Genomic DNA, 225,066 nt, shown 5'->3' with positions numbered 1-225,066 from the left:
CGATCAGCACATAATCGCTGGGGCCGAGCGGTTTGAACCCTGTGGGCGCGTCTGCGGCCTCGGTCTTCTTCGTGCCCTCGGGCGTCAGTTCGAACGCCCAGGCGATAAACAGGACAATCGGGAAAGCCCCGATCAGGAGGACAAGCACCAGGCTGTCGGCCCAGTCGGGCAGTCCGGCGGCGGCTCCGATGGTCGCCACGACCTGCATCACCAGCCAGCCCGCGACCAGATAGGCGGCGGCCACGCGGAAGACGTTGCGGCGGCGCAGTTCTGCGAGAAATGAATTCATGCCCGGTCGTCTCCCCGGCCATGCGTCTAGCACACGTCGCAGGAGAAAACGAACACTGATTTAAAAGGCTTAGCGCTAGCGGCTGGTGCGGCCCAGCGAGCTGGTCCGGACGCGGGCAGAGGCGCTCAATTCGAAACCTGTATCGTTCACCGCCTCCGGATCATTGGTCAAAAGCGCGTCCAGTGTTCACCGCGCCGTTCGGTAATCTGGAAACCGATCACCACGCCGAGAATGACAATGACGAACTCGATCACGACGGCCACCCATTTCTGTTCGCGAATGGCGCGGGTGAGGATCATTCGTCCGCGTGTGCCTCTTCATAGTGGGATTGCAGCCAGTCCGAGCCGTATTCGTTGGACGGATCCCGCACGACGATGTGGAAATGATTGGGACGGTCCTCGCCACCGGTTCGCGTGAAGTCGATGTGCAGGGACGGTCCCGAGATGCGCAGCATGAAGCGCCGGGACAGATCCGTGTAATCCCCCCACCAGGCGAGGCGGATCATGTCCATCCCGCCGGCTTCGATGCGGGCCATCTGGGCATCGCCGGCGGCCAGCGTCGCCACACCGATGAATTCCCGGATCGCATAGGACAGCAAAACCCGTTGATCCGCGTTCAGGTCCGCCGCGGACAATCCTTCTGGCGCCGCGTCCATGTCCGGGACCCAGCCCGGCCCGGCGAAATCGGCGGAGTCCTGCGTATCCTCGGACTGGACCAGCTGACCCATCTGGCCGGCATCGAGCGAGGCCATCAGATCGGCCACGCGGTCGAGCTCGTGTTGCAGGGAACGGCGCCCGGCATAAAGGCCGGTCTGGATGATTTGCGGGTTATTGCCGAGGAAAACCGGCGTGAAGGCGATCCGGCCATCGACCACGGTTGCGGTCACGGCGAGATGATGCCCGTCCAGCACGAGTGACCAGGTGCCCGAGGCGGGATCCCCGAATATCCGGACCCAGTAGTTTTCCGGATCATAGGACTCCATGATGGCGTTTGCCCGCGCCAGCATGTCCTCGGGCATCTCGTCGCCCCGTTCGGCGATGGCGGCCTCGACGCCGGCCCGAAGATAGGGTTCCAGCGTCATGATGTGCATGGCTTCGCCATAGCCCTCGCTCGACATGCCGCGCGCCAGCAGCCCGTGCAGGGCGATGCGCTGGGCATCGCTGAGCGTGGCGATCTGCAATCCAGATCGCGGTGCCATCGATGTTGGCAGATTGCTCCAGCCCTCGCGCGCCTCGGTGTCGTCGAGGTCGAACAGAAGGCGGGCCCGCTGGTCTTCGTCCAGCGTAGCAAGGAAGTCCGCCGCGGCCTCGGCCATGCCGGCGGCTTCGCGTTGCATGCCGATCTCGGCGTGATCGGGATGCGCATGGGCAGCGCCGGTCAGAAGCGTGCTCAGCACGACAAGAATTAGAGTTTTCATGATCTTCCCCCTGGGGACAGTCTTACGTGAACCGGGCCGTCTCTACCATCCACGGATTGGCAAGGCCGCGTCCGACCGGTTTGCCGGGCCGCCGTGAGGGCGCGGGTGAGAATCATTGCAGCCCTCGCGCGTCGATTTCCGCCCGTATCTGGTCGCGGATCGCTTCAAACTGATCGCCCCGGCGCATCAGGTGGGTGATCTGGAACCGGTTCTGGAGCGCGGCGTAATTGATCCGGCTGAGGAGTTGCTCGTCCTGCGCGACTGTTTCGAAGTCGAATTGCAGGGTCTCGGTCGTGTAATTCGGGTTGGCGGCGTCGGCCAGGTTTTCAAGCCGCGCCTGGAAATGGCGGGAAATCTCGCCCGCGACCGGCGCCAGCCGACCCGCCATCTGATCGCTCCGGGACCGGGAATCGTTTTCCAGGGCGGGAATGGAGGCCAGGGATGTGCGCAGTTCGCGATTGCGGATCAGGCCGAGCTCGCCGCCACTGATCAGCTCGGTCAAAGCGGCGGGTTCCATATTGACCCACACCACCTCGGTGATGGCGTTGAGACCCCAGGAGCCCTCCTGCGCCATCTCCGGATCGCCGGTCCGCACGCCTTCCAGGAAGAGCATGACCCATCTGAAATAGGCGGCCGCCTCCTGCTCGCCCTCTTCGAGTTCCTCGACAATGGTGGTCAGTTCGACCTCCAGCTGCCTGAGATAGGCCGCTTCCCGCTGGACTTCGGCACGCTCCGCATTCCACGCCGTGACCTGGAAACCGATCACGACACCGGCAATGACGATGACGAATTCGATCGCGACCGCGAACCAGTTCTGCTCGCGGACGGCGCGGGAGAGGCGGGCTAGGATCATGGCGTTGTCTCCACGGGCGGCAGGATCCGTTCGAACAGTCTCAGCCAGTAAACTTGCGAACGGCTCTCGACGGAGGTTTCGATCAGGCGCTGACGCAGCAGGGGCAGGATCGTATCACTGGCACGCAGTCGCTGCGCCATCTCCGCGAACGCCGCATCATGACCGTCGATCTCGCACGGAAATTCGAGAATGTTGGGCAGGGCTTCATAGTCGCCAATCGTCATCGTCCGCGGTTCCGCGCAAGTGTCGGCGAGGGCGTCGTAAAGACCCCGGTCCGCGATCGAGAAAAAGGCCCATCGGTAGTGCCGGCTGCGGTTCTGAAGACTGAGGTCTTCCAGACCGGTCTCATAGTATTCCACCGCAGCGGCAATCAGGGCCTCGTCTTCGATCAGGTCGATCGTTCCGGTCGAGACCAGCTCTTCATAGGTCGTGCGAATGACAGGGAAGCTGAAGATCTGCGTGGCCCGGAAGGCCTCGACGATCAGGGTCCGGTCATTGGTTTCGCGCCGGCCCTCAAGCGTGGCGAGCGCGCGCTCGGCATTATCGGCCACCTGTTCGTAATAAGTAGTGACGCCGATGACACGCCATTGCTCGGCCTGCAAATCCTCGATCAGGCGGGCGGTCAGGATATCAGCTCGGGCACGCGCTTCCCGTTCGCCATTCCAGGCCGTGACCTGAAAGCCGATCACCACGCCGGCGATGATAATGACGAACTCGATGGTGACGGCGAGCCAGTTCTGGTCGCGCAGGGCCTGGGTGATGCGGGCGAGGATCATGGAGCGTCTCCGGCCCGGACCTGGAGCGAATCGACCAGCGAAAGGGCTTCGGCCTCGAGCGATTGAAGGTCATCGACCTGGACGAAGGCGAAGTTGCGTGTCGTCCGCAATCCGGCGGCCAGTTCGGGACGCGTCCGGATCAACTCGGAGAGCTGATCCAGCGGCATGGTTTGGCCAAGCCCCAATCCGGCCGCGCGACGCTCGGCGTCTATGCCCGGCATGAAGGTGCGAATGAACTGTTCAAGATCGACAACGCTCGTCAGACGCGCGCGATAGGATTGGATCTGCCTGACCAGATCTGCGTCGGTCATAACCGAGACGTCGCCGGTCGACATCATCATGTCCCAGGCGCCGTGCACCGGATCAATCGTTCTCATATAGGCCGCCGACAGGATTAGCGCGTCGTCACCGATCCCTTCGGGCAGGACAACCGGTTCCATCGCGGGCATGCCGGGCGCGTCGTACACTGTCCATCGGGGCTCTTCCCCGAGCGCCGCTTCCAGAATCGCATTGACGCTCGCAATCCTCATTCGAGCGGATTCGAGAGATTGCCGGATTTCCGCGAGTTCGGTCCGCACATCCTCGCGGATTTCGAGCACATAGGCGGCTTCACGCCGGCGGTCGTCGCGCTCGCCATTCCAGGCCGTGATCTGGAAACCGATGACCACGCCGGCGATCACGATGACGAATTCGATGGCCACGGCGAACCAGTTCTGCGCGCGGAGGGCCTCGGTGATGCGGGCGAGGATCATGGTGCAAGCTCCGCATCGACGAGGGCGAGGAGGGCGCGCGCTTCCGCTTCGCGCTCGAGCACGCCGCCGATCTGGCCCAGGCCAAGCTCCCGGCCGGTTCGCAGATAGGCGATAAAGGCGGGGTCATTTTCTGCTGCCTCGATCACCGAGGCGAGGTCCTGTTCTGAAAACAAGGAGAAGCCATGGCGATAGAGAATGGGAATGGCGGCGGCGCGAATATCGCGGAAGATGGAAAGATTGCTCTCGAAATCCTCATAGCCCGCGTAATAACGCTGGATGGTGGTGCGTAGCGCATCGGTTTCGATCAGGCGGATATTGCCCGAATTGACGAGGGAGTCGTACCCGGTGCTTCGCCCGGTGACGCCGCGGATAAGATTGACGCGGGCGAGAAGGCTTGAGTGATCGGCCTCACTGACGACGGGCAGGATGGAGCGGTCGAGACCATCGCCCCAAGGCACGGCAGGAATCCTGCGCAACTCGCCCTCATTTTCGATACTCAGCAGCAGGTATTCCGCCGCGCGCATGCGCCAGAGGCTTGCCTGACGGGTTTCCTCCAGCGCGATCAGGTCCGCCCGAATGTCCTCGCGGACCTCGCGCAGCTGGCCGGCGATGATAACGCGCTCGGACCGTCCGTCATTCCACGCCGTGACCTGAAAGCCGATCACGACACCGGCGATGACAATGATGAATTCCAGCGCGACCGCGAACCAGTTCTGGTCTTTCAGCGCACGGGTGATACGAGCAAGGATCATGGTGTGGCCTCGTCCGGCCCGGCGTCGGGACGGTCCATGCGTCTGCGGCGGACGACCAGGAAAAAGCCCAGTGAGCCGAAATAGGTCATGACCAGGAGCGTGGAGATCATCACCGGCATGAGGCCCATGCCGGCTCCGCCGGGTCCGGCCGGGCCCAGCCAGGCCAGGTCGGCAGACTGGCTGGCGGTCTGGTGGATGTGTACGCCGAGGGCGGCAAAGTCGGTGAAGGCAAAGAGCACGCCGGCCCCGGTCATCACCGCGCCGATCGAGTAGAGCACGAGAAAGAGAACCGCGACCCAGCGCTCCATCCTGTGGGCCAGGAAGAAGGACGCGGTCAGCATGGCAAAGACCAGCGCCATGAAGTTGGAAAAGATGAAATTGGCCGTGTTGAGATATTCCGAGAACAGCAAAGCCAGTTCGAAATCAGACATTTTCGCCGTCTCCCCAGCCGGCCATGCGTCACTCTTCAGTAAAACCGCGAAGGGTGAAAGGGGGATGGCAGGGGGGGCGGTCCTTGTCGAACCTGTCCGGGTCCGACAGGGGGCTCGATCAGGCGCGGTGCGGCAGGATTTCAGGGTTTCGCAGCAGGGCTGCGGAGACAAGGCTGACCCGCACGCCGACCGGCAAGATCCCCGCGAAGGTCATCGGCGGGCGGAACCACCAATTGCCCTGTCCCCATGCGCTTGCGCCGTATCCTGCCGCGAAGACGCGAACTGGAAAGGCGGTCAGGAACAGGACTCGGCCTTCCCGGACAAAAGAAAACGTCCCGACAAGGGTCGGGACGTGAGGGTTGGGGGGAGGATAGAGGATAGAGGATAGAGGATAGAGGAGAGGTCCGGGCCCTAATCCTGTTCGTGCAACCAGGCGGCGTGCTTGGGGGCCCGCTTGGTCTGGCTCCATTCCTCGATCATCGCCGGGGCGACGCGTCTGAGTTCGTCCATCTGTTCTTCGGTGCCGGTATTGGCGGCGAGTTCCAGTCGGTGGCCGTTCGGGTCGAAGAAGTAGATTGACTTGAATATGCCGTGATTGACCGGGCCGAGCACGTCCAGGCCTTCCGCTTCGATGTGCGCCTTCGCGGCATTCAGGGCGTCCATGTCCTCGACTTCAAAGGCGATGTGCTGGACCCATTCCGGCGTATTGCCGTCGCGGCCCATTTCCGGCGAGTTGGGCAGTTCGAAAAAGGCCAGAACATTGCCCATGCCGGCGTCCAGGAAGACGTGCATGTACGGGTCCGGTGCCTTGGTCGAGGGGACTTCATTCTCGGCAATGGCGAGTTTGAAATCCATGCCCATGACGCGCTGGTAGAACTCGACCGTCTCCTTGGCGTCCTTGCAGCGATAGGCGACGTGGTGGATGCGCTTGAGATTGACGGACATCGGGTCCTCCTATTCGGCAGCCTGGATGACGCCGCGCTTGATCTGGTCGCGCTCGATCGATTCGAACAGGGCCTTGAAATTGCCCTCGCCGAAGCCCTCGTCTTCCTTGCGCTGGATGAATTCGAAGAAGATCGGTCCGATGGCTTTCTCAGAGAAGATCTGCAGCAGGAGACGCGGCTGGCCGCCTTCGGTCGTCCCGTCGAGCAGGATTCCGCGTTTCTTGAATTCCTCGGTCGGCTCGCCATGGCCCGGCAGACGGTCCTCAAGCATGTCGTAATAGGTTTCCGGCGGCGCGGTCATGAATTGGGTGCCGGCCTTCTTCAGGCGGTCCCAGCACTCGATGAGATTGTCGCAGGAGAACGCGATGTGCTGGATGCCTTCACCCTTGTATTCGCGCAGATATTCCTCGATCTGGCCGACCGCATCGGACTTCTCTTCATTCAGCGGGATGCGGATCAGGCCGTCCGGCGCCGTCATGGCGCGCGACACCAGGCCGGTATACTCGCCCTTGATGTCGAAATAGCGGATTTCGCGGAAGTTGAAGAGGTCCTCGTAATACTTGGCCCAATAGTCCATCCGGCCCTTGTAAACATTGTGGGTCAGGTGATCGATCACGTTGAAGCCGCAACCCTCTGGATGGATGTCGACGCCGTCAAGATAGTTGAAATCGATGTCGTAGATCGACTTGCCGTCCTCGAAACGGTCGATGAGATAGACCGAGGCGCCGCCAATCCCCTTCACTGCCGGGATGACGAGTTCGGAAATGCCCGGCTCGGTCAGGACCGGCTCGGCACCGCGCTCCAGGGCCTCTTCATAGGCCAGGGCCGCATCCTTGACGCGGAAACCCATTCCGCAGGCTGACGGGCCATGCTCTTTGGCGAAGAAGGAGGCTTGGGTCTCCGGCTCGTAATTGATCAGGAAATTGATCCCGCCCTGGCGCCACAGCTCGACATCCTTGGAGCGGTGATTGGCGATATGGGTGAAGCCCATCGCGGTGAAGATCGGCTCGATGATGCCGCGCTCAGGCGCCGTGAATTCCACGAACTCGAAACCGCAAAGTCCCATCGGATTTTCGAACAGGTCAGCCATGTCTTGTCTCCAGGATTGTCGGGGCGACGCCTTCGGGCCGCTCCGGAGATCCGGGCGGCGGCGTGCTGTGTTCAACTTGGTCCTTGATTACCTTACTGGTTGCTATTGCGTCAAGTTGTGATTGCAACTACTATTATTTGCATGACCCAGATGAATACCCATGCCTTCGGCGCCTCCGCCCAGTCTGAATCCGTCACGGAGCGACTCGATCCTGAGGCGGTCGCATCCGATGCTGTGGTCGGGGCTGCGGTCGGGGCCGGGACCGGTTTCGAGCCGATTCGCCTCAATGACTACTGGCCATACCAGGTCACGGTGCTCGCCGACCGGATCGCCCGCCTGACCGCGGCCATTGTGAAGCGCGAGGCCGGCCTCAACCTGTCGCAATGGCGAGTGCTGGCGGCCATCGCCGAGGCACCGGGACGCACGGCCGCCGAGGTTGTCACGGTGACGCCGATGGACAAGGGTATTGTCTCGCGGGCCACCAAGGCCCTGCTCGAGGCCGGACTCCTTGTGCGGCGCGCCTCCCAGGCGGATGGCAGGGTCAGCCACTTGTATCTGACCAGCAAGGGCAAAACGGTCTACGCGGGGCTCCGCCAGGCCGTAGAGGCCGTGCCGCTCGCCGCCAACCGGATGATGGATGATGGCGAGCAGGGCGCGTTCTGTTCCCTTGTGAGACGCCTCGCCAATTCCGTGCCGGAAGAAGACCGCTAGACAAGAGATTCGGATCATCAATTATCACCGGAAATTAGTGTTTTTCGGTGTAACAGAACGAATCACATAAGGCGGTACTCGGTGCGTCAGGCGATCATCATTTTCATCCATGTCCTGCTCTCGGCGTTTTTCGCCGGGATTTCCGGGCTGGCTGCGCACAATATCCTGATGTCGTCCCTGTCGACGGCACGGGCAGAAATGCTGCAATCCTATATCCGCGTCCGGGCGGATCGCGAGCAGACCCTGTTCGACGATGCGCGCACCCTCACCGAAGCTGCCGAGGCCGCCTTTCTGCGGCGCCATTCCCTGATCGACGGTACGGACATCGCCGACGAGTTCGATGCGCTTTTTCCGCCCTTTGGCGATGGAACGCGGCGCAGCCATCCTGACCTGTTCGACGGTCGTTCGCTGCCCGGGGCCGACTATGTGTTCGGGATCGGCGCCTATCTGGGTGACGGCGAAAACATGACAGTCGAGGAACAACGCCGCTATATGGCCGGTTTCCATGTCGTGCGCGCCTTCGGCGAAGCGCATCTTGGGGATTTCTCCAGCCTCTATTATTTCACGCCAGACCGGCGCGTGGTGATCTTTGCGCCCGAGCGCGAGGACCGACTGGCCTTCTATCGCTATGAGGCGCCGGCGGATTTCGATCTCCGGGCCGATGAAGATCCGCGCCTGTTCAGCCTCGAGACCAATCCCGACAGCCTGATGCAATGCACCCGCCTGTCGCGCTTTGTCTACAATGACGGCGGTGAGCGATCGGCGACGGCCTGCCGCAAGCCGATCCGTATCGACGGCGAGCTGATGGGCGCCTTCGGCACGTCGATTGACATGACCGAGCATCTCGCCTCGTCGCTGGAAGCGCCGCCGGCCGGCGGGGTGAATCTGGTTTTTGACCGTGATGGCAATGTCATCGCCCGCGGCCAGACGATCCAGCAGGCCCGCGCGATCGGTATCAATCCGGTCGAGATCATGGCCCTGTTGCGCGACGACCCGCGGCCGCGCGGTGTGGTTGGCACGCCGAGCAGCGAATTCCTGGTCGCCTTCAGCCGGATTGCCGGACCGGAATGGTATTTCGTCTCGGTCAGTCATCTCGCCGAGATCAAGGGCATCGCGACCCGCTGGGGCTGGCGCCTGTTCATTTTCATCTTCGTCCTGTCTCTGGTGATCAGCAGCATTCGCGGCCTGCTTCGGCGCTCGCACCTTGTGCGAGCCTTCCTCGAGCCGCTGGCGCCATCGCCGGTAATGCGTCGCTATGTCCCCAGCCCGGCCCGGCCGCAAACGGTCAGCGCGCCGGGCCGCGACCCCGAACAGCCACCCGCCGCGCCCTGACCGGCGAGGCGCGTCCACGCCAACCCTCGCGGCCACTGCACGGAATAAGCACTGGCCAGCTCCGCCCTCACAGCGTATGAGGGCGCGCCTTTTCACGACAGGAATGACATCATGAGCGCGTCCCTCGACAAGCTGCGCAATATCGCCATCGTGGCCCATGTTGACCACGGCAAGACCACGCTGGTCGACCAGCTGCTGCAACAGTCCGGAACGCTCGGCGAGCGGGCCAATGTGTCCGAGCGCATGATGGATTCCAACGATCTGGAAAAAGAACGCGGCATCACCATCCTGGCCAAGAATACCGCGGTCACCTGGGGCGACTGGAACATCAATATCGTTGATACGCCCGGCCACGCCGATTTCGGCGGCGAGGTGGAGCGCGTCCTGTCCATGGTCGATGGCGTGCTGCTGCTGGTCGATGCGGTCGACGGCCCGATGCCGCAGACCTCCTTTGTGACCAAGAAAGCGCTGGCCCGCGGCCTCAAGCCGATCGTCGTGATCAACAAGGCGGACCGTCCTTCGGCCCGCCCGGACTGGGTTGTCGACCAGACCTTTGACCTGTTCGACCGTCTCGGCGCCAATGAGGACCAGCTCGACTTCCCGGTCGTCTACGCCTCCGCCCTGCAGGGCTGGGCCGCGAATGAGGCCGGCGTGATCGGTACCGACATGACACCGCTGTTCGAGATGATCACCGCCCACACCCCGCCGCCGGGCGTCGATTTCGACGGCCCGCTGCAGCTGCAGGTCTCGGCGCTGGACTACTCTTCCTTCACCGGCGTGATCGGTATCGGCCGGGTGACCCGCGGCCGCCTGGCCCGCAATCAGCAGGTCATCGTCGCCAAGGCGGATGGCCGCGAAGTGAAGGGCAAGGTCCAGCAGATCTTCGGCTTCCACGGTCTCGAGCGTGTCGAACGCGACAGCGCCCAGGCCGGCGACATCATCACCTTCACCGGCATCGACAATCTGAAAATCTCCGACACGCTGTGCGATCCCGAGCATGTCGAGGCCCTGCCGCTCCTGTCGGTCGACGAGCCGACCCTGTCGATGACCTTCCAGGTCAATGACAGCCCGTTCGCCGGCCGCGAAGGCAAGTTCGTGACCTCGCGCAATCTCAAGGAACGCCTCGACCGCGAGCTGATCCACAATGTGGCGCTCAAGGTCGAGCAACAGGACAACCCGGACAAGTTCACCGTGTCCGGACGTGGCGAGCTGCACCTGTCCATCCTGATCGAGACCATGCGCCGCGAAGGCTTTGAACTCGCCGTGGGCCGTCCGCGCGTCGTCATCAAGGAAATCGATGGCGAGCTCTGCGAACCCTATGAAAGCCTTACCGTCGATCTCGAAGAGGCCGATCAGGGCGGCGTCATGGAAAAGCTCGGCCAGCGCAAGGCCGACATGAAGAACATGGTGCCGGACGGGCATGGCCGGGTGCGGATCGACTATGTCATCCCGACCCGTGGCCTGATCGGTTTCCGCTCGGAATTCCTCACCCTGACCTCGGGCACCGGCCTGATGTTCCACACCTTTGATCACTACGCGCCGAAGACCGGTGGCGAGATCGGCCAGCGTCACAATGGCGCCATGGTCTCAATGATCGATGGCAAGGTTCTCGGCTTCGCCCTGTTCAACCTGCAGGAACGCGGCAAGCTCTTCGTCGGTCACGCGGTCGAGGTCTATGAGGGCATGATCATCGGCGTGAACTCGCGCGATGACGACATGACCGTGAACCCGACCAAGGGCAAGAAGCTGACGAACATGCGCGCCTCGGGCACCGATGAAAACATCGTCCTGACCACGCCGATCAAGCTGACCCTGGAATATGCGCTGGAATTCATCAATGACGACGAACTCGTCGAAGTGACCCCGCAATCCATCCGCATCCGCAAGACCTTCCTGAAGGAACACGAGCGCAAGAAAGCCTCGCGCGCGGCGGGTTAGCCATCTGGGGACAGGTACAATTAACGCGCCGCGTTAATTGTACCTGTCCCGCCTTATGCCCTGCCGCCTGCGGCGTCACCCCTCCGTCTCGCCCTTTGGGCGATCCACCTCGCCTTGTCCGGGCGAGGACCTCTGCTTTTTCTGCCCCCCGCTTGCGGGGGAAAGACGCGTCGGCGGCCCTTCACCGGTGAATGCCGCGCATCCCATACCCGACCCTCGACAGTCGCGCTTCCACCAGCTACCTCTCTCGCAACAAAACACAAACCCAAGCGGGAGGTCCGTACCATGTTTGATAATCTGTTTTCCCTTGAGGGCCGGGTGGCGCTGATCACCGGCGGGTCGCGCGGCATTGGCGAGATGATTGCCGAGGGCTATGTGCGGGCCGGGGCCAAGGTTTACATCACCGCGCGCAAGGCGCCGGAATGTCTGGCCACGGCCGAGCGACTGTCCGAATTCGGCACCTGTATTGCCCTGCCTGGTGATGCTTCGGGCGCCGATGGCGCGCGGGCGCTGGCGGCGAAATTCCTGGAGCATGAGAGCAAGCTCGACATTCTGGTCAACAATGCCGGGGCCGCCTGGGGCGCGCCTCTGGACGAGTTTCCCGAGAGCGGCTGGGACAAGGTCATGGACCTCAATGTCAAGACACCCTTCTTCCTGATCCAGGCCCTGCACGGTGCGCTGAAGGCCGCCGCCTCGCCTCAACAGCCGGCGAAGGTGATCAATATCGCCTCGATCGACGGACTGTCGGTCAACATGATGGAGACCTATTCCTATGCCGCGTCGAAGTCCGGCATCATCCATCTGACCAAGCGCCTGGGCCTGGAAATGGCCAAGGAAAACATCAATGTCACGGCAATCGCGCCGGGGGCGTTTGCTTCTTCGATGAACAAGGTGGCGCGCGACCATGCCGACATGGTGTCCAAGGGCGTTCCCTCGGGCCGGGTCGGTGAGCCGTCCGACATGGCCGGCGCCGCGATCTTCCTGGCCTCGCGGGCCGGCGATTATGTGGTCGGCTCCACGCTGGTTGTGGATGGCGGTGTGGCCCAGGCGCGCGGGGCGTTTTAGGGCTCCAAGCCATAGCGCATTGAAAAGGGGCGGGCTCGGTGACGGGGCCGCCCCCTTTTCGTTGCTGAGCGCCCCGCAGGGCGGAAACATCCATTGATGTCTTGTCAGCCAGCGCGCCTCACCAGCTTCTTCAGGTCAAGGTCCGCAACGCGGCCGCTTCGCGGTTTCACCCTTGAGCTGAAGACGCTGGTGAGGCTTTCTCCCGGCAGGACATGAAAGGTTGAGAGGGCGCGGGCGTGTCTCTTCTGACATGGTCTGTCCTCCCCCGTTCAAGGGATACACGCGGCGCCGGCGTTTGCCCGATACTCGCCCTGTTCCAACAGGGGAGGACGCGATGCGCTGGTTGCGGGCATTCTTGGTAGTGGCGTGTGTGGGACTGGTCTCGGCCTGCAAGACTATCACGGGCGGGCCGCTGGTCAGGCCGGGTGAGCCGACCGGTGTGCTGGAGATTTCCAATGGATCGCGGCACACGCTGACGGCGGCAGTGCAGACGGATTGTTCGGCGATGAGCCACCGCCTCAACCGTCTGCCCTCTGGCGTGACAATTCCGCCGGGGCGGTCCCATCGTCTGACCGTGTCGGCCGGGTGCCGGGATGTCGATACCGGTCTGGCCTCTGGTACGATGCTGCACGAGGCCTGTTTCCGGACCCGGGTCCCGCCAGGGCGTCTGACGCGGCATCATGTCCGCGGCCGACCCTGTGACCGCGCAAGCAAAACGGGCGCCGGAGATGTCTCCGGCGCCCGTCTTGTCTTGCGGATCGGATCGGATGTGATCCGTCGCTTGCGGCTTACTGCCCCATGCGGCGGACTTCCACCTCACCCATGTCCAGCGCCCGGATCCCGTCCTCAATCACCGCAGCATCGCCGATGATCAGCCAGACCAGCTGGTTGGGCTGAACCACTTCCTGCGCTGCAGCCCGGACCTCGTCGAGGTCAAGCGAGCGGTAGCGCTCGGTCAGCGTGGCCGGAAAATTCCAGTCACGACCGAGATTGGCACTCGAGACCAGAGAGTTGCGGACCGAAGCCGAGGTCTCGAACTGGCCGGGCAGGGAGCGGGTATTGTTGTTCACCGAGCGCTCCAACTCATCCGGCGTGGCCGGATTGGTGGAGGTGAACTCGTCGAACTCGCGCAGAAGCTCGGCCAGGGAGTCCGAGGTGCGGTCGGTCTGGACCGGCGCATAGACCATCCAGGGCCGTTGGCCACGGGCACCCCAGAGCAGGGTCTGGGCACCGTAGGACCAGCCCTTGTCCTCGCGCAGGTTCATGTTGACCCGGGCCGAGAAGGAGCCGCCGATGGCGTCATTCATGGCCGAGTAGACTTCCGGATTGTCGACCGAGCCGGACGGGCCGACAAGGCCGGCCAGGATCAGCGATTGCGGCGAGTTCGGACGATCGACGATGATCACCCGGGCGGTGTCCGCATTGCTGGCCTCGGTGAGGTTCTTTTGCGGCAGCGGCGTCGACGGGGCCCGCCAGCCGCGGAAGGCCCGCTCGAGGATCGGTGTTGCCTCGTCCAGCGTCGTGTCACCGACGATGAACAGGGTGGCATTGTCCGGACGCAGCCAGGCGGTCTGGTGCGCCAGCAGGTCGGCCCGCGTGAAGCCGGTCACGGCTTCCGGTGTGCCCGAACCGGTGAAGGGCACCGAATAGGCATGGCCTTCGCTGTACATCTCCGGCGGCAGCATGCGCAGGGCGATGGCGATCGGATTGGCCATTTCCTGTTGGATGCCGTTCAGCGTCTGGGCGCGGACCCGTTCGATGTCCTGATCCGAGAAGCTCGGATCCGTGATGACCGTGGCCATCAGCTCGACCGACGGACGCAGATTGGTGCGCAGGGCCGAGAGGGTGACCGCGGCGGTATCGAGACCGGCACCGGTCGACAGGTTGGCGCCAAGGCTTTCGGCCCGGGCAGCAATCGCGGTGGCGTCCATGCGGCCGGCACCTTCGTCGAGCATGTCCATGGTGAAGCTGGTGAGGCCAAGCTGGCCGCCTTCGACACTGTCGGCTGCATAGCCGCTGTCGAACACCATCTGCATCTCCACCACCGGGACCGAGTCGCGGCGCACGAAGACGATGTCCATGCCGTTGGAAAGCTGCGCGGTTTCCACGGTCGGCCAAACCAGTTCAGGCGTCGATGCGACGACGGGCAGGGCCGAGCGGTCGGCATCGGTTTCGACGCTGGCATGATCCCCGAACGGCAGCACGGTGATTTCGTGCGAACCGGTGGTCAGCCATGCATTGGCGGTCGCGGTGATGGCCTCCGGTGTGGCGTCGTTCAGGCGTTGCAGGTGGGTGCGCCAGAAGCCGGGGTCGCCGGCATAGAGGGCGCCTTCGGCAAGTGTGACAGCCTTGCCGCCAAAGCCGCCAATCTGCTCGAGGCCGCGCACGACACCGGCATTGATCCGGGTCTGTGCGGCCTCCAGCTCGTCATCGGTCGGGCCTTCGGCGAGCAGTTCGGCGACGATCTCGTCGATACGGGCCGAGGCGGCAGCCACGTCTTCGCCCGGATTGAGTGTGACCTCGATATGGAACTGGCTGGCGAGCTGGTGTTCTTCGACATAGGCCACGGCACGGGTCGAGACCTGGCGGCCGAAGACGAAGTCCTGGTGCAGTCGCGAGGTGCGTCCGCCGCCGAGCACGGTGGCGAAGAGTTCGAGTTCGGCGCGTTCCTCGGTGATGCGGCCGGGCACGACCCAGGTGCGATAGATGCGTGCCTGCGGTACGTCATCATAAAGCACTTCGGAGGTGTCGAAGCGACGCTCCGGGATCCACTCATTGATGCGGTTCAGCGGCGGGCCGACCGGGGCGTCGCCGAAATAGCGCTCGACCAGCGGGCGGGCTTCCTCGGCATTGATGTCGCCGGCCAGGACGAGGACCGCATTGGTGGCGCCGTAGTACTGGCGGAACCATTCCTGCACGTCTTCCAGCGAGGCGGCGTCGAGGTCGTCCATCGAGCCGATCGTGGAGTGGGCATAGGGGTGGCCTTCCGGGAAGAGGGCGCGAAGCTGGGAATACTCGACCATGCCGTAAGGCTGGTTGTCGCCCTGGCGCTTCTCGTTCTGAACCACACCGCGTTGTTCATCGAGACGTTCCTGGTCGACAGCGCCAAGCAGGTAGGTCATGCGGTCGGATTCCATCCACAGCGCCATGTCGAGCGCCGGGGTCGGGACGGTCTGGAAATAATTGGTGCGGTCGAACCAGGTCGTGCCGTTCATGCCGGTCGCGCCGACATCCTCGAACGGACCGAAATAGTCGTCATTGTAGTTTTCCGACCCGTTGAACATCAGGTGTTCGAACAGGTGCGCGAAACCGGTCCGGCCGGCCGGCTCTGAGCCGGAACCGACACCGTACCAGATGCTGACGGCGACGATCGGCGCCTTGCGGTCCTCGTGCACGACGACGGTCAGGCCGTTGTCGAGCTCGAATTGTTCAAAGGGTATGTCGACATCGGGAAGCTGGGCGCTGGCCAGACCTGTCCAGGTCAGGGCCGCCGCGAAGCTGGCCGCGAGAATACGATGCATGAGTCTCTCCCACCTCTGCGTGAATGGGGCGCAACGTGACGCTGCGGCCCTGCGAGGTTAACTAAATTCCTCGTAATGATCAGCAAGGGCGGGGTTCGGGATAGCTCAGACCTTCTTCACAAATTCGGTCTTCAGCCCCATCTGGCCGACGCCGTCGATGCGGCAGTCGATATCGTGGTCGCCGTCGACGAGGCGGATATTCTTGACCTTGGTGCCGACCTTCACGACCTGGCTGGTACCCTTGATCTTGAGGTCCTTGATCACGGTGACGGTATCGCCATCGGCCAGCGTGGCGCCATTGGCGTCCCGCCAGACCCGGCCCGTCTCGCCATCAGCGGTGGCCAAGGCCGCGTCGGCGGACCATTCATGGGCGCATTCCGGACAGACCAGCAGGGCGCCGTCCTCGTAGGTCCACTGGCAGGTGCATTTCGGGCAGGCAGGCAGATCGCTCATGATCGGCAGGTCCGGGCTGGGATCGATTGCCTCACTTAGATGCCCATCGCCCGTCGGGGTCCACTGTGGCATGCGGTCGCTGTACGGGGCCAACGCGTCAGTCTGCGGCCGGGCCCGGCTCGACGGGCGATCACCGATGCTATGGCGCTTCCGGTGCCGCCGTACAGTTGTCGAGCGACAGGTCGCGGCACACGGCGGCATAGAGGGCATCGCCGCTCAGCCCGTCCGGGTCGGTCAGCCCGCGCCAGCTCAGCACCAGGCGGGCCGCGGCCTCGGTCTGCGAGCCGGGGGCGCCGTCGATCACGAAAGTGTAGCCCTGCGTCTGTCCGAAATCCTCTGCGGTGGCGAACTGGTGGCAAATGCCGGCCTGGACGGCGGCGATGCCCTGGAAGGGTTCGCTGAGGCCGGCCTTGACCTCGCAGACAGCATGCGGCGTTCCGTTCTCGACCAGGGGTGTGTTGGGTTGCGCAGCGGGTGTTTCCGTGCCCGCATTTGCGCCCGTCACCGGCTCCGGTGTCACGGCTTCGGGCTCGGCCGGTGGCGCGGTACCGACGACGCGCAGCGTGACCAGCAAGGGGCGCAGGTCCTCGTCGCGCAGGAGAAGCTGGTAGCGACCGACCACGGCCTTTTGCGGATCTGCAACGACCTCGAATTCGCCGGATCCGGAATCCTCGATGTTCAGGGTCAGGCCGTCAGGCGCCGATCCGATCCATTGCGCGGTATAGGGCGCATTGCCGCCATCGACATCGAGACCCACGGTATGGGTCGCGGTGTCTCCGAGGTCGATATTGACCGGCGGGCGGCGCAGTACGATGACGTCGCTGGTCAGGCCGGCCGCCATATCGACACAGTGTGAAACATCGCCGGAGAAACTGCTGGCCTCGAGGGAATCCAGTAGCGCCGTCACTGTCGCGGCGAGCTCTGTCACCGGGACCAGTGCAGCCCTTGTCTCCCGATTCCAGGCCGACAGGGCGGGGTCCAGCGGGTTGGAGCTCAGGACACCTCTGCCGGTGTCGTTCTGGTCCGGCATAGAGAAGAGATCGGGCCGTTGGGTCATCTGCCCGGCCAGCGTCAGGACGGACTGGTTGGCGGCCTGGATCGAGCTTTCCAGCGAGACATCGACACGGTGCAGGCGCAATTGTACGGCGAGGTCGACATCAATCAGGCTGGACATGAGCTGGTCACCGGCGAGCCGGGTCGAACTGCGGGCGAGCTGGAGTGAATCGCGCAATGCCACAAGATCGTTGATGGAAGACCGGATATCCTCGAACCGCGTCACCAGTGGCGTACTGGCGCCGACATGTTCCGGCGCCCGGGACAGGCGCCCCTGCAGGTCGGCGACCTGCGTCTCGAAACTCGTGAAGGGTTCCCCCGCAAGCCTCGTTGTCCGATCCATGGCTTGCGAGGAGGCCCGGAACAGGCAATTGGCGGCACGCTGGCCGTCCAGATAGATCGGCACGCGGGCCGGTGGCGCGACAATCGGGGAGAGTGTTGCGGACGTGCCGGCCAGCAGTCCCAGGGCTGTCGTTCCGCCTTCCGAACCATCCGTGAGCGCATTGGCGACCGCGCCGAGCGAGCCGACCAGTGTCGCGGCCCGCAAGCCCCGCCGTTGCTCGCCGTTGGCAGTCGCCGCTTCGCTGTAGCGAATCCGGTAAGCCTCTATGCAGGTTCGGGCCTCGTCCATTGTGGCCAGTGCATCGGTCGGGCGGTTTGTGCAGGCGGTGTCCGGTGTGCCGCTTCTGCCCTCGCCGCCGAAGCTCGTTGCGCATCCGGAAACCAGCACGCAGCCGGCGGCGATGATGGGCCAATATCCACGAAGCATTGTCGCTCCCCCCAATCATGACAATTGGCTGAAACGATAGCCTGTTTGTGCGTCCTGTGCTACCTTTCGTTGGCTTTTTCGGAGCAAACCTGCCTTTCTCGGGGCGAGCACTTTGGAGGCCGACGATTTTCATTCATCCCAGTCATCTGAACAAATGGCAGGTCCTGGAAGGTCTCGGGGCGGCACTTCACGCCTTGCGCAATGATGTCCCCGCGATCGATCTGGTCTGTAAATTCACCGAACTGGACGCGATCAGCGTGAAAGCGGCGCTGAAGGACGGCAATAATCCGATGCTGAGACTTCAGGACCTGCCGGGCCAGACCCGCGGTTGTTTTGATCCCAATAATGCCGGGACGATCACGCTGGACTCCGGGCTTCTGCAGAAATGGAATGCCGCCCCGCAAGACCCTGCCCTGCGCGACCTGGTCCTCGCGACCTGCCTGCACGAGCTGGTGCACTGGGGGCGACACAAATCCGGCGCGCCGGCCCATTTGTGTGCGAACGCGTCCGGCGCCGGACCCTGCATGACCGCCGGCTGCGGCCGGGCCTGCAGCCAGGAAGCGGGACACGCTTTCGAGGCCGAATGGGCAGGCCTGAAGCAGAGCCTCCCGCCGGCGCCGGGCGCCGCCGACTGCCATCTCATGAAGCTTGAATCGACGGCCTGACCCGACCGGCTTTCCGGGCGGGCTGCCGGGCGGGTTTGCAGGCGGGTTTCCAAGCGGGTTTTCGGGGCGTGCTACTGCCCGCCGCCGGCTGCCATCTGGTTGAACCAGCCTTCATATACCGGTGCAACATGGCTGCCGTAATAGAGCAATTCCGGCGTGTCGTGGCGCAGCGCCATGCGCGCTTGGGTAAAAGCCGTGACCGGCGGCAGATCGTGGCTGGGGGTTCCGTGGACGGTTTCCAGGGCGGCGCGCAGACCGTCGGCCTCACGGGCATCAGTGAGCACCCAGACGAAGGCGAGCGCGTCATCGGCAAACACGAATTCGGCCAGGCGCGGCGCGCCGGCATGGTCCAGCCCCTGGCAATCGACCTGGGTGTGGCTGGTCGTCGCAATCGGCATTTGCTCCAGCGGCAGTTCGCGCACGGTGAGGCTGGTGCAGGCGGCGTCAAGCAGGGGGCGGACCGCGTCGAGGCTGGCCCCGAAGTTTGCGGGCGACGGGGCGTGTTCCGGACCGGGCGATGCCGGGGTGTCGGCCAGGGCGCAGGCGCCCAGGCCCGCGGCCAGGGCGGCGATGGCGGTCAGGGTATGCCGGGCAGGGTGGCGTGTCATGGGAATGGTCCTTCATGCGGATTGATGATGGACCCAGCCTGCCAGCGCGAAAGATTATGGTCGTCCCGGATCAGGATACGGGACGTCAGCGCCCTGATTCTTGTCCTTATCCTCTCCTCGATCCTCGCGCTGTTTCCGGGCCGTCGCAGCATCCGCGAAAGCGCGGCTTGGCGTCTCGCCGCGCAGTTCGCGGTACAGCCTGTTGAAGGCGGACTTGGAGTTGAACCCAGCCTCGAAGGCGAGCGAGAGAAGGGTGGCGTCCGCATAGGCCGGATCTGCCATCATCGCATCGACCGCATCAATGCGCATGCCGTTCACATAAGCGGAAAAACTGTGGCCGCTGCCGGCATTCACCGCCCGCGAGACATCACGGGTCGTGCCGCCGGCGAGGCGCGCGATATCGGCCAGAGAAAGGCGCGGCTCGCGCCACACTTCCTGCGCCCGCACGATGGCATCAATGCGGGCAAAATCGGCGAGCGCATCGACATCATCGCCTTTCGAGGCGGCCCCGGCCCGTCCGGCCTCCAGGCTTCGCGGTGACAGGGCACCGCGATCACGGACATGGGTTCGCGTGCGCCAAGCCAGCGTGCTCAGCAGAATGGTGACCGCAATGAGGACAAGCGCCAGGCCGGGATCATCAAGGCCGGGCAGCCGGGCTGCAAAACTCGAACGGGCGATGTCGAGCGCTGCGATCATGACGAAGGCGTAGAAGGCATGACGGACCCAGCGCAGGCTGACCCGGTCGTCATCGGCCCGGACCTGGCCAGCCAGCCGGGCATGGTCGCGCAGGGCCAGGCCGGTGGCGACCAGATAGCCGACCAGCAGCGGCAGTCCGGCCAGTTGTGGCCAAGGGTCGGCCGGGCGCAGCAGGATAACGGTCAGTGCCGGGAGGGCATGCAGCAGGTCGCGCCAGCGCGGCCGCGCGTCGCGATAGCACAGGCCGCGGACAAACAGCCACAGGCCGGGACCATAGAGCAGGCCGAAAGCGCTGGTGATATTGGCGTGCGGCGGCAATCGCGCCTCGGTCGTGACCAGATTGGCCAGCATGTGGGCGGAGAACACCAGGCAGAGCAGGCCGAGGCTGGGCGAGATGCGGCGGACCAGGAGATAGGCCGCGAGCAGGCCGCCCTGATAGGCTGCGAGGAGCTGTACGGCGGCAAGCAGGCTCAACGGATCAGCCTCCCCCCCGGATTGCCTGCACGACGCTGATCACGATCGCCGTGTTGAAGCCGATCCCGAGCGTCGTCACGGTGGCCGCCAGGGCGGCAACCAGGGCCAGCATGAGCGCACGCACGGGCATCATCATGACGGCCCGGACGCGCTCGGGTCCGGCCCAGCGGGGGCGGGTCAGCTTCTCGACCAGATCGACAAACCCGCCGCGCCACAGCGAAACGGTGATGAAGATCCAGATCACCCCCCAGACCCAAGGCGCAAACGACAGGGCAAGCGCCATGCCGGGCAGGCCGAGCAGGGCTTTGATCTCTTCAAACATCTGTCGTCACTCCGGCACGCTTATTCCTCATTAGCCTTTACACCCGTCGCGCGCTACATGCGCAGGTAGACGCCGGAGCACGGTGAACTAGATGCACAGCTGTGGCGACGGAAGCGACGGATCGGGGCGACCGGATCGTGTCACAGGAACGGACGGCTCGGGGGCAGGTTGACGGACATGATGTCGATGAAGCGTATTTGGATGGCGGTGGCCGGACTTGTGGTGCTGGCCGCGGCCGGCTGGTGGTGGATGTCGCAAGGCGATCAGGCTTCCGGCGAAGTGGTGATCGAGACAGAGACGGTCAGCGAGGGCGAAGTGCGCCGCATCGTGTCCGCTTCAGGTGCCGTGCGGGCCCTGGTGACGGTTGAGGTCGGCTCGCAACTGTCCGGTCAGATTGAAGCGCTCTATGTCGATTTCAATGACACGGTCGAAGCCGGCCAGGTCATCGCGCAGCTCAATCCCGAAACCTACCAGACCCGGATTCGCGAGGCTGAAGCCAATCGCGCCACGGCCGCTGCGACCCTGGCCCTGCAGCGCGCCAACCGGTTGACCGCCGAAGCCAATGCCCGCTCGGCGCGGCAGGAATATGAACGCATCCAGGCCCTGTTCGATCGCGGCATCTCGGCCCAGTCATCGCTCGACACGGCCCTGACCGGGCATGAGGCAGCGCAGGCCAATCTCGCTGTGTCCGACGCGCAGATCCGCAATGCCCAGGCCGTCCTGGAACAGCGCGAAGCGACGCTGGAAGGCGTGCAGATCGACCTTGAACGGACCACGATCCGCGCCCCGATTAATGGCATCGTCGTCGACCGGGCGGTTGATGAAGGCCAGACCGTCGCCGCCAGCCTGTCGGCGCCGACCCTGTTCACCATCGCCCAGGATCTTGGCCAGGTGCAGATTGATGCCCAGGTCGACGAAGCAGATATCGGCCAGATCGCGGAAGGTCAGCCGGTCACCTTCACGGTCGACGCCTATCAGGGGCTCGAACTGACCGGCGTGGTCGACCAGATCCGCCTCGCACCGCAGATTCTCAACAATGTCGTGACCTACACGGTGGTGGTCTCCGCCGCCAATCCGGGTCAGCGTCTTCTGCCCGGCATGACGGCAAACATGGACATCATCACCGGCGAGCGGACCGGTGTGCTGACCGTGCCCAATTCGTCGCTGCGCTTCCGGCCCTCGCCAGCGCTTGAAGGCCGGACCCGTCCGGTCGAGACCGGCGCAGGCGGCGGCAGCGGTGGACGTGGCGGCCCCGGTGGCGGGCGTGGTGGCAATCCGATGGCCCAGATGGCCGAGCGCCTCGATCTCACCCCTGACCAGACCGAGCGGGCCGGCACCATTTTCCGGTCCGTGTTCGGGCGCATGGCGGCGCAGGCCCAGTCCGGCGGAAGCTTCGACCGCGAAGCGGCCCAGGCCGAGATCACCCGCGAGCTGCAGGGTGTTTTCACGCCGGAACAGATGGCCCGCTATCGCGATATCCAGCGCGAGATGCGCGAAACCCGGTCGGTGACGATCTGGGTCCTCGAGGACGATGGCACGCTGGCGGAGCGCCGGATCAGGGTGGGCATCAATGATACCCAGAAGACCGAAGTGGTCGGCGGTCAACTCGAGGCCGGCGAGGCGATCATCACCCGCGCCCGCGAGGTCCGTGAATAATGCCGGCGCTGATTGAGTGCCGGGACCTGGTCAAGACCTACACGATGGGCGACCAGACGGTGCATGCCCTCAACGGGGTCACGCTGGATATCGAGGCGGGCGAGTATGTCGCGATCATGGGGGCGTCGGGCTCGGGCAAGTCGACCCTGATGAATTTGCTCGGGGCGCTCGACCAGCCCAGCTCGGGTGAGCTGCGCATTGCCGGCGAGAATGTGCGGGCGCTGGGGCCCGATGCTGTATCGCGCTTTCGCAATCGCACGATCGGTTTCGTCTTCCAGCAATTCAACCTGCTGCCGCGCACGACGGCCGTTGAAAACGCCGCTCTGCCACTGGTCTATTCCGGCCTGCCGCACGGTGAGCGGGTGACGCGGGCGATGAAACGGCTCGAACAGGTCGGTCTGGGCGAGCGCACCGACCACCACCCGTCACAATTGTCCGGCGGCCAGCAGCAACGCGTCGCCATCGCCCGGGCCCTGGTCAATGATCCGAAAATCCTGCTCGCTGACGAGCCGACCGGCGCGCTCGACACCAGGACGTCCGAGGACATCATGGCGATCTTCGACCAGCTCAATCGCGAGGGCATCACCGTCATTCTCGTGACTCATGAGCAGGAAGTGGCCGATCATGCCCGCCGCCAGATCATCTTCCGGGACGGTGTCATCGTGGAGGACCGATCATGAACGCCCTTGCCTCGCTCCGGGTTGCACTGACGGCGTTGCGCATCAATGCATTGCGCAGCGCCCTGGCCATGCTCGGTGTGATTATCGGGGTCGCGTCGGTGATTGTTCTGGTTTCGATCAGCGAAGGGACCAAACAAGCCGTCGAGGCACAGATTGCCAGCTTCGGTGCCAATCTGCTGATCATCCGGCCGGGCTCGTCCATGTTTGGCGGCCGCCGCGGTGGCGCCGGCTCGGCAGAGCCGATGACCGATCGCGATGTCACCGCGATCCGTGACGAGATCGCCGGCCTGTCCGGCGTATCCGGCGAAGTCTCCGCCAGCACCACTCTGGTTTTTGGCGGCATCAACTGGACCTCGCGTATCCAGGGCGTGAATCCCGACTATTTCACGGCCCGCGGCTGGGTCATTGACGAGGGGCGGGCCTTCTCGGGCGCCGAGGATACCGGCGGGCGACGTTATGTCGTCATCGGGCAGACCATCATCCGTGAACTGTTCGACGGTGCAAGCCCGCTGGGCCAGTCGATCCGCATCGGCGGCCAGCCCTTTGAGGTCATCGGCACGCTGGAACCCAAGGGCGAAAGCTCGTGGGGGCAGGACCAGGACGATGTCGTCTTTGCGCCACTCGCGACGGTGCGGCAACGCTTCGGTGCCGGCATGAGTGTAACCGTGCGCGATGCCGTCTCCACCATTTATGCCGATATCGCGCCGGGTGAATCGACCTCGCGCGTGATTGCCGATATCGAGGATCTGCTGCGCATCCGGCGTGATATCCAGCCCGGTGCCGAGGATGATTTCGCGGTCGGATCACTGGCAGAGTTCATCCGGGCCCGCAACGAGACGGAAAGCCAGCTCGGCCTGCTGCTTGCCGTCGGCGCCGGCATTGTTCTGCTGGTCGGCGGGATCGGGATCATGAATATTATGCTGGTCTCGGTGACCGAGCGAACCCGCGAGATCGGATTGCGACTGGCGGTCGGGGCGCGTCGCGCCGATGTCCGCAACCAGTTCCTGATCGAGAGTATCGTGCTGTGCGTGATCGGCGGCCTAGCCGGACTGGTGGTCGGGGTCAGCGGTACGCTGATCTATGCTGAAGTCGGACAACTCGAAATCGTCATCGATCCGGTGATTGTCGCAATCGCGATCGGGGCGTCGGCCTTCGTCGGAGTGTTTTTCGGTCTCTACCCGGCCCATCGCGCCTCACGCCTGAACCCGATCGACGCCTTGCGCTTCGAATAGTGCACGCTAGTCCTGGCGCGGCTTCGGCGGTGTTTTGGGAAGGTTGAATATGAAGCGCGAGCCCCGGTCCGGTTCTGATTCGACCCGGATCGTCCCGCCCAGGCGTTCGACCGCCTGACGCACGACAGCAAGGCCGATCCCGGTGCCCGCATACTCTTCGCGTGTGTGCAGGCGCTGGAAAGGCGCGAAAATCTTTTCGGCGAAGCGCATGTCCAGGCCGATCCCGTTATCGGCGACGGTAAAGGTCCAGCCGCTCTCGGTCTCGACGGCGTCGAGCGTCACTTCGGGGTCTGCTTCACCGCGGTATTTGACCGCATTCGCAATCAGGTTTTGCAGGATCTGGGTCAGCAGGATCCGGTCTGACAGGATTACCGGGAGATTGCGGGTCAGGATCTTCGCATTGTTCTCGCCGATTGTCGTCTCGAGCTGGTCGATGACCTCGGCGGCGAGCGCCGCGGTATCGACATCGCCGAGATTGATCGGCTGGCTGGCCAGTTTGGAATAGGACAGCAAGTCATGGATCAGACGCTGCATGCGCTGGGCCGCGTCGGCGAGGAAGTCGAGACTGCGCGCTCCATCCTCGTCCAGCTTGTCTGAATAGCGCCGCTTCACCAGCGAGGAAAAGGCCGCCACCTTGCGCAGTGGTTCCTGCAGGTCGTGCGAGGCGACGGTGGCGAAACGGTCGAGTTCGCGATTGGTCCGCTCGAGTTGTTCATTGGCGGCGCGCAGCTCGGAGACATCCGTGAGGACGGCGTAGCTGCGCAGCGGCTTGCCGTCGGGGTCCAGCTCCAGGAATGACGACAACAGGACGTCGATCGGCTCGCCGGACTTGCGCAGGAAACGATAGGGCGTGTTGATATTCGCGCCAACCCGGAAGAGTTTTGGCAGCTCGATGGCGGCGGCGCGCTGGCGCGATTCCTGATCGAGGAACTCCACCGATTTCCGACCGATCACTTCGGCACGCGTATAGCCGAGATAGGACAGCCAGAAGTCGCTGACCTCAACGATATATCCCTCGCTGTCGATGGTGTGCATCATGGCGGGCGTGGCGCGATAAATGCGCTCGAAACGGGCCCGTTCCTCGCCCATCATGGCTTCAAGACGACGGGTGGCGTCGATATTCCACAGCACGCCTGATGCCGCGGTCGGCCTGCCGGCCGCATCGCGCTCGACGATGCGCCCTGTCGAGCGGTGCCAGACATATTCGCCATTCCAGTCGCGCAGCTGGTACTGATCGTCGGCCTGGACGTTCGGGCTGGTCAGAATGTGAGCAACGGCGGCGTCAACGGCGGCCAGGTCAGCCGGGTGGATGCGCTCGCGCCATTCGCTGAGCGGTATGGTGCGGCTTTCCTCGTCGCCATACAATTCGGCCACGATCGTGCCGCGAAGATTGATGGTCCGGGCGACCAGGTCGATCCGCCAGGTACCCAGCGCAGCCGCGGTCACAGCCTGGAAGAGTTGTTGCTCGCGATCCGCCAGCGCTTCCTGGGTCGCGAGACGTTCGGTGATATCGGCGATGAAGCCGGTCGCCACGGACGGCGCTCCCGCATTGTCGCGTTCGGAGACCCGGCCGCGATTGTGGATGCGGACCCATCCCGTTGTTTCAGACTGGTAGCGCAGGACGAGATCGATCGAATCGCGGGCGCCGGATCGCAGCGCGTGGAAAGCGTCGCGCGCCATTTCGATATCGTCGGGATGCACGCGCTCTTCCCAGTCATCATAAGTTACGCGGGCATCGCCGGCGGGCAGGCCCATCATGGCCGCGATGATAGCGCTGACCTCGGCCACCCGGGTCTTCAGATTCATGCGCCAGGCGCCTTCCCTGGCGGCGAGCAGCGCTTCGCGCAGGCGGCGGTCGCTTTCGGCCAGGGCGCGCTCGAGGCGGCGTTCCTCGGTAATGTTGCTGACAATACCGGCCGCCCGCGCCGTCTTTCCTTCCGGGGTCCATTCCACGATCCGGCCGCGCGAGCGCAGCCAGACTTCCGAACTGTCCGGTCCGATGACGCGGAACCGGCCCAGGCTGTGGCTGGCGCCGGCATTGAGCTGGTTGCGCGTCTGGCTCGTGAATGCGCCAAATCGTTCTCGAGCGACCGGTGCGACGTCCTTGGGGAAAAGGGCATACCAGTCGTCAAGCAGGACCGTCCCGCCATCTTCAACCTCGAGCAGGCGCGAAAGGAGGCCGGACACGCGAAGCTGGCTGCTTCCGATCTCAAGGCTCCAGGCCCCGTTATTGGCACCTTCCAGACCCTCGCGCATCAGGCGCTCGGTCTCTGTCAGCTTGATTTCGAGCAGTTTCCGTTCCGTGACGTCAACCAGGACACCGGCCGCCACCCGGCTTTGGCTATCTGGCTTGACGCTGCCGCGCGAACGCAGCCAGGTCCAGCCGCCGGTGCGGACGTCGCGGATGCGATATTCCGCTTCCAGCGTGTCACGGCTGCCGTCGGCGAGGGCTGTGACCTGGCGCTGGAGTTCCGCCCGGTCCTGCTCGTGAATGCTGTCGAGCCAGATCTTGGTATCGATCTGCTGCGGCTCGTCTTCGAGGCCGAGCATGGCCCGGATCATCCCGATCGGCGTGACACGCCGATTGACCGGGTCCAGTTCCCAGGCCCCGCTCGATCCGGATTCGATGGCATCGGCCAATTGCCGCTCGCGGGTGGCGAGCTTGTCTTCCAGCGCCTGCCGTTCCGTGGTGTCGGCGACGACGCCGGACACCCTCAGCGCATGCCCTTCGCGGGTGAATTCGGTGACCTTGCCGCGCATGTGCAGCCAGCGCCAGGCCTCGTCCGCGCGCTGTGCCTTGAAGACGATGTCGAGCGGTCGGGTCGGATGGGCGCGCAGACTTTCTATGGCGCCCGACAACCGCTCGCGATCCTCCGGTGCCGTGATCTCGAGCCAGCGCTCCAGTGAAATGGTCGCGTCGGCGCTGGAGATGCCGAGGAATTCGTTGATGAAGCCGCGCGTTGACCCGAGCCGGGTGACCAGATTGAGCGAGAAGGCCCCTTCATTGGCTGAGGCGAGGGCGGCGCGCAGCTGGATGTCGCTGGCTTCCAGCTTGGCTTTCAGCGACAGCTCTGCCGTCACATCGCGGATGAAGAGCAGGGTGCCCGTCCCGAAGGCGCCGGGACCGGTCGAGCGGGCGGCGACAGTCTCGCCATCAAAAATACGGCCATTGCGAGTCCGGTAGCGCGCGGTGAAGCGACCTTCCGACAGGCTCTCGGGGATTTCGAAACGGTCAGCTTCCAGCCGGTCGTAGAAGCGGGCATCAGCGAAGACGATCTGGGCCCGCTTGCCGGACAGGTCGGCCCGGTCATAGCCCAGCAGGTCCGAGCCCGCAGCATTGACGGCAGAGATGAGGCCGCGGGCATCCAGCTCAATAATGGCAAGCGGCGAACTGGCAAACAGTGCGCGTTGCATGTCGGCCGACCGGGCGGTCATGGCGCCAATGCTCCCGCGCTGTCTCTCATTCGTCACCTCGTGCAAGACCCTGAACCGGCACTTTGCGCGCGCCCGGTATCGATTGAAAAGGTCTGATTTGGCGGAAACTTAGCATTTGAACAGCGCGCGCGCCATGCAAAGACATTGCGAGTCCCGGGCAGTTGTTGATGAGAACGAGGCTGGCCTTGCGCCATTGTGTCGATATGCTCCCCCGTCATCGAGTATTCGGGGAGTATTGTTGTGCCCAAGACGCAGGAACACACGTCCGGTTCGGTCCCGATTCTCCGGGTGTCCGATCTCAATGTCGACTTCCAGACCCCGGACGGGGTGGTCGAGGCTGTCCAGGGCGTTTCGCTGGAGATCAATGCCGGCGAATGCCTGGCCGTGGTAGGCGAGTCCGGTTCGGGCAAGAGCCAGACCTTCCTCGCGGCGATGGGCTTGCTGGCGTCCAACGGCAAGGCGACCGGCTCGATCAAATACCGCGACACCGAAATTCTCGGCCTGCCGGCGAGCAAGCTCAATCGCGTGCGCGGCCGCTCGATGACGATGATTTTCCAGGACCCGCTCACTTCGCTGACGCCGCACATGACGGTCGGCGACCAGATGCAGGAAGTCTTGGGCATTCACATGAAGATGCGCGGCAAGGCTGCCGAGGCCCGGGTGCTGGAATGGCTGAACCGGGTTCGCATCCCCGAGGCCAAGCGCCGCCTCGTTCAGTATCCGCACGAGCTGTCCGGCGGCATGCGCCAGCGGGTCATGATCGCCATGTCGATGCTATGCGAGCCCGATCTGCTGATCTGCGACGAGCCGACAACTGCCCTCGACGTGACCGTGCAGGCCGAAGTGCTGGACATCATGGACGAGCTGAAGCGCGAAACCGGTGCCGCACTGGCCCTGATCACCCATGATATGGGCGTTGTCGCCCGCATGGCCGACCGGGCCCAGGTGATGAAGCATGGCGTCTATGTGGAAGGCGGCAAGATCGAGGATATCTTTGCCAATCCGCAGCACGAATATACCCGCATGCTGCTCGACGCGATGCCGCGGCTCGACCGGCCCGACCGGCCGGGTCACACGACATTGAAGCCGGTCGCCGGGGAGGCCGATGCAGATCCGCTGCTCTCGGTCGAGAATGTAAAGGTCCAGTTCCCGATCCAGGTTTCCGGCGGTCTGCGTCCGACCTACAAGACCCTGCGCGCGGTCGATGGGATCAGCTTCGACCTGCAGCCCGGCGAGACGCTGGGCGTGGTGGGCGAGTCCGGCTGCGGCAAGTCGACCCTGGCCCGGGCGGTCCTGCGACTGGTTCCGGCCCAGGACGGTGCGGTGTCCTGGATCGGTCGCGATCTGCTCGGTCTCAAGCGCGACGAGCTGCGCAAGGCGCGTGAAGAATTCCAGATCGTTTTCCAGGACCCGCTGGCCTCGCTCGACCCGCGCATGACGATCGGGGCCTCGATCGAAGAGCCGATGCTGACCTTCCGCAAGGCGATGGGCCGCAAGGAACGCGAGGCGATGGTCAAGGAGATGATGGAGAAGGTCGGTCTCGATCCGAACATGATCAACCGCTATCCGCATGAGCTGTCCGGCGGCCAGAACCAGCGTGTCGGCATTGCCCGCGCCATGATCCTGCGGCCCAAGCTGGTGATCTGCGACGAGGCGGTTTCCGCACTCGATGTGTCGATCCAGGCCCAGATTGTCGAGCTTCTGATCAAGCTGCAGCAGGAAATGGACCTGTCGATGATCTTCATCTCGCACGACCTCTCGGTCGTCCGCGAGATCTCCCACCGTGTCATGGTGCTGTATCTGGGCCGGGTGGTCGAACTGGCTGACCGCGACCAGATCTACGAGGATGCCCGCCACCCCTATACCCAGGCCCTGATCTCGGCCGTGCCGGTGCCGGATCCGGTCGTGGAGAAGGCGCGCGTCCGCGTCAAGCTGGACGGCGAATTGCCATCGCCGATGGATACCCGTGCCCAGCTTCGCTTCATGAAGTCGAAGCTGATCGATGATGCCGATGCCGAGCAATACCGCCCGCAGCTGATGGAAGTCGAGACGGGTCACTGGGTCGCCGAGCATGATCCGTTCGATCGGGTAACCGGCTGATCACACAACCCGCAACTTGCCGCTAATTCACTCGACAATGGTCCGGTGGACACTAGGTTTTGCCCCGAATACGCGCCCATGGGAGATTGGCATGACGGTTGGACACGGCTGGAGAATGAGCGTTGCGGCGCTGGCGCTGGTGTTTGGGCTGGCGGCCTGCCAGCCGGCCCAGGACGCGGCTTCGGATGCACCAGCGCTGCCGACCGGCTATGCCTTCGTGCACGAGGTCACCGACCTGCCGGCTGACCCGGACATCATCTACGGCCGGCTCGACAATGGTCTGCGCTACGCCGTGCGGGCCAATCAGACGCCGCCGAATGTCGCCTCGGTCCGCATGGTCTTCAACATGGGGTCGCTGGGGGAGGCGGATGATCAACGGGGCCTGGCCCACTTCATTGAACACATGGCCTTCAACGGGTCGACGGAGGTTCCCGAGGGCGAGATGGTGCCGCTGCTCGAGCGCTATGGCTTGCAGTTCGGGCCGGATACCAATGCCTTCACCGGCTATGAGACGGTGGGCTATCAGCTCGACCTGCCGGATGCCGGCGACGAGGCGGTTGAAACGGCGCTCTTCCTGATGCGGCAGACCGCCAGCGAATTGCTGATGGATCCCGAAGCGATTGATCGCGAACGCGGCGTTGTCCTGTCCGAGGAGCGGGTCCGCAACACGCCGATCCGGCGCTGGAACAATGCGCTGTGGCGTTTCCGCCTGCCCGACACGCTGATCCCTGATCGCGACGCAATCGGCACGACCGAAGTGCTTGAGACGGCGCAGCGCGACCGTTTTGTCGATTACTATGAAAACTATTACACGCCCGAGCGCGGCATGGTTGTCGTGGTCGGCGATATTGATCCGGCCGCAGCCATCGCCCAGATCGAAGCCAGTTTTGCCGACTGGACCGGTATCGACAATCCGAGGCCCGACCCGGAAATCGGCACGGTCGCCGACGACCGTCCGATCTCGGCAGGATATTTCTTCGATGCTGAACTCTACACAATCTTCACCGTTGACGCCGTACGCCCGCACCAGACCGTGCTGGACAGTGCGGCGGCGCGCTTCGACAACAATCTGGCCAATATCGGCGATGCCATTCTCGGTCGCCGTTTCGCCACGCTCACCAGTGCCGGCAATTCGCCGCTGATCCAGGCCGCCGCCAATCATGGCACGGATTTCGGCGTCGCCGACCGCGCCAGTGTCCTCACCATTGCGCGCCCGGACCGCTGGGAAGAGGCGGTTGCAAGCGTCGAGCAGGAATTGCGGCGCGCGATCGAGCATGGTTTCACCCAGGCCGAACTCGACGAACAGATCGCCAATCTCCACACCGCCCTACGGGATGGCGCGGAGCAGGCCGGTACCCGCCAGACCGCCAACCTGTCTGACCAGATCTGGTCGAACTGGCGTTCCGACCAGGTCTTGACCACACCGCAATCCATGCTGGAGCGTTTCGAGGAAACCCTGCCGCAGGTAACGCCGGAGGCGGTCAGTCAAGCCTTCCGTGCCCAGTGGGCGGATGTCGAGCCGCTGCTCTTCCTCGCTACCTCGGTGGAAATGGATGATGCCCAGACCCGTCTGGTCGACGCCTGGCAGACCAGCGCCAGCCAGCCGGTCGAAGCCCCCGAAGACCATGGCGATCTGAGCTTTGCCTATACCGACTTCGGGACGGCGGGGACGATTGTCTCGCGCGAGGAAATCGCTGATCTCGGCCTGGTTCGCCTGCAATTCGAGAATGGTGTGGCCGTCACCTTCAAGCCGACCGGGTTCGAGGATCGCACTGTGCGTGTCCGTCTCGATTTCGGGCGCGGCGAGCTCGAGCCGCGCGCCATGCCGGCGGTCGATATTATTGCCGGCTCGGTTTTCACCGCCGCCGGTCTCGGCGAGCACTCGTCCGACGATCTTGGCCGGGTGCTGGCCGGTCGCAATATCGGCTACAGCTTCAGCGTCGGTGATGACAGTTTCAGCTTCAACACGGCAACCACGCCCGGTGACCTGCGCGTCCAGATGGACCTGCTGACCGCCTTCCTGACCGATCCGGGCTGGCGCCAGGAGGGGCTGGACCAGTTCCAGGCCCTGATCCCGGAAATCCGTCGCAACTCCTATTCCACACCGGGCGGCGTGATGTCCGCGGAAGTCTCGCGCCTGATCCGCTCCGGCGATGAGCGCTATGGCCTGCCCGATCCGGAACAGGTCGCCGGTGTCGATATGGCGGCGATCGAAGCCTTCCTCGCGCCGGCGCTGGAGCGGGCGCCGATCGAGGTCACCATTGTCGGCGATGTCTCCGAGGCAGACCTGATCGGGGCGCTGGCCCCGACGCTGGGCGCCCTGCCGGCCCGCGCCGACAGCTGGCCCGATTATGATGAGGCACGCACGATCGTCTTCCCTGATGCGGTCGCCGATCCGGTCGTGCTGCGCCATAACGGTCCGGCCAACCAGGCCCGTGCCAATGTCTACTGGCCGACCTTTGACGACAGCGATCCGGCCCGTACCCGCGCAATGGCCCTGCTGAACGCGGTGTTTGATCTCAAGCTGACCGAACGCCTGCGCGAGCGTGAGGGGCTGACCTATTCGGCGTCCAATGCGGCCTCCGAGTCGGACGTCTATCCCGATTATGGCTATCTCTATGTCGGCGCCGATGTCCGGATCGAGACCGTCGACCAGACCTATGCTGCGATCAATGAGCTGGCGGCCGATCTCGCCTCCGGTGCGATCAGCGAGGACGAAGTCCTGCGGGCCCGCCGTCCCATGCTCGAGCAGATCGAGAATGCGATGGAGAATAATGGTGCCTGGATGTCCTGGCTGGCCCAGTCCTGGGCCCATCCTGAGCGCCTCGACCGCATTCGCACGATCCGCAGCGATTACGAGGCGGTCACCCGTGAGGATCTGGTCGGGCTGGCTGCGACCTACCTCTCGCCCGAGCGCACCTGGCGTGTCACCATCCTGCCGCGTGACGCCGAATAACACCCAGCTGACAGGACAGAGATCATGATCCGTTTTGCCCTAGCCGCGACCTGCTGCGCCCTGGCGCTGTCGGCCTGTTCCGACCCGGACGCCACCGCTTCAAACCCGAGAACACCAGAGACCATGGCAACCCAATCAACCAATACCGAAACCATCGCGACCGGCGATGAAGCCGCCCTGCGCGCCCGCCTCGCGCTCGCCGAGCGCGTCGTCCCCAATCTTGATCAGCTGATTGCCCGCCAGGTGATCGTTGACGAGGCACGGGCCTGCACGGTCGATGAAGGCGCCACGATCCCGATGGTTGATCTGCCGGCCGATTCGACCGATGCGGCCGCCAATGGTGTTCTCGCCGACGACTATCTCAACGACATTGTGCGCGAGCCCTGCGTCTTCCGCCTGCCGTCCGGGCTGACTTTCCGGATCCGCACGGCGTCCGATGACGGCGCCAGCCCGATGCGTGGCGACATGGTGACGGTCCACTATCGCGGGCAGCTGCTCAATGGCGAGGAGTTCGACAGCTCCTATTCGCGCGGCGAGCCGGCCACCTTCCCGTCTGATCGCCTGATCGCCGGCTGGGTCGAAGCCCTGCCGCTGATGCGGGTCGGCGAGCGTTGGGAGCTCTTCATCCATCCCGATCTGGGTTATGGCATGCGCGGCACGCCGGGCGGCCCGATCGGCCCCAACATGGCACTGGTCTTCGAGCTGGAACTGCTCGACCTGCCGGGCTGATCACGCTCCGGCCTTTCCTGACATCCGAGACGCCCTGGCGCCTGTCGTTCAACGCGACAGGCGCAGGTTTGTCAGGTCGCCGGCAATCATCTCGAACGCGTCTTCCAGCGCTTCCGATGACGGCGAGTCGAAATACAGGCTCGGATTGCTGGCGCAGCCGCGCATCAGGTCGCGGGTCGAGCTTGAATTGACCTGGAAGGTGATGGTGTAGACACGGATGCCCAGCGATTTGGCATAGGCGCAGGCGGCCTCGGTCCGGTCGTCCAGCTCGTTGGACAGGACATTGCTGCTCGACGAGCGACGGCCAAGGCGCCCGTCAGCCACATAGCCATAGGCTTCATAATCCGACATCTGGCCGGTATTGCGCCCGCTCATGACATTGTTCCCATCGGTGAGGATCACCATCGCCTTGATGTATTCATCATCGTCCCAGGCGGAGCCTTCGGTGAAGGGCGCGCCGGGCGAAATGAGCCGGATGCCCCATCCGACCCCGTTGGGGATATTGGTGGTACCACTGGCGTCCATGTCGTCGATCGCGTCGAGGACCGTGCGCTCGGTCGAGGTCAGCGGCGTGACCGGCGTCGTGGTGCAGGACCGGTTCGGCCCCTCGCGGCTCGGACGGCCATTGTCGTACTTGTCGAGCGCCTGCAGGCGGGTCCCGACCCCGCCATTGACTCCGTCATTGAGGTAGCTGTTGGAATAGCTGCCGTTATCCGGCTCGTCCGGTGCGAAATAGGGCACGAAGAGCGTGCTCGGATTGCCGACGCTCGGCGGGGTGTCGTCGATATCCATCGGGATCGGTCGGGCTTCAACGCAGCCCTCCCACGTGGTGTTTCGCAGCTGGTCGAACAGGTCCCAGTGATTGACCCAGATCTCCTCGGTCTCGCAACGACGGCGCCGGCCCCGGCCCGTACAGGTTTCAACCTCGACCGGGTTGCCGCCGGCCCATTCGGCATGGATCGGAGAGAGTGCATCGGGGTCCAGCCACCAGGCGCGCTCGTAATTGGTGCCGACATTCACCGTGGATGCGAAGGGCACCAGGCCGATCTTGACATCCCGCGGATCGTCCGCCGCATCAAACAGGATCTCGGTCAGAAGCTCGGCGCTGTCGCGCAGATTGCGGATCTTGGAGCCACCCATCGAGCCGGTATTGTCGAGCACCATCACCAGTTCGAGGCGTTGACGGGCCCGCTGGACCTCGCTCTCCCAGTGCACGGTGATGTAATCAATGCCGGCCATGCCGAGCATGGTCGTCTGGACCCGGGCTTCGCCGGTGACCGTGACGGTGTCCGTCGCCTCATCAATGCGGACATTAACGTTCTGAACCACACCCAGTTCGCGGCCGGGATAGTTCGCGGCAATGAAATCATTGGCGATCTGCGTTGCCTGGGCGTTCGACAGCGTTGTATTGACCCCGACCGCCAGTGCCGCCGCGTCGAGCGCCTGGGCGAGGCGTGAGCGCGCATTCATCGACTGGCTGAGATCAACCGCCCCGCCGGACAAAAGCGCCACCGGCACCAGCGACAGGGCGAAGATCGTCGCCACATTGCCGCGGGTCTCCTCGCAGAAGCGGGCACACAGATTGAACAGGCCCTGGAAAGGCATGGCAGTGATCCAATGCGAAAACTCGCTAAAATGCTACCGGATCGGGATTAAGGGGGGGTTATAAATCACGGTTATTGGGGGTTTAACCGTAGCCCTATCGCGACAGCCGCAGATTGGTGAGATCCCCGGCAATCATCTCGAACGCCGAACGCAGGGCGGCATCCGACGGGCTGTCATAATACAGGGTCGGATGGGTGGCGCAGTCGCGCATCAGTTCGCGGGTCGAGCTCGACGAGACCTGGAAGGTGATCGTATAGACCCGGATGCCCAGCGATTTGGCATAATCGCAGGCCGCTTCGGTGCGGTCGTTCAGGGCATTGCGGATCGTGGCGTCCGAGCTCGACTGGATGCCCAGGCGCCCGTCCCGCATATAGCCGTAACCGGAATACTCCGAATAGTTCGGGTTGTTTCGGCCATCGAGATAATTCTCGCCATCGGTCAGAACGACCATCGCCTTGATCGTGTCGTCCTCGTCGAACCCCACGCCTTCGGTAAAGGGCAGGCCCGGCGACAAGACCCGGACACCCCAGCTGATGCCGATCGGGATATTGGTCGTGCCGTTGGCGATCATGTCCTCGATGGCATCGTCGATCGTGCCGCGATGATCGGTCAGCGGCGTGATCGGCCTTGCGGTACAGCCCCGGTCCGGGCCGCGGCTGGAGGAACTGATCCAGGCATTGGTGTATTTCGGCGTGTTGCGCATCCGCGCCCGCTCGTTCGACCCGCCCATCCCGTCATTGAGATAGGAGTTCGAATAGCTCGCACTGGCGGCGTAGTTCGATTCATCCGGCGCGAAATAGGGCAGGAACAGGGTGTCGGGATCGGCTGTGGTGGGCGTCGTGTCCTCGACATCATGCGGTATGGCGCGGGCCTCGACACAGCCTTCCCATTCGCGGTTCTGAATGGTGTCGTAGAGGTCCCAGCGATTGGCGGCCGGGCTGAAATTCTCGGAATGCAGCGGTGATTGCGCGTTTGCGTCCAGCCACCAGGCGCGCTCGTAGCTGGTGCCGACATTCACCGTGGCGGAAAAGGGCACGAGGCCGATTTTCAGCCGGTCGGCATCGGCACCGTCAAACAGGATGTCGGTCAGCAGAAGGCCGGCTTCGCGCAGGCTGGCGATCTTCGAACCACCCATCGATCCGGTATTGTCCAGCACCATTACAAGCTCCAGCGAGGAGCGGGCGCGTTGCACCTCGCTCTCCCAGTGAACCGTGATGTGTTCGATACCGATCAGGCCGAGAATGATGGTCTCGACCCGGCTTTCCGCGCGTACGGTGACACGGTCATTGTCCGAATCCAACGTGACGGAGAGGTTCTCGATCGCGCCGATCTCGCGGTCGGGATAATTGGCGCTCACGAAGTCGAGCGCGAGGTCCGCCGCCTCGCTTTCGCTGATCGAGGTCCGCACCCCGACCGCCAGGGCTGCCGCATCGAGCGCCCGCGACAGGCGGGCCCGGGCATTGAGCGCTTGGTTGATGTCAACTGCGCCGCCCGACAGGACGGTGATCGGCACCAGCAGAAGCGAAAACAGCATGGCGATATTGCCGCGACGATCGCGGGCAAGTCGGCTGATCCGGTCAATGAGGAATCGCAACATCTGGCGCTCGGGTCCCATCGTGAACTCGCGACAGGATGACCGGATCAGCCGGCCAAGCGGAGCGGTGTTTGATAACGCCGTAAAAAACCTCATAACATCGCCAGCCAAATACGGATCAGATTGTTCCCATGCCTGCTTCAACCCATCTCGGTACCGCCATCGCCGAATTGCGCGACCTCATCGCCTTCGACACCACATCGCGCAATTCCAACCTGCCGCTGATCGATCATGTCGAGGCCAAGCTGCTTGCGCTCGGCGCGGTCTGCGAACGCATTCCCAATGAGGACGGCAGCAAGGCCAATCTCCACGCCCGCTTCGGCCCGGCCGTGGATGGCGGCGTGGTCCTGTCCGGCCATACCGATGTCGTGCCGGTCGATGGCCAGCCCTGGACGTCCGATCCCTGGGTGCTGACCGACAAGGGCGATGGCCTGCTCTATGGACGCGGCACGTGCGACATGAAGGGTTTCTCGGCCTGCATCCTCGCCCTGGCGCCGCAGATGGCGGCCGCGACGCTGAAAAAGCCGGTCCATATTGCCTTGTCCTTCGACGAGGAGGTGGGCTGTCTCGGCGCCCCGGCCCTGATCGACCGGATCATGGAGGGGCCCGTCAAACCCGCCATGGTGATCGTCGGCGAGCCGACGGACATGAAGGTCGTGACCGCGCACAAGGGCCTGTTCTCTGTGGTGGTGAAAATCCGCGGCCGCGAGGCGCATTCCTCCCTGGTCCGCGACGGCGCCTGCGCCATCACCCATGCCGTGCCGCTAATGCAGTATCTCGTCGAGGAGGCCGCGAAGATGGAAGCGTCGGCTCCCGCCGACAGCCCCTTCAACCCGCCCCACGGGACCCTCACCATTGGCGAGGTCAAGGGCGGCACCGCGCTCAACATCCTGGCGCTTGATTGCGAGTTCGGCTCGCTGATTCGGCCCTGCCCGTGGGATGATCCGCACGCCATCGCCGCGGGCCTTCGGGCACGCGCCGCCATGATCGAAGCGGAGATGCGCAAGGCCGCGCCGGAGGCCTCTATCGAGATCAAGGTGCGCTCGGACGTGCCGGCCTTCGCACCGGAAGTCGACGGCGCCGCCGAACGCCTCGCCCGCCAGCTCACCGGCGACAACTCCACCCGCGTGGTTTCCTATGGCACCGAAGCCGGCCAGTTCCAGGCCGCCGGCCTGAGCGTGGTGGTCTGCGGCCCGGGCTCGATCAGCCAGGCGCATCAACCGGATGAATTCGTGGCGATTGATCAACTCGACCAGTGCTGCGCGTTCCTGGACAAGATGACGGGGATGATGGGGTGATCATTACAGCTTATGATTCTGATTGGCCGACAATGTTTCGTCGCGAGCGCGAGGCGCTGGCCTCGCAGGTGGGCGATAATCTCGTTGAGGCTGAGCATATCGGCAGCACCTCTGTGCCGGGTCTGGTCGCCAAGCCGATCATCGACATGCTGGTAGCGGTGCGGTCGCTGGAAGATCTCGACGCGAAAGCGGAGTGGTTGCGGCAGGTGGGCTATGACTATCTGGGTGAATACGGCATAGCCGGACGACGCTATCTGCGGCGGCATCACCCGGACGGCACGCGAGCGCTCCACATCCACGCCTTCCTTGCCGGCGACGAAAATTTTCACCGTCATTTCGCATTCCGGGATTATCTCCGCGCCCACCTCGGCGAGCGAGATGCTTACGCCGCCAAGAAACAAACACTGGTCGATAGCGGTGTTGATGCGGACGGGTATCTGGATGGCAAACAGGCATTCGTCGTCGCCATGGAACAACGCGCGCTCGCCTGGGCTGCAGCCCAAAAAAAAGGCGCCACAGCGGGCGCCCTTTCAAAACGCATGTAACGGACGCTACTCCGCCGCCGTCGTCTCTGCCGGAGCTTCTGCAGCGGCCGCATCTTCCCGACCCTTCCCCCAATAGGAAATGCACGGGATTTTCGAGCGGTCGCAGCGGTCCGCATATTTGCGGGCGATGTTGGTGACTTCCTCCATCAGCCCGTCAGCCAGCGTGGTCGGCTTGAGGCCGAGCTGGAGGAAGGTGTTGTTCTCGACATGCAGGTCATTCTCGTCCGCCTCATTGCGCGGATTGGGGACGAGCTGCATTTCGGCGCCGGCGAGGTCGGCAATCATCTTCGCCAGGTCACGGACCCGGTGGGTCTCGGTCATCTGGTTGAGGATGTGCACCTTGTCGCCCGGCTTGGGCGGGTTTTCGACCGCCAGCTGGATGCAGCGCACCGTGTCCTGGATGTGGATGAAGGCGCGCGTCTGGCCGCCCGTGCCGTGCACAGTCATCGGATAGTTCACCGCAGCTTGCATCAGGAAGCGGTTGAGCACGGTGCCGTAATCGCCGTCATAGTCGAAACGGTTGATCAGGCGTTCATCGCGCTTGGTTTCTTCGGTCTGGGTGCCCCAGACGATGCCCTGGTGGAGATCCGTGATCTTCACCTTGTCGTTCTTGTTGTAGAAATGGAAGAAGAGCTGATCCTGGGTCTTGGTCATGTGGTAGATCGAGCCCGGATTGGCCGGGTAGAGGATTTCCTGGTCCTTGAGACCCTCATCGGTCTCGATCTTTACCTTGAGATAGCCCTCGGGAATCTTCATCCCGGCCGTGCCATAGCCATAGACGCCCATCGTGCCCAGGTGAACGAGATGGATGTCGCGGCCGGTCTCGACGATGGCGGCAAGCACGTCATTGGTGGCGTTGAGATTATTGTCGACCGTGTAGCGCTTGTGGCGGGCCGACTTCATCGAATAGGGGGCAGCGCGCTGTTCCGCGAAATGGATGATCGTATCGGGCTCTTCGGCGTCGATCAGGTCGACCAGTTCCTGGTAATCCTTGCCGATATTCATCGACACGAATTTGATGTCGCGCCCGGAGACCTCTTTCCACGCAGCCAGGCGTTCCGACATCGGGCGGATCGGGGTCAGGCTTTCGACCTCAAGCTCGATATCGATCTTGCGGCGCGAGAGGTTGTCGACGATGACGATGTCATGGCCGAGATTGGATAGATGCAACGCGGTCGGCCATCCACAGAAGCCGTCTCCGCCCAGAACGATCACTTTCATGCTACGTCTGCCCCTGACGTTAATTCCCTAGGTCTCTGGTTCTCGCAGCGGCGCGCGGGCATGGCAAGGGGTGGCCTGCTGCGAGCGCTGCTGCACCTGAATGCAGCATCACGGCTCCGACCAGGCCGGTGTCGCGGGGCGGCATGGTGCAGGCGATAACGGTACCATTGGAAAATGATGCGGGCCCAGCCATCTCCCGGCCTGATTATTGCTGGAAACGGGGTTGTGGGGCGTTAATTTGGCGCCGCACGCGGATTTGCAAAAAATTCCATCTCCGGCCGCTTTCTCGCACAGGCTTGGTGGACGGCGGGCCGAAAGCTCGCTAAATCCGCGCCAACTTCCGCCGGACGCGCATGGTCCGGTCGAGCTGATCAGGAGAGAAGAGCATGGCCCTTCGGGTTGCGATTACCGGTTTTGGTCGTATCGGCCGTCTGGCGCTGCGCGCCGTTCTCGAGAACAAGCGCTGGGACGAAGTCGAGATCGTGGCGATCAATGACAGCTCCACCCCGGAAACCAATGCTCACCTTCTGACCTATGACAGCGTGCATGGTCGCTATCCCGGCGAGATCAAGGTCGGTGATGACTGGATCGATGCCGGTTTCGGCAGGATCCAGAAGGTCTCCAACCGCAATCCGGCCGAGCTGCCCTGGGGTGATATGGGCGTCGATATCGTCATGGAGTGCACTGGCGCCTTCAATTCGAAAGAAGCCTCGATGGCCCATATCGAGGCGGGTGCCAAACGCGTGCTGTGCTCGGCCCCGGCCAAGAATGCCGACAAGACGATCGTCTATGGCGTCAATCATGACCAGCTGACGGCCGAGGACATCATCGTCTCCAATGCCTCGTGCACGACCAATGGTCTCGCCCCGGTTGCCAAGGTGCTCAATGACGCCGTCGGCATCGAGCGCGGCCACATGACCACGATCCACGCCTATACCGGCGACCAGCCGACCCTGGACCGCAATCACAAGGACCTGCACCGCGCTCGCGCCGCCGCCATGTCGATGGTCCCGACCTCGACCGGTGCTGCCAAGGCTGTGGGCCTCGTCCTGCCGGAACTCATTGGCAAGCTCGACGGGGCCGCCGTTCGCGTTCCGACCCCGAATGTGTCGCTGATCGATCTCGTCTTCACGCCGGGCCGCGCCACCACGGCGGAAGAGCTGGCCGAGGCCGTCAAGGCCGCTGCCGACGGCCCGATGAAGGGTGTGCTGGGTTATGACACCCTGCCGCTGGTCTCGATCGATTATAATCACGACAGCCGCTCCTCGATCGTCGCCCTCGACAAGATCAAGGTCATCGACGAGCGCCTGGCCCGGGTGATGACCTGGTATGACAATGAGTGGGGTTTCGCCTGCCGCATGGTCGACACCACTGTCGCCATGGGCCGGTTCCTGTAAGTCCAGCAGCCAGAGGGCTCAGCCATGACCACGATCCGTCGCATCCAGGATGCCGATATTGCCGGCAAGCGCGTGCTTGTCCGCGTTGATTTCAATGTGCCGATGAAGGACGGGCAGGTCAGTGACGCGACGCGTCTGGAGTCGGCCCTGCCGACCATTGAATACCTCACGGAAAAGGGCGCGAAAGTTGTCCTGCTGGCCCATTTCGGCCGTCCCAAGGGTGAGCGCGTGGCCGGGATGTCGCTCGAGCCGGTCTGCCAGCCGCTCGCCGACCTGCTGGGCGAGCCGGTCTATTTCTCGACCGTGACCACCGGTGAGGATGCCGTTGCCGCGACGATGGACCTGGCCGCCGGCGAGGTCCTGCTGATGGAAAACACCCGCTTTGATGCCGGCGAGGAAAAGAATGATCCCGATTTTGCGAAGGCACTGGCCGAGCTCGGCGATCTTTACGTCAATGATGCCTTCTCCGCCGCGCACCGGGCGCATGGCTCGACCGAGGGCGTGACGCACCACCTGCCCTCCTATGCCGGTCTCGCCCTGCAGCGCGAGATCGACCATCTGGTCGCGGCGCTGGAAACCCCGAAACGCCCGGTCATCGCCCTGGTGGGCGGGGCCAAGGTCTCGACCAAGATCGACCTTCTCCAGAACCTCGTGAAAAAGGTCGATACCCTTTTCGTCGGCGGCGGCATGGCCAATACGCTGCTGCACGCGCAAGGCATCAAGGTCGGCGCCAGCCTGTGCGAGAAGGATCTGGTCGACACAGCCCGCGCCATCCTGGCGGCAGCCGAGGAAAGCGGCTGCAAGCTGATGTTGCCGAGCGATGTCGTACTGGCCAGGGAATTCAAACCCGATCCGGAGACCCGTCTGGCCGCTGTCACCGATGTCGCCGATGACGAGATGATCCTCGATTGCGGACCGGCCACCGTAGTCGCGCTCGGTCACGCGATCGACAAGTCGGGAACGCTGATCTGGAACGGTCCGCTGGGTGCCTTCGAGACACCACCCTTTGATACTGCCACGGTCGAGGCGGCCCGCCATGCGGCGCGCGCTGCCGTCGAGGGCGAGCTGATCGCGGTTGCCGGTGGTGGCGATACGGTCGCGGCCCTCAACCAGGCTGGCGTGTCGGGCGATTTCACCTTCATCTCCACCGCCGGCGGCGCCTTTCTGGAGTGGATGGAGGGCAAGACCCTGCCGGGCGTGGCGGCGGTCACGGGGACGCCTGAACTGGTCGCGTGACGCAGCGGGATGACATGCCACCCAACGGATGGTATCGGTAACATAAATCGACGGGCCTGGCGCGAAAAACCGCGATGTCCCGGTGGGAATTCACGCCGCTCCGGGGTAAAAGGGCGGCAGTCGGAACGGGCGGGCCTGGGTCTGCCACATCATGCTTGAACAGCTGGGGGTATCCTGATGGATCTCGATCAACTCAACGAAATCGCCTGCGCCATGGTGGCCCCGGGCAAGGGTCTTCTGGCGGCGGACGAGTCGACCGGCACAATCGGCAAGCGTTTTGCCTCGATCGGCCTCGACAATACGCCGGACAATCGCCGCGACTGGCGCGAGATGCTTTTCCGTACTGAGCCGGCCATGAGCCAGCACATCTCCGGCGTCATCCTCTATGATGAAACCATCCGCCAGAGCGCCAAGGACGGCACCGCGCTGACCAAGCTGATCACCGATGCCGGCTCGATCCCAGGTATCAAGGTCGATATGGGCGCCAAGCCGCTCGCAGGCGCCGAGGGCGAGACCATCACCGAAGGTCTCGACGGCCTGCGCGACCGCCTCGCCGATTACCATGAGCTCGGTGCCCGCTTCGCCAAATGGCGCGCCGTGATCAATATCGGCGGCAATGGCGATGAGAGCGTGCCGAGCCAGTATTGCATCAACACCAATATGCATGCCCTGGCGCGCTACGCAGCGCTGTGCCAGGAAGCCAATATCGTCCCGATCGTCGAGCCGGAAGTCATCATGGATGGCGATCATACGATCGAGCGCTGCTATGAAGTCACCGAATTCGCGCTCAAGACACTCTATCGTGAATTGTTCGATCAGGGCGTTGTGCTGGAAGGCACGATCCTGAAGCCGAACATGGTCATCTCCGGCACCAGGAATGATGATCGCGCCAGCCGTGAGGAAGTCGCCGACATGACGGTGCAGTGCCTGGCCAATTGCGTGCCGGCCGCTGTGCCGGGCATCGCCTTCCTGTCGGGTGGCCAGTCGGATGAGGAAGCCACCGAGCACCTCACCATCATGAACGAAGCCTATGACCTGCCCTGGCCGATGACCTTCTCCTATGGTCGTGCCCTGCAGGCCGCGCCGCTCAAGGCCTGGGCCGGCAAGGCCGAGAACTACGCCGCCGCGCAGGCCGCCTTCAACCACCGCGCCCGCATGAACGGTCTCGCCTCGCTGGGCGAGTACAAGCCGGAAATGGAAAAAGAAACGGCGTAAGTCGGATCTGGCAAGGCAGAAGAAAAAAGGCCCCGGATCGCCGAACGCGATCCGGGGCCTGTTCTTTGCGGGCGGGGCGCGGGCTGTCTGGCGAGACCGGCCCCATCGCTCCCGTCGCGGAAGGCTAGAATTCCGACAAGGTCAGCCTGACCGGAACCAGTGCTGCTCGGGCGCGATCAGTCTGGGGCCCGACCCAGATGTCGTATTGGCCAGCCGGCGCGGAGTCCAAGCTGACAAAGTCCGTGTTTTCCAGCTCGTCATTGCAGACGAAGTCACCGGCCGGCGTCCGGACCAGGAGCGTCAGATCCTCGTGTGCCTCGGCGTGGATCGCCAGGCCGGAGCCTTGTCCCTGATACTCCAGATGCAGGGTCGGCAACTCGCTGGCCGAACCACCGCACCGGTTGTCCCAGGCGGGCGGGCGCACGGCGCCGTTGGCATAACCGCTCACATGGAACTCGGATGGCTGGAAGCCGGGCGCAAGGGTGAGACGGGCGCTGGTCGGCAGGTATTGCGATGCCGGCGCGCTTTCCTCGATGCTGAGAATGGACAGCTCAACCGGCTCGGCATCGCCATTGCCCCAAAAGGACGAGACGCGCCCCACCCAGATGATGTAGTCACCTTCCGGCGCCGGCGTGAGGCTGAGAATTGGATTCAGACCGCCCATCGCATCATCATTGCACCACCATTCGCCTGCGGGTGTCCGGATGACAAGCGAGGTGTCGGCGTTCGAGATTGCGATGATGCGCAGGGTATCGCCGCCAGCCCCATACTGCAGACGCAGGCCTGGCGCGTCGGCGATCTCGCCCGCGCAATCGCGGCCCAGACTGTCGGCATCAATGTCTCCGCCCGCCGCAATCGATGTGTCAAAACGCTGCGAACCCAGTGACGGATCGAGCGTGATGGTTCCGGAGACCGGATCGAGCGAAGCCGTTTGTCCATGAGCGTGGCCAGCCATTGCGAGCAACGCCACCAGGCTCAGCGTGGAGGCGAGTATTGTCTTTGATGACATGAGATTTCCCCTAGGCAGGTCGATGGTCGCAAGATCAGGCTTGGCTGCCACACGCCCGGCAGCTTGTCCGGGAAGGCTAGCACTGCGGACGCTTCGGGTCTAACGGTTCTGTTTTATAATTCTCTGATTTTAAAAAGAGAAAATGCACGCCACCCGGTGGCGGCCTGCGCGGCAACAAAAGTCCCGCCTCCGGCGGGGCGGAATCGCGCTCACCGATGAGCCGGGCTTCGGGTCACAAAAAACCCCCGGCCGTCTGGCCGGGGGTTTTCTCATTCCGGTTATCCGGCTGGCTTAGCCGCCGAGCTCGGAAATGTGGAGCGTCGAGTTGGCAAGGTCGGAATTGGTGCCATAGGTGCCGATCCAGATGTCGTATTGGCCGGACATCGGGCTGCCCCAGGCCAGGGACGGGTTCAGGCCGTGCGTGTCGTCATTGCAATACCAGGAGCCATCCGGTGCGTTGACCACCAGCGTGGTGTCGGAGTTGGAGTAGGCGCTGATATAGAGCGGCAGCGAACCGGCATTGAAGTTCAGGCGGAAGTCCGGTGCGTTGGCGATCATGCCGGCGCAGGACGAGGACAGGTTCGACGCCTGGATGGTGCCGCCAGCGGTGATCGAGGTGGTGTACGGGTCCGGCTGGAAGCCGGAGTTCAGGCTCACCGAGCCGAAGGTCGGCGGCAGCGACCAGTCCTGGGCAGCGGCGACGCCGGCGAAGGATGCAGCGGCGATACCGGCGGCGAGAATGGCTTTGAATGACATGGAAATCCCCTGTTTGAAGACACGCAGACGACAGGCCTGCCCGTGCTGAGCGCCACATTTGTATAAACTGGATGAAAGGAAGATGAATGACCCGATTGGGTGATGTTCCTGATGATTTTCCGCCGCCCCATTGTCCTCGCCGGGCGGGCCTGCCAAAAGACGCCGCATGAGCCAGCTTTACCTGATCACCCCGCCGCGCATTGACGCACAATTTGTCTCGACACTGGAAACGGCGCTGGATGCCGGACCTGTTTCGGCCCTGCAAATCCGGCTCAAGGCACATGACGAGGCGGATATCCGCCGTCTTGCCCCGGCGCTCATCAGGGCAGCCCAGTCGCGCGGCGTGGCGGCCATCCTCAATGACAGTCCCCAACTCGCCGATGCCCTGGCCTGTGACGGGGTCCATATCGGCCAGTCTGATGGCCGGGTGAAGGATGCGCGCGCCATCATGGGCAAGGACCGGACGGTCGGCGTGACCTGCCATGCCAGTCGCCATCTCGCCATGGTCGCCGGGGAGGCCGGGGCCGACTATGTCGCCTTTGGCGCATTCTACCCGTCCCAGACCAAGGCCACCGAGCATGTTGCGATGCCGGACCTGCTGACCTGGTGGGTCGAGCTGTTTGAGCTGCCTTGCGTCGCGATCGGCGGGATCACCGCCGACAATGCGCCGCCGCTGGTTGCGGCGGGCGCCGATTTCATCGCGGCCTCGTCCGGTGTCTGGGCGCATCCCGACGGACCGGCTGCCGCCGTCCGGGCGTTTGCCGCGGTGACCGGCGAGGCCTGAAGCCTGGCCGGGCTGATTACATTTCACCCAGCTTGCGCAGCGCAGCCTTGACCACGCCGCAATCGGCGCGTTCTAGAAGGGGCATGAACATACCGTCCCGTCTTTCCCGCTTCTCCCTGCTCGCCGCCTGCGGCAGCCTCTGCCTCGCCGGATCGGCTCTCGCCGTCCAGGACTTGCCGGCTGCCGGCCCCATGCCGGAGAGTGCCGGAGACAGTCCGGCCTTTCCGCGTGAACTCATCCTGCTGCCGGAAGATGTCCAGAGCGCCGCGGTCGAGGGGCTGGAAGCCGGGACGGCGGAGGTTCCGACCGGACTGAGCGGCGCTGATGCGGCCTGGTATCGCGCCCAGATTGCCTATCTGGGCGAGGACTGGTCCTCGGCCCGCAACTATGCGGCAACGGCAGCAGCGGGCGGCAATATCGATGCGGCACTCCTGTCCGGGATCATGGCGCGCAATGGCGAGGGCGGGCCGGTCGATCTGGCGACCGCCGCGCGTTGGTTCAACCGGGCGGCCGACCGGGACGACCCGGTCGCCCTCTACAATCTCGGCCTGCTCGCCGCCTTGGGCGATACGGCACTGGAGCTGGGTCAGCCGGAGCCCTGGTTTGAACGCGCCGCGCGGGCCGGGCATATCCCGGCCATGGTGGCGCATGCGATCACCTTGCGAAACTCGCCCGTCCCCCAGGACGCCATCGCCGCCCGTGAATGGGCCGGTCGCGCGGCCCAGCAGGGCTCGGCCGAAGGCATGTACCAGCTTGCCCAATTGCTTGATGCCGGGCTGGGCGGTCCGCGTGACGCTGAAGGAGCCCGGGTCTGGTATGAACGGGCGGCCGAAGAAAATCTGGCCGAGGCCGCCTTCCAGGTTGGCATGATGTGGGCTGACGGTGAGGGCGGCGAGCAGGATGACGCAACGGCGCTCGGCTGGATGCGGATTTCTGCCGAGAGCAATTACGCGCCGGCCCAGGGCCAGTATGGGTTGATGCTGTATCAGGGCCGCGGCGCCGAGGCCGATCCCGAGATGGCGGCATACTGGTTTTCCCGCGGTGCCCGCGGCGGCGATGCCGAAAGCCGGTTCCTCTATGCCTTTGCGCTGGCCCGCGGCGAAGGCGTGCCGCAGGACCTTGAACTGGCCTATCGCTGGGTGCTTCTGGCGGCCAATGATCATCTGGGCGCGCCGGTCCATGATCGCGACCGCGACCGCCTTGAAGCCGGTCTCGCGGGCGCCCTGTCACCGGAAGTCCGTCAGCGTATTCGCGCCGAATACGACGAGCTGCGCTGACGGCCCGGTGCCGCGCGGCTTGCCGTTCCGCATGCCCGCTGATAGGAGAGCGCCACTTTGCGGCGCGCGCGCGCCCGCGCGACAGATGGGCCGCACAGCAGCGGCGACAGGTGAGTCATGAAAATCAACGGTAACGAAATCCGCCCCGGCAATGTCCTCATGCACCAGGAAACCCTGTGGGTTGCCGTGAAGACGGACCACGTCAAGCCGGGAAAGGGCGGCGCCTTCGCCCAGGTCGAGCTGAAAAACCTGCTCGATGGTCGCAAGCTGAACGAGCGTTTCCGCGCCGCCGACAAGGTCGAGCGCGTCCGTCTCGAGCAGAAGGATCACACTTTCCTGTTCGCGAGCGATGACATGCTCACCTTCATGGACGCCGAGACCTATGAGCAGATCGAGCTGCAGACCGATTTCGTCGGTGAGGAGCGCGCCGCCTATCTGACCGATGGCATGAATGTCGTTGTTGAATTCCATGAAGAGCGTCCGATCGGCATTTCCTTGCCGCAGCATGTCACCCTGGAAGTCGCGGATACCGAGCCGGTGGTGAAGGGCCAGACGGCCGCCAATTCCTACAAGCCGGCCATCCTGTCCAACGGTGTCCGCTCCTCAGTGCCGCCCTTTGTCGGCGTCGGCGAGCGCATCATCGTTGCGACCGAGGACGGCTCCTACGTGAAGCGGGCGGACTGATCCCATGGGTACGCTGTCTCCGCTCCTCACCGTCATGACCGATGTCGCCGCGCGCGCCGGCCGCTCGCTCAATCGCGACTTTCGCGACATCGAGCACCTGCAGGTTTCGCGCAAGGGTCCGGCGGATTTCGTCTCCGTCGCGGACCACAAGGCCGAGGACATCATCTATGACCGGCTGAGCCAGGCCCGTCCGGGCTATGGCTTCCTGATGGAAGAGCGCGGCATTGTCGAAGGCAGCGACCGCTCGCACCGCTGGATCGTCGATCCGCTCGACGGCACGCTGAACTTCCTGCACGGCATGCCGCATTTCGCTGTTTCCATCGCGCTCGAGCGCGAGGGCGAGCTGGTGGCCGGCGTGGTCTACAATCCCGCCACCGACGAAATGTTCCATGCCGAGAAAGGCCGCGGCGCCTGGCTTGCCGATCGCCGCCTGCGCGTCGCCGAACGCAAGCATTTCGACGAGGCCGTGATCTCCACCGGCACGCCCTATATCGGCAAGCCGGGTCAGGCCCGCTTCTTGAAGGAATTGCACCAGATCATGCCGCATTGCGCCGGCATCCGCCGCATGGGCTCCGCCGCGCTCGACCTCGCCTGGGTCGCCGCCGGCCGCTATGACGGCTTCTGGGAACGCGGCCTGAAGTCCTGGGACATCGCCGCCGGCATTATCCTGGTCAGGGAAGCGGGCGGTTTCATCGCCGAAATCGACCACGCCGAAAATGTCCTGGAAACCGGCAATATCGCTGCCGGCAACGAGCCGATCCTGGCCGAGGTTGTCGAGCGCCTGAAAAAGGCCGCAGCCTAGCTAATTCGGGTCCAATTCGGGGACAGTTACAATTAACGCCTGGCGTTAACTGTACCTGTCCCCTGTTTGTTACGCCGCGAGACGTTCGATTGCATCGCCGGCCGCGGCAAGCTTTTCGTCGGCGCCCTGGCCGAGCTGGTCAGCGGCGATGATCTGGACATCATGGATGCCGATAAAGCCGAGCACGTGCTTCAAGTAGGTGGTCGCGAAATCGATCTCGCTGCCGGCCTTGGTGCCACCGGAGGCGGCGACAATGATGGCGCGCTTGCCCGTCAGCAAGCCGACCGGACCGTTTTCAGTGTATTTGAAGGTTACCCGGGCCCGGGCGATGAGGTCGATCCAGGCCTTGAGCGCGGCGGGTACGCCGAAATTGTAGACCGGCGTGGCGATGACCAGCGTGTCGGCGGCCTGCAGTTCGGCGATCAGTTCATCGGAGCGGGCCAGCACGGCCTTCTGGGCGTCGCTTCGGGCGTCCGCATCTGTGAAATTGGCGCCAATCCAGGCCTCGTCGATGAAGGCCGGCGGATTGTCGGCCAGATCGCGGCGGGTCACGCCCGTCGCGCTGTCTGCCGTCGTGAGGCGCTCGATCAGTGTATCGGCGAGCTGGCGCGTCACCGAGCCGTTGCGACGCATGCTGGCATCAATGCGAAGGATGTGGCGGGGGGGCGTATTGGGCATGGGAAACTCCGTTGGCGAGCGGGGGGCTCAGCGCCCTGAAAGCAATGGCGGGAAAATGGCTATGCCGCGGCTCGGGAAAAACCATGGATCTGGCGGTTCATTGTTTCCGATCCGGATATAAACTGCGCGGGCCGGTCCGCCGCGCCCGGCTTTCCGGCGATTAGTTCGCACCTGCCCTTTGACCTCGCCACCAAATTGTCCCAATGCGGGGGGTAGGAAAGACGGCGGCTATTACGAGGGGTCAGCATGCCCGTTCTCAATTCCGATCAGGATATGTCCGGGGCGCCCAGCGTCCGGTTCACCGGGCCGTGGCGCTACATCATCTGGATGGCGCTGTTTACGGCGGTGGTGGCGGCACTTGGCATCTTCCTGATCGAACCACTGGAAGAAGCCTTCCGGGCCAATCCGGCGATCAATGGTCTCATTCTGGGCGTGCTGGTGATCGGCCTGCTCTACACCTTTGCCCAGGCGCTGGGGATCGGCCCGGCCGCGCGCTGGCTGATCCGCTTCCGCTCGGCCGAAGATCCGGCCAGCCTGCCGAGCCCGCCGGCCCTGATCGCGCCGATGGCGTCGATGATCTCGCAGGCCGATGGCCGTGTCTCGCTGTCGGCCGGTTCGGTGCGCACGGTGCTCGACTCGGTCGGGGCACGGATGTCGGAAGCGGGCGCCTTCACGCGCTATTTCGGCCGCCTTTTGATCTTCCTCGGCCTGCTTGGCACTTTCTGGGGTCTGCTGTCGGTGGTCTCGGATGTCGGTGAAGCCGTGCGTGCCGTCACGGAAAGCTCGACCGGCGGTGAGGCGGATGTGTTGCGGCTTATGTCGGCCATCGAGGATCCGATCCAGGGCATGGGCACGGCCTTCGCCTCCTCGCTCTTCGGTCTCGCCGGCTCGCTGGTCATCGGTTTCCTCGACCTGCAGGCCAGCCGCGCCCAGAACCGTTTCTACAACGAGATCGAGGAATGGCTGTCGTCAATCTCGCGGCTCGCCGCCGCGGGGCCGTCGGTCGGCGATGATGGCGAGGTCTCGACCGCCTATGTCGGTGCCCTGCTGCAGCAGACCGCCGAGACGCTCGATCGCCTGTCGCATACGCTCGAGCGCAATGCCCGCCAGATGGACACCACGCTGCAGCGTTTTGCCGAGGACAGCCGGGCCAGCCAGGAAGAATCGATGCGCGCCCTGCGTGACGAGATCCGGGTGCTGATCCGGGCCCTGCAATCGCGGGAGCGGGGAGGGGAATAGGCCATGGCCTTGCCGCGTTTCGCGCGTTTCCAGGAAGCCGACAATGGCGATCACTGGCCGGGCTTTGTCGATGCCCTGGCCACGCTGCTGCTGGTCATTGTCTTTCTTCTGTCGATCTTTGTGGCCGGCCAGTTCGCCCTGTCGCGCGCCCTGACCGGGCGGGACGAGCAGCTCGCGGCGCTCAATGCCCAGCTCGCCCAGCTGGCCGACGAGCTCGCGCTGACCCAGGCGGAAAACACCGAGCTTGAACTGCGGGTCTCCGGTCTGGAGACCGAACGCGATGCCCTGACCGACGCGCTCGCCATGGCCAGCACCCAGACCGCCGCCCTGCAGGACGAGCTGGATGCCGAGCGCGAGCTCTCCGAGGAGAGCCGCCGCGCCCTGATGATGCTCAACCTGCAGATCCAGGCCCTGCGCGACCAGATCGCGACGCTCAATGCCGCCCTAGATGCGGCCGAGCAGCGCGCCGAGGAGGCCGAGGCCCAGGTCATCAATCTCGGCGAACGCCTCAATGCCGCGCTTGCAGAGCGCGCCGCCGAGCTGGCGGTCTACCGCTCCGATTTCTTCGGACGCCTGCGCGCCATCCTCGGAAACCGTACCGGCGTGCGCATTGTCGGCGATCGTTTCGTTTTCGAAACGGACGTGCTTTTCCCGTCCGGGTCGGCCGCCCTGTCAAACGAGGGCCGTGAAAGCCTGCGTCCGATCGCGGACGCGATCATCCAGCTGACCGATGAAATTCCGGATGATCTGGAATGGGTGATCCGCATTGACGGCCATACCGATCCGGTCCCGATCCGCACCACCTATCCGTCCAACTGGCACCTCTCCGCCGCCCGCGCCATCTCGGTGGTGAACTGGATGGAACAATTGGGTGTTCCCTCCGACCGCCTGGTCGCAGCCGGGTTCGGTGAGCATTATCCGATCGTGGAAGGCCTCAGCGCGGAGGCGAACCAGCGCAATCGGCGGATCGAGCTGAAGCTGACGTCGCGGTAGGGGGAGAGGCGAGCAGGTCCTTCCCGTAACGCCTATCACCCACTCCGTCTCGCCCTGTCTGGCGATCCACCTCGCCCATCAAGGGCGGGGACCTGTGGCAGCCAGCATCGTGACCTGAATGCTGCGTCCAACCGCGCCTTGCGCGGAGCGATCCTTAAAACCCAAGCCTGCCAGCGGGCTGTATCTGGTTCTTGAGGTCAAGGGCGGCGCAGCCGCCGCTTCGCGGTTTCACCCTTGAGCCCAAGAACCGGATAAGGCTTTCTCTCGGCAAGGGATGTATGGCCAAGAGTGCGTCGGCGCGCAGATATTCAAGAGCTCGACCAGCGGCGCCCTCTCAATACCCCTGAAACAGAAAATCCATCGCCGCCGTGATCGTGTCGCGGTGTTCGGCTTCGATATTGGTGACGGGCGTTCCGAGCAGGTGTGTCGGGACCATGGCGATGTCGGTGGTCACCAGCACGAAGTCCTGCCCCTCAATGCCGAGAACGGGCATCAGCCGGTCGATGGTCTCTTGCCGTCCGCCTTCTAGCGGGACCAAGGGGATGCCGACCCGGCTCTCCAGGTCGCTGAGCAGGCTGGACTGGACATCGACCAGCCAGGACGCTGGACGGCCGGTGGGACGATAGACGTCGAAGCGGGCCATCTATTTTTCGTCCGGCTGGGCCCACCACGGCATGCCAAGGAGCGGCCCCTCCCGCGCAATCCGCGCATTGTGCGCCTTGATGCCTTCGCGGTTCTCTTCCAGCCAGCGGCGGCCCTTTTCTTCCCGGATGGCGGCTTCGATACCAGCCTCTGCAGCGCGGGAGGTGTTGAGACCGAGCGCCTTGGCTTCGGCCATCACATCTTCGCGGACAGTGAGATTGGTGCGCTTGCGGCGCTCGGATGCGGGATAGCGTTGTTCGGACATGGCTGACTCCAGTGTGTGTATGATTATACATACGTCCGGCCAGACCCCAAATCACAAGCGGTGACCCGCTCCGCCAGACTCCACGCCCCGCTTGCCTTGGCGGGCATCTTCCGCTATCAGCCCCGCTCCTGAGTTTACATGAGCTGCGTGCGGGGCAACGTAATCCCGTTGCGCGGCAGACAAGAGAAAGCCGGACCGATGAAAAAGGAAACTCATCCCGACTATCACCTCATCAATGTGGTGATGACTGACGGGACCACCTTCCAGACCAAATCCACCTGGGGCAAGGAAGGCGATACGATCAATCTCGACATCGATCCGACGTCGCACCCGGCCTGGACCGGCGGCAACCAGCATATGCTGGACCGTGGCGGCCGCGTGTCGCGCTTCAAGGACAAGTTCAAGGGCTTCGCGTAAGCCTTTCGACGTCCCTTGCGACAGAAAAAGGCCCGCTCCTTCCGGGAGCGGGCCTTTTTCTGTCTGGCGATTTGTGTTGTGCCGATCAGCGCTGGCCGAAAGCGCCGCGCAACATCGCCATCTGGTCGGCGACCGGATTGGCTTCGGCCTCGATCACACCGTCAACATAAAGATTGTCGTCGATCCGCTTGAGGCGGGCATAGAGCGAGCGCGAGCGGCGCACGAGCTCACCGAGCACGACTGGCGGCGTCTCGCCTTCCGGCCAAAGTTTCTCGCTCGGACGATCGGCGGACAGGCGGTATTTTCCGTCGGTCGCGGCCTCGGCGGACATCTCGCCTTCGGCAACCGCGCGCTGTGCCAGCAGCCAGGAGGCCGCCTGCATCAAACGGGTGGTCAGCTTCATGCTTTCTGTGGCGTAGGACAGGGCCCCGGCGCGGTCGAGTGATTTGGAATCGTCACGACCCGGCCCGTCGAGATAGCTCGCGGTCTCCTCGACCAGGTCCATGCCCTCGCGGAAAAGTTTCTGGAACATCTCCGAGGCGGCAAAGTCCTGAGCCCGGGCGGCGGGGGCGCCACCGGCAGGAAAAAGGGTTGGTGTGTGACTATCGGTCATTACGCGTCCATTCGTGCGTCGATCACGGATTACGAGCGAATCGTAGCAAGGCTCGGGCCAGTGTGCCCAAAGAGTTTGATCAAAGCTTAAACACGGCGTCGGCTGCGCTCAGCCCGGCCTTCTTTTTTTCAGTGATCGCGTCGATGCGGCGGATTTCGTCCTCAAGCAGCGCGCGCCGCTCGGCCAGGTCGTCCAGGGACAGGGCGCTCAGATCCTCGCCGGGGATAATGCCCTGGCGCGCGCGCTGACTTGCGATGCTGTCCTCGTCATGAAACATGGATCGGCCTCCACATGCTGGGTTTGGGAGGCAAAGCATAGCGCGAAGGAACGCAAAGTCCCATGACCGAGGCCGCGAAAACTGAAAACCGTATCGTCATGGCGCGCGAGCCTGGCGGGCCCGATGTGCTTGAAATCGTGACCCGGCCCGTGCCGGTTCCGGGCCCGGGCGAGGTGCTGATCCGCAATGTCGCCTGCGGTGTGAACCGACCCGACCAGATCGAGCGTCTTGGCTTTTATCCCGCTCCGCCCGGGGCACCGGAAGGGCTGGGCCTGGAGGTGGCCGGTCATGTCGCGGTGCTGGGCGAGGGGGTCAGCGGTCTGGCGGTGGGTGACGCGGTCTGTGCACTGGTGGCGGGTGGGGGTTATGCCGACTATTCAATCGCGCCGGCCGGCTCGGTCCTGCCGGTCCCCCCGGGGGTCAGCGTGGCGGACGCGGCCGGCCTGCCGGAAACCGTCTTCACGGTCTGGACCAATGTGTTCGAGATCGGCGCCTTGTCGCGGGATGAAACATTCCTGGTCCATGGCGGGACAAGCGGGATCGGCTCGACGGCGATCCAGATGGCCAGGGCCGCGGGCGCGCGGGTGATTGCCACCGCCGGGACACCGGACAAGGTCGCCCAATGCAAGGCGCTGGGTGCCGATATCGCGATCAATTATCGCGAGGAAGATTTCGAGGCCGTGGTCACAGCGGCCGGCGGGGCCGATGTCATCCTCGACATGGTCGGCGGCAGCTATGTCCAGAAGAATATCAATTGCGCCAATATGGGCGCGCGGATTGTCTCGATCGCCTTCCTCGCCGGCAGCCGGGTCGAGCTCGACCTGATGCGGGTCATGCTCAAGCGGATCACGCTGACCGGCTCGACCCTGCGGGCGCGACCGCTGGCGGAGAAGGCGCGACTGGCCGCCGCGGTAAAGGAAAATGTCTGGCCGTGGATCGCGGCCGGAAAGCTGGCCCCGCTTGTCGACAGCCGGTTCGCGCTGGACGATGTACGGTCCGCACACGAACGGCTCGATTCCGGCGCCCATGCGGGAAAGATACTGCTGGATTGCTGATTTGTGCAGGCTGCCCGGCTTTGCAGCCCGCGCGGTCTGCGCTATAAATGCACCAAATCGCTGGATGGTGCAGACCTGCCGCCAGCGTCGGAAGCCCAAGCCCGGCCGCCGCGTCGGGCTTTTTTTGTTTTTGTGCTATCAATCCCATGCCTTGGAGCTGAGATCATGACCGAGATCCTGATGCCGAAAGCGACGGCCGTCTGGCTCGTCGACAATACCTCGCTGACCTTCGACCAGATCGCCGATTTCTGCGGCCTGCATCCGCTCGAAGTAAAAGGCATTGCCGATGGCGATGTCGCCGTCGGCGTGCGCGGCGCTGACCCGATTACCAACGGACAGCTGACGCGCGAGGAAATCGAGAAGGCGGAGAAGAGCGACAAGTACCGCATGACGGTGGTGAAGCCGAAATACTCCGAGCTGCACCAGCCGGCCAAGCGCCGCGGTCCGCGCTACACGCCGTTGTCGCGTCGCCAGAATCGTCCGGATGCCATCGCCTGGCTGGTCCGAAACCACCCGGAACTGGCCGATGCCCAGATCTCCAAGCTGATCGGCACGACCAAGACCACGATCCAGGCGGTGCGCGAGCGCAGCCACTGGAACTCGTCCAACATCAAGCCGACCGATCCGGTCTCGCTGGGGCTTTGCACCCAGATCGACCTCGACGAGCAGGTGAAGAAGGCCTCGGCCCGCCGCCGCAAGCTCGAGGAAGAGAACCCGGAACTGCTGACCGATACCCTCAAGGCCCAGGAAGACCTGCACCAGGCCGAGGAAAAGCCGGTCCAGGAAGCCGAGATCGATCTCGAAACCTTGTTTGGCGGCCCCAAGGCCGAATAGACCCGGGTCCGAACAGGACGGCCGGCCTTTCAGCCACAAAAAAAGGCCCGGATCCATTTGGATCCGGGCCTGCTTTTTTTTAAGCCATAGAGGCGGCAGGCGTCAGCCTTTGGGCACGGTGTAATTCATCGCCAGGCGGCCGCCATCGGCATAGATGGTGGTGCCGGTGATGTAGCTGGCATCGCGCGAGGCCAGGAAGGATGCAACCGAGGCAATCTCGTCAGGATCGCCGATCCGCTGCAGCGGGGTGCGCGACATGATCTTGTCCATCGCTTCGGGATTGTCATTCACCGCCCTGAGCACATCGGTATTGATGCTGCCCGGCCCGATGGCATTGACGCGGATGCCATATCTGGCCAGCGCCAGCGCCATCGACTTTGTCATCTGGTTGATCGCGCCCTTGGTCGTGCAATAGGCAAGCTGGTCGGGGATCGCCATCACACCGTTGACCGAGGACATGTTGATGATGGCATAGCGGCGGCGGACATCTTCCGCCCGTTCGCCATCCTCCTCGATCTGGTCGACCATCTGGCGAGCCGCTTCGCGCGCGACCAGGAAGGCGCCGCGCAGATTGACGCCCATCACCTTGTCGAAATCGGCTTCCGAAAGGCTCAGTATATCGCCACCGGCGACGATGCCGGCATTGTTTACCAGCACGTCGAGGCGCTCGAAGGTCGAACGGGTCTCGGACAGGAGATTGTTGACCGCCAGCCGGTCGGCGACATTGCACGATACGAACAGGGCCTTGCCCTTGTCGGCGCCCAGCTCCTCGGCAAGAGCGTGGCCGGCATGGCTGTCGATGTCGGCGATGACGACCTGGCAGCCGTCTTCGGCAAGGCGCCGGGCACAGGCCTTGCCGATACCGTTGGCGCCCCCGGTGATGATTGCGACGCGGTCACCCATTTTCAGTCCTCATTGCCGGCGCGCAGCTGCGCGAACGCGAAGCGCTGACCTTGCACACGCAGGCGGCGCTGGCAATCCATGCCGGCCGCGGCAGGGCCGGGTCCGTCGGTGTCAGGGATTGTTCGTGCGTTCGTAGTCATGCAGGATTTCCGGATCGTCAGGGTTCAGCCGCCAGGCGCGGCGGAACAGCGATCGGGCTTCATCCAGGCGACCAACGGCTTCCAGCGCCGTGGCGTAAGAGTGGACGATCGCCCCGGTGTCCGGCTCCGCGGCAACAGCCTGTTCGCACAGGGGCAGGGCGGTCTCGGCCCGGTCGTCCTTGATCAGGGTCCAGCACAACATGTTCAGCGTCGAGCCGTCCTCGGGCGCCAGCTCGACAGCCCGGCGGGCATCCTCGACAGCGGCCCGCGTCAGGCCGACATCGAGCAGGGCACCGGCGCGGTTGATCCAGGCGCCGATCCAGTCCGGCTCGAGGCGCACCACGTTGTCAAAGGCAACCACGGCGTCGGCATCACGGTCGAGTGCCTGGTAGACCACGCCGAGCGTGATCTGCGTCAGCGTGTCATTGGGCGCAGCCGCCGCGGCCGTCTGGAGGTCTTCCAGCGCCCGTTCGGGCTGGCCGAGTTCGGACCGGGCAATGCCGCGATTGCGATAGAGCGTCGGCTCGATCACGCGTGCGCCGCGGGTCTCGACAATCGCAAAGGCGAAATTATAGGCCTCAAGGGCCTCCTGGAATTCCCGTTCGGCCAGCAGCGCCGCCCCCAGAGCGGCATAGGCGGCGATTTCCTGGCTCATGTCGAGGTCGGCATGGTCCAGACAGTCCCGGAAAAGGCGGATGGCCTCGTCATTCTCGCCGCGGTCCATCGCGGCCTGGCCGGCTGCACACTCCGAAGCGTCTGGATCCGGCTGGGCGAACGCCGTCGCCGTCCAGTTTGACAGAACGAGCAGGCCGGAAGCCACAAGCAGGGCGGAAAGGCGCATCGGAAACTCCAAATCGGTGGTCGGGCAGTGTAGCGCGCAAAAAGGGCGGCCCGAAAGCCGCCCCGTTGATAATTGCGCTGCTGTAATCAGCTAGCCTGTGAGTGTCTCGTGCGCCGATAGTCGCAAGCTTTCTATCTGTTCCTTGATTCGAAGCTTCTGCTTTTTGAGGCGCGCCAGTTCCAGGGAATCCGCCGACGGGTGCTTCTTGACCTCGTCGATTTGTGTATCCAGACGCGTGTGTTTGGCGTCGAGCTCACGGATGCGGGCTTCGATGGGCATGGAGACGTCTCCCTCTTGTGAAGTGGAACACTCGATTGAAGCAGGTTCCCGCACTATGTCTATTCACGAAACGTTTCGGGGTTAGAAAATGGTGAAGCCGGATCGGATGATTGTGGGCGTCTCTGGCGCCTCCGGGATCATCTATGGCATACGGGCGATGGAGGCGCTGAAGGCGCTGGGTATCGAGACCCATCTGGTCGCCTCGAAAGCGGCAGAGATGACGCTTGGCTATGAAACGGATATTTCGATCAAGGAGTTCCGGGCCAAGGCCGATCATGTCTACAAGATGCCCGATGTCGGCGCGCCGATCGCGTCGGGCTCGTTTGCGACCCGCGGCATGCTGATCGCGCCCTGCTCGGTCAAGACCATGTCGGAGATTGCCACAGGCGTGACATCCAGCCTCCTGACACGGGCCGCCGATGTCGTTCTCAAGGAGCGTCGCCGGCTTGTCCTGATGGTACGCGAGACGCCTTTCCACCTCGGCCACCTGCGCACGATGGAGGCATTGACCGAAATGGGCGCCGTGATCTGCCCGCCCCTGCCGGCCTTCTATGCCAAGCCGAAATCCATTGACGACCTGGTTGACCAGTCGGTTGGCCGGGCACTCGACCTGTTCGGGCTGGACTGGGACGGCACCCGGCGCTGGGGCGAGGACCTGGAAGGCGGCCGTCGCTAGTCGGGGCGGCTATTCGCATCTGCAGCGTGATCGGCGATTTATTTGGCCGACGAATGCCAGTATCCTATTCGCTTCGCCACGTTGGCTTGGGCGAAAGCGCCGATCGCGGCGCCGGACCGAAGCTTGGGACCGAAGCTTGGGACCGAAGCTCCGGAACTGTATTCCGGACCAGGCAGATCTGTACAAGATCAGAAAGAGACGGCTGAGGAATGGATGGAGAATCCCTGGACCAGCAGGCCCTGACCGAACGGATCGAGAGCCTGCGGGAGCAGCATGAATCCCTCAATCACGAGGTCGATGCGCTGACCGTCAACGGCGTGGTCGACCAGCTCAAATACGCCCGCCTGAAAAAGGAAAAGCTGCGGATCAAGGACATGATCTCGCAGCTCGAAGACCAGCTCACGCCGGATATTATCGCCTGAAGGCGCGTACAGGCCCGTCAGGCCTGTTTGCGCTCATCCCCTGATTTTTGCGCCTGCTTGCAGGCATACATGGCGGCGTCGGCGCTCGCCATGACGTCCTCGGCACGCTTGCCGGCCTGCAGCGGTTGGCAGCCCCAGGCGGTGCTCACCATCAGCTTGCGGCCCGCATAGTCGAACGGTGTCGTGGAGACCCGGTCGGCCAGTTCGCGCGCCTTGTTTTCCGCTCCGTCAGCCCCGGTCAGGGTCAGGACCACGGCAAACTCATCACCGCCGAGACGGCCAACCGCGTCGGTTTCGCGGACATGGGCCGTGAGAAGATTGGCGATATGGTGCAAGGCGGCATCGCCGGCGGCATGACCATACTGGTCGTTGATCGCCTTGAAGCCGTTGAGATCAAAATAGACAAGGGCGGACGGTGCATTGTGGCGCTCGGCCAGGGCGAGCGCCCGGCTGACTTCGCGCAGGAAGGCGCGGCGGTTCAGCACTGGCAGCATGACGTCGTGATCTGCCAGCGATTCCAGTTCCCGGACGCGACCGCGCAGACGCTCGGTCTCCTTGCGCAGCTGGTCGACCTCGCCCATCAGCGACAGAAGCGCGCGCTGGACATTCGGAGTCAGTTCAGCTTCCGGCACGCCCATGATCGAAGCGGCATCCGACGGTACGGCACTCGCTTGTTCGCTGCCACCGCCGCGGCGGGCAGTCTCGGTCTTGCTGGGGCGGGAAACATTCCCGGTTGGGCCGGTCGGTCCGATGCGCATGGCACGATCCAGTTCGATTCTCTTCATCCTCAGGCTCGCCAAGTGTGGTTAAGAAACGGTCAAGCGGACGCGCTTTGACTTTGTCTTGCCGGATGTTCTTGACGTTCACGCGCGTGAAGCTATGGTCGCGCGCTTCCTTTTCACGCGCAGGAAGCGTCATGAGCGAAGTTTCGCCGTCCTCATCCGACCTCTCCAGATATCCCGTCGACGTTGCCATCATCATGGGCTCGCGCTCGGATTGGCCAACAATGAAGAAAGCCGCCAACATTCTGGCGGAGCTGGGGATCAGCCATGAGACGCAGGTCGTGTCAGCGCATCGCACGCCGGACCGGTTGGTGGCGTTTTCCAAGTCGGCACGCGGCCGCGGCATCAAGGTCGTGATCGCCGGCGCCGGCGGTGCGGCGCACCTGCCGGGCATGGTCGCCTCGATGACCAGCCTTCCCGTGCTGGGCGTGCCCGTGAAGTCCAAGACGCTCAATGGTCAGGACAGCTTGCTCTCCATCGTCCAGATGCCTGGCGGTGTACCGGTCGGCACCCTGGCGATCGGTGATGCCGGTGCTAAGAATGCCGGCCTGCTGGCCGCCTCCATCCTGTCGCTGATGGATGCCGGCATTGCCGAACGGCTCGACGCTTGGCGCCAGGCCCAGACCGACAGCGTCCCGGTGACGGTCGAGGACTGATTGCCATGAGCGATGGGCCACTGGTTCCGGGCAGTGTGATCGGCATTCTGGGCGGCGGCCAGCTGGGCCGCATGCTGGCCAGCGCCGGCGCCGCGCTGGGCTTTGACGTCCACATCTATGACCCCGAACCCGATTGCCCGGCCAGCCGCGTCGCTGCGCGCAGCTATTGCGCGCCGTGGGATGATGCCGGTGCTGTGGCCAATTTCGCCAGCCGCTGCGACGCCATCACCTATGAGTTCGAGAATGTGCCGGTGGAAACCGTGGCGATTGCGGCCGCCGCTTCGGCGCTGCGTCCCGGCGCCAGATCGCTCGAACTGACCCAGGACCGTTTCATCGAGAAGCATTTCATCAATCAGCAGGGCGTGAGAACCGTCCCCTTCGCCCAGGTCGACGATATCGACAGCCTGGAGGCCGCGATCGAGGATATCGGCCTGCCGGCCGTCCTGAAGACACGGCGCTTCGGTTATGACGGCAAGGGGCAGGCCTGGATCCGTGACGCCGAGGACGCGCGCGCGGCCTGGGAAACGATCGGCTGTCAGCCGGCCATTCTTGAGGGCGCTGCGGCCTTCATTCGCGAACTCTCTGTCGTCGCGGCCCGTTCGGTCAGCGGCGAGGTTATGGCCTTCCCCCTGTCCGAGAATGTCCATGGCGATGGCATCCTCAAGACCGCGACCGCGCCGGCTCCGGGTATCGACAGCGCGACCCAGGGCCGGGCCCTGGCGATTGCCCGTGCCCTCGGTGACGGGCTGGGTCATGTCGGGGTTTTTGCGGTCGAGCTGTTTGATCTCGGCGCGGGCGAGCTGATCGTCAACGAGATCGCGCCGCGGGTTCACAATACCGGACACTGGACGATGGATGGCTGCGGCTGTGACCAGTTCGAACAGCACATGCGTGCCGTTGCCGGCTGGCCGCTCGCTGACCCCGCTGCCCATTCGGCCTGTGTGATGACCAATCTGATCGGCCATGATGCCGACGCCTGGGCCGAACTGGCGGCCGATCCGCGGGCGCGTCTGCACCTCTATGGCAAGCGCGAGACCCGTGCAGGCCGCAAGATGGGGCATGTCAACCGGCTCTCGCCGCTCTGAGCCTGCTTCCAATGGCCGCCCGACCGCTTATGTTAGGGGCATGATCCGAACGCCTCCCGATCCGCGCGCCTACATTGATGACCGCGGCCCGTTCGACCTGATTGGCGATATTCACGGTTGTTTCAACGAGCTGGCGGCTCTGCTCGAACGCTTGGGCTATGACCGGCGTGATGTGCATGACTGGCACCATCCGGAAGGCCGCCGCCCGGTCTTCCTGGGTGATCTTGTCGATCGCGGCCCCGACAGTCCCGGCGTGCTGCGAACGGTGAAGGCGACCGTCACCGCCGGGCGCGGCTATTGCGTGGTCGGCAATCATGACGACAAGTTCCGGCGCTGGCTGGCCGGTCGCGATGTGAAAATTTCGCACGGCATCCGCGAGACCATCGATCAGATGCAGGCCGAGCCCGACCCCTTCCATCGCGAACTCGGCCATTTCATCGACACCCTGCCGCACCATCTCATCCTGGATGAGGGCCGGCTGATCGTTGCCCATGCCGGGGTCCAGGCCGACATGCATGGCGAGGACTCGTCACGGGTGCGGGCCTTTGCCATGTATGGCGAGGTCACTGGCGAGCGCGACATGCACGGCCTGCCGATCCGGCGCGACTGGGCCCGCAATTACGCGGGCGATCCGACCGTCGTGCACGGCCATGTCGCCGAGCCTGAGATTCGCGAACGCAACAATGTCATCTGTATCGACACAGGCTGCGTGTTTGGCGGCCATCTGACCGCGATGCGCTGGCCCGAGCGCGATTATGTCCAGGTGCCCGCCCGTGAGGCCTGGTTCCACTCGCCCCGCTGGGCGGTGGACGACGAGCGCGACTAGGCGGTCTGCGTGCGCGGCTTGCGGCCGAGTTGGTCGGCATAATCGTGATTGACGTCGCGATGACCAGCCTCGTCGGCCCGCACGGCATCCACAACATCGCGCAGGCGGGCATCGGCCGGCAGTTTCCAGTAATCGATGGCGATCTGCGGCGCCGGCACATTCTCGTGCTTGCCCGCATCAATGCCGTCGAGATACTGGCTGTAGCTGATCACCGCCTCTTCCTCGAAATAGCCGACGACACGGTGCGCCGTGCGCGGCGCGAAGAGGTAAAGGAAGAAATAGCAATTATAGAAAATCGCCTGGACGATCATGATCACGATCCGCTCGAACAGGGTCGGCTTGGCGATCTCGATGAAGGTCATCAGGTGCATGCGCTCGTTTTCCGCCTCATCCAGCAGGGTGCGGATCCAGCCCTCGTCATCGCGGATGCGTCGCAGCGCCTTGAGATGCTGCAGGAGGCCTCCGACCATGCCGGGCACGGCGGCAACGGTTTCCAGCACCACGGCGCGGTGGCCATAGCGTTTGGCGAAAAACGTGTCGGCGAAGAAGCGCAGGAATTTAACGAAACCCAGGGCGATATGGTCGCCCAGCCCGTCAGGCTTCCTGTGCTGGTCGAGAATGATGTGGTCCGTCGTCGTCATGTCGGTCTCCCGTTTGGGACGGTGCATGGCGACACGGTGCGCGCGGACGGGACAGGGCGGAAGGTGGCACGGCGCCGCGCGTCGATAAATCTCGCAATCAGGTTGTGGGTATTCGCCAGGCGGATTGAAGCCCGCAGCCGACCGGACGCCTAGACCCGGGGGCCCGGTCCGTGGCGCAGCTTGCCCAGCAGGCCGGCCAGATCCGGCAGCTCGGCCGTGAGCCTGGCGATATTGGCCTTGGTCTTCTCGAAATCCATCACATTCTGGATGCGACGGTCGAGGAAAGCTTGGGCTTCGGCCTTCTCCGTGTCGGCCTCGTTGAGCCAGGTCGATAGGGTCGAGCCATAGACGCCGGCCAGTATGGTCCGCTTGGAATAGAAGTTCACATCGGTCGAAGCGTCGCCAATGGCGCGCCAGATCGTGTCTGCGGTGGCCCACAGGAGCTGCGGTGCCTCGCTGGCGGCGTCGGGCAGCATGAGGCGGGAACGCGCCCTGCGGGCCGCCTCCTCGTGCGGGCCGATCGCCTCGAGCCTGGCCATGACTCCGAATCGGACCCGCTCGCGGACCTTCATCGCCTTGATGTCAGCGCCTCTCACGGCGGTCACTACGGCCTGGTCGAGCCGCCTGGACCAGCGCACGATCAGGTCGAGCACGCCACGCGGGCAGGCCAGCAGGGCCTGGCCCTTGTCGATGCCGGCATCGGTGCAGGCCCGGGCGAAACTGTCATCGGTCCAGCCATCGAAGGCGGCCAACGGTAGAATCGACTCTAAAAGCGCGTCGCGTGTGTTATCCTTCACGGAGCGGGGCAGGGTATCGGCTTCCATCATGTCGATCTGTCTAGACCAGTGCGGTGGCTTCGTCACCTCGCCCGTGTGTGCTGACAGTGTGGACACGTGGTCGCAGCTCTGCTAGTAGCCCCGCCTCTGGCGAACTAGCGACGTGAGGAATGGCCCTCGCGTCCAACCTATGGAGAGAGAGCCATCGTACAGATCGTTGTGCGCGACAATAACGTGGAGCAAGCGCTCCGCGCGCTGAAAAAGAAGATGCAGCGGGAAGGTACTTTCCGCGAAATGAAGCGTCGTAATCATTACGAGAAGCCCTCGGAGAAAAAGGCTCGCCAAAAGGCTGAAGCCATTCGCCGTGCGCGCAAGCTGGCTCGCAAGCGGGCTCAGCGCGAAGGTCTCGTCGCCAAGCGTGGCGGCACGACGCGTCGCTAGGGTCGCCAGGCCTCATTGCGAGTAAAGTGAAACCGCCGTGTCCCATCGGACACGGCGGTTTCCTTTTGCCTGAATTTCAAAGTTCGATTTTCAGCGGTTGGTGAGGATGCGCTCGATCTCGTCCAGCGTGTTCTTGCCGAAATACAGCTCCCCTTCGACAAAGAAGGACGGGATGCCGAATGCGCCTCGTGCCGCTGCGTCCTTGGTATTGGCCATCAGTTTTGCCTTGATCTCCGGTGTCCCGGCCGCCGCGAGCAGGGCTTCAACGTCGAGGTCGGTATCGGCAAAGGCTGCGGCGATAATCTCCGGCTCATCCATTTTCTTCGGTGCTTCCCACATGTGATGGAAGCCGGCGTCCAGAAACGCCGGCAGCACGCCCGCCGCGTCGGCCGCTACCGCCATACGCATCAACAGCAGGGTGTTGACGGGAAAGTGCGGGTTGAAGGTGAAATACGACAGGCCATGCCTGGCGATGAAGCGCTCGAACTCGCGCCCCTCATAGGCCAGCTTGTTGGGGATGTCGGAATACGCCAGCATGGGTGCCTGGTTGCCGGTCAGCTTGAACAGGCCGCCGAGCAGGACAGGCGTATGGCGCAGCGTCGCGCCGGTACGCAGGGCGAGGCCGGGCAGGACCTTGTGGGCGAGATAGGCGTTCGGGCTCGCCAGATCGATCAGGACGTCAATTTGGGTCATTACCAGGTCTCTCCATGGGGTCTGAGGTCCATCTCGAACGTCCAGGCGTCCCGGCTCTGTTGGTGCAGGGTCCAGTAGGCGTTGGCGATCGAATCTGGATTGGTGAGGGCGTCAGCGGGCAGGTCCGCGGCGACCTCGTCGCCATGCAGGGCGCGGATCCGGTCGCGGACAAAATCGGTGTCGACGCCGGCGTCAATGACGAGGTGGGCAACATGGATGTTCTTCGGTCCGAGCTCGCGCGCCATGGACTGGGCCATCATGCGCAGGCCGCCCTTGGCGCTGGCAAAGGCGGCATAGCCCGACCCGCCGCGCAGGCTGGCGGTGGCGCCCGTGAAGAAGATCGAGCCGCGACCGTGATCCAGCATGATCCGCGCCGCCTCGCGCCCGGTCAGGAAGCCCGCCTTACAGGCCAGCTCCCAGACCTTGGTGAACACACGCTCTGTTGTTTCGAGCAGCGGAAACTGCACATTGGCTCCGGGATTGGAGATGACGACTTCCAGCGGTGCGTCGGCGTTGGCGGCCTCGAGGAAAGTTTTCACGCTCTCCTCCTGGCGCGCATCAAGATGATGCGCGACGCAGCGCCCGCCTGCTGAGGTGATTGTCTTGCAAAGCGGTTCCAGTTTGTCGGAATTGCGCCGCCCGGCATGGACGACATAGCCCTCTGCCGCAAATTTCCGCGCGATCGCCGCGCCGATGAAATCCCCGGCGCCGACAATCGCGCAGCTGGCATTTCGCTTGTCCATGACCCGCTCCATCTTGAAATAAGACCAACTAAGTCTTGAAATGGGACTGAGTCAATGGCATAGCGAACTCATGCGATGGAATGAGTTGTCAGACGAGAGGTGTTCCCTGGCCCGCACGCTGGCGGTGGTCGGGGATCGCTGGACCCTGCTGGTCCTGCGCGAGGCCTTCCTGCGGGTGCGGCGTTTTGATGATTTCCGCGCCCGGCTCGGAATCGCACGCCGTGTCCTCGCCGAACGTCTCGCCCATCTGGTCGAGGAAGGTGTGCTGGAAAAACAGGTCTACCAGACCCGCCCGCTGCGCCATGAATACCGGCTGACGCAAAAGGGGCTGGACCTCTATCCGGCGCTGCTATCGCTCGTCCATTGGGGTGATCATCACTATGCCGGTCGGGCCGGTCCGCCGGTGGTCCATACCCACAAGACCTGCGGCCATGACTTCCACAGCGTGCTGAGTTGTTCGGAATGCGGTGAGCCGGTCGGTGCCCGGGACGTGCTGGCACGCCCCGGACCCGGCTCGGCCTAACCTCAGGCCGGTTTTTTCTGGCCGCCGATCTTGAACCAGCCCTTCACCGTATCCTGGTTGGCCTGGTTGAGCGCGCCCATGCGGAACAGGACGCCGGAGCCCCAGATCACAAAGACGGCAAAGGCGATCATTCCGGCCGTGGTGCCGATGATTTCCACCATTCCGACTTCATGTGGCAGGCGTGCGAGCATGAGGTAGGGCGTCCACAGCGGAACCCAGCTGGCGAAGGCGACGATAGGTGAGTCCGGCGAGTCGATCGCCATCATGACCAGGAAGATCGGCACCATCATGATCAGCATCATCGGGCTCATCAGGGTCTGGGCATCCTGCAGCGTCTCGCACAGCGAGCCGATGGCCAGGAAGACGGCGCCATACATCAGATAGCCGATGATGAAATAGCCAAGCGCCGGCAGCAGAAGGCCGGGATCGAGCACGGCGGCGAGGATCTCGGCGATCGGTACATCCGCGGCTGCCGCGACCTGTTGCACGCCGAAAGTCCCGAGCAGGGCCATGCCGCCCCACACGATCAGCAGGGTTGCCGAGACGGCGGCGACGCCGATCAGCTTGCCGGTGAGAATTTCATGGTGCCGGGTCGAGGCCAGCATCATTTCCAGCACCTTGTTGCCCTTCTCCTCGATCATCGCGGTCAGCAGCATGTTGACGACCGAGAAGATGATGATCCACAGGCCGAACGCGGTCATCGCGCTGACGATCAGCGGAATGCGCTCGGCTGCGGTGACTTCCGCCGTATCGCCGGTGCGCTCCGGGTTGAGCTCGCGGACATCGGGTGAGAGGCCTCCGGCGGTCTCGATCAGGTCCGGGCTGACCCCGGCATCAATGAGATACTGCGTCTGCATGTAGTCCCGCAGGGAATTGCGGATCTGCGAGCGCAGGCCGCCATCGGAAACATTGGTGCTCCAATAATCGACCTCGATCGCGCCTTCGGCGTCCTGGCGCAGGAAGACGGCGGCAAACAGGCTGTGCCCGCCATCGGCGGCTGTGAAGCTGGCGCCGCCGGTGAGATAGGGACGCAGCGCGTCGAGCTCGGTCTCGCCGACATCGACGCGCAGGTAACGCTCGTCTGAGAGCTGCGGCTGGGCAGCGAGCGCGGCTTCAACCTGCGGCAGGTCGCCGAACATCTCGCGCATGGCTTCGCGCGTGCGTTCTAGGTCCTCGGCCCGGCTGGCTTCCGCCTGGGCCTCGAGCGCCGCCTCCAGCCTGCCGCCTGTCTCGTCGACGAGGACGTAGTAGCGTGTCGGCTGGGAGTTCTCGATCAGGATCGGCATGCCGATGCCCAGCGCCATGAACATCGGCACCGAGGCCAGCGACAGCCAGAAGCCCCAGGTGGCGACATAGGAGAGGAATTCGCGGCGGGCGATGAGATAGATGGCGCGCATCACACGGCCTCCGTTTCGGCAGCGGCGCTGGCGCCGACGAGATGGACAAAGGCGTCGTGGAGATGGGCGCGAACTGGCTCGAAGCGGGCCAGTTTCACGCCGCTGTCGACGCAGGCCTTGAGGACATCCTGGGCGTCGGTTCCGGTGGCGAGATCGATCGTCCAGACTGCATTACCGTCGACCGGTGCTTCGCGGGCGATCTGGCCTTTTCCGGCGAGGATCTGTCTCAGATCGTGATCGGAGGCCGCTTCCACCGTAACCCGCCGGGGCACTTCACCGAGCGCCTGGCTAACGCTGCCGTCAAACACCTTGCGGCCCTTGGCGACCAGCACGATCTGGTTACACAGGCGCTCGGCATGCTCCATGACATGGGTCGAGAACAGCACGGTCCGCCCGGCTTCGGCCTGGCGGCGGACGATTTGCTCGAGCGCATTCTGGTTGACCGGGTCGAGACCGGAGAAGGGCTCGTCGAGAATGATGAATTCCGGCTCGTGGACCAGGGTGGAGATGATCTGGACCTTCTGGGCCATGCCCTTGGACAGGGTCTTGACCTTGCTGTCGGCGACGTCCGGCAGATCGAATTCTTCCAGCATGGCAAGGCCGCGCCTGCGGGCCTCCGCTGCGCCGACACCCTTGAGACGGGCGAAGAAGGTGATGACGTCGATCACCTTCATCTTGCGGTAGATGCCGCGCTCCTCGGGCAGAAAGCCGACCCGGTCGAGCGCCGCCGGCCGCGGCTTGCCGCCGAACAGGCTGACCGTGCCGCTGTCGGGCGTGAGAATGCCCAGCGACATGCGCAGGCTGGTTGTCTTGCCGGCGCCATTGGGGCCGAGAAAGCCGGTGATCTGGCCGCGCTGGACCTTGAAGCTGACATCCCGGACGGCCGGCTTGCCATTGAAGGTCTTCGAAACGTTGGATAGTTCGAGAATGGTCTCGGACATGGTGCCCCCTATCATGATCGCGCCGGAGCCTAGTCAGGATAGTGGCAGGCGGCCACCGGTATTGGGCAGTTTGCCGTCCCCCTTCCCGCCCAGTCAGGCGAGGTCGAGGACGAAATACGGCAGGTCCAGCGGCGGCGGTTCGGCGAGGCCGAGCCGGGTGAGCTGGTGATGCGCCTGCCCGCGGTGATGGGTGGCGTGGTTGAACATGTGGGTGAGGATGATGCGGCGTGGCAGGGTGCGCGAAATGCCGCCCATATCCTTGTACGCGAAGTCAGCCAGGATGGCGTCGTCATCCAGCCCGGCGATGAAGGCCCGCGTCGCGGCATCCTGTTCGCGCCGCGCCGCCCACAGGGCCTCGAAATCGGTTGTCGGCGTCGCGTCAAGCCGGGCATGGGGCGCGGATTGTCCAAGCAGGCGGGCCATCCAGAGATGGTCGGCGACCAGGATATGGGTCAGCGTGCCCTGCAGGGATCCGAAATAGGCACCGATATCGCGGCGGCGCGGCTCGCTCCCGATTTCACGGGCGGCACTGTAAATCCGCTGGTTCGCCCAGGCGTTGTAGTCGGCGAGTTGCAGGAAGTGGTCGCGCATCAGGCCCTCCGGGCTGTGTGCCGCGCTGGTCGGCGGTCTCGATCCCGCAGATAGTGCCCGCGCCGTTTTGGCACGCAAGGGCGAGGATACATGTCCCCTGAAGATGCCCGCGCACGGCTCAATGCCCTGCGCCAGGAAATACTCGACCTGTCCGATGCCTCCAGCGAGGACCGCAAGCCGGTCGAGCTCGACCAGCAATCGGTCGGACGTCTCTCACGACAGGATTCGATGCAGGTCCAGGCCATGGCCAAGGCCGCCGACGCGCGGCGGGTCCAGGAAATGCGCCGGATCGATGCCGCCCTGGTGCGCATTGACGAGGATGAGTTCGGCTGGTGCGCCGAATGCGGCGAGCCGATCGAGGATGCCCGGCTCGAGATTGACGCGGCAGCCCCGCGCTGTTCGGCCTGCGCCTGATGCGCTAGCGGGCCTTGTAGCCGGCCTGACGGATCAGGCTGCGCAGCGCGTCATCGCCCGGCGAGGCGAGTTTCAGCAATTCCACATAGGGGTCGCCGCCGAGCTGCAGGCATCGTGCAAAGGCCGGCTCGGTCTTCAACCCGTCGGCCTTGGCGGCACGAACGTCCGTGCGCAGCCGGTCCTCGGCGCATTGCAGCAGGCGGTGCTCGGCCAGCCAGTGGACATAGCTTTCATGGGTCTCGACCGGGCGCTCGCGGCCGAAGATCTCGACCGGGACGTGTTCAATGACCATCCGGGCTATGATCGAGGCTTCGCCTGCATGGAGGTTGTCGACGACCTCCGCGTCCGGCCACAGGGTGGAAAGCGCTGACTTGAAGGCTGCAAGCCCCGTTGTGGCACAGCAGGCAATGTCGATATCGGCGCCAGGCCCGTGGACGGAAAGCGGGATGGAGCCGACCCAGCGCGGTGTCCAGCGTGCCAGCTTGCGCATCAGCCCGTGACGGGACATCAGGCGGCGGATTTCCGGGCAGGGCATCAGGCGATCGGTCATGGCCCGCGATCTCGCGCGCGGCGGCAAAACTGTCAATCCGCGTCCTTCAGGGTGATGGACAGCTGCGCCCCGTTGCGACAGCCTGCGGAATCACAAAAGGGGACCGGCCATGGGCTTTTACAGCGAACGCATCCTGCCAAATCTCATCGCCTGCGCCTGCGGAACCCGGCCAATCCTGAAACAGCGGCGTCTGATGGTTCCGGAGGCGCGCGGTCGCGTGCTCGAGGTTGGCATGGGGTCGGGTACCAACCTGCCCTTTTACGACCCGCAGTCGGTTACCGGAATTGTCGGTGTTGAACCGTCCGCAGGCATGCGCACCAAGGCCCGGCGGGCAATTGCCGGTCAGGCCATACCGGTCGAGCTCATCGACGCGCCGGGCGAAGCGCTTCCGGTGGAGGACAGGTCCATTGATACCGTTCTTTTGACTTTCACGCTGTGCACGATCCCGGACTTCCAGTTGGCGCTTTCGGAAATGCGCCGAGTGCTCAAGCCGGAGGGCCGCCTCGTCTTTGTCGAGCACGGGCTGGCGCGGGATGCCGGTATCGCGCGCTGGCAACACCGTATCGAGCCGGTCTGGAAGGCCATTGGCGGCGGCTGTCATCTGACCCGTCCGATGGACAAGCTGATCGCTGAGGCGGGTTTCAGAATTGACCGGCTGGAGGCGGATTATTTGCCCGGGACGCCGAAATTCTCCGGCTATGTCTACAAGGGCCTGGCCGGTGTGCGCTAGGGCATCCCCGGGAAACTCGTCACGTATTCAATCCTGATGTCCGGGAAGCTGGTCACGAACTGGATGGTGAAGTCCGGGAAGCTGTCGACGAATTCCCATGTCCCGCACTCATCCGGCAAAGCAGCGACCGTCTTGACCTTGAGGTCGGGGAAGCTGGTCACGACCTGCACCCGGATGTCGGGAAAACTCTCCACGATCGCGACAGGCCCTTGCAGCGCAATGCCGTTGAAGGAGCAGTCTTCGGCAATGCCGGGGGCAGCGGTGATGAGGGCGAGTGTGGCCAGCATGCGGTTCAGCCTGCGCTTGCGAAGCTGAACCGCAGCTGAAGCCTGGGCTTAATCCAGCGCCTTCACGATGCTTTCGGTCATCTTCTTGGCGTCGCCAAGCAGCATCATCGTGTTGTCGCGGAAGAAGAGCGGGTTCTCGACGCCGGCATAGCCGGAGCCCAGCGAGCGCTTGATGAAGAAGACGGTGCGCGCCTTCCAGACCTGTAGGACCGGCATGCCGTAGATCGGCGAACCGGGATCATCCTCGGCAGCCGGATTGGTGACGTCATTGGCGCCGATCACGAAGGCCACATCGGCATTGGAGAAATCGGAATTGATATCCTCCAGCTCGAAGACCTCGTCATAGGGGACATTGGCCTCGGCGAGCAGCACATTCATGTGACCCGGCATCCGGCCGGCGACCGGGTGGATGGCATAGGCGACGTCGACGCCCTCGGCCTTCAGCACGTCGGCCATTTCCTTGAGCGCGTGCTGGGCCTGGGCGACGGCCATGCCATAGCCCGGCACGATGATGACCTTGCCGGCATTCTTCATCACGAAGGCGGCGTCCTCGGCCGAACCCTGCTTGGCATTGCCCTGTGGCCCGGCGGCAGCTGCCGCGTCGCCACTTTCGCCGAACCCGCCCAGGATGACCGAGATGAAGGAGCGATTCATGCCCTTGCACATGATGTAGGACAGGATCGCCCCGGACGAGCCGACCAGCGCGCCGGTGACCAGGAGCGCGGTATTTTCCAGCGTGAAGCCGAGCGCCGCGGCAGCCCAGCCGGAATAGGAGTTCAGCATCGACACCACGACCGGCATGTCGGCGCCGCCGATCGGGATGATCAGGGTCACGCCAAGCACGAGGGCGGCCAGGGTAATCAGCCAGAAGGCCGTCTTGGCGTCGCCGCCGGATGCCATCAGGAAGGCGATCATGATGACGATGAAAGCGCCGATGGCGATGTTCAGCAGGTGGCGGGCCGGCAGCATGATGGGCGCGCCGGACATGTTGCCGTTCAGCTTGGCAAAGGCGATGACCGATCCGGAGAAGGTGATGGCGCCGATCGCCGTGCCCAGCGACAGCTCGAACAGGGAGAGATGTTTCAGATCCCCCATCGCGTCGGCAATGTGGAAGGCGCCTGGCGCATAGAGGGCGGCCGCAGCGACCAGCACGGCGGCGAGACCGACCAGCGAGTGGAAGGCCGCGACCAGTTGCGGCATGGCCGTCATCGGCACGCGCCGGGCAATGATCGCCCCGATGCCGCCACCAATCATGATGCCGCCAATGATCAGGGCGATCGAGGCCCCGTCCAGATTGACCGCGAGCAGGGTGGTGACAATCGCGATCGCCATGCCGGCCATGCCGAACAGATTGCCGCGGCGCGCGGTTTCCGGATTCGACAGGCCGCGCAGGGCGAAGATGAAGAGGATGCCGGAGCCCAGATAGAGCAGGGCAGCGAGATTGGCTGACATCTCTAGCGCTCCTTCTTCTTGTACATGGCGAGCATGCGGCGGGTGACGAGGAAGCCGCCGAATATGTTCACACTGGCCAGGATGATGGCGATGAAGCCGAGCCCGCGCGAGAAGCCGGCCCCTTCGGTCTGTGCTGCCGTGGCAGCAACGTCACCGGATCCGGTCGCGGTCGCCGTGGCGGCCAGAAGGGCGCCGACGATGATGACGGAGGAAATGGCATTGGTAACGGCCATCAGCGGCGTGTGCAGGGCCGGGGTCACCGACCAGACGACGTAATAGCCCACGAAGACCGCCAGCACGAAAATCGCCAGGCGGAAGATGACGGGATCAACGGCTTCCATGATCAGGACTCCTTTTTCGTCAGGCTCGGATGCACAACGGCACCATTCCTGGTCAGCGCCATGCCCTGGATGACCTCATCATCCCAGTGCGGGGCGAGCCCGCCCTCCTCATTGACGAGAAGCGGCAGGAGGTTGGCGAGGTTCTTGGCGTAGAGCGCCGAGGCGTCGGCGGCGAGGCGACCGGGCAGATTGCCATAGCCGGCAATCTTGATGCCCTTGTGCTCGACCACTTCATCGACCTTGGTCAATTCGCAATTGCCGCCATTGGGCGCGGCCAGATCGATAATGACCGAGCCCGGTTTCATGCTCTCGACCATGGCCTTGGTGACCAGGGTCGGGGCCGGGCGGCCCGGGATCAGGGCAGTGGTGATGACAATGTCCTGCTTGGCGATATGGCTGGCCACCAGCTCGGCCTGCTTGGCCTGGTATTCCCTGGACATTTCCTTGGCATAGCCACCGGCAGTCTCGGCCTGCTTGAACTCGTCATCCTCGACGGCGATGAATTTCGCACCCAGGGACGCGACCTGTTCCTTCACCGCCGGGCGGACATCGGTCGCGGTGACGATGGCACCGAGGCGGCGCGCCGTGGCGATCGCCTGCAGGCCGGCCACGCCGACCCCCATCACGAAGGTCTTCGCGGGGGCGACCGTACCGGCGGCTGTCATCATCATCGGGAAGGCGCGGCCATAGAGTTCGGCGCCCTCGATGACCGAGCGATAGCCGGCGAGATTGGCTTGCGAGGACAGCGCGTCCATGGCCTGGGCACGGGTGATGCGCGGCACGAATTCCATCGCCAGCGCATTGATGCCGGCCTTGGCCAGGTCCTCGGCCATCCGGGTGTTGCCGTGCGGGCTGAGATGGGCGACCAGCAGGACGCCTTTCAGCTTGGCCAGCGTTGCCTCGTCCGGGCTGCGCACCGCGAACAGCGCGTCGGCGCCCTTGAGTGTTGCAGCTGCGGTGCCGATCTTCGCACCTGCGTCGGCAAAGGCCTCATCGGTCACGGCGGCGGTCAGGCCCGCGCCCTTCTCGATGGCGACTTCATGGCCGGCGGCCACGAATTTCTTGACGGTTTCAGGGGTGGCTGCCACGCGGGTTTCGCCCGCATGTCGTTCTTTCAGAATGGCAATTCGCATTTCGTCCCGCCGCTTTTGGCTTGATGCGGCGAGGATGCGCGAATTCTCCCGTGAGGGGAAGGCCCCTCCGGGAAATTTCTAGACCGAAATCGGGAAAAATTGTGCAGTGCGAAGAGGCGGTGAGGAAATCAGCCGCCCAGCGCCATACCGAACAGTTGAACAAGGCCGCCACAGACCAGGCCGAAGACGAAAAGTCCGCCAAGCGTGACATACCAAGACGTCTTCATGCCGAGCGCCAGGCCAAGCACGCCGCCGACGATCGCTGTGGCGATCAACGAGACCAGCCAGTCAAACTCGACTGCGAAGGCCAGCGTCAGGTAAAGCACGGTGACGACGGTGAGCAGGCTGCCCCACACCGATACTGCAATGAAACCGCCAAAGGTGGCTTTCTGGTCGGCGATGTCCATTTCGCCACGAACATAATCAGACGCCATCGGTTGCGTGCCTCCGTCAAACTGGTTTCGAGCGGATAGCACGCGTTGAATGTTCCGCCAAGATGTCGGCGCCATATGCCGCAGATGACACCTGTCATGTCCGATCGGTGACGCCTGTGTCTGCCGCGATGCCGGGCATGGCGCCAGATTGGCTCCAGGCAAATGGAGCCCTCTCATGACCGATCTTTCGACAGACATCCTCAATGAACGCCGGCGATACTCGGCAGCCGCCGGTGGCGGCGTCTCGCTTCCTGTGGCCGGTGCCATCTACTGGGCCTGCCTGGCGATCGCCGGGACCTGGATGGAGCCGACACAATGGGCCTATACGGCCGCCATGTTCTCCGGCGCGATCTTTCCCGTCGGCCTGGTGCTGCAGGGCGTTTTCAAATCGCCCTTCATGAAGGCCAAATCGCCGCTTTCCGGGGTCACAACGGCGGCCATTGTTGCGATCAACCTGCTCTGGCCGATCCACATGATCGTGGTCTGGACGGCGCCCCAGGCCGCGCCGCTGACGCTCGCCATCGGGATGAGCTTGCACTGGCCGATCATCGGCTGGGGCTATGCGTCAAAGGTCTGCATGGCTCACGCGATCGTCCGGGTCGCGGCGGTGACGGCGATCTTTTTCCTCGCGCCGCAATACAGCCTGGTCGGCATCCCGCTCGTGGTCAGCGGCCTTTACCTGCTGGCCGCGGCCGGGCTTTCATGGGAATCGAACCGCTATCGCCGCATGATTGCGGCCCCGGCCTGAGAAAGGCGGACCGACCCGTGATCGCCCTGCGCACGCTGATATCGCCGAATCGGCCCTGGATCCATCTCCTCTATCTGGGCATGTTCTTCTTCGGGTGGCTGTACCAGCCTCCGACACGGCTCGAGGCGATCACGGGGCTGGCGAGCATGGCCGGCTTTATCGCCCTCTACGTTTTCGCCATGCGGCGGATGGACTGGACGCTCTTTCCCGCCGCCCTCATCACCACGCTTCTGGGCCTGATCCTGATCCCGCAAACCCTGGGCGGCGGCGTCTATTTCGTCTTCGCGGCGGCCATGCTCGGCCGGCTCGACTGGACGCCCCGCCTCTGGGCCGCGATGGCCTTGCTCGCCGTGACCAGTATCACCGCGGTCTGGATCTACGCACCTACCCCGTTCTTCGCTCTGGCCATGGCCGGACTGGCCGCGATGGCGGCTGGCGGATCCATGATCGCGGCCCGCCATGAGCGTCAGGCGGATGAAGCCGAGGAAACCCGGTCCCGCGCCGCCCGCGAGGCCGCGGAGGCCGAACGCCAGCGCATCGCCCGCGACCTGCATGATTTGCTCGGTCAGACCCTGTCGACCGTGACCCTCAAAGCCGAAATTGCCGAACGCCTGATGAGCCAGGATGGCGAGCGGGCCATCACCGAGCTGCAGGCCATCCAGTCGATCTCGCGCCAGGCCTTGGCCGATATGCGGGAAGCGGTGATCGGACTGCGCGGGCGGAAGCTGGGCGATGCCATGCGCGAAAGTGTCCAGCGTCTGGCCGATGCCGGTGTCGCGGCCGAGCTTGAGGGTAAGGAGGACACAGGCAGGCTGTCCGATTTGGCTTCCACCGCCCTGGCCATGGTTACGCGGGAAGCTGTTACCAATATTATTCGCCATGCCAATGCGAGCAGCGCGAAACTGGGCTTCTTCCGCCAGGGTGATGCAGTCCGACTGATCATCCGGGATAATGGGCGGGGCGGGGCCGATCCGGACGGCGGCGGGCTCAGCGGCCTGCGCGCCCGGCTTGAAGGGCTCGGTGGCGCATTGGAGGTCGGCCCGGTGAATCGAGACGAGGGAACGCTCCTGACGGCGCGCTTGACGGATCAGGCGGAGAGCGAGGGGCAGTCGCAATGATCAAGGTCGTGATCGCCGAGGACCAGACCCTGCTGCGCGATGCGCTGGCCACGCTTCTCGGCCTGGAGAGCGATATCGAGATTGCCGGACTGGCGGCCAATGGCCGCGAGGCCCACACGCTCATCCGCCGGGAGACGCCCGATCTGGTTCTCACCGATATCGAAATGCCCGACATGACCGGTCTGGAACTGGCCGATCTGCTGCGCCGTGAACAGGCAAGAACACGCGTGTTGATTGTCACCACGTTCGACCGGCCGGGCTATCTGCGGCGGGCCATGGAGGCCGGCGTTGCCGGTTTCATCCTGAAAGACGGACCGTCGGCGGACCTGGCTGGCGCGATCCGGCGGATCATGGCCGGCGAACGCGTCGTTGCACCCGAACTTGCCGCCCGTGCCTGGGATGAGGCAGACCCGCTCAGCGATGCCGAGCGTCGTCTCCTGCGGCTGGCCGAGGCCGGGCTCGACAGCCATGCCATCTCCGAAACCTCGGGCCTCGCGCGCGGCACGGTCCGCAATTACCTGCACAGCGCCATCGGCAAGCTGGGCGCCGGAAATCGCATCGAAGCGGCACGCCTGGCCCGACAAAAGGGGTGGTTGTAGTAAAATCGCTGCCCTAGACTGGCTGCGCTGCAGCAAGTTCGGAGCGTCGCATGCGCATTCCCTTCGCCCTCTGGTCCGGTGTCCTCGCGGTTCTGGCCTTTGCCGCCATGGCGGGACGGGAATATCTCAATTTCGGCGCGATCGAATTCGGCTATCTCTGGCCGATCGGGCTGAAGATTGGCGGCGTCTGGCTGGTGCTGGTCATCCTGGTCGGCATCGTGTCCGGCCTGCGCAAGGCCGCGGCGGCGCGCCCGGGCAGCCTGCCCGATGATGTGGCGCAGGAAATCCGGCGCCACCCCGAACACTGAGTTCCGCTCAGCCCCAGCCGGGTCCGGTCAGGACTTCCAGCGCCGCAGCCACCGCAATCGGCTGATCGAGAATGAGATGATGTTCGGCCTGCGGGATCGACACCATGGTGGTGGCCGGTCCGAAGGTCTCGCGCATGAAGTCCCAGATTTCGTCTGTTACCAGGCGCGAGTTGGCACCCCGGAACAGGGCGATGCGGGTTTTCAGCGTGCCGGCGATATCGGCAGGCGGCGGACGGTCATAGTCCAGCTTGTCCCAGAGCTTGGGATCAAACTTCCAGGTCCAGCCGGTCGAGCCGTCGGGGCGTTCGATCTGTTTCAGCGATTGCCGCGCAATATGGTCGAGCAGGAAGGCATTGTCACAGCCCTGCTCCGGAAGCAGGCGGAACCGCGCGAGGGCGGTGTCGAAGGCGTTGTAGATCATGCCGCCGCGCGAGGGCGGTGAGGAGCGTCGTTGCTCCTGGCTCGGCCGGATCGGGCTGTCCAGGACCGCGATTCCCTTCAGACGTTCGCCGTATTCCATGGCGGTGGCGAGCGAGACAAAGCCACCAAAGGAGTGACCGACCAGGAAGGGCTTGCCGGCCTCAAACGCGCCGCCGGCCTCGCCGGCGGCGAGGACTTCCAGCGCATAGGTCTCCATCGTGTACCGATCACGGTGGTCGCTATCGCCCATGCCTGACAGGTCGAGCGCAACGACGCGGCGGGTGTCGGCCAGGAAGGGCGCGATGCTGTCCCACCAGTCCTTGTGGGCGACGCCACCGTGCACAAGGATGAGCCCGCTATCGCCGCGCCTGCCCCAGGCTTTCCAGGCGATGGTGGCGCCCTCGACCTCGACCGTGCCGTGCTCGGTCGGGACAGCAAGGGCGGTCGCAAACCAGTCCGGCGCCGGCGGACGGTCGCCATTGAACTGGACAAGCGGGGCTGGCGGGCGGGGGGAGGTCGCGGCTTTTTGGCTCATTGTCTAGCGCTAGCCCCGGGGGGCGGTGTCGTCAATTGCCGGTCGCGGACGGAGCAAGCGAGATCAGGTAGGGTATGGCGAATACCGCCCATGCATTGTTGGCGACATGGCCAAGGATCGGGGCCGCCAGCCGACCCGTCCAGACCCGTGCCGCGCCCAGCGCGAGGGCAAGGAAGAAGGTCGAGGTCATCACCAGCAGGCCCTGGGTGATGTGAACAAGGCCGAAGGCCAGCGCAGAAATGATGATCGCGAACAGGGTCGGGACGCCGCGGGCGATCATCATCGGCAGCATCCAGCCGCGGAACAGGATTTCCTCGACAATCGGGGCCGCGATCAGGGTCAGGCCGATAACCAGCCAGAGGCTGGCGCCGGCGCCGACAAAATCATCCACATTGGACAGATCGTCCCGCGTGGCGCCGCCGGACAGGGTCAGCTCCGGCTTGCTCATCGCGAATTCGTGGAAGCTGAGTGTCAGCGGGCTGGCGATCAGCACCATGAAGATGATGACCAGGGCGGCGGCCAGGATGTCGGTGAAGCGCAGGGGGAAGACCGCGAAGACAGGCCGATGCGCCTGATAGCGTTTCATCCACGCCCACATGACCAGGGCGAGACCGGAATAGCCGATGATATTGCCCAGGAAGACGGCGCTGCCTTCGCTCAGACCGGTCACCGGTCCACCCAGTGCCGCCCAGCCCGCCAGGGTCGCCAACTGTGCCGCAATGATCAGGGCGAACATCAGCACGGGCCAGACAATCATGCCCGGCAGGGAATGGATAACCCGCATGCGATAGGGTTCCGCCAGTGAGGCGAAGACGTCGTGGCGGCCGAATGGCCACCGGGTGGGTGTGTCCTGGGGAAAAGCCATGTCTCGGGCGGATGCCACTTCCGTGCCAGTCGTTAAGCGGGTCTTGATGCTTATGCTTAACCGCTCGTTGCCGCCTCTTAAACGTCAAATTTAGACAAGTGTCCCATAACGGTTCGCATAGACGCCCCGTCCGCAAGGGTGGTGAGGCCAAAAGGTCCGGCGGAATAACAATGCGACCGAAAAGGCGTGGGTGATGGTGAAATCAGTTCTGATCGTCGATGACGATCCGACACAGCGCCGCCTCCTTCAGGCGGTGATCGAGAAGCAGGGCTACCGGGCCGAGACCGTGGAGAGCGGTGAGGCGGCCCTCGATCGCGTGGCATCTCCGGGGATTGATGTCATGCTGCTCGACCTGATCATGCCGGGCATGGACGGGATGGAGACGCTGGAGGCGCTCAAGCGCAAACAGCCGGATCTGCCCGTCATCGTACTGACTGCAAGTGGGGGTATCGAGACCGTTGTGGCGGCCATGCGGGCCGGAGCGGTGGACTTCTTCGTGAAGCCGGCCAGCCCGGAGCGTATCACGGTGTCGATCCGCAACGCGCTGCGCGTCCAGAACCTGTCCGGCGAGGTCAAGCGCCTTAGCCGCAAGGCCGAGGGCACGCTGGGCTTTTCCGACATGATTGCCGGGGCGCCGACCATGCGCCAGGTCGTGCGCTTGGGTGAGCGTGCGGCGCAGTCCGACATTCCGATCCTGATCACGGGCGAAAGCGGCGTCGGCAAGGAGCTGGTCGCCGGGTCGATCATGGCCGCATCCAAACGCGCCGGCGGCCCCTTTGTCGCGGTCAACTGCGGCGCGATCCCGGAAAACCTCGTTGAATCGACCCTGTTCGGCCACGAGAAAGGCGCCTTCACCGGCGCCGTCGGCAAGCATATGGGCAAGTTCCAGGAAGCCGATGGCGGCACGCTCTTCCTCGACGAGATCGGCGAATTGCCGCTCGACATGCAGGTCAAGCTGCTGCGCGCCCTGCAGGAAGGCGAGGTCGATCCGGTCGGCGGCAAGCGCCCCGTGAAGGTCAATGTCCGCATCATTTCGGCGACCAATCGCGATCTCGCCGAACAGGTGGCCTGCGGTGCCTTCCGCGAAGACCTGTTCTACCGCCTCAATGTCTTTCCGATCGAAGTGCCGTCACTGCGCTCGCGCAAGGATGACATTCCGGCCCTGGTCCGCCATTTCATCGGGCGTTTCAACGCCCAGGAAAACAAGTCGGTCCAGGATGCTGCGCCCGAAACCCATGCCCTGCTTGCCGCCTTCGATTGGCCGGGCAATGTCCGCCAACTGGAAAATGCGGTCTTCCGCGCGGTCGTGCTGTCGGATGATGATCAGCTCAAGCCGGAAGACTTCCCGCAGATCTCGGGTCTGACGCCGAAGATCGGCGAGATGCCGGATACCTGTGCCCTGACGGCCATGGCCGGATCACTCGCGGCGGGCGAAACCACAGTTGCGGGCGATCTGGGTCCGGTTGAGATCATGGATGAGGGCGGGCATCTGCGCTCCCTCGAGGATATCGAGCGTGACCTGATCGAATTCGCGATCGAGACCTATTCCGGTCGGATGAGCGAAGTCGCTCGCCGCCTCGGTGTCGGACGTTCGACGCTCTACCGCAAGGTGCGCGAGTACGAGCTGGATGTCGACGGCGTGCGCGCCGCCGGCTGATCACAGGAAAACGCCTCCCCGCCACGGGAGGAGGCCTGCCCCTCGGGGCGGGGGACGGAACGGGCCGGCGCTGCCATGCGCGCCGGCCCGTTTTCATTGTGCGGTGAGGTGAGGCGTCCGCCGGTGATCAGCCGGCGACAGGCAGCGGCCAGACCCGGTCAAAGCGGTGGAAGACAGCGTCCTGGCTGACGTCGAAGACGTAGCCCTCGCTTGCGGCTTCGCGGGTGAAATAGTCAATATGGGCGTCCATCCACCAGGCCAGGCTGCGGTCACCCTCGCCCTCGACCCAGGCAAATTCCTCGGTCGTGTCACGGACCGGGTGGATGTCGACCCGGCTTGCCTGGATGATACAGGCCGGCTCGCCGCGACCGTCGAGCACAAGCGCCAGATCGCCGGGTTTGGGCAGGGGATCCTTGCCGGGGCCATACCAGCGGCTATGCGAGGCGGTCGCCTTCTTTCGGTCAATCAGGACAAGGGCCAGCAATTCATCGGCGAGTTCAGGACTGTCGCCGAAGGCGAACACGTCTTCCGGTGCCCGGTCGTGGCCGGTCGCGTCGCAGAAGTCCTGCCAGTATGCGGTTTGGGAAGGGGTCATGTCGGGCCTCCGCTATCGAGGCCCGATCAGGTGCGTGACGATGGGGGCCGGGTCAAGTCCCGGCCCTGAAACATCAAACTGCGACAGCCGCCGCCTGATTGGCCGTCCGGTCAAGCCAGCCGGCATAGACCGGTATCAACGCGGCTTCGCGACGGAAACGGGCGCGCAGCTGGCGCACCAGCCGCAAGAGCGAGGCGTCGAGTGGCGAGCGGTCGTTGCTTTCGGCCATCAGGCCCAGCTCGATATGCATGCGCAGGATATCAATCCGGCTCGACAGGCCATGAATCTGGCCATCAAGGCGGGAAATATAGTCGCGGGTGAGCGGGTCGGCCGCGAGCGGTGAATATAGGTGGGTTTCGCGCTCATCGACCAGCTTGTCCAACGCGGTCATGGCCTCACTGAACGCGGCGCGACCGCTCTCACTCGAGAGACCGTCAGCAACCGCCAGGTCGAGCGCAATGAACAATGACTGCTCGTGATGATCGAAAGCATCTACATCCTGAAACATCGCATCCATCCTGTTTACGACCAGTCGTCAGGATAGCCGGGCCCCCGACCCCGTGCGCGTGGAAGTCGGGTTAACCCTGAATGAAGTGCTAATCAGCGCCGCCGCGGCCGCCACCGCCGGGAATAACGCGAAAGCCGGCACGCCTGATTTCTGGCGCGGTATCGGTGGGTTCTGGCGGTTCGGGGGCGGCGCTCGCCGGCGGCTCCTGGGGCGTGTCGATATCATCGTGAATATCACGCCCGCGCGGCAGCGTGCCGCTACCGGACTTTCGCCTGAATCCTGTGCCGCGAGACATCGGCTTGCGGGCCTTGCCCTTGGCCTTTTTCTCGATCTCGCGGAGTTTCAGGGCCTGACGGGCCGACAGGGCCTCTTCGGTATTGCCCTTGTCGGGATCATTGAAGGCGGAGCCGAATTTTTCCAGCCGCTCTTCGAGCGAGCCGAGGAATTCGCCTTCCCATTCCGAGAGTTCCGGCTTGTCTTCGCTGGAATCCGCCGCCGCCTTGCGGGCCCGTTCGAGCCGTCGCAAGGCGCGCCGTGTCTTTTTTTCGTCGATCTTGCGAACCAAGCGGGCCTCCCCGAGAAGGCCGCCAGTCTAGCCCTCGACAGCGCCGAGATACAATTCCAGCAGCGCTTCGGTCTCCTGGCGCTCATGGCGGTCGATCTTGCGCAGCGCAATGACCTTGCGGAGGATCTTGGTGTCATAACCGGAGGACTTCGCCTCGGCATAGACTTCCTTCATGTCGGCCATGACATTGGCCTTGTCTTCCTCGAGGCGTTCGATCCGCGCCACAAAGGCTTTCAGCTGCTCGCGCGCGGCGGCGCCGATGGCGTCGGATTCGTCTTTGTGGGTTTCGTTCGCGGGATCGGTGAATGCCATGGGGGAAGCCTTTCAGGTGGACGGAGCGGGAGACTAGTTGCAGCCCTCGTCAGCCTCAAGCGGCTGGGCCAGTCATCGCGGCTTTTCGCGTCGCTTCGCCGGCGCGCCGGCGCACCCGGGCCACGGCTTTGGCGACAAGGTCGGGATGGTGGTGATGCAGGTTGTGACCGGCTCCGGACACCCAGCTCAGCCGGGCCCGCTGCATGCGCTCGGCGACCATGCCGCCATGCCGCTGCGACCACAGGACGGTGTCGGCGCGCGCGACCAGTATTTCGGTCGGCTGCTCGATATCCTCATAGCGATCCTCCTGGGCTTCCAGGTGGAAATTGACTTTCATCATGTCTGTCGAGTTGGCCCGCCAGGTGCCCGGGCGGAGCAGGAGTGGCAGGGCCGAGCGATCGAGATATTGCTCCGGAACGGGTTCCGGGTGGAAGGCGTTGACCACGCCTTTTCGGGCCTGGGCTTCACCGGTCAGCGGCACGATGAGATGCGTGATCAGCGGGCCCAGGACCGGCCAGAAGCTGGCTGCATTGAACCAGGCGGCATCGCCGATCCAGGCTGACAGGGCCGGCGCGACCAGCACCACCGAGTCAACACATCCCGGATGATCCATGGCGAGGCGCATGGCGATCGCGCCACCCCAGGAATGCCCAACCACCGTCACGCGATCACAATCGAGCTCGTCCAGCAGTGCGGCGATCAGCGCCGCCTCGCGTTGCGGGTCCCAGTCGCCATCCGGCCGTTCGCTCCAGCCGAGACCGGGCCGGTCGAGCCAGATCACGTGCTGGCCGGAGAGACTGTCAGCGAGGGCGAGATAGGGTTCTTCCAGGTTCGACGCGGCGCCATGCAGCACAAGAATGGCCGGCTGATCACGTGGTCCGGTCTGGCGCAGGTGCAATCTTGTGCCGGCGACGGTCACGAAGTTGGCGGCTGGCGGAAACCGGGTTTCGATGCGGGTGACGGCGCGGCGGGCCGCCCACAGGGCAAGGCCTGCCAGGACGAGCAACAGCGCGCCGGAGATCAGGACCGGGCCGACCAGAGCCACCGGCTAGAGGGCCCGTCCGGCCTGCAGGGCGAGCAGGCGGTCACGCGCTTCGGTCGCGGCTTCATGGGCCGGATAGATCGCCAGCGCGTCATTATAGGCTTCCAGCGCGGCCTCGACCTCGTTGGCGCGTTCCAACAGGCGTGCAATTGTCAGATAGGCATCGTAACGACGCGGTTCGAGCGTCAGCGCCGTATTCAGGGACTCCAGCGCATAGGCCCAGTCCTCGGCCTGGGCCGCCATGCGTCCGGCCGCAAGCCAGCCTTCGGCGAAACCGGGATCGAGCTGGGTGACGTGGTCATACATGCGCGCGGCAATATCGGCATTGTCGGCCTGTTCGGCCGCGCGCCCGCGGTCCATCAGCAGGGCGATGGTCGCACTGCCGGAGTGGGCCCAAAGGGCGTGGATTTCATCAATCAGCGGCGGCGCTTCGCGCGGGCCGGCCCCCGCAAGCGCGTCGAGCCGTTCGGCAAGCCGGACTTCCGGTGTCTGGAATTCCGTCTGCGGCGCAATCTGCACGTCCGCGACAGCCGCGTCCTGGGCGGTCGTCGCGAGCAGAAGGCTGGTGAGAAACGGGGTCATCATGACGAAAACATAGACCGACTGGGGCCTGCGTCCAGATGTCCTGTCCACATGATGGACGAGATTTAAGGCCGGATCAGTGCGAACCGGGGCTGTGGGATGGCAGTACGGCGGTTGCGAACCAGAAGCTCTCGACCGCATCGACAATCTCTTCATAGCCAAGCGCGTCGAAGGGCTTGGTCAGATAGGCATTGGCGTGCAGGGCGTAGCAGTTCTTGATGTCGAGCTGGGACGAGGACGTTGTCAGGATCAGCACCGGGATATTGGCCAAGCTGTTGTCACCCTTGACGGTTTTCAGCACGTCACGGCCGTCGATCTTGGGCAGGTTCAGGTCCAGCAGGATGAGGTCTGGCAGCGGTTTCTCGGCATGCTCCCCGATGCAGCGCAATCGTTCCAGCGCCGCTTCGCCGTCGCGCGCCACCTCAAGGTCATGACGGACGCGGCCGCGCTCGAACGCGTCCCGTACGAGGAACTCGTCTCCGGAATTGTCTTCCACAAGCAGGATCTTGGCTGAGCGCGGCGTTTTCATTGAATGGGGTTGTCCGGGCCGGAGTCCGTGCCTGACAGGCTGTCAGGGCCGGACTTGGGGAGGGTGAAACGGAAGATGCTTCCGCCAGGCTGGTGGTCTGAAACAGTTAGCACGCCGCCATGGGATTCAACAATTTTTCGACAGATGGCGAGACCCATGCCGCTGCCGGGATAGGAATCCGGAGAGTGCAGGCGCTTGAAAGGCATGAAGATTTGTTCACGGTATTCGCGCCTTATGCCAATCCCGTTATCGATGACCGCGATCTCCCAGCTGTTGCCGAGGTCGCGGGCTTCAAGTGCGACTTCGGGTTCCTGACCGGCTGGCTGGAACTTGACCGCATTGCCGATCAGGTTCTGCAACAGCTGGCCGAGCCGCGCCGAATTGCCTCGCACCACGGGCAGGGCGCCAATCCGGATGTGATCCCGCGCCGCCTGAACCGACGGCCCGAGTGTGTCGAGCGTGCTGCTCGCCAGTTGTGCCAGGTCGACATCGCTCTTCATGATGTCAGCGTCCGAGTTGAGGCGGCCATAGGCCAGAAGGTCGGTGATTAGGGTCTGCATGCGCGAGGTGGCATTGAGCGTATGGTGGATATAGGTCCGGCCCGTCTCGTCCAGCTTGTCATTGTAGCGACTGGCCAGAAGCCCGGTGAAGTTCGAGATCAGGCGCAGCGGTTCCTGCAGGTCGTGGCTGGCGACAAAGGCAAAACGCTCCAGCTCCTCATTCGCGCGTGTCAGCCGTTCGATGAAACGCTCCTTGTCTGCCTCGACTTCCAGTCGTTCGGTGATGTCGCGCATGATCGTCACATCGCCCAGCGACCGGCCGTCGGAGTCGCGGATCACCTCGGTGGAGAATTCGGCGAAAAAGTCACTGCCATCGCGGCGGCGGAAGCGGTCGATGCCGGAGTACTGGTCCGACGCCTGGCTTCGCAGGACGAGCGGGCAGGTGTCGCGGCCGTGGGGACGGCCTTCCATGTCGACCGGATGGATCAGGTCATGCACGTCCCGGCGCGTCATTTCCTCGGGCTCATAGCCCAGCAGCTTCGCTGCCGCAGGGTTGACCAGAACGCCGTGCCCCTCGGCATCCAGGCCTATGATTGCGTCCGCGGCGTGTTCCAGGATCAGCGACAGGTTGCGTGACAGGGTCAGTGTTTCTGCGGTCTTCTCGTCGACCAGTCTTTGCACAAGATCGGTTCGCGCAGTGGACAGCAAGGCGAGCGCATTGAGCACGGACACAAAGCACAAGCCGACCACAATCACGGCCCAGGAGACCCAGTCCTGCTGGGCGGCGAGGAAGCGATCGGTCGCCACATAGTCAATGCGCCAGAGCTGCCCCCCGACCGGGAGTTCGCGACTGGTCATCAGCCCGGGCTCGTCGGGGACCGTCCCGAATGTCCAGATTGTCGATCCGCCGGATCCCAGTCCGCTGACGCGGTAGTTGTAGACCGAGCGCTCGTGCTGGAAGGCACGCGTCAGTATGACATCGATGCGGAAAATGCCGATGGCGACGCCCTGCAGGTCTTCGCGACGCTCCGCGAGGCTTTCCGGCACGCGGCGGCCCGAGAAGGCGGGTATGGCCAATGCGAGCCAGGCCTGGTCGCCCTCGCCGTGAAGCGCGGACGCGGCGAGCAGGCCTGATGCGAGAAGATCGTCAACAAGCCGGGGAAGCCCCGCGAAATAATAGTCCGAGACGAGGTTTCGCTCGGCCGCCACCATGATCGCCCGGCCCGGCTCGAGCTGGAGTGCGTCGGCAGGTGCGAGGACGACATGGTTTGATCGCGATCCGGACTCCTCTGGGACCAGCCAGTGAACGGAACTGACACTGTCGAACTGGCCGAATGCAATATCGACGAAAGTCAGGAATTCATCATTCGTCACATCCTGCGAGGCGGCGAAGAAGCCTTCCAGCGATTCCAGTCGCCGCCGGGCGCCATTCAGCCGTTCCTGCACGGCGATATGGTCTTCTGTGACCTGCGCATTGAATAATTCGTCGCGACGCTCGATCGCGTTGACCCGGGCCAGGCAGAACAGTCCGATTCCGATCGAGCACAACAGGGCGAAGGCAAGCGCCACAATGCGCTTTCGGGTCCGGCTGACGCGCTTGCTGGCAAACAGCAGCAGGATGATCGGGGTCAATGCGGCGCCGGCGACGGCATTGCCGGCCCAGTTGCGCAGCATGGCGGTAGTGAAGTCGAGCTGGGGCGGGGCGAAACCGCCGAAAACCAGCCAGGCCGAGGCCAGGGCCGCGCCGCACAGGCTGGCCAGGATGGCACCATAGCCAATGAGGCGGAAAAGTTGCAGGCCGGTTTCCATTGCCAGGTCTGACCGGTTGTCGGGATGGACAAGGCGTTTGGCGATCACCGCCTGCAGGACGGCGGCGGCGGCGAGGCCCAGGCTGCCGGCCAGCGAGCGGATCAGTCCGGCATCCAGTGCGTAAAGACCATAGGGCAGGGTCAGGATGAACATGCCGAGCGCGATCGCCGGCAGAGCGCGATACCCGATGATAAGCACGGCCGCGAGGCCGATCGCGCCCGGAAGCCAGACCGGGGCCAGGAAGCCTGGCGGGATAGCCAACAGGAAAGAGGCCGCACCGGAAATCAGATAGGCGATCAGGATGATTGAATTCGCCTTGAGATCACGCATGCGCGCAATCGCCTCCCGCGTTGTCGGGTCCGATGAACCTCGATGCGGGATTGAAGCGCAATTCTGGCGTTACGACAAACATTTGCATGCGCAATCAAGACGGGCCGACCGAAGGCCGGCCCGTCTGAAGGCGGGTCAGGCTGCTCCGGCGAGATCCGACAGCGCCATGGCAGTACGCAGCTGGTCTTCAGTATCGCCAAGCTGGTGATCGATCATGATCAGGCGTTTGGCGTAGTGTGATCCGGAATATTCCCAGGTCATGCCGATCCCGCCATGCATCTGCACGGCTTCCTCGGCGACCAGCTTGCCGGCCCGACCGATCAGGTTCTTGGCCTGGGCCACGGCCAGGGCGCGGGCCTTGGGGTCTGCATCCAGTTTTGACGCGGCATAGATGGTGATCGAGCGCGCCTGCTCGATTTCAATCGAGAAATCGACCAGCCGGTGCTGCAGGGCCTGGAACAACGCAATCGGACGACCGAATTGCTGGCGCTGCATCAGATAGTCCTTTGTCATCACCTTGAGGACATCCATCGCGCCGACGGCTTCGGCGCACAGGGCGACACGTCCGGCATCAAGGGCCAGCTCGATGGCGTCGCGGGCGTCCTCGGACAGGCAACGCGACTTGGTCTTGTCGAGAATGACCTCGGCGGCGCCCGCGCCATCAATCATGGCGTAGGGCAGTATTTCGGCGTCCGCGGCCGCCACCTCGTACAAGCCCAGCTTGCCGGCTGTGGACTTGGCCGCGACCAGAATGTGGTCGGCACAATGACCGCCATAGACGACTGTCTTGCGGCCGGTCAGCGTGTCGCCGCTGGCGCTGGTGGTGATGCTGTCGAGATCGCCATAGGTGTCGCTCTCGTCGAAGCCGAAGGTGGCCTTTTCCGCACCGGCGATAATTGTCTCGATCCGCCCGGCCTCGCCATGGGCGGCGTAGAGACGCAGCGCCATGAGATTCCCCAGCATGGGCTCGGCGCAGATGGCGCGGCCCATTTCCTCGAAGACGGTGGTGATGTCGAAGCCGGCACCGCCGAACCCGCCATCGTCCTCGGAGACCAGGGCTCCGAGGATGCCCAGCTCGGCCAGCTCGGCCCATTTCGCCGGGTCGTGGAACGGGTCGTCATAGGCGACCTTGTTGCGATGCTCGATCGGATACTGTTCGGCCAGATAGCGACGCAGGCTATCACCGATCATGCGGCGATCTTCAGTCGGCGTGAAATCCATGGATCAGGCTCCGAAGGTTTCTTTGGCGATGATGTTGCGCTGGATCTCGTTCGATCCGCCAAAGATCGAGAGTTTGCGATTGTTGAAGTAGTTGGCGGCATTCGACGCGGCTTCCGCCGGTGCGATGGCGTAATTGCCGATCACGTCCTCAGACGGGAAGGGCGCCGCTGTGGCGCCCAGGGCTCGACGGGCCAGGTCGTTGATGGCCTGGCGGATGACCGTGCCCTTGATCTTCAGCATGGAGGAGACCGAGCCCTGCGCGTCTGCGACGCCGGACAGCATGCGCAGATTGGTCATGCGCATGGCCTCGAGGTCGATCTCCACCTCGGCAATCTTGGCGGCAAAGATCGGGTCCTGGGCCAGCGGCTTGCCCTTGCGCTTGACCTTGCGGGCCAGCGATTTGAGCTGGCTGAGGGCTTCGCTGGAGGCGCCGACACCGGCGATATTGGTTCGCTCGTGACCGAGCAGGTATTTGGCGATGGTCCAGCCCATATTCTCTTCACCGACCATATTGGCGACGGGAACGCGGACATCGGTGAAGAAGACCTCATTCACCTCGAAACCACCCTCGATCAGCTTGATCGGGCGCATCTCGATACCCGGCGTGTCGAGATCGACGAGGATGAAGGAAATGCCCTCCTGGCGCTTGCCCTCGGTCGAGGTGCGCACAAGGCAGAAGATCTTGTTGGCGAACTGGCCCAGCGTGGTCCAGGTCTTCTGGCCATTGATGATGTAATCGTCACCGTCGCGGATGGCGCGGGTCTTCAGGCTGGCCAGATCGGAGCCGGCGCCCGGCTCGGAATAGCCCTGGCACCACCAATCCTCACCGGACAGGATGCGTGGCAGGATCGTCGCCTTTTGCTCTTCGGTACCGAACTTGATCAGGACCGGACCCAGCATGCTGAGGCCGAAGGGCACCGTGCGCGGCGCATTGGCGCGGGCGCATTCCTCTTCGAAAATGTGCATGCGGACCGAATCCCAATCCGTACCGCCATGCTCGACCGGCCAGCCGGGCGCCAGCCAGCCGCGGCTGTTCAGCGTGGCGTGCCAGGTCTCCAGGTCAGTCTTGTTGAGGTCGCGGCCATTGCGGACCTTGGTAGCCAGTTCCTCGGACAGATTGTGCCTGAGGAAGTCCCGGACTTCGTGGCGGAAGGCCTCTTCCTCGGGGGTGAAATTCAGATCCATCTTGTCTCTCCTCGCGCCGTTTATCGACCGCATCCCTATCGAGAGCGGGGCCCGGTCTTGTGCCAGGTCCGTGCCGCTTTCGATGACTGGGTATGTATGTAAATCAAAACCCGCCGGTGTGAATAGTGCGCACCTGCAGCATTTGGTGCGGCGGTGCGGCGCAGGCGAGGGTGATTCAGGAGGATGTCTTGCGGTCGGGCGGTGCGGCGCGCGGCTCAGGCCGAGACGAGAAGGCCACGTGATTCAAGCGCGTCGCCCAGGGCGGCCTTGCCGGTGAACAGTTCGGCATCGAAGCCATGCGCCCGTGCCGCATCGACATTGGCCTTGCGGTCATCGAAGAAAACGACTTCGTGCGGCGCATGCGGCAGGCGGGCCTCGGTGAGCGCATAGATCGCCGGATCCGGCTTGATCACACCCTCATGCGCCGAGACGATGACGTCCTTCATATGGCGCATCTGCGGATAGAGGCGATTGACCGGCTCGACCCATTCGGCCGGCAGGTTGGTCAGGGCGTATTGCGGCACGCCATGGGCGGCGAGGGCATCCATCACCTGGGGTGTGCCGTCGACGGCGCCATCGAGCATCTGTTCGAAACCGCTTTCCCAGGCGCGAATGGCGTCCTCGAGATGCGGGTATTCCTTGATCAGCGCGATCCGGTTCTCGGCCATGGGCACACCGCGATCATGGGCGGCATGCCACTCCATCGTGCAGACATTGTCGAGGAAGTGGCGGCACTCGGCGTCGGAGGCGAAAAGCTTGGAGTAGAGATAGGCGGGCGACCAGTCCAGAAGGACGTTGCCGAGATCCCACAGAACGGCTTTCGTCGTCATGGCCATCTCCTCAACGCAAAACCCGCGCACCTTTTCGATGCACGGGGCAAGCGGTGTAAAAGCTGATTGGCGGGCGCGCCTTTCAAGAGGCGCCGCCGACGCGTCGACTAACCGGCGCGCGCCTTGAAGCGCGGATCGGTCTTGTTGATCACGTAGACGCGGCCACGGCGCTTCACGACCTGGCAATCGCGGTGGCGGTTTTTCAGCGATTTGATCGAGCTGCGGACTTTCATCGTGTGGCCTTCGCGTTACAAGCGTAATTCAACGGAGCGCGGGAGATACTGGAGCATTTGCGGCCTGTCAACGTGCCAGATGCGCGAAATCTGCCTGTCTTGCAGCCCCGCCCGGGCTCAGATTGCCGCGCGTCCACGATGCCCTACTCTTTGACGCGAGACAGGGAGAGCCTCGCATGACCCGCAAGACCGCAGCCGATTTCGATCCGCGCATCCTCGATCTCTTCGATGGCTACGTGCATGGCAAGATGAGCAAGCGCGACTTTTTGCGCCGTGCCGGCCAGTTCACCCTCGCGGGTGTGACCGCGTCAGCCGTCCTTGCGGCGCTGCAGCCTGATTATGCGCTGGCCGAGCAGGTCGCACCGGACGACCCCGACATCCTCACGGAGCGGGTTCGCTATGCGTCTGCCGACGGGCATGGCGAGGTCAGTGGACTGATGGCGCGGCCGGCGGCCGCCGGACCGTTTGGTGCGGTACTTGTCGTGCACGAGAATCGCGGCCTCAACCCCTATATCGAAGACGTCGTGCGACGTTGCGCCAAGGCGGGCTATCTGGCGCTGGGTCCGGACGGGCTCAGCTCGCTCGGTGGTTATCCGGGCACGGATGATGAAGGGCGCATCATGCAGGCCAGTCTCGATCCGCAGCGCCTGCTCGCCGATTTCTTCGCCGGTTTCGAGCATCTCGTCGGACATCCACTCTCGACCGGCCGGGTTGGCGCGGTCGGGTTTTGTTACGGCGGTGGCGTCTGCAATGCGCTGGCGGTGGCCTATCCGGAAATGGCGTGTTCGGTGCCGTATTACGGTCGCCAGGCGGCCGTAGAGGACGTCCCGGCGATACAGGCACCGCTGCAGCTTCACTATGCCGGCAATGACGCACGTATCAATGCCGGCTGGCCTGACTATGAGGCAGCGCTGAGGGCCGGCGGCAAGGCATTCGAGGCGCATCTCTATCCGGACGTGAACCACGGCTTTCACAATGACACGACGCCTCGCTACGATGCCGCTGCGGCGGCGCTGGCCTGGTCGCGCACGCTGGACTGGTTCGGCCGGCATATCGGCTGATCAGACGTATCGGAGCTTCCATGACCCACAGCCTTGTCCTGCCCCGCCTGATCCGGACCGGATCCGGTTCCCTGGCCCAGATCGGCGAAGTGCTGGCCCTGTGCGGCGTGACGCGTCCACTGATCGTTACCGATCCGACCATGGTCGCGCTGGGCTATGCGGGTCGTCTGCACGACGCCCTTCGGAGCGCGGGCCGGCGCTGGGGCCAGTTCGGAGACACCGAACCGGAGCCAACCGAGACGTCGGTCATCGCGGCGGAAGAGGTGCTTCACGGCGGCTGTGACGGTCTGCCGTTCGACGGGCTGGTCGCGCTTGGTGGCGGCAGCGCCATCGACACCGCCAAAGCGCTGGCCGTGCTCGGTCCGCATGGCGGTCGCATGCGCGACTACAAGGTGCCACGCATGGTCGATGAGCCGGGCCTGCCGGTCATCGCCATTCCGACCACGGCAGGCACAGGCTCGGAAGCGACGCGGGTCACGGTGATCACCGATCCGGAAAATGACGAGAAAATGCTGTGCATGGGCCTCGGCTTCATGCCGGTGGCGGCGATACTCGATCCCGATCTGACCCTGTCCCTGCCCAAACGCGTCACGGCCGATACCGGGATTGACGCGCTGACCCATGCCATTGAGGCCTATGTCAGCCGCAAGGCGTCGCCTTTCTCCGACCAGCAGGCGCTTGCCGCCATGCGCCTGATCGCCCCCAATCTGCGTCGCGCCTTTCAAGACGGGGAGGATCAGGAGGCCCGCGAGGCCTTGCTGATCGGAGCCTGTTTCGGCGGTATCGCCTTTTCCAATGCCTCGGTGGCGCTGGTGCACGGGATGAGCCGGCCGATCGGCGCCTTCTTTCATGTGCCGCACGGGCTTTCCAACGCCATGCTCTTGCCCGCGGTGACGAGCTGGTCGATCCCGGCCGCGCCGCGTCGCTATGCCGAGTGCGCCCGGGCGATGGGTCTGGTCGGCGAGACGGTGGCCGACGACATGGCCAATGCGGCACTGCTCGACGAATTGCGGGCGCTCAATGACGAGCTCGGCGTGCCGACGCCGGCCGGCTTTGGTATCCAGCTCGAGCGCTGGCAGCAATTGCGACCTCTCATGGCCGAGCAGGCGATCGCGTCAGGTTCGCCCGGCAACAATCCCCGCATTCCAACCGCTGACGAGATCGTCGCGATCTATGATGAGGTTTGGGAGTAACAGTGCGACTGCCTCGGCCGTGTCTTACAGCTTCGAAAGTTGCCCGGACCGGACACGCTCCATAGTGTGCGCGGCATGACAGGCTTGGGTAATACGGGTGCCGCCGTTCTGGCGGCCTTTTTCGTGGCTGCGTCCGCTGCATCGGCGTACGAGCCCGGTTCGATCGATGTCGATGTCGAGCTCGTGCTCGCCGTCGACATTTCCTACTCCGTGGATGAGGAAGAGGCTCAGCGCCAGCGCGAGGGCTATGTCGCCGCGCTTGCGTCCGAGGATGTGATCCGCTCGATCCAGGGCGGTCCGCTCGGCCGGATCGCCGTCACCTATGTCGAGTGGGCCGACAGCGGGCACCAGCGCGCTGCGGCGGACTGGACGGTGATCGGATCGGAAGCGGATGCGCTTGCCTTTGCCTCGCGGGTTGCGGCAGCGCCTCTCGAACGCGGCCACTATACCGCGATCGGCGCAGCACTGGCCGATGCGGTCAACCGAATCGAGACGAATGCTTACAATGCGCCCCGCCTGATCATCGACATTTCCGGTGACGGTCCGCAGAATCAGGGGCTGCCGCTGGACCAGGCGCGGGCGATGGCGGATGCGGCCCAGGTCGTGGTCAACGGTCTGCCGGTCATATCGTCTGGCAGTGGCCGCTGGGTGCGTCCGGTCGAAGTTAATCTGGATGATTATTTCCGCGACAATGTGATCACGGGTCCCGGCGCCTTTGTGCTGCCGGCGCGGACCGAGGCCGAATTCCGCGAGGCCATTCTGCGCAAGCTTGTCATCGAGATCGCCGGTGCCCTGCCGTCGCCGGGCGAGGTCGATGCCGAATATGGCGCCAGCGTAGGCCGCGCCCCGTGATACCCGGCCTGTCGACCTTTCGACCTGCCCTTCTGACGGTTGCGGCCTGTCTCCTGCTGGGTGCCAGCGCGCGCGAACCGGCGCCGTGGGTCGAGGAAGCCCGGTCGCATGAATTCACCGAAGACGGCCGCGAGCGGGTCGATCTCGAACTGGTGCTCGCCGTCGATGTATCCTCCTCGATCGACGAGACCGAGGCGCGTCGCCAACGCGAGGGTCATGTCGCGGCGCTCGCCGATCCGGACATCATCTCTGCCATCCAGAGCGGCGGCTATGGGCGCATCGCTGTCGTCTATCTGGAGTGGGCTGACGCCGACTTCCAGCGCGTCGTCGCGCCGTGGACGGTGATCGAGACAGAGGAAGACGCCCAGATATTTGCCGCCACGCTCGCCACGGCCCCTTTCATTTCCGGTCGCCGCACCGCCATCGGCGCTGCCATCGACAGTTCGGTGACCCTGATGGAGGAAAACGCCTTTGAGGGCGTGCGTCAGGTCATCGATATCTCTGGCGATGGACCGCAGAATTCCGGGCCGAGCCTCAGCCTGGCGCGGAGCCGTGCCGACACCGCGAACATCACGGTCAACGGCTTGCCGATCGCCAATGTTCGACAGCATCCGTTTCGGCCCTCGGTCTCTATCGATGTCAGCGCCTATTTCGAAAATCAGGTGATTACCGGTCCCGGTGCCTTCATTTCGCCCAGTAATGAGCATGATGATTTCGTGGACGCGCTGCGGCGCAAGCTTATTATCGAAATTGCCGGGCTCGATCCCACCCGTTTCCTCGAGCCGGCCGTGCGCGTGAGGAATGGATGATCCATCGACTGCTTGTACTCGCTGCCAGTATTTGTCTGATCACGGCCGGTGCGACCGCCCAGCCCGAGGGTGAAAGCTTCGCCGACTGGCTCGGCGGATTCCGGGTCCGGCTGGTGGCGTCCGGAGTCGAAGAGGCGACCGCTGCGGCGATGCTCGACGGGCTGCAGCCGGAAATGCGGATCATCGAGCGTGATCGCAGCCAGCCGGAATTCGTCCGCCCGCTCTGGTCCTATCTCGATATTGCCGCGTCCGACCTGCGCATTTCCAATGGGCGTGCCGCTATCTCGGAAAACCGGGATGCAGTTGACGATATCGCGGCGCATTTCGGTGTACGGGCGGAGATCCTGATCGCGATCTGGGGGCTGGAAAGCTCCTATGGTGCCATTCCCGGCAATAATGACATCGTGCAGGCGCTCGCGACCCTGGCCTGGGAAGGCCGCCGCCGCGCCTGGGCCGAGGCCCAGCTCTTTGCCGTCGCCGAAATGCTGGAGTCCGGCTATGCGACCCGTGCCCAGCTGACCGGCTCCTGGGCCGGCGCGATGGGCCAGATGCAATTCATCCCGACGACCTATCTCGAGCGCGCCCATGACTGGGATGGTGACGGGACCCGCAATATCTGGACCGATCCGCACGACGCGCTGGCGTCCGCCGCCAATCTCCTCGTCCGTGAGGGCTGGCGTGCCGGTGCCCCGACGATCCAGGAAGTCCGTGTCCCTGAGACCTTCGACTTCGCAGCCTGGGATCCCGACCAGTCGCGCCTGGTCAGCGAATGGGCGATGCTCGGCCTGACACCGGCTGCCGGCGAATGGCAGGCCGACCATCTGATGCGGGCAGCGCGGCTGGAGCTGCCGGCTGGCGGGCAGGGGCCGGGCTTCCTGACCTTCCCCAATTTCCGCGTCATCAAGCGCTATAACAACTCTACTTCCTATGCGATCGGAGTGGCCCATCTGGCCGACCGTATCGGCGGGGGAGCGGCGCTGGTGGGCCCATGGCCGGAGGGCAATCCGCCGATAAATCGCAGCCAGACCCGTGACGTCCAGGCCGCGCTGAACGCGCTCGGCTTTGCCAGTGGAACGCCGGACGGTCTGGCGGGACCGAATACCCGTGCCGCCTTGCGCGGTTTTCAGCGAGCCAATGGCTTGATCGCGGACGGGTATCTGGGTCGGACCATGTATGACGCGGTGATTGCCGCTCAGGCCGCTCAGGCGGAGTGACGGCGCGGGCCCAGGTTTTCAGCGGCCTTTGCCTCTGAGCCCGCGATGTCGGCGCGCAGGCGGGCCAGCAGGCTGGCGAGTTTGCGCGGATCGATAGGTTTGGCCAGATGGCGGTTCATGCCGGCGGCCCGGTATTCGGCTATCTGGTCCGTCAGGACATTCGCGGTGACGGCGACCACCGGCACGCAGGAGCGGTTTTCCCGGAGTTGCAGCTGCCGGATCCGGCGCGTTGTCTCGATGCCGTCCATGTCTGGCATCTGGACATCCATGAGGACCACATCAATATCGCCTCGCATCTCGACCGCGGCGATGGCCTCAAGCCCGCTCTCTGCCTGGATGACCTCGACATTATGCTTGGCCAGCATGATCTGCAGGACCAGCCGGTTGGTCGCGACATCATCAACGATCAGGGCGATCAGGCCGCGGGATTCGTCCGCGTCGACCTGTTCACTTGCGGCGGGGATGGCGGGTGGTTTGGTGCGAGGCAGGTCCAGAACGACTGTGAAGATCGAGCCGCAACCCTCGCGGGAGCGCACCGAGATGTCGCCGCCCATCATGTGGGCCAGATGATGGCAGATCGGCAGGCCCAGGCCCGTGCCGCCATAGGAGCGGGTGGTAGAGCTGTCGGCCTGGGTGAAGGGCGCGAAAATGCTCTTCAACTTGTGCGCGGGAACGCCGATACCGGTATCGGCCACACAGATCTCGACCCGATCATGACCGGGCGTGTCGGCGGCCGAGCAGCGTACCGAAACCGTGATCGCACCGACCTGGGTGAATTTGATGGCATTGCCGACCAGATTACTGAGAATCTGGCGCAAGCGGGTCGGGTCGGCCAGATACCAGCCCTCGGCGCTTCGGTCGATCGAGGCGTCGAGGTGGAGCCCCTTTTCCTCACAGGCGGGGCGGAAGGCCGACACCGTCCAGTCCAGCGCCTGACCGAGCGAAACCTCGAGCGCCTCAAGTTCAAGCTCGCCAGCTTCAATCTTTGACAGGTCCAGCACATCATTGACAACTGACAGGAGCAGGTCGCCGGAGGCCGCGATCGTGCCCACCATCTGGCTCTGGCCATCATCCAGCTGGGTGTCCCGCAGCGCGGTGGCCATGCCCAGGACACCATTCAACGGCGTTCGGATCTCGTGACTCATCTGAGCCAGGAACACCGACTTTGCCGCATTGGCACGATCCGCCGCCTCGCGCGCATCCTGCAGGCGTGTCATCGTGCGGTTGATCGCGCGGGCTGCCGGCCGAAAGATCAGAAAGGCTTCCAGACAAAGGGTCAGAATGGTCAGGATGAAGGCGACCCATTCCAGACGCCGGAAATTCGTCACGCGATTGGCTGCATGGGCTTCAAAGGCACCCGTGGCCGCGTTGAGCCGGGGCAACACGTCCTGCGAGGCGAGGAAGAGGGCGGCGACGGCGTCAACCGCGAAGCCATCCGCCCGCGTCTGTTCGGCCCACTCGATCAGATTGCGGCTCTCACGATCCACCTGCCAGGGCTCGCCGTAATAAACGGCGGCGAGAGCCGACTGGGTGTTGGCGGCTGCAAGCAGATCGTCATGCGAGTGCCGAAACAGGTCGAGCGCGGCGTTGAACTCGGCCATCTCCGTAGCCCCCGGCGCAATCGGATGGTTGGCCAGAAGGGCAAGGCGCTGGCTTAACATGCGTTGGCGCCCGGCGTCATTGATCAGGCGACCATCATCCTCGGCCTGGTTCGCCGCGAATTGACTAAGCGCGAGCAGGCAGACCGCCAGAGCTGCGATCAGACTCAGCGCGAAGGCATAGCGAAGGGTCAGTTTCTGGCCGGTCATGAGACTCGCGCGCAATACCGCTTGGAACGGTTATCGGTAGCGCAAGATGACTAACGGGGTGTTGAGACCGGCTTCTTGCACGGGTCAGACGTCCGGCTCGACCTTGACCACCTCGACCGCGCTGCGAATGCCCGGGTGATACCAGGCGATGAGCGCAGCGACGACGCTCAGTACGACGGCCACATAATACGGCACGACATGGCCAAGCTGGTTGTACATGAACAGGCCGCCGACCGGACCGATGATGAAGCCCAGACCGGCAGTTGCGGTTGTCAGTCCGGCGGCACGGCCCTGTTCCTCTGGCAGGACGGCAATCGAGGCGCCGCCGACGAAGCCCGAGCGTGACAGGCCGAAGGCAAAGCTGATCAGGATGTAGGCGGTGACGATGCCGGCATAATTCGGTGCCACGATCATCAGGGCAAAGCCGGCAATCGTGATCAGGGCACCGATCGACATCAGCACGCGCGCACTGGCCTTCATCGCCGGGATAACGACCAGCTGGGCGACGATCAGGGCGCCGGCTCCCGCCGCCAGGGCAATCGCCGACATTTGCAGGCCCTGGGCTTCGTCCAGTCCCAGCGAGTCCATGATGAAAAAGGCTAGGGTCGACAGGCTCAGTGACTGCACGATCCAGGTGACGCAGCCATAGCCGACAAAGGGCGCGATGCGCGGGTCGGCAGCAAAGGCGAATTGTTTGAACGGGTTGATGGGCCGGTTCTGCTGTTTCGGCGGTGATTGCTCCGGCAGGTAATGCCAGACGGCCCAGGCGCCCAGCGCGACCGTGCCCGAGATGATCACCATGAAGATCGGTACGCCGACCAGTTCCACCAGGGTGGCGGCAAGGGTCGGGCCGATCACCGCGCCCATGCCGAAAGCGGCAGTCAGGCCGGCCAGTGCCTCGGTGCGTTCGGCGGGCGAAGTCCTGTCGGCGACATAGGCCTGGGCCGCCGGGTTGGTTGCAGAACCCAGCGAGCCGAACAGGGTGCGCGCCAGCGCCATGGCAAAGATCGCGGCGAGGGGCGGCACCCAGCCGCTCTCACCCGCCCAGGCGGCTGCCGCGAAGATCAGGGTCGAGCAGGCAAAGGCCGACAGGCCGAAGACGATGAAACCCTTGCGCCCGCGCCGGTCGGACAAGGCGCCCCAGATCGGCGTCATGGTCATGAAAAGGACAGCGGACACGGTGTAGATCGCCCCGACCCAGTATTCCGGCACGGTCAGCCCGCGCGCCAGCGGTGGCAGGATGGCGAACAGCATGTTGTTGCCGATCCCGGTCGCCATCAGGCAGAGAAACAGCAGGCGAAACGCCTTGCGGCGTTCGGCATGGCTGGACGGATTTGCGGGATCATAGGGCGGCGTCATGGCGGCAGATGTAGACCGCGTGTCCGGGACCGTCCAACGCCAAAACCGATGGTTGGCCATGTGAATCTGCTGGGGCGGCGGGTAAACAGCCGTCTAACGCCGGTTCAACCCAACATTAAGCTTAACCCGTCATAGTGCGGTCAAATCGGGTGGAAAAACCGCCCGGAAAGCGTGGTGGACGGGTAAATGTTTCAGATTATCGGCATTGTCGTCGTTTTCGTGATGGTGTTTGGCGGCTTTGCGCTCGCTGGCGGCCATTTCGATGTCATTCTGAAGGCCCTGCCCTTCGAAATGATGATGATTGGCGGCGCCGCCGTCGGGGCTTTCCTGATCGGCAACAAGCCGAAAACGGTGATGAAAACCCTGGGCGATCTCTCCAAGGTCTTCACCGGTCCCAAATGGAAAGGGCAGGACTATACCGATCTCCTGTCCTTGTTGTTCCTCCTGACTAAGACAATGAAGACAAAAGGGGTTATCGCCCTCGAAAGCCATATCGAGAACCCCAAGGAAAGTTCGATCTTCACCCGCTTCCCGCGCATCATGAAGGACCATTTCGCGGTCGATTTCATCTGCGACACGTTGCGCATGATGACCATGAACCTCGAAGACCCGCACCAGGTCGAGGACGCGATGGACAAGCAGCTGGAAAAGCACCATCACGAAGCCGCCGACCCGGCCCACGCCATGCAGACCATGGCCGATGGCCTGCCCGCACTTGGTATTGTTGCGGCTGTGCTGGGCGTCATCAAGACGATGGGCGCGATCGAAAGCCCGCCGGCAGTTCTGGGCGGCTATATCGGCGGCGCGCTGGTCGGAACCTTTCTTGGCGTGTTCATCGCCTACGGTTTTGTCGGTCCTTTCGCGGCCTATATGCAGGCCGTCTATGATGAAGAGCACGCCTTCTACAAGATCATCCAGGATGTGCTGGTCGCCCATCTGCACGGCAATGCTGCCCAGATCTCGGTCGAGATCGGTCGCGGTGGCGTGCCCTCCAAGATGCAGCCCAGCTTTGTCGAGCTTGAGGCCGCGCTGGACGCTATTCCCGCCGAAGTCGCCTGATTCAACAAGGCACACACGGGTTCCTGGCGCGGAGTTGAAAGGCTCCGCGCCATTGTTTTTTGTGCAACCGCTTACCAAGTCGGGGCTGGCAGACGCTGGATTTGGGTTTAGAAGGTCGGCATGAAAATCAAGGATAGTGAACTTCTCATCGTGCCGGGTCTCGGCAACGCCTCGCCATTCCACTGGCAAAGCCGCTGGCAGGACAAGATGTCGACGGCACGCCGCGTCGAGCAGGATGACTGGAATCGCCCCCGGCGCGAGGCTTGGGCCCAACGTCTGATCGATGAGGTCGCGAAAGCCGAAAAGCCCGTCATTCTCATTGCGCACTCGGTCGGTGTACTCACCGTCGCCCACGCGGCTCCGGCCCTGGGCGACAAGGTTGCCGGTGCGTTCCTCGTGGGGGCTTCGGACTGGGAGCGTCCCGAACTCAAGGACAGGTACGGCGATCACGGCTTCGATCCGGTGCCGCGTGAACCGCTCGGCTTTCCCGGCCTGATGCTGGCCAGTTCGAATGATCCGACCTGCAATCTCATGAAGGCGGAAGCCTGGGCACGCGATTGGGGCGTACGTTTCGGCAATGCCGGCGAGGCCGGACATTTCGAGGCCGAGAGTGGTCATGGTCCCTGGCCGGAAGGTCTGATGGCCTTCGCCAAATTCACCCAGTCTCTCGGTGCGACGCCGGAATGACGACCGACGGGCTCTACTGTCAGCCCGCCGTGCTCGACTGGTCTGCCGACGGCGGCCCGCGTGCCAGCGATTATGGGGATGTGTATTTCTCGGCTGAGGATGGGCTGGAGGAAACGCGTGCCGTGTTCCTGCGCGCCTGCGGCCTGCCGGAGGCCTGGGCGGGGCGACGGAATTATACCGTTGGCGAGCTGGGTTTCGGGACCGGTCTCAACGCGCTGGGCCTGTGGCAGCTCTGGCGCGACAACCGCCCGGCGGACGGTTGGCTGGACCTCGTCTCGATCGAGAAACACCCGCTCGACCGCACCGCAGCGGCGCGGGCCTTTGCCGCCTGGCCGCAACTCGCCGGACTCGCCGGTTGCCTGTTGGCACAATGGCCGAGCCGTCTTAGAGGGCCGCAGCGTCTGGTTTTCCCCGAGGACCGTTTCGCCATCACGGTTTTCCAGGACGAGGTTGAGGCGGCGCTGGCGCAGATCGAAGGGCCGGTCGACGCCTGGTTCCTGGACGGGTTCGCGCCGGACCGGAATGCCGCCATGTGGTCGCAGCCCGTCTTCGACCGGATTGGTGCCCTGTCAGCCCCGGGCGCACGGATCGGAACCTTCACCGTTGCCGGCTTTGTCCGGCGGGGTCTTGCCGAGGCCGGGTTCGCCGTTGCCAAACAGCCGGGCTTCGGCCGAAAACGCGAACGACTGGAGGCGATCTGGCCCGGAGAGGCGGTTGCACGGGCACGGCCGCTCGAGGGTGGTCCGGTTGCCGTGATCGGCGCCGGCATCGCGGGTGCCAGCCTGACTCATGCCCTGACCGCGCGGGGTATCGACACAGTCCTGATCGACCAGCCCGGCGCGCCCGGCATGGCGTCGAATGCACCTGCCGGCCTGTTGACGCCGCGCCTGGAAAAGGCCGACCGTCCGCATGTCCGCGCCACAATGGCGGCCTTCGATTTCGCGCGCCGGCTCTATGATGGCCGCGACGGGTTTCACGCCGACCCGGTGATCCGCCTGCCCCGGGATGAACGCGAGGCGGCGCGCTTTGCTGTGCTCGCCGCGTGGTTGCCTGACCATCTCGACTGGCAGGGTCATCAACTCCTGATCCGCTGCGGCGGACGGTTTGAACCGTCGCGTCTGGTCGCTGGCCTGATTGGCGGATGCGCCCGCCAGGACTGGCAGTTCCGGCGTCATGAGGCCTCGGCTGACGGGGTGCGCCTGTTCGACAAGGATGATGTGTGCCGACTTGAAGCGGCGCACCTGGTCATCGCCACAGGCGCCGGAAGCGCGGCGGTCTGCAGCGACGTTTCCGCGAGTGCCGGACAGGTCGCGGTGTTCGAGGGGCGGGCGCCCGAGGCGCCGGTCAGCTGGGGCCATTACGCGTGCAGGGCCGGGGCGGGCGTGCTGGTCGGCGCGACCCATGTTCGCGGCGAACGGGCGGCGCCCGATGAGGCGGCTGAAGCCGGCTTCCGGCAGGCCGTGGCGGCGCGAATGCCACGGCTGGCGCTGGGTGATGTTTGCGAGCGCTGGAGCGGCGTGCGGGCCTCAACACCGGATCGCCTGCCGATTGTCGGCGCGCTCGACCAGCGAGTTTCAATACTGTCGGGCCTCGGCTCACGAGGCTTTGCACATGCGCCGCTTCTGGCCGAAGACCTGGTCAGCCGCTTGAGTGGTGGCGCATCGGTGCTGGCAATGGACGGGCGGGTGGCGCTGGCGCCGCAACGCTTTGCCCAGCGGCGCGCCCGGAAAGCCGGTCAGACGACGGGCTGATAGTCCGGCGCGTCGGTTGATCGGAACTGCACCATGGCGATCGGGCAGGAAGTGACCAGGCAGGACACATCCAGATCGAAATCAACGCCATGCGACCGCGATATCTCGACTGCGACGGGTCCGATCGAGACCGAAACCGACGCGCCAACGGCATAGGGCAAGGCAACCGGCAGGCCGAGCGCGCTGCCGAACAGACCGGCGATCAACGCTGATTTCGTCACCATCTCGTCACCCTTCAAGCCACCGTCTCGATCTGAGATGCCGCCGATCATGCGATTGGATGCAGGGTCATCGCAAAAATCCGGCGCGGGTTTTGCACGGCACGCGGGCAAGCGCGCGATCTGACGCGTATCGAGACAAGAGTGGTGCCGCATGGTCATGACTACGGGTGAGAGTTTCGTCGATCGGCGTTCCGGTTCGCGACATGTCTGGTTCTTGAACTCGGCGTTCGACAAGATCAGCATGGATGTTGCGATGCGCAGGATTACCGAGCGCGACGCCGCCAGCCCGTTTGCCTTTGTCGTCACGCCCAATGTCGATCATCTGGTCCGGCTTGAGACCGACACCGTGCTGGCCACGCTCTACGCGCAGGCCTGGCTGACGGTGTGTGACAGCCGGATCCTCGAACTGATCGGCAAGATTTCCGGCGAGACGATTGACGTCACACCAGGCTCCGACCTGACCGCCCGCCTGTTCGACACCGTCATCGACCCTGAGCTGCCCATCACCATTATCGGCGGCGACAAGGCCGTGATCAACGCCGTCACCGAGCGATATGGCCTGAAGGATGTACGCTGGCACGAGCCGCCCATGGGGCTGCGTCAGAATCGCGAGGCTGTAGAAGCCTGCGCGAAATTCGTCGCCGACAATCCGTCGCGCTTCACGTTTGTCTGTGTCGGTTCACCGCAACAGGAGATGATCGCAGAAGCCTGTCTCGACCGCGGCGACTGCACGGGGGTCGGCCTGTGCGTCGGGGCCTCGCTGGACTTTCTCGCCGGTGCCGTGGAGCGCGCGCCGGTCTGGATGCAAAAGGCCCGTCTGGAATGGCTGCATCGCCTCGCCCAGGAGCCCGCCCGGATGTGGCGCCGGTATCTGGTGGAAGGCCCGAAGATTGTGCTGCTGTGGCGCCGCTGGCGCAAAACCCGCCATTCCATGCGCAAGCTGGAACTGGCGCTCGGCTCGCCCGAACGCACCAAGGAACGCAATCTCCATCTGCGAATCCGCAATCTGGAGCGCCAGCTCGCGACGCGCGACTGATCCCCGCCGATTGCCTTTCACGGCCGTGCGGCATAGCGTCCGCGCCGTGATGGTTCCCTCACGGGAATAATAGGGAAGCTGGTCAGGCCGCGAGGCCAAGTCCAGCGCTGTTCCCGCAGCCGTAGGCGGTGAGCGGTGAAGCAAGAGGCCACTGGGGGCGATCCTGGGAAGGCGCTTCATCTGCATTGACCCGCAAGCCGGAAGACCTGCCGTCACTGTCGTCTGTCCGCTCGTGCGGGAGCTCACGAGACCGGCGCGGTGATACCCGTTTTTGACGACTCCTTTGCACCCAGCCGGTGACCCGTGCGGGAACCGGCGCCCATGCTATGGAGACGCGGCATATGCGTATCAAGAACTGGCACCGGCTTTGCCTGGCGGCCACCTGTCTTTGCCTTCCCGGCCACGTCCTGGCCCAGGATACTGGCGACGAGGATGTCGTCTTTGTCACGGCGGCGCGAATTGCGCTGCCGGCGGACCAGGCAACATCCAGCATCACCCTGCTTGATGCCGACATGCTGCAGGCGCGTGGGGCCACTTTCGCGGCCGACGCCTTGCGGGCTGTACCCGGGCTCGCGATTTCACGGTCCGGTGCGCCGGGCTCGCTGACCCAGATCCGGGCGCGCGGCGCCGAGGCCAATCATGTGCTCGTCCTGATCGACGGGGTCGAGGCCTCCAACCCGTTCACCGGCGAGGCGGATTTTTCACACTATGTCTTCGACGACCTGGCTTCGATCGAGGTTGCGCGCGGCGAGCAGTCAGCCCTCTGGGGTGCCGATGCGATCGGCGGCGTGATCCGGCTCAACTCCGTCCGGCCGGATGGAGGAATCGATGCCGGCCTGCGGCTTGAGGCGGGCAGTTTCGATACGCGGCGGGTCAGCTTCCAGGGCGGGGCCGAGCTGGGCGAGCACTGGCTCACAGCCAGTTTCAGCAATTATGCCAGTGACGGGATCGATGTCGCCGGACTGGGCGGTGAGACCGATGGCTACGACAATACAGTCATGGCGGCTTCCGGCGGCTATCGTTTCAGCGAAACGGTGCGCGTCGAAGCTTCCGTGCGCCGTATCGAAAGCGGCTCCGATTATGACAGCGACACGGATTTCGACGGGCGGCTCGACAATGTCGACCTTCATACCGTCAGCGAGACCGTGCTCGGGCGCATGGCCTTGCTGGGTGAACAGACCCTCGGCCAGGTTCGCTTCAGCCACGAGGCTGCCGCGCAACTCACCGATGACACGGCGCAATCGCTGACAGCGGGCACCCGGACTTCGCGGGCGCTGGGGCAGCGGCTTCAGGCCCACTACCAGGTGACCGGCCATTGGGAGACAGGACCGTTTCGACACCGCCTCACCGGTCTGGTCGAGCGTGACCAGGACCGGCTCAAGTCCGATTCCGGCCCCGCCGCCGGGTCGAACCAGAGCCGGCAACTGCAGTCCGATGCCCTTGCACTCGACTATGGATTCTCGCGCGGCAACCTGGATCTGACAGCATCGGTCCGCCGCGAGGCCCACAACCTGTTCGAGGATTCAACAACCTGGCGCGTCGGGGCGGGCTGGGCGCTTGACGGCGTCGATGGCCGCCTGCGGGCCAGTTTCGGCGAGGCGGTCAAGAACCCGGGCGTCTATGAGCTGTTCGGCTTTTTCCCGGACTTCTTCGTCGGCAATCCCGGTCTTGAACCGGAACAGTCGAAAGGCTGGGAATTCGCCTGGGACCAGACCCTGGCCGATGGCGCCGCCAACCTGTCGGTCAGCTATTTCAGTTCGGAACTGGAAAACGAGATCTACACCGACTTCTCCGCTTTCCCGTCGACGGCGCTGAATGCCGGCACGCAGTCCGAACGTCGTGGCGTTGAGATTTCCGGCTTCTGGTCGATCACTGTCGACTGGTCGCTATCCGGTTCGCTCAGCCTGCTTGAAAGCGAGGAAAACGGTGTTGCCGAAATCCGGCGCCCCGAGCGCCTGGCCTCGCTGACCCTGGCCTGGGCACCGGTCGACGGACCGGTGTCGGCGTCCGCGACACTGGATCATACCGGCGATCAGACCGATACCGATTTCGGGACCTATCAGCCTGTGAGGCTGGGTGCCTACACCCTGCTGGGTGGCCGGGTCGGTCTGGATATCCGGCCCGGGATCGAAATCTATGCGCGCGGGGAAAACCTGCTCGACGAGGAGTATCAGGATGTCTTCGGTTATCACACGCCGGGTCGTGGCCTGTATCTCGGCCTGCGCCTCAGTCATGGCTAGTCCGGCCCTGGCCCAGGAGGTGACGGCGCATGCCGGCATAGCCTCGGCCTCGCTGTGTGCCGACGCCTACGTGCTGGCGGTGGTTCCGATGGAGTCGATTGCCGCCCTGTCCTGGCAGGTCGACCAGCCGGTCTCGTCCGCCCCGCCCTGGTCGCGCGGCCTGCCCAAGGCGTGGCCGGATGCGGCGCGCCTGCTGGAACTGGCGCCGGACCTGACCGTTTTCGGAGCCGGAGAGGCCGGGCGAACAGGTCGCCTGCTGGAACAATCCGGGCGCGACGTGTTCGAACTGGCCTGGGCGGATGATTTCGACGCTGTACGCGGCAATCTCCGCGCGCTGGGATCGGTCCTGGGTCAGCCGGATCGGGCACAGTCCGCGATCGCGGAGCTGGATGCCCGGCTTGCGGCGCTTGCGCGCCGGGCGAGCGGGCGCGAGCAGGCGCCGCGCATGGCCTATCTCAGCGCCTCGGGCGGATCGGCCGGCGCGGGTACCTATGTGGATGCCGCGATCGCGGCGGCCGGCGGCATCAATGTCGTTGCGGAGCGCGGCGCTGCCGGCTGGACCCGGTCCGACCCGGAATTCGCCCTCACACTCGAAGCCGACATCGTCCTGACAAGCTTCTTCATCGACGGCTATGCCGGCACTTTCAACAGGGCCCGGCGGCATGCCGCCTACCGCCGCTTGCTGGATCATCCGGACCGGGCCGAGATCCCGGCCGGGCTGTGGCCGTGCGCGGGTCCGCGCCTGATTGACGCCGCCGAGCTCATCGCCGACGCGATTGACGCCTGGGAGGCGGATCGATGACCGGCTGGCAGCTCAATGCCCTCTTGGGCACTGTCCTGCTCCTCGCCTCGCTTGCTGCGGTCTTCGCAGCCAGCGGGGGGGCCGGACCGGCCGCCCTGTTCGATACAAGTGGCTCGCTGGATGCGCTTGTCCTGCGAGAATTGCGCCTGCCGCGGGTTATTCTCGGGATTTTGATCGGCGCCGGGCTTGGCGCAGCCGGGGCGGTGCTTCAGGGCTTCTTCCGCAATCCGCTCGCCGATCCCGGTGTGGTCGGCGTGTCCGCCAGCGCCGGGCTCGGCGCCGTGGTCTGCCTGTATTTCGGACTTTCGGCGAGTTTCGCGCTGGCCTTGCCAATGGCCGGTGTTGCCGGTGCAGCGCTCGGCGTCGTGTCGCTGTTCGTCATTGCCGGGCAGGGCGCGACAGCCACAACGCTTATCCTGGCGGGGGTCGCGGTGAACGCTGCAGCCGGGGCCTTCACCGCCTTGTTGATGAATCTTGCTCCCAATCCCTGGGCGCTCGCCGAGATCGCGTACTGGCTGATGGGGTCCTTGAACGACGCCAGCTGGACCGAGGTCGGTTTCGCCGCTCCGGTGATCCTGACCGGTCTGATCATGCTGGCGCCGCTCGGTCGCGGTCTGGACGCGCTGGGGCTGGGCGAGGAGACCGCCCGCTCGCTGGGGATCGGGCTGGGCCGGCTGCGACTGGCGGTGATCATGGGTACAGCGCTGGCCGTCGGCGGCGGCGTCGCTGTGGCCGGGGCTATCGGCTTCGTCGGGCTTGTGGTGCCGCACGTCCTGCGACCCTTCGTTCAGCACCGGCCCGGCGCGCTGGTCCTGCCGTCAGCACTGGGCGGCGGCCTCCTGATCGTGCTCGCCGACCTTGCCACCCGGCTGTTCTCCGGCCCGGGCATTCCGCTCTATCTCGGCGTCCTGACAGCCCTCATCGGCGCGCCCTTCTTCCTGTGGCTTGTCCGGCAATCCCAGAGGCGCGCGCCATGACACGCCTTTCCCTCGACGCCATCAGCTATCGGCCCGGCGATGCCGGCCTGTTCGATACGTTGACACTCGAAATCCAAGGACCGGCGCTGGTCGCGCTGGTCGGGCCGAACGGTGCCGGGAAATCCAGCCTGCTGCGCCTTGCTGCCGGGCTGGCGCGTCCCGCGACCGGCGAGGTCCGTCTCGACGGGCACGGGCTGGCGTCGGTCGGCGAGACGGAGCGGGCGCGGTCCATCGCCTACCTGCCACCGGATGGACGGACGGCCTGGCCGATTTCCGCCCGTCGCCTCGTCGCGCTTGGACGTATCCCGCATCTCAAACCGCTACGGAGGCTGACGGCGGACGATGAAGCGGCTGTCGACCTTGCGCTTGAGCGGACCGAAACCAGCCATCTCGCGGGGCGCGGTTTCGACACCCTGTCGTCGGGTGAGCAGGCACGGGTATTGCTGGCGCGGACACTGGCCGTGGCGGCGCCGGTCATACTGCTCGACGAGCCGACTGCTGCGCTTGATGCACGCCACCAGCTGGGCGTGCTGGAAATACTCGCCGCCGAGGCGCGGCGCGGCGCTATGGTAATTGTCGCCCTGCATGCACTCGATCTGGCCGTTCGCCATGCCGACCGCATTATCGCGCTCGACAAGGGCCGCGTGGTCGCGGACGGAGCGCCCGAGCGGGCGCTGACCGCCAGGGTTCTGGCCGATGTGTTTGGTGTGGAGGCGCCGGATGGGCTGATGGCCGGGGGGCTTCGTCTCAAACGCTGAAACTGACTAGCTGAAGACGATTTCCGGCGCCGGCTTGTTCGCCTGTTCTGCGGCGTCGAGCGCGGCCAGGGCCGTCTTGCGGAAAGCCTTGCCGACAGGGCCGTCGTCGAGCGCGGCCGGCTGGCCGGCATCGGAGCGGGCCCGCAAGTCGGGGTGCAGCGGAATGTCGCCGAGATAGGCCAGCCCCATCCGCTCGGCCTCGGCCCGGACACCGCCTTCACCGAATATATGGCTGCTTTCGCCGCAATGCGGGCACAGGAAAACGCTCATGTTCTCGATCATGCCGAGCAACGGGACATGCGTCTGCTCGAACAGGCTCATTGCCTTGCGGGCGTCATCGAGGGCCAGGTCCTGCGGGGTCGAGACGATGACCGCGCCATCGACCGGCAGGTCCTGGGCGATGGCCAGCTGGGCATCACCCGTGCCAGGCGGCATGTCGATGATCAGCACGTCCGGCTGACCCCAGTCGGTATCCATCATGAATTGACGGATGGCGCCCTGAACCATGGGGCCGCGCCACACAACGGCGGCGCCAGGTTTCACGACAAAGCCCATCGAGACAATCTTCACGCCATGCGCCTCGATCGGCTGGACGCCGGAATCGGTCTTGCGCAGGCCTGCGACATCGGTGAGGCCGAACAGGCGCGGCGCCGAAGGGCCGTAAATGTCGGCATCGAGGAGGCCGACCTTCAGTCCGGTGCGGGCGAGTGCCACAGCCAGGTTGGCGGCAATGGTGGATTTGCCGACCCCACCCTTGCCGGACGCGACCGCGATGATGCGCTTGGCCGGTTTGGCGCCAGCCGATAGGCCGCTGCGCCGGGGAGCGGGGCGGGCCGGGGCGGCCTTTTCGTCACGGTGGGCTGTCATGATCACCTGGACCCGCTTGATCCCGTCAAGCCTGGTCAGCTTGGTCTCAATGTCGGGTTTGAGCCTGTCCAGGTCCGGCTTGCCGGCGACCGGCGCGCGCAGAACGACGGTCGCTGTATCACCCCGGACTGCTGCCGATTCAATACGCCCGGCATCGACCAGGGGGCGCCCGGACTGGGTCTCGATAATGGTGTTGAGTGCGGCTGTCAGGCGGGTATCCATGTCGGGCCTCCGGTTGCCCGGCTGAGATAGGCCTTCCCGCGCGCCGGTTAAAGCGGCAGCCGCAGGCCGCTGACGCATTCGGCGCAAAGCCGGACGGTCGATGCGGCTGGTTCCGACCTGAGGGAGATTGCCGGGTGTGCGCAGGGCCCGACCGGCTTGAGACTTGATGGTGGGCGATACTGGGATTGAACCAGTGACCCCTTCGATGTCAACGAAGTGCTCTCCCGCTGAGCTAATCGCCCATCCGTCTCAAGAGAGCCGGGGTTCTAACCTCAGCTTTCGCGGAGTGCAAGTCGTCTCTGACACCCGGTTGCAGAGGGCGTGCAGGGCCGGAGCCCGAAATGTCACTCAACCACCGCCGGACAGCCTTTCCGGTATGTGTCCCAAGGCTGAACAACGTATGACTTTTTTGCAACAATTGAGACGGAAATGCGGCAATACCGTCTCTGTCACTTTCTTCGGGTGAGCGCCTTCTACATAGTTGCACGAGGTAGGGGTCAACCCGACCATCCCGAGTTCTGCGCCAAAGTGGATCCGGGTGACACGTAACAAAGGGGTACAATCGTGAGCAATATCTGGGATCGGGAGCGCCTGCTGCGCTCCACCATGCTTGCTGGCTTCGCTGTTGCAGGCCTGGCGATTTCGCCAGTCTACGCACAGGAAGTCGCGCAAGTTCCTGACGCAGTTGAAGAAGATGAAGACGAAAGCACGGATGAGCGTATTGTCGTTACGGGTTCCCGTATCGCCCGCAATACCTTCTCCAGCCCGTCTCCGCTGCAGGTCATCAATGCTGACACCGCACGTGAAGCGGGTCTGATCGATGCCGCGTCCATCGTCCAGCGCACCTCGGTCGCTGCCGGTACGCAGTTCGACAATACCTTTACCGGCCAGGTGACCGATTCCGGTCCGGGTGCTTCGACCGTCAGCCTTCGTGGTCTGGACGCCGAGCGTACCCTGATCCTGTTCAACGGCCGCCGCGTTGGTCCGGCCGGTGTGCGTGGCGCACCGACCCGTCCCGACCTGAACCTGATTCCGTCGGGTATCGTTGAGCGCTACGACCTCCTGACCGACGGTGCGTCCTCGGTTTATGGTTCGGACGCCGTTGCCGGCGTGATCAACGTGATCACCCGCACCGAGTTCGATGGCATCGAAATCGACACCTTCTTCTCCCATCCGGAAGATGGCGGCGGTGAAGAGCGCCAGATTTCTATCGTGACCGGCGTCAGCAATTCCAGCGGCTATATCGGTTTCGGTTTCGAATACTTCAATCGTGACGAAGTGCGTCGCGGCGAGCGCAAGTTCTCCGCACTCTGCACCCGTGACGTCGAAGTCAATCCGGCTGACGGCACCATTCGCGAAATTTGCGAAAACAACTCCTTCGGCAACATGTTCCTGGACCCGTATCAGGTGTTCTTCGGCGTGGTCGATGATCCGGGCCTCGGCCAGGACTTCGGTATCCTGACCTTCGATTTCGACAACGGTTCGGGCTTCAACGTCTACCCGACGAATTCGCAGCCGGGTGGCCCCGGTGACGACCTCGGTTCGCGTTGGCTCTATGATCCGCGTTACAACAACAATGCGGGCCAGGGCGCCTTCGATCTGGCCCAGGGTGTCCAGCGCTACTCCTTCTTCACGAATGGTGAGTACTCGCTCGACATGCTCGGTGATGCAGACTTCTACTTCGAAGCCCTGCACTCCGGTCGTACCCAGGAAATCTACGCTGGCCGCAACCAGATCTTCCCGGCCATCCAGTGTGACAACCCGTTCCTGGCTGCCGATCCGGTCCTTTCCAATGCAGGTTCCTGCCGTCAGCCGTTCCGCGGCATTCTTGAAGGTGCCGGCCTGGGTGGTCTCGTCTGGACGCCGATCATCGACAACACGCTCGGCCCGATCAATGTCGACGTGACCGCGACCCGTGGTCTCGGTGGCATCCGCGGCAATCTGGACTTCATCCAGGGTGAATTCGGTGGCGAGAGCTTCGGCATCGGTCTGAACAACTGGACCTATGATTTCTACGCATCGTATGACCGCAATGTCGGTATCGATACGCAGGAAACCCTGAACGAAGAGCGCGTCTCTGCCGCTCTCAACAACGTCACCGACAATGGTGACGGCACGTTCAGCTGTGAATCGGTCCCGGGTGACCTGTTCGGCTTCATCACCGCAGAAGAATGTGTCCCGCTCAACATCACCGATCCGGACATCTACATTAACGGTCAGCTGCCGCAGGACTTCCTCGATTATGCGGGTGGCCTTGCTTCCACGCGTACGTTGATCCAGCAGTCCATGTTCCAGGCTGCCTTCTCTGGTGACGTGGCCTACCTCCCGGCTGGTACCGTCCCGGTGGTGTTCGGTTTCGAATACCGCAAAGACGAAATCTACACCGAGAACAGCTATCTGATCACCTCTGCCTCCGGCACGGGTCGTTCGGAAAGCAACACGGTCGGCAACACCACGACGCGTGAATTCTTCGTTGAGACGGAAATCCCGGTCCTGGCCGGCATGCCGTTCGCTGAAGAGCTCTCCTTCACCGCCGCTGCCCGCTACACCGACGAAGAGAACTACGGTTCGCTTTGGACGTATCGCGGCCAGGTGCTGTATCGCCCGCTCGAGTGGGTGACGCTGCGCTCCACGGTTGGCACGACCTTCCGTGCACCGAACCTGCGTGAGCAGTTCCTCGGTGGTCAGACGTCGTTCGCAAGCGCGTTCTCTGACCCGTGTGTGGCTTCGACCTTCAACGGTTATGACCCTGATGACCAGGCCCGTATCCGCAACAACTGCCTGCTGCAGGGTGCGGATGTTGACTCGCTGGGCATCGGTGGCGCGACTTCGATCGCCGTTGTCTCGGGTGGTTTTGAAGAGCTGAACGCTGAAACCTCTGACTCCCTGTCGGCTGGCTTCATCGTCGAGCAGCCCTGGTTCGACGCCTTCGATCTTCGGATCGCGGTGAACTACTTCAAGATCGAGATCGAGGACTCCATCGAGGAGCCCACGACCGGCCTGATCCTGAACTCGTGCATCGTGCAGTCGACCAACCTCAATTCACCGTTCTGTGAATTGATCGACCGCTCGACGTCGACCGATCCGTCGCGTAACTTCATCTCCCGCATCAATTCCGGCTTCGTGAACGTTGGCCGGATTGAGACGGATGGTGTTGACCTGAACGTCGGCTTCAGCACCGACTTCACGCTCTTCGGTTCGCAGGCTGATTTCTCGGTCAACAGTGTCGCCACCTACATCGCGTCCAACCGTCGCGACGTGTTTGCTGACCAGGATACGGCTCCGATCGAATCCTTCCGCGGCAATTACGGCTACCCGCTGTGGCAGGGCAACATGACCGCCAATCTTGACTGGCGTGATTTCGGCCTGAACTGGTCGGCCCGCTACATCGGCGAATGGCAGGAAGATGACATCGATGCGATCCGTACGCGTCAGTTCATCGACGAAGCCAATGGTGCCGTCTACTTCGAGGAAGGCTTCCGTGACGTCGAGGAAGCCGATGCCAAGATCTTCCATGATGTTTCGCTCTCCTGGGAGCAGGACACGTGGCGGGTCACGGGTGGTATCCGTAACGTCTTCTCCGAATCCCCGCCGATCGTTGACAGCAACGAAGGTGTTCCGAACTCCGCGAACGCGGTGATCGGTATGGGTTACGACGTTTACGGCCGTACCTTCTTCGCTGGCCTTTCCAAGCGCTTCTAAGCACTTGAAAGATCACCTGCGGTTCGCCGCAGGTGATCCCGGCATTTGTGGGCGGCGCCGTGGGCAACCACGGCGCCGTTTGCGCACAAGGAGGTGGTGTCACGCGACCGTGGGCCACCTATCACAATCACCGCATAGCCAAACGGGGAGTAACTATGCGTCACCTAGCCACGGCTTTCCTGGTCGGCCTGTCTGCGCTGCTGACCATTTCCGGCGTGCCCGCACACGCCCAGGACCCGCTTCCGATCGAAGCCTTCGCGACCAGACCGGTGATGAGCAATGTGTCGCTCTCACCCGACGGTCGCTATCTCGCCTATCGCGTGGCCCAGAACCGGACCGGCGACTACTATATTGAGGTACGCGAAACCGACGATCTCGGCGGAGAGCCGGTGCGTCTCGGCTCCGATCGCATGGATATCACCGGCTTTTCCTGGGTCAGCGACGAGCATTTGCGCGTGAGCTTCATGCAGCAGGTCCGCAGCCGTATCGAAGGGCAAAACGCAGGCGTGTTCCAGTCCAAGCAGGCCATTGTGCGTGCTGATGGGCGCGGACGATTCCGCGAGCTGTTCGACGATGTCCAGCTCTACAGTTCGCTGCCGGACCGGCCGAACGAGATCCTCATTTACACTGCCGAGGTGAATTATGAGGACATGAACGCCGACGACATTCGCAATAGTGGTCGTTCAATGACCGCGCTTGTGCCGGACTTCCGGGTTCTCAATGTCGATACAATGCGCATGCAGACCTATATGCGCGGTGTCTCGACGCTGGGCGGATACCGCCTCGACAACGACGCCAATATCCGGATTGCCCAATCCTTCGAGCCCTCAACCCGTGAATCGATTTACTGGCACCGCGCCCCGGGCGAAACCAGCGAATGGGTCGAGCTGTTCCGGACCAATGCGGAAGAGCGCAACGAATCCTTCTCCATCATCGATTTCGATCCTGCCAATCCGAACATGCTGTTCGTTTCGGCCAATCGGGGCCAGGACGCGGCCAGCGTTTACGAGTTCAACCTCGTGACGGGCAGCTTCGGCGAACGCGTGTTCGGGGCTGATATGCTCGAGGGCGTGCCTCACCAGGACATCGACAGTGGCTGGTACAGCACCGACCCGGCCACAGCGGGTGAGCTTCTCGGCTTCGTCTTCTATGACAGCGATGGCGAGCGTCAGATCGCCTTCATCAACCCGGAAGAGCAGGCGCTGTATCAGCAGCTCCAGGCGACCTTCCCGGGGCGGGAAGTCACGATTTCCAGCCGTTCACGCGGCAGCGAAATGATGGTGATCCACACTGTCAGCGGGGATGACCCGGGAACCTATTACCTGTTGGCCAACGGCGAGTTGCAGGTGATCGGCAACCAGCGTCCGACCCTGCCGGCCGAAGCCTTGGCCGATGTCGAATACATCGAGTATACGGCACGCGACGGGCGTCGTATCCCGGCCTATCTGACGGTGCCGAATGGCGAAGGGCCGTTCCCGCTCATCGTCCTGCCGCATGGTGGACCCTGGGTGAATTTCCGGACGACCGGATTCGACGAATGGGGACAGCTGCTGGCCAATAATGGCTACATGGTTCTCGAGCCGCTGTTCCGCGGCACCACCGGCCACGGCAATGACCATTGGCAGTCCTCCTTCGGTGAATGGGGGGGGGCCATGTCCGACGACATGGACGATGGCGCCCAGTTCCTCGTTGAGCAAGGCTTGGTCGATCCGGATCGCATGGCCATGTTTGGCTGGAGTTTTGGCGGCTATTCGTCCTTCGCGGCCTCCATCCGCACCCCGCAGATCTACCAGTGTGCAATAGCTGGTGCCGGTGTGGGCGACCCGATCGAGTTCCGGGCATTCTTCACCCGTAACCGGGTCGGTCGTGCCATGCTTGAAGAAGGCTATGCCGGCATGAATACGATCAATCGGGCCGAGGACGTGAATATTCCGATCCTCGTCGTTCACGGTGATCTCGACCAGCGTGTCCGGATTTATCACTCCGAGCAATTCGTCGCGCAGCTGGAACGGTTCAACAAGCCGCATCGGTTTGTGGTTCTGGAAGGCGCCGATCACTTCGACAACACGCTCACCTTCGATCACCGCATGACGCTCTATACCGAGCTTCTCGGTTTCCTCGAAAATGAGTGCGGTCCCGGCGGCATCTAGGTCGGTACCGAACTGACACACCAAGGAAAAGGCCCGCCGGAACATCCGGCGGGCCTTTTTTCTGTTGGCGATGGCCTGACCTTGTCAGGCCGCCATGACGCGCGCCACTTCATCGACCAGCTCGCGCAGGTGGAAGGGCTTTGACAGGACCTTGGCATTGGTCGGGGCACCCGATCCGGGGTTCAGCGCCACGGCGGCGAAGCCGGTGATGAACATGATCTTGAGGGCCGGATCGATTTCGGCCGCGCGACGCGCGAGCTCGATCCCGTCGACGCCCGGCATGACGATATCGGTCAGAAGAAGATCGAACTGGGCCGGCTGTTCGCCGATCGCATCGAGGCCTTCCTCGCCGTCCGCGCACACCAATACCTCGTGCCCGGCACGCTTGAGTGCCTTGGCGAGGAAGTCGCGCATCGAATCGTCGTCTTCCGCGAGAAGAATCTTAGCCATTTGTGTTCCCACCCTTGCGAAATCTCAAAGTGAACGCACCCTACAACCATCTGGTAAAAACGGGCTGAACGCGCTGCGGCGCTTGACCCGCGAGATGCAGCTGACCAATCTTGATCAATGGCAACCACGATTCCAACACCGTTCGCCACGGACGAAACAATCCGGCCGGAGCGTGACGGGAAGGTTGTGCGGGTCGAGCGTCCACCTTTCGATCTGGCCCGTCCGGTCATACTCGCTTCGCCGCATTCCGGTCGCGAGTATGACGCCGATCTGAGCGCTTCGACAAGGCTTTCCATAGAGCTCCTGCGACGATCCGAGGATGCATATGTCGATCAACTTATTGATTTTGCGCCCGACTATGGAGCCAGCCTGGTCTGCGCAGAATTCCCGCGCGTCTTTGTCGATGTCAATCGGGCCGTGGGTGAGATCGACGCGGGCATGTTTGCGGATCGGGTTCCGTCGGCCGAAATCGAGCCATCGCGGCGGGCTGCCTCGGGATTGGGCGTGATCCCGCGCATCGGGGCCGAGGGGCGGACACTGTACCGGCGACGCCTGCGATTCGCCGAGGCCCGGTCACGCCTCGCGCGTTTTTATCATCCCTATCACCGGGCGCTCCAGGACGAGATAGCGGCGCATGTCGGACGTTTTGGCTGTGTGGTTCTCGCCGACATGCATTCGATGCCGGCGGCCAGCGCGCGTGGCGCCGACATTGTGCTGGGTGACCGGTTCGGGACGTCGTGCAGTGAAATCGTGATCGACCGGGTGGAAACGGTCTTCCGTGAGCTCGGACTCGTTACAGTTCGGAACAATCCCTATGCCGGGGGGTATACGACGGAACATTACGGGCGCCCGCTCGACGCCGTGAATGTCATCCAGATCGAGATCAATCGCGGCCTCTACATGGATGAAAACCGGGTGACCCTGACTGAGGATCACGTTGAGTTGATCAAGAAAATGCGCTGTTTTGTCAGGGAATTGACCGCCACGGACTGGTCGCTCCTTCGCTAGCCATAATCATGCCCATTTCAGGGGAAGACTGGTGCATGCCTTCGCCCGGCACGCGCTTTGCTCCCCTGTGAGGTGTGCGTCCCATTGCGGCGCATTTTGAGACGCGAAGATTAGGCGGCGAGTAGTTATGACGAATGATATCGACCTTCATGTGGGTAAACGGTTGCGCCGTCGGCGTCGCCTGCTGGGTCTGACCCAGCAACAACTGGCCGAATCGGTCGGTATCCGTTTCCAGCAGATCCAGAAATATGAGTGCGGCGCCAACCGCGTCAGTGCCAGCCGGCTGTTTGAACTGGCTGAGTCGCTGGATGTGCCGGTGCAGTATTTCTATGAGGGGCTGTCCAAGCGCGACGCGAACACCGGCGATGACACGCTGGCTGCAGACGTGCTGTCCCAGAAAGAAACCGTTGACCTTATCCGCGCCTATTACCGGCTCGGCGAGCGGCCGCGCAAACGCCTTCTGGAACTGGCCAAGTCGCTGGAACCGGAAGAGGCGGCGAACGACGCAGCCTGATCACGATCAGCATAGACGCGATGGCGTCTGGCACCGGCTCGCCGCCCGTGCTAGGCGCCTTTGCATGTCTGATCGAGATTTCCGGCCTGATATCGGCATTGCCCATGAAATGGCGGATGCGGCGCGTGCTGCGATCGCACCGTTTTTCCGTACTGCGCTCATCGTCGACAACAAAATGTCGTCCGGCTTTGACCCGGTCACGGCGGCGGATCGGGCTTCCGAGACCGCCATGCGCGATGTGCTCGCCCGCCGCTCGCCCGAAGACGGCATTCTCGGCGAGGAATTCGGCGCAACCGGTGCGGCGGGCGACCGGCGCTGGGTGCTCGATCCGATCGACGGAACGCGCGCCTTCATTGCTGGCCTGCCAACCTGGACCGTCCTGATCGCGCTTGAGGAAGCTGGCCGCCCGACAGTCGGCGTCATTGATCAACCGCATATCGGCGAGCGCTTTACCGGCTGGCCCGGCGGCGCGTCGCTCGACCGTGCCGGCCGGTCAAGCCCGCTGAAGGTCTCCGCCTGCCAACAGCTGGAAACCGCCATCATGGCCAGCACCGACCCTTATCTGTTTGAAGGCGCAGAGCTGCGAGCCTTTGAGGCTGTTCGCGCGCAGGCCCGGCTTTGCCGGTTCGGCTTCGACGCCTATGCCTACGCTATGCTGGCTGCTGGCGGGGTCGACCTGGTGATCGAAAGCGGGCTGCAGGTCTATGATGTCCAGGCGCTGGTCCCGGTCGTGACAGGGGCGGGCGGCGTGGTCACAAACTGGTCCGGCGGCGATCCGTCGGGCGGCGGCCAGGTGGTGGCTGCAGCGAGCCGGGAATTGCTCGATGCGACACTCAGGCACCTCGCGCCGGCTGCCCTCTAGCTGTCCAGCAGGATGCGGACCGGGTTGGCGCCGAACTCGACGCGAACAAGGTGCCGCATGTCGCGATCCCGAGGCCGCAGGATCACCCTGTTTTCCTGCACCGTCACCGGGCTTGACGAGCCGTCCTCGAATATCGCGCGCGCGTCCGGCGCCGGCCCGTCGAAGACAAAGGTCAGGGTTTTGAAGTTGGGCGCGAACAGGGCCGCCACGCCGGCCGTCCGGCGAACGGCGTGATTCGCCTGGCCAAGCGCCAGATTGAGATCGCGGGCTTCATAGGCCGGACCACCGGGCAGCCGTGCTTCGAATTGCATGTTGAGTGACATGCCGCCGGATGGCTGGTTGATCCAGACAGCGGGTCCGGCTTGCAGCGCGCCCAGGCTGGGCAAGCCGCGGATGCGTCCCAATTCGTCGATGTCGAAGGAGATGCGTTCACCGTCGAACTCATACCACATCTCGATGTCCTCCGGTGGTACCCCCTCCTGCGAGGACACCATGTAGGCCAGTGCGAAATGGCTGCGCCGTTCGACATCCAGCTCGAGATAGCTCTGCCGATGCGGGAAGAAGCGGGGCAGGGGGCCGGCCTCCCGCTCCAGGGCTTGCGAAAACGCATTAGCCGGAAGCAGGAGGCCGGTCACCAGGCCAATCAGAAGAAGACTGACGCGCATTATTCGCTGCCGACAGGCTTGCGGAACAGCAGGGTCATGCGATCGCTCTCGCCGATGGCGTCATAGGCGGCACGATCGAAATCGGCGGCCTGCTCGCTGCCGTCAGCCGGGCTGCGGCGCACCGGAGGCAGGGTCCACACGCCCATCGGATGGTCGGCCGTATCCGCGGGATTGGCGTTGATCTCCGAGGTCGCGACGAGTTCGAACCCAGCCTCTTCGGCGAGGGCGATGACATAGGCCTGCTGGACATAGCCACTGGCCGCGCCCGGATCCTGTTCGCGGGTCGACGGCATGCGGTGCTCGACGATGCCCAAGAGGCCACCCGGCGCGAGCATGGTATGGAAATCAGCAAAGGCGCGCTCGGCATAGGCGCCCGACATCCAGTTGTGGATGTTGCGGAAGGTGAGGATGGCATCAACCGAACCCGGCCCGAGCGCCAGTGGTGTGTCGCGATTGAAGTCGACGATCTGCACGTCGCCAAAAACGTCGGTATCGGCGATATGGGCCTCAAAGGCCGCGCGCGACTGGCGACGGTATTCGCTGCCGGATTCAGGATCGAAATGGGCCGCGATATACTGGCCGCCATTGGCGTGAATCCACGGTGCCAGGATGTCGGTATACCAGCCGCCGCCGGGCCAGATTTCCAGGATCGTGCTGCCAGGATCGAGCTGGAAGAATTCCAGCGTCTCCTGCGGGTGACGCCAGGCGTCACGGTCCCTACTGGACGCGCGCAGGTCTGCGGCGAGGACATTGCTCAATTGCGTCAGGTCAGGGGCGGCCGGGTTTTCGGCAGCGTCCGGCATGGTCTCGACCGTTTCCTCGATCGAACTATCCGGTGAGGCTGTATCGGAGGGATCGGCCGTTTCACCGCTGCAGGCGGCGAGAATGGCCGTGCCGGCGAGAAGCGCGAGAAGTGACGGGTGACGCATGGTGAGGGAACTCCTTGTTGCCGCGCAATTGGTAGACAAGCTGCAGCCTCGGCGCAAATTCTGTTTGCGGGGGTTGAAGCGCAAAAACAGGCTTCCCAAATAAATGGCACGGGTCGCCGGAAGGGGCCCGGAACAGCGGCCAGGATCCTCTGGATCTGGCCTGTCTCAACCGCCCGGTTTCCCGGGCCTGTTTATCGCTCTGAAGGAGGATGGACCGCAATGCGTACTGTTGATTTCACCCCGCTCTACCGCTCGATTGTCGGCTTTGACCGGCTCGCGGACATGATGGACTCGGCAACCAAGATCGAGTCACAGGGGTACCCGCCCTACAATATTCAGCACGTTGCCGATGACGAGTACCTGATCGAGCTGGCCGTTGCCGGTTTCGGCGAGGACGATCTCGTCGTGGAAGTGCAGGAGAATGTCCTGACCGTCTCCGGCAAGATCGCCGAAAAGGTCGATGCGGATGATCGTCGGTTCCTGCATCGGGGAATTGCCGAACGGTCGTTCGAGCGTCGCTTTCACCTGGCGGATCATGTCGAAGTAGCGGATGCCGGCTTGCAGAACGGCCTGCTTCAGGTCCGACTGGTCCGGGAAGTCCCGGAAGCGGCGAAGCCGAAACGGATTGAAATCAAGTCCGGTGCGGGAAAGACCCGTGCCAAGCTGATCGAGGGCCGCAAGACCAAGGCCGCCTGATCCGTCGCTGACGGACACTGATTTCCCTCCGATTGTCCCTGAGGCGGTGAGCGCAAGCTTGCCGCCTCTTTCTTTGGTTGTTCAGCTCGGGAGGCGAAGCTCAGGCAGCGTCGAGATCGACAGCGCCGTCGACCGATTCGACATTCTCGGTGAAATCTTCATCGACGCGCGCGCCGGTGAAGCAGGAGCCGCTGAAGCTCGCTTTCTTCACGTTTGCGCCGTTTAGCGTGGCGTATGAGAAGTCGCCGCCGGTGGCTTTGGCCTGGCGCAGGTCAGCGCCGCGCAGATCGGTGTAGCGGGCCCGGACGCCGGCCAGCGACGCCGGCAGCAGGCGGTTGCCTTCCAGCAGAAGCGGGCCGAGCTGGCAATCCCGCAAATCCGAATTGGACAGGTTTGCGCCGGTCAAATCCGCGCCGCGCAGGTCGGCGCCGCGCAGGCTGACCATCCGCAGATCGGCTTTCTCCAGACGAGCGCCCTGCAATTGGGCGCCTTCCAGGTCCAGCCCGTACAGCGTCGCACCACGGGCGTGGAAGGCCGTCAGTGTCTTGCCCGCCAGCGAGGTGAGGCCGCGCAGGTCGGTGCCGTCGAACAGGGAGGGCTTGCCCTCCTTGCCGTTGGTGTCACACCAGCGCACATGCTCCGCGATCTGGTCGGCGACGGGCTGCTCAAGTGAGCTGGCATCAATGCCCACCGGCTTGTTGGTGAGCGCACCTTCGGTGTTCATGCCTTGCGTTTTGGCCATGACGGTTTTCGTGCCGACCAGCACCGCATGGCTGAAATCGGTATCAGACAGATCGGCGCCCGACAGGTCGGCGCCTTCAAGGTTGGCCCCCTGGAATGAGGAGCCGCGCAAATTGGCCCGGATCATTCGCGTGCCAAGCAGCATGGCGTCCGTGAAGTCGGCTTTCTGGGCGGCAATGCCGGCCATTTTCGACCGGGAGAGATTGGCGCCGGTGAAATTGGCGGTGCCGGAGTCGTTTTCCTGGGAGCGGTGGCTCAGAATGGCCAGCCCCTTTTCCTTGTCCATTTGCGCGATTGCGCCTTCGCGCATATCGGCCTCGGTCAGGTCGGCCCCGGTCAGATTCGCGCCGCGCATGATCGCTCCGCGCAGATCGGCCCGGCGCAGGGAGGCGCCCTCCAGATTGGCGCGGCGCATGTCGGCGGCAAAGAAAATCGCACTGTTCAAGGTGGCTCCGGACAGCACCGTTCCCCGCAAAACGGCGCCACTGAAGTCGGCATCCGACAGGTCGCGACAGGCAAGGACCAGGTCTTCCAGGATCGTGTAGGCAAAACTGGCGCGTGCGCCACCCGAGCGGCCCGACCACAGGCGCTCGTGCCGCGCACAGATTGCGTCGACCTCGTCCTGCGTCAGTTTCTTGTACTCGATCTTGCGACCGGCCATCGCCGTGGTCCCGTGGTGGAATGTCCAGACACCCACCATAGAGAAGGACCGTTAACAGGCTGTTTGTCGCCTAGCTGTCGTCCGGAGTCCCAAAGTCGTGTGCGGCAAGCGGATTGTCTGCGGCGATCCGGACCCTGTTCCGACCGGCCTCGCCGTGCGCGCGGATTTCCGCCTCGGCTTCGTGTGGTGTCGTTGCAGCCAGCGTCGCGTCATAGCCACGCGGTCGCGCATCGACACGGACTTCCGGGCGGCCGGTTTCGATCCGAGAGAAGAAGCCGGCGTAAAGAATGTGTGCGTCCTCGCTGCGGAGGCCGACCTGCACCTGGATGCCTGCGTCCTCAAGACGGGAAATGCCGCGACCGGCGACCTGGTCGAAACGGTCCCGGCAGGCGATCACCACCCGCTTGACGCCGGCGGCGACCAGGGCATCCGCGCAGGGCGGTGTCTGGCCATGATGGGCGCAGGGCTCAAGCGTGACATAGACGGTAGCGCCACGCGCGGCGGTCCCCGCTGTCTCCAGTGCGACGCGTTCTGCATGCGGACGACCACCATCCTGTGTCGCGCCGGTCGCGACGATGTTTCCGTCTTTCACGAGGACACAACCGACGGCGGGATTGGGCGCGGTTTTTCCCTGCTGGCTGCGCGCAAGCGCGAGCGCCAGATCAATATGCCGTGCGTCGTCCAGCGAGCTCACGCGCCCGGAAGCGGCGGCAGTGGCTTGGCGCGCTTCGGATCGAGATAGCGGGCCGCGGTGATGGTCTCGCCGTCATCGGCGAGGTCGATCAGCAGCGGATTTCCGGTCGGGACCTCGATATCCATGATATCCCGATCCGACACCTGGAAGAGGAGTTTGACCAGAGCCCTCAAGCTGTTGCCATGGGCCGCGACGACCAGTGTCTCGCCGGCCCTGAGCCGCGGCAGGATCGATGCCGTCCAATAGGGCTCAACCCGATCAAGTGTGGATTTCAGGGATTCGGAACCCGGGAGAAGTCCGCGAGGAACCTCGGCATAGCGGCAGTCATTGACCGGGTGGTAGGCGTGATCCTCGGGCAGCGGCGGCGGCGGCGTGTCGAAAGAGCGACGCCAGATCCGGACCTGTTCATCGCCATGTCTGGCGCGGGTCTCGTCCTTGTTGAGGCCCGCGAGGCCCCCGTAATGTCGCTCGTTCAATCGCCAGGATTTCTCGACCGGTATCCAGAGCTTGTCGAGGCCTTCAAGGGTGAGATTGAGCGTCTTGATGGCGCGCTTGAGCACCGAGACGAAAGCGTGTTGCGGCTTGAAGCCGGTCTCGGCGAGTAATTCGCCCGCATGCTTGGCTTGCGCCACGCCTTCATCGGTGAGGTCGACATCCACCCAGCCGGTGAATCGATTCTCCAGATTCCAGACGCTCTGGCCGTGCCGGATGAGGGCGAGTTGCGGCATGAGATCGACTCCAAAAAATGTCCTGTCGGGCGCAGCGATAGCCCGTGAAGGCCAGCAGGGCAAGGCAGAGCCGCTGACAGGCGCAGAGCCCAGAAATCACTTACCCGTCCGGGTCGGATTGTGGTATGAAGAAACTACAGGTACCGGGGCGGGCCTGGTTCGATTATTTGAACCCACACCCAAGGCATAACTTATCCGCCCCGATGAGCGGCGACTGGATGTGAGGCTCTTCTCCGTCCCCCGAGGGCCAGTTCGCATCACGCTGCACCAACCGCGCGCGTCTCTTCCCCGGACGTGCGCGGTTCTGGTATGGGGTCTCCCTGAAAAGGGCATTCCTGTCCTGACTGGCTGCGAGGAACCGGCATGTCCGACAATGATCCCGTGCAATCTGCCCGCCGGGTAATTGCCACCGAACGCGACGGCATGGTTGCGCTGGAAGCGTCGATCTCGACGGATTTCGCCGCGACCATCGCGCGTCTGCGCGGGCTGGAAGGGCGATTGATCTGTGCCGGGGTTGGCAAGTCGGGCCATGTCGCCCGCAAGATTGCGGCGACGCTGGCCTCCACCGGAACACCCGCCTACTACGTCCATCCCACCGAGGCGAGCCATGGTGATCTCGGCATGATCGGTGCCAGCGACGCCGTGCTTGCCCTGTCAAAGTCGGGCGAGACCAAGGAGCTGGGCGACCTGATCGCCTATTGCCGCCGCTTCGGCGTTCCGTTGATCGCGATGACGGCGCAGCCGGAGAGCACGCTGGGACGCGCCGGTGATTATCTTCTGGCGATCCCTGCCGCGCCGGAAGCCTGTGGCGAGACCCGGGCGCCGACGACGTCGACCACGCTGATGATGGCGCTGGGCGATGCGTTGGCGGTCGCCCTGCTGGAAGCCCGCGGGTTCACAGCGTCCGATTTCAAGACATTCCACCCCGGTGGTGCCCTTGGCGCGGCGCTGGCCAGCGTCGGCGACATCATGCACAGCGACGACGCCGTGCCACTCATCGGCGCGGACGCGCCGATGAGCGACGTCCTGATCGAAATGACGACCAAGAGTTTTGGATGTGCCGGTATCGTGGATGGCGAGGGCAAGCTGGCCGGTATCATTACCGACGGCGATCTGCGACGTCACATGGGCGCCGCCCTGGTCGACAAACGCGCTGCCGACGTCATGACCCGCAACCCCCGCACCGGAAACGCCGGAATGCTGGCAGCGGATGCGCTGCGTCTCATGACGGCCGGGCAGCCCAAGATCATCCAGCTCTTTATCGTCGACACTTCCGGTCTCCCCGTTGGCATACTGCATCTGCACGACCTGCTGCGCGTCGGTCTCAAATAGGGTTCGGTTTCTGCACACAACCCCATGTCGGCACTGGCGAAATGGCAGTGCTGGCGCTATCGTTGCATAAGATGGCAGGAGTCGTGTGTCGCGCAGCCCATGGATGCGTCACCGTTTCGTGTGCCCGGAGTTGGAGTGAGAATGCAGGAACCTCTCGCCTTGCAGGTCAGGCAATGCTTGCGACCGCATTTGGCGGCGTTGGCAGGGTTTTCGCTCGCCTCGAACCTGCTCCTCCTGGTGTCGCCGCTCTACATGCTTCAGGTGTATGACCGGGTGTTGTCATCCGGATCGATCGATACGCTGATCTGGTTGTCCGTGCTCGCGGTCTTCCTGCTGGGGGTTTACGGTGCTGCCGAGGCCGGTCGTCGCCGGGTCAGTGCGCTGGCAGGCCTTGAGCTTGATGCGCTTTTGACACCCCTGGCTTTTTCCCGGTTCGAGTCCGAATCCGGCCAGCCGCATCTGGCTCGCGATCTTGGTGCGATCCAGCGTGTCCAGACCGCGCTGCAATCGGGCAGTTTGATGCCCTTCGCCGACCTCCCGTTCGCGCCGTTTTTCCTCATCGTGTTGTTCCTGATCCATCCGGTTCTCGGATTGGTCGGGCTGGTTGGCGCAGCGATTGTCTTTGCGGTCGCCGTCACCGCCGAGCTGACAACCCGCCAGGCAAGCCAGTTTTCGCAGGGCGCCCTGCGCAGTGCCGGCGAATTCGCCTCCGGTCTGGAGCGTCAGCGCTCGGCGATGGCCGCCATGGGTCTGGTGCCGGCTGCTTTCCGCCGCTGGCATGCGACCCAGGGCGCCGGCCAGGGTTTTTCGCTGGATGCCGCTAAGGATGACGGCAAGTTCTCCGCGATTTCCCGTTCGACACGACAGGTCCTGCAGATCTGCGTGCTCGGGGGCGGTGCGGCGCTGGCACTCAGCCAGCAGATCTCGCCCGGTGCGATCGTTGCCTCCTCAATCATTCTCGCCCGCACGCTTGGTCCGATCGACCAGATCGTCGGTGGCTGGCGCAACACGATCCAGACGTGGTCGGCCTGGAAAGGGTTGATGGAACGCCTGGACGGTGCCGACGCCGACCCCAGTTTCACGCCCCTGCCGCGACCGGTCGCCGAACTCAAGCTGGACCGGCTCTCCGTGCTCGTTCCGGGCTCTGAAGTGCCCCAAGTCCGCCCGTTCAGCTGGGCCGCATCAGGTGGCCAGCTGGTCGCCGTGACCGGCGGCAATGGGGCGGGCAAGACAACCCTGCTGCAGACCCTGGCCGGGGCGTGGCAGCCGGGCTCGGGCGCCATGAGTCTGGGAGGGCGCAACCTGCATGACTGGCCCGGCCCCGACCGTGGCCGCTTCGTGGGCTACGTGCCTCAAGACGTTGAACTCCTGCCGGCGACCGTGGGCGAAAACATTGCCCGACTAGGCGATGCCGAGCCCGATACGGTGATTGCGGCCGCGCGGGCCGCAGGCGCTCACGAGGCCATTCTCGCCCTGCCGGACGGTTATGATACGCGCGTCGGGCCGGGCGGCACCCATTTGTCCGCCGGGCAGCGCCAGATGATCGGTCTCGCCCGGGCGCTGTTCGGCGATCCGGTCTTGCTGCTGCTGGACGAACCGACCGCCAATCTTGATGCCGCCGCGGCACCGACCCTTATCAATGCCCTGCGCCAGGCCGCCGAGCGCGGCGCCATCATCCTTGCGGCAACCCATGACCGCCGCGTGATCGAACGGGCCAAGACGGTCCTTCTGGTCCGCAATGGCGATGTCATGGCCGCGCCCGCCGAGCAATTTCTCAAACTGGCAACCGGGCCTGGTGCCGGGGCCAGTGTGTCCGGTCGCGGTGGAGCTGCCTGATGACCGGACCTGCCACGCCGACCCGGCTTCTCAGCGACAGTTTTGTCCGCCGTTCGGCCCTGATCTGTCTCATAGGGCTGGGCGGGTTTCTCGCCTGGGCCGGGCTGGCCCCCCTGGCTGAAGGTGTGCCGGCGGCCGGCCAGATCGTGGTCGAGAACGATCGCCAGGTCGTGCAGCATCTTGAAGGCGGCATCATCCAGGAACTCCTGGTTCGTGACGGTGACAGGGTCGAAGCCGGAGCGCCCTTGCTGACGCTGCAGGAAACGGCCTCGCTGGCGGTCCGTGACGAGCTGTTGCAGGAGATCGCAACGCTGACCGGTTCCACCCAGCGTCTGGCCGCCCTGCGGGACGGTCTCGACGAGCCTGATTTCACGCCGCTCGACGCGCTCGGTCTGACCGAGGAGCAACGCCAGGCCGTGGTTACGCGACAGCGCGACCTCTTCCGCCAGCAGACCCAGTCCTTCCGGGCTGACATCGCAGTGCTGACCGCGCGGCGGGATGGGGCCAGATCATCGCGTGACCTGCAGGCCCAGCAAATCCGCATAACGCAGCGTGTGCTGTCGGCTGCGCAGGATCAGTTATCCCTGCTCAATGAGCGGTATGAGCGGCAAATGGCGCGGCTGGACGAATTGCGTGGCATGGAGCGTGATGTGGCGGCGCTTGAGGCCGATATTTCGCGCCTGCGTACGGACGCCCAGCAAGCCGCCACGCTGGAACAGGATCTCGACGGGCAGATCGCCCAGACCGAGGCGGCCTTCGCACGGCAGGTGTCGGCAGACCAGCTGGAAGTCCGCAGTCAGCTGGAACAGGCCAGCGAGCGCCTGGCGGCGGCCCAGGACGTGCTCAATCGCTCCGTGGTTGTCGCGCCGCAGTCGGGCGAGGTCCTCAATCTGCGCTTTGCCACACGCGGCGGTGTAGTCCGTCCCGGTGAAGCCATTCTGGAAATTGTCCCCGCTGCCGGCGAAATGACGGCATCGGTCCGAATTCAGCCGTCCGATCGTGCCACCGTTTATGAAGGCCAGGCGGTGCGGACCCGCCTGACGGCGTACAAGAGCTGGATGACACCGCGTCTCGACGGAGAGGTGATCAGCGTCAGCGCCGATCTCAAGACCGACCAGAATACCGGCGTTTCCTACTACGAGGTCCGTATCCGTATCCCGGCCGATCAGGCGGCACGGCTTGGCGAGCTGGACGTGATCCCCGGCATGCCGGTCGAAGTCTTCATCTTCTCCGGGGCCAGCCGGACGACGCTGGATTACCTGTTCGAGCCGATCAGCGAGTCGCTGTTCCGCGGCGCGCGGACGGGGTGAGCGAATGATGGTACTGCGCAAACCGGCTCCGTTCGGGGCCTTCGTCCCGGGCCTTTTCCTCGCGATCACCGTCTCGGCCGGTGCTGCGGCCCAGGCGGAAAACTGTCTGTCCTTCGAGCATGCCCTGCGGATTGCTGCCGAGCGGGCGCCGGAAGTTGCCGGGGCGATTGCCCGACAGGATGAGGCGGCGGCTGATTTTCGCGAAGCAGAGTCACTGCGCATGCCGCAGCTCTCGACTTTCGGGCGCACGGCCTCCGGCGATAGCGGTCTGACCGGCAGCCAGATCGAGAACCAGGTCGGTGTGCGCCTGTCCCAGCGACTCTGGGATTTCGGTGATTCGCATTACGCAATGTCTGCGGCCAGTAGCTCGATTGCGCAACGCGCCCACGAGTTGCGGGCCCAGCAGATTGATGCATCCGGGCGCCTCGCAGACGCGTATCTTACGCATCTGGAAGCGGATGCCATGATCAATGTGGTTGCAGACCGGCGCGACTATTTCGAGCGTCAGCAAGCCGCGGTGCAGTCCTTGCTGACGACCGGTGGGGCGACGCGTGCCGACCGGGCCCAGATCGAGGCACGCCTGGCCGAGGCCGAGGCCGATGCCCTGGAATTGCGTTTCATGCGGGATCGTGCCGCCACACGGATTCGCGAGTACACTGGATTCGCACCGAGCGCCCTGTGTGGCGCGGGGTCCGCTGAGCGCGACATGGGGCTGGCCTTGCGTGGAATCGAGACAGTCAATGACGCCGTCGACCACACATTGACCGGAAATCCGGGCATCGCGGCACAGGCCGAATCAGTCCGCGGGCTCGATGCGCAGCGGGAACGCGCCCGCCGCAGCCGACTGCCGGTGATCGAGGCCGTGGGAATCGCATCCTACGTCTATGATGATTTCAGCGAGACTTGGGATGCGCGCGACCGGCTTGGTATCGACGTGTCGGTGCCGCTGTTGACCGGCGACGCCTTGCAGGCCCGCGGCGATCGTGCCGTTGCGCGCCTGGAGCAGCAGGAAAGCGGCCTGCGCAGCCTGCAGCGCGAATTGCGAGAACAGGCGGAAATTGCCTTTCGCCGTTCGATTTCGCTTGAGGCCCAGCTCGTCCGCCGCGAAGCTGTCGCGCGGTCGCAATACGAATATTTCGACGCAATTTCAGGCGAGTTCGAGTTCGGTCTGGGGACATTGCCTGATCTGATTGATGCGCGCCTGACGTATGAACGCGCGGAGCTGGATGTAATCAGTGCCCGCTTTTCCCTGCTGCGACAGCAGCTTGAATTGATGGGGCTGACCGCGCGCATGCCAGCGCCACGGATGGAGACCGGTGTCTGGCCGGACGAGTACTGACGCAAGGACAGACGCCAAAGGTCTGGAGGTCCGTTCGCCAGCGGCGTCGAAGAATTTGCGTGCCGACCGTACCGCAAGTCGGGGCATGCCGGGTTCCGGGAGGGCTCGTGCGGATTTGAGCCGGCCTGGTTGAAGGCGGGTTCCGGGAGGAAGTGAGTGCCCTGAAACGGGGTGCCGGCAGCGGCGGGTCCTGGATGACCCGCGATCGCTGTCGATCGCACCGGGTCAGGGCATAAGAAAGATTATCGGGAGAGATCAGTCATGCCTGTTGCCAACAAAGCCAATCGACAGTCCACAGTCCGCAACGCCCTTTTGGGGACGGCGCTGGCAACAGGCGGTGTCCTGTTGCTGGCCGGCGGTGCGCAGGCACAGGAGGCCGGCGCGACGCCACCGGACGGCTTCACACCGGTTTCCGGAGTAAGCGGCGTCTCCCGCGTCGAGATGGGCGCTGACGGCTCGGTCCAGCTGGTCATGACAGATGGCCGCACAGTGCTGATTGCGGCGCAGGACGTCTCCGTTATCGACGGGGTTGTCTATCTCTCTGATGCGGCTCTTGACGCCAACGCCCTGCTCGGGACGGGCGTCGCTGCAGCTGGCGGCGGCGGGGGCGGTGCCATACTCGGCGCGCTTGGAGGTCTGGGCCTGCTTGGCGCTGCGGCAGGTGGCGGCGGCGGCGGAGGCGGAGGCACAACGACGCCACCCACACCGCCCACCAATACCAATCCGCCGGTCTTCACCTCGGCCAGCACGGCCAGTGCCGACGAGAATGTGACCGGCACAGTCTATACGGCGACCGCGACCGACGCCGATGGCAACACCGTGACCTTCTCGATCAGCGGCGGCGCGGATGCCAGCCTGTTCTCGATCAACAGCTCGACCGGCGCGGTCACCTTCAACGCTCCGCCTGACTTCGAGAATGCGGGCGATTCCGGTGCCGACAACACTTACGAAATCACCATTCGCGCGTCGGATGGCACCAACACCACGGATCAGACCGTGACCATTACGGTTGGGGATGTCGACGAGGTACCGGTCATCTCGTCAGCAGCGACTGCCAGCGTCGCCGAGAATACCGTCGGAACCGTCTACACCGCGCAGGCGGCCGATCCCGAAGGGCAGGCCCTGACCTATTCGCTTTCCGGTGCGGATGCGGCGTTGTTCGCGATTGATGCGGCGACTGGCGAGGTCAGCTTCCTGGCGGCGCCGGACTTTGAAAACCCCGGCGATGCCGATGGCGACAATGATTACGAGATCACTCTCTCGGCCTCGGATGGCAGCCTGACCACGGACCGGACCGTGACCATCACGGTGACGGACGTGGATGAGGGGCCGGCGGCCTTTTCCTCGGGCACGACCGCAAGCTTCAACGAGAATGCGTCCGGTGTCGTCTATACCGCCGTCGCGACGGACCCTGATGGCAATGCGATCACCTATTCGCTGGGGTCCGGCGGCGACAGCGCCCTGTTCGCAATCGATTCCGCGACCGGCGAGCTGACCTTCAACGCTCCGCCGGATTTCGAGGCGCCGGCCGACGGCAATGGCGATAATGTCTATTCGGTCGTCGTGCGCGCGAGCGACGGCAACACAACGACAAATCAAACCGTGAGTGTCACGGTGAACGATGTCGATGAGGCGCCGGTGATTACGTCCGGCGCTGCCGCCTCGGTGGCGGAAAACAGCGCCGGAGTTGTCTATACGGCGACGGCCAGCGACCCGGAGGGCGCGGCGATCACGTATTCGTTGTCCGGCGATGATGCAGCCCTGTTCGCGATCGACGCGAATACGGGTGAAGTGAGCTTTCTGGTCGCGCCAGATTTCGAGCTGCCGCTGGATGCGGACGGTGACAATGTCTACGACGTGATCGTCACGGCGTCAGACGGTTCCAATTCTGATGTGCAGCCGGTCTCCATCACGGTGTCTAACCTCAATGAATTCGCGCCGGTCTTCACGTCGGCGACCACGGATTCGGTGGACGAAGACAGCACGGGCAGTTTTTACACGGCCACTGCGACGGACGGTGACGGAGACACGCTCACCTATTCGATCGCGGGCACTGACGCGGCGTTGTTCACGATCGATGCGACAACTGGCGCATTGTCCTTCATCGCGTCTCCGGATTTCGAGAACCCGTCTGATGATGACGGGGACAATGTCTACGAGCTGCAACTGCGGGCCAGTGACGGAACAACGACAACGACACAAAATCTCGCGGTGACGGTGAATAATGTGGCTGCTCAGCCCGTGCTGACGTCCGGCGCGTCGGCCGATTTCACCGAGAATGGCAGCGGCGTTGCCTATACCATCAGTGCCACCGATGGAGACGGGGACGTCCTCACCTATTCGATTTCGGGCGCCGATGCGGCACTGTTCAGCGTCAATGCCGCAACCGGGGAAGTGAGTTTCCTCGCCGCACCTGACTTTGAATCGCCGGCCGATGCCGACGGCAACAATGTATACGACATCAACGTCACCGCTTCCGATGGCGGCCTGTCGGATACGCAAGCCGTCAGCATTAGCGTTGTCGACGAGAATGATGTCGCGCCGGTGGTGACCTCGGGTACGACTGCCAGTATCGGAGAAAACTCCAACGCTGTGTTTTACACGGCCACTGCCACAAATGTGGATGGCCCCTTCACACGCTTCGAGCTCGGCGGCCCCGACAGTCAGCACCTGTCTCTGAACAGCGTGACGGGCGAACTTTCCTTCGATTCACCTTTCCCGGATTTTGAAAACCCGGCGGATTCGAATGGCGACAATGTCTACGAGGTCACCATCACGGCCTATGACGGTGATTTCCAGGACACGATCACGCTGGCCATTACTGTGACAGATGTTGATGAAGGCAGTGGGGGAAGCCCGGTCTTCTCGTCAGGTACCAGTCAGACCATCTCAGAAAACCAGACTTCAGCCTATGTCGCCCGGGCGGTCGACCCTAACGGGGACACAGTCAGCTATTCGATCTCCGGGACCGATGCGGCGCTCTTCACCATCGACTCGGCTAGCGGCGAAGTGCGTTTTCTCGCGACCCCGGATTTCGAGTCTCCGACGGATGCCGGTGGTGACAATGTCTATGATTTCACTGTTACCGCTTCGGATGGGTCGAACACGGCCAACCGGGCGGTGTCGGTGACGGTCGGGGATGTCACCAACGAAAGCTCGGATGTGCCGGAAGGCGACACAACGCAGATCTCCATGGTCTCGGGCGGGAATTATACGGGCACGCTCGAGGTTGCCGGTGACCGCGACTGGATCGAAGTCACACTCGAGGCCGGCCAGCGCTATCAGTTTGATGCATTTGGCTCCGGTGGAACCGGCGTCGAACTGGAGGACACCTATCTTCGGCTTTACGACGCATCGGGTGATTTGATTGCGGAAAATGATGACATCACGCTAGGGGTCAACACGGACTCACGGCTCGGATTCACGGCGACAACGAGCGGGACCTATTACATCTCGGTCGGTGCCTGGGAGCCGGATTCCGGAGCGACCCTTTCCGGGCAGTACGAACTTCAGATTCGTCATACTGACCCGCTGACGGCCTGGAACTATCAGGAGATCGGCGACTACCTGAATGCCAATGGCTTCGGCGGCCTGCAATGGGACCGCTCGGCGGGGGATACGATTACGGTTGATGTAACCGGGCTGACCACGGCCGGGCGCACGCTGGCCCGCGCGGCCCTGCAGCTGTGGGAAGACATCACCGGCATCACCTTCACGGAAGTGAGCTCTGGCGGGGACATCACGTTTGACGATGAGGAGGAAGGCGCCTTTGCCGGGCCGGATTCGACCTCCGGTGGGTTTATCACGTCCGCCAGCGTCAATGTCGGAACCGAATGGCTTTCGACCTATGGCACCAATCTGGATGGCTATTCCTTCCAGACCTATATCCACGAAATCGGTCATGCCCTCGGTCTCGGACACGGGGGGCCCTATGACGGATCGGCCGACTATGCCATCGACGCGATCTATCTGAACGATTCCTGGCAAGCCACCGTGATGTCCTACTTCTCGCAAAACGAGAACACCTATGTCGATGCCGATTTCGGCTATGTGGTTGGGCCTCAGGTTGCTGATATCATTGCTGTTCTGGATATGTATGGCGGTTCGACCAGCACCCGCGGCGGCAACACCGTCTATGGCTATAATTCCACCGCCGGCAATGTGATCTTTGACGCCACGGCCTTCTCTAATCCCGTTAGCTTCACGATCTTTGACACCGGCGGTATCGATACGCTCGACTACTCGGGCTCCAGCTCGAACCAGATCTTCGATCTGCGTGAGCAGGCCTATTCGAGCCTCAACGGACGAGACGGCAATATCGGCATTGCCCGCGGTACAGTGATCGAAAACGCTATTGGCGGCAGCGGCAATGACATCTTTGTTGGCAATAGCGCCGACAACACCATTACCGGCAATGGCGGGGCCGACCGCTACTACGCTTCGGGCGGCAGTGATGTCTTCAATGGTGGCAGTGGAAACGACACCATCGTCTTCTCCGGCGCATCGACCGACTACACGATCTCGACGAACGGGTCGGGCAATACGGTCGTGACCGACAATCGCGCAGGATCGCCGGATGGCGTGGTCGAGCTGATCAGCGTCGAGAGCATTGTCTATGACGGCGAAACCAGCAATCCGGAATATTTTGGTGACCCGGATCACGCCGGCCGTGAAGGCTTAGACCCGGATAATCTGCCCGAGCTCGCGCCGCATCATCCGGAAATCACCGGCGATGACTGGAGCCATCCGATCATGTCGGATCATGGAGATGCCAAGGATGACGGACATGAGCCGCATACCTATCCGGACCTGTCCGACGCCGATCTCGCCCTGCTGGAAAACCTCTCCCTGGAGAGCGGCGACAGCCGCGGCTGGGTTGGTGCCCTGCGCGATCTGCTGGACGTCGATGCAAGCGGTGGACTGGTTCGGGCATATGTCGCGGATGGCGAGCTCGAAACAGCGGCCGCGCTCGGGGCTGACAAGGGGTATCCGGTCTTCGAGCCTCTGACCCTGCCGTCGGGCGATCAAAGTGCTGCCCCGCAATCAGCCGGTGCCGGCAATGCAGCGCTGGAGCACTTCCCGGATGGCCGCTTCATCGATGCGTTCGATGTGCGGGAGGCTCTCATGCCGACCCTGACAGACGACAGCCAGGACGGCTGGGCCTGACGCAATTGGGGGAGGCGCGTCGCGTCTCCCCGCCCGGCTACTCGAAAAATTTGGGGAAAGGGGTGCGCAGCGGGGCTGTTGCGCATTTCGGCATTGAGGCAAAACAGGCAGGGCGCTGCTTGAAAACCCTGCATCTCGACAAGGGGTTGTGGCAAGCGACAAGACTGGCCGGCAGCTTGAAATGCCCGGCCCGGGAGGCGAGGGTTTGACGAGTCTGGTTACAGGAGCGGCGGGCTTCATCGGCTATCACGCCGCCAAGGCACGCCTGGAAGCCGGTGAGGATGTCGTCGGTATCGACAACCTGAACCCCTATTATGATCCTGCCTTGAAGCAGGCCCGGCTGGACCAGCTCGCCCGGTATTCCGGCTTTCGTTTCGAGAAAATCGATCTTGCGGATCATGAGGCTGTAATCGGCCTGGTCGGTGATGTCAGGCCCCAGCGCATCCTGCATCTCGGCGCCCAGGCCGGTGTCCGATATTCGCTGGAAGCCCCCTTCGCTTATGCCCGGTCCAACCTGCTTGGGCATCTCTCGGTGCTTGAGGCTGCACGGTCCTTGGGCGACCGGCTCGACCACCTTGTCTACGCGTCGTCGAGCTCGGTCTATGGCGAGCGGTCCGAAGTGCCGTTCCGCGAGAGCGATCCGGCGGAGACGCCCGCCTCGCTCTATGCCGCAACGAAGCGGTCTGACGAGCTCATGTCGGCATCCTACAGCAGTCTTTACGACATCCCGGCGACCGGTCTGCGCTTTTTCACCGTCTATGGACCGTGGGGCCGGCCGGACATGGCCTACTGGCTGTTTGCGGAGGCCATGCTGGAAGGTCGGCCGATCAAGGTCTTCAACAATGGCGATATGGAGCGGGACTTCACCTATATCGATGACATCGTCGAAGCCGTGTCGCGCATTCTTGCCGACGCACCGACGCGCGGGCGCCACCGGGTCTACAATATCGGTGGCTCGACGCCGGTCCGGCTGATGGACATGATCGCGACCCTGGAGCGTGAGCTGGGTGTCGAGGCAGAAAAAATCATGCTGCCCATGCAGCCCGGCGACGTGTCGCGAACCTATGCCGATACCAGTCGGCTGGAAGCGGATTACGGCTACAAGCCGTCGGTGGGCCTCGCTGTCGGTCTGGCCCGCTTTGCCGATTGGTTCGCGGATTGGCGCGCGCGCTAGGGGCGGAGCGGATTGAATCCGGGAACCGGACCGCGATCACCATCGCGGAACCAAGCGTCATAGGCGACGGCCGTGTTGCGTATCGCGCGTTCAGCACGCTGCCGATCCTCGCCAGGCTCGATCAATGCCGCGACATAGTCGAGCAGGACTGAGGCGGCGTCTGCATACTCTGCGGCATTGAATTTCCAGCGCCGATGCGTGCTTTCGTCATAGTAACGCTTGTGCAGGACGGCATCCGGTTCGAGGCGGAAATGACCGAGCAGACCGAGCGCCGAGAGCCAGATGCGCTCGGAATGCGCGAGGGACGGGGTAGGCCGTATCATGAGCGGACTGTCGAGCCCCTTGGGAATGCGGCGGACAACGCCCTTGAAAGCGCCGGCGCATCGTCCGCTCCAGAACAGCGCCAAGGCGGTGTCACGGCGCCAATGCCGGTGGCCATCGGCCATGTCAGCATTGCTCTGATCGCGGTCCGGCATCCGGACGCCGTCAAGCGACCAGGCCCTCACCGGCCCGAAGGCCAGGACGGCGTCCGGGTCTGCCTCCAGGGCGCGGCACATGCGTAACGTGCTTTCGGGGCTGGCGCTGTCATCATGCGGAAGGATGCGGAAATAGGGCGTTTGCGTTGCCGCGATGAGGCTGTTCATGTTCGCGACCCAATGGTCGTCATCATCGCAAACGAAAGACGAGAACCCCGACGCGCCAGCGAATTGGTCGCGCAATGTGCCGATCAGCGCCGCGTCGCCATTGCGATCACTCACGGTCACCGGGATTCCGGTCTCCAGATGCGTCCTGATCGTCTCGCTGAGAATCGGCAGAAAACGACCCGAGCGATAAAGCGGGATCAGAACCGTGACGGGCTCGCTCATCCCGACAGGGCGTCCCGGGCGCTGGCGGCCGCAGCAAGACCGAACGCCGGTGCCGTGGTGAACTTGCCGGAGTTGACGCTGATCCAGCGCCCTGTCTGTTCCACGCCGATATTCTCGCGCGCATGCAGTTTACTGGAGCGATCGGTGATGTCGGTTTGTCCCCAGGCGACGATCACGCCGCCGCCGATCCGGGCCGTCGGCGCGAGCTGATGCAATTCACGCGCAACCGGCACATAGCGGGCGATGCCGTCGATACTGCCGTTCACGAGGCTCTCCGGGTCGACCAGGCTGGCCTGTTCACGCAGCGCGCGTGCATCAATGTCGGTGGTCTGCCCCAGCTTGCAGACCGGGTACCAGGACAGATAGACGCTGCCATCGCCGCGATTGACCAGATCACCGAAAGCGCCAGACACCAGTGTCGTGCTCGGCAGGCGGTTGAGCAGGTCCGGCGGCACGGCGTCAAACAGGATCGACGCCTTGTAGCGCATGATGGCCGGGCCCGGCGCGTCCAGCCCGATGCAGGCATCGAGCCTCAGCCGGTCGTCCCACAAGGCATTGATGACCAGGTCAAACGTTTCGCTGCGCTGCCCGTCCGCCTGCGCGAGCCGCAGCTGGTACACCTCGTCGGCGAGACGATCGGCGCCGAGGATGCGCGTACCCGTGCGCAGGGTGATGGCTGGTGTCTTGCTGATCGCACGAGTTATGCCATCCGCCAGACGCCCGACATGGACGGCCCGCTCCGGCGTCATGAAAGCGGTGGCCACATGATCGGTATCGAACGTGCCGGAGAGATCGCGGTCGGGCAGTGCCTGGCAAGCCCGATATCCGGCGTCGATCGAGCGCAGGTAGGTGTCGACCTGATCCAGATGTGCTTCGATGGCTGTCGGCGGCAGGGCGCTGTCCCGGCAAACCGTGTAGGCAAACGGGGTCGAGAGACAGATGTCCTGGGGGCGCAGTGAAAACAGGTCGCGGACGCAGGTTTCGAAGGCCACAGCGGCCTCTGCCATCACGTGCCAGGACCGGCCGGTCGGGTCTGCGGCGTAGACAAAACCGAGGTGCAGCTTGCCCTCATTGTTCCGGCTGGCGCCGGACATGGGTCTCGCCGCCTGCTCGAAAAGCGTGCTGGACAGGCCAAGTTGGGCGAGACGGACCGCTGCCGAACATCCGGCCAGTCCGGCTCCCAGAATCGCGATGCGCGGCATGTTGTGGTGCCTGCCTGACATGGCTGTTCAGCATCAGTTGCCGCTGAACTCGTTGATCAGGGCCTGCGCGCCGTCGCCAAGTTCCCGATGGGCCCTGGCATAGGCCATCGTCGCGCGCAGATAGCCCAGCTTGCTGCCGCAATCATAGGACTGGCCGACATATTCGACGGCGTGAAAGTCCTGGTTTTGCATCTGCCGCGCCATGGCATCGGTCAGCTGGATTTCTCCACCCGCGCCCGCCGCCTGGTCGGCGAGATAGTCGAAAACCGAGCCTTGCAGGATGTAACGGCCGGTGATCGAAAGATTGGATGGCGCCGCGTCCACCGCCGGTTTTTCCACCATGCCGCGCATGCGGATGCGATTTCCCTCACGCGATTCCGGATCAATGATGCCGTACTTGTTGACCTCGTCAGCCGGGACTTGCTCGACCGCGATCACATTGCCGCCGGTTTCATCAAAGACGGAGATCATCTGCGCCAGGCAGCTCGGCTCGGCCTGGACCAGCACGTCCGGCAGAAGAATGGCAAACGGGTCCGAGCCAATGATGTCACGCGCACACCAGATCGCGTGACCCAGGCCCAGCGGGGCCTGCTGGCGCACGAAACTCATCGATCCCGGGATCGGCTTAGTCCGCGTGACCTCGGCCAGGATATCGGACTTGCCCTTGGCTTCCAGGCTGGCTTCCAGCTCGTAGGCGGTATCGAAATAGTCCTCGATCGCGCCCTTGTTGCGCCCGGTGACAAAGACGAAATGCTCGATCCCGGCGGCCACGGCCTCGTCAACGACATACTGGATTGCGGGACGGTCAAAGACCGGCAGCATTTCCTTCGGTATGGTTTTCGTGGCGGGGAGAACCCGGGTTCCAAAGCCGGCAACCGGCAACACAGCCTTGCGAACGCGCGTCATTCCATCTCCCCCTCCACGGATCGGCTTCAACGGGTACCCGATCACTTCCCCAGCGTCCAGCTCACCCATTCACTTCGGTTTAGCAGATCCGTCCTATATACCGGACGAGACACGTTAATCGGGTGACGCCATGGGCAAGAAATACTTCGGAACGGACGGGGTGAGGGGGCTGACCAACAGCTTCCCGATGACGGCGGAAACAGCCCTGCGACTTGGCATGGCGGCGGGAAAGTATTTTGTCCGGCACAGCGGCCGCCACTCGGTGGTCATCGGCAAGGACACGCGGCTCTCCGGCTACATGATCGAGAGCGCTCTGGTTGCCGGCTTCACATCGGTCGGCATGGATGTCTTCCAGTTCGGTCCGCTGCCGACGCCGGCCGTTGCCTTGATGACCCGCTCCTTGCGCGCCGATCTCGGCGTCATGATCACGGCCTCGCACAATCCCTATCATGACAATGGCATCAAGCTGTTTGGTCCGAACGGCCGCAAGCTCGACGACAAGACCGAGCTGGAGATCGAGGCGCTGATGGATGGTTCCCTGTCCGAGGAGCTCGCCGCGCCATCCGACCTCGGCCGGGCGAAGCGCATTGATGATGCCCAGGCGCGCTATGTCGAGATCGTCAAATCCTCTTTCCCGCGTGCCCAGCGCCTCTCCAATCTCCGCCTCGTTGTCGATTGCGCCAATGGTGCCGGTTACAAGGTTGCGCCGACCGTTCTGTGGGAGCTGGGCGCTGACGTCATCCCGATCGGTGTCGAGCCGAACGGCTTCAACGTCAATGAGGAGTGCGGCTCGACCGCGCCCGCGCGTCTGGCCAAGGAAGTGGTGAAATTCCGCGCCGATCTCGGCATTGCCCTTGATGGCGATGGTGACCGGGTCGTGTTGTGTGATGAAAAGGGCCGGGTCATTGATGGCGACCAGATTCTGGGTCTGCTGGCCAGTCATTGGCAGGAAGCCGGAGAATTGCGTCACCCCGCCATCGTCGCCACAGTGATGTCCAATCTCGGCCTCGAGCAATACCTGGCCAAGCGCGGCATCACACTGGAGCGGACGCAGGTTGGCGACCGTTATGTATCCGAGCGCATGCGAGAAACCGGGATCAATCTCGGTGGCGAAGCCTCCGGACATATCGTCATGCCGGATTACTCACCGACCGGGGACGGGCTGATTGCTGCACTGCAGGTCCTGCGCGTGCTCGGTGAGAGCGGCAAGCGCGCCAGCGAGCTGCTGAACGTCTTCAAGCCGGCGCCGCAATTGCTGGAAAATGTGCGCGTGACCAAGGGCAGGAAGCCGCTCGAGGCCGATGCGGTCAAGGCTGCGATCGCTGAAGCCGAGACGCGCATGGGAAATTCCGGCCGTCTGGTCGTTCGCGCTTCAGGTACCGAACCCGTCGTCCGGGTTATGGCGGAGGGCGAGCAAAAGCTTATCCGCTCGGTAGTCGATGATGTCCGCGGCGCGATCGAAGCCGCCGCGCTGGCCTGATGACGACCCCGTCAGTGGCCGGTTCCCCTGCCGAGCGCATTGTCGCCGTCCAGCACTTGCGTGCCCTGGCGGTCTTGATGGTCGTGATTGGTCATTTGCATCAGACATCTGGCCGGATTCTCGGATTCAGCTGGCTTGGCGACGGGGCGTTTTTCGGTTTTCTCGGCGTCGACGTGTTCTTCGTCATTTCCGGATTCATCATCCACCATCTCTATCGTCATCATGACGGGCTCGACCTGCGCTTCTTCCTCAACCGGCTCAATCGCATCTATCCGATGTACTGGGTCATCACTGGCGTCGCGGCGGTTGGATATGTCATCTTTTTCCGGGGCGACCTGCTGACCGCTTTGGCGGACGGGCGTTGGCTGACTACGTTATTTCTCTGGCCGACCGGCCATCTTCCCCTTCTGTCGGTCGGATGGACGCTAGTCCATGAGCTCTGGTTCTACCTGGCCTATGGGGTCTTTCTGGCCATTCCCGCGCGTTTCCGCATTTTCGCCGTCGCGAGTTGGCTGGTCGTGTCACTGGTGGGCCTTGCAGGGCTGACCGACGGCCTGCCGGCCTGGCTGCGTCTCATCGCCAGCCCGTTCAATCTGCTCTTTCTCGCCGGCGCGCTGATCGCGCAATTTCGCGACCAGCTTGATCGCCTGCTGCCGGTCAGCACCGCGCTGGCGATTGGCGGCGCTGCTTTTGGCGTCTTCTGGACGCTGACGCGCGGGCTGGACGGGCTGACGGATCCGGCTGTGCGGGTTGTGGTGGCGCTGCCATTCGCGGTTGGCATTGTCGGCAGTCTCCTGGCCTGGCGTCCGGTCTTGCCGGCACTCGCCGCGCGCCTCGGTGACTGGTCCTATGTCGCCTATCTCTCCCACGCGCTTGCGCTGGATATTCTTGCCAGGCTGGCATTGCGCCTGCCGCTCGCGGATGGCGGCCAGGCGCTGGCGCTGGGCGGAGTGGGCCTGATCGCCATCCCGGTCCTGGCCTGGATGCTCCACCGGCTCCTCGAGCGCCCGCTTTTGAGCCTTGGCAGGCAGGCGATTGCGGAAATATCACGCAAACCGGTCTGAGCACTGCCATCGCGGCAATCTCTCCTTGCGCCTTGCTGCCCTGTCAGCGATACCGTCCCGGACCAGAACGGGAGTGATTTATCATGCGCGTCGCAATGATCGGAACCGGCTATGTCGGACTGGTGTCGGGAGCTTGTTTCGCCGACTTCGGGCATGAGGTCGTCTGTGTCGACAAGGATGCCAGCAAGGTCGAAACGCTGAACTCCGGCGGCATACCGATCTATGAGCCAGGCCTTGATCTCCTTGTTCAGCGCAATGTGCGCGAGGGGCGCCTGTCCTTCACCCAGGATCTGGCCGAGGCCGTGAAGGCTGCTGATGCTGTCTTTATCGCGGTTGGAACGCCGTCGCGCCGCGGCGATGGTTTCGCCGATCTGAGCTATGTTTATGCAGCTGCGAAGGAGATCGCGGGTGTCATGGACGGCTATACGGTGGTGGTGACCAAATCGACCGTGCCGGTGGGCACTGGTGATGAAGTCGAGCGCATCATTCGCGAGACCCGTCCGGACGCCGATTTCGCCGTGGTCTCGAACCCGGAATTCCTGCGCGAAGGCGCGGCGATCGATGATTTCAAGCGCCCCGATCGCGTGGTGGTCGGTACCGATGATGATCGCGCCCGCGCTTCGATGAATGAGCTCTACCGTCCGCTCTTCCTCAACGAGACGCCGATCGTTTTCACCTCGCGTCGCACGTCCGAGCTGATCAAGTACGCCGCCAACGCTTTCCTCGCGATGAAGATCACTTTCATCAACGAGATCGCGGACCTGTGTGAAAAGGTCGGTGCCAACGTCCAGGAGGTCGCCAAGGGTGTCGGCCTGGACAACCGGATCGGTGGCAAATTCCTGCATGCCGGGCCGGGCTATGGCGGCTCGTGCTTCCCCAAGGACACGCTCGCCCTGACGCGTACCGCCCAGGATCACCAGGCGCCGCTGCGCCTGATCGAGACGGTCGTCGAGGTCAATGATGCCCGCAAGCGTGCCATGGCCGACAAGGTCATCGCTGCCTGTGGCGGCGATGTGAATGGCAAGACGGTGGCTGTGCTTGGCGTGACCTTCAAGCCGAATACAGATGACATGCGCGACGCGCCGAGCCTGGAGATCATCCCGGCCCTGCAGCGTGCGGGTGCGAAGATCCGGGCCTTCGATCCGGCCGGAACGGTTGAAGCCGAGAAACTGTTCGAGAATGTCGACTTCGTTTCCGGCCCCTATTTTTGTGCCGAAGGTGCCGACGTTCTGGTTATCATCACTGAGTGGAACGAGTTCCGTGCCCTCGACCTGAAGCGCCTGAAATTGACGATGAAGTCGCCGATCCTCGTTGATCTGCGCAACATCTATAACCTGGAAGAAGCCAGCAATGCCGGCTTTGCCTACACCAGTGTCGGTCGGCCGCACGGCTGATGCATAGCCCGTCGGGTGCAGCCCGTCGGGCTGCGCGCGTCGCGAGATCCACCCTGCCTGTTAGACAAGAAGCGGTGTTCCCATGACGACCAAGCCCCATGCCAGCCTGCAGCCCAACTCCTGGGCTTTCGAGACCGAGGCCCTGATCAAGCCAACCGGCTTTCGTGAGTATGACGCACGCTGGTGGTTCGGGCATCCCGGCTCGGACAAGGCGCCGGATCTCAACCTGTATGGCGTCCAGACGCTGGGTATGGGCCTGGGCACGCTCATTCATGAACTGGGCGTCGCGCCGAAGATTGTCGTTGGTCACGATTACCGCAGTTATTCATTGAGCGTAAAACAGGCGCTTGAAGTCGGACTGATGGCCGCCGGCATCGAGGTTCATGATATCGGCCTCGCATTGTCGCCCGTTGCTTACTTCGCCCAGTTCGATCTCGACATTCCCTGCGTCGCCATGGTCACGGCCAGCCATAACTCCAACGGCTGGACGGGTGTGAAAATGGGCGCCAATCGTCCGCTCACCTTCGGCCCTGACGAGATGAGCCGGCTCAAGGAAATCGTCCTGGGCGGCGACGCCAAGACCCGCAGTGGCGGTGGCTATGTCCGCCAGGGCGGTGTGGCCGAGCGCTATCTGGCCGACGTTGCTGACGGGGTTGCCATCAAGCGTCCGCTCAAGGTCGTCGCGGCCTGTGGCAATGGGACCGCCGGAGCCTTCGCGCCGCAGGCTCTGCGCGCGATGGGTGTCGAGGTCGTCGAGATGGATTGTGATCTCGACCACACCTTCCCACGCTACAACCCGAATCCGGAAGACATGAAAATGCTGCACGCCATGCGCGATGCAGTGCTCGAGCACGGCGCCGATGTCGGGCTGGGTTTTGACGGGGATGGCGATCGCTGCGGCGTGATCGACAATGAGGGCGAGGAAATCTTCGCTGACAAGATCGGCCTCATGCTGGCTCGCGATCTTGCGCCGCTGCATCCGGGGTCGACCTTCGTGGTGGATGTGAAATCAACGGGCCTGTTCACGATCGACCCGATCCTGGCCGAACATGGCTGCAAGACTGATTATTACAAGACCGGGCACTCCTACATCAAGAGCCGCTCCAAGCAACTGGGTGCGTTGGCGGGCTTTGAAAAGTCCGGTCATTTCTTCCTGCAGCCGCCGATCGGCCGGGGATATGACGACGGTCTCGTCGCCGCCCGCGCCGTCTTGCAGATGCTCGATCGCAATCCCGACAGATCGATGGCCGATCTGCGGCGGGCCCTGCCGGTCAGCTATGGCTCGCCAACCATGTCGCCGGCCTGTTCCGACGAAGAGAAGTATGACGTGGTCGAGCGCATCGTCGATCGTTTCAAGGCGCGCAAGGACGCGGGCGATACGGTTGCAGGCCGTCCCATTGTCGACGTCAACACGGTGAATGGCGTCCGTTTCTCGCTTGAGGGGGGGGCCTGGGGACTGGTCCGCGCCAGCTCGAACACGCCCAATCTGGTCGTGGTGATCGAGAGCCCGGACTCCTCGGATGATGTGAAGGCAATCTTCGCGGATATCCGGGCGGAACTGGCCCGGCATCCCGAGGTTGGTGAATTCGACCAGACGCTCTAGCCTGCCCGAAAGCCGCCTCAACACCGGATAGCCCTGCGTGACCGACGACGACCGTCCATTTCCCTATATTCGCGCCACGGATCTGACCGTCATCTATCCGACGACGGCGTCAATTCTTGGCTTTGGTGGCGACAAGTCGGGTTATCCGGCACTCAAAGGGCTGAATTTCGAGCTTCGCCCCGGTACGAGGCTGGGTCTGCTCGGACGCAACGGGTCGGGCAAAAGCACCATGTTGCGGACGCTGGCCGGGGTTTATCCGCCGGCATCAGGCTCGCTGGAAGTTGACGGAACGGTCGCGTCCATTTTCAGTGCCCAGTCCGGTTTCATGCCGAACGCCACCGGTTACGAAAACATTTTCCTGCGCGGTACCATGCTGGGTTTCTCGTACGAGGAAATCCGCGGGATGGCGCCGGAGATCATCGAGTTTGCGGATATTGGCGACTGGATCAATCAGCCAATCTTCCGGTATTCCAGCGGTATGTTGTTGCGGCTCGCTTTCGCCCTGACGACGGCCATCAAATCCGACATCCTGCTGATGGACGAATGGCTCGGTGCGGGCGATGCGTCATTCCTTTCGAAGGCGCGGATCCGCATGGCCGAGATGGTCGAGAATGCCAAAATACTGGTTTTGGCATCGCATAATCTGAGCCTGATCGAGCGCATCTGCGAACAGGTCATGGTCATTGATGGCGGTGAAATTGCTCATTTCGGTTCGACCGATGAAGTGCTCGCCGCCTATCGTCTTGAACGGGATACGATTTTTGATCCCGAGAAGGCTGAGAAGGCGCGGCTCCAACGTGAGAAACAGGCCGAGCGCGTCGCGCAGAGCGACCCGGCCTCGTCTTGAGTCCGCGCCCTTATCTGGACGTGATTTGACGGCCCGGGTTCAGCCGCCGAGTGCCTTGCGCACCGCGGCAATGACGCTGTCCTGACGCTCACCGCCCAGATCTGCATCCATTGGCAGCGAAACAACCCGTCTGGCGGCCGCATCGGTCACGGGCAGTCCGTTCGGGTTCACGCGAGGATCGATATAGGCCGGCTGGGAATGTAGCGGGCGGGGATAGTAGATCGCGGTCGGTACGCCCTGCTCGGCCATGGCCGCCCGGAAGCCGTCACGGTCATCGACCTCGATTGTGTACTGCGCCCAGGTTGAAACCCCGCCCGCGATGACAGCATGCGGCTTCACCACATCACCGAAGCCGGCGGCATAGCGGTCAGCGGCTTCATTGCGCAGGCGGATTTCCTCCGCAAAAACGTCCAGCTTGACCAGGAGGATGGCTGCCTGGATTGTGTCGAGGCGCGAGTTGAGGCCGATCCGGTCATAGGCATAGCGATCTTCACCGGCCCCGTGCACGTGTAGTGAGCGCATGATGGCTAGCAGGTCCGCATCCTTGACGATGATTGCTCCGCCATCGCCATAACAGCCCAGCGGCTTGGCCGGATAGAAGCTGATCGTCGCGACATCGGCCCAATGGATCGGGTGGTGACCTTCGAGCGTGCAACCGAAGCCCTGGGCGCTGTCGGCGACCAGTTTGAGATCATGCTCGGTGCACAGCGCGGCGATGGCGGGATAATCGGCGGGCTGGCCAAACAGGTCTACCGCGATCACCGCGCGGGCGGTCAGGCTGGCGTCCTGGCTGACCCGCTTGATGCAGGCCGACAGATGATCGACGTCCATCGTGTAGGTCACCGGATCAATGTCGACAAAGACCGGCGTGGCGCCGCGCAGCCGAACGACCTCTGCCGTGGAAGCGAAGGTGAAAGAGGGCACAAAGACGGCATCGCCCGTGCCAATTTCCCACGCCATCAATGGCAGAAGAAGCGCGTCGGTGCCGTTGGCGCAGGCCAGGGCATGCGGCGCTTCACTGAAGGCGGCGAGGCGTTTCTCCAGCTCGGTGACCTGTGGGCCGAGAATGAAGGCACCACTCTCGAGGACCTCGGCCACGGCGGCGTCAATCTTGTCCTTGAGGCGCAGGCGCTGGGTCGCGAGATCGATGAAGGGAAGCATCTGGATCATGGCCTTAACTATTTGGCTGGGAAGCGTTTAGTCGCGTTTAAGCTGCCGTCGGCGCGAAGCCAATTCACGAATGGTTTCGCTATTCGACGGTCACCGACTTGGCGAGGTTTCGCGGTTGGTCGACATCCGTGCCCTTCTGGACCGAGACATGATAGGCGATCAGCTGGACAGCGATCGCGGCAATAATCGGTGATGCCAGCATGCCGGCCGCCGGCAGGCATATGGCGTCGACGCCGGGGATGTCGATCGCCTCGCGGCCGGCCGCGTCGGTAATCAGGATCACCCGGCTGCCGCGTGCCAACACTTGCTCGATGGTTGAGCGGTTCTTCGGCAAAAGCCCGTCCGACGGCGCGATGGCGACGATCACGACACCGTCCTCTACGAGCGCGAGCGGGCCGTGTTTCAGCTCGCCGGACGCATAGCCCTCAGCATGTATGTAGCTGATTTCCTTGAGTTTTAGCGCGCCCTCCAGGGCAATCGGGAAGAATTGGTCGCGACCGAGATAAAGCACGGTCTGCACGCGCGAGAGCTCAGGCGCGAGCTTTTGTATCTCCGCTTCCGATTTCAGCGCTTCGGCGACCAGGCCGGGAATGGAAAGGAGACTGGCCGCGAGCGACTGCTCGCCAGCGGCATCGACCGTGCCGCGCTGGGCCGCCGCCAGCAGCGCGATGGATGCGAGGGCAGCGAGCTGACAGGTGAAGGCCTTGGTGGAGGCGACGCCAATTTCCGGGCCGGCGAGGATCGGCAGGACGATGTCGGCTTCGCGCGCCATGGTGGAGTGGGTCGCGTTCACCAGGGCAACGGTCGGGCAGCCTGCCGCCTTGCACAGGCGCAGGGCTTCCAGCGTGTCGGCCGTCTCGCCGGATTGCGAGATGAAGATGGCCAGATCGGTGGGGTTGATGACCGGATCGCGATAGCGGAATTCGGACGCTATATCGGTCTGCGCCGGAATTCTTGCGAGGCGCTCGAACCAGTATTCGGCGACATGCCCGGCATAGGCGGCGGTACCGCAACCGATCATGACGATGCGCGCGATCGCGCTGAAGTCGATATCATCGCGTTTGCGGGCGGCCTGCTCGACCGCTTCGATGTAATGGCCAAGCGTCCGCGCCAACACCTCCGGCTGTTCATGGATTTCCTTGGCCATGAAGTGGCGATAGGGGCCCTTGTCGGCATGCATGGCGATTTCCAGCATACGGGTACCACTGCGGTTGACGCGCTGGCCGGCAATATTGAAGATTTCCGTTCGCCCGGCCCGGACCTCGGCAAGATCGCCATCTTCCAGGAAGGTTAGCGTTTCCGCATATTCGGCGAGCGCGAGTGCATCGGAGGCCAGATATCCGCTGCCATGGCCTTCACCTACCAGCAGCGGTGCGCCCTTGCGCGCACCAAGGATCAGGTCCGGTTCGCCGTCTATCATGACGCCGAGCGCAAACGCGCCCTCGAGGCGGGCCATGACCGCGCAAAGCGCGTCACGAGGGCTGAGACCCCTGCCAAGCTCCCGATCAATCAGATGCGCGATGACCTCGGTGTCGGTTTCGCTTTGCATCTGCCGGCCATCGGCTTCGAGCTCGCGACGCAGCGGCATGAAGTTTTCAATGATACCGTTGTGGACGAGGCTCACACGTCCGGCCTGATGCGGGTGGGCATTGTTCTGCGTCGCAGCGCCGTGTGTGGCCCAGCGCGTGTGGGCGATACCGGTGACGCCGGATGTGTTGCTGTCGATCTTGGCCCGCAAGGCCGAAACCTTGCCGACCGCCCGGACGCGCTGGGTCCGGCCGTCCGGGGCGAGCACGGCCAGTCCGGCCGAGTCGTAGCCGCGATATTCCAGCCTGCGCAGACCTTCCAGAAGAAAGCTCTCTGCCTTGTCCAGACCGACGACGCCCACAATTCCGCACATGTTCGACCTCTTGGCAGGGGATGGATGCAGCCGGTATAGCCGTGCCCGGTCGGCAAGGGCAATCAGTCTGCGCGATCAGGCCTGCGTGCCACTGCACAACGCGGCAATCACACCAGCAAGCGAAGCCCGCCATGCTGGCGCGCGATAGCCGAATGTTTCGGCGAAGCGGTCACAGTTGAGCACCGAATTGGCCGGTCGCGGGGCCGGAGTCGGATAATCCACGCTGGCGATGTGTGTCACTGTCGGGCGGCGTCCGGTGTGAGGTTCGGCGAGGTCGAACACCGCTTCGGCAAACTCGGCCCAGCTGGTCTCGCCACTCCCGGCAAAATGATAAACGCCGGACTTGTCGGGATCATCCAGCAGGCCCGCCGCCGCGCGTAGCGCGCCTTCGGCCAGGTCTCCGGCATGCGTCGGACAGCCGCGTTGGTCCGCAACGACCGACAGACTGTCGCGATCCTGGGCGAGTCGAAGCATGGTGCGCACGAAATTCTTGCCGTGCGGCGCATAGACCCAGGCGGTCCTCAAGATGGCATGAGGCGTCCCGCTTGCCGCGACAGCGGTCTCGCCGGCCAGTTTGGTCCGTCCATAAACACTGCGGGGACCGGTCTTGTCGGTCTCGACATAGGCACCGGACTTGTCGCCGGAGAACACGTAGTCCGTTGAGATCTGGATAAAGGGAGTGCCGCTTTGCGCGCACAATTCAGCCAAGGCCCCAGGCGTGATTGCATTGACGCGGTGGGCCGTGTCGGCTTCCGTCTCGGCAAGGTCCACGGCCGTATAGGCCGACGCATTGATAACGGCATCCACCGGGCCGATCTCGCGCATCGCTGCGAGGGTCGCGTCGGTATTGCAGAAATCTGCGCGGTCGCTGCCGAGGGTCGTCACCCGCCAGCCGGCCACCGGCGCGCGTTCACGAAGCTCACGGGCCAGCTGCCCGTTCATGCCGAAGATGAGAAGGTGCGGGTCAGACATCACGCGCTATTTCGCGGCGAGCCCAAGGCGTTCCTGTTTATACACGCCACGCTCGGAAATCTTGCGCCACCAGCTCTCATTCTCAAGATACCAGAGGACTGTTTTTTCCAGACCTTGCTCGAGGGTCACGGACGGTTTCCAGTCCAGCTCGCGCTGAACCTTGGCCGCATCGATTGCATAGCGAAGGTCGTGACCCGGACGGTCAGAGACAAAGGTGATCTGGTCGGCATAGGCGGCACCGTCTTCGCGCGGGCGAAGACGGTCGAGGATGGCGCAGAGCATCTGAACGAGATCGATATTCTTGGCCTCGTTGTCGCCGCCAATATTGTAGATCTCGTCGAGCTCGCCCTTCTCGAGAACCGTCAGCAGGGCTTCGGCGTGATCATCGACATAGAGCCAGTCGCGGACATTGGTGCCAGCGCCATACACCGGGATGCTCTCGCCACCCAGCGCTTTGAGGATGACAACCGGGATCAGCTTCTCGGGGAACTGGTAGGGGCCGTAATTGTTCGAGCAATTGGTGATGACGATCGGCATTTTGTAGGTCTGGCCCCAGGCCCGCACGAGCATGTCCGAGCCGGCTTTGCTCGCGGCGTAGGGCGAATTGGGCTGGTAGCGGGTCTCTTCGGTGAAGAAGCCCTCCTCGCCCAGTGTGCCATAGACCTCATCGGTAGAGATGTGGTGGAAGCGGAAGGTCGATTTGTGCGGTTCGGGCAGGGTCTGCCAGTAGGTGCGCGCGACGTGAAGAATGGTCGCCGTACCCATCACATTGGTATCGACAAAGGCGAGCGGTCCGTCGATGGAACGGTCGACATGGGACTCGGCGGCCAGGTGCATCACCGCGTCGGGTTGATGCTCGTTGAAAACACGGGTGAGGGCGGCTTCATCGCGGATATCGACCTGCTCGAACACGTAGCGGCCGCTGTCGGCGACCGGGTCGAGATTCTCGAGATTGGCCGCGTAGGTGAGTGAATCCAGATTGACCACATCATAGCCGCGTTGCGAGATCGCACGACGAATTACAGCGGATCCGATAAAGCCGGCTCCGCCAGTCACCAAAATTTTCATGACACCTCTGCCCCAATTGCAATCGGCGTGGCGAGGCCGGGCCGCCGATTGGCTGAATCCCGTTTCAGATCACCACAATTTCTCCCCGAACACCTACAACAAAGCGTCGCCCTCTTTCAACGAGTCAATGTAATTGCAGGTCGATTAGGGATGGCAAGCGTCTGGTGTTCTGGAAGGGGGATGGGGGCAAAGAACTGAAACCGCGCCCCATTCTGCACATCAGGCTGTCGAAGGGTGGCAGTGTTGGAAAACAGCGCTTCATCCACCGCAATCAAGAGACGTCCGGCGGACGCGCAGTGCCGGCGGGCTCCGGCCAATGCCTCCGTTGTCTGGTGTCTGCCGCAAATGACGAGCGCGAGGACGATGTCTGCCATGCTCGCTTCGGAAGCCTGGATCAGGCACGGGCGAGTTTCGCCTCAGAGCCAGAAGACGAGCCGGCGGCCGAAGACCTGTATCGCGAGCAAACCCAGCATCAGTGAGACGACCGTCAATCCGCTGACAACAATCCAGGTCAGTGGCTCGGGCGAGTAGCCCATCGCAGGAGACCGTATCAGCTCGATATAGTAGGAAAAGGGATTATAGGTCGCGAGGATGCGCAGGGCCTCTGATCCGCCACCGAAACGGCGTTCGAACGTCCAGATGATCGGTGTGAAGAAAAAGGCCAGTCGCATGATCGAGGCCACAAGCTCCGCGAAATCCCGCATGACCGTACCTAGGGCAGCGAGCAAAGCCCCGACGCCGAAAGCGGTAAGGACAAAGAGGGACAGGGACAGGGGCAGCCAGATCATATGCCAGGTCGGCAGCCATTGAAAATGGATCTCCGGTGTCCAGCTCATCGTCGCAAGGATGGCAACCAGGCAGGCTGTCACAAGGTGGATCATGAGCAGAAACAGCTTGCGCAACGTCAATGAGAAAATGAAGACGAAGCGGTCGATCCGTGATTGCAGCAGCATGGATCGGTTTCGCGTGAAGGCGAAGCAGGCCTCCGTGATGAGGCCGGCAATGAAGTTCCAGGCCACGAAGCCGAATGCGACATAGGGTATGTGAACCATCAGATCACGTTGCTGGATCGTGCCTGTAAGCCAGCCGATGCCGGCTGCCGGTACGACAAAGGCGATCACGATCCAGGCATTGCCCAGAACCGTTCGACGGTATTCCAGCTGGATTTGTTTGCCGGCGAGGTAGGACCAGGCGCGCAGATTTCGCGTGGCACCGACAAAGTCCTTGAGCGCGTTCATGCGTATCCCCTGTTCAGGTCGCGTGCAGGGCCTGATCGATTTTGCGGATCGTCTCATCCAGCCCGGTACCGGGCGTCCAGCCGAGTTCGCGCTCTGCGCGTCCGCAATCCAGCACCGCATAGCGCAGGTCGAACGGGCGCCCTTCTGCGAAATTGTACGGCACAGGTCGTCCGAGTGTGCGGTTCACCGTTTCGACCACGTCGGTCTCGGTCAGGGCCCGTCCCGAACCGATATTGTAGGTGCCGGTGACTGCGGCGGGGCCCAGGATCAGCCGGTTCGTGACCCATTGCGCGAAATCATCAGCGTCGAAATAGTCGCGCGCATTGCCGCCATCGCCGAAGATCGTCAGCGGCTGGCCGCTGACGCTGGCCTGGACAGCTGCCGAGACAAGACCGTGTGATGTGTTCAGCTGCCAGCGACCAACCGGATTGGCGAGGCGCAGGATGGCGATCTTGCTGCCATTGGCGTCGACGTAGTAGTTGAGAAGTGTTTCGACGAGGGATTTTCCCAGCCCGTAGGCGGTTGCCGGGCGGATGGCTGCATCCTCGGTAATCGGTGCGTCAAAGCCGGACCCGTAAATCTGGCCGCCGGAGGAGAGATAGGTCAGCCGCGCCTGCGGATTGACCTCCATCAGGGTATGCAGGAAGGCGGCGACATCACTGAGATTGGTGCTGACTTCCATGCGCGGACCCTCGGCGTGAATGGCCGGGCGTGAGCGGTGCGCAAAATACAGTACATGTTCGGCTTGTCGGAGAATGTCGGACAGGGCGGGGTCGTCCGTCCGGACTCCGCGAACGCCTGGTGCATGCTCAGCGAGGAATTCGGTGTCGGGTCGACGCGAGACCGAAACGGTCTCCAGCTTGTTGGCCGCGAGTACTTCACACACATGGCGTCCAAGAAATCCGGTGCCGCCGATCAGGACTATCATTCGCGGGCTTCCCTGATAGCGGATCCGTTCGCGATCATGCGCTTGCGTACCTCGCTGTCGAGCGCACGCAGGCGATCCTGCATTTTGGCCATTGTTGATTCCAGATACTCGATCAGGCGGGCATCGTTCGAGTGCAGTACATCATCGCGGGCCGCCATGCTGGCCACTTCGCGGGTCAGTCGATCGAGCTGCTGGCGCGCCGGCAGGATGCGGGTCGCGTAGACATCTTCCATGCTCTGGACACGATTGCGGATTCCGCCCTGTTCATCGCGCAGCGCATCGGTTGCATCGGAGAGCAGCTGCAAAGCCTCCCCGAAATCGGCGGCGAGACGGGTCTGACGAGTATCGACCCTTTGAAGTTGGCGCAGCAGGAGTTCGAATTCATTCTCGAACATGCGACGCAGCTCTGTTGCGTGTGACTTGGTCTGTGCGTTAAGGCGCGCTTCGAGCTCCGACATCTGCTGTGAGGTTGTGCTCGCATGCTCCAGCACATCGCCCTTGAGAGAGGACAGGCGTGCGTCGATTTCAGTGCGCATGCCTGTCAGAGAATCATCGCGAGCCCTTGCTTCCTGGCGCTGTCCGAGCTCGAGCTTGCTCTCAATGGCCCGGAGGTTTTCCTTCAGCTCGGTGCGGATCGTGAAGGCCTCCAGCATGGACTTCTCAAGGGCCTCGCGTTCCGACCGAAGCTCGGCGGTTCGCGTTGCGATCAGTGTGCGCGCGTACGCGAGCGCGACCGAGAAGACCAGCAACGCCAGCGCGCACGCCAGCACAATGAGGATGGGCAGCCGATAGTCGACGAAATAAATCGCACCCGCGATGCTCAAAACCGTACCGACGATGATGATAGGCAGCGTCTTGGCGCGCCAGGGCAGGCCATGGCGCAAGCTCCAGACCGCGAAGTCGAGCAGCGAGCCGGCCGGACTCGTCCGGTCACGAAAGCCAGCCAGCCTTTGTCTCAGTCCGGTCATGAACACGCGACTCCGTTCTGTCTCTTGCGCGATGGGGAGCGGAGATGTGCCGCTCCCGGCCGAATAGTCTAGTTTTCGTCCTGGCAGGACGCAGGTCTTCCTGTTCGAACCATTTGCACCACCGGATCGGCCAGCGCAACCGCTAGGCTACGGGCATTGGCTGCAGCGAGGCGGTGCAGGTGTCGATATACCCTTGCACTAGCGATCGCTGGCGAGCCGGTCTTGTTGATCCAGGTCCATTCAATCTGATCGAGCGCGCACGCCGTCTCGACGTGGCCAGCCTCGCGCACGCAGGTGTCGAAGCTGTCGATTCTGACGCGGTCGTGCCTGTTAAATCCGCACGCTGTGATTTCTTGATCGCGAGGAGCGGGACTGCCGCATCCGGGAGGCTGGGCAAGGTTTCGGCCATGCCTGCGACGGTTATTCATCGGTCTTGACGGGAGTCTTGCCGCCGGCAGCCATTGCTCCGCGCTACTGCCGCCCGCCCGGGCGATGGAATGTTCGACGTCCTGCGGGCCCTGGAAGACGCCGGCTGGCAGTCGTCCGGGTTTGGACTTGAACACATCTTGTGTGTCCCTGTTTTCTCTTGCGCCCGGCCTTTCGTGTGAATTCGAAAATTCAAGGTTATGACGCGGCGCGGCAGAGGCCGGTCCGGGACGCGCCGCCGGCTGTTGACGAGCGAGCGTCGATCCAGCACTAAGAAGCCGAGTATCTGGTCGGTTCAGGCCGGGGTCGGTAGGGTCTGGGGGCATGCATGGCGAGCGGTAAATCAGCTGGTGACAAAGAGGCGGGCAAGACGCCGACCCCATCGGCCACGAGCAAGTCGGCCGCATCCGGCAGTGGAGCCAAGCCTGCCAGTGACAGCGCTGCGAAGCCGGCTTCAAAGCCTGCTGCACCGGCGAAGAGTGCGGCGGGTGCTGCCGGGAAATCTGCACCGAGGCCCCGCAAGTCGACGGCTGCATCACGCCCTGCCAGTGCATCAACCGCCAAGCACCGATCATCTGGCGCGACAAAATCGAAGCCGGCCACGAAGCCGGCCACCGCGAAACTGTCGCCTGCGAAAGCCCGCGAAGCGATTGTCGTGCTTGGTATGCACCGCAGCGGAACTTCGGCCTGTACCGGCGTCTTGCACCGCCTTGGAGCCAAGGATCCGGCCACGCCATTGGCGGCTGGGCAGCCCAATCCAAAAGGCTATGCCGAATCCGGTCGTTTGATGCGGTTGAACGAGGCGTTGTTGGCGAATGCCGGGTCGCATTGGGATGACTGGACGCCCTTCAATCCTGATTGGCGGCGTACCGCTGCGTCCGACAAATACAGGCAGGATCTGCATCAGGTTATGGCCGATGAGTTCGGGGATGCGCCACTGATCGCGGTCAAGGACCCGCGCGTCTGCCGCTTTGCCGACTACTGGCTCGACCTGCTTGAGGATGACGGGTTCGCAACGCGATCGGTCATAATCCTGCGCAATCCGGTGGAAGTCGCCCGCTCGCTCGAGACCCGGGACCGTCTCGGCGTGCAGCGCGGGCTCATGCTCTGGCTCCGCCATGTGTTGGATGCGGAATTCGCGACGCGCGGCCGGGTCCGCTCCTTCATGACCTACGCGTCGCTCTTGAAGGATTGGCGCGGCGTCGTTGACAGGCTCTCGAATGAGCTTGGGGTGGCTTGGCCAAAACGGTCCATCGAAATCGACCGCACGATCGATGACTTTCTGGATGAACGCTTGCGGCGCGCCAAGGCTGGTGAAGACGAGGTCCTGGCCAGCGGTGCGGTTTCAGATTGGGTCAAACAGGCCTATTCTGCCTTGCTCGAGCTTTGCGAAGGCGGCAAGGCCAAGCCTGCCACCTTGGTGCGACTCGATAAGGTCAGGTCGGATTTTGACCAGGCTTGCACCATGTTCGGCCCGCTTGTGGCCAACACGATGCGGCGCGAGCGCGATGCGCTCGACATGGCGAATGCCAGTAACAAGAAAATACAGGCCGCGACGGCCGAGGCCAATGAGCAGAAGGCAACCGTCGCAGAACGGAGTGCTGAGATTGAGGCGCTCAAGAGCGATATTTCCACCCTCAAGGCGGTGTTAGAAACCGGCACCGAGGAGCGCGCACACGAGGCCGAAGTCATCGCGCTCCTGAAGCGCCAGCTGCATCAAGTCGTGACGCAGTCCGGGGTTATGGGGGACCGCCTGAATTCGATGCGTACCGAACTCGAGGCAGCGCGTGCCGAAGCGGGCAAGGTCTCCGCGGTCAGCGCTGAGCGAACGGCGCTCGTTGCACAGGTCGGGGAACTCAAGGCCCAGCTACAGACCGCCAGGGACGACCATGCGGCGCCTCGCGCGGAAGTGGACGCCCTTCAACAGCGGATCGAGGATTTGCTGGTGATCGAGTCCGAGGAAGCCCGATCGCACAGCGACGCCGAGGGCGAGCTGCGTTCCACGCTCATTGACTTGCAGGAGCAGCTGGTTGTCGCGGAAGCCCGCTTGCGTGAAGGCGACGCCGAAGCAGCAGCACGGATCGAGAGTCTGGAGGCCGAGTTGAGCGAGCTTCGCGAAGAGCGCGAAGCCTTGCTGGAGGCCCGAAAAGAGACCTGGGATTCAACGGATTCCGAGTTGCGTGCTGAACTCGCGCGGCTGGAAGACGAGCGCGCGCACCAACAGGTCCAGGCGCGGCGAGATCTCGATGGTGTTACCGCGCAATTGAAACAGGCAAGGGCCGATGCGGAAATGGCCTGGGCGTCCGTCGCGGAGATGGAAGAGAATTACCGAAAGCTGGTGGCCAGCCATGATGCGGCTCCGGCGGCCGAGGCGTCGCGGGCGCTCGCGAAGCGACTCAAGGCGGAGCAGGCGACCATTCGCGACGAGCTTGTGGCCCTGCGCGATGAACTGGCCCGGGCCGATGAGCGCGAGCGGCAATTGCACCGTCGCCTGTTCGAGCAATCGCAGAAGGCAGCGGCCAGTGGCTTGGTAGCGGAAGGGGCCCATGGTCAGGCCGCGCTGCTGACCATGGTCGCCAAGGAGCGGGAGTTCTGGGAATGCGAGGCTAAGAGTGCGCAAGGCCGCGAACGGTCATTGCAGCTCCGCGTCAATTCGGTTGAAGCCCAACTCGCGAGGCAGGCCGATTCGCTTGAGCAGGGCCGCAACCGGCTCAACGAAGCCAAGGTCTCGATCATTCGGGCCCTTGAAAATGCGCTCCTGTCCAATGGCGCCAAACCGGTCTCGCCAGCGGAGCGGGCCCGGATAGCCGGTCCTCTGTTCGATGAATCCTTCTATCGCCGCCAGATCGACCGGCTCGGCTTGCAGCTTCCGCATGATGCTATCGATCACTTCATCCGGGTGGGTTCCGTCGCCGGATTGCAGCCGCACCCATTGTTCGACGTGGAATGGTATCTCGCCAAAAACCCGGATGTGAGAGCCTCGGGCCTCAATCCGCTGCACCACTTTCTGTCCATGGGTGACAAGGAGGGGCGATCACCGCACCCGCTGTTTGACGCAAAATACTACGCTCATCAGAATGTGGACGTGCGCAAGGCGGGCGTTGTTTCGCTTGTTCATTATGTGCGCGACGGATGGCGTGAGGGCCGCAATCCAAATCCCTGGTTCTACTCGGCCTGGTATCTCGAAGAGCATCCTGACGTCGAGGCCGCCTCGATCTGTCCGCTCACCCATTACGTCATGGCCGGAGAGAAGGAGGGGCGTCGTCCCCATCCGAGTTTCTCACCCGACTGGTATGCCGCGACGCATCTCGGAGAATTCGAGCGGCTCAGCCCGCTGGCGCATTTTCTCGATACCGGGCGCCCCGAAAAACTGCCGACCCAGCGGCCGGAAGTGGCTCACGATGCGGGCCGTCAGACCATCCTGTTCGTGGCGCACACCGCCGGTCGCAAACTGTTTGGCAGCGAGCGCAGCTTCCTTGACGTTCTTGCGGCGGTTGATCGCAGCAAGTACCGGGTCATCGTGGCGCTGCCCAACCCGCACCGCAACTATGTCGATGCCGTCGCGCCGTTGGCCGATCAGATCCATTTCGTGCGTGAAGCCTGGTGGCGCAACGGGCTCGGTGACCGGCCCGAGGTCATCGACCGGTTTCGCGAGCTGATCCGCGCCGAGGGCGTCGACCTTGTTTACGTGAATACGATCGTCCTCAAGGAGCCAATGCTGGCTGCACGCGCCGAAAATGTGCCGGCTGTCTGCCATGTCCGCGAGGCCATTGCGGATGACCCCGACCTCCAGGCTTTCATCGGGCACGATGCCAAGCAGATCATCGAGGACGTCAAGGCGCGATCGGATTATCTGGTCGTGAATTCGCGGGCGACGGCCAAGACCTTCGGCGGTGATCGCAGCTTCCAGATTTACAATGCTGTTGATACGGATCGCTTCAAGATGGCTCCACCGGTTGTCGGCCGGGGCCCGCTGATCGCCGGCATGGTGTCCAGCAATATCAAGAAGAAGGGCGTGGAGGACGTCGTCACTCTGGCGCGGGCCTGCAAGAATGATGGCCTGAATGTCCGCTTCAGCCTGATCGGGCCGCATACGGATGAAACCCGGCGGCTCGAGAAGGAGCTCAAGTCCTGGGGTGGCGAGGACATGGTCGAGTTTCCTGGCTATGCCGACGATCCGGCCAAGGCCGTCGAGGGCTTTCATGTGATGCTCAATTTCTCGCATTTTGCCGAGAGTTTCGGGAGAACGGCCGCCGAAGCTGCTGCGGCGGGACGTCCGAGCATTGTCTATCGCCATGGCGCATTGCCGGAGGTCGTCGATCATGGCGTGACCGGATATGTGATCGACTATCTCAAGCCGCTCGAGGCCCTGCCGATCCTGCGGCGTCTGCTCGATGACCCCGCCTTGTTGCGCAAGCTCGGTGAGGCCGGGCGTCGGCGGGCGATCGAATGCTTCTCGCATACGGCCCTGACCCGTGATCTAAATGAGGTACTGGTCAACGCGCTTGACGGCAAGGCTCCAGCAAAGGACGGCAAGGCTGTCACCGCCGCGAACCCCGTGATCGAGACAGCGACAGCGAGCGTGTCTGAGCCTGCATCCGCCGCGACAGACAGATTGCCGCCCGTAACCGTCGTCGTGCCGAACTACAATTACGAGCATTATATGGGTGAGCGCCTCGGTTCGATCCTGAACCAGACCGTGCGCCCGACCGAGATCATTTTTCTCGACGACAATTCCACCGACAACAGTGTCGAGGTCGCCCGGCGCATTCTCGAAGCGTCGGACATTCCGTTCCGGATCATCGCCAACAAGGCCAACAAGGGCGTCTATCGCCAGTGGTTGGCAGGGTTCGACATGGCGAAATCGGATTGGGTCTGGATTGCCGAGGCGGATGATCGTTGCGAACCGGATTTCCTGGCGAGCCTGTTGCCGCTGGCCCGCGACGGGGTGAACATCGTCTATGCGCAATCGCGCAAGATTGATGAGCACGGCGAGACGGTTGCCCAAGACAATCGCGCGCATACCAACGATATTTCGACCGAGCGCTGGAACCAGGATTATGTCCAGCTGGGGACGCGTGAAGTGGCGGACGCGCTCGTCTATCGCAACACAATTCCCAATGCGAGTGCCGCGCTTCTGCGAAAGTCGGCTGTGGCCGGAATCGAGGATCAGCTGGTCACCATGCGGTTTACCGGCGACTGGATGCTCTATGCCCACATGTTGCGCCAGGGAAAGATCGCCTTCGTGTCGCGCAGCCTTAATCACTTCCGGCGTCACCAGGGCAGTGTGACCCGCAAGGAGGGGCGGTCGCTGGATTATCTGCGCGAGCTGGCCCGGATTCGCGGGTATTTCGTCGACAACTTCCCCGTCCTGCCGCGTCAGCTGGAGCGTTTGGACTGGTTCCTTGATCGCGACTACAAGACCGATGGTGTCGAGAAGAATTCCAAATGCCCCGAGGTAAGCGATCTACTGGGCGGCGCGGCATCGCGCATCGCTGATCGCAAGCGCTTCGGCATCATCACAACCAATAACGGCTCCCACTATGGCGGCAGCGAAATGCTGTGGCGCGAAACGGCGATGATGCTGCGAACGCAGGGCCATGATGTCCAGGTCGTGATCAAGAACTGGCAGCCACGCCCTGACTTTTTTGATGATTTTGAACGCGCCGGCATCAAGCTCCTGTTCAAGGAAGAAGATGGTTTCGGGCAGCTGAAGGCCGCCAAGCCGGATCTCACCCTTGTCTCGATCGGCGACCAGGACGAAGGCATCGAGTATTATCCCGAGTTGAAGGCTGCGGGGCTGGAATACGTCATCATCAACCAGCTGACCAAAGAAGCGCGCTTCTGGCCGGTCCGGGCTCATAAGACCGACCAGGTGAAGGCCGGTTATGAGGGTGCGCGTTGTGCCTTCTTTACCTGTCAGAACAATCGTCGCGTCATGGAAGACCGTCTTGCGACGAAGCTTCCCAACGCCGACGTCCACTTCAATCCCTACCATATCAACCGCCAGATCGTGCCGCGCTGGCCGGCGGCCGATGCCGGCTACCAGATCGCGATCCCGTCAAAATTGCTGTTCATTCACAAGGGGCAGGACCTACTGGTCGACATAGCCGCCAGCGAGACCTGGAAAAAGCGCAATGCCGTGTTCAATTTCTATGGAATCGGGCCGGACGAGCAGAATCTGAAGGACCTGGCCGAAAAGGCTGGCATCACATCATTCCGCTTCCACGGGCGGGTGCCGGATATCGGCGTGATCTGGCGTGACAATCATGCGCTTCTCATGCCGTCGCGCATGGAAGGTCTGCCGATCATGCTGATCAGCGCCATGATTTCGGCGCGTGTTCCCATTGTCACCGATATCGGTGGCCATGCCGAAGTCGTGCGCGACAATATCTCGGGCTACATTGCGCCCAATCCTGACAGAGCCGAGATTGCCGAAGCGCTTGAGCGGGCCTGGACGCAACGCGAGTCGTGGCAGGAAATCGGCAAGGCTGCCCGCAAGGACGTGCTGGCGTTCCTGCCGGAGCATCCGGTCGCGCATTTTGTCGGTCAGCTCAACGCGCTGTTCAACGAAAAGGCGCTGCGCGCAGCGTCCTGAGGGTTTGCTGCAGCGGAGCCAACACGCAAACGGCCCGGTCGATGACCGGGCCGTTTTCATTTCTGTCACCTGTTGCGGCCGACCTGACCGATCAGCGCTTGTGCTGCTTGACGATGCGCTTCAGCGCCTGACCATAGTTCGACTTGCTCAACAGGTTGGCACGTTCGGCAACATGGTCGATGGTGACCCAGCCATTATTGTAGGCGATTTCTTCCAGACACGCGATCTGCAGCCCCTGGCGGCGCTCCAGAGCCCGCACGAAATCAGCGGCATCGACCAGCGACCCGACTGTTCCCGTGTCCAGCCAGGCAAAGCCCCGCCCCATGCGTTCGACATGCAGGGCATCGCGTTCGAGATAGGCTTGATTGACACTGGTGATCTCGAGCTCGCCGCGATCGGACGGTCTCACGTCGGCGGCGATGTCGAGAACCTCGTTATCATAAAAATATAGGCCGGTGACCGCGTAGTTCGACTTCGGCTTTTTCGGCTTCTCTTCCAGAGACAGGACCTGCCCGGCGGCATCGAACTCGACGACGCCATAGCGGTCCGGATCATTGACGTGGTAGCCGAAAACGGTCGCGCCGGTTTTCCGGGCGGCCGCGTCGCGCAGCATGTTGGTCAGCCCGTGACCGTAGAAGATATTGTCGCCCAGAATCAGGCAGACCGGGTCATTGCCGACAAATTCACGACCAAGGATGAAGGCCTGCGCCAGCCCGTCCGGACTTGGCTGCACGATATAGTTGAGGTTGACGCCCCACTGCGAGCCGTCGCCAAGCAGGCGCACGAAGCCAGCCCGGTCTTCCGGCGTGGTGATGATCAGAATATCCTGGATCCCGGCCTGCATCAGGACGGACAGCGGATAGTAGATCATCGGCTTGTCGTAGATCGGCAGGAGTTGCTTGGAAGTCGCCAGCGTAATTGGATGCAGTCGCGTCCCGCTTCCCCCGGCCAGAACAATCCCTTTCATCACAAACCTCACTGTTGTCGCCACGATTGCGGTGCCGTTCCGGTCCGCTTTAACAGATGATCCCGAGCCTGATCCCGAGGCTGCAGATACCATATTAGGGCACGCGTTTATCTTGTATTTTGAAAGCCGTACAGACTGGCATGAAGTAGCCGCTTGTTCTATGACGCAAGAGAGCGGCGCACAGAGGAGCGGAAGTCTCGATGACAGTTACATCATTGGCGATTCCAGAGGTAAAACTCGTGACACCTCGCCGGTTCGGCGACGAACGTGGCTATTTCAGCGAGAGCTACAATGCGCGCGCCTTTGCAGATGCAGGGATCGATCGGGTCTTCATCCAGGACAATCATTCCAGTTCCGCGAAGGCCGGTACGGTCAGGGGGCTGCACTACCAGTCGCCGCCGATGGCGCAGGCCAAGCTGCTGCGCGTTGTGAAGGGCCGGATCCTGGATGTAGCGGTGGATGTCCGCGTCGGATCGCCGACCTATGGCGAGCATGTTTCGGCCGAACTCAGTGCCGATAATGGCGTCCAGATTTTTGTGCCGGAGGGTTTCCTGCATGGGTTTGTCACGCTGGAACCGGACACCCACGTCCTCTATAAGGTCAACGCATATTATGATCGCGAATGTGACGGTGCGGTCCGTTTTGACGACCCGGCCCTGGGCATTGACTGGCCCGTCGCCACGGGCGACGTGACGCTTTCTGACAAGGATGCAGCGGCAACGTCCTGGGCCGAGTTCCGGTCGCCATTTCATTACGTGTGATCGGGACAATGCGCGGGCAGCTGTGTCCATCTGTGTGCAGTTGCGAAAAACCTCGCATTACCGCCAGTGCATGCGCTTGCACTCTCCGGCCGGATACGACAAAAGAAACCTGTCCCGGCAGAGCCGGGCGGCATTTTCCAGCGCCATGAACCGCACCGGAGTCCTTCCGGGGCATGAACAGCCAAACTGATAGAACGACGGACAGGATAAATCGCATGGAGCCTATTTTTGTTGTCGGATCGGGCCGGTCGGGTACCAGTATCCTCCTGAACACGATCCGCAAGACGACCGGGCTTCCAGGGCATGGCGAAGGCCATTTCTATCCTGTGGTGCTGATGCTCAATCGCGCTGTGAACGAGTATTTCGCGCGCCGGAAGCGCCAGGCCGAAAATCCGAACCACATGCTCCATCACGTCGATGCCGCCAAGTTCCGAAAGGCGATGATGGAGCCGGTCCGCGACATGTACCAGGAGTTCTATGGCTCGACGGCATTCGTCGACAAGACACCGGGGCTTGATGGCATCACGGCCATCCCGCTGATGCAGCGCGGTTTCCCGGGCATGAAGGTGGTGTTTGCCAAGCGTCGCGGCATCGAGGTTGTACGGTCAGCGGTGAAGAAATTTCCGCATGTTGACTTCGAAGGGCATTGCCAGTCCTGGGCAAAGTGCATGGCCGCCTGGCGTGTCAGCCGGGCCCGGCTGCAGTGTGACTTTGTCGAGATCGACCAGTTCGAGATCGCGCAGAACCCCGAAAAGGTCGTCCGCGATCTCGGTGTGGTCCTGCGCCTCGATGATGAGCAGCGTGCACAGATGCTCGGCTTTTTCCAGAATGACCGGCCGCAATCGAGCGGCGATCTCAACGCAACACCAAAGTCGATTGATGAGGTTGAATGGACCGCTGAAGAGATCGCGACATTCCGCGAGGTTTGCGGCGAGGTGATGTTCGAGTTCGGCTATTCCGAAGGTGCTGAATACTTCGCTGCGCCGACCGAGGACACGGCGGATGCCGGAGATGATTTTGATGACGAGAGTGCCGACGTCGGCGCCGATTGATGCCGGTAGCCCCCGTGGCCCGGGTGTGGGTGTTGATAGCGCCCTTGCGCGAAAGCCCGGGCTGGCTGACACACCGGATCGGCGGAGGGTGGTAATCGCCCGCTGCCTGTCCTAAGTCGCGACAGGATGCAGGGCGTCTGCTCGGCAGTGCATCGACAAGACTGAATGAGGGTAAAATGAGCGGGATCCAGGAAACAGTGCGGGCCTATGCCGAGCGCTTCAAGTCGGCCAAGAAACGGGCGCGTCCGCTGTCGTCTCATTTGAAGGCACTCGAGTCCGAAAGCATGCACATCATGCGTGAAGTGGCGTCCGAGTTTGAAAACCCGGTCATGCTCTACTCGATCGGCAAGGACAGTGCAGTCATGCTGCACTTGGCCCTGAAGGCCTTCTTTCCCTCGCGACTGCCTTTCCCGCTTCAGCACGTCGATACGACCTTCAAATTCCGCGACATGATCACCTATCGCAACGCGTTGGCCGAGGCGCTGGGACTGGATATCCGTGTGGAAATCAATCAGGAAGCGATCGACCGCGGGGTGAACCCGTGGGACAGCGGGTCGCAGCTTCACACTCAGGTGCTGAAGACCGAGGCGCTGCGCTCTGCCATGAATCGGCACCAGTATGACGCCGCCTTCGGTGGTGCTCGCCGGGATGAGGAAAAGTCGCGCGCCAAGGAGCGGATCTTCTCGTTCCGCGACACCAATCATGGCTGGGACCCGAAGAACCAGCGGCCCGAGCTGTGGCGCAATTTCAATACGAAGATCAAGAAGGGTGAGTCGATCCGCGTCTTCCCGCTGTCAAACTGGACCGAGCTGGATATCTGGCAGTACATCCTCGAGGACGACATCCCGATCGTGCCGCTCTATTTCGCAGCCCACCGGCCGGTCGTGGAGCGCGATGGCCAGCTTATTATGGTCGACGATGAGCGCCTGCCGCTCAAGGAGGGCGAGAAGCCGGATCTCAAACTTGTGCGGTTCCGGACCCTGGGCTGCTATCCGCTCACCGGTGCCATCGAGTCGAGCGCCCAGACTCTCGAAGAGATTGTGATGGAAATGCTGACGGCCCGGACCTCTGAGCGGTCCGGACGCCTGATCGACCATGATGAAGCCGGGTCGATGGAGAAGAAGAAGCGCGAGGGTTACTTCTGATGACTGTTGAAAGCACGCGCGCTGACGTGATGGAGCGGCTCACCCAGTCCGGTGGCCAGGGCGTTCTGCGTTTCCTGACCTGCGGCTCGGTGGATGACGGAAAGTCGACGCTGATCGGTCGTCTTCTCTATGACAGCAAGCTTTTGTTCGAAGACCAGCTCAATGTGCTTGAGCGCGACAGTCGCAAGCACGGCACCGCCGGTGACGAGATCGATTTCGCGCTGCTGCTTGATGGCCTGGAGGCCGAGCGCGAACAGGGCATCACGATCGATGTCGCCTACCGTTTTTTCTCGACGGAGAAGCGCAAATTCGTCGTCGCCGACACACCCGGCCACGAACAATATACCCGTAATATGGCGACAGGTGCCTCGACCGCCGATGTCGCTGTCATGATGATTGATGCGCGCAAGGGCGTGCTCGTCCAGTCCCTGCGTCACACGTATATTGCGCGCATGATGGGCATCCGCCACATCGTGTTGGCGGTCAACAAGATGGATCTCGTCGAGCACTCGCGGGGGCGTTTCCATGAGATTGTCGCCAGCTACCTCAAGAGCGCCGAGGCGCTTGGCTTCGAGACAATCACGCCGATCCCGATGTCGGCCCGCTATGGCGACAATGTCACCAAGCGCAGCGAGGAGATGAGCTGGCACACCGGACCGACGCTAATCGAGCACCTGGAAGGTCTCGACATCAATAGCGAGATCCAGAACGAACCCTTCCGCATGCCGGTCCAGTGGGTGAACCGTCCCAATCTGAATTTCCGCGGTTATTCCGGGACGATCGTCGCCGGCACCGTGAAGCTGGGCGATGCGATCATAGTGGCGCAGTCCGGCCAGGCGGCCAATGTGGAACGAATCGTGACGGCCGACGGTGATCTGGCCGAGGCCGTTGCCGGCGAAGCGGTAACGCTGGTCCTCAACCACGAGATCGATATCTCCCGTGGCGACATCATCGCGGCGGCCGATGCGCGCCCCGAGGTGACGGACCAGTTCGCTGCCGAATTGCTGTGGATGTCCGAGGAAGACCTGCTTCCGGGGCGTTCCTACCTGCTCAAGATCGGTACGGCGACGACGCCGGCGACCGTGTCGGCGCTGAAGCACCGCGTCGACGTCAATACCTATGAGAAGAAGCCCAGCCGCAAGCTCGAAATGAACGGGATCGGCTTCTGCAATATGTCGACGGCTCGCGCGATTGCCTTTGATCCCTATCACCAGATCCGCGACATGGGCGCATTCATACTGATCGACCGCTTCACCAACCAGACGGTCGGTGCCGGCATGATCGAGTTCGGCCTGCGCCGCGCGTCCAACATCCACCATCACGCGATGGATGTGACGAAGGAGGCCCGGGCCCAGATCAAGGGCCAAAAGCCGGCCATCCTCTGGTTCACGGGCCTCTCCGGCGCCGGCAAGTCAACGGTTGCCAACCTCGTCGAGCGCAAGCTGTCGCAAGCGGGTCACCACACCTATTCGCTGGATGGCGACAATGTCCGCCACGGGTTGAACCGCGATCTTGGTTTCACCGACGAGGACCGCGTCGAGAACGTCCGTCGTATCGGCGAGGTCGGAAGACTTTTCGTCGATTCCGGTCTGATCGTGACCTGTTCCTTCATTTCGCCCTTCCGCTCGGAACGGCAAATGGTTCGGGAACTGGTCGATGATGGCGAGTTCATCGAAGTCTTTATCGATGCGCCGCTCGAGGTCTGCATCGAGCGTGATCCGAAGGGGCTTTACAAGAAAGCAAAGGCTGGCGAGATCAAGAACTTCACCGGTTTCGACAGTCCCTACGAAACACCGGAAACGCCTGAGTTGCACATTCGTACAGCCGATCTCAGTGCTGAAGATGCCGCCGACCAGGTGATTGCCGAGCTCAAGCGCAGGGGACGTCTCGGATAGTTTTGGGGATGGCATCGCCCGGCGGTGAGCCCGCCGCCTAAGCCTTTGGCCAGGCGCTCTGCCCCCATGCCACAAACGCCCCATTGAGGTATTCGACCTCTTCCTTGGCGTAGATGAAGGGCTCACCGTCCGGCGTCAGAACGGCGCCGCCGGCGGCATTGAGCACGGCGTGGCCGGCGCCGGTATCCCATTCCTTGGTCGGCCCGAAGCGCGGATAGACGTCTGCCGTGCCTTCGGCCACCAGGCAGAATTTCAGTGACGATCCGGCCGATACTTTTTCGGTCACGCCTTGGGCGTCGGCAAAGGCGAGCGTGTTAGCGTCGGCATGTGAGCGGCTCATCACCGCTGTCATTCCGCCTGCCGGGCGCGCGCGCGTAGTGATCGTCTCGAGCCGGTCCGGGCTGACGCTTTCGCCGGCTTTGAGGGATCCGGCCCAGGCCTCTGTGCCGCCCACAAAGATCCGTTCGCGGGCCGGAGCAAAGACGCAGCCTGCTGTCGGCGCGCGGTTTTCGATCAGGGCAATATTGACGGTGAACTCACCATTCTTGTTGATGAACTCCTTGGTGCCATCGACCGGATCGACAAGGATGAACGCGCCGTCCGTCTTGGGACGGAAACCGGCGGCAAAACTTTCTTCTGCGAGCACCGGAATGCCCGGCATGGCGGTTTCCAGCTCGGCGAGGATGATCGCCTCGGCCAGTTCGTCGGCATCCGTCACCGGGGATTTGTCGTCCTTGCCGCGCGCTTCGAAATCACTCTCATAAATCTCCATGATCGTGACGGCGGCGATCGAGCAGATGCGGGCAAATTCAAAGGCGATGGCATTCTTGTCGTCGAGATTGGTCATGCGTCAGGTCCAGATCACAGATAGAAAAGGGTGAGAATTGTCAGTGCTCCGGTGGCATAGGCGACGAAGACGACGCTGCCCAGTGCCAGGAAGTCGCTGAGGCGATAGCGCCCGGGCGTGATCACCATCAAATGGGTCTGGTAGCCAAAGGGCATGAAAAAACTGGCGCTGGCACCAAAGGCGGTAGCCAGGGCAAAGGCTTCCGGTGGCAGGCCGAGCTGGTTCGCAGTGGCCAGGGCGACCGGCAGGGCCGTCAGGGCGGCACTGGCATTGGAGAACAGTTCGGTCATTGCCCATGCGAAAAAGAAGATGATCGCCAGGGCCGCATAGGGCGGCAGCTCCCCGGTCACCGCTGCGATGAAATTGGCGGCGGTCGCCGCGGCCCCTGATTGGGTGATCAGCAGGCTCAACAGAACCGCCCCCCAGAGGATGATAACGAGATCGAAGGGGAAGCTTCGCCGGACCTCGCGCGCCGAAGCCCAGTTCAATCCCACCACCAGCGCGGCAAGCGCGAGCGCGGCATGGTGGAAGGGGATGGCCTGGGTCAGGGCAATGACGAGAAAGGCCGCAAAGCTCAGACCCAGTGCCCACGCGGTGCGCGGTGCCATCGGGGTCTGGCCTGGCGTGTCGACATCCAGGATAAGCAGGTTTGGGCGGACATTGTCGCGACTGCCGAAATCGGGGCCGGCTGACAGGATCAGCACATCCCCCGTGCGCAGGCGAATATCGCCGAGCTTGCCGGAAAGTCGCTCATCACCGCGCCGCACGGCCATGACAGATGCATTGAAGCGGGCCCGGAAATCGGCTTCCCGCAATGTCTTGCCGTCGAGCAGGCTCTGGCCGCTGATCACGGCGTGAAAGAATTCGTCTGCCGTCTGCCGCTTGGGGGCCGCGTCAAGTGTGAGCCCGGAAATGCTGTGCAACTCGTCGAAATGAGAGACGTCGCCGACGAAAATCAGCCGGTCACCAGCGTTCAGCACGAAGGCCGGGTGAACGGGCCGGATCACCCGGTTGCCGCGGACGATTTCCGCCAGATAGAAGCTGTGCAGCTTGCGCAATTGCGCCGTTGCAACACTGCGCCCGGCGAGTGCGGATGTGTCTTCGATCCGGGCTTCGATGTGGAAGATGCCGCTGGTATCCGTCTCCGGCGCCTTTCTTTCCTTCAGGATAACCGGAGCTGCCAGTACCAGGGCAGCGAAGACAGACAGTGCGACGACCGCCCCGGGGAAAGCAAAGTCGAATACGGATAGCTCGATTCCCAGGCGCGCGGCCTCGCCGGTGACCATCAGGCTGGCAGAGGTTCCGAACGGGGTCAGCATGCCGCCTGCCAGGGCCATATAGGACAGGGGCAGAAGGAGCAGGTGGGGCGAGATGTCAGGGCGCCGGACGGCTGGTCCCAGCAGGGCTGCGACCACGGCCGTGTTCGGTGTCACGGACGAGGCCAGGGCCGCTGATCCGAGGAATCGCAAGAGAGTCAGGCGCGGTGCTCGCCCCGGAGAGCCGAAAACGGCGCGGCTGAGGCCGGGCAGTTTGGCAAGTGCCGAGGCGATGATGACCAGGCTCGTCACAGCGAGAATTGCCGGCGTCGTCAACCTGGCAAGCGCCTCGTCGAACGATATGCGTCCGGTCAGGATCACGGCCGCGGTGAACAGGGCGAAAGCCCGTGCCGTCGACAGGCGGCCGGACAGCAAAATCGCTCCCAGCATGACCACCAGGACAGTGTCGATCAGGATTGCGCTCACGCGTATTGCCCCCTAGCCATCGCCTTGCCGCAACAACCCGCCTGCCTGCTTCACACCTGCCACTGAACGGTCCTTTTGGACACGGCCAAGGGCAGTTGCGCGTGCGCGGGACGTGCGGGAGGAGTTCGCGACAGCCGGAAAGCATGCTAACGGCTCTGTGGCGAATTGAAAGTCGCTGCATCGCAGCAAAATAATACACAACCCGGGAAAGCGCGTGTCAGATTCAGCCGACATCTCCGTTCTCATTGTCGCTTTCAAGAGTACCGGCACGCTGGCCGGTTGCCTCGCCGCGCTGCAGGCCCAGACGCGCGCTCCGCGCGAGATCATTGTTCTGGAAAACGGTTCGCCTGAAGGGCAGCGCGTGAGTGCCGACGACATGCCGGACGGTGTGCGACTTGTCGAAAGCGACGAAAATCTCGGCTTTGCCGGCGGCATGAACAAGCTGGTTGGGCTTTGCGGGTCACGCTGGATCGCAATGCTGAACCCCGACGCCTACCCGCATGCCGACTGGGTGGAGCAATTGGAGCTCGCGGTGCTGCGCTATCCCGACATCGCCCTGTTCGGCTCGACGCAGTATTGCGCGGGCCAGCCGGGACTGCTGGACGGTGCCGGCGATGTCTATCACGTAACCGGCCTGGCATATCGTGCCGGTTACTTGCGGCCCGTCAGCCTTTTGCCGGAAGAAGGCGAGGTCTTCGGGCCTTGCGGCGCTGCTGCGCTTGTACGCAAGGACGTGTTCGACGGGCTGGGCGGGTTCGACGAGCGGCTGTTCTGCTACAATGAGGACGTCGATCTCGCCGTGCGGGCACGACTGACTGGCCACCGCGCGATCCAGCTTCGCTACGCGGCTGTTGATCATATCGGCTATGCGTCGTCCGGGCGCCGCTCCGAGGTCGCGACCTATTACGGCGTGCGCAACCGGTTGTGGGTGTACTTGAAGAATATGCCGTCCTGGCTGCTCTGGGTGACGATGCCCTTCCACTTTGCCGCGACACTCCTGTTGTCGTGGGGAGCGTGGAAGTCGGGCCAGTTCAAGCTGTACTGGAAAGCAATCTTCGACTGCCTCAAGGCCTGGCCATCGGTCATGCAGGCACGGCGAGAGAGCCAGCGAGCGCGTACCGTTTCGGCGCTGGCCTTTGCCCGCATGATGTTCTGGAGCTCGAAAGGGCTATTGACCCGCGCGCCCGATGTGCGGCCCTATGACGGCCGGATCGTCAGCACGTCACCGGCTCAAGAGCCATAAGCTCGACGCTTTCCAGATCGATCGTGTTGCGATCCGTCGTCCAGTCGGGCCACAAGCCGATGAAGCCGACCGTCCAGACGCAGCTGGGCGGTTCGATGTCGAGCTCGATCGGTGCAAAGTCTTCACCCACAGGCATGCGCTGCCAGGAATCCTGGCCGAGACCAGGGATCAGGAAGGCAAGGCGGGTCGCCTCGGCCGGTTGAACATCAGCCTGCCGGAGATTGAACCGGATGCGGACGCGATGTCCCTGAAGGGCTTCTCGTTCCTCCGGCGTCAGTGTGAAAAAGGCGCCGGCAGACTGAATACCGTCAAACGGGCCCCGCGCAGCGGAAATGCGCACGAACGCCTCGCCATTCTCGGTCAGGAATTCGGCGGTCAGCCCGTTGCCCGTCTGCAGTGCGGCCAGCCCCGGCCCGTCATAAACCAGACCTTCGGCGAGGATTTCCTCCGGCGCGCGATGATCGCTCTCGCCGAAGCTGACGGCGAGCGCGATCATGCCGGCAGCGGCAGCTGTGGCGAGCGGGTAGAAGGCCCAGTCTGGAAGGGAAAGCATGCCGATACGCGCCTGTATGCGTGGAAGGTCGGTGTAGACTCTCTGTTTGGACCGCGCGACAGGCGGCGTCAATCAGGCGGGCGTGGCGCCGCTGTCAGCATTTCGCGCCATTGGAATGACAGCCGCCGGAAGAGCATCCGCCTTTCTGCCGCTTTTCATCGGCATGAATCAGTCTGGAGTCAAAGTCGCAGGGGATGAAGTTGAAGAAGAACTTGAACTTTGAAGCGACACAGCAGATTCTAGGCGTATGAACGTGCGTTCCGATATGCCTGAAGATGCGCTTGAGGTGGTGGTAGCCCGTCTCGACAGGGCGATGGGCCGTGTCGAAAGCGTCGCGCGAACGATGCGGGCCCGCGTGCGGAAGGCGGAAGCTGCTGCGGTTGAGGCGCGCGATGCCGATGTCGATCGGGCCAACCTGGCCGAGGCGCTGGACGAGGCCCGCGGACGCGAGGCTGCCTTGCAGGAGGCCGCTCAAGCGGCGTCGGATGCGCTCGACGGTGCCATCACCGATCTGCGCGGCTTGTTGATGGCTGGGGAGGGATAGGCGATGTCGCGCGTGACCGTCACTCTCAATGGACGCGATTTCACGATCGGTTGCGAGGAGGGACAGGAGGCCTATCTGCGTGAGCTCGCCGCCAGTCTCGACAAGCGTGTCGGCGAGATTTCAGGGCAGGTGGGACAGATCGGGGATTTGCGGCTGCTCTTGATGGCATCGCTCATCCTGGTGGATGATCTGAAGGAGGCCGACAGTCGGGTCGAGGCGCTGGAAGGTCAGATACAGCGCCTGCGGCATGAAAACCACGGCGCGACCAGCCTGCATGCCGAAGCCCGGGGGCGCTTGGCTGACCAGCTCGACCGGCTCGCCCAGCGCATGGAAAGTTTCGCCGACGCGATGGAGGCGGGTGATGCCGATCCGACGGGCGATCATACAATATCTGCGCAGAATGACGCGCTTGCGGAAGCTGGCGCTTGAGCTTGGTCGCATTCGGCTCCACATAGGGGGCGGCGGTTATCTGCTGCGTACGAGTGGAGCGTTTATCCTGCGGACCGTACACCTCCACGAGGGAACTGCCTCTGTCTGGGACCCTGGTCCCGTTCAAGTGGTGCCCACCTGAACTGTCGGGTTTGTGGGGATATACACGCTCTGACGGCGCGAGTGGAGCCGCCACATGATCTCATCCACGGACAAGCCCGCCTTGCGGACCCGCATGCTTGAGCTGCGGCGCAGGGCCGCGCAGGCCCGGCCTGAGGCGGGGCAATTGCTGGCCGCCGGTTTTCCGGACCAGTGGATACCGCCCGCTGGAGCGGTCGTGGCCGGCTATTGGCCGCTTACCGGTGAAATCGATCCCCGCCCATTGATGAACAGGCTTGCCGCCAAAGGCGTCCGGTTGTGCCTTCCCGTCGTAATGGGGGCTGGTCGTGCGCTGAGCTTCCGCAGCTATCGGGATGGCGATCCGCTGGAGCGGCGCGGCATGGGCGTGTCCGAGCCGCTGGCCAGTCAAGCGGAATGCCGGCCGAACCTCCTTCTTGTGCCGCTGCTTGCCAGTGACCATGCCGGCAACCGGCTGGGTTTCGGCAAGGGCTATTATGACTGCACGCTTGCCACCCTGCGCGCATCCGGTCCCACCCTCGCGATCGGACTGGCGTTTGACTGCCAGATGGTTGCGGAGCTCCCCGCCTACAGTCATGATGAGCCACTTGATGGACTCGTCTCCGACACAACCGTGTTCGACTTTCGGGACGAGCCGACGCGATCCGGGGGACAATTCGTGCCACGATGACTTTTACCGTTACCCATGATCCTGCCAATCATGCCGCCTGTCTGACCCATGTCGGCGGCGTTGACGCCGCGGAAATCAAGGCGTCCCGCATCGAGTTGAAAGACGTGGCGAATGCCCATTCGGTGCGCGGTGCCATCATTGACATCATGGACGCCTCCATCGAGGCCGATCCTGTCGACATCATCGAGAACGTTCAGGAACTTGTCGACGACCTGCTTCCGGGCACCAAGCTCGGCTTTGTCGGCCGCGCCGAGGATCAGGAAACCGTGTCGATGATCGTGGCGACTGTTGCCCATTCGCTTGGGAGCCGGGTCGGCCAGTTTCACGACCGGGACAAGGCATTGTGCTGGATCCGGCTTGACTGGAAAGCCGCCGCCGCCTGCGATTGCCTGCCGATTACCGAGTAGTACAGACAAAAGCGCCCCGGTCCCTGGGACCGGGGCGCTTTGTTGTGCCGGCAACGCTGGCCTAGTAGCGGTAATGCTCGGCCTTGAACGGGCCGGCCTGCGGAACGCCGATATAGTCGGCCTGTTCGCTCGACAGTACGGTCAGTTTCGCGCCCAGCTTGTCGAGGTGCAGGGCCGCGACCTTCTCGTCGAGATGCTTGGGCAGGATATAGACCTCGTTGCCGTAGTTCTCGCCCTTGGTCCAGAGCTCGATCTGGGCCAGCGTCTGGTTGGTGAAGCTGGACGACATCACGAAGCTCGGATGGCCGGTGGCATTGCCGAGATTGACTAGGCGGCCTTCCGACAGGAGGATGATGCGGTGGCCTTCCGGGAAGTTCACCAGGTCGACCTGCGGTTTCACATTCGTCCACTTGAAGTTCTTCAGGCTCTCGACCTGAATCTCATTGTCGAAGTGACCGATATTGCAGACGATCGCCATGTCCTTCATGCCGCGCATATGATCGACGGTCAGGATGTCCTTGTTGCCGGTTGCGGTTACGAAGATATCCATGTCGGCGACGACGTCCTCGAGGCGGACAACCTCGAACCCGTCCATGCAGGCCTGCAGGGCGCAAATCGGGTCGATCTCGGTGACGTAGACGCGGGCGCCGGCGCCGGCGAGTGACTCGGCCGAGCCCTTGCCGACATCGCCATAGCCGCAGACGACGGCTTTCTTGCCGGCCATCATCACATCGGTGCCACGACGGACCGCATCAACAAGGCTTTCGCGACAGCCGTAGCGGTTGTCGAATTTCGACTTGGTGACGCTGTCATTCACGTTGATGGCGGGGAAGGGCAGTTCGCCGCGTTTCTGCATCTGATAGAGACGCATCACGCCGGTGGTGGTCTCCTCGGAAACGCCCTTGATGGCGGCCTTGGCCTTGGCGAACCAGCCCGGGCTGGCTTCGAAACGCTTGCGGATCTGGGCGAAGAGATAGGTCTCTTCTTCGGACTTGGGATGGTCGAGCAGGGACGGGTCGGCTTCCGCCTTTTCGCCGAGGATCAGATACATGGTGGCATCGCCGCCATCGTCCAGGATCATGTTGGCCGTCTCGCCGTTCGGCCAATGGAAGATGGCGTCGGCATAGTCCCAGTATTCTTCCAGCGTTTCGCCTTTTGTGGCGAAGACCGGCACGCCGGTTTCGGCGATCGCGGCGGCGGCGTGGTCCTGGGTCGAGAAGATGTTGCAGGACGCCCAGCGGACTTCTGCGCCGAGTGCGGTCAGCGTCTCGATCAGGATCGCGGTCTGCACCGTCATGTGCAGCGAGCCGGCAATGCGGGCGCCCTTGAGCGGTTGCGCGTCCTTGTACTCTTCGCGCAGCGCCATCAGGCCCGGCATCTCAATTTCGGCCATGTCGAATTCGATCCGGCCCCATTTGGCCAGCGACATGTCCTTCACGACATAGGGATTGTCCGCAGCAAATTGCGTCATGACCATCAGGTCCTTCTTTAATCAGTGTTCTCAAAGCAGCAGGGCCGTTGAATTGGCCCTGCTCATAACAGGATCAGAGGAGAGAGCGAAGCTCGTCGGCCAGATCGGTGCGTTCCCAGGAGAAGGCACCGTCTGCGCCCGGCGTCCGGCCGAAATGGCCATAGGCCGCCGTGCGGGCATAGATCGGCTTGTTCAGTTGCAGACGGGTGCGGATGCCGCGCGGCGACAGGTCTGCGAGCTGTCGCAGCACGTCCTCCAGCCTGGATTCATCAACGCGGCCCGTGCCGTGCAGGTCGACATAGAGCGACAGCGGCTTGGACACGCCAATCGCGTAGGAGACCTGGATGGTGCAGCGCTTGGCCAGTTCCGCCGCGACGACGTTCTTGGCCAGCCAGCGGCAGGCATAGGCAGCCGAACGATCGACCTTGGTCGGGTCCTTGCCCGAGAAGGCGCCGCCGCCGTGCGGTGCCGCGCCGCCATAGGTGTCGACAATGATCTTGCGTCCTGTCAGTCCGGCATCGCCGTCCGGGCCGCCGATCACGAAGGTGCCGGTCGGGTTGACGTAGAACTCGTCTTCCGGCGGGAACCAGCCCTCGGGCAGCACCTCGGCCACCACAGGGCGAACCAGCTCGCGAATGTCAGCCTGGCTGAGCCCGTCCTTGTGCTGGGTCGAAACGACCACTGATGTCACGCCCGCCGGCACGCCATTTTCATAACGCATCGTGACTTGCGACTTTGCATCGGGTTCGAATTCCGGACGCTCGCCGGATTTGCGCAGCTCCGCCATGCGCTTGAGGATCTGATGTGAGTAGGTGATCGGTGCCGGCATCAGCTGCGGCGTCTCGTCGGAAGCATAGCCGAACATGATGCCCTGGTCGCCAGCGCCTTCATCCTTGTCGCCACTTGCATCCACACCTTGGGCAATATGGGCGGACTGCTCGTGCAGGAAGTTTTGCAGATTGGCCGTTTTCCAGTGAAAACCGTCTTGCTCATAGCCGATATCGCGCACCGCCTCGCGGGCCGCGGCCTCGATCTCGTCATTGTCAATCTCGGCCGCGCACCGGACCTCGCCCGCCAGAACGATCTGATTGGTGGTGGTCAGTGTCTCGCAGGCGACGCGGGCCTCCGGGTCCTTGCCGATGAAGAGGTCGACAATCGTGTCGGAGATGCGGTCGCACACCTTGTCCGGATGGCCTTCGGAAACGCTTTCGGACGTGAAGATGTAGGAAGAACGGCTCACTGTGGAAACCTCATATAAGGAGTTCTTTATATCATCGGGTAGACCAGATGTGACCTGCGGATGCAAGCCTCGAACGCTTTGCGGAAAAAATCACCAATGCATTTAGGGCGTGCTGACTAAACCACCACTTCGCCTCTAGCCAACCACATCACATAAAGATATCTTTATGTCGTGATGTTGATATTGTTCCGGTGCGGGGCGGCCGTGAGACGGCAAGCCCCGGACAGCGATGCAATCGGCGAAAGGTGCCCCATGAGTGCGGACGGACGGATAGCGCGGAATACGAGCAGCCTTGCCGTCTCGTTCGAATTCTTCCCGCCGAAGACCGACGCGATGGAGGCCACGCTGTGGGAGTCGATATCGCGGCTCGAGCCGCTGCGGCCGGACTTTGTCTCGGTCACCTACGGGGCCGGCGGGTCGACCCGCGACCGGACCCATCGCACGGTTCACCGCATCGTCGAGGAAACCTCGATCCGTCCCGCCGCCCACCTGACCTGTGTCAGTGCGAGCCGGGACGAAGTCGACAATGTCATCCGTGATTACTGGAAGTCGGGCGTACGGCACATCGTGGCGCTGCGCGGTGATCCGCCCGACGCGATCGGCGGGGCCTATGAGCCGCCGGCCGGCGGATATGCCAATGCGGCCGAGCTGGCGCGCGGCATTCGCACTGTCGGCGATTTCGAGATTTCGGTCGGCTGTTATCCCGAGACACATCCGGAAAGCCCGAACGCCGATTTCGACATCGATCTCCTGAAGGCCAAGATTGATGCCGGTGCGACGCGCGCGATCACGCAGTTCTTCTTTGATCCGGATATCTATTTCAGGTTCCGTGATCGTGCGGCCCGGGCCGGCATCTCGATACCGATCATTCCCGGCATCATGCTGCAGCCAAACTTCAAGGGTCTGAAACGGATCGCCGGACTGTGTGGCGCCAGCCTGCCGAAATGGCTGCACGAAGCCTATGAAGGTCTCGACGATGATGCCGGAACGCGTCAACTGGTAACTGCGCATGTGGCCGCAAAGTTGTGCGGAACGCTTCGCAATGGCGGCGTTGACGGCTTCCATTTCTACACGCTGAACCGGGCCGAGCTCGCGCTTTCGACCTGCCAGTTGCTGGGCGTCAAGGCCGGCGAACGAGAGCGTGAGGCTGTCGCATCATGAACCGGTCAGATCGTATCGAAGCGCTGGAACAGACGGCGCGTGAGCGCATTCTCGTTCTCGACGGCGCCATGGGCACTCAAATCCAGGATTTGAAACTGGACGAGGCCGGCTATCGCGGCGAGCGCTTCGCGGAATGGGGCGTCTCGATCAAGGGCAATAATGACGTCCTCAATCTGTCTGCGCCTGACGCCGTCAGGGCAATCCACCGTGCCTACTTCGAGGCCGGTTCGGATATTGTCGAGACCAACACATTCTCGTCGACCTCGATTGCACAGGCCGATTATGAAATGCAGGCCCTGGCGCCCGAAATCGCCCGTGAGGGTGCACGGCTGGCGCGTGAGGCGGCGGACGCGCATTCTGCGGAAGCGGGCCGTGTGTGCGGTGTTGCCGGTGCCATAGGGCCAACCAACAAGACGCTTTCGATCTCGCCGGACGTGAATGATCCGGGCCATCGGGATGTCGATTTCGAGACGGTTCGGGCGACCTATTTCGAACAGGCCGAGGCGATGGCACCTTATGTCGATTGGTTCCTTATTGAGACCGTGTTCGATACGCTCAACGCAAAGGCCGCGATCAAAGCACTTCTGGATCTGCGTATCAGTTCCGGCGAGACAATCCCGATCATGATTTCCGGCACAATCACGGACCGATCAGGGCGAACACTGTCCGGGCAGACTGCCGAGGCCTTCTGGTACTCGGTCCGCCATGCCCGTCCATGGGCGATCGGACTCAACTGTGCCCTGGGGGCTGACGAGATGCGGCCCTATATCGGCGAGATATCCCGTGTCGCCGATACGCGGGTCATTGCCTATCCCAATGCAGGCTTGCCCAATGACATGGGTGAGTATGACGAGGCGCCGGTCGAGACCGCCGGTCATCTTGGCGAGTGGGCGAGGTCCGGTCTGGTCAATATTGTCGGCGGCTGCTGCGGCACCACGCCTGCCCATATCCGCGCCATTGCGGCCGCGGTGGACGGTCTTGCGCCACGCCAGCCGGGTGCGCCGGCGCGTGTGACTCGACTTTCAGGACTTGAACCGTTCGAACTGGCAGTCTGAAACGGTTTTCTCCGGTACCGCGTCGATCACCGGGGCGTTCGCGAGAGAACTCCGGGCGCGATGGGAAGGACAAGGGAATGGCAGTAAAAGAAACGATGAAGCCCGGTGATCACCACTACCGGGCCTATGTCGGTCCGCCTGACCAATACGACTTCATGGGTGCGACTCAGTTCCGCCTGCTCACAAGGCTGGGCCTACGTGAGGAACAAACCTTACTGGATATTGGTTGTGGGTCGCTGCGTGCAGGTCGTCTCTTGATGACCTATCTCGAGCCGGGGAATTATTACGGTGTCGAGCCGAATGACTGGTTGATTCAGAAAGCAGTCGACAGCGAGTTGGGTGCCGAATTCATCGAGAAACGCGCGCCGCAATTCTATCATGGCGATGATTTCGATTTCTCCGGATTCGGAACGACGTTTGACTATCTTGTCGCCCAGTCGATCATTTCCCACACCGGGCGGGACCGGCTGGCGAGGTTGGTCCTGTCTGCAGTCAGTGTCATGCATGAGCGCAGCCGCTTCCTGTTCACGGTGATTCATGAGGCGACGGACGAGCGTATGCCGCCAGGACTGGATGAGCCGGGCTGGGCGTATCCCGGCTGTGTCTGGTTCCCGCGTGACCATATTCATGAATTGTGCACCGCCATGGGCGGACACGCCCAGGAACTGCCCTGGTTTCATCCCCGCCAGACCTGGTGGCTAATGACACGCTCCCCCGACCTCCTTCTCGATGATGCGGTCCTCGCCACCTTCGACGGTCGCGTCTTCAACGATTCCCGTTTCTCCGTTTGAGTGCTGTTCTCATGTCGTCTTCCAAGCCACGCCCCAGTTTCGTCAATGTCGGTGAGCGGACCAATGTCACCGGTTCTGCCCGCTTCCGGAAACTCATCACCGACGGTGACTATGCCGAAGCGGTGACGGTCGCGCGCCAGCAGGTCGAGAACGGCGCCCAGATCATCGATGTGAACATGGATGAGGGCCTGCTCGACAGCGTCGAGGCCATGACCCGCTTCATGCGTCTGATCGCTGGCGAGCCGGATGTGGCCCGCGTGCCGGTCATGGTCGACAGCTCGAAATGGGAGGTGATCGAGGCCGGGCTGCAGAATACGCAGGGCAAGGCGATCGTCAATTCGATCAGCCTGAAGGAAGGCGAGGATCAGTTCCGCGAGCAGGCCGGCAAATGCCTGGCCTATGGTGCGGCCGTCGTGGTGATGGCCTTTGACGAGACCGGTCAGGCCGACACCGCGGCTCGCAAGTACGAGATCTGCGAGCGCGCCTACCGGATACTCGTCGAGGAAATCGGGTTTCCGCCCGAGGATATCATCTTTGATCCCAATATCTTTGCCGTCGCAACGGGGATCGAGGAGCATAACAATTATGCCGTCGACTTCATCGAGGCGACGCGTCGCATCCGGGAAAACCTGCCGGGCTGTCATGTGTCCGGCGGTCTCTCGAACATCTCCTTTTCCTTCCGCGGGAACGAGATCGTTCGCCGGGCCATGCACTCGGTCTTCCTCTACCACGCCATCAAGGCGGGCATGGACATGGGGATCGTCAATGCCGGGCAGCTCGATATCTATGACGATATCGAACCGACGCTGCGCGAACTGGTCGAGGATGTCGTCCTCAACCGGCGCGATGATGCGACCGACCGACTGCTGGAAGCGGCCGGGCAATATCGCGGTCAGGCCGGCGGTCCGGCCCGGGAACGCGACCTGAAATGGCGCGAGGCGCCGGTCGCCGACCGCATCCGCCACGCCCTCGTTCACGGGATCAATGAATTCATCGTCGATGACACGGAGGAGGCGCGCCAGGCATTCGACCGGCCGCTGCATGTCATCGAGGGACCGCTGATGGACGGCATGAATGTCGTCGGCGACCTGTTCGGCGACGGCAGGATGTTCCTGCCCCAGGTCGTCAAATCGGCCCGGGTCATGAAACAGGCGGTAGCCCACCTCATTCCGTACATGGAGGCCGAGAAGGCGCTCACCGGGGACCAGGGCAAGTCGAACGGCAAGATCGTCATGGCGACGGTGAAGGGCGATGTGCACGATATCGGCAAGAATATTGTCGGCGTGGTCCTGCAATGCAACGGCTATGACGTTATCGATCTGGGCGTGATGGTGCCGTGCGAGAAAATCCTCGAAACGGCACGCCGGGAAGGGGCCGACATTATCGGCCTGTCTGGCCTGATCACCCCGTCACTCGACGAGATGGTGTTCGTCGCCTCGGAAATGGAGCGTCAGAAGGTCGAGATTCCCCTGCTCGTTGGCGGTGCGACGACCAGCCCGGCGCATACGGCGGTCAAGATCGACCCGTCGATCAGTATCGCGCCTGTGATCCATGTGCTTGATGCCAGCCGGGCCGTCGGCGTGGTGTCCCGACTTCTCTCGGACCAGCGCGACAGCTATGCGGCCGAGGTCAAGGCCGACCTGGCGAAGATCCGCGAGCGGCGGCTGGCTGCACGGTCGGCCAAGGCGCGCCTGCCGCTCGAGCGGGCGCGGGAGAAGGGGTGGGATTGCGACTGGTCGGCCCATGTGCCGCCTACGCCGAAGCACCCCGGTGTCTCGACGATTGAGCCGGGTCTGGCCGAACTCGTCGACTATATCGACTGGACCCCGTTCTTTTTCACCTGGGAACTCAAGGGCAGCTATCCAGCCATCTTCGAGGATCCCAGGCGGGGCGAGGCGGCGAAGTCATTGTTTGCCGACGCTCAGGCGATGCTCACCCGCATCGTCGAGGAAAGACTGCTCGAACCGCGCGCCGTTGTCGGCTTCTGGCCCGCCAATCGCGATGGTGATGATGCGGTCCTCTACACAGACGACAGCCGCGACACCGAACTCGCCCGCTTATTCGGGCTGCGGCAACAGGCGGCCAAGGACAATGATCGCCCCCATCTCAGCCAGTATGACTTCCTGGCCCCGGCGGGTCATGCGGACTGGATCGGCGGATTCGCCGTTACCGCGGGTGACAATCCGAAGCTGCTGGCCCGATTCGAGGCCGACAAGGATGACTACAACGCCATTCTCTTCAAGGCGCTGTCGGACCGGCTCGCCGAGGCGGCCGCGGAATGGCTGCACGAAAAGGTCCGCCGGGAGGATTGGGGCTATGCGCCGGACGAGACCTTCTCCAGTCGCGAGCTGATCGCGGAGGCCTATGACGGCATCCGTCCGGCGCCGGGCTATCCGTCCCAGCCGGACCATTCGGAAAAGCGGACCCTGTTCCGGCTTCTCGATGCGTCGGACAAGGCCGGTATCGGCCTGACCAATTCCTTTGCCATGACGCCGGCATCGTCGGTTTCCGGCCTCTACCTGTCGCATCCGGACAGCCACTACTTCGCTGTGGGGCGGATTTTGCGCGACCAGGTCGAGGACTATGCCCGCCGCAAGGGCTGGACGCTGGCCGAGGCCGAGCGCTGCCTGGCACCGATCCTGGACTATGTGCCCGGTGCGGCCGACGCCGCCTGACGCGGATGTATCAGTGATGACTTGGACATTCGGCGCATGATGCGCCATATCCGTCGGCCTGACCGCAGACGGAGCCCATATTCATGCGCCTGGCCTTTTTCGGAGACATTGTCGGCAAGACCGGTCGCCGCGCTATCGAGGATCATTTGCCGCGTGTGCGCGATGCGCTGAAGCCGGACTTCATCATCGTCAATGCCGAGAATGCTGCGGCGGGTTTCGGCGTCACGGAAAAGATCTGTCACCAGCTCTTCGATCTGGGCATCGACGTGCTCACCCTGGGCAATCATGCTTGGGATCAACGCGAAACGCTCAGCTTCATTGATCGTGAACCCCGCCTTCTGCGTCCGGCCAACTATCCGGTCGGATCAACCCCCGGTGCCGGCGCCAATCTCTACGACCTGCCGGACGGGCGTCGGGTCTTTGTGATGAATGTCATGGGCAATCTTTTCATGGAATCGCTCGATGATCCGTTCACGGTGGTCGAACGCGAATTGTCGGCAGCCCCGCTGGGCGTCGTCGCCGATGCCGCGATCATCGATTTCCATGGCGAGGCGACGAGCGAGAAGATGGCGATGGGCGCATTCTGCGATGGTCGCGCCAGCCTCGTCGTCGGCACCCACACGCATGTTCCAACGGCGGATGCGCGTGTTCTGCCCGGGGGCACCGGCTATCAGACCGATGCCGGCATGTGCGGGGATTATGACAGTGTCATCGGCATGGACAAGGAAGAGCCCTTGCGGCGCTTCACCACCCGGATGCGGTCCGGCCGCTTCGAGCCAGCCACCGGTGAGGCGACGCTGTGCGGAGTGTTCGTGGAGACCGATGACCGGACGGGACTGGCCCTCCGTTGCGAGCCGATCCGGCTAGGTGGACAGCTCGCCGAAACGCTTCCGTTTTGATGTGATAATTTTGCTGCGTCGCAGCACAAACCGCCCGGTTCGCGGCTGCAACCGGTTGATCGTGTTTCTCCGGCGGCTAGCGTAATTGCTCGCGTCGGTGTGACCGTGTTCACAGCGCGCCCGAATCCGGTTGTGGCATGATCGCCGCATTGCTGGGGGGAAGCTCGGGACGCTTGGCCGCCGCGAAGGAGGAGGGTTTGGAATGTTCAAGCAGACGATCCGCTTTGAACGGGCGCAGGATGCCTTGGTGTTCGACCGTCACATGGTTGAGTTTCTCCGAGCCTGCAAGACCGGTCAGGACGAAGACGATGCCTGTCTGTTCACGACGCGACTCCAGGACGACCACGCTCATATCCGCGTCGTCCAGACCGACAGCGCGCACATGCTGGGGCGCTTGTTGAACTATCTGTCTGTGCGTAACTTCCCTCCCGCAACGCGTGCCGAACCGCTTCGGGGCGCCCTGAGCAACTGACCGTCCCGGCAGCCGGGCGGCTGCGGGGAGATATTTCATGGCGACGCGTATCCTTCCGGTGATCATGTCCGGGGGCTCGGGCACGCGCCTGTGGCCGCTTTCCCGCGAAGACATGCCCAAACAATTGCAACCGCTGACCTCGGATGCCAGCATGCTGGTCGAGACGGCGCGCCGCGTGTCGGGACATGTGGAAGCGGTCAGCTTCCTGCCGCCGCTGGTGATTCTCAACGCAAAACAGGCTGATACCGCCCGGCGCCAGCTCGCTGATGCCGGACTGGGCGACGCCCGCCTGGTCGTCGAGCCGGTTGGTCGCAACACCGCCGCCGTCGCAGCGGCTGCCGCCGAACTCGCGGCTGCAACCGACGGGGCGGACCAGGTCCTGCTTCTGCCCGCCGATCACTTCATCCGGGATGTTGAGGCGTTCCGCTCTTCGATCGCGCAGGGCAGCGAGCTCGCCCGGCAAGGGCGGCTGGTCACCTTCGGTATCGAGCCCGATCAGCCCCATACCGGTTACGGCTATATCCGGCGTGGCGCTGCTTCCGGGCCCGGCTTTGATGTCCGCGCCTTCACCGAGAAGCCGGATGCCAGGACGGCTGCCGGCTTGTTGCGGGCGGGGGGCTATTACTGGAATGCCGGCATATTCCTGTTTGCGCCCGAGGCTGTTCGTGCCGAGATGGAGCGTCAGTGTCCCGATGTGCTGACAGCCGTCCGCGCGGCCATTGCCGACGGAGTCGAGACCGGAGACCGGCTCGATCTCGATGCGCAGGCCTTTGCCCGTTGTCCGTCCATCTCCTTCGACTATGCGGTCATGGAGGGGACCGACCGCGCAGCCGTTGTACCGGCAGATATCGGTTGGTCGGATGTGGGGTCTTTCGATGCGCTCTGGCAGATCCGCGACAAGGATGCAGCGGGCAATGCCGGGACCGGTGATGTCGACTTTCTCGATAGTCGCCGCTGTTTCGGATTCGCCACGGATGCGCGGGTCGTGCTGTGCGGCGTCCGCGATCTTGTTGTTGTCCAGACCTCCGACGCCATCCTGGTGGCTGATCGCAATGACAGCCAGGCGATCAAGACCGTTGTCGAGACGCTGAAGTCCGAAGGCCGGACCGATCTGCTCTGATCAGCTTGCCAATGTGGCGCGGGGAGTGGCGTTTGCCCGGCATTCTGGGTAAGGAGGGCGCCTCGAATCCGCAGGAAGAGGGATCCCGACCATGGCCGGACACTCCAAATGGGCCAATATCCAGCACCGCAAGGGGCGCCAGGACAAGCTGCGTTCCAAGCTGTTCTCGCGCCTGTCCAAGGAAATTTCGATCGCTGCCAAGATGGGCGGCCCTGATCCTGACGCCAATCCGCGCCTGCGTCTGGCTGTCGCCAATGCCAAGGGCCAGTCCATGCCCAAGGACAATATCCAGCGGGCAATCGACAAGGCGTCCGGTGGCGATGGAGAAGCCTATGAGGATATCCGCTATGAAGGCTTCGGTCCGGCCGGTATCGGCGTAATCGTCGAGGTCTCCACGGACAATCGCAATCGGGCAGCGGCCGAGGTTCGTACCGCTTTCGCCAAGAATGGCGGCAATCTCGGCGAGACCGGCTCGGTCGCCTTCATGTTCGATAATGTCGGCGAGATTCGGTATCCCCTGTCCAAGGCGGACGAGGATGCGATGATGGAAGCGGCTATCGAGGCTGGCGCCGAAGATGTGGCATCCGAGCCCGGCGATGAGGATAATGAGGGCGAGCACGTGATCTACACGGCCCGTGAGGACCTCATGGAAGTGGTTGGAAACCTGTCGGAGCGTTTCGACGATCCGTCCTCCGCCAAATTGATCTGGCGGCCGCAAAACCTCATAGAAGTCACCGGTGACAAGGTGGGCTCGCTGATGAAGATGATGGAAACGCTGGAAGATTGCGACGACGTGCAGAACGTTTACGCCAATTTTGATATTTCTGACGAGGATATGGCGGCATTGGGCTGACGGCCTTTGGCCAGCGGGGAAAAATGACGGACTGGGCGTCGAAACTGCGGGAATGGGGCGTCCGGACCGCTTTGCCTTTCTGGGCCGAGCGCGCTTGGGACAAGCGCTTTGGCGGGTTTCTGGAATCGCTCAGTCTCGACGGGCAGCCGGTCACCGGTGACACCCGACGTGTCCGGACGCAGGCGCGTCAGATCTACGTCTTCTCGCGCGCCCATCATGCCGGCTGGGCTGACGGGCTCGATCTGGCCGTCGAAGGTTTTGAACTGCTCGAGCGCCGTGCCCATGCACCGGATGGCACGCCTGGATGGGTGCATACCCTGACGGCCAGCGGTTCGGTCGAGAGCCCGGTCCGTGATCTCTACGACCACGCCTTCATCCTGCTGGCCCTGGCCTGGCTGCACCGGGTGACCCATGACAGTCACTACCGTCAGCTGGCCGATGAGATTCTCATTTATCTCGACACGCATCTGACCCGGCCGCAGGGCGGCTATGCCGAGGCGATCGGGGCGGCCCAGCTGCCGCGCCGCCAGAACCCGCACATGCACCTCTTCGAAGCCCTGCTCGCCTGGTATGACGCCACCGGCGACCAGGCTTTTTTGAGCCGGATCGAGGCCATCTACCAGTTGTTCTCAACGCGATTTCTCGATCGCGAAGCAGGTGTGCTTTACGAGTTCTTTGATGCCGACTGGCAGGTCAGCGCCGACCCCGCCGGAGCGGTGGTCGAGCCCGGGCATGAGGTCGAATGGATCTGGTTGCTGCATGCCTATCGCGATTGCGGTGCCGTGGTCGATGAGACGATCCTCGACTTCCTGCACGCGCACGGGACAGGGATTGGACGCAATCGGACGACCGGTTGCCTGGTCGCGACCGTCCGACCCGACGGTGCGCCGCTTGATGCCGGATCCAGGACCTGGATGCAGACCGAATGGTTGCGGGCCGCGGCAGCGCGTCAGCGCGCCGGCCATCCAGATGCCGGAAAAGAGCTTGAAACCGTCTGCGAGCTTCTGTTCAGGCACCATCTTGATCCGGCCTTGCCCGGCGGCTGGATCGATCAGATCGATGCCGCCGGACAGCGTGTCGCCGACCGCATGCCGGCCAGCACGCTGTATCATTTGCTGGGCGCCGTTGTAGATGCCCATCGCGCTGCCGGAAGGGGCAGGGAAAGCGTCTCCGACGCCTTGTGAAGCGACCGGGCTGCCAATAGGTTGTCACTTCCCATTCTGAGTGCAGGAAGTCCCGTGTCCGATACCGATTTGAACGCTCATGCCGAACGCCTGTCCGGCGCTTCTCTCCGTGCGCTGGCCGAGGCTGGCGATGATCGTACCCATGCCCTCATCGTGAAGGCTGTCGGGCTTGAATTCGACGCGACCAAGCAGCGTCTGGATGCCGCCGCCCTGGCCGCCCTGTTTGCCTCGGCCCGCGCGAGCGGACTTGAAAGCAAGCGGGATGCACTTCTTTCTGGCGCGATTGTGAACGCTACCGAAGGGCGTCCGGCCCTGCACATGGCCTATCGCGAAGGCGGCAATCTGGCCGGTAGCGATGCGGCCGCCCTGGTAACGCGGACCCAGGCGGAGACCCGTGAATTTGCCGAGCGCGTCCGCTCGGGTGCCTATGCGCCGTCCGGCGTGCCGATCACACGCGTTGTCAATATCGGGATCGGCGGTTCGGATCTTGGTCCGCGCCTCGTCGCCGACGCGCTCGCCGATCACGCGGAAGGCGGCCCGGAGCTGCGCTTCGTCGCCAGTCTCGATCCGAGCGATCTGAAGCATGCGGTCGCGGGCGCCGATCCGGCCGCCATCCTGTTCATTGTTGCGTCGAAATCCTTCTCGACGCAGGAGACCCTGATGTCCGGTGAGGCGGCCCGTGACTGGCTCGCCGGCCATGTCGGTGCCGACCGTGCCGGGGCTCATTTCGCTGCGGCCTCTGCTGCACCGGAAAAGGCCAAGGCCTTCGGGATTGATCCGACACTTGTCTTCGATTTCCCGGATTGGGTCGGTGGGCGCTATTCCGTGTGGAGCGCTGTCGGCCTGTCGCTGGAAATCGGTCTGGGCCCGGATGTGTTTCAGGCCTTCCGCGACGGCGCCAAGGCGATGGACACGCATTTTGCGACCGCACCGCTCGAGCGCAACATGCCGGTGCTCAAGGGACTGATTGATGTCTGGAACCGGATTGGCCTTGGCTATCCGGCGCGCTGTGTCGCCGCCTATTCGGCCCGGATGGGCAAGCTGGCGGATTATTTCCAGCAGCTGGAAATGGAATCGCTCGGCAAGTCGGTGACCGTGGATGGCAAGCCGGGCAAGACGCCGGGCGGGGCGCTGGTCTGGGGCGGCAACGGAACCGAGATCCAGCATTCCTTTTTCCAGTGGCTGCACCAGGGCGGTGACGTGGTGCCGGTCGACTTCATCGGTATCGCGCGGCATTTTGCCAGCACAGATCCGCGCGAGCGGGCACTGGCCGCGAACATGGCGGCACAGGGCGCAGCCTTGCTCGACGGACGCAGGGTTGATCCGGCGGTGGAGCCTGAGCTCGCCAGCCATAAGTCGATGCCGGGTGGTCGTCCGTCATCGACCCTGTTGCTGGAAGACCTGGCACCGGCAACGTTCGGGGCGCTTATCGCCTTGCATGAACACAAGGTTTTTGTCGAAAGCGTGCTTTATGACATCAATCCGTTCGACCAATGGGGTGTCGAGCTGGGAAAAGTGCTGACCAAGGGGATTTTGGACGGCGATATATCCAGCTATGACGCCTCGACGAAGGCCTTGCTTGCAAGGACTGGCCTGATATCCGGCTAGCCGCCGGACCGGAGCATGGAGACGCTCGCATGACCACACTTTCCGCCTCGGTTTCGATGAACGATATGGCCAATGCCATTCGGGCCCTGTCGATGGATGCCGTGCAGCGAGCCAATTCCGGCCACCCGGGCATGCCGATGGGCATGGCGGATGTGGCGACGGTCCTTTGGGCCAAGCACATGAAGTTTGATCCGGCGGCGCCGGGCTGGGCGGATCGCGATCGCTTCGTTCTGTCGGCAGGCCACGGCTCGATGCTGCTTTATGCCCTGCTCCACCTGACCGGATTTGAAGACATCACGATCGATGAGCTCAAGAATTTCCGGCAGCTCGACAGCCTGACTGCCGGCCATCCGGAATACGGACATACGCCGGGGGTTGAAGCGACCACGGGGCCGCTGGGGCAGGGCATCTCCATGTCGGTCGGCATGGCTCTGGCCGAGCGCATGATGAATGCGCGTTATGGCGACGAGCTGGTCGATCACCGTACCTGGGTCATTGCCTCTGATGGCGACCTCCAGGAAGGCATCTCCCACGAGGCGATCTCCCTGGCCGGCCATCTCGGCCTCAACCGCCTGTGTGTCCTGTGGGATGATAACGAGATTTCGATCGACGGCCCGACCGACCTGTCGGAGAGCACCGATGTGCTCAAGCGTTTCGACGCAGCGGGCTGGGCTGTTTCACGCATCGACGGACACGACCACGCCGCCATTGACGCCGCCCTCCAGGCGGCCCGATCGTCGGACAAGCCGGTCCTGATCGCCTGTCGCACGACGATTGGCTACGGGGCGCCGACCAAGGCCGGTACCGCCGGCAGCCATGGCGCACCCCTCGGCGATGACGAGATTGCCGGTACGCGCAAGGCGCTGGGCTGGACGTCAGCACCCTTCGAGGTGCCAGCCGATATCATCGATGCCTGGCGTGCGACCGGTTCCGCCGATTCGCATCAGGCATGGCAGGAACGTCTTGCCGGTTCCGAAAAGGCCGATGACTTCGTGTCGCAGATATCAGGCGAGCCCGGTGAGGCCGAACTCGCAGCGCTTGACGCCTGGCGCTGCAAGGTCGCCGAGGACAAGCCGGCTCTGGCCTCCCGTGCGGCCTCCGGGCAGACGCTGGCCGCGATCATCGGCGAGTGGCCAAGCCTGGCGGGCGGCTCTGCGGACCTTGCCGGATCCAATCTGACCAAGACACCCGGCGTCGGGGTCGTGAAGGCTGGCGACTATGCCGGTCAGTACATCCATTTCGGCGTGCGCGAGCACGGCATGGCGGCCTGTGCCAATGGCATGTCCCTGCATGGTGGTTTCCGGCCGCATGTCGCGACCTTCCTGGTCTTTGCCGACTATTGCCGGCCGGCCATGCGCCTGTCTTCGCTCATGCATCAGCCCGTTGTCTATGTGATGACACACGACTCCATCGGTCTGGGTGAGGATGGTCCGACGCACCAGCCGGTCGAGACCCTCGCCTCGTTGCGCGCCATTCCGAACATGTATGTCTTCCGCCCGGCCGATGCGCTCGAAACCGCGGAAGCCTGGGACCTCGCGCTGCGCCGGATCGACGGACCGTCCGTCCTGGCCCTGTCGCGCCAGAAGCTGCCCTTCCTGCGCGAGGATGATGGCAGCGTGAACCGTTCCGCACGCGGCGCTTACGTGCTTGCCGAAAGTGAAGGGGCTCCGGATGTCGTGCTGGTCGGCACGGGCTCTGAAGTGTCTCTGGCTGTCGAGGCTGCGACCGCGCTGCGCGGAAAGGGCCGCAGCGTTCGCGTCATCTCGGCGCCTTGCCTCGACCTCCTGCTCGAGCAGGGCGACGACTATCTTGATGATTTGTTCCCGGCGGGAATCCCGGTGGTTGCCTGTGAGGCGGCGCTGCGCTTTGGCTGGGACCAGATCATCGGTCGCAAGGGCGCCTTTGTCGGCATGGCCGGTTTTGGCGCCAGTGCACCGGCCGAAGACCTGTATGCGCATTTCGGAATCACGTCCGATGGCATTATCAGCGCAGCGGAAGCTCTGCTTGCCGGCTAGCTCAGCGCCCGTCTCCGGTCGTAGCCAAGCCTGGCCGTTCGAGTCCGGCATAGACGGTGGCTTGCGGCAGGCGAGCGATATAGCTGCAATCGGACGATCCGAACCACAGGTCGCGCTCGGATGACAGCGTGATGTCAGACAGCTGGCACAGGCCGCCGTCCGGGTCGTGAAGCGTCGAGACTATCGTGCCGCTATTTTCGTCCAGCACGGCGATCAGGGGACGGCCGGCACCACCGCTCGGCTGCAGCCAGACGGGCAGGCGGGAGACGATCTGCGCCAGCCATGGATGCCGTCGTATCGTGCGCAGCACAGCGGTCCGTTGAGCCGGGATCGCCACAAACAAGTGGCCGGCGCCATCCGTGGCCAGCCCCTCCGGCAAGCCGGGCAGGTTGTCAGCGAAGACTTCGATCTCGCCAGCGTTCGGGCCATTGACCCAATGCCTCAGGATCCGATAGCGGAAGGATTCCGAAATGAAGACGGATTGCCCGTCAGACGAGACCGCAATCCCGTTGGGGAAATACAGCCGGTCGGCAGCAAGCCGGGTCTGGTGCGTGCGAGGGTCCCAGACATAAAGCGCGCCGTGGGGGCGGTTTTCCAACATGTCGAGCGTATCGGTACGGTGGTTTCCGCGCCGACCGAGCAGGACGGATGAGTCGGTAAAATAAATATCACCGTCGGCGGTGACGGCCAGGTCCTTGGCATGTCCGAACGGGTAGCCCGGAACGCCAGCGCTGATGCGGCGGGCCGATCCATCCGACAGGTTGATAGCAAACAGGCCGTCCGGTGTCGCCACGCCCAGCTTTGTCGGGTTGATCCATTCAAGCCCGATGACGGGAAGCTCACCGAGCTCGGCGAGTACCTGGTCGGGCGCGCCGCCGCCGTCCGGATCGTGTCGGAGCACTGCCCCTGATGCGTTTCCATAATAGACAGTGCCGTCTTCTCCCAACAGGACGCAGCGGGCCGCGCCAACCAGGCCGACCGGAATGAAGCGTGCGTCCCGCAGCGCGTCATTGGGCGCCAGCACACCCGTCATGGCGGGGGCTTCCGGTTCATCCCAATAGACCGGGTTGATCGGTGACGGCCACATCAGCCAGAGAATGGCGAATATGAGGGTCAGACCAATGACTATGGCGCCGGAGCGGAGTCGCATACCTACCTGCAAACAAGCTGGCGGCCCGGACATGCCGGGCCGCTTCAGGGAGGCGCATGTAGAATTTTAACCGTACCGTCCGCAAGTCATCGACCGGTTGTGAATTATAACCGGATGACGGATTGCGGTTCGTCAGACCGGAACGATGAGCCCGAAAGCGTGCAATTTCGACAGTGATTCGATTGCGGCAGCTTCGTCCTGGCCCTCAAAGCTTGCCGTGGTGACGGTGCCACCGTCCAGCAAGGCATGCAGGCCCGCTTCCGCTTCGGCGGCGAACCGGACTTCACCGCCTGCGGTGATGATGACGTTTTCATCGCCATCGCCAGCAAAGCGCCACGGAACGAAGGGGCGAAGACGGAACGCCTGTCCGGGTTTGGCCGGTGCCAGATAGCCGCTGATCGTGCCGCGCGTATTGGGCACGCGTGACCGGATGAAACTGTCGACGAAGAAGTCCATGGCGCCATCGACGCTCATCTCACTGGCCAGGGTTTCGGTCATGGCCCTGAACTGGGTGGCGGCGTCAGTGCGATCGAAGTCCGGATCGGCGAATCCGACGGGCAGCGAGCGACGCATGGCGGGCGTGCGCAGGGCGACCTCGGAGACAGCCTCCAGCATCAGGTCGGCCCAGGTTTTCACGATCAGGCCGAGTGTCACGTGCAGGGACGCCGTTTCGCCGTGGGTCTGGGCATCGTGCATCAGGCCACGCGGTACATAGATGCATTCCCCCGCCTTCAGGACAAACTCCGCAACCGGCTCGCCGGCCTTGTGGGCATCCGGACGGAAGCCTTCGCCGCGATAGGGATTCTCGACCGGGGTCTCGTAGAAGCGCCATAGCTTCTCGCCCTCAATCTGCAGCACGAAGACGTCATGATCGTCATAGTGGGTGTTGAAGCCCTGATTGTCCGGCGGCGTTAGGTAGATATTGGTCTGGACATGGCAGCTCAGGATCGACTCGACCGCACGGCAGAATTCGCCGAGCACGGCATCTGACATGTGCAATTGTGGCAGAATGATCGTTGCGCCCTGGCGGAACTGGTTTGCGACCCCTCCACGATCGACATAGCCTGTGTCGAACATGTAGTCCTCGCGGCTCACGGGCGGCTCGGACCTGGCCATGTCCAGAGAGCCTTCCCGCAGGTCAATGCTCGAGATGATTTCGTCAATTCGCGTCATGGACAGCAGGCCGGAATACCGGCCCGGGTCTTCGCGGTGAACAATGAGCGGCTTGGCCTCATGGTAATCGCGGAAGAATGTGTCGCGATCGATCGGGTCGATCATCGCGCGGAAGGGATCGGTCAGCCAAAGCGGTGCAGTCATGTGGAATATCTCCCCCGAGAGTGAATGAGAAGGTTAGCGGGGCGCTCGGGCCTTGTCGCCTGTGCGCCGCTGCCGATGACAGCGGGCGCACGAAAAACCCCCGCGCAAGGCACGGGGGTTTCACAGTCAGACAGAATGGTTCAGCAGCGCCGGCCCCCGCCGACCGGGTCGGCATAATTGCCGGTGTCGCTGTCGGTGCACGAGCGTCCGCCGCGTCCGCCACCCACCGGGTCGGCATAGCGGCCGCTGTCACTGTCGGTTGCCCCGCGATAGCCGCTGCCGCGGCCACGTCCGACCGGATCGGCATAGCTGCCACTGTCATTGTCGGTCACGCCGGAGCTGCCGCGACCGCGACCGGCCGGGTCGGCATAGGAACCGCTGTCGGCATCCGTGACGCCACCACCACGGCCGCCGCCGACCGGGTCGGCATAGCGACCGCTGTCAGCGTCGGTGACGCCGCCGCCGCGCCCATTGCCGACCGGGTCGGCATAGCGACCGGTATCGCTGTCGGTAACGCCGGAGCTGCCATAGCCGCCGCGGCCGCCGCCCGCCGGATCGGCATAGCGACCCGTGTCACTGTCTGTGTAGCCGGTGGTTGCGCAGCCAGCGACGGTTCCGGCAGCGCCTGTCACGACCGCCGCACCGGCGACGCGCGTCAGGAAAGATCGGCGGGAGAGTATTCCGCGTTTGGCCATTCAAGCCTCCATGTGTGCGGCCGGCTTCAACCAGGTCGCCCGGCCCGGCGCAAATCAGCGGCAGCGATCGCCGCGGCCCACAGGATCGGCATAGCTGCCGGTATCGCTGTCTGTACAGGAACGGCGTCCACGGCCATTGCCAGCCGGATCGGCGTAGCTGCCGGTATCACTGTCGGTAACTCCCGAACGCCCGCGGCCATTGCCGACAGGGTCTGAATAGGAACCGGTATCGCTGTCGGTAACACCGGAGCTGCGGCGCCCGCGGCCGTTTCCGGCCGGGTCAGCGTAGGAACCGGAATCACTATCCGTAACCCCTGAACGCCCGCGACCGTTTCCGGCCGGGTCGGCATAGGCGCCCGTGTCGCTGTCAGTGTTGCCCGTGCTGCCGCGGCCGTATCCGGCACGGTCAGAATTGCTGCCGCCATCACTGTCGGTGGCGCCTGTGCGTCCATAACCGGCGCGGTCGGCATAGCTGCCTGAATCGCTATCGGTCCGTCCGGTGTAATTCTGTGCGATTGCGCCGCCAGTCACAGCGCCCGCTGCACCGGTGGCGATGGCAGTGCCGGCAACGCGCGTTAGAAACGAGCGGCGGCTGAGCTTGCCCTTGTTGGCCATGTAACTACCTCATTCTCGTGCCCGGCAATCCCCCACGAATTGCCTGAAGTCCCTCACGATAGAGATATGACGACGGCGCCCGCGGGCGCCGTCGTGAAATCCTAGAGGCTGGAACCGCGACCGCGACCACCCGGGTCGGAGCAGCCCGAGCTGTCGGAGTCGGTGTAGCCGGTATTGCCGCGGCCATAGCCGGCCTGGTCAGCGCAGGCGCCGCTGTCACTGTCCGTGCGACCCGTGCGGCTGGTGCCATGGTTCGCGTAATCGTTCGGATCGGAGTCGGTGATCCCGGTGCGAGCGACGCCGTCAACCGGGTCAGCATCCGCATAGCGTTGGACAACGGCTGCGCCCGCAACCGTGGCAATGGCGCCGGTTGCGATTGTCCCGCCCGCGACGCGGGTCAGGAAGGAGCGGCGGCTGAGTTTGCCTTTTTTGGCCATGTAACAAATTCCCCATACAAGTTTGTCAGGCGACCCGTGTGGCCCCGATCAAAATATCTTCTGAGTCTAAGCGTCGGGATTTCTTGGTGCAAATGAAAGTGCAATAAAAAATGTAGCTTGAATTCAAACGCATAGCCCTATTCATGCGAATGCATCGCACTAATATTGAATATGAGAGTGGTTCTCATGCCTATCTGGTTGTTAATGCGAATAATTCGCATGAGTTGTTTTGGCGGTACCGAAGCGAAGCCCTCCCTGTCGTTCTCGTCTTGTTCCGGCGTGCCGGCTGGTGTTAGGTAGGTGAAACCGGGAGGGACGAATGGCGTTATCCGTGCGAATTCTGGGGATTGATCCCGGCTTGCGTCGAATGGGATGGGGCATGATCGATGTCGAGGGAAGCCGGTTGAGCGCAATCGCGCATGGCGTCGTGACACCGCCGACCGATGCGCCCTTGTCCGAGCGCCTCATCCATCTGTTCAATGCGGTGGGAGCACTCGTGCGCGAGCACCGGCCCGATGAAGCGGCGATCGAGGAGGCTTTCATGGCGACGAATGCGTCTTCGGCCCTCAAGCTCGGCCATGCACGAGCGGCGGCTTTGCTGGCGCCGGCCCAGGCGGGGCTGCCGGTTGCCGAATACGCCGCACGTCTCGTCAAGAAATCCGTCGTCGGGACGGGCGCTGCGGACAAGGCTCAGGTGGCCGCCATGGTCGGTGTATTGCTGCCCGGCACCAAGGCCACCGCCGATGCCGCCGACGCACTCGCCATCGCAATCTGCCATGCGCATCATCGCAGGGTATCGAGAATCGGGAGTGCCGCATGATCGGAATGCTCAAGGGCCGGATTGAAGCGCTCGGAGCCGAGGAACTGGTTCTTGACGTGAACGGCGTCGGATATCTGGTCGGGGCGGGAGCCCGGACCCTGTCGCGCCTCGAGCCGGGACAGGATGTCGTGTTGCACATCGAGACCCATGTCCGCGAGGACGCGTTCAAGCTTTACGGTTTCATGGCTGATATCGACCGCGCCTGGTTCGTGCACCTGCAAAACATCCAGGGCGTCGGAGCCAAGGCCGCGTTTGCCATTCTCGATACCGTTCCGGTCGGCGAAATCGCGAATGCCGCCGCACTGGGCGACAAGTCAACCTTCGCCCGGGCCAAGGGCGTCGGTCCCAAGCTGGCAACCCGCATTGCGACCGAGTTGAGGGACAAGGCCCCGCCGTCCGGCCGCAGCTTCTCGATCGGTCTGCCCGTGCATCCAGACGACGGGACAGCGCCATCGGCTCCGGTACGAGCCGACAACGCCGACAGCGAGGCCCGCGATGATGCTGTCTCCGCCTTGCTCAATCTTGGCTACAATGAAAGCGCCGCGCGCCAGGCCGTCGCCAGAATCCTGAGGGACCACGGCAATGAAACGCCACTGGGCGATGTCATCCGGATGTCGCTGCGGGAACTGGCGCAATGAGGCGGGGCGGTGGCGCGCAGCGGATCATGCTCGGGCCTGCAGAGGATGTGATCGTGGACGCCGGCCAGCGGATCACGATACATCCGGACCATCATGAGTGACGCCACCGACGAGACCGGCGATGATCGCCTCATCGCCCAGGACCTGCAGCCCGGCGACGGGCGGGACCGTGCGCTGCGCCCGCTATCCTTCAGTGACTTCGTTGGCCAGAAGGCGTCGATCGCGAATCTGAAAGTTTTCGTCGAGGCGGCCCGGCGCAGGCAGGAGGCGCTCGACCATGTTCTGCTGTCCGGCCCGCCAGGGCTCGGCAAGACAACCCTGGCGCAGATCGTGGCTCGCGAGATGGGGGTTGGCTTTCGGGCGACATCAGGACCGGTCATCGCCAAGGCGGGCGACCTGGCCGCAATCCTGACGAATCTCGAGCCCCGGGACGTGTTGTTCATCGATGAGATCCATCGCCTGGCGCCCGCGGTCGAGGAAATCCTCTATCCTGCGATGGAGGACTTCTGCCTCGACCTGGTGATCGGGGAGGGGCCATCGGCACGGACCGTCCGTATCGAACTGCCGCCCTTCACCCTGGTCGGCGCGACCACGCGGGCCGGATTGCTGGCCACGCCGCTGCGTGACCGTTTCGGCGTGCCGGTGAGGCTGGAATTCTATGACGAGGCCGAACTCGGATTCATCGTAACGCGCGCGGCGTCGAAGCTCGGGATCGAGGCGACGCCGGACGGAGCCCGGGAGATCGCCCGGCGTGCCCGAGGAACCCCGCGTGTCGCCGGTCGGCTTTTGCGTCGCGTGAGGGATTTCGCCGAAGCCGAGGATGCCAGCTCGATCACGGATCTGGTTGCGGATCGCGCACTCAAGCGCCTGGAGGTCGACGCCATCGGTCTCGACAGTCTTGACCGGCGCTATCTGAAAGCCCTGACCGAAAGTTTCGGCGGCGGGCCGGTCGGTGTCGAAACACTGGCGGCCGCGCTGGCAGAAGCCCGTGATGCGCTGGAAGATGTGGTCGAACCCTTCCTGATCCAGCAGGGCTTCATTCAACGCACACCGCGAGGCCGGACAGCAACCGGGCGGGCCTGGGAGCATCTCGGTCTGGCTCCGCCGCAATCGGGTCCGGCACCGGGGGGCTTGTTCGGAAAATGACCAGTCCCCTGATGCCAGCGACCGGCGCCTTTGGCCCGGACCATGTCCACCGCTTGCCGGTCCGCGTCTATTACGAGGACACGGATTTTTCCGGCGTCGTCTATCATGCGCGCTATCTTCATTTCCTTGAGCGCGGTCGCACAGAGAGCCTGCGCGCCTGTGGCATCCACCATTCCGAACTCGCGGCGATGGAGCCTGCCCTGGCCTTTGCGGTACGCCGAATGGGTCTTGAGTTCGTCCGTGCGGCGCGGGTTGATGATGTCCTCATCGTCGAGACCGTTTTCCGTCCGCAACAGGGCGCGCGTCTTGTGATGGAGCAAAGCCTGCTTCGTGAAGAGGAATTGGTGGCGAGCGCGACCGTCCAGGCTGTCTGTATTGATGCGGCGGGCCGAGCCAAGCGTCCGCCGCAATGGATGTGCGAAAAATGGGCTTTCTATGTTTCGGATTCGTCGCAATAATAATTCGCAGTTGCAGTAATGGCCTGTTCAAACGCGCGAAGATAACTTGATTGTAATGATGGCGGTCGTTACCCCTGTAGACAGCAGGGGAATGGATTTGGCTGAATTTCTGAAATCGCCCGGACGCTTGAAGCCCGCGTCGACACGCCCGTCGACGCCGCCTCCCAATTTCGGGCTCAATGTCGCCCGCGTCCTGCAGGACGGGCCGGACATGTTCATCCATTCGGTTCACGAGGTGGAGGCGGATCGGGATGTCTGGGTGACCATGAGCATGGTCCGCCGCGACCGGTCCGGTCCCATGGCGGTGAAGCGTCAGGTCTCGGCGCGATATCCTGCGGGCGATGGCTATTGCGCTGTCTCGTCGGCGGTCGATCCGGATCCCAACCTTGAGAATGAAGGCGCCCTGAACAAGGCGCAGGTGCAAGCGTTCATCCGCATGGTTGTGCTCGATGGCGAGACCGAGCATCTCGATGCCTTCATAGATCGCGGGCGTTTCGTCAGCCACTCACCTGGCGCCTGTTGCCGCCCGGAAGGCTATGGCGCCTTTGTTGCCCGTCGCCGTCCGCGCCCCGGGCTTGTCTATCATGGTGTCGATGAGATGGTGGGCGAGGGGCCCTATGTCGCCGTGTTTTCCTGTTTCGACATGGACGGTGCCACCTATCGCGCCTGCGACCTGTTGCGCCTGGAAGACGGGCGCGTTGTCGAGCACTGGGATGTGATCGAAGAGGTTGCAGCGCACTCGGTTGCGCACAACGACGAGGCGTAACCACGCAGTATTTGCGGGTTATCACCTCCTGAAATTTGCCGTATTCGGTAGGCAAGGATCCGTTCCGGGCGGAGCGCGCTGGTGCAGGCATGAAGCCTGCATGGCGTCAGACGGATTGTGGAACACGGTATCGGGACGGCGCAGGCGAGCGCGGACCCGGAGCGCAAGGGTGAGCGTAATGGAGTCTTCTGTCGTTGAAGTGGCGCAGGTCGTGGAAGGATTTTCCTTCTACGCGTTGTTCATGCGCGCTGACTGGGTCGTGAAGGGCGTGATGGGCATTCTGGCCTTCATGTCGGTCTGGTCCTGGGCGATTGCGATCGACAAGGCACTGCAGCTGCGCGGCCTGCATGCCAAGGCCAAGCATTTCGAGCGTGAATTCTGGTCCGGGCGGTCGCTGGACGCGCTGGCCGACCAGTTTGCCAAAAATGCCCGCGAGCCTTTCTCGCGCGTCTTCGCGGCCGGGCTGCGTGAATGGAAGGGTGACAATGCGGGTGGCCGGGTTGCCAAGGCTGCCGGCGCCGAAGCTGGCCGCCAGATGACCAGTTCCGAAGGTGGTCTCGGCATCCTCGCGACCATCGCATCCGCGGCTCCCTTCGTCGGCCTGTTCGGTACGGTATGGGGAATCATGAATGCCTTCCGCTCCATCGCCGCCTCCCAGGACACCAATCTCGCCGTTGTTGCGCCCGGTATCGCCGAGGCGCTGTTCGCGACAGCATTGGGTCTGTTGGCCGCCATTCCGGCGGTAATCTTCTTCAATGCCCTTTCGGCCAATCTCGCCAAGTACGGTTCGCGCCTCGACGGCTTCGTGGACGAGCTGTCGGCCCTTGCCGACCGCGACGGGCTTTAGTCGGATGGCTGTGTCCCTTGATAGCGGAGGTTCCGGCCGCGGTCGTGCCCGCTGGAAACCCAAGGCGGAAATCAATGTCACGCCCTTTGTTGACGTGATGCTGGTGCTGTTGATCGTCTTCATGATCACCGCGCCGCTGCTCACGGTCGGCGTACCGGTCAACCTCCCGGAAACGGAAGCGCGCAGCCTGCCAGCGGGTGAAGAGCCGCTGACCGTTACCGTCAACGCCGATGGTGTGATCTATCTGCAGGAGACAGAGGTCGAGATCGCCGAGCTGGTCCCGCGTTTGCGGGCCATTGCCGGCACCGGCTTTGACGCCCGGATCTACATCCGCGCCGACGACGGCGCCGCCTATGGCGATGTCGCCCGGGTGATGGCGAATATCAACGCCGCCGGCTTCTCCAACCTGGGCCTGGTGACGGACCCGATCGAACGATAGCGGCGGTCATCCAGTGCGTGGTCTTGTTCTCTCCCTTTTTGTGCACGCCGGCATCATTGCTGCGGGGCTGATCTATCTGCCCCGCATGTCGTCCATGCCGGAGAGTTCGCCTGTCGTACCGATCGAGCTGGTCACACTGGGCGAAACGACCAATATCCGCGCGGCCCGGCCCGATCCCGAACCGGTGGTCGAGGCGGAAATTCCGGAAACCACGATTGAGGATGACATCGCCGAGCCCGAGCAGGCTCCCGTTGCGGAGCCCGAACCGGTCGCGCCCGAGCCGGAAATCATTCCGGCGCCGGTCAATGATCCGGAACCCGAGCCTGAGGAGCAGGCGCCGGAACCGGAGCCCGAAGCGGAGCCGGAGCGTCCCCAGCCGCAGCCTGAACGGCGCCCCGACCCTCGTCCCGAGCCGAGAGAGCCATCGCTCAACGACATGCTGGGTGATTTGTCCCGCAGCGTCGCAGAAACCCGCGACAACCAGGCGGCTGATGAAGGTGCCACCCGCAATGCGGTCGGCAATGGCGAGGAGATGACGGCGACGCTGCAGGTCATGCTGCGCTCCCATCTGTCGCGCTGCTGGCGCGCCTCGCTGGACGCGCCTGAACCCGACGAGCTGGCGGTGCAATTGGTGTTGGACCTGGATCGCAATGGTGAACTGACCGGCCCGCCACGCATCATCGACCAGTCACGCGTGCTCAATTCACCAAATCCGTACTTGCGGGTCGCCGGCGAACGGGCCCTGCGCGCGGCTGTCCAGTGCCAGCCCTATCCGCTGCCGCCGGAAGCCTATTCTCAATGGCGTCAAATTGAGGTCAATTTTTCGCCGTCCTTATACGGTGGCTAGACACACCCGTTCCGGAGACCCTGTCCCATGACCCGCCCATTTGTCCTGATTGCCGCGTTATTGGCCCTGATCGGCTGGACCAGTGCTGCCACCGCCCAGGAACCGCTACGGGTCGATGTGACCCAGGGCAATCTTGATCCCATGCCGATCGCCGTGCCGGACTTTGTCGGTGTTTCCGATGAAGCCATGCGCCGCGGCGCGGATATCACACGGGTTGTCGCGAATGACCTGGCGAGCTCCGGCCTGTTTGCCCCGGTCGACCAGGACGCCTTCATTGAGGACATCGCCAATATCGACCTGCGTCCGCGCTTTTCCGATTGGCGGGTCATCAATGCTGATGCCCTGCTGGTTGGCAGTGTGACGATCCAGGAGGACGGCCGCCTCGTGGTCGGTTTCCGGCTCTGGGATACCCGCCTGGAAGAACAGCTCCTGGGCCTGCAATACCGGACTGCGCCGGAAAACTGGCGCCGGGTGGCCCACCGTCTTGCTGATGCCGTCTATGAGCGCCTGACCGGCGAGACCGGTTATTTCAACACGCGCATTGTCTATGTCTCGGAAGGTCGAGGGATTGAAGGCGAGCCAATCCGTCAGCTTGCCCTGATGGACCAGGATGGCGCCAATCCGTCCTTCCTGACGGACCGCTCCTACATGGCCCTGTTGCCGAACTATTCGCCGAGCGCCCAGGAGATCACCTATGTCTCCTTCCTCGACGGACAGGCAACGACCTATCTCTACAATCTCGAGACCGGCCGCCAGGAAGCCCTGTTTGCCTCCGGCGGTGCCGGCGCGGCGAGCCAGGTCGACCCGGATGGCCAGAGCCTGTCAGCGCGTTTCTCGCCAGACGGGTCCGAGCTGGCCGTCTCGATCGAAACCCGGTCCGGCCATGATATCCACCTGTTCGACTTGCGGACCCGCAGCCTGCAGCGGCTGACCCAGCACCCGGCCGATGATGTTGAGCCGTCCTTTTCGCCGGATGGCGAACGGATCGTCTTTTCCTCGGCTCGTGGCGGCGGTTCCCAGCTCTACGTGATGAATCGTGACGGGACCGAGGTTCAGCGCGTTACCTTCGGATCGGGTCGCTATACGACGCCGGTATGGTCGCCGCGCGGTGATTTGATCGCCTTCACCAAACAGGTCGGCGGCCAGTTCATGCTCGGTGTGGTCCGCGCTGACGGATCCGGCATCGAGCGCATATTGTACGAGGGTTACTTTGTTGACACGCCGGCCTGGTCCCCGAATGGACGCGTCCTTTTGTTCACGCGCGGGGAACAGCGGACCAATGGCACGCGGTATGAAATCTGGAGTGTCGATCTGGCGGGCTTCAACTTGCGGCGGCTGGCGACCGGCGGAATGGCGTCCGATCCCGCGTGGTCGCCCTTGATTGAGTGAGGTGTTTCTGCGTAACGTCTTGTCCGGTAAGCGGCACCATTGGGGGGGCCGTCGTCTGTTTAGCATCACGTGACGCGTGATTGGGAGTAAGCCTCAAGCGGTGTACGTTTGGGCTGGATGAGGGTGTAACATTATGAAAATGAAACTGTTTGCAATTGCGGCGCTTGGGGCATTCGCGACCGCATGTGCCTCGACCCCTCCGGTCGATGACACGCCGCCCGTGCGTAATCCCGATCCGATCGTCGAACCGGATACGGGTCCTGTCGATACAGGGCCGGGCTATGAGCTTGGCTCGACAGCCCATTTCGTGGAAGCGGCCGGTGACCGTGTCTTCTTCGGCCTCGACCGTCATGACCTGTCAGACGAAGCGCGTGCTACCCTGCGCCGTCAGGCGGCCTGGCTCGCCTCCTACCCGGGTGCCCGCATCCTGGTCGCCGGCAATTGCGACGAGCGCGGAACGCGCGAGTACAATCTGGCGCTTGGCGCCCGTCGCGCCAATGCAGCGCGTACCTACCTGATCAGCCAGGGCGTGGATCCGTCGCGGATCTCCACGACGTCCTACGGCAAGGAACGGCCGAGCTGTACGCAGTCGACGGAAGCTTGCTGGGCGATCAACCGCAATGCGGCCACGACACTGGTTGGCGGCTACACCAACTAGTCCGGCCAGGCCTGAAACAGGAAACGCCCGTGACAAGCCCGTCGCGGGCGTTTTCCATTCTTCTGCGGGAAAGCCGTATTTTTGCCGTCCTCGTCCGTTAGGTGCGTACACATGATCAGATTTCTTTGCCTCTCCGCCCTCGCGACCGCGTTGATCGCCGCCGCGCCCGCCCAGGCCCAGTCCCGCCGGGAACTGTCTGAACGCATCGACGCTACCGAAGTTCGAATCGGCGAGCTGGAACGTGAGTTTATGGCCGGTGACCCGGTGGCCGAAGCGCTTATCAGGCGCATGGATGAGCTGGAATACCAGGTCCAGGCCCTGACCGGGGAGACCGAGCGCCTCAGCTTTGAGAACCGGCAGTTGCGCCAGCAACTTGACCAGCTGGACGCCGAGCTTGAAGCCAGTGCCGCGCCGAGCGGGCCGTCGATGGATGATCCCGCCGTGGCCTGGATGCGTGAAGGCCTGGATGGCGCAGATGCCGGCGTCGACGGGTCACAGATCGCCATTGTTGATCCCGATGATCCCCACGCCGAGGCGCGCGCGGCGGCGACCGGTGTCCTGGGTGGTGCTCCGGCGGCAAGCCTCGATGCGGCTGCAGAGGCGGCCCCGACTGACCCGGCGATCGCGTTCGACGCGGCCCGCGCGCGGCTTGACGAGGGTGACTTTGGCGGCGCCCAGAGCGGGTTCGAGGCTTTTGTCCGGGACAATCCCGATCATCCGCTGACCGCCCAGGCTCAATACTGGCTCGGCGAAACCTTTTACGTGCGCAATGATTACACACAGGCGGCGGACGCCTACATTGCATCGCTTCGTCAGGCACCGGAGGGTGTTCGGGCGCCGGATTCCCTGGTCCGACTGGCTGCTTCCCTGCACGGCATGGGGCGCACCGAGGACGCGTGTGCGACCCTGTCCCGCTTTGGGCGCCAATTCCCCAATGCTGCTCCGGCATCGCAGGCTCGTGCCGCGCGGGAATCGGTTCGCGCCAACTGCCGATAGGCGTGGCTCCGGCAACAGCCGACACAATCGTTTCGGCGCTGGACCGGCTGGCCGGTGATGGCGTGGTCGGGCTCGCCTGTTCCGGCGGCGGCGACAGTCTTGCCCTGCTCCTGATCGCGTCTCGCTGGGCTCGGCAAAAAGGGCGCGCCGTGCATGTCTTCACGGTCAATCACGGCCTGCGCGCGGAAGCTGATCACGAGGTTCTGCGGGTGGCAAGAACCGCCAGACGGCTGGGCTGGCCCTGTGAGGTGCTTGTCTGGAATGCGGCCAGACGCGGCGCCGGCCTCCAGGCGCGCGCTCGCGAGGCGCGGCATCGTTTGCTGGCACGCGCCTGCCGGGCACGTCAGATCAGCCAGCTCATGCTCGCTCACACGCGTGATGACCAGGTCGAGACCGTCTGCCTGAGGCTTGCCGCGGGCGGCAGCTGGCGCAGCGCCGCGGCGATGGCCGAAGTGGCCCCGTCGCCGGCCTGGCCCGACGGGCGCGATCTGACATTGCTCCGCCCCTGCCTGGGTGTTGACCGGGAAAGCTTGCGCCAGATCCTTCGCGACGCCGGTGAACCCTGGATCGAGGACCCGTCCAATGACGATCTGCAATATGCGCGGATCAGGACCCGGCGGTGGATCGGGGCGCTTGAGCAAGGCGGTCTCGATACCGCGCGCCTGGCATCGCTGGCGTCCGAATTTCAGGGCCTGCTGCGGTCTGAACGGGCTGCGGCCTGGCAGGCCGCGCAGTCCTGTGTCGAGCTGGAAGCCTGGGGCGGTGCCCATATCTGCGCCTCCACCTGGTCCGGTCAGGCGCCGGCAATCCGCCTGAGCATTCTGGACGCCCTCGTCATGGCCATTTCAGGTGAAGGCCAGACGCCCAACCGATCGCGTCTCGCGCCCCTTGATGATGCGCTGCTCGCCGCAGCTCCGTTTACCGGCTGCGGTGTGCGCCTCCTGAACGACCGCAAAGGCGGGAGCTGGATGATCCGTGATGGCGGACCGCTCAGCGGCCGCGTTGACCGGCCGGAACCGGACCCCTGGAGCGATGACGCGCCCGTCTCCGGCGAGGCGGGACCGAGCCGGGTCTTTGACGGCCGTTTCGAAATCGCAAGATCCCAAGGTGAACTTGAATGGCGTGTGCTGGGCAAGGCGTATCAACACGTGCCTGATCGGGCTATACTGGACCGGGTGCCGGGGCGGGCCCGGGCTGGACTGCTGGTCGGTTGCCGGGCGGGCGAGGTGGTCGAGATTGCCGGCCTCGCCTCGCTGGAGGGGCCACTGGCTGCGCGCTCGCTGATCGCGCACAGATTTTGCAGGCGTCTGCTTCCGCAAGGTGCGGCCAGATGGTTTGATGAGCCCGATGCGGTCTGAAAGGGTCGGTATTGCATGCGGGCTGCGTGGCCGACTGGCGCCGCGCAACCGGAATGCCCATATCTGGTCGAGAATGACTGAATGAATGAACGGATAAACGCATGCCCATGAGAAATTTTGCGATCCTGGCCGTAGTGCTGGTCCTGCTGATGGTCCTGATGCAGATGATGGGGCAGTCCTCTGACCCGGCATCGCAACAGCGCGGACCGTCCTATTCGGACTTCCTCGACCGTGTTGAACGCAGCGAGATTTCCAGCGCCACGATCCAGGGCGACACGCTGCATGCCGTCACCAATTCGGGCGAGAGCTTCGAAGTGACATTGCCGCCGTCCGATACCCAGACCGTGTCACTGCTGCGCGAAGCCGATGTCAATGTGCGCGTCGAGCCCGTGTCTGAAGAGGGGAATATCTTCCTCTCCATGCTGTTCAACTGGTTCCCCCTTCTGTTGCTGATCGGTGTGTGGATCTTCTTCATGCGTCAGATGCAGGGCGGTGGCCGTGGCGGCGCGATGGGTTTTGGCAAGTCCAAGGCGCGCCTGCTGACCGAGCATCATGGTCGCAAGACGTTTGACGATGTTGCCGGTGTCGATGAAGCCAAGGAAGAGTTGCAGGAAGTCGTCGAATTTCTGAAGGATCCGTCGAAATTCCAGCGTCTGGGCGGCAAGATCCCGAAGGGGGCACTGCTGATCGGGCCTCCGGGTACCGGCAAGACGCTGCTGGCCCGCGCCGTGGCCGGTGAGGCCAATGTTCCCTTCTTCACGATTTCCGGTTCGGATTTTGTCGAGATGTTCGTCGGCGTTGGCGCCTCGCGTGTCCGCGACATGTTCGAGCAGGCCAAGAAGAATGCGCCCTGCATCATCTTCATCGACGAGATCGACGCAGTCGGCCGGTCGCGTGGCGCCGGTCTTGGCGGCGGCAATGATGAGCGCGAGCAGACGCTGAACCAGCTCCTCGTCGAGATGGACGGTTTTGAGTCGAATGAAGGCATCATCCTGATCGCTGCGACCAACCGCCCTGATGTGCTCGATCCGGCGCTGATGCGTCCGGGCCGTTTTGACCGTCAGGTGGTGGTACCCAATCCGGATATCACTGGCCGCGAGAAGATCGTGAAGGTTCACATGCGCGATGTGCCGCTGGGCGATGATGTCGACCCGAAGGTGATCGCGCGTGGCACGCCGGGTTTCTCGGGCGCCGACCTCGCCAACCTCGTCAATGAAGCCGCCCTGCTGGCCGCGCGCCGCAACAAGCGCCGGGTGTCGATGCAGGAATTCGAGGATGCCAAGGACAAGGTGATGATGGGGCCGGAACGCCGCTCCATGGTCATGTCCGAACAGGAAAAGGAATTGACCGCCTATCACGAAGCCGGTCACGCCCTCGTTTCGCTGAATGTTCCTGAGGCCGATCCGGTTCACAAGGCAACCATTATCCCGCGGGGTCGCGCGCTCGGCATGGTGATGCGCTTGCCGGAAGCCGACAAGCTGTCCGAAAACTACACCCAGATGACGTCCTTCCTGGCTATCGCCATGGGGGGCCGCGTCGCCGAGGAGCTGAAGTTCGGCAAGGACAAGATCACATCCGGTGCCTCGTCGGACATCCAGCAAGCGACCCGCATGGCTCGCGCCATGATCACGCGCTGGGGTTTCTCCGACAAGCTCGGCACGATCGATTATTCGGACGATAACGGGCAGAACGTCTTCCTTGGGCAGGAGCTCACACGGTCCAAATCCATCTCTGGCGAGACGGCCCATATCATTGAGGAAGAAGTGCGCCGTCTGATCGACGAGGCCAATGAAACCGCCCGCCGCATCCTGACAGAAAAGCGCAAGGACTGGGAAACGCTGGCCGAGGGCCTGCTGGAGTATGAAACCCTGTCAGGCGCCGAGATCGACGATTTGCTCAAGGGCAAGCCGCCGGTCCGTCCGGACGATACGCCAAAGCCGCCGAGCGACGCTCCGGTGAGTGCCGTGCCGACCACGGATGAAGGCCCCGAGCCGGGAGCTGAGCCACAAGGTGCCTGATCTGCCTTCGAGCGTTCAGATGCAAAAGCCCCGGACCTGACAGGTTCGGGGCTTTTCAATTGTCGTGCCGCGCCGCTGCAGCGTATATCAGGGGCAGGCAATCGAATTCCCCGTTCCCAGCAATCGGATCGTCATGGCCAAATTCCGTTCCCGCCGCCAGTCCGACCTGCCCTTCGTGATGGGCGTCCTCAATGTCACGCCGGACAGTTTCTCCGATGGCGGTGATTTTGTGGATCTCGAGGCTGCGGTCGCACGCGGCATGGAAATGCTCAAGAACGGCGCCGACGTGATCGATGTCGGCGGCGAGTCGACCCGGCCAGGTGCTGCCCCGGTCGCCGAGGCCGAGGAATTGCGCCGCGTCATTCCGGTCATCAAGACTCTGCGCGAGCGAAGCGGAGCCCGCATTTCGATCGATACTTTCAAACCGACCGTCGCGCGGGCTGCTGTCAAGGCGGGGGCCGATATCTGGAATGATGTCATGGCGCTGCGGGCTGACGGCGCGGTCGAGACGGCGGCCGAGCTCGGCGTGCCGATCATCCTCATGCACATGTCGGGCACGCCGCAGACCATGCAGAAAGACCCGCAATACGAGGATGTTGTGTCCGAGGTTTGCGATTTCCTGACCGAGCGCGCCGATATCGCGATGGCAAAGGGCGTCAGCGCCGACAGTATCTGGCTCGATCCCGGCATCGGATTCGGCAAGTCGCTCGACCATAATCTCGCGCTCATGCACGATCTCGATCAGGTCATCGGGCTGGGCTATCCGGTCCTGTTCGGTGCTTCGCGCAAACGCTTCATCGCTGCCATTGATGAAGGCGCAGCCGAGATGGAGCGCTTGGGCGGGTCGCTGGCTGCGGCGCTGCGGGCCGCCACGGCCGGGGCGGCGATGGTGCGGGTCCATGACGTTCGCATGACGGTGCAGGCCCTCAAGGTCCAGGCCGCCATCCGCAAGGGACGTGCCTGAATGACCTATACGCTCTACGGCAAGGCCGGCTTTGGCTCGGTCTGTGTGGAAGCGGCCCTGGAACTGGTCGGTGCCGATTATGATTTCGTCGAGGCCAATCCGCTCGGTGACGAGGCCGAGCAGCGCCGGGTGCGGGCGATCAATCCGGCCGGCCAGGTTCCGGCGCTGATCCTGCCCGATGACAGCGTCATGACCGAGAGCGCCGCCATCCTGATCTGGCTGGGCGACCGCTATCCCGATGCCGGCCTGGCGCCCGCCACCGATGCACCGGAACGGGCCGAATACCTGCGCTGGATGCTGTTTCTGGCCTCGAGCGTCTATTCCACCTTCACCCTGTCGGACGGGCCGGAACGCTTCCATCCCGACCCGGCGACCCATGAGACCCTGCTGGCCATGGCCAATCAGCGCCGCAGCGACATGTGGACCCTTATGAATGACGCCTTTGACGGTGCGCCGGGGCCCTTCCTGCTGGGCGACAGCCTCAGCCTGCTGGATGTCTATGTCGCGATGATGAGCCGCTGGGATCCGGGCCGTGCGGCCTTCGAGGCGACCAGTCCCGCCCTGCTGCCCGCGGTCGAGGCGACAGAGGCCGATCCGCTCGTCGCAGAGGTCTGGGCGCGCAATTTCCGGCGCCAGGGCTGAGCGCATGGCGTTTCTCACCAATCCCTGGACGCTTCTGGTGCTGGGCGGCATCTGCGAGATGGGCTGGGCGCTGGGGTTCAAATATGTCCGCAGTGATGCGCCCTGGTGGCAGCATGCGGCCGTCTTCGCCGCGCTGGCCGCCTCGATGGCCTTGTTGTGGATGGCGATGAAGTCCCTGCCTGCCGGTACCGCCTATGCCGTATGGACCGGCATCGGAGCCCTGGGCGTCGCGACCCTCGGCATCCTGGTCTTCCACGAGCCGGCCACGCATTTGCGGATTTTCTTCCTGGCGCTGATCCTTATCGGAATCATCGGTCTCAAGGCCGTCAGCGGCGAGACCTAGCCGAACGGATCATCGATTGATTTCGACGGCTCGGTGAACCAGCGCGGGCCGGTCCCGGTCATGTAGAAATGGTCTTCCAGCCGGATGCCGAATTCGCCCGGTACGCAGATCATCGGCTCGTTGGAAAAGCACATTCCCGCTTCCAGCGGCGTGTCATCGCCGCCGACCAGGTAGGGGCCTTCATGGATATCCAGGCCGATACCGTGACCGGTCCGGTGCGGGATTCCGGGCAGGGTATAGCCGGGTCCGAAGCCGCGGCGTTCGGCCTCGGTACGGGCGGCCGCGTCGACCGCGCTGCAGGCAATGCCGGGTCGGGCCGCCTGGAAGGCCGCCAACTGGCAGGCCTTCTCGGCCTCCCAGACCTCGCGCTGGCGGTCCGTCGGTTCACCGAACACGTAGGAGCGCGTGATATCGGACTGGTAGCCATGGATGGCGCAGCCGGTATCGATCAGCACCATGTCACCCTCGTCCAGCGTCTTGGGATTGGCGACGCCGTGCGGGAAGGCGGTGTCCGGCCCGAACAGGACAATGCAGAAGGTCGATCCGCCCGGCGCCCCGACCGCCTTGTGGGCGGCATGGATAAACTCGGTGACCTCGCCGGTCGTCATGCCGGCGCGCAGGATGCGGGCGGCTGCGGCATGGACCTCCAGCGTCGCGTCCTTGGTCGCCTGCATCAGGGCGATCTCCTCGGCGTCCTTGGTCCGGCGGGCCGCCAGTATGAGGTCGCTGGCATCCGCGCTTTCGCCGCGATGGGCGGCCAGGATGGCATGGGCGGTGACCAGCGGCGTCGTCGGGTCGAGCCCCAGACGGCCGGCGGCGCCATCGAGCCCGGCGAGCAGGTCGTACGGGCTTTCATGCTCCTCCCACACGGCCAGCGGGGCGGTCAGGGTCATGAAGGCTTCCAGCGTGCCGGTCTCGAAAGCCGGGCCGAGATAGGTCAGCCCGCCATCGGCGGTGACCAGCGCCCCGACCAGGCGTTCGGAGGCCCGCCAGCGCAGGCCGGTATAATAGGTGAGATTGGTGCCGGCATTGAGCCAGACGGCGTCGATGCCGGCCGCTTTCATGCGGGCGCGCAGCCCGTCCAGCCGTTCGCTGAAGCGTTCGACAGGGACGGGCTGGCAATGGCCGAGACGGTCGCTCAGCTTTGCGAGCTCGGCCTTCGCGGTTGATCCGCCAACACCGCGGGTCATTTTGACATCGGGCATCACAGCGTCTCCAGGATCGCTTCCACGCGTTTCATGTCGTCGGGCAGATCGGTCTCGAAGCGCAGGGCCTCGCCGGTGACCGGATGGTCAAAGCCGAGTATGGCGGCGTGCAGGGCCTGGCGGCGGAAGGCGCGCAGCGTGCCTGACTCGTCGTCATGGTCGAGCAGGCGGCCGCGTTTCTGGCCATACATGGGGTCACCCAGAAGCGGGCAATTTATATGCGCCATGTGGACACGGATCTGATGGGTCCGGCCGGTTTCCAGCCGGCACTCGACCTTGGCGGCCATGCCGGTTCCGATGGCGGCGCCCTCGGCCTGGCCGAAACGCTTCAGCGTCGTGTAATTGGTGATGGCGTGCTTGCCGGCTTCCGAATTGGGATCGTGCGGCACTTCGAACTTCTTGCGGTCACGCGAGGAGCGTGCCAGCTGGGTCTCGATGCGGCCCGATTTCGGGTTCGGGGCATTGCGGGTGAAGGCGATATAGGCGCGCTCGACGGTGTGGGCCGCGAACTGCTTGCTCAGCCCCTTGTGGGCGATGTCGGACTTGGCCACCACCATCACGCCCGAGGTCTCCTTGTCGAGACGGTGCACGATGCCGGGGCGTTCAACGCCGCCAATGCCGGACAGCGAGCCCGCGCAATGGTGCAGGAGGCCGTGGACCAGTGTGCCGGACCAGTGTCCGGCCGCCGGGTGCACGGAGAGGCCGGCCGGCTTTAGCAGCACGATCAGGTCATTGTCCTCGTGCAGCACGTTGAGGTCCATGGGTTCAGGCGTCGGCGCGTCGGGGCGTGGTGCGGGGATCGCGACGCTGTAGTGGCCGCCGGCGATGACCTTGGCCGAGGCGTCGGTCACCGGCACGCCGTCCAGCGTCACCTGGCCTTCTTCGATCAGCGCTTTCAGGCGCGAACGCGACAGCGTTTCCGCGGTCGCGGTGAGCCAGCGGTCGAGCCGCTGGCCGGCGGCGTCATCGGGCGCCTCGAAAGTGCGTGTTTCTGCGATATCGGTCATGTCAGGACACTCCCCCAGCTGATGCCGGATTGCAACGTGCCGGCTGATTGCTGCAGTGCGTCATCTAGCTGTCACCGGTCTGTGGGCAAAGCGTCATCACCAGCGCCTAAGCACGCCGGATCAAGCGCGGTCGAGGGGGCTGCGCGTGTTCGAGGAGTATCCCATGACATTCAAGTCCCGCCTTCTGACCGCAGCCGCTCTCGGCCTGCTCACCGCAGCCGCGCCTGCCGCCTTTGCCCAGGACGGTGACGACGAGACCATGGATGTCATCCGGGTCACCACCCAGTTCCGCGAGCAGTCGCTGGCCGATGTGCCGATCAATGTCACCGCTTTCGACGCCGAGCGTCTGGAAGCCCTCGACATTGCCGACTTTGAAGACCTCGCCGCCTTCACGCCGGGCCTCGTCGTTCAGGAGCAGAGCCCGAACAATACCGGCTACTCGATCCGCGGCATCACCACCGACAGCGGTGAAGCGACGTCGGAGACCCGTGTCGCCGTGTTCCAGGACGGTGTGTCGATCACCCGCTCGCGCGGCTCTTATGTCGAGCTGTTCGACGTCGAGCGCGTGGAAGTGGCCAAGGGCCCGCAGCCGACCCTGTTCGGTCGCGGCGCGCTGATCGGTGGAATCAACATCATCCAGAACAAGGCAGAGGACGAATTCTCGGCCTCGGTGGAAGTTGGCGCCGGCAATGAAGGCCAGCTTGAAGCCCGTGGCCATGTCAATTTCGCGCTCTCCGAAGACTATGGCCTGCGCTTTGCGGCGGTCAGCCGCGAACGCGATGGTTATATCGACAATGCGCTGGGCGGCGAGGGCCTGCAGGGCCGCGACACCCAGGCCGTGCGCATGGTGTTCTCCGGTGCCCCGACCGAGCGCTTCTCCTTCGACCTGATTGCCAATTTCCAGCAGGACACCCCTCCGGGCACCTCCTTCAAGTCGGGCACATTTCCGGCGCCCGGTGGTGATACCGACCCGCACACAGCGGCTGCACTGAATACGTTCGGTGGCTTTGAGGGCGGCGCCCCGCTCGGCCTCGACCGCGAAGTGCGCGGCGTCACCCTGCTGGCTGATTACGCGCTCAATGATGCCTGGACCCTGTCCTCGATCACCGGCTGGCGTGATTTCACCTCGGTTGAAATCTTTGATCCGGACGGGACGGCGTTGCCCTTCCTGACCATCGGCGAAGATGCGGTCGGCGAGCAGTTCAGCCAGGAATTCCGCCTGTCCTACGACAATGGCGACCGGCTGACCGGTTCCGTCGGCGCGCTGTGGTTCACAGAGCAAGGCGAACAGCGCATCCCGATCGGTCTGGACGAGCGGGTCGCCCAGGCTTTCCTGGCGCCGACGCTCGCTGCCGGTTTTGGCGCCACCGTCGAACAGCTTGAAGGGCTTCTCGCCCTTGGCGGTTTCCCGGGTGTCGATCTCGACAATCCGTTCAATCCCTTCCCCTACTCGGTCGCTGCACTGCTGACCCAGAACCAGCTCGTGCCGCTGCGCGACTTCTATCTGGAAGAGGCCGCCAATGGTGCCGAGACCACATCCTGGGATGTGTTCGCAGATGCGTCATACGCGGTGACCGAACGGCTCACCCTGACCGCGGGCCTGCGCTATACGGCGGAAGACAAGACCTCACGCGGCTACGGGCGCTCCCTGTCGGGCCCGAACTTCGTCACTTTCGGCGACACGCTGATTGTGCCCTACACGCCGAATGGCGATTTTGTCAGCCAGGATGGCGAGTTCGATGATTTCACCTGGCGCTTCGCGGCCTCCTATGCCGTGACGGATCGCCTCAATACCTGGGCCAGCTTCGCGCGCGGTCGTCGTCCCGACGTGATCTCGGTCGACACCTCGGTGCCAAGCTTCTTCTCCGAAGCCCCGGCCGAGATTGTCGACTCGCTGGAAGTCGGTGCCTTCCTCACCTTTGATCGTGGCACGGTGTCCGGCTCGGTCTTCCATTCCGAATACGAGAATTTCCAGACCACGCGCTTTGATCCCAACACGGTCAGTTTCATTACCGACAATGCCGGCAATGCGACCCAGTATGGCCTGGAACTGCAGGGCGATTTCGATCTGGCCGAAAGCGCCAATCTTTTCGTCAGCTATGCCTACAACCACGCCAGCTTTGACGACACGGACAGCCAGGGCAATGCGCTCGAACTGGCTGGCAATCGTTTCCGCTACGCGCCGGAACATGCCCTCGCGCTGGGCCTGAACTGGGAAGTCGCAAGCGGTGGCTGGGGCTCGGTGAGCCTGGTCCCGACCTGGTCCTGGCAGTCGAAGATCTTTTTCGACAACGATAATGACCGCTTTGGCGGTGTACTGCAGCAGCCGTCCTACGGTCTGCTCAATGCCCGCCTGCGCTATGAAAGCGCAGACGAGCGCTATCATGCCGAGCTTTACGGCTCGAACCTGACCGATGAAGACTACCTGATCGATGCCGGGAATACCGGCGGGTCGTTCGGGATCCCGACCTTCATCGCCGGCGCGCCGCTTCTCTGGGGCGTGCGTATCGGGGCCGACTTCTAGCCGACGCAAGGATTGCGGCGCGGGCGGTTGCAAGATCGCCCGTGCTGCGTTCATTCTGGCTGTCGAATTCAAGGTGACGCCGATGACAGCTCGGCGCGGTGAGGGGACATCATGACCAAGACCAATCTGACACGCCGGACCGCCCTGATCGGGGCGGCAGGTGCGGGGCTCGCCGTTTCTTCCTGCTCGAAATCGCCGGATGTGTTCCAGCCGGTCGAGAATGGTCATTTCAATCACGGCGTTGCGTCGGGCGATCCGGACCAGACCAGTGTGATGTTGTGGACGGCCCTGACCAATGATGCTGGCGGCTATCGCGGCGTTGAGGTCGCGCGGGATGAGGGCTTCACCGACATCGTTTTCGAGCAGGGCGAAGAGATCACCTATGTGATGATGCAGCCGCTCGGCACGTTGAAAATCCTCGCGACCGGTCTCGAACCGGGTGCCGGTTATTTCTATCGTTTCCGGCTCAACGACCAGTATTCGCCGGTCGGTGTGACGCGGACACTGCCGGAAGGGGCGCTCGATCAATACCGGATCGGCGTCTTTTCCTGCTCGAATTTCCCGGCCGGACATTTCAACGTCTATCGTGAAGCCGCCGAGAACGGCGATCTCGATCTCGTGGTGCACCTGGGTGATTATTTCTATGAGTACGCGCCGGGCGAATATGCGACCGAGAATTCCGAGGCGATGAACCGTGTACCCGCCCCGGCGCGCGAAACGGTCACCTTCGAGGACTATGTGCAGCGCCACGCCCAGTACAAGTCCGATCCGGACCTGCAGGCGCTGCATGCCGCCGCCCCCTGGATCATCAGCTGGGACGATCACGAGACCGCCAACAATGCCTGGCGCGAGGGCGCCCAGAACCACAATGAGGGCGAGGGGAGTTGGGAAGATCGCCGCGACGCCGCCTTGCGTGCCTGGTATGACTGGCAGCCGGCCCGCGAGCCGGGCGCCGATCTGCGCCAGCATCGCGGCACCTACGAGATCGGTGATTTGGCGACGCTCTGCCTGCTGGAAAGCCGACTGACAGCCCGCGACCAGGAAATCGGTCTCGACACCTTCCCGATTGCGTCCGACGCGGACGATACCGATCCGGCCAATCTGGAGGCAGTGGCGGCGTGGAAACGCGATGTGGTCGGGGCCGAGGAGCGTACCCTTCTGGGGGCCGAGCAGATCGCCGATATCGGGGCGGCCTGTGGTGCCTCCAAGGCCGCTGGCAAGCCGTGGCGCATTCTGGCCAACCAGGTCATCATGGCGCGCGTCAACTTCCCGAATTTCGCCACCGAAATGCCCGGCTGGCTGCGCTGGTGGGCGACCCGCAACAGCGAGTTTGCGCGTCAATTCATCATGCGGACCCGTTTCGGCATCCCGTTCAATCTCGACATGTGGGACGGCTATCCGGCCGAGCGCGAACGCCTGTTCGCGGCCCTGCGCGCAGTTGATGCCGATGTCATCACCATCACCGGCGATGTGCATTCCTTCTGGGCCAATGACCTTGTCGACAATGACGGCAACCGGATTGGCACCGAGCTGGTCGGGGCCTCGGTGACCAGCCCGTCACCCTTTTCGGGATTCAAGGCGCCGGGCGTGGATTACGGACGGATGATGGTTGAGGCCAATCCCGATGTCGGCCACTGCAACATGGAAGACCATGGCTATATCCGCCTCACGCTGACGCCTGCGGCGGCCGATGCGGAATTCGTCAGGGTCAGTGACATTCTCACGCGCGACTATCGCGCCAGCGTCGAGAGCGCCTGGCGTGTCCGGCCGGCATCCAGCGGTACTGTCGCCGCAGCCGAGCGCGTCAGCTAGGCACGGCAGGGTCACGCGTCCGTACAGGCACCTGCCGCGCGTTTCAGCCGGGTGCCGACATCGACGATGGCTTCGATGACCGGCAGCAATTCGCGGCCGAGTTCGCTGAGTGTGTAGTCCACGCTGGGTGGCGAGGTCGGCTGGACTGTGCGGATCACGACGCCCTTGCTGCAAAGCGCCTTGAGCCGGGTCGACAAGACCTTGGCAGAGATCGGCGGGATATCGCTCTCCAGTTCCGAGAAACGGCGAGGCCCGGCCGAGAGATGCCAGATGATATAGGGCGTCCAGCTGCCACCGAGCAGTTTCATGCACTCGTTGACAGGGCAGTGCATCGCGTCATCAAGCGGCGGGGCCTGGTTGCGGCGGCGTTTGAGCATGACGGGTCATCCGGTAAGTGGCTTACCAGGGGGATAGTACAAAATACCGATAACCGAAAGAGACATGGTTACATTTCGTAAGTCCGCGCCCCACCTGTGCCCCCGACGGCAATGCACAGGAGGGAAACGGCATGCCCATAACCGAAGTTCAACAGCGCATCGGTCTGTCGCACCCCATCATCCAGGGGCCGTTCGGCGGAGGTCTGTCGACGGTTGAGCTCGCGGCCGCTGTCGCCAACGCCGGCGGGCTCGGCTCGTTCGGGGCTCATATCCTTGAGCCGGACGGGATCGATGCGCTCGCCGCGGATTTGCGCGCAGCAACAGATGGACCGGTCGCGCTCAATCTGTGGATTTCGGATCATGATCCCGGTGGCGACAGTCTTTCGTCCGATGCCTACGACGCAGTCTGGCCGGTCTTCCAGCCCTTCTTTGCCGAGTACGGTCTGGAACGACCAGAGCCGCAACGGCGCTACCATCCGCGCTTTGTCGACCAGGTCGACGCGGTGCTGGAAGCCCGACCGCGAGTTTTCTCCTTTGTCTTCGGCATTCCGGACCGGAGCATTCTCGAAGCCTGCCGGGTGCGCGACATCCTGACGCTCGGCGCCGCGACAACGCTGGCCGAGGCCGAGGCGCTGGATGCGGCCGGCATTGACCTGATCCTGGCGACCGGGTTTGAAGCCGGCGGGCATCGCCCGGCCTTCCTCGAGCCGCCGGAAAACAATCTGGTCGGCACGCTGCCGCTGACCCGTCAGATCGCCAGCCGGATCAAGCGCCCGTTGATCGCGGCCGGCGGTATTGCCGACAGGGGCGGCATCGATGCAGCCCTGACTCTGGGGGCCGGCGCGGCCCAGCTGGGTACCGCCTTTCTCGCCTGCGCTGAGTCCGGCACCAACAACGCCCACCGGGACGTGCTGTTCAGCGACCGGGCCCGCCAGACCGTGCTCACCCGCGCCTATACCGGCCGCCTTGCGCGCGGGATTCCCAATCGGGTCATTGCCGAAATGGAAGCGCGGGCCGATCGCCTGCCGCCCTTCCCGGTCCAGGCCTGGTTCCTGGGACATCTCAAACGTGCCGCCCTTGCCGCCGGCGACGAGGATTTTGCCTCGCTCTATGCCGGCCAGGGCGCGCCATTGCTCCAGCATCGCCGCGTCGGCGATCTGATGGCCGACCTCACGGCCCCGGCAGCGACCCATGTCGCTGCCTGACTGCCCCTTCATCACCAGCAAAGGACAAGTCTGATGAAACTCTACTACTCCCCTGGCGCCTGCTCGCTGTCTCCGCATATCGTACTGCGTGAGGCGGGCCTGCCCGTCGAACTCATCCAGGTCGATCTGGCGTCCGGAAAGCTGGTCGCCAGCGGTGACCGTTTCCGCAATATCAATCCGAAGGGCTATGTCCCGGCGCTCGAGATCGGTGAAGCCCTGCCGCTGACCGAAGGCGCGGCGATCGTCCAGCACATCGCGGACAGTCATCCCGAGGCCGGTCTGGCTCCGGCAGCCGGCACGGCGGCGCGCGCCCGCGTCAATGAATGGCTGACCTTCCTGTCGTCGGAACTGCACAAATCCTTCGGCCCGCTGTTCACGCCGGGGTCGAGTGATGAAGCCCGGCAGGCAGCCATCAAGAAGGTGAAGTCTCGGCTCGACATGGTCGAGGCGGCGCTCGCCGACGGGCGGTCCTGGCTGACCGGCGAGGTGTTCACCATCGCGGACGCCTATCTTTTCACCCTGACCAACTGGACCGGTCCGACGCAAATCGGCCTTGCGGATCACCCCGGACTGGCGGCCTACCAGGCGCGGGTCGCGGCGCGTCCTGCCGTGCAGGCGGCGCTTGAGGCAGAAGGCTTGCTGCAAGCCGCCTGACGGCCGTTTGTCACCGCACAACAAAAAGCCCCGCAGCCTGGCTGCGGGGCTTTTCAGTATTCGTCACTGGCCGGTCAGGAAGGATCAGGCGCGTTCGACAAGGCGCATGAAGCGATCCTTCAGATCGCGGTCATTGCGAAACTCACCGGTGAAGGTGGTGGTGATCGTCGAGACGTTCGGGTGATGCACGCCGCGCGTCGTCATGCACTGGTGCTTGGCATCGACGAGGACGGCGACACCGCGCGGCTCCATCGCGTCGGTCAGCGCATCGGCGATCTGGGCTGTCATGGTCTCCTGCGTCTGCATGCGCTTGGAGAAGATCTCGACCACGCGGGCAATCTTGGAGATGCCGACCACGGCCTTTGACGGCAGGTAGGCAACGTGCGCCACGCCCATGATCGGGGCGAGGTGGTGTTCGCAATGGCTCTCGACATCAATATTGGTCAGCATGACCATGTCGTCATAGCCCTGCACGTCCTCGAAGGTCTTGCCGAGCGCCTTGAGCGGGTCGGCATCATAGCCCGAGAACCATTCCTCATAGGCCTTGACCACGCGTTTGGGCGTGTCGAGCAGGCCTTCGCGGCTCGGGTCGTCGCCGGCCCAGGAGATCAGGGTGCGAACGGCGGCCTCGGCCTCCTCGCGGCTCGGTTTGGTTTTGGCTGCGGCCAGGATACGGGCAGCGTCAGGGGTCACGGCGTCCATCCTCATGGATCCTTTCGTTATCGGGTCGGTTCGGCGTATACGTCCAAACCGTAGTGCCGGTTTCCGGATCGAGGATGCAGACAACAGTTTTCACTGTTGCGACCTGTTATCCTCTGCTTTCGCGCTCTTGCGCTTGCGGTTATTTAGGCTTTCCGCGCGCGGTTTCCAATGATTGCGCCGCAGACGGCGCGGAATAATTCAGTATCACCCTCGACCAAAGAACGGTTACCCAATGAATTCCCTCACCCTTTTCGACACGATGGCGCGCCGCAAGCGCGACTTCGAACCGACCGATCCGGACCGGGTGACGATGTATGTCTGCGGACCGACCGTCTATTCCTACGCCCATATCGGCAATGCCCGCCCGGCGGTGGTCTTCGACACGCTGTTCCGCGTCCTGCGCCGCCTCTATGGCGAGGACCAGGTGATCTATGCCCGCAATATCACCGATGTGGACGACAAGATCATCGAGGCGGCCCGCGAGAGCGACAAGCCGATCGACGAGATCACCACACATTTTGCCGACATTTACCGCGCCGACATGGGCGCGCTGGGCGTCACCCTGCCGACCATCGAGCCGCAGGCCACGGACCATATCCCCGAGATGATCGGCATGGTGCAGAATCTCGTCTATGGCGGTCATGCCTATGAGGCGGACGGCCATGTCCTGTTCGATGTATCCTCATATGAAAAATACGGTCGCCTCTCCAATCGCGATCTCGACGAGATGATCGCCGGGGCGCGGGTCGAGGTGGCCGGATACAAGCGCAATCCGGCTGACTTCGTACTGTGGAAGCCGGCGAAGGACGATGAGCCGGGCTGGGACAGCCCGTGGGGCCGCGGTCGTCCGGGCTGGCACCTGGAATGCTCGGCGATGAGCGAGAAGCATCTCGGCAAGACCATCGACATTCATGGCGGCGGCACCGACCTGGTCTTCCCGCACCATGAAAACGAGATCGCCCAGTCTGTCTGTGCCCACAAGGGCGCCCCGATGGCCAATTACTGGCTGCACAATGGTTTCCTGACCATGGGCACCGACAAGATGTCGAAATCGCTCGGCAATGTTCAACTGGTGCACGAGCTGATCAAGGACTATCCCGGCGAGGTGCTGCGCTATGCCCTGCTGACGGCCCATTACCGGGCCCCGCTGACCTGGACGGCGGACCTGCTGGCCAAGACTCGTCGTTCGCTTGATCGCATCTATGGCGTGCTGCGGCGTCTCGGCGATATCGAGGCTTCAGCCACCGACGTGCCGGCGGCTTTCCTTGAAGCGCTGCATGACGATCTCAACACGCCCAAGGCCTTGTCCGAGCTGTTCCAGCTGGCCGGCAATGCCAACAAGGCGGTGAGTGATGTCGAAAAGGCCCGGGCCAAGGGCGAGCTCTTGGCCGCGGCCGGCCTGCTGGGTCTGGGTCAGTCGGACCCCGATTCCTGGTTCGGCCTGACCGATCTCGATCCGGCCGAACGGGCGAAGATTGATGATCTCATCGTGCGTCGCCAGACGGCGCGCGAGGAGAAGGACTGGCCGACAGCCGACGCGGTTCGCGACGCGCTCAACGCCCTCAAGGTCCAGGTCGATGACGGGCCGGAAGGCTCGACCTGGCGCAAGTTGGACTAGGACAATGGCACTCAAGGGTTTCAACGTGCTCTTGCAGGTCGAGGATGCCGTGGGTGACTGCTTTGTCACCTACGGCGTCGTCGCTGCGGATGCCGATGCCGCCGGGCGACTGGCCGAAGGCGCCGCCCAGGCGGAAGGCTTCTGGTCGATCGAGATCGATGATGTCTGGGAACCGGAACCGGAAGAGGGCGACGAGCCCTTTGGCGACATCCCCGAAGTGCTCGGTCGTACCGAGCCGACCTATCTCGACGAGGATGATTTCGAGGAGGATTGACGCGGGCCGTCACGGTGGCCTGCGGCCACTGGCGTCAGCCGGGCAATCGCACTAAATTGTCTCCCATGAGCGACGAACTCTACTCCAATGCCGTCCTGCGGCTGGCCGCGGATATTCCGCGCATCGGGCGTCTGGCCCGGCCACACGCGTCTGCCCGCAAGGTGTCGCGCCTGTGCGGATCGGAGATCGAGGTGGATATCGCCATGGCCGGCAACCGGGTTGGTGATCTGGCGCTGCGGGTGAAGGCCTGTGCGCTGGGGCAGGCCTCGGCCGCCATTCTCGGTCGGCATGTGATCGGGGCTTCGCACAAGGAACTTGTGATCGCGCGCGACCAGCTCAAGGCCATGCTGAAAGAGGGCAAGCCTGCGCCGCGCGGACGCTTTGCCGAGCTGGCTGTTCTGGAGGGCGCCCGGGCTTATCCCGCCCGGCATCAATCGGTCATGCTGGCCTTCGAGGCTGTTGTTGATGCCGCCGCCACCGCGACGCGCGGCCGGGCGACGGCTCCGCAAACCACCCCGCTGACTGGCTAGGGCCGTCCGCACCTGCCGCGCCGGCAGGAGGCGGTGGACGGTCCGCAAGGCAGGCAACCTCACCCCGAAACTTTACTGCGGTCCGCGAAGCGCGCTTCATGTCCATGGTGGACAGCGCGCACCGCGACGTTAAAAGGCTTGATTCCATATGCGTTCACGCGAACGGAGATGGGGGCTGAAAAGCCCGGTCGCCGGCCTCATGCTGATCCTGCTTCGTGCCTATCAGCTGAGCCTGTCACCGGTTTTCTATGCCCTTGGCATCCGCTGCCGGCATGAACCGACCTGCTCGCACTATGCCATGGACGCGATCCGCGCCCAGGGTCCCTGGCGCGGCGGCTGGCTCACGCTGGGGCGGCTCGGTCGATGTCGGCCGGGCGGCACATTCGGTGTCGATCCCGCGCCGTGCGAACACAATCATGCGCCCTGGTGGGCGGTCTGGCGGTTCAGATCGAAACCGGAGCGCATGATGGACAGGTTTCCGCCGGCGGACCGCGCCGACGACAAGGACATGCAACAATGATCAATGTGACGCTTCCCGACGGATCCCGACGCGAACTTCCCGATGGGGCCACGCCGATGGACCTCGCCGAGGACATTTCCAAATCCCTCGCCAAGGCGGCCATCATCGCCCAGGTGAATGGTCAGGACTGGGACCTCAAGCGCCCGCTCGATGGTGACGCCCAGGTGGCGATCATCACCCGCAAGGATGACAAGGCGCTCGATGTGATCCGTCACGACACGGCCCACATCCTCGCCCAGGCGGTGCAGGAGCTTTTCCCCGGCACGCAGGTCACGATCGGACCGGCCATCGAGGACGGCTTCTATTACGACTTCGCGCGCAGCGAACCCTTCACGCCGGAGGATTTCGAGGCGATCGAAAAACGCATGGGCGAAATTGTCGATGCCGACCTGCCGTTTGAACGGGAGGTCTGGGATCGCGATGCCGCCATCGCGAAATTCGAGGAGATGGGCGAAGCCTACAAGGCGGAGCTGATCCGCGACCTGCCCGAGAACGAGACGATCACGATCTATCGCCAGGGCGCGTGGTTTGACCTTTGCCTCGGACCGCACCTGCCCTCGACGGGCAAGATCGGCAAGGCCTTCAAACTGATGAAGGTGGCTGGCGCCTATTGGCGCGGTGATCACCGCAACGCCATGCTGCAGCGGATCTACGGCACGGCCTGGGGTGACGAGAAGCAGCTCAAGGCCCATCTTCACCGGCTTGAAGAGGCCGAGAAGCGCGATCACCGCAAGCTCGGTCGCCAGATGGAGCTTTTCCATTTCCAGGAAGAAGCCCAGGGCCAGGTCTTCTGGCATCCCAATGGCTGGCGTCTCTACCGCACGGTGATGAATTACATGCGCCGCCGCCTCGACGCCGCCGGCTATGTCGAGATCAAGACGCCGCAACTGATGGACCGCAAGTTCTGGGAGGCCTCGGGCCACTGGGACAAGTATCGCGAGAACATGTTCATCTCCTCGATCGACCAGGAAGAAAAAGTCCTGGCGGTAAAGCCGATGAACTGCCCGTGTCATGTCCAGGTCTTCAACCAGGGCCAGAAATCCTATCGCGACCTGCCGCTGCGCATGGCCGAATTCGGTTCCTGTCACCGTTATGAACCGTCCGGCTCACTGCACGGCCTGATGCGGGTTCGCGGCTTCGTCCAGGATGACGCCCACATTTTCTGCACGGTCGATCAGATCACGCAGGAAGTGATCGATTTTTGCGAATTGCTGAAGTCCGTCTATGCCGATTTCGGCTTCGAGGAACCACGCATCAAATTCTCCGACCGCCCGGAACAGCGGGTCGGATCGGACGCGGTCTGGGACAAGGCGGAAGCCTCGCTCAAGGCAGCGGCCGAGGCGTCCGGCCTCGACTATGAATACAATCCGGGTGATGGCGCTTTTTACGGTCCCAAGCTCGACTTCGTGGTCAAGGATGCGATCGGGCGTGAATGGCAGACGGGCACGATCCAGTGCGATTTCAACCTGCCGGAACGTCTCGATGCCAGCTTCATCGGCGATGACAGCGAGAAGCATCGTCCAGTCATGCTGCACCGGGCCATTCTCGGCTCGCTGGAGCGTTTCCTCGGCGTGCTGATCGAGAGCTATGCCGGCAAGCTGCCTTTCTGGCTGGCGCCGCGTCAGGTCGTGATCGCCACGATCACGTCTGACGCCGATGCCTATGCCGAAGAGGTCAAGGCGGCGATGCTGAGGGCGGGGCTTCATGCCGAGACGGATACCCGCAACGAGAAGATCAACTACAAGGTTCGCGAACACTCGGTCGGCAAGGTGCCGGTGATCGCGGTGGTGGGTCGCAAGGAAGCCGATGAGGGCAGCCTGGCCCTTCGCTTCCTTGGCGAGGGCGGCAACAAGCAGGAAGTTCTGCCGCTGGCCGACGCCATCACCCGCTTGAGTGAGGACGCCAAGGCGCCCGACCTCAAGCGCGGCTAGAACCAAGGGAAGCGCGATGCAGCGCGGCGATACTCGGGCGGGCTGGGCAGGGCTTCTGGCTTTTGTCTTCGCCTTCCCGTTCGGCGTGGCAGGCAGTTTGTTGATTGCGCCATGGATTTCGCTGATGGCGATCGCCGCCTTTCCGGTCCACCGCGAATTCTGGCGCCCGGCCCGGCCTCCCTGGGCGTTGTTCGGCGCCGGCGTTTTTCTGGTCTGGGTATTGGTCAGCTTTGCCTGGTCCCCCCACGACGATCCCGGTCAGCTCTGGCGGACAGGCTTGGGTGTGCCGCTCTACGTGCTTTTCGCCGTCCGGGTCGGACAACTGGAAGGGGCCTGGCGTCGCCGCGCCGAGGCCGCGCTCCTGTTCGGCATGATCGCGCTGGGTCTGTTTCTCCTGTCTGAAAGCCTGTTGGACGGAGCCGCGACGCGCGGATTCAAGCTGGCCGAGGAGAACGGCGCCGCCCTTGGCGAATTCGGCGTGGACATCCTCGTCAATCGCAGCCTCGGACATGCTGCCGTCCCGCTCCTGTTGATGAGCATGCCGGCGGCTCTGATGACGTGGCGCGAAGGCGGGCCTGCCATCGGTGTCGGCATTCTCCTTCTGGCGGGCGTGGCGGCGTTCAGCTTCGACACCGAAGTGAACATGGTGGCGTTTGTATTCGGGCTGATTGCGGCCGGTCTGACGGCGCTTTGGCCTCGCACGATGCTGGCCTGCCTGTTCGGCCTGCTCGCCGGCGCCGTGATCGTATTGCCGCTCGTTCTGCCCGGTCTGATCGATGTCATGCCCGACAGCTGGCGGGCAGCCCTGCCGCCCTCCTTCGAATGGCGCCTGCAGATATGGAGCTATACGGGCGATCTGATCCGCGAACAGCCCTGGTTTGGCCATGGAATGGACGCGTCCCGACCGCTCAACGGAGAAGCAGAAGTCTTTGCGCGCGGCATGCTGCACAACGTCGAGGCCTTGCCGATGCACCCGCACAATGCCACTCTGCACATATGGCTTGAGACCGGGGCGGTCGGGGCCGCGCTTTTGGCTGGCGTACTTGTCGCTTTGGGGGGACGGATCGCCGCCGCACAGCAGCTCTCGCGATTGCAGGCTGTGGGCGTGGCTTGGGTGGTCGTGGTTTATGTGTCCTTGATCGTATTCTCCTATGGGGTCTGGCAGGAATGGCACCAAGGGACAGTGGCGTTGGCAGCAACGAGCGTGTTCTTCCTCGCGGCGCGAAAAGCACCGCGATCAATCAACCGCGCCTGACGGTTGTCACCGTTTCGTGGCAGACCGGGCCGCGCCTGGTCGAGGCGGTCGCATCCATTCTGGCGGCACCCGGTGTCGATGAATTTGTCCTCGTCAATCACGGCAATCCGCCCGAACTGATCCAGTCCCTGCGTGCCATGGCTGCCGACAAGGACAATTTCGTCTTGGTTGAAACCGGCTCGAATCTCGGCTTTGCGCGCGGCTGTAATATCGGCGCCCAGCGCGCCAGCGGCGACATCCTGCTCTTCCTCAATCCGGATGCCGTGCTCGCCAAGGGCGTTGCCAGTCGCCTCAAGGCCTCCGCGAAGGGTCTCGGCGACGGCATCTGGGCCATCGGCGCCCGGATCATCAATCCCGATGGCAGCGAGCAGCGCGGCGGGCGTCGCGGCGAGCTCACGCCCCGTTCGGCGTTGGTCTCCTTCCTCGGGCTCGACCGCTTCATGCCCTCGATCAAGGGGCTGCACTTCGAGAAAGACGTCCTGCCGGACGAGATTGTCCCGGTGCCCGTGGTCTCCGGGGCGGCGATGCTGATGCCGCGCCGCGGTTTCCTGCAGATGGGCGGGTTTGACGAGCGCTATTTCCTGCATGTCGAGGATATCGATATCTGCCGCAAGGTGCGCGAATGCGGCGGGACTGTCTGGTTCGAACCGCGCGCCTCGATTGTCCACTACGGCGGCACCAGCCAGTCCGATCCGTATTTCGTGGAGACCCACAAGGCTCTGGGTTTCGTCAAGTATTTCTGGAAGTACTATCCTGGCGCGCTTGAGCGCCTGACCACGATGGCGATGATCGTCCCGATCTTCGCCGCGATCTGGGGGCGTATTACCGTCATCCAGCTGCGCCACAAGATCCGGCTTGTTACCGCCCGCCGCAAGGCCTTTGCCCGGCTGCGCCGGATGGAAGCCCGGCGGGCCGAGCGGCACGCGATCGATCGGGCGGCGACCGCGTCTAGCCCGCCGCCGGTTTCGGAAACCCGCCCGCTCTAGACAGGGCGCTGTCGACCGGGTGTTTCAGCCCGTCCGTCTCCAGCCATCTTGCCGTCTCGATCAGCCTGTCCAGGTTCAGCCCGGTCTCGAACCCGCCGCGCTCGAGCATGTAGACGACGTCCTCCGTCGCCACATTGCCGGTCGCGGCCGGCGCAAACGG

The 225,066-nt window shown here is 63.5% G+C and carries 209 protein-coding genes, 1 tRNA gene, 3 pseudogenes and 1 riboswitch (1 of these 214 running past the window's edge); of the genes and pseudogenes, 116 read left to right on the top strand and 97 right to left on the bottom strand.

Annotated features, from left to right (window positions below):
* From QZZ02_RS01350 to hppD, 11 genes and pseudogenes are all read right to left on the bottom strand, one after another.
* Window positions 1–289, bottom strand: a pseudogene (locus QZZ02_RS01350) (hypothetical protein); the annotation flags it as partial.
* Window positions 290–456: 167 nt separating this feature from the next.
* Window positions 457–588 (bottom strand): hypothetical protein, encoded by a 132-nt coding sequence (locus QZZ02_RS01345; protein ID WP_291841755.1) that lies wholly within the window; start codon window positions 586–588, stop codon window positions 457–459.
* Window positions 585–1,706 (bottom strand): DUF3500 domain-containing protein, encoded by a 1,122-nt coding sequence (locus QZZ02_RS01340; RefSeq protein WP_291841754.1) that lies wholly within the window; start codon window positions 1,704–1,706, stop codon window positions 585–587. Before QZZ02_RS01340 ends, QZZ02_RS01345 begins: the two co-directional genes overlap by 4 nt.
* A 112-nt stretch (window positions 1,707–1,818) precedes the next feature.
* Window positions 1,819–2,559 carry a hypothetical protein gene (locus QZZ02_RS01335; RefSeq protein ID WP_291841753.1) on the bottom strand — a complete coding sequence of 247 codons (741 nt, stop codon included), beginning with the start codon at window positions 2,557–2,559 and terminating at the stop codon, window positions 1,819–1,821.
* Complete coding sequence (locus QZZ02_RS01330) at window positions 2,556–3,335, bottom strand: hypothetical protein (protein ID WP_291841752.1); 780 nt, start codon at window positions 3,333–3,335, stop codon at window positions 2,556–2,558. Before QZZ02_RS01330 ends, QZZ02_RS01335 begins: the two co-directional genes overlap by 4 nt.
* Window positions 3,332–4,087 carry a hypothetical protein gene (locus QZZ02_RS01325; RefSeq protein WP_291841751.1) on the bottom strand — a complete coding sequence of 252 codons (756 nt, stop codon included), beginning with the start codon at window positions 4,085–4,087 and terminating at the stop codon, window positions 3,332–3,334. Before QZZ02_RS01325 ends, QZZ02_RS01330 begins: the two co-directional genes overlap by 4 nt.
* Window positions 4,084–4,839 carry a hypothetical protein gene (locus tag QZZ02_RS01320; RefSeq protein ID WP_291841750.1) on the bottom strand — a complete coding sequence of 252 codons (756 nt, stop codon included), beginning with the start codon at window positions 4,837–4,839 and terminating at the stop codon, window positions 4,084–4,086. Before QZZ02_RS01320 ends, QZZ02_RS01325 begins: the two co-directional genes overlap by 4 nt.
* Window positions 4,836–5,270, bottom strand: a complete 435-nt coding sequence (locus QZZ02_RS01315; RefSeq protein WP_291841749.1) for a hypothetical protein — start codon at window positions 5,268–5,270, stop codon at window positions 4,836–4,838. Before QZZ02_RS01315 ends, QZZ02_RS01320 begins: the two co-directional genes overlap by 4 nt.
* A gap of 118 nt (window positions 5,271–5,388) precedes the next feature.
* Window positions 5,389–5,496 (bottom strand): annotated as a pseudogene (locus tag QZZ02_RS15030) (DUF4199 domain-containing protein); the annotation flags it as partial.
* 185 nt (window positions 5,497–5,681) lie between these two features.
* On the bottom strand, window positions 5,682–6,215 hold the full coding sequence (locus QZZ02_RS01310; protein WP_291841748.1) for a VOC family protein: 534 nt from the start codon (window positions 6,213–6,215) through the stop codon (window positions 5,682–5,684).
* 9 nt (window positions 6,216–6,224) lie between these two features.
* The gene (gene hppD, locus QZZ02_RS01305; protein WP_291841747.1) at window positions 6,225–7,304 is read right to left on the bottom strand and encodes a 4-hydroxyphenylpyruvate dioxygenase; all 1,080 of its coding nucleotides are present in this window, start codon (window positions 7,302–7,304) and stop codon (window positions 6,225–6,227) included.
* Between the two features lie 141 nt (window positions 7,305–7,445).
* Between hppD and QZZ02_RS01300 the strand changes: the two genes are divergently transcribed.
* From QZZ02_RS01300 to QZZ02_RS01285, 4 genes are all read left to right on the top strand, one after another.
* A complete protein-coding gene (locus tag QZZ02_RS01300) occupies window positions 7,446–8,015 on the top strand; it encodes a MarR family winged helix-turn-helix transcriptional regulator (RefSeq protein ID WP_291841746.1) in 570 nt (189 codons plus the stop codon).
* Between the two features lie 81 nt (window positions 8,016–8,096).
* Window positions 8,097–9,347, top strand: a complete 1,251-nt coding sequence (locus QZZ02_RS01295; RefSeq protein ID WP_291841745.1) for a cache domain-containing protein — start codon at window positions 8,097–8,099, stop codon at window positions 9,345–9,347.
* A gap of 108 nt (window positions 9,348–9,455) precedes the next feature.
* Window positions 9,456–11,285: a translational GTPase TypA gene (typA, locus tag QZZ02_RS01290; protein WP_366511481.1), complete on the top strand. Its 1,830-nt coding sequence runs from the start codon at window positions 9,456–9,458 to the stop codon at window positions 11,283–11,285.
* A 285-nt stretch (window positions 11,286–11,570) separates the two neighbouring features.
* Window positions 11,571–12,350 carry an SDR family oxidoreductase gene (locus QZZ02_RS01285; protein WP_291841743.1) on the top strand — a complete coding sequence of 260 codons (780 nt, stop codon included), beginning with the start codon at window positions 11,571–11,573 and terminating at the stop codon, window positions 12,348–12,350.
* Between the two features lie 788 nt (window positions 12,351–13,138).
* Here the strand turns inward: QZZ02_RS01285 and QZZ02_RS01280 are convergent.
* The 3 genes from QZZ02_RS01280 to QZZ02_RS01270 all read right to left on the bottom strand — a co-directional run bounded on the left by QZZ02_RS01280 (window position 13,139) and on the right by QZZ02_RS01270 (window position 18,146).
* Window positions 13,139–15,871 carry a pitrilysin family protein gene (locus QZZ02_RS01280; RefSeq protein WP_291841742.1) on the bottom strand — a complete coding sequence of 911 codons (2,733 nt, stop codon included), beginning with the start codon at window positions 15,869–15,871 and terminating at the stop codon, window positions 13,139–13,141.
* A gap of 105 nt (window positions 15,872–15,976) precedes the next feature.
* Window positions 15,977–16,324 carry a zinc ribbon domain-containing protein YjdM gene (locus QZZ02_RS01275; protein WP_291841741.1) on the bottom strand — a complete coding sequence of 116 codons (348 nt, stop codon included), beginning with the start codon at window positions 16,322–16,324 and terminating at the stop codon, window positions 15,977–15,979.
* A gap of 139 nt (window positions 16,325–16,463) precedes the next feature.
* Window positions 16,464–18,146 (bottom strand): hypothetical protein, encoded by a 1,683-nt coding sequence (locus tag QZZ02_RS01270; protein ID WP_291841740.1) that lies wholly within the window; start codon window positions 18,144–18,146, stop codon window positions 16,464–16,466.
* Between the two features lie 194 nt (window positions 18,147–18,340).
* On the opposite strand from QZZ02_RS01270, the gene QZZ02_RS01265 reads away from it, so the two are divergent.
* A complete protein-coding gene (locus tag QZZ02_RS01265) occupies window positions 18,341–18,811 on the top strand; it encodes a hypothetical protein (protein WP_291841739.1) in 471 nt (156 codons plus the stop codon).
* Window positions 18,812–18,882: 71 nt separating this feature from the next.
* Here the strand turns inward: QZZ02_RS01265 and QZZ02_RS01260 are convergent, their stop codons facing one another.
* The 3 genes from QZZ02_RS01260 to QZZ02_RS01250 are packed head-to-tail and all read right to left on the bottom strand — an operon-like array spanning window position 18,883 to window position 20,911.
* A complete protein-coding gene (locus QZZ02_RS01260) occupies window positions 18,883–19,419 on the bottom strand; it encodes a hypothetical protein (protein ID WP_291841738.1) in 537 nt (178 codons plus the stop codon).
* 54 nt (window positions 19,420–19,473) lie between these two features.
* On the bottom strand, window positions 19,474–20,589 hold the full coding sequence (locus QZZ02_RS01255; RefSeq protein ID WP_291841737.1) for a helix-turn-helix domain-containing protein: 1,116 nt from the start codon (window positions 20,587–20,589) through the stop codon (window positions 19,474–19,476).
* Window positions 20,590–20,593: 4 nt separating this feature from the next.
* Window positions 20,594–20,911 carry a hypothetical protein gene (locus QZZ02_RS01250; RefSeq protein ID WP_291841736.1) on the bottom strand — a complete coding sequence of 106 codons (318 nt, stop codon included), beginning with the start codon at window positions 20,909–20,911 and terminating at the stop codon, window positions 20,594–20,596.
* A 186-nt stretch (window positions 20,912–21,097) separates the two neighbouring features.
* Between QZZ02_RS01250 and QZZ02_RS01245 the strand changes: the two genes are divergently transcribed.
* Genes QZZ02_RS01245 through QZZ02_RS01235 form a run of 3 tightly spaced genes read left to right on the top strand, consistent with a single transcriptional unit; the run spans window position 21,098 to window position 24,479 of the window.
* Entirely contained in the window at window positions 21,098–22,567 is a 1,470-nt protein-coding gene (locus QZZ02_RS01245; protein ID WP_291841735.1) for an efflux RND transporter periplasmic adaptor subunit, read from the top strand.
* Complete coding sequence (locus QZZ02_RS01240; RefSeq protein WP_291841734.1) at window positions 22,567–23,247, top strand: ABC transporter ATP-binding protein; 681 nt, start codon at window positions 22,567–22,569, stop codon at window positions 23,245–23,247. Before QZZ02_RS01245 ends, QZZ02_RS01240 begins: the two co-directional genes overlap by 1 nt.
* The gene (locus QZZ02_RS01235) at window positions 23,244–24,479 is read left to right on the top strand and encodes an ABC transporter permease (RefSeq protein ID WP_291841732.1); all 1,236 of its coding nucleotides are present in this window, start codon (window positions 23,244–23,246) and stop codon (window positions 24,477–24,479) included. Before QZZ02_RS01240 ends, QZZ02_RS01235 begins: the two co-directional genes overlap by 4 nt.
* 6 nt (window positions 24,480–24,485) lie before the next feature.
* Here QZZ02_RS01235 and QZZ02_RS01230 read toward each other — a convergent pair whose 3' ends face one another.
* Window positions 24,486–27,914, bottom strand: coding sequence for a PAS domain-containing protein (locus QZZ02_RS01230; RefSeq protein WP_291841731.1), 3,429 nt, complete (start codon window positions 27,912–27,914; stop codon window positions 24,486–24,488).
* 240 nt (window positions 27,915–28,154) lie between these two features.
* Here QZZ02_RS01230 and QZZ02_RS01225 point away from each other — a divergent pair, with 240 nt between their 5' ends.
* The 3 genes from QZZ02_RS01225 to QZZ02_RS01215 all read left to right on the top strand — a co-directional run bounded on the left by QZZ02_RS01225 (window position 28,155) and on the right by QZZ02_RS01215 (window position 33,699).
* Window positions 28,155–30,014 (top strand): dipeptide ABC transporter ATP-binding protein, encoded by a 1,860-nt coding sequence (locus QZZ02_RS01225; RefSeq protein ID WP_291841729.1) that lies wholly within the window; start codon window positions 28,155–28,157, stop codon window positions 30,012–30,014.
* A gap of 91 nt (window positions 30,015–30,105) precedes the next feature.
* Complete coding sequence (locus tag QZZ02_RS01220) at window positions 30,106–32,970, top strand: M16 family metallopeptidase (RefSeq protein ID WP_291841727.1); 2,865 nt, start codon at window positions 30,106–30,108, stop codon at window positions 32,968–32,970.
* 24 nt (window positions 32,971–32,994) lie between these two features.
* Entirely contained in the window at window positions 32,995–33,699 is a 705-nt protein-coding gene (locus tag QZZ02_RS01215) for an FKBP-type peptidyl-prolyl cis-trans isomerase (protein WP_291841726.1), read from the top strand.
* Between the two features lie 48 nt (window positions 33,700–33,747).
* Here QZZ02_RS01215 and QZZ02_RS01210 read toward each other — a convergent pair whose 3' ends face one another.
* Window positions 33,748–35,304 carry a VWA domain-containing protein gene (locus QZZ02_RS01210; protein ID WP_291841725.1) on the bottom strand — a complete coding sequence of 519 codons (1,557 nt, stop codon included), beginning with the start codon at window positions 35,302–35,304 and terminating at the stop codon, window positions 33,748–33,750.
* A gap of 94 nt (window positions 35,305–35,398) precedes the next feature.
* Window positions 35,399–36,901 carry a TadE/TadG family type IV pilus assembly protein gene (locus QZZ02_RS01205; RefSeq protein ID WP_291841724.1) on the bottom strand — a complete coding sequence of 501 codons (1,503 nt, stop codon included), beginning with the start codon at window positions 36,899–36,901 and terminating at the stop codon, window positions 35,399–35,401.
* Between the two features lie 128 nt (window positions 36,902–37,029).
* On the opposite strand from QZZ02_RS01205, the gene argE reads away from it, so the two are divergent.
* Both argE and QZZ02_RS01195 read left to right on the top strand, forming a co-directional pair.
* Complete coding sequence (gene argE, locus QZZ02_RS01200; protein ID WP_291841723.1) at window positions 37,030–38,196, top strand: acetylornithine deacetylase; 1,167 nt, start codon at window positions 37,030–37,032, stop codon at window positions 38,194–38,196.
* Window positions 38,193–38,741 (top strand): GrpB family protein, encoded by a 549-nt coding sequence (locus tag QZZ02_RS01195; protein WP_291841722.1) that lies wholly within the window; start codon window positions 38,193–38,195, stop codon window positions 38,739–38,741. Before argE ends, QZZ02_RS01195 begins: the two co-directional genes overlap by 4 nt.
* Window positions 38,742–38,747: 6 nt before the next feature.
* Here QZZ02_RS01195 and QZZ02_RS01190 read toward each other — a convergent pair whose 3' ends face one another.
* A complete protein-coding gene (locus QZZ02_RS01190) occupies window positions 38,748–39,962 on the bottom strand; it encodes an NAD-dependent epimerase/dehydratase family protein (RefSeq protein WP_291841720.1) in 1,215 nt (404 codons plus the stop codon).
* 386 nt (window positions 39,963–40,348) lie between these two features.
* On the opposite strand from QZZ02_RS01190, the gene gap reads away from it, so the two are divergent.
* The 3 genes from gap to QZZ02_RS01175 all read left to right on the top strand — a co-directional run bounded on the left by gap (window position 40,349) and on the right by QZZ02_RS01175 (window position 43,810).
* Window positions 40,349–41,359 (top strand): type I glyceraldehyde-3-phosphate dehydrogenase, encoded by a 1,011-nt coding sequence (gene gap / locus QZZ02_RS01185; protein ID WP_291841719.1) that lies wholly within the window; start codon window positions 40,349–40,351, stop codon window positions 41,357–41,359.
* Between the two features lie 24 nt (window positions 41,360–41,383).
* Window positions 41,384–42,595, top strand: coding sequence for a phosphoglycerate kinase (locus QZZ02_RS01180; RefSeq protein ID WP_291841718.1), 1,212 nt, complete (start codon window positions 41,384–41,386; stop codon window positions 42,593–42,595).
* 177 nt (window positions 42,596–42,772) lie between these two features.
* Window positions 42,773–43,810 carry a class I fructose-bisphosphate aldolase gene (locus QZZ02_RS01175; RefSeq protein WP_291841717.1) on the top strand — a complete coding sequence of 346 codons (1,038 nt, stop codon included), beginning with the start codon at window positions 42,773–42,775 and terminating at the stop codon, window positions 43,808–43,810.
* A gap of 124 nt (window positions 43,811–43,934) precedes the next feature.
* Here the strand turns inward: QZZ02_RS01175 and QZZ02_RS01170 are convergent, their stop codons facing one another.
* Complete coding sequence (locus tag QZZ02_RS01170) at window positions 43,935–44,819, bottom strand: hypothetical protein (protein ID WP_291841716.1); 885 nt, start codon at window positions 44,817–44,819, stop codon at window positions 43,935–43,937.
* A gap of 291 nt (window positions 44,820–45,110) precedes the next feature.
* Window positions 45,111–45,575 (bottom strand): peptidase S1, encoded by a 465-nt coding sequence (locus QZZ02_RS01165; RefSeq protein WP_291841715.1) that lies wholly within the window; start codon window positions 45,573–45,575, stop codon window positions 45,111–45,113.
* Window positions 45,576–45,741: 166 nt separating this feature from the next.
* Here QZZ02_RS01165 and thiE point away from each other — a divergent pair, with 166 nt between their 5' ends.
* The 4 genes from thiE to QZZ02_RS01145 all read left to right on the top strand — a co-directional run bounded on the left by thiE (window position 45,742) and on the right by QZZ02_RS01145 (window position 49,122).
* Window positions 45,742–46,359, top strand: coding sequence for a thiamine phosphate synthase (thiE, locus tag QZZ02_RS01160; protein ID WP_291841714.1), 618 nt, complete (start codon window positions 45,742–45,744; stop codon window positions 46,357–46,359).
* An 83-nt stretch (window positions 46,360–46,442) separates the two neighbouring features.
* A complete protein-coding gene (locus tag QZZ02_RS01155; RefSeq protein WP_291841713.1) occupies window positions 46,443–47,636 on the top strand; it encodes a tetratricopeptide repeat protein in 1,194 nt (397 codons plus the stop codon).
* 117 nt (window positions 47,637–47,753) lie between these two features.
* Window positions 47,754–48,320 carry an elongation factor P gene (gene efp, locus QZZ02_RS01150; RefSeq protein WP_291841712.1) on the top strand — a complete coding sequence of 189 codons (567 nt, stop codon included), beginning with the start codon at window positions 47,754–47,756 and terminating at the stop codon, window positions 48,318–48,320.
* A gap of 4 nt (window positions 48,321–48,324) precedes the next feature.
* The gene (locus tag QZZ02_RS01145) at window positions 48,325–49,122 is read left to right on the top strand and encodes an inositol monophosphatase family protein (protein WP_291841711.1); all 798 of its coding nucleotides are present in this window, start codon (window positions 48,325–48,327) and stop codon (window positions 49,120–49,122) included.
* A 69-nt stretch (window positions 49,123–49,191) separates the two neighbouring features.
* Here the strand turns inward: QZZ02_RS01145 and QZZ02_RS01140 are convergent, their stop codons facing one another.
* Complete coding sequence (locus QZZ02_RS01140; protein ID WP_291841710.1) at window positions 49,192–49,800, bottom strand: NAD(P)H-dependent oxidoreductase; 609 nt, start codon at window positions 49,798–49,800, stop codon at window positions 49,192–49,194.
* A 246-nt stretch (window positions 49,801–50,046) separates the two neighbouring features.
* On the opposite strand from QZZ02_RS01140, the gene QZZ02_RS01135 reads away from it, so the two are divergent.
* Window positions 50,047–51,039: a hypothetical protein gene (locus QZZ02_RS01135; RefSeq protein WP_291841709.1), complete on the top strand. Its 993-nt coding sequence runs from the start codon at window positions 50,047–50,049 to the stop codon at window positions 51,037–51,039.
* Window positions 51,040–51,042: 3 nt separating this feature from the next.
* On the top strand, window positions 51,043–52,032 hold the full coding sequence (locus tag QZZ02_RS01130) for a peptidoglycan-binding protein (RefSeq protein WP_291841708.1): 990 nt from the start codon (window positions 51,043–51,045) through the stop codon (window positions 52,030–52,032).
* Window positions 52,033–52,366: 334 nt separating this feature from the next.
* Here QZZ02_RS01130 and QZZ02_RS01125 read toward each other — a convergent pair whose 3' ends face one another.
* Complete coding sequence (locus QZZ02_RS01125) at window positions 52,367–52,675, bottom strand: CcdB family protein (protein ID WP_291841707.1); 309 nt, start codon at window positions 52,673–52,675, stop codon at window positions 52,367–52,369.
* Window positions 52,676–52,939, bottom strand: coding sequence for a type II toxin-antitoxin system CcdA family antitoxin (locus QZZ02_RS01120; protein WP_291841706.1), 264 nt, complete (start codon window positions 52,937–52,939; stop codon window positions 52,676–52,678).
* A 198-nt stretch (window positions 52,940–53,137) separates the two neighbouring features.
* On the opposite strand from QZZ02_RS01120, the gene rpmE reads away from it, so the two are divergent.
* Window positions 53,138–53,356, top strand: a complete 219-nt coding sequence (gene rpmE, locus QZZ02_RS01115) for a 50S ribosomal protein L31 (protein ID WP_291841705.1) — start codon at window positions 53,138–53,140, stop codon at window positions 53,354–53,356.
* 85 nt (window positions 53,357–53,441) lie between these two features.
* Here rpmE and QZZ02_RS01110 read toward each other — a convergent pair whose 3' ends face one another.
* Together QZZ02_RS01110 and QZZ02_RS01105 are read right to left on the bottom strand one after the other, a co-directional pair.
* Window positions 53,442–53,969 carry a DUF1465 family protein gene (locus QZZ02_RS01110; protein ID WP_291841704.1) on the bottom strand — a complete coding sequence of 176 codons (528 nt, stop codon included), beginning with the start codon at window positions 53,967–53,969 and terminating at the stop codon, window positions 53,442–53,444.
* Window positions 53,970–54,048: 79 nt separating this feature from the next.
* Window positions 54,049–54,246 (bottom strand): DUF1192 domain-containing protein, encoded by a 198-nt coding sequence (locus QZZ02_RS01105; RefSeq protein ID WP_291841703.1) that lies wholly within the window; start codon window positions 54,244–54,246, stop codon window positions 54,049–54,051.
* A gap of 62 nt (window positions 54,247–54,308) precedes the next feature.
* Between QZZ02_RS01105 and QZZ02_RS01100 the strand changes: the two genes are divergently transcribed.
* Both QZZ02_RS01100 and QZZ02_RS01095 read left to right on the top strand, forming a co-directional pair.
* The gene (locus QZZ02_RS01100; RefSeq protein ID WP_291841702.1) at window positions 54,309–55,301 is read left to right on the top strand and encodes an NAD(P)H-quinone oxidoreductase; all 993 of its coding nucleotides are present in this window, start codon (window positions 54,309–54,311) and stop codon (window positions 55,299–55,301) included.
* 165 nt (window positions 55,302–55,466) lie between these two features.
* Entirely contained in the window at window positions 55,467–56,135 is a 669-nt protein-coding gene (locus QZZ02_RS01095; RefSeq protein ID WP_291841701.1) for a cell cycle transcriptional regulator TrcR, read from the top strand.
* A 102-nt stretch (window positions 56,136–56,237) separates the two neighbouring features.
* Here QZZ02_RS01095 and QZZ02_RS01090 read toward each other — a convergent pair whose 3' ends face one another.
* From QZZ02_RS01090 to QZZ02_RS01080, 3 genes are all read right to left on the bottom strand, one after another.
* Window positions 56,238–57,038, bottom strand: coding sequence for a glucose 1-dehydrogenase (locus tag QZZ02_RS01090; protein ID WP_291841700.1), 801 nt, complete (start codon window positions 57,036–57,038; stop codon window positions 56,238–56,240).
* Between the two features lie 111 nt (window positions 57,039–57,149).
* Window positions 57,150–58,019: a tetratricopeptide repeat protein gene (locus tag QZZ02_RS01085; RefSeq protein ID WP_291841699.1), complete on the bottom strand. Its 870-nt coding sequence runs from the start codon at window positions 58,017–58,019 to the stop codon at window positions 57,150–57,152.
* Window positions 58,020–58,109: 90 nt separating this feature from the next.
* On the bottom strand, window positions 58,110–58,298 hold the full coding sequence (locus QZZ02_RS01080) for a DUF465 domain-containing protein (protein WP_291841697.1): 189 nt from the start codon (window positions 58,296–58,298) through the stop codon (window positions 58,110–58,112).
* Between the two features lie 88 nt (window positions 58,299–58,386).
* Here QZZ02_RS01080 and QZZ02_RS01075 point away from each other — a divergent pair, with 88 nt between their 5' ends.
* Complete coding sequence (locus QZZ02_RS01075; RefSeq protein ID WP_291841696.1) at window positions 58,387–58,974, top strand: UbiX family flavin prenyltransferase; 588 nt, start codon at window positions 58,387–58,389, stop codon at window positions 58,972–58,974.
* Window positions 58,975–59,183: 209 nt separating this feature from the next.
* A complete protein-coding gene (locus tag QZZ02_RS01070; RefSeq protein WP_291841695.1) occupies window positions 59,184–59,396 on the top strand; it encodes a DUF465 domain-containing protein in 213 nt (70 codons plus the stop codon).
* Between the two features lie 17 nt (window positions 59,397–59,413).
* Here QZZ02_RS01070 and QZZ02_RS01065 read toward each other — a convergent pair whose 3' ends face one another.
* Entirely contained in the window at window positions 59,414–60,181 is a 768-nt protein-coding gene (locus QZZ02_RS01065; protein ID WP_291841694.1) for a GGDEF domain-containing protein, read from the bottom strand.
* Window positions 60,182–60,312: 131 nt separating this feature from the next.
* Here QZZ02_RS01065 and purE point away from each other — a divergent pair, with 131 nt between their 5' ends.
* Genes purE through QZZ02_RS01050 form a run of 3 tightly spaced genes read left to right on the top strand, consistent with a single transcriptional unit; the run spans window position 60,313 to window position 62,745 of the window.
* On the top strand, window positions 60,313–60,834 hold the full coding sequence (gene purE / locus QZZ02_RS01060; protein ID WP_291841693.1) for a 5-(carboxyamino)imidazole ribonucleotide mutase: 522 nt from the start codon (window positions 60,313–60,315) through the stop codon (window positions 60,832–60,834).
* Window positions 60,835–60,839: 5 nt separating this feature from the next.
* On the top strand, window positions 60,840–61,919 hold the full coding sequence (locus QZZ02_RS01055; RefSeq protein ID WP_291841692.1) for a 5-(carboxyamino)imidazole ribonucleotide synthase: 1,080 nt from the start codon (window positions 60,840–60,842) through the stop codon (window positions 61,917–61,919).
* A gap of 40 nt (window positions 61,920–61,959) precedes the next feature.
* Window positions 61,960–62,745, top strand: a complete 786-nt coding sequence (locus tag QZZ02_RS01050) for a metallophosphoesterase (protein ID WP_291841691.1) — start codon at window positions 61,960–61,962, stop codon at window positions 62,743–62,745.
* On the opposite strand, the gene QZZ02_RS01045 is transcribed toward QZZ02_RS01050, so the two are convergent.
* Entirely contained in the window at window positions 62,742–63,386 is a 645-nt protein-coding gene (locus QZZ02_RS01045) for an alternative oxidase (protein ID WP_291841688.1), read from the bottom strand. The genes QZZ02_RS01050 and QZZ02_RS01045 overlap by 4 nt on opposite strands.
* Before the next feature lie 149 nt (window positions 63,387–63,535).
* A complete protein-coding gene (locus tag QZZ02_RS01040; protein ID WP_291841685.1) occupies window positions 63,536–64,213 on the bottom strand; it encodes a COQ9 family protein in 678 nt (225 codons plus the stop codon).
* A 153-nt stretch (window positions 64,214–64,366) separates the two neighbouring features.
* Here QZZ02_RS01040 and rpsU point away from each other — a divergent pair, with 153 nt between their 5' ends.
* The gene (gene rpsU, locus QZZ02_RS01035) at window positions 64,367–64,603 is read left to right on the top strand and encodes a 30S ribosomal protein S21 (RefSeq protein WP_075188542.1); all 237 of its coding nucleotides are present in this window, start codon (window positions 64,367–64,369) and stop codon (window positions 64,601–64,603) included.
* Between the two features lie 90 nt (window positions 64,604–64,693).
* On the opposite strand, the gene QZZ02_RS01030 is transcribed toward rpsU, so the two are convergent.
* Together QZZ02_RS01030 and QZZ02_RS01025 are read right to left on the bottom strand one after the other, a co-directional pair.
* Complete coding sequence (locus tag QZZ02_RS01030; RefSeq protein WP_291841682.1) at window positions 64,694–65,296, bottom strand: 2-hydroxychromene-2-carboxylate isomerase; 603 nt, start codon at window positions 65,294–65,296, stop codon at window positions 64,694–64,696.
* Window positions 65,296–66,039 carry an SDR family NAD(P)-dependent oxidoreductase gene (locus QZZ02_RS01025; RefSeq protein WP_291841680.1) on the bottom strand — a complete coding sequence of 248 codons (744 nt, stop codon included), beginning with the start codon at window positions 66,037–66,039 and terminating at the stop codon, window positions 65,296–65,298. Before QZZ02_RS01025 ends, QZZ02_RS01030 begins: the two co-directional genes overlap by 1 nt.
* 70 nt (window positions 66,040–66,109) lie before the next feature.
* On the opposite strand from QZZ02_RS01025, the gene QZZ02_RS01020 reads away from it, so the two are divergent.
* A complete protein-coding gene (locus QZZ02_RS01020; RefSeq protein ID WP_291841679.1) occupies window positions 66,110–66,562 on the top strand; it encodes a helix-turn-helix domain-containing protein in 453 nt (150 codons plus the stop codon).
* Between the two features lie 2 nt (window positions 66,563–66,564).
* On the opposite strand, the gene QZZ02_RS01015 is transcribed toward QZZ02_RS01020, so the two are convergent.
* From QZZ02_RS01015 to QZZ02_RS01005, 3 genes are all read right to left on the bottom strand, one after another.
* On the bottom strand, window positions 66,565–67,959 hold the full coding sequence (locus tag QZZ02_RS01015) for an ABC transporter permease (protein ID WP_291841678.1): 1,395 nt from the start codon (window positions 67,957–67,959) through the stop codon (window positions 66,565–66,567).
* Window positions 67,959–68,900 (bottom strand): ATP-binding cassette domain-containing protein, encoded by a 942-nt coding sequence (locus QZZ02_RS01010; RefSeq protein WP_291841676.1) that lies wholly within the window; start codon window positions 68,898–68,900, stop codon window positions 67,959–67,961. The genes QZZ02_RS01015 and QZZ02_RS01010 overlap by 1 nt, the downstream gene beginning before the upstream one ends.
* A gap of 93 nt (window positions 68,901–68,993) precedes the next feature.
* Complete coding sequence (locus tag QZZ02_RS01005; RefSeq protein WP_291841674.1) at window positions 68,994–69,491, bottom strand: DinB family protein; 498 nt, start codon at window positions 69,489–69,491, stop codon at window positions 68,994–68,996.
* Window positions 69,492–69,581: 90 nt separating this feature from the next.
* Here QZZ02_RS01005 and QZZ02_RS01000 point away from each other — a divergent pair, with 90 nt between their 5' ends.
* Entirely contained in the window at window positions 69,582–69,905 is a 324-nt protein-coding gene (locus QZZ02_RS01000; protein ID WP_291841673.1) for a TraR/DksA C4-type zinc finger protein, read from the top strand.
* A gap of 4 nt (window positions 69,906–69,909) precedes the next feature.
* On the opposite strand, the gene QZZ02_RS00995 is transcribed toward QZZ02_RS01000, so the two are convergent.
* Window positions 69,910–70,455: a DUF4269 domain-containing protein gene (locus QZZ02_RS00995; protein ID WP_291841672.1), complete on the bottom strand. Its 546-nt coding sequence runs from the start codon at window positions 70,453–70,455 to the stop codon at window positions 69,910–69,912.
* Between the two features lie 109 nt (window positions 70,456–70,564).
* Between QZZ02_RS00995 and QZZ02_RS00990 the strand changes: the two genes are divergently transcribed.
* The gene (locus QZZ02_RS00990) at window positions 70,565–71,185 is read left to right on the top strand and encodes a class I SAM-dependent methyltransferase (RefSeq protein WP_291841670.1); all 621 of its coding nucleotides are present in this window, start codon (window positions 70,565–70,567) and stop codon (window positions 71,183–71,185) included.
* Here QZZ02_RS00990 and QZZ02_RS00985 read toward each other — a convergent pair.
* The 5 genes from QZZ02_RS00985 to QZZ02_RS00965 all read right to left on the bottom strand — a co-directional run bounded on the left by QZZ02_RS00985 (window position 71,182) and on the right by QZZ02_RS00965 (window position 74,832).
* Complete coding sequence (locus tag QZZ02_RS00985) at window positions 71,182–71,472, bottom strand: hypothetical protein (protein ID WP_291841668.1); 291 nt, start codon at window positions 71,470–71,472, stop codon at window positions 71,182–71,184. The genes QZZ02_RS00990 and QZZ02_RS00985 overlap by 4 nt on opposite strands.
* A 48-nt stretch (window positions 71,473–71,520) precedes the next feature.
* On the bottom strand, window positions 71,521–72,924 hold the full coding sequence (locus QZZ02_RS00980) for an NAD(P)(+) transhydrogenase (Re/Si-specific) subunit beta (RefSeq protein ID WP_291841666.1): 1,404 nt from the start codon (window positions 72,922–72,924) through the stop codon (window positions 71,521–71,523).
* A 2-nt stretch (window positions 72,925–72,926) separates the two neighbouring features.
* Complete coding sequence (locus QZZ02_RS00975) at window positions 72,927–73,265, bottom strand: proton-translocating transhydrogenase family protein (protein WP_291841665.1); 339 nt, start codon at window positions 73,263–73,265, stop codon at window positions 72,927–72,929.
* Between the two features lie 2 nt (window positions 73,266–73,267).
* On the bottom strand, window positions 73,268–74,398 hold the full coding sequence (locus QZZ02_RS00970; protein ID WP_291841664.1) for a Re/Si-specific NAD(P)(+) transhydrogenase subunit alpha: 1,131 nt from the start codon (window positions 74,396–74,398) through the stop codon (window positions 73,268–73,270).
* A gap of 128 nt (window positions 74,399–74,526) precedes the next feature.
* Window positions 74,527–74,832: an aa3-type cytochrome c oxidase subunit IV gene (locus QZZ02_RS00965; RefSeq protein ID WP_291841663.1), complete on the bottom strand. Its 306-nt coding sequence runs from the start codon at window positions 74,830–74,832 to the stop codon at window positions 74,527–74,529.
* 175 nt (window positions 74,833–75,007) lie between these two features.
* Here QZZ02_RS00965 and QZZ02_RS00960 point away from each other — a divergent pair, with 175 nt between their 5' ends.
* The 4 genes from QZZ02_RS00960 to QZZ02_RS00945 are packed head-to-tail and all read left to right on the top strand — an operon-like array spanning window position 75,008 to window position 77,605.
* Window positions 75,008–75,580 (top strand): hypothetical protein, encoded by a 573-nt coding sequence (locus QZZ02_RS00960; RefSeq protein ID WP_291841662.1) that lies wholly within the window; start codon window positions 75,008–75,010, stop codon window positions 75,578–75,580.
* Window positions 75,581–75,597: 17 nt separating this feature from the next.
* Entirely contained in the window at window positions 75,598–76,698 is a 1,101-nt protein-coding gene (locus QZZ02_RS00955) for a histidine kinase (RefSeq protein WP_291841661.1), read from the top strand.
* Window positions 76,695–77,297, top strand: a complete 603-nt coding sequence (locus QZZ02_RS00950) for a response regulator transcription factor (RefSeq protein ID WP_291841660.1) — start codon at window positions 76,695–76,697, stop codon at window positions 77,295–77,297. Before QZZ02_RS00955 ends, QZZ02_RS00950 begins: the two co-directional genes overlap by 4 nt.
* Window positions 77,298–77,347: 50 nt before the next feature.
* Complete coding sequence (locus QZZ02_RS00945; RefSeq protein WP_291841658.1) at window positions 77,348–77,605, top strand: hypothetical protein; 258 nt, start codon at window positions 77,348–77,350, stop codon at window positions 77,603–77,605.
* Between the two features lie 7 nt (window positions 77,606–77,612).
* Here QZZ02_RS00945 and QZZ02_RS00940 read toward each other — a convergent pair whose 3' ends face one another.
* Together QZZ02_RS00940 and QZZ02_RS00935 are read right to left on the bottom strand one after the other, a co-directional pair.
* On the bottom strand, window positions 77,613–78,560 hold the full coding sequence (locus QZZ02_RS00940; RefSeq protein WP_291841656.1) for an alpha/beta hydrolase: 948 nt from the start codon (window positions 78,558–78,560) through the stop codon (window positions 77,613–77,615).
* Between the two features lie 31 nt (window positions 78,561–78,591).
* On the bottom strand, window positions 78,592–79,425 hold the full coding sequence (locus tag QZZ02_RS00935; RefSeq protein ID WP_291841655.1) for a type II CAAX endopeptidase family protein: 834 nt from the start codon (window positions 79,423–79,425) through the stop codon (window positions 78,592–78,594).
* A gap of 193 nt (window positions 79,426–79,618) precedes the next feature.
* Here QZZ02_RS00935 and QZZ02_RS00930 point away from each other — a divergent pair, with 193 nt between their 5' ends.
* Entirely contained in the window at window positions 79,619–81,082 is a 1,464-nt protein-coding gene (locus QZZ02_RS00930; RefSeq protein ID WP_291841654.1) for a sigma-54 dependent transcriptional regulator, read from the top strand.
* A 127-nt stretch (window positions 81,083–81,209) separates the two neighbouring features.
* Here QZZ02_RS00930 and QZZ02_RS00925 read toward each other — a convergent pair whose 3' ends face one another.
* The 12 genes from QZZ02_RS00925 to ykgO all read right to left on the bottom strand — a co-directional run bounded on the left by QZZ02_RS00925 (window position 81,210) and on the right by ykgO (window position 91,323).
* Window positions 81,210–81,677, bottom strand: coding sequence for an ASCH domain-containing protein (locus QZZ02_RS00925; RefSeq protein ID WP_291841653.1), 468 nt, complete (start codon window positions 81,675–81,677; stop codon window positions 81,210–81,212).
* A gap of 73 nt (window positions 81,678–81,750) precedes the next feature.
* A complete protein-coding gene (locus QZZ02_RS00920; protein WP_291841651.1) occupies window positions 81,751–82,185 on the bottom strand; it encodes a hypothetical protein in 435 nt (144 codons plus the stop codon).
* A gap of 88 nt (window positions 82,186–82,273) precedes the next feature.
* On the bottom strand, window positions 82,274–82,750 hold the full coding sequence (locus tag QZZ02_RS00915; protein WP_291841650.1) for a hypothetical protein: 477 nt from the start codon (window positions 82,748–82,750) through the stop codon (window positions 82,274–82,276).
* Between the two features lie 27 nt (window positions 82,751–82,777).
* Window positions 82,778–83,062, bottom strand: coding sequence for a DUF2312 domain-containing protein (locus tag QZZ02_RS00910; protein ID WP_291841649.1), 285 nt, complete (start codon window positions 83,060–83,062; stop codon window positions 82,778–82,780).
* Between the two features lie 55 nt (window positions 83,063–83,117).
* On the bottom strand, window positions 83,118–84,107 hold the full coding sequence (locus QZZ02_RS00905) for an alpha/beta hydrolase (protein WP_291841648.1): 990 nt from the start codon (window positions 84,105–84,107) through the stop codon (window positions 83,118–83,120).
* 3 nt (window positions 84,108–84,110) lie between these two features.
* The gene (locus tag QZZ02_RS00900; protein ID WP_291841647.1) at window positions 84,111–84,689 is read right to left on the bottom strand and encodes a hypothetical protein; all 579 of its coding nucleotides are present in this window, start codon (window positions 84,687–84,689) and stop codon (window positions 84,111–84,113) included.
* A gap of 73 nt (window positions 84,690–84,762) precedes the next feature.
* On the bottom strand, window positions 84,763–85,215 hold the full coding sequence (locus QZZ02_RS00895) for a response regulator (RefSeq protein ID WP_291841646.1): 453 nt from the start codon (window positions 85,213–85,215) through the stop codon (window positions 84,763–84,765).
* Window positions 85,212–87,854 carry an ATP-binding protein gene (locus QZZ02_RS00890; protein ID WP_291841645.1) on the bottom strand — a complete coding sequence of 881 codons (2,643 nt, stop codon included), beginning with the start codon at window positions 87,852–87,854 and terminating at the stop codon, window positions 85,212–85,214. The genes QZZ02_RS00895 and QZZ02_RS00890 overlap by 4 nt, the downstream gene beginning before the upstream one ends.
* Before the next feature lie 135 nt (window positions 87,855–87,989).
* A complete protein-coding gene (locus QZZ02_RS00885; protein WP_291841644.1) occupies window positions 87,990–89,075 on the bottom strand; it encodes an acyl-CoA dehydrogenase family protein in 1,086 nt (361 codons plus the stop codon).
* A gap of 3 nt (window positions 89,076–89,078) precedes the next feature.
* Window positions 89,079–90,260, bottom strand: coding sequence for an acyl-CoA dehydrogenase family protein (locus QZZ02_RS00880; protein ID WP_291841643.1), 1,182 nt, complete (start codon window positions 90,258–90,260; stop codon window positions 89,079–89,081).
* Between the two features lie 215 nt (window positions 90,261–90,475).
* Window positions 90,476–91,090 carry an HAD family phosphatase gene (locus QZZ02_RS00875; protein WP_291841642.1) on the bottom strand — a complete coding sequence of 205 codons (615 nt, stop codon included), beginning with the start codon at window positions 91,088–91,090 and terminating at the stop codon, window positions 90,476–90,478.
* Between the two features lie 107 nt (window positions 91,091–91,197).
* Window positions 91,198–91,323 (bottom strand): type B 50S ribosomal protein L36, encoded by a 126-nt coding sequence (gene ykgO / locus QZZ02_RS00870; RefSeq protein WP_011644457.1) that lies wholly within the window; start codon window positions 91,321–91,323, stop codon window positions 91,198–91,200.
* A gap of 176 nt (window positions 91,324–91,499) precedes the next feature.
* Here ykgO and yghX point away from each other — a divergent pair, with 176 nt between their 5' ends.
* From yghX to QZZ02_RS00845, 5 genes are all read left to right on the top strand, one after another.
* Window positions 91,500–92,384, top strand: coding sequence for a YghX family hydrolase (yghX, locus tag QZZ02_RS00865; protein WP_291841640.1), 885 nt, complete (start codon window positions 91,500–91,502; stop codon window positions 92,382–92,384).
* Window positions 92,385–92,404: 20 nt separating this feature from the next.
* On the top strand, window positions 92,405–93,577 hold the full coding sequence (locus tag QZZ02_RS00860) for an iron-containing alcohol dehydrogenase (protein WP_291841639.1): 1,173 nt from the start codon (window positions 92,405–92,407) through the stop codon (window positions 93,575–93,577).
* Window positions 93,578–93,652: 75 nt separating this feature from the next.
* Window positions 93,653–94,429: a DUF1194 domain-containing protein gene (locus tag QZZ02_RS00855; RefSeq protein WP_291841637.1), complete on the top strand. Its 777-nt coding sequence runs from the start codon at window positions 93,653–93,655 to the stop codon at window positions 94,427–94,429.
* Window positions 94,426–95,238 carry a DUF1194 domain-containing protein gene (locus tag QZZ02_RS00850; protein ID WP_291841636.1) on the top strand — a complete coding sequence of 271 codons (813 nt, stop codon included), beginning with the start codon at window positions 94,426–94,428 and terminating at the stop codon, window positions 95,236–95,238. The genes QZZ02_RS00855 and QZZ02_RS00850 overlap by 4 nt, the downstream gene beginning before the upstream one ends.
* Complete coding sequence (locus QZZ02_RS00845) at window positions 95,235–96,452, top strand: lytic murein transglycosylase (RefSeq protein ID WP_291841635.1); 1,218 nt, start codon at window positions 95,235–95,237, stop codon at window positions 96,450–96,452. Before QZZ02_RS00850 ends, QZZ02_RS00845 begins: the two co-directional genes overlap by 4 nt.
* Here the strand turns inward: QZZ02_RS00845 and QZZ02_RS00840 are convergent.
* Complete coding sequence (locus QZZ02_RS00840) at window positions 96,440–98,260, bottom strand: ATP-binding protein (protein WP_291841634.1); 1,821 nt, start codon at window positions 98,258–98,260, stop codon at window positions 96,440–96,442. The genes QZZ02_RS00845 and QZZ02_RS00840 overlap by 13 nt on opposite strands.
* Before the next feature lie 84 nt (window positions 98,261–98,344).
* Complete coding sequence (locus QZZ02_RS00835; protein ID WP_291841633.1) at window positions 98,345–99,679, bottom strand: MFS transporter; 1,335 nt, start codon at window positions 99,677–99,679, stop codon at window positions 98,345–98,347.
* 126 nt (window positions 99,680–99,805) lie between these two features.
* Here QZZ02_RS00835 and motA point away from each other — a divergent pair, with 126 nt between their 5' ends.
* The 3 genes from motA to mnmD all read left to right on the top strand — a co-directional run bounded on the left by motA (window position 99,806) and on the right by mnmD (window position 103,116).
* A complete protein-coding gene (gene motA, locus QZZ02_RS00830; protein WP_291841632.1) occupies window positions 99,806–100,678 on the top strand; it encodes a flagellar motor stator protein MotA in 873 nt (290 codons plus the stop codon).
* 120 nt (window positions 100,679–100,798) lie between these two features.
* A complete protein-coding gene (locus QZZ02_RS00825; RefSeq protein ID WP_291841631.1) occupies window positions 100,799–101,365 on the top strand; it encodes an alpha/beta hydrolase in 567 nt (188 codons plus the stop codon).
* Window positions 101,362–103,116 (top strand): tRNA (5-methylaminomethyl-2-thiouridine)(34)-methyltransferase MnmD, encoded by a 1,755-nt coding sequence (gene mnmD / locus QZZ02_RS00820; RefSeq protein WP_291841630.1) that lies wholly within the window; start codon window positions 101,362–101,364, stop codon window positions 103,114–103,116. The genes QZZ02_RS00825 and mnmD overlap by 4 nt, the downstream gene beginning before the upstream one ends.
* On the opposite strand, the gene QZZ02_RS00815 is transcribed toward mnmD, so the two are convergent.
* The gene (locus QZZ02_RS00815) at window positions 103,101–103,340 is read right to left on the bottom strand and encodes a hypothetical protein (RefSeq protein ID WP_291841629.1); all 240 of its coding nucleotides are present in this window, start codon (window positions 103,338–103,340) and stop codon (window positions 103,101–103,103) included. The two genes, mnmD and QZZ02_RS00815, sit on opposite strands and share 16 nt — an antisense overlap.
* A 148-nt stretch (window positions 103,341–103,488) precedes the next feature.
* On the opposite strand from QZZ02_RS00815, the gene QZZ02_RS00810 reads away from it, so the two are divergent.
* From QZZ02_RS00810 to QZZ02_RS00790, 5 genes are all read left to right on the top strand, one after another.
* Entirely contained in the window at window positions 103,489–104,373 is an 885-nt protein-coding gene (locus QZZ02_RS00810) for a WecB/TagA/CpsF family glycosyltransferase (RefSeq protein WP_291841628.1), read from the top strand.
* A gap of 33 nt (window positions 104,374–104,406) precedes the next feature.
* Window positions 104,407–104,602: riboswitch (cobalamin riboswitch) on the top strand.
* Between the two features lie 112 nt (window positions 104,603–104,714).
* The gene (locus tag QZZ02_RS00805; protein ID WP_291841627.1) at window positions 104,715–106,613 is read left to right on the top strand and encodes a TonB-dependent receptor; all 1,899 of its coding nucleotides are present in this window, start codon (window positions 104,715–104,717) and stop codon (window positions 106,611–106,613) included.
* Complete coding sequence (locus QZZ02_RS00800; RefSeq protein WP_291841626.1) at window positions 106,549–107,415, top strand: ABC transporter substrate-binding protein; 867 nt, start codon at window positions 106,549–106,551, stop codon at window positions 107,413–107,415. Before QZZ02_RS00805 ends, QZZ02_RS00800 begins: the two co-directional genes overlap by 65 nt.
* Complete coding sequence (locus tag QZZ02_RS00795) at window positions 107,412–108,392, top strand: iron ABC transporter permease (protein ID WP_291841625.1); 981 nt, start codon at window positions 107,412–107,414, stop codon at window positions 108,390–108,392. Before QZZ02_RS00800 ends, QZZ02_RS00795 begins: the two co-directional genes overlap by 4 nt.
* Complete coding sequence (locus tag QZZ02_RS00790; RefSeq protein WP_291841624.1) at window positions 108,389–109,150, top strand: ABC transporter ATP-binding protein; 762 nt, start codon at window positions 108,389–108,391, stop codon at window positions 109,148–109,150. The genes QZZ02_RS00795 and QZZ02_RS00790 overlap by 4 nt, the downstream gene beginning before the upstream one ends.
* Window positions 109,151–109,156: 6 nt before the next feature.
* Here the strand turns inward: QZZ02_RS00790 and QZZ02_RS00785 are convergent, their stop codons facing one another.
* Both QZZ02_RS00785 and QZZ02_RS00780 read right to left on the bottom strand, forming a co-directional pair.
* A complete protein-coding gene (locus QZZ02_RS00785; protein ID WP_291841623.1) occupies window positions 109,157–110,239 on the bottom strand; it encodes an Mrp/NBP35 family ATP-binding protein in 1,083 nt (360 codons plus the stop codon).
* Between the two features lie 167 nt (window positions 110,240–110,406).
* Window positions 110,407–110,481: transfer RNA gene (locus QZZ02_RS00780), tRNA-Val, on the bottom strand.
* Window positions 110,482–110,803: 322 nt separating this feature from the next.
* Between QZZ02_RS00780 and QZZ02_RS00775 the strand changes: the two genes are divergently transcribed.
* Both QZZ02_RS00775 and QZZ02_RS00770 read left to right on the top strand, forming a co-directional pair.
* Entirely contained in the window at window positions 110,804–113,941 is a 3,138-nt protein-coding gene (locus QZZ02_RS00775) for a TonB-dependent receptor (protein ID WP_291841622.1), read from the top strand.
* Window positions 113,942–114,096: 155 nt separating this feature from the next.
* Entirely contained in the window at window positions 114,097–116,091 is a 1,995-nt protein-coding gene (locus tag QZZ02_RS00770; protein WP_291841621.1) for a prolyl oligopeptidase family serine peptidase, read from the top strand.
* Window positions 116,092–116,175: 84 nt separating this feature from the next.
* Here QZZ02_RS00770 and cpdR read toward each other — a convergent pair whose 3' ends face one another.
* Window positions 116,176–116,541 (bottom strand): cell cycle two-component system response regulator CpdR, encoded by a 366-nt coding sequence (cpdR, locus tag QZZ02_RS00765; RefSeq protein ID WP_291841620.1) that lies wholly within the window; start codon window positions 116,539–116,541, stop codon window positions 116,176–116,178.
* 117 nt (window positions 116,542–116,658) lie between these two features.
* Here cpdR and QZZ02_RS00760 point away from each other — a divergent pair, with 117 nt between their 5' ends.
* The 3 genes from QZZ02_RS00760 (at window position 116,659) to hisN (ending at window position 118,925) form a co-directional block, all read left to right on the top strand.
* Window positions 116,659–117,549: an N-formylglutamate amidohydrolase gene (locus tag QZZ02_RS00760; RefSeq protein WP_291841619.1), complete on the top strand. Its 891-nt coding sequence runs from the start codon at window positions 116,659–116,661 to the stop codon at window positions 117,547–117,549.
* Between the two features lie 127 nt (window positions 117,550–117,676).
* Window positions 117,677–118,063 (top strand): helix-turn-helix transcriptional regulator, encoded by a 387-nt coding sequence (locus QZZ02_RS00755; protein WP_291841618.1) that lies wholly within the window; start codon window positions 117,677–117,679, stop codon window positions 118,061–118,063.
* A 64-nt stretch (window positions 118,064–118,127) separates the two neighbouring features.
* Window positions 118,128–118,925 (top strand): histidinol-phosphatase, encoded by a 798-nt coding sequence (hisN, locus tag QZZ02_RS00750; RefSeq protein ID WP_291841617.1) that lies wholly within the window; start codon window positions 118,128–118,130, stop codon window positions 118,923–118,925.
* Here hisN and QZZ02_RS00745 read toward each other — a convergent pair.
* Both QZZ02_RS00745 and QZZ02_RS00740 read right to left on the bottom strand, forming a co-directional pair.
* Window positions 118,922–119,590 (bottom strand): hypothetical protein, encoded by a 669-nt coding sequence (locus QZZ02_RS00745; RefSeq protein WP_291841616.1) that lies wholly within the window; start codon window positions 119,588–119,590, stop codon window positions 118,922–118,924. The genes hisN and QZZ02_RS00745 overlap by 4 nt on opposite strands.
* Window positions 119,590–120,519: a methyltransferase gene (locus tag QZZ02_RS00740; RefSeq protein WP_291841615.1), complete on the bottom strand. Its 930-nt coding sequence runs from the start codon at window positions 120,517–120,519 to the stop codon at window positions 119,590–119,592. The genes QZZ02_RS00745 and QZZ02_RS00740 overlap by 1 nt, the downstream gene beginning before the upstream one ends.
* Before the next feature lie 219 nt (window positions 120,520–120,738).
* Here QZZ02_RS00740 and QZZ02_RS00735 point away from each other — a divergent pair, with 219 nt between their 5' ends.
* A complete protein-coding gene (locus QZZ02_RS00735; RefSeq protein ID WP_291841614.1) occupies window positions 120,739–121,215 on the top strand; it encodes an Hsp20 family protein in 477 nt (158 codons plus the stop codon).
* Between the two features lie 100 nt (window positions 121,216–121,315).
* Here QZZ02_RS00735 and QZZ02_RS00730 read toward each other — a convergent pair whose 3' ends face one another.
* The 3 genes from QZZ02_RS00730 to gpmA all read right to left on the bottom strand — a co-directional run bounded on the left by QZZ02_RS00730 (window position 121,316) and on the right by gpmA (window position 124,039).
* On the bottom strand, window positions 121,316–122,617 hold the full coding sequence (locus QZZ02_RS00730; RefSeq protein WP_291841613.1) for a pentapeptide repeat-containing protein: 1,302 nt from the start codon (window positions 122,615–122,617) through the stop codon (window positions 121,316–121,318).
* Between the two features lie 70 nt (window positions 122,618–122,687).
* Complete coding sequence (ribD, locus tag QZZ02_RS00725) at window positions 122,688–123,311, bottom strand: bifunctional diaminohydroxyphosphoribosylaminopyrimidine deaminase/5-amino-6-(5-phosphoribosylamino)uracil reductase RibD (protein ID WP_291841612.1); 624 nt, start codon at window positions 123,309–123,311, stop codon at window positions 122,688–122,690.
* The gene (gene gpmA, locus QZZ02_RS00720) at window positions 123,308–124,039 is read right to left on the bottom strand and encodes a 2,3-diphosphoglycerate-dependent phosphoglycerate mutase (RefSeq protein ID WP_291841611.1); all 732 of its coding nucleotides are present in this window, start codon (window positions 124,037–124,039) and stop codon (window positions 123,308–123,310) included. The genes ribD and gpmA overlap by 4 nt, the downstream gene beginning before the upstream one ends.
* 363 nt (window positions 124,040–124,402) lie before the next feature.
* On the opposite strand from gpmA, the gene QZZ02_RS00715 reads away from it, so the two are divergent.
* The 6 genes from QZZ02_RS00715 (at window position 124,403) to QZZ02_RS00690 (ending at window position 136,196) form a co-directional block, all read left to right on the top strand.
* Entirely contained in the window at window positions 124,403–125,371 is a 969-nt protein-coding gene (locus tag QZZ02_RS00715) for a KpsF/GutQ family sugar-phosphate isomerase (RefSeq protein WP_291841610.1), read from the top strand.
* A gap of 141 nt (window positions 125,372–125,512) precedes the next feature.
* The gene (locus QZZ02_RS00710; RefSeq protein WP_291841608.1) at window positions 125,513–127,207 is read left to right on the top strand and encodes an ATP-binding cassette domain-containing protein; all 1,695 of its coding nucleotides are present in this window, start codon (window positions 125,513–125,515) and stop codon (window positions 127,205–127,207) included.
* Window positions 127,207–128,517 carry an HlyD family type I secretion periplasmic adaptor subunit gene (locus QZZ02_RS00705; RefSeq protein WP_291841606.1) on the top strand — a complete coding sequence of 437 codons (1,311 nt, stop codon included), beginning with the start codon at window positions 127,207–127,209 and terminating at the stop codon, window positions 128,515–128,517. The genes QZZ02_RS00710 and QZZ02_RS00705 overlap by 1 nt, the downstream gene beginning before the upstream one ends.
* Before the next feature lie 4 nt (window positions 128,518–128,521).
* A complete protein-coding gene (locus tag QZZ02_RS00700; RefSeq protein ID WP_291841605.1) occupies window positions 128,522–129,856 on the top strand; it encodes a TolC family protein in 1,335 nt (444 codons plus the stop codon).
* Between the two features lie 261 nt (window positions 129,857–130,117).
* Entirely contained in the window at window positions 130,118–135,022 is a 4,905-nt protein-coding gene (locus QZZ02_RS00695) for a cadherin domain-containing protein (RefSeq protein ID WP_291841604.1), read from the top strand.
* 205 nt (window positions 135,023–135,227) lie between these two features.
* Entirely contained in the window at window positions 135,228–136,196 is a 969-nt protein-coding gene (locus QZZ02_RS00690; RefSeq protein ID WP_291841603.1) for an NAD-dependent epimerase/dehydratase family protein, read from the top strand.
* Here QZZ02_RS00690 and QZZ02_RS00685 read toward each other — a convergent pair.
* From QZZ02_RS00685 to galU, 3 genes are read right to left on the bottom strand one after another with little or no spacing between them, the layout of a single operon-like run.
* Window positions 136,193–137,062 carry a hypothetical protein gene (locus QZZ02_RS00685; RefSeq protein ID WP_291841602.1) on the bottom strand — a complete coding sequence of 290 codons (870 nt, stop codon included), beginning with the start codon at window positions 137,060–137,062 and terminating at the stop codon, window positions 136,193–136,195. The two genes, QZZ02_RS00690 and QZZ02_RS00685, sit on opposite strands and share 4 nt — an antisense overlap.
* The gene (locus QZZ02_RS00680) at window positions 137,059–138,264 is read right to left on the bottom strand and encodes an FAD-dependent oxidoreductase (protein WP_291841601.1); all 1,206 of its coding nucleotides are present in this window, start codon (window positions 138,262–138,264) and stop codon (window positions 137,059–137,061) included. The genes QZZ02_RS00685 and QZZ02_RS00680 overlap by 4 nt, the downstream gene beginning before the upstream one ends.
* 33 nt (window positions 138,265–138,297) lie before the next feature.
* A complete protein-coding gene (gene galU / locus QZZ02_RS00675) occupies window positions 138,298–139,170 on the bottom strand; it encodes a UTP--glucose-1-phosphate uridylyltransferase GalU (protein WP_291841600.1) in 873 nt (290 codons plus the stop codon).
* Between the two features lie 130 nt (window positions 139,171–139,300).
* On the opposite strand from galU, the gene glmM reads away from it, so the two are divergent.
* The 5 genes from glmM (at window position 139,301) to QZZ02_RS00650 (ending at window position 145,558) form a co-directional block, all read left to right on the top strand.
* A complete protein-coding gene (gene glmM, locus QZZ02_RS00670) occupies window positions 139,301–140,650 on the top strand; it encodes a phosphoglucosamine mutase (RefSeq protein WP_291841599.1) in 1,350 nt (449 codons plus the stop codon).
* Window positions 140,650–141,714, top strand: coding sequence for an acyltransferase (locus QZZ02_RS00665; RefSeq protein ID WP_291841597.1), 1,065 nt, complete (start codon window positions 140,650–140,652; stop codon window positions 141,712–141,714). The genes glmM and QZZ02_RS00665 overlap by 1 nt, the downstream gene beginning before the upstream one ends.
* A gap of 83 nt (window positions 141,715–141,797) precedes the next feature.
* Window positions 141,798–143,108: a UDP-glucose/GDP-mannose dehydrogenase family protein gene (locus QZZ02_RS00660; RefSeq protein WP_291841596.1), complete on the top strand. Its 1,311-nt coding sequence runs from the start codon at window positions 141,798–141,800 to the stop codon at window positions 143,106–143,108.
* A gap of 82 nt (window positions 143,109–143,190) precedes the next feature.
* The gene (locus QZZ02_RS00655) at window positions 143,191–144,711 is read left to right on the top strand and encodes a phosphomannomutase/phosphoglucomutase (RefSeq protein WP_291841594.1); all 1,521 of its coding nucleotides are present in this window, start codon (window positions 143,191–143,193) and stop codon (window positions 144,709–144,711) included.
* Window positions 144,712–144,748: 37 nt separating this feature from the next.
* Window positions 144,749–145,558 carry an ABC transporter ATP-binding protein gene (locus QZZ02_RS00650; protein WP_291841593.1) on the top strand — a complete coding sequence of 270 codons (810 nt, stop codon included), beginning with the start codon at window positions 144,749–144,751 and terminating at the stop codon, window positions 145,556–145,558.
* 39 nt (window positions 145,559–145,597) lie between these two features.
* On the opposite strand, the gene QZZ02_RS00645 is transcribed toward QZZ02_RS00650, so the two are convergent.
* From QZZ02_RS00645 to QZZ02_RS00615, 7 genes are all read right to left on the bottom strand, one after another.
* The gene (locus QZZ02_RS00645; RefSeq protein WP_291841592.1) at window positions 145,598–146,728 is read right to left on the bottom strand and encodes a DegT/DnrJ/EryC1/StrS aminotransferase family protein; all 1,131 of its coding nucleotides are present in this window, start codon (window positions 146,726–146,728) and stop codon (window positions 145,598–145,600) included.
* 79 nt (window positions 146,729–146,807) lie between these two features.
* On the bottom strand, window positions 146,808–148,628 hold the full coding sequence (gene glmS / locus QZZ02_RS00640; RefSeq protein ID WP_291841591.1) for a glutamine--fructose-6-phosphate transaminase (isomerizing): 1,821 nt from the start codon (window positions 148,626–148,628) through the stop codon (window positions 146,808–146,810).
* A gap of 75 nt (window positions 148,629–148,703) precedes the next feature.
* Window positions 148,704–149,600 (bottom strand): dTDP-4-dehydrorhamnose reductase, encoded by an 897-nt coding sequence (gene rfbD / locus QZZ02_RS00635; RefSeq protein WP_291841590.1) that lies wholly within the window; start codon window positions 149,598–149,600, stop codon window positions 148,704–148,706.
* A gap of 6 nt (window positions 149,601–149,606) precedes the next feature.
* Window positions 149,607–150,668 carry a dTDP-glucose 4,6-dehydratase gene (rfbB, locus tag QZZ02_RS00630; protein ID WP_291841589.1) on the bottom strand — a complete coding sequence of 354 codons (1,062 nt, stop codon included), beginning with the start codon at window positions 150,666–150,668 and terminating at the stop codon, window positions 149,607–149,609.
* Window positions 150,669–151,084: 416 nt separating this feature from the next.
* The gene (locus tag QZZ02_RS00625) at window positions 151,085–151,906 is read right to left on the bottom strand and encodes an ABC transporter permease (RefSeq protein WP_291841588.1); all 822 of its coding nucleotides are present in this window, start codon (window positions 151,904–151,906) and stop codon (window positions 151,085–151,087) included.
* Window positions 151,907–151,919: 13 nt separating this feature from the next.
* Window positions 151,920–152,834 carry an NAD-dependent epimerase/dehydratase family protein gene (locus QZZ02_RS00620; RefSeq protein WP_291841587.1) on the bottom strand — a complete coding sequence of 305 codons (915 nt, stop codon included), beginning with the start codon at window positions 152,832–152,834 and terminating at the stop codon, window positions 151,920–151,922.
* On the bottom strand, window positions 152,831–153,802 hold the full coding sequence (locus QZZ02_RS00615) for a hypothetical protein (protein ID WP_291841586.1): 972 nt from the start codon (window positions 153,800–153,802) through the stop codon (window positions 152,831–152,833). The genes QZZ02_RS00620 and QZZ02_RS00615 overlap by 4 nt, the downstream gene beginning before the upstream one ends.
* A 1,336-nt stretch (window positions 153,803–155,138) precedes the next feature.
* Here QZZ02_RS00615 and QZZ02_RS00610 point away from each other — a divergent pair.
* Window positions 155,139–160,826, top strand: coding sequence for a glycosyltransferase (locus QZZ02_RS00610; protein ID WP_291841585.1), 5,688 nt, complete (start codon window positions 155,139–155,141; stop codon window positions 160,824–160,826).
* Window positions 160,827–160,917: 91 nt separating this feature from the next.
* On the opposite strand, the gene rfbA is transcribed toward QZZ02_RS00610, so the two are convergent.
* On the bottom strand, window positions 160,918–161,793 hold the full coding sequence (gene rfbA, locus QZZ02_RS00605) for a glucose-1-phosphate thymidylyltransferase RfbA (protein WP_291841584.1): 876 nt from the start codon (window positions 161,791–161,793) through the stop codon (window positions 160,918–160,920).
* A 200-nt stretch (window positions 161,794–161,993) separates the two neighbouring features.
* On the opposite strand from rfbA, the gene rfbC reads away from it, so the two are divergent.
* The 4 genes from rfbC to cysN all read left to right on the top strand — a co-directional run bounded on the left by rfbC (window position 161,994) and on the right by cysN (window position 166,646).
* Window positions 161,994–162,554, top strand: a complete 561-nt coding sequence (gene rfbC / locus QZZ02_RS00600) for a dTDP-4-dehydrorhamnose 3,5-epimerase (protein ID WP_291841582.1) — start codon at window positions 161,994–161,996, stop codon at window positions 162,552–162,554.
* Window positions 162,555–162,769: 215 nt separating this feature from the next.
* Window positions 162,770–163,606, top strand: coding sequence for a sulfotransferase (locus tag QZZ02_RS00595; protein WP_291841581.1), 837 nt, complete (start codon window positions 162,770–162,772; stop codon window positions 163,604–163,606).
* Window positions 163,607–163,782: 176 nt separating this feature from the next.
* Window positions 163,783–164,751: a sulfate adenylyltransferase subunit CysD gene (gene cysD / locus QZZ02_RS00590; RefSeq protein ID WP_291841579.1), complete on the top strand. Its 969-nt coding sequence runs from the start codon at window positions 163,783–163,785 to the stop codon at window positions 164,749–164,751.
* A complete protein-coding gene (gene cysN, locus QZZ02_RS00585) occupies window positions 164,751–166,646 on the top strand; it encodes a sulfate adenylyltransferase subunit CysN (protein ID WP_291841578.1) in 1,896 nt (631 codons plus the stop codon). Before cysD ends, cysN begins: the two co-directional genes overlap by 1 nt.
* A 37-nt stretch (window positions 166,647–166,683) precedes the next feature.
* Here the strand turns inward: cysN and cysQ are convergent, their stop codons facing one another.
* On the bottom strand, window positions 166,684–167,493 hold the full coding sequence (gene cysQ, locus QZZ02_RS00580; protein ID WP_291841577.1) for a 3'(2'),5'-bisphosphate nucleotidase CysQ: 810 nt from the start codon (window positions 167,491–167,493) through the stop codon (window positions 166,684–166,686).
* 14 nt (window positions 167,494–167,507) lie between these two features.
* Window positions 167,508–169,235 (bottom strand): SLC13 family permease, encoded by a 1,728-nt coding sequence (locus tag QZZ02_RS00575; RefSeq protein ID WP_291841576.1) that lies wholly within the window; start codon window positions 169,233–169,235, stop codon window positions 167,508–167,510.
* A gap of 214 nt (window positions 169,236–169,449) precedes the next feature.
* Between QZZ02_RS00575 and QZZ02_RS00570 the strand changes: the two genes are divergently transcribed.
* Window positions 169,450–170,478 carry a glycosyltransferase family 2 protein gene (locus tag QZZ02_RS00570; protein WP_291841575.1) on the top strand — a complete coding sequence of 343 codons (1,029 nt, stop codon included), beginning with the start codon at window positions 169,450–169,452 and terminating at the stop codon, window positions 170,476–170,478.
* On the opposite strand, the gene QZZ02_RS00565 is transcribed toward QZZ02_RS00570, so the two are convergent.
* Window positions 170,450–171,031 (bottom strand): hypothetical protein, encoded by a 582-nt coding sequence (locus QZZ02_RS00565; RefSeq protein ID WP_291841574.1) that lies wholly within the window; start codon window positions 171,029–171,031, stop codon window positions 170,450–170,452. The two genes, QZZ02_RS00570 and QZZ02_RS00565, sit on opposite strands and share 29 nt — an antisense overlap.
* 253 nt (window positions 171,032–171,284) lie before the next feature.
* Here QZZ02_RS00565 and QZZ02_RS00560 point away from each other — a divergent pair, with 253 nt between their 5' ends.
* The 4 genes from QZZ02_RS00560 to QZZ02_RS00545 all read left to right on the top strand — a co-directional run bounded on the left by QZZ02_RS00560 (window position 171,285) and on the right by QZZ02_RS00545 (window position 173,219).
* Window positions 171,285–171,575: a DUF4164 family protein gene (locus QZZ02_RS00560; protein ID WP_291841573.1), complete on the top strand. Its 291-nt coding sequence runs from the start codon at window positions 171,285–171,287 to the stop codon at window positions 171,573–171,575.
* A gap of 3 nt (window positions 171,576–171,578) precedes the next feature.
* Window positions 171,579–172,004 (top strand): cell division protein ZapA, encoded by a 426-nt coding sequence (locus tag QZZ02_RS00555; RefSeq protein WP_291841572.1) that lies wholly within the window; start codon window positions 171,579–171,581, stop codon window positions 172,002–172,004.
* A gap of 196 nt (window positions 172,005–172,200) precedes the next feature.
* On the top strand, window positions 172,201–172,812 hold the full coding sequence (locus tag QZZ02_RS00550; RefSeq protein ID WP_291841571.1) for a 5-formyltetrahydrofolate cyclo-ligase: 612 nt from the start codon (window positions 172,201–172,203) through the stop codon (window positions 172,810–172,812).
* Window positions 172,809–173,219 carry a hypothetical protein gene (locus QZZ02_RS00545; RefSeq protein WP_291841570.1) on the top strand — a complete coding sequence of 137 codons (411 nt, stop codon included), beginning with the start codon at window positions 172,809–172,811 and terminating at the stop codon, window positions 173,217–173,219. Before QZZ02_RS00550 ends, QZZ02_RS00545 begins: the two co-directional genes overlap by 4 nt.
* A gap of 61 nt (window positions 173,220–173,280) precedes the next feature.
* Here the strand turns inward: QZZ02_RS00545 and ahcY are convergent, their stop codons facing one another.
* A complete protein-coding gene (ahcY, locus tag QZZ02_RS00540) occupies window positions 173,281–174,690 on the bottom strand; it encodes an adenosylhomocysteinase (RefSeq protein WP_291841757.1) in 1,410 nt (469 codons plus the stop codon).
* Window positions 174,691–174,763: 73 nt separating this feature from the next.
* A complete protein-coding gene (gene metK, locus QZZ02_RS00535; protein WP_291841569.1) occupies window positions 174,764–175,930 on the bottom strand; it encodes a methionine adenosyltransferase in 1,167 nt (388 codons plus the stop codon).
* A gap of 252 nt (window positions 175,931–176,182) precedes the next feature.
* Between metK and metF the strand changes: the two genes are divergently transcribed.
* The 5 genes from metF to QZZ02_RS00510 all read left to right on the top strand — a co-directional run bounded on the left by metF (window position 176,183) and on the right by QZZ02_RS00510 (window position 182,511).
* On the top strand, window positions 176,183–177,091 hold the full coding sequence (metF, locus tag QZZ02_RS00530; protein WP_291841568.1) for a methylenetetrahydrofolate reductase [NAD(P)H]: 909 nt from the start codon (window positions 176,183–176,185) through the stop codon (window positions 177,089–177,091).
* Entirely contained in the window at window positions 177,088–178,146 is a 1,059-nt protein-coding gene (locus QZZ02_RS00525) for a homocysteine S-methyltransferase family protein (protein ID WP_291841567.1), read from the top strand. Before metF ends, QZZ02_RS00525 begins: the two co-directional genes overlap by 4 nt.
* Window positions 178,147–178,223: 77 nt before the next feature.
* On the top strand, window positions 178,224–178,937 hold the full coding sequence (locus QZZ02_RS00520) for a class I SAM-dependent methyltransferase (RefSeq protein ID WP_291841566.1): 714 nt from the start codon (window positions 178,224–178,226) through the stop codon (window positions 178,935–178,937).
* An 11-nt stretch (window positions 178,938–178,948) separates the two neighbouring features.
* On the top strand, window positions 178,949–181,612 hold the full coding sequence (gene metH / locus QZZ02_RS00515; RefSeq protein ID WP_291841565.1) for a methionine synthase: 2,664 nt from the start codon (window positions 178,949–178,951) through the stop codon (window positions 181,610–181,612).
* Window positions 181,613–181,695: 83 nt separating this feature from the next.
* On the top strand, window positions 181,696–182,511 hold the full coding sequence (locus tag QZZ02_RS00510) for a TIGR00282 family metallophosphoesterase (RefSeq protein ID WP_291841564.1): 816 nt from the start codon (window positions 181,696–181,698) through the stop codon (window positions 182,509–182,511).
* A 109-nt stretch (window positions 182,512–182,620) separates the two neighbouring features.
* Here QZZ02_RS00510 and QZZ02_RS00505 read toward each other — a convergent pair whose 3' ends face one another.
* The gene (locus QZZ02_RS00505; protein ID WP_291841563.1) at window positions 182,621–183,022 is read right to left on the bottom strand and encodes a hypothetical protein; all 402 of its coding nucleotides are present in this window, start codon (window positions 183,020–183,022) and stop codon (window positions 182,621–182,623) included.
* On the opposite strand from QZZ02_RS00505, the gene QZZ02_RS00500 reads away from it, so the two are divergent.
* From QZZ02_RS00500 to tkt, 5 genes are all read left to right on the top strand, one after another.
* Entirely contained in the window at window positions 183,021–184,103 is a 1,083-nt protein-coding gene (locus QZZ02_RS00500) for a mannose-1-phosphate guanylyltransferase/mannose-6-phosphate isomerase (protein ID WP_291841562.1), read from the top strand. The genes QZZ02_RS00505 and QZZ02_RS00500 overlap by 2 nt on opposite strands.
* A gap of 91 nt (window positions 184,104–184,194) precedes the next feature.
* Window positions 184,195–184,956: a YebC/PmpR family DNA-binding transcriptional regulator gene (locus QZZ02_RS00495; protein ID WP_291841561.1), complete on the top strand. Its 762-nt coding sequence runs from the start codon at window positions 184,195–184,197 to the stop codon at window positions 184,954–184,956.
* Between the two features lie 23 nt (window positions 184,957–184,979).
* On the top strand, window positions 184,980–186,140 hold the full coding sequence (locus tag QZZ02_RS00490) for an AGE family epimerase/isomerase (protein WP_291841560.1): 1,161 nt from the start codon (window positions 184,980–184,982) through the stop codon (window positions 186,138–186,140).
* Window positions 186,141–186,194: 54 nt separating this feature from the next.
* Complete coding sequence (gene pgi, locus QZZ02_RS00485; protein WP_291841559.1) at window positions 186,195–187,748, top strand: glucose-6-phosphate isomerase; 1,554 nt, start codon at window positions 186,195–186,197, stop codon at window positions 187,746–187,748.
* Window positions 187,749–187,777: 29 nt separating this feature from the next.
* Window positions 187,778–189,763, top strand: a complete 1,986-nt coding sequence (tkt, locus tag QZZ02_RS00480; protein ID WP_291841557.1) for a transketolase — start codon at window positions 187,778–187,780, stop codon at window positions 189,761–189,763.
* A 1-nt stretch (window position 189,764) separates the two neighbouring features.
* Here the strand turns inward: tkt and QZZ02_RS00475 are convergent, their stop codons facing one another.
* The 5 genes from QZZ02_RS00475 to QZZ02_RS00455 all read right to left on the bottom strand — a co-directional run bounded on the left by QZZ02_RS00475 (window position 189,765) and on the right by QZZ02_RS00455 (window position 193,977).
* Complete coding sequence (locus QZZ02_RS00475; protein ID WP_291841556.1) at window positions 189,765–190,913, bottom strand: SMP-30/gluconolactonase/LRE family protein; 1,149 nt, start codon at window positions 190,911–190,913, stop codon at window positions 189,765–189,767.
* Window positions 190,914–191,045: 132 nt separating this feature from the next.
* Window positions 191,046–192,230, bottom strand: coding sequence for a cupin domain-containing protein (locus QZZ02_RS00470; protein WP_291841555.1), 1,185 nt, complete (start codon window positions 192,228–192,230; stop codon window positions 191,046–191,048).
* A 140-nt stretch (window positions 192,231–192,370) separates the two neighbouring features.
* Window positions 192,371–192,925: a hypothetical protein gene (locus QZZ02_RS00465; protein WP_291841554.1), complete on the bottom strand. Its 555-nt coding sequence runs from the start codon at window positions 192,923–192,925 to the stop codon at window positions 192,371–192,373.
* A 54-nt stretch (window positions 192,926–192,979) separates the two neighbouring features.
* Window positions 192,980–193,540, bottom strand: a complete 561-nt coding sequence (locus QZZ02_RS00460; protein WP_291841553.1) for a hypothetical protein — start codon at window positions 193,538–193,540, stop codon at window positions 192,980–192,982.
* A gap of 101 nt (window positions 193,541–193,641) precedes the next feature.
* Window positions 193,642–193,977 carry a hypothetical protein gene (locus tag QZZ02_RS00455; protein ID WP_291841552.1) on the bottom strand — a complete coding sequence of 112 codons (336 nt, stop codon included), beginning with the start codon at window positions 193,975–193,977 and terminating at the stop codon, window positions 193,642–193,644.
* Window positions 193,978–194,296: 319 nt separating this feature from the next.
* Between QZZ02_RS00455 and ruvC the strand changes: the two genes are divergently transcribed.
* The 16 genes and pseudogenes from ruvC to QZZ02_RS00375 all read left to right on the top strand — a co-directional run bounded on the left by ruvC (window position 194,297) and on the right by QZZ02_RS00375 (window position 208,306).
* On the top strand, window positions 194,297–194,797 hold the full coding sequence (gene ruvC / locus QZZ02_RS00450; protein ID WP_291841551.1) for a crossover junction endodeoxyribonuclease RuvC: 501 nt from the start codon (window positions 194,297–194,299) through the stop codon (window positions 194,795–194,797).
* Complete coding sequence (gene ruvA / locus QZZ02_RS00445) at window positions 194,794–195,435, top strand: Holliday junction branch migration protein RuvA (protein ID WP_291841550.1); 642 nt, start codon at window positions 194,794–194,796, stop codon at window positions 195,433–195,435. Before ruvC ends, ruvA begins: the two co-directional genes overlap by 4 nt.
* A 93-nt stretch (window positions 195,436–195,528) precedes the next feature.
* Entirely contained in the window at window positions 195,529–196,581 is a 1,053-nt protein-coding gene (gene ruvB, locus QZZ02_RS00440; RefSeq protein ID WP_291841549.1) for a Holliday junction branch migration DNA helicase RuvB, read from the top strand.
* On the top strand, window positions 196,578–197,039 hold the full coding sequence (gene ybgC / locus QZZ02_RS00435) for a tol-pal system-associated acyl-CoA thioesterase (protein ID WP_291841548.1): 462 nt from the start codon (window positions 196,578–196,580) through the stop codon (window positions 197,037–197,039). Before ruvB ends, ybgC begins: the two co-directional genes overlap by 4 nt.
* Window positions 197,040–197,136: 97 nt before the next feature.
* Complete coding sequence (locus QZZ02_RS00430; protein ID WP_291841547.1) at window positions 197,137–197,805, top strand: hypothetical protein; 669 nt, start codon at window positions 197,137–197,139, stop codon at window positions 197,803–197,805.
* A 178-nt stretch (window positions 197,806–197,983) separates the two neighbouring features.
* Window positions 197,984–198,652, top strand: a complete 669-nt coding sequence (gene tolQ, locus QZZ02_RS00425) for a protein TolQ (RefSeq protein WP_291841546.1) — start codon at window positions 197,984–197,986, stop codon at window positions 198,650–198,652.
* 4 nt (window positions 198,653–198,656) lie between these two features.
* Window positions 198,657–199,091: a biopolymer transporter ExbD gene (locus tag QZZ02_RS00420; RefSeq protein WP_291841545.1), complete on the top strand. Its 435-nt coding sequence runs from the start codon at window positions 198,657–198,659 to the stop codon at window positions 199,089–199,091.
* A 13-nt stretch (window positions 199,092–199,104) separates the two neighbouring features.
* A complete protein-coding gene (locus QZZ02_RS00415) occupies window positions 199,105–199,938 on the top strand; it encodes a hypothetical protein (RefSeq protein WP_291841544.1) in 834 nt (277 codons plus the stop codon).
* Window positions 199,939–199,965: 27 nt separating this feature from the next.
* Window positions 199,966–201,327 (top strand): Tol-Pal system beta propeller repeat protein TolB, encoded by a 1,362-nt coding sequence (tolB, locus tag QZZ02_RS00410; protein WP_291841543.1) that lies wholly within the window; start codon window positions 199,966–199,968, stop codon window positions 201,325–201,327.
* A gap of 133 nt (window positions 201,328–201,460) precedes the next feature.
* Window positions 201,461–201,985 (top strand): peptidoglycan-associated lipoprotein Pal, encoded by a 525-nt coding sequence (pal, locus tag QZZ02_RS00405; RefSeq protein WP_291841542.1) that lies wholly within the window; start codon window positions 201,461–201,463, stop codon window positions 201,983–201,985.
* Window positions 201,986–202,096: 111 nt separating this feature from the next.
* Window positions 202,097–202,981, top strand: coding sequence for a tol-pal system protein YbgF (gene ybgF / locus QZZ02_RS00400; protein WP_291841541.1), 885 nt, complete (start codon window positions 202,097–202,099; stop codon window positions 202,979–202,981).
* A gap of 2 nt (window positions 202,982–202,983) precedes the next feature.
* Window positions 202,984–204,339: a tRNA lysidine(34) synthetase TilS gene (gene tilS / locus QZZ02_RS00395; RefSeq protein ID WP_291841540.1), complete on the top strand. Its 1,356-nt coding sequence runs from the start codon at window positions 202,984–202,986 to the stop codon at window positions 204,337–204,339.
* Window positions 204,340–204,440: 101 nt separating this feature from the next.
* Window positions 204,441–206,273: pseudogene (ftsH, locus tag QZZ02_RS00390) on the top strand (ATP-dependent zinc metalloprotease FtsH); the annotation flags it as partial.
* Between the two features lie 217 nt (window positions 206,274–206,490).
* Window positions 206,491–207,321 (top strand): dihydropteroate synthase, encoded by an 831-nt coding sequence (folP, locus tag QZZ02_RS00385; protein WP_291841537.1) that lies wholly within the window; start codon window positions 206,491–206,493, stop codon window positions 207,319–207,321.
* Window positions 207,322–207,963 (top strand): glutathione S-transferase, encoded by a 642-nt coding sequence (locus QZZ02_RS00380; RefSeq protein ID WP_291841536.1) that lies wholly within the window; start codon window positions 207,322–207,324, stop codon window positions 207,961–207,963.
* Window positions 207,964–207,967: 4 nt separating this feature from the next.
* The gene (locus QZZ02_RS00375; RefSeq protein WP_291841535.1) at window positions 207,968–208,306 is read left to right on the top strand and encodes a multidrug efflux SMR transporter; all 339 of its coding nucleotides are present in this window, start codon (window positions 207,968–207,970) and stop codon (window positions 208,304–208,306) included.
* Here QZZ02_RS00375 and QZZ02_RS00370 read toward each other — a convergent pair.
* Together QZZ02_RS00370 and QZZ02_RS00365 are read right to left on the bottom strand one after the other, a co-directional pair.
* Window positions 208,303–209,496: a Xaa-Pro peptidase family protein gene (locus QZZ02_RS00370; protein WP_366511480.1), complete on the bottom strand. Its 1,194-nt coding sequence runs from the start codon at window positions 209,494–209,496 to the stop codon at window positions 208,303–208,305. The two genes, QZZ02_RS00375 and QZZ02_RS00370, sit on opposite strands and share 4 nt — an antisense overlap.
* Window positions 209,497–209,510: 14 nt before the next feature.
* Complete coding sequence (locus tag QZZ02_RS00365; protein WP_291841533.1) at window positions 209,511–210,518, bottom strand: RluA family pseudouridine synthase; 1,008 nt, start codon at window positions 210,516–210,518, stop codon at window positions 209,511–209,513.
* Between the two features lie 163 nt (window positions 210,519–210,681).
* On the opposite strand from QZZ02_RS00365, the gene QZZ02_RS00360 reads away from it, so the two are divergent.
* Together QZZ02_RS00360 and QZZ02_RS00355 are read left to right on the top strand one after the other, a co-directional pair.
* Complete coding sequence (locus tag QZZ02_RS00360) at window positions 210,682–213,042, top strand: TonB-dependent receptor (RefSeq protein ID WP_291841532.1); 2,361 nt, start codon at window positions 210,682–210,684, stop codon at window positions 213,040–213,042.
* Between the two features lie 111 nt (window positions 213,043–213,153).
* Entirely contained in the window at window positions 213,154–214,854 is a 1,701-nt protein-coding gene (locus QZZ02_RS00355) for an alkaline phosphatase D family protein (RefSeq protein ID WP_291841531.1), read from the top strand.
* An 11-nt stretch (window positions 214,855–214,865) separates the two neighbouring features.
* Here the strand turns inward: QZZ02_RS00355 and QZZ02_RS00350 are convergent, their stop codons facing one another.
* A complete protein-coding gene (locus QZZ02_RS00350) occupies window positions 214,866–215,231 on the bottom strand; it encodes a helix-turn-helix domain-containing protein (protein ID WP_291841530.1) in 366 nt (121 codons plus the stop codon).
* Window positions 215,232–215,362: 131 nt separating this feature from the next.
* Here QZZ02_RS00350 and QZZ02_RS00345 point away from each other — a divergent pair, with 131 nt between their 5' ends.
* The gene (locus tag QZZ02_RS00345; protein ID WP_291841529.1) at window positions 215,363–216,436 is read left to right on the top strand and encodes a nitronate monooxygenase; all 1,074 of its coding nucleotides are present in this window, start codon (window positions 215,363–215,365) and stop codon (window positions 216,434–216,436) included.
* Window positions 216,437–216,469: 33 nt separating this feature from the next.
* Complete coding sequence (gene gstA, locus QZZ02_RS00340) at window positions 216,470–217,090, top strand: glutathione transferase GstA (RefSeq protein ID WP_291841527.1); 621 nt, start codon at window positions 216,470–216,472, stop codon at window positions 217,088–217,090.
* An 84-nt stretch (window positions 217,091–217,174) separates the two neighbouring features.
* On the opposite strand, the gene folE is transcribed toward gstA, so the two are convergent.
* Window positions 217,175–217,792 carry a GTP cyclohydrolase I FolE gene (folE, locus tag QZZ02_RS00335; RefSeq protein ID WP_291841526.1) on the bottom strand — a complete coding sequence of 206 codons (618 nt, stop codon included), beginning with the start codon at window positions 217,790–217,792 and terminating at the stop codon, window positions 217,175–217,177.
* Between the two features lie 232 nt (window positions 217,793–218,024).
* On the opposite strand from folE, the gene cysS reads away from it, so the two are divergent.
* From cysS to QZZ02_RS00300, 7 genes are all read left to right on the top strand, one after another.
* Entirely contained in the window at window positions 218,025–219,410 is a 1,386-nt protein-coding gene (gene cysS, locus QZZ02_RS00330; protein ID WP_291841525.1) for a cysteine--tRNA ligase, read from the top strand.
* Window positions 219,411–219,414: 4 nt separating this feature from the next.
* Window positions 219,415–219,684: a hypothetical protein gene (locus QZZ02_RS00325; protein WP_291841524.1), complete on the top strand. Its 270-nt coding sequence runs from the start codon at window positions 219,415–219,417 to the stop codon at window positions 219,682–219,684.
* 65 nt (window positions 219,685–219,749) lie between these two features.
* A complete protein-coding gene (locus tag QZZ02_RS00320; protein WP_291841523.1) occupies window positions 219,750–220,214 on the top strand; it encodes an iron-sulfur cluster assembly scaffold protein in 465 nt (154 codons plus the stop codon).
* A 148-nt stretch (window positions 220,215–220,362) separates the two neighbouring features.
* Window positions 220,363–220,734 carry a membrane protein insertion efficiency factor YidD gene (gene yidD / locus QZZ02_RS00315; protein ID WP_291841522.1) on the top strand — a complete coding sequence of 124 codons (372 nt, stop codon included), beginning with the start codon at window positions 220,363–220,365 and terminating at the stop codon, window positions 220,732–220,734.
* The gene (gene thrS / locus QZZ02_RS00310) at window positions 220,731–222,665 is read left to right on the top strand and encodes a threonine--tRNA ligase (protein WP_291841521.1); all 1,935 of its coding nucleotides are present in this window, start codon (window positions 220,731–220,733) and stop codon (window positions 222,663–222,665) included. Before yidD ends, thrS begins: the two co-directional genes overlap by 4 nt.
* A 16-nt stretch (window positions 222,666–222,681) precedes the next feature.
* Complete coding sequence (locus tag QZZ02_RS00305) at window positions 222,682–223,920, top strand: O-antigen ligase family protein (RefSeq protein ID WP_291841520.1); 1,239 nt, start codon at window positions 222,682–222,684, stop codon at window positions 223,918–223,920.
* Window positions 223,833–224,906, top strand: coding sequence for a glycosyltransferase family 2 protein (locus tag QZZ02_RS00300; RefSeq protein WP_291841519.1), 1,074 nt, complete (start codon window positions 223,833–223,835; stop codon window positions 224,904–224,906). Before QZZ02_RS00305 ends, QZZ02_RS00300 begins: the two co-directional genes overlap by 88 nt.
* Here QZZ02_RS00300 and QZZ02_RS00295 read toward each other — a convergent pair.
* Window positions 224,869–225,066, bottom strand: the 3' portion of a protein-coding gene (locus QZZ02_RS00295; protein ID WP_291841518.1) for a hydroxymethylglutaryl-CoA lyase. The gene runs 714 nt beyond the window's last position; only the last 198 of its 912 coding nucleotides appear in the window; the start codon falls outside the window, past its right edge; its stop codon occupies window positions 224,869–224,871. The two genes, QZZ02_RS00300 and QZZ02_RS00295, sit on opposite strands and share 38 nt — an antisense overlap.

The organism is Maricaulis sp. (genome assembly GCF_015665295.1).
In the GTDB taxonomy this organism is placed as follows: domain Bacteria; phylum Pseudomonadota; class Alphaproteobacteria; order Caulobacterales; family Maricaulaceae; genus Maricaulis.
The sequence above is the reverse complement of the archived record's forward strand: the minus strand, read 5'-3'. Positions and strand labels throughout refer to the sequence as shown.

Coding starts and splice junctions, on each gene's coding strand:
- gpmA (WP_291841611.1), bottom strand. CDS start 124,039: ATGCCGCAACTCGCCCTCATCCGGCACGGCCAGAGCGTCTGGAATCTG.
- QZZ02_RS00980 (WP_291841666.1), bottom strand. CDS start 72,924: ATGTCAGCCAATCTCGCTGCCCTGCTCTATCTGGGCTCCGGCATCCTC.
- gstA (WP_291841527.1), top strand. CDS start 216,470: ATGAAACTCTACTACTCCCCTGGCGCCTGCTCGCTGTCTCCGCATATC.
- rfbB (WP_291841589.1), bottom strand. CDS start 150,668: ATGAAAATTTTGGTGACTGGCGGAGCCGGCTTTATCGGATCCGCTGTA.
- QZZ02_RS00995 (WP_291841672.1), bottom strand. CDS start 70,455: ATGACCGATCGCCTGATGCCCTGCCCGGAAATCCGCCGCCTGATGTCC.
- QZZ02_RS00615 (WP_291841586.1), bottom strand. CDS start 153,802: ATGACCGGACTGAGACAAAGGCTGGCTGGCTTTCGTGACCGGACGAGT.
- QZZ02_RS00555 (WP_291841572.1), top strand. CDS start 171,579: ATGTCGCGCGTGACCGTCACTCTCAATGGACGCGATTTCACGATCGGT.
- QZZ02_RS00910 (WP_291841649.1), bottom strand. CDS start 83,062: ATGGCATTCACCGATCCCGCGAACGAAACCCACAAAGACGAATCCGAC.
- QZZ02_RS01285 (WP_291841743.1), top strand. CDS start 11,571: ATGTTTGATAATCTGTTTTCCCTTGAGGGCCGGGTGGCGCTGATCACC.
- galU (WP_291841600.1), bottom strand. CDS start 139,170: ATGACGCGCGTTCGCAAGGCTGTGTTGCCGGTTGCCGGCTTTGGAACC.
- QZZ02_RS01230 (WP_291841731.1), bottom strand. CDS start 27,914: ATGACCGCCCGGTCGGCCGACATGCAACGCGCACTGTTTGCCAGTTCG.
- QZZ02_RS00365 (WP_291841533.1), bottom strand. CDS start 210,518: ATGACCGATATCGCAGAAACACGCACTTTCGAGGCGCCCGATGACGCC.
- QZZ02_RS01065 (WP_291841694.1), bottom strand. CDS start 60,181: ATGAAGAGAATCGAACTGGATCGTGCCATGCGCATCGGACCGACCGGC.
- QZZ02_RS00840 (WP_291841634.1), bottom strand. CDS start 98,260: ATGACCGGCCAGAAACTGACCCTTCGCTATGCCTTCGCGCTGAGTCTG.
- QZZ02_RS01080 (WP_291841697.1), bottom strand. CDS start 58,298: ATGCCCATCGAAGCCCGCATCCGTGAGCTCGACGCCAAACACACGCGT.
- QZZ02_RS00455 (WP_291841552.1), bottom strand. CDS start 193,977: ATGGCCAAAAAAGGCAAACTCAGCCGCCGCTCCTTCCTGACCCGCGTC.
- QZZ02_RS01105 (WP_291841703.1), bottom strand. CDS start 54,246: ATGTTTCATGACGAGGACAGCATCGCAAGTCAGCGCGCGCGCCAGGGC.
- QZZ02_RS00805 (WP_291841627.1), top strand. CDS start 104,715: ATGCGTATCAAGAACTGGCACCGGCTTTGCCTGGCGGCCACCTGTCTT.
- QZZ02_RS00465 (WP_291841554.1), bottom strand. CDS start 192,925: ATGGCCAAACGCGGAATACTCTCCCGCCGATCTTTCCTGACGCGCGTC.
- folP (WP_291841537.1), top strand. CDS start 206,491: ATGGCCAAATTCCGTTCCCGCCGCCAGTCCGACCTGCCCTTCGTGATG.
- yidD (WP_291841522.1), top strand. CDS start 220,363: ATGCGTTCACGCGAACGGAGATGGGGGCTGAAAAGCCCGGTCGCCGGC.
- thiE (WP_291841714.1), top strand. CDS start 45,742: ATGAGCCAGCTTTACCTGATCACCCCGCCGCGCATTGACGCACAATTT.
- QZZ02_RS00420 (WP_291841545.1), top strand. CDS start 198,657: ATGGCTGTGTCCCTTGATAGCGGAGGTTCCGGCCGCGGTCGTGCCCGC.
- QZZ02_RS00785 (WP_291841623.1), bottom strand. CDS start 110,239: ATGGATACCCGCCTGACAGCCGCACTCAACACCATTATCGAGACCCAG.
- tolQ (WP_291841546.1), top strand. CDS start 197,984: ATGGAGTCTTCTGTCGTTGAAGTGGCGCAGGTCGTGGAAGGATTTTCC.
- QZZ02_RS00695 (WP_291841604.1), top strand. CDS start 130,118: ATGCCTGTTGCCAACAAAGCCAATCGACAGTCCACAGTCCGCAACGCC.
- QZZ02_RS00860 (WP_291841639.1), top strand. CDS start 92,405: ATGACCCACAGCCTTGTCCTGCCCCGCCTGATCCGGACCGGATCCGGT.
- QZZ02_RS00345 (WP_291841529.1), top strand. CDS start 215,363: ATGCCCATAACCGAAGTTCAACAGCGCATCGGTCTGTCGCACCCCATC.
- QZZ02_RS01215 (WP_291841726.1), top strand. CDS start 32,995: ATGATCCGTTTTGCCCTAGCCGCGACCTGCTGCGCCCTGGCGCTGTCG.
- QZZ02_RS00375 (WP_291841535.1), top strand. CDS start 207,968: ATGGCGTTTCTCACCAATCCCTGGACGCTTCTGGTGCTGGGCGGCATC.
- ruvC (WP_291841551.1), top strand. CDS start 194,297: ATGGCGTTATCCGTGCGAATTCTGGGGATTGATCCCGGCTTGCGTCGA.
- QZZ02_RS00755 (WP_291841618.1), top strand. CDS start 117,677: ATGACGAATGATATCGACCTTCATGTGGGTAAACGGTTGCGCCGTCGG.
- purE (WP_291841693.1), top strand. CDS start 60,313: ATGAGCGAAGTTTCGCCGTCCTCATCCGACCTCTCCAGATATCCCGTC.
- glmS (WP_291841591.1), bottom strand. CDS start 148,628: ATGTGCGGAATTGTGGGCGTCGTCGGTCTGGACAAGGCAGAGAGCTTT.
- QZZ02_RS01070 (WP_291841695.1), top strand. CDS start 59,184: ATGGATGGAGAATCCCTGGACCAGCAGGCCCTGACCGAACGGATCGAG.
- QZZ02_RS01280 (WP_291841742.1), bottom strand. CDS start 15,871: ATGCATCGTATTCTCGCGGCCAGCTTCGCGGCGGCCCTGACCTGGACA.
- gap (WP_291841719.1), top strand. CDS start 40,349: ATGGCCCTTCGGGTTGCGATTACCGGTTTTGGTCGTATCGGCCGTCTG.
- rfbD (WP_291841590.1), bottom strand. CDS start 149,600: ATGTCTGACCCGCACCTTCTCATCTTCGGCATGAACGGGCAGCTGGCC.
- glmM (WP_291841599.1), top strand. CDS start 139,301: ATGGGCAAGAAATACTTCGGAACGGACGGGGTGAGGGGGCTGACCAAC.
- ykgO (WP_011644457.1), bottom strand. CDS start 91,323: ATGAAAGTCCGCAGCTCGATCAAATCGCTGAAAAACCGCCACCGCGAT.
- QZZ02_RS00565 (WP_291841574.1), bottom strand. CDS start 171,031: ATGCTTTCCCTTCCAGACTGGGCCTTCTACCCGCTCGCCACAGCTGCC.
- QZZ02_RS01055 (WP_291841692.1), top strand. CDS start 60,840: ATGAGCGATGGGCCACTGGTTCCGGGCAGTGTGATCGGCATTCTGGGC.
- QZZ02_RS00925 (WP_291841653.1), bottom strand. CDS start 81,677: ATGACCCCTTCCCAAACCGCATACTGGCAGGACTTCTGCGACGCGACC.
- QZZ02_RS00710 (WP_291841608.1), top strand. CDS start 125,513: ATGCAGGAACCTCTCGCCTTGCAGGTCAGGCAATGCTTGCGACCGCAT.
- QZZ02_RS01095 (WP_291841701.1), top strand. CDS start 55,467: ATGACCGAGATCCTGATGCCGAAAGCGACGGCCGTCTGGCTCGTCGAC.
- QZZ02_RS00620 (WP_291841587.1), bottom strand. CDS start 152,834: ATGATAGTCCTGATCGGCGGCACCGGATTTCTTGGACGCCATGTGTGT.
- QZZ02_RS00985 (WP_291841668.1), bottom strand. CDS start 71,472: ATGCTGGCCACACTCGCCCTCATCACCGCTGCCCCCGGCATTGCCGAA.
- QZZ02_RS00790 (WP_291841624.1), top strand. CDS start 108,389: ATGACACGCCTTTCCCTCGACGCCATCAGCTATCGGCCCGGCGATGCC.
- QZZ02_RS01235 (WP_291841732.1), top strand. CDS start 23,244: ATGAACGCCCTTGCCTCGCTCCGGGTTGCACTGACGGCGTTGCGCATC.
- QZZ02_RS00475 (WP_291841556.1), bottom strand. CDS start 190,913: ATGCGACTCCGCTCCGGCGCCATAGTCATTGGTCTGACCCTCATATTC.
- QZZ02_RS00625 (WP_291841588.1), bottom strand. CDS start 151,906: ATGAACGCGCTCAAGGACTTTGTCGGTGCCACGCGAAATCTGCGCGCC.
- QZZ02_RS00595 (WP_291841581.1), top strand. CDS start 162,770: ATGGAGCCTATTTTTGTTGTCGGATCGGGCCGGTCGGGTACCAGTATC.
- QZZ02_RS00920 (WP_291841651.1), bottom strand. CDS start 82,185: ATGTTTCAGGATGTAGATGCTTTCGATCATCACGAGCAGTCATTGTTC.
- QZZ02_RS01005 (WP_291841674.1), bottom strand. CDS start 69,491: ATGCGCGACCACTTCCTGCAACTCGCCGACTACAACGCCTGGGCGAAC.
- QZZ02_RS00685 (WP_291841602.1), bottom strand. CDS start 137,062: ATGAGCGAGCCCGTCACGGTTCTGATCCCGCTTTATCGCTCGGGTCGT.
- QZZ02_RS00975 (WP_291841665.1), bottom strand. CDS start 73,265: ATGGAAGCCGTTGATCCCGTCATCTTCCGCCTGGCGATTTTCGTGCTG.
- QZZ02_RS00610 (WP_291841585.1), top strand. CDS start 155,139: ATGGCCGATGAGTTCGGGGATGCGCCACTGATCGCGGTCAAGGACCCG.
- QZZ02_RS00815 (WP_291841629.1), bottom strand. CDS start 103,340: ATGGTGACGAAATCAGCGTTGATCGCCGGTCTGTTCGGCAGCGCGCTC.
- QZZ02_RS00655 (WP_291841594.1), top strand. CDS start 143,191: ATGACGACCAAGCCCCATGCCAGCCTGCAGCCCAACTCCTGGGCTTTC.
- ybgC (WP_291841548.1), top strand. CDS start 196,578: ATGACCAGTCCCCTGATGCCAGCGACCGGCGCCTTTGGCCCGGACCAT.
- QZZ02_RS01145 (WP_291841711.1), top strand. CDS start 48,325: ATGGGTACGCTGTCTCCGCTCCTCACCGTCATGACCGATGTCGCCGCG.
- QZZ02_RS01130 (WP_291841708.1), top strand. CDS start 51,043: ATGGCCTTGCCGCGTTTCGCGCGTTTCCAGGAAGCCGACAATGGCGAT.
- QZZ02_RS01275 (WP_291841741.1), bottom strand. CDS start 16,324: ATGAGCGATCTGCCTGCCTGCCCGAAATGCACCTGCCAGTGGACCTAC.
- QZZ02_RS01240 (WP_291841734.1), top strand. CDS start 22,567: ATGCCGGCGCTGATTGAGTGCCGGGACCTGGTCAAGACCTACACGATG.
- QZZ02_RS00705 (WP_291841606.1), top strand. CDS start 127,207: ATGACCGGACCTGCCACGCCGACCCGGCTTCTCAGCGACAGTTTTGTC.
- QZZ02_RS00960 (WP_291841662.1), top strand. CDS start 75,008: ATGACCGATCTTTCGACAGACATCCTCAATGAACGCCGGCGATACTCG.
- QZZ02_RS01345 (WP_291841755.1), bottom strand. CDS start 588: ATGATCCTCACCCGCGCCATTCGCGAACAGAAATGGGTGGCCGTCGTG.
- QZZ02_RS00940 (WP_291841656.1), bottom strand. CDS start 78,560: ATGAGCCAAAAAGCCGCGACCTCCCCCCGCCCGCCAGCCCCGCTTGTC.
- cpdR (WP_291841620.1), bottom strand. CDS start 116,541: ATGGCTAAGATTCTTCTCGCGGAAGACGACGATTCGATGCGCGACTTC.
- QZZ02_RS00740 (WP_291841615.1), bottom strand. CDS start 120,519: ATGCGTCACCCGTCACTTCTCGCGCTTCTCGCCGGCACGGCCATTCTC.
- folE (WP_291841526.1), bottom strand. CDS start 217,792: ATGGACGCCGTGACCCCTGACGCTGCCCGTATCCTGGCCGCAGCCAAA.
- QZZ02_RS01015 (WP_291841678.1), bottom strand. CDS start 67,959: ATGCGCGCCATCTATCTCATCGCCCGCCGCGAATTCCTCTCCTATGTC.
- QZZ02_RS00350 (WP_291841530.1), bottom strand. CDS start 215,231: ATGCTCAAACGCCGCCGCAACCAGGCCCCGCCGCTTGATGACGCGATG.
- QZZ02_RS01090 (WP_291841700.1), bottom strand. CDS start 57,038: ATGGGTGACCGCGTCGCAATCATCACCGGGGGCGCCAACGGTATCGGC.
- QZZ02_RS00520 (WP_291841566.1), top strand. CDS start 178,224: ATGGCAGTAAAAGAAACGATGAAGCCCGGTGATCACCACTACCGGGCC.
- QZZ02_RS01125 (WP_291841707.1), bottom strand. CDS start 52,675: ATGGCCCGCTTCGACGTCTATCGTCCCACCGGCCGTCCAGCGTCCTGG.
- QZZ02_RS01325 (WP_291841751.1), bottom strand. CDS start 4,087: ATGATCCTCGCCCGCATCACCGAGGCCCTCCGCGCGCAGAACTGGTTC.
- QZZ02_RS00855 (WP_291841637.1), top strand. CDS start 93,653: ATGACAGGCTTGGGTAATACGGGTGCCGCCGTTCTGGCGGCCTTTTTC.
- QZZ02_RS00525 (WP_291841567.1), top strand. CDS start 177,088: ATGAACCGGTCAGATCGTATCGAAGCGCTGGAACAGACGGCGCGTGAG.
- QZZ02_RS01050 (WP_291841691.1), top strand. CDS start 61,960: ATGATCCGAACGCCTCCCGATCCGCGCGCCTACATTGATGACCGCGGC.
- QZZ02_RS00730 (WP_291841613.1), bottom strand. CDS start 122,617: ATGGCCGGTCGCAAGATCGAGTACAAGAAACTGACGCAGGACGAGGTC.
- QZZ02_RS00950 (WP_291841660.1), top strand. CDS start 76,695: ATGATCAAGGTCGTGATCGCCGAGGACCAGACCCTGCTGCGCGATGCG.
- QZZ02_RS01340 (WP_291841754.1), bottom strand. CDS start 1,706: ATGAAAACTCTAATTCTTGTCGTGCTGAGCACGCTTCTGACCGGCGCT.
- QZZ02_RS00460 (WP_291841553.1), bottom strand. CDS start 193,540: ATGGCCAACAAGGGCAAGCTCAGCCGCCGCTCGTTTCTAACGCGCGTT.
- yghX (WP_291841640.1), top strand. CDS start 91,500: ATGACCCGCAAGACCGCAGCCGATTTCGATCCGCGCATCCTCGATCTC.
- ybgF (WP_291841541.1), top strand. CDS start 202,097: ATGATCAGATTTCTTTGCCTCTCCGCCCTCGCGACCGCGTTGATCGCC.
- QZZ02_RS00875 (WP_291841642.1), bottom strand. CDS start 91,090: ATGACGACGAAAGCCGTTCTGTGGGATCTCGGCAACGTCCTTCTGGAC.
- efp (WP_291841712.1), top strand. CDS start 47,754: ATGAAAATCAACGGTAACGAAATCCGCCCCGGCAATGTCCTCATGCAC.
- QZZ02_RS00300 (WP_291841519.1), top strand. CDS start 223,833: ATGGCACCAAGGGACAGTGGCGTTGGCAGCAACGAGCGTGTTCTTCCT.
- QZZ02_RS00490 (WP_291841560.1), top strand. CDS start 184,980: ATGACGGACTGGGCGTCGAAACTGCGGGAATGGGGCGTCCGGACCGCT.
- QZZ02_RS00930 (WP_291841654.1), top strand. CDS start 79,619: ATGGTGAAATCAGTTCTGATCGTCGATGACGATCCGACACAGCGCCGC.
- QZZ02_RS00795 (WP_291841625.1), top strand. CDS start 107,412: ATGACCGGCTGGCAGCTCAATGCCCTCTTGGGCACTGTCCTGCTCCTC.
- QZZ02_RS01040 (WP_291841685.1), bottom strand. CDS start 64,213: ATGATGGAAGCCGATACCCTGCCCCGCTCCGTGAAGGATAACACACGC.
- QZZ02_RS00380 (WP_291841536.1), top strand. CDS start 207,322: ATGACCTATACGCTCTACGGCAAGGCCGGCTTTGGCTCGGTCTGTGTG.
- tolB (WP_291841543.1), top strand. CDS start 199,966: ATGACCCGCCCATTTGTCCTGATTGCCGCGTTATTGGCCCTGATCGGC.
- QZZ02_RS00305 (WP_291841520.1), top strand. CDS start 222,682: ATGCAGCGCGGCGATACTCGGGCGGGCTGGGCAGGGCTTCTGGCTTTT.
- ruvB (WP_291841549.1), top strand. CDS start 195,529: ATGAGTGACGCCACCGACGAGACCGGCGATGATCGCCTCATCGCCCAG.
- QZZ02_RS00900 (WP_291841647.1), bottom strand. CDS start 84,689: ATGATGACCCCGTTTCTCACCAGCCTTCTGCTCGCGACGACCGCCCAG.
- QZZ02_RS01010 (WP_291841676.1), bottom strand. CDS start 68,900: ATGTCCGAGACCATTCTCGAACTATCCAACGTTTCGAAGACCTTCAAT.
- QZZ02_RS00760 (WP_291841619.1), top strand. CDS start 116,659: ATGGCAACCACGATTCCAACACCGTTCGCCACGGACGAAACAATCCGG.
- QZZ02_RS00680 (WP_291841601.1), bottom strand. CDS start 138,264: ATGCCGCGCATCGCGATTCTGGGAGCCGGACTGGCCGGATGTTCGGCA.
- QZZ02_RS01190 (WP_291841720.1), bottom strand. CDS start 39,962: ATGAAAGTGATCGTTCTGGGCGGAGACGGCTTCTGTGGATGGCCGACC.
- QZZ02_RS00770 (WP_291841621.1), top strand. CDS start 114,097: ATGCGTCACCTAGCCACGGCTTTCCTGGTCGGCCTGTCTGCGCTGCTG.
- QZZ02_RS00880 (WP_291841643.1), bottom strand. CDS start 90,260: ATGGATCTGAATTTCACCCCCGAGGAAGAGGCCTTCCGCCACGAAGTC.
- QZZ02_RS00970 (WP_291841664.1), bottom strand. CDS start 74,398: ATGCGAATTGCCATTCTGAAAGAACGACATGCGGGCGAAACCCGCGTG.
- QZZ02_RS00835 (WP_291841633.1), bottom strand. CDS start 99,679: ATGGCCAACCATCGGTTTTGGCGTTGGACGGTCCCGGACACGCGGTCT.
- cysS (WP_291841525.1), top strand. CDS start 218,025: ATGAATTCCCTCACCCTTTTCGACACGATGGCGCGCCGCAAGCGCGAC.
- QZZ02_RS01315 (WP_291841749.1), bottom strand. CDS start 5,270: ATGTCTGATTTCGAACTGGCTTTGCTGTTCTCGGAATATCTCAACACG.
- QZZ02_RS00990 (WP_291841670.1), top strand. CDS start 70,565: ATGGGCTTTTACAGCGAACGCATCCTGCCAAATCTCATCGCCTGCGCC.
- QZZ02_RS00545 (WP_291841570.1), top strand. CDS start 172,809: ATGACTTTTACCGTTACCCATGATCCTGCCAATCATGCCGCCTGTCTG.
- QZZ02_RS00665 (WP_291841597.1), top strand. CDS start 140,650: ATGACGACCCCGTCAGTGGCCGGTTCCCCTGCCGAGCGCATTGTCGCC.
- QZZ02_RS01245 (WP_291841735.1), top strand. CDS start 21,098: ATGAAGCGTATTTGGATGGCGGTGGCCGGACTTGTGGTGCTGGCCGCG.
- QZZ02_RS00890 (WP_291841645.1), bottom strand. CDS start 87,854: ATGCGTGATCTCAAGGCGAATTCAATCATCCTGATCGCCTATCTGATT.
- rfbA (WP_291841584.1), bottom strand. CDS start 161,793: ATGAAAGGGATTGTTCTGGCCGGGGGAAGCGGGACGCGACTGCATCCA.
- QZZ02_RS01020 (WP_291841679.1), top strand. CDS start 66,110: ATGCGATGGAATGAGTTGTCAGACGAGAGGTGTTCCCTGGCCCGCACG.
- QZZ02_RS01180 (WP_291841718.1), top strand. CDS start 41,384: ATGACCACGATCCGTCGCATCCAGGATGCCGATATTGCCGGCAAGCGC.
- mnmD (WP_291841630.1), top strand. CDS start 101,362: ATGACGACCGACGGGCTCTACTGTCAGCCCGCCGTGCTCGACTGGTCT.
- QZZ02_RS00495 (WP_291841561.1), top strand. CDS start 184,195: ATGGCCGGACACTCCAAATGGGCCAATATCCAGCACCGCAAGGGGCGC.
- QZZ02_RS00800 (WP_291841626.1), top strand. CDS start 106,549: ATGTCTTCGGTTATCACACGCCGGGTCGTGGCCTGTATCTCGGCCTGC.
- QZZ02_RS00510 (WP_291841564.1), top strand. CDS start 181,696: ATGCGCCTGGCCTTTTTCGGAGACATTGTCGGCAAGACCGGTCGCCGC.
- QZZ02_RS01270 (WP_291841740.1), bottom strand. CDS start 18,146: ATGCTTCGTGGATATTGGCCCATCATCGCCGCCGGCTGCGTGCTGGTT.
- QZZ02_RS00500 (WP_291841562.1), top strand. CDS start 183,021: ATGGCGACGCGTATCCTTCCGGTGATCATGTCCGGGGGCTCGGGCACG.
- tkt (WP_291841557.1), top strand. CDS start 187,778: ATGACCACACTTTCCGCCTCGGTTTCGATGAACGATATGGCCAATGCC.
- QZZ02_RS01110 (WP_291841704.1), bottom strand. CDS start 53,969: ATGACCGATAGTCACACACCAACCCTTTTTCCTGCCGGTGGCGCCCCC.
- QZZ02_RS00550 (WP_291841571.1), top strand. CDS start 172,201: ATGATCTCATCCACGGACAAGCCCGCCTTGCGGACCCGCATGCTTGAG.
- thrS (WP_291841521.1), top strand. CDS start 220,731: ATGATCAATGTGACGCTTCCCGACGGATCCCGACGCGAACTTCCCGAT.
- hppD (WP_291841747.1), bottom strand. CDS start 7,304: ATGGCTGACCTGTTCGAAAATCCGATGGGACTTTGCGGTTTCGAGTTC.
- QZZ02_RS01025 (WP_291841680.1), bottom strand. CDS start 66,039: ATGGACAAGCGAAATGCCAGCTGCGCGATTGTCGGCGCCGGGGATTTC.
- cysN (WP_291841578.1), top strand. CDS start 164,751: ATGACTGTTGAAAGCACGCGCGCTGACGTGATGGAGCGGCTCACCCAG.
- QZZ02_RS01000 (WP_291841673.1), top strand. CDS start 69,582: ATGTCCCCTGAAGATGCCCGCGCACGGCTCAATGCCCTGCGCCAGGAA.
- QZZ02_RS01220 (WP_291841727.1), top strand. CDS start 30,106: ATGACGGTTGGACACGGCTGGAGAATGAGCGTTGCGGCGCTGGCGCTG.
- QZZ02_RS00810 (WP_291841628.1), top strand. CDS start 103,489: ATGGTCATGACTACGGGTGAGAGTTTCGTCGATCGGCGTTCCGGTTCG.
- QZZ02_RS00660 (WP_291841596.1), top strand. CDS start 141,798: ATGCGCGTCGCAATGATCGGAACCGGCTATGTCGGACTGGTGTCGGGA.
- QZZ02_RS00895 (WP_291841646.1), bottom strand. CDS start 85,215: ATGAAAACGCCGCGCTCAGCCAAGATCCTGCTTGTGGAAGACAATTCC.
- QZZ02_RS00700 (WP_291841605.1), top strand. CDS start 128,522: ATGATGGTACTGCGCAAACCGGCTCCGTTCGGGGCCTTCGTCCCGGGC.
- QZZ02_RS01330 (WP_291841752.1), bottom strand. CDS start 3,335: ATGATCCTCGCCCGCATCACCCAGGCCCTGCGCGACCAGAACTGGCTC.
- motA (WP_291841632.1), top strand. CDS start 99,806: ATGTTTCAGATTATCGGCATTGTCGTCGTTTTCGTGATGGTGTTTGGC.
- QZZ02_RS01250 (WP_291841736.1), bottom strand. CDS start 20,911: ATGTTTGAAGAGATCAAAGCCCTGCTCGGCCTGCCCGGCATGGCGCTT.
- QZZ02_RS01335 (WP_291841753.1), bottom strand. CDS start 2,559: ATGATCCTAGCCCGCCTCTCCCGCGCCGTCCGCGAGCAGAACTGGTTC.
- QZZ02_RS00360 (WP_291841532.1), top strand. CDS start 210,682: ATGACATTCAAGTCCCGCCTTCTGACCGCAGCCGCTCTCGGCCTGCTC.
- QZZ02_RS01135 (WP_291841709.1), top strand. CDS start 50,047: ATGCCCGTTCTCAATTCCGATCAGGATATGTCCGGGGCGCCCAGCGTC.
- QZZ02_RS01165 (WP_291841715.1), bottom strand. CDS start 45,575: ATGTCATTCAAAGCCATTCTCGCCGCCGGTATCGCCGCTGCATCCTTC.
- QZZ02_RS00645 (WP_291841592.1), bottom strand. CDS start 146,728: ATGATCCAGATGCTTCCCTTCATCGATCTCGCGACCCAGCGCCTGCGC.
- QZZ02_RS00715 (WP_291841610.1), top strand. CDS start 124,403: ATGTCCGACAATGATCCCGTGCAATCTGCCCGCCGGGTAATTGCCACC.
- QZZ02_RS01075 (WP_291841696.1), top strand. CDS start 58,387: ATGGTGAAGCCGGATCGGATGATTGTGGGCGTCTCTGGCGCCTCCGGG.
- ahcY (WP_291841757.1), bottom strand. CDS start 174,690: ATGACGCAATTTGCTGCGGACAATCCCTATGTCGTGAAGGACATGTCG.
- QZZ02_RS01170 (WP_291841716.1), bottom strand. CDS start 44,819: ATGTCATCAAAGACAATACTCGCCTCCACGCTGAGCCTGGTGGCGTTG.
- QZZ02_RS00885 (WP_291841644.1), bottom strand. CDS start 89,075: ATGGATTTCACGCCGACTGAAGATCGCCGCATGATCGGTGATAGCCTG.
- QZZ02_RS01260 (WP_291841738.1), bottom strand. CDS start 19,419: ATGACACGCCACCCTGCCCGGCATACCCTGACCGCCATCGCCGCCCTG.
- QZZ02_RS00320 (WP_291841523.1), top strand. CDS start 219,750: ATGAGCGACGAACTCTACTCCAATGCCGTCCTGCGGCTGGCCGCGGAT.
- QZZ02_RS00325 (WP_291841524.1), top strand. CDS start 219,415: ATGGCACTCAAGGGTTTCAACGTGCTCTTGCAGGTCGAGGATGCCGTG.
- QZZ02_RS00745 (WP_291841616.1), bottom strand. CDS start 119,590: ATGCGCGTCAGTCTTCTTCTGATTGGCCTGGTGACCGGCCTCCTGCTT.
- QZZ02_RS01120 (WP_291841706.1), bottom strand. CDS start 52,939: ATGTCCGAACAACGCTATCCCGCATCCGAGCGCCGCAAGCGCACCAAT.
- QZZ02_RS00965 (WP_291841663.1), bottom strand. CDS start 74,832: ATGGCGTCTGATTATGTTCGTGGCGAAATGGACATCGCCGACCAGAAA.
- QZZ02_RS01300 (WP_291841746.1), top strand. CDS start 7,446: ATGACCCAGATGAATACCCATGCCTTCGGCGCCTCCGCCCAGTCTGAA.
- QZZ02_RS00945 (WP_291841658.1), top strand. CDS start 77,348: ATGCGCATTCCCTTCGCCCTCTGGTCCGGTGTCCTCGCGGTTCTGGCC.
- QZZ02_RS01030 (WP_291841682.1), bottom strand. CDS start 65,296: ATGACCCAAATTGACGTCCTGATCGATCTGGCGAGCCCGAACGCCTAT.
- QZZ02_RS01045 (WP_291841688.1), bottom strand. CDS start 63,386: ATGACGACGACGGACCACATCATTCTCGACCAGCACAGGAAGCCTGAC.
- QZZ02_RS00470 (WP_291841555.1), bottom strand. CDS start 192,230: ATGACTGCACCGCTTTGGCTGACCGATCCCTTCCGCGCGATGATCGAC.
- ruvA (WP_291841550.1), top strand. CDS start 194,794: ATGATCGGAATGCTCAAGGGCCGGATTGAAGCGCTCGGAGCCGAGGAA.
- QZZ02_RS01100 (WP_291841702.1), top strand. CDS start 54,309: ATGACCGAGGCCGCGAAAACTGAAAACCGTATCGTCATGGCGCGCGAG.
- QZZ02_RS00735 (WP_291841614.1), top strand. CDS start 120,739: ATGCGTACTGTTGATTTCACCCCGCTCTACCGCTCGATTGTCGGCTTT.
- metF (WP_291841568.1), top strand. CDS start 176,183: ATGAGTGCGGACGGACGGATAGCGCGGAATACGAGCAGCCTTGCCGTC.
- QZZ02_RS01175 (WP_291841717.1), top strand. CDS start 42,773: ATGGATCTCGATCAACTCAACGAAATCGCCTGCGCCATGGTGGCCCCG.
- QZZ02_RS01205 (WP_291841724.1), bottom strand. CDS start 36,901: ATGTTGCGATTCCTCATTGACCGGATCAGCCGACTTGCCCGCGATCGT.
- QZZ02_RS00845 (WP_291841635.1), top strand. CDS start 95,235: ATGATCCATCGACTGCTTGTACTCGCTGCCAGTATTTGTCTGATCACG.
- QZZ02_RS00355 (WP_291841531.1), top strand. CDS start 213,154: ATGACCAAGACCAATCTGACACGCCGGACCGCCCTGATCGGGGCGGCA.
- QZZ02_RS01320 (WP_291841750.1), bottom strand. CDS start 4,839: ATGATCCTTGCTCGTATCACCCGTGCGCTGAAAGACCAGAACTGGTTC.
- QZZ02_RS01085 (WP_291841699.1), bottom strand. CDS start 58,019: ATGCGCCTTTCCGCCCTGCTTGTGGCTTCCGGCCTGCTCGTTCTGTCA.
- QZZ02_RS01210 (WP_291841725.1), bottom strand. CDS start 35,304: ATGCCTTTCCAGGGCCTGTTCAATCTGTGTGCCCGCTTCTGCGAGGAG.
- cysQ (WP_291841577.1), bottom strand. CDS start 167,493: ATGACCAATCTCGACGACAAGAATGCCATCGCCTTTGAATTTGCCCGC.
- argE (WP_291841723.1), top strand. CDS start 37,030: ATGCCTGCTTCAACCCATCTCGGTACCGCCATCGCCGAATTGCGCGAC.
- hisN (WP_291841617.1), top strand. CDS start 118,128: ATGTCTGATCGAGATTTCCGGCCTGATATCGGCATTGCCCATGAAATG.
- pal (WP_291841542.1), top strand. CDS start 201,461: ATGAAAATGAAACTGTTTGCAATTGCGGCGCTTGGGGCATTCGCGACC.
- QZZ02_RS00825 (WP_291841631.1), top strand. CDS start 100,799: ATGAAAATCAAGGATAGTGAACTTCTCATCGTGCCGGGTCTCGGCAAC.
- rpmE (WP_291841705.1), top strand. CDS start 53,138: ATGAAAAAGGAAACTCATCCCGACTATCACCTCATCAATGTGGTGATG.
- QZZ02_RS01140 (WP_291841710.1), bottom strand. CDS start 49,800: ATGCCCAATACGCCCCCCCGCCACATCCTTCGCATTGATGCCAGCATG.
- rfbC (WP_291841582.1), top strand. CDS start 161,994: ATGACAGTTACATCATTGGCGATTCCAGAGGTAAAACTCGTGACACCT.
- QZZ02_RS01155 (WP_291841713.1), top strand. CDS start 46,443: ATGAACATACCGTCCCGTCTTTCCCGCTTCTCCCTGCTCGCCGCCTGC.
- QZZ02_RS00505 (WP_291841563.1), bottom strand. CDS start 183,022: ATGAAATATCTCCCCGCAGCCGCCCGGCTGCCGGGACGGTCAGTTGCT.
- QZZ02_RS00370 (WP_366511480.1), bottom strand. CDS start 209,496: ATGACCCGCGGTGTTGGCGGATCAACCGCGAAGGCCGAGCTCGCAAAG.
- metH (WP_291841565.1), top strand. CDS start 178,949: ATGTCGTCTTCCAAGCCACGCCCCAGTTTCGTCAATGTCGGTGAGCGG.
- QZZ02_RS01310 (WP_291841748.1), bottom strand. CDS start 6,215: ATGTCCGTCAATCTCAAGCGCATCCACCACGTCGCCTATCGCTGCAAG.
- cysD (WP_291841579.1), top strand. CDS start 163,783: ATGAGCGGGATCCAGGAAACAGTGCGGGCCTATGCCGAGCGCTTCAAG.
- QZZ02_RS00935 (WP_291841655.1), bottom strand. CDS start 79,425: ATGGCTTTTCCCCAGGACACACCCACCCGGTGGCCATTCGGCCGCCAC.